Origin of the sequence: Algoriphagus ornithinivorans, assembly GCF_900115305.1 — a bacterium.
In the GTDB taxonomy this organism is placed as follows: domain Bacteria; phylum Bacteroidota; class Bacteroidia; order Cytophagales; family Cyclobacteriaceae; genus Algoriphagus; species Algoriphagus ornithinivorans.
Genome location: NZ_FOVW01000004.1, coordinates 1 through 230,686, shown reverse-complemented (window position 1 = coordinate 230,686; position 230,686 = coordinate 1). Strand labels below are relative to the sequence as shown.

The following is a 230,686-nucleotide window of genomic DNA, read 5'->3' as shown; positions in this document are numbered from 1 at the left end:
AACCACAACTCGCCAATTTTCGAGAAAGCGATGAATATTCCTTTGCAGGAACTGCGAGAAAGAACAGTTGAAATACCTGATGAGAAACCCATCTTGGTACACTGTGCAGGCGGATATAGGTCTGCAGCGGGAAGCAGTATTGTGGCAGGTCAAAAACAAAATGTTGAAGTTTTTGACTTCAGTGAAGAGATCAAAAACTTTCAGTAAGAATCTCAATTAAAATTTAAAATACCCTTGGTAAGTTTGCTAAGGGTATTTTTTTAATCATTTACTTACTTCTTTCCCACCCGGTTGAACAAAAGCCCAAACAATTTTGGTTAACTTTATCAGACCGCGAGATGTGATATGAGTAAAGAAGAGTTCAGAAAACTTCCCCTTCATCTAAAAATCAAAACCCTCTATATGGAGGCTACTTTTGTCGTGGCCATTAGATACTATCGTCACAAGGTTAATTTGTACCTGCTGGAGAATGAATACGTGGAAGTTTTTTACAATCACAAGGAAGATAAAATCGATAAAATTGACTTTTTACCTCGGGATCATAGCCGGATGAAGTTTTATCTTGATCAGATTAAATTGGCTTAAACTCTCGCAAAGTCGCAAAGGATCAGAACAATCAAGTCCATAACTCCCCTAGAGTTCAAGTATGCTTTGCTCCTTTTCCTCTTTGCGGGAGACAATAAAAAAACCGCAGAACTCTCATCCTGCGGTTTTCATTTTTTATAGCTTCCTTTTCAAAAAGTCCGTCATCATAGAATACAAATGCCATGTCGTATTCCCCCCATAAATACCGTGGTTTCTATTGGGATAATAAAAAGTCTCAAACTGCTTATCCGCAGCTATCAAAGCATCTACCAAGTCCACCGAGTTTTGGAAATGTACATTGTCATCCCCCGTTCCGTGAATTAACAGGAAGTTTCCTTTCAGTTTGTTGACATGTGAGATAGGACTATTATCATCGTAACCTGAAGGATTAAGCTGTGGAGTTTGCAAATAGCGCTCAGTGTAGATTGTATCATAATATCTCCAGGTAGTTACCGGGGCAACTGCTATTGCTGTCTTAAAGACATCATTGCCAATCATCAAAGAAAGGGAAGACATATAGCCTCCATAAGACCAACCCCAAATTCCTATTCTTGATGAATCAACATAAGATTGCTTCGCAAAATACTTAGCTCCCTCGATTTGATCTATGGTCTCCAGCTTGCCCAAATTTGCATAAGTAGCATGCTTGAAATCACGTCCTCTGGCTCCAGTACCTCTATTGTCCACACAGGCTACGATATATCCTTCAGCAACAAGAGCCTGATGCCAAAAATCACGAGCTCCACCCCAAGAGTTTAAGACATTTTGGGAACCTGGACCTCCATAGACATACATGAGCACAGGATATTTTTTATTCGGATCAAAATCCGCTGGTTTGATTACATAACCATTCAATGCAGTTCCATCCACTGTAGAGAAAGTAAAGAACTCTTTTTTACCTAAGGCAAAGCTTTGCAATCGCTCCTTCAACTCTTCATTTTCTTCCAAAGACTTAAGTAATTTCCCGCTTGATTCATGCAAGGTCACTATCTGAGGCATCTCTGTGGTGGAATAATAATCAATGAAGAAACGATGGTCCGGACTCATATTGATTCTGTGAGTTCCTGCCAATGGAGTGAGTGTTTTTTTATTTTTCCCGGAAAAATCAATCACATAAAAGTTTCGCTCCAAAGGAGAAGCTTCAGCAGATACGAAGTAGATTTTTTTATTTTTTTCATCTACTCCTACCAACTCAGTCACTTCCCAAGCTCCGCTGGTAATTTGACGGATCAGGCTTCCATCCATCCCATGGTGATAAATATGCTTATATCCATCCTTTTCAGAAGTTCGGATAAAGCTCTTTCCGTCACTTAGGTATTGTAAATTGTCATTATAATCTAAATCCACATAAGTCTCAGACTCCTCAGATAGAATAAGTTTACTGGAGCCAGTTGTAGCATTTGCATGGAAAAGGTCCAACTTATTCTGAAGTCTATTTAAGCGAATGAAAGCAAGTTGATTAGCATCTTTGGTCCAATAGATTCTCGGCAGGTAAATATCTTTCTCAGACCCAGCATCTACTTTTTGAATATTTTTTGAAGCCAAATCATATACATGAATGCTTACCTCTGCATTTTTCTCACCCGCTTTAGGATATTTAAATCTGTAATCAGCAGGATAAAGCGGTCCCCAGAGCTGCATATTAAATTCAGGCACATCAGTTTCATCAAATCTGATAAATGCTATTTTCTTTCCGTCAGGTGACCAAGAAAATGCCTGAGACATGGAAAATTCCTCTTCATATACCCAATCTGCTGCACCATTGATGATTTTATTCCACTCGCCATCCTTTGTGATCTGAGTGGTTTGGTTAGTAGCCAGCTCCACTAGGTACAAGTTATTATCTTTTACAAAAGCTACTTTGTCATTGTCAGGAGATAAAGTCGCATAGGAGATCTTCTCCCCATTCATCAACTGTTGCTTTTCTCCTGTAGCCATGTCAACTACATAAAAAATCCCCTTGGTGGATCGTCGATAAATAGATTCAACATCAGTAGCCACCAAAGCTTTTGATTCGTCTGAATTGAAGGAATACGAAGAAAAATTGAGTCCTAAAGCTCTTCCGTCCAAAAGGACTGCTTCTTCAGCACCTGTGGTTACATTGATTTTTACTACTGTGGGAAATCCTCCACGGTTTACTTGGGAACTGTAATATTTCCCATCTTTCATCCAATTGATCCCATAAACGGATTTTTGGGCGAAGGTATTTTTCTTGAAAACATCTTCAAGACTTACGTTTTTGAGAGCCTGAGCCTGTAAGGAGACAGAGGCCAAAAACAAGATCAGAAAAAGCGAAGATGCTTTTTTCAAACTTTCAATCATATCAGTCGTATTTTTGGGTATTTGCAAGTTTTATAGACGGCGAATATAAAAAAACTCTCGATAGCATTTTTGTTCCATTTGGATGAAAAGTTACAGAACCCTCCAAGGGCTTTAAGTCCCTTGGAGCGGTTTAAAAGTTTATTAAATTTATAGTAGAAAAATTTTAAAAATGCCTCGATCTAGCACCCCATTTGAATTTGGAAAATTTTATCATGTTTGGTCTCATGCCGTGGGTGATGAAAATATCTTTCGATTGAAGGAAAATTATAAGTTCTTTTTGTCAAAATATGATTTGTATATATACCCTGTCGCAAAAACCTATGCCTACTGTTTGATGCCTAATCATTTTCACCTTATGATTCAGATTCGGGATTCAATAGATGTAAATCCTAGCAGAGCCTTTTCAAACTTGTTAAACTCATATTCTCAGGCATATAATAAAATGTTCGATCGAAAAGGGGGATTATTTACTCATAATATTAAAAGAAAGGAAATAGCTTCCGATGATTACTTTACCAGGTGCATTACTTACATACATCAAAACCCAACCAAACATGGCTTCATTAAGAATTTTCGAAAATGGGAATTCAGCTCTTGGACAGCTATATATTCTACTAGACCAACAAAAATTGAAAGACATTCAGTTTTGAGTTGGTTTGGAGGTGTAGAGGGATTTTTAAAAGATCATGAAATATTCTCCAGCACTGAAGATGAAGTTCTTTTCGGAAAATAGAACCTATTAAAAACCCTCCAAGGGATTTTTAACCCTTGGAGGGTAGCAATAACTTGGACTATAGAAAGAAATTAAGCTACTTCGCATATTGATTTTTCCCAGCCATGAAGAAGAAAATTGCCTTGGTAACCGGAGGATTCACCGGTGAATCCGTCATCTCCCTAAAAAGCGCTGCTGTTGTCGAAAAAACTATAGACCGCGACAGGTATGACGTTTACAAAATCTTGATTTATCCAGGGGATTGGCATTTTGTCTGCGAGTCTGGAGAAAAAATCCCTGTTGACCTCAATGACTTCAGTATTTCCATCGGAGACGAAAAAATCACCTTTGATGGAGTTTTCAATATTTTACATGGCTCCCCGGGTGAAGACGGAAAATTGGCGGGATACTTTGATATGTTGGGAATCCCTTATACCACTTGCGATCAGCTGACTTCAGCTATCACTATGAATAAAGGCTATACTAAAGCCATTGTTCAAGATATTCCCGAATTACATATTGCACAGTCCATTCAACTTTTTGAAAATACTGAAAAGAATAGAAAGCGGATTGAGGCAGAATTAAGCCTTCCACTGTTTATCAAACCGAACAATGGTGGTAGCTCAATCGGAATGAGCAAAGTCAAAACCTGGGAGGAGTTATCTGAGGCCTTGGAAAAAGCTTTCGCGGAAGACAAACAGGTATTGGTTGAGGAATTTGTATCAGGAAGGGAATTTTCTGTGGGAGTTTTCCGAGGAAAAGGCGAGATCAAAGTACTTCCTGCTACGGAGATTGTGAGCAGCAAGGAGTTCTTTGATTTCGAAGCAAAATATATCCCTGGAGTTTGCGAAGAAATAACTCCCGGCCGAATGAATGAGGAGGAAATAGCAAGAGTTTCAAGGGTGGCATCAAGGGTGTATGAAAAACTCAATTGCAGAGGAGCTGTTCGAATTGATTATTTCTTGGAAAAAGAAACCGGGAAATTCTTTTTTATTGAAATCAATACGGTGCCTGGCCAAACAGAAACCAGCTTAATCTCTCAGCAGATCCGGGCAATTGGTATGGAAGTAAAGGACTTTTATACCCAGTTGATTGAGGAGATGTTTGTTTAATTTTGAAAGTGCAAAGATTCTCTCGCGGCGGCGCGGCGATTCTTTTGACTCCCGCAAAGTATAGAAGAGGCAAAGTGATTTATTTGGTTTGATTTTTTCCCGCAGATTTTCGCGGATTATTTCGCTGATAATCGCAGATTTTGCTTTACCTAGAACCCAATATTTCGCCAAAGGCATATTTCGCTCGACGAAGGAGAGCTTATATCGCGAAGCATATCTATTATCTCTCGCAGCGGTGCAGCGACGCAACGATTCTTTTGACTCCCGCAAAGTATAGAAGAGGCAAAGTGATTTATTTGATTTTTTCCCGCAGATTTTCGCGGATTACTTCGCTGATAATCGCAGATTTTGCTTTACCTAGAACCCAATATTTCGCCGAAGGCGTATTTCGCGAAGCACATCTATTATCTCTCGCAGCGGCGCGGCGATTCTTTTACTCCCGCAAAGTATAGAAGAGGCAAAGTGATTTATTTGGTTTGATTTTTTCCGCAGATTACTTCGCTGATTGACGCTGATTTTAATTTTCCTAGAAACCAATATTTCGCCGTAGGCATATTTCGCTCGACGAAGGAGAGCTTATTTCGCGAAGCATATCTCGCCGAATGAGAGTATATTTCCCAAATATTTCCTTCTTCAATGCTTCGGAATACTTAACTTTGTCCATTGGTAACCAATCCCAAAAAACCATGAACGAGCGCTACATGCAGCGCGGTGTTTCCGCCTCCAAAGAAGATGTCCATAATGCAATCTCCAAGCTGGATAAAGGACTTTTTCCTAAAGCTTTTTGCAAAATCGTAGAAGACACTTTAGGCTCTGATCCGGATTATTGCAATATCATGCATGCGGACGGTGCGGGAACCAAATCCTCTCTCGCTTATCTCTATTGGAAAGAAACAGGAGACTTAAGCGTTTGGAAAGGAATAGCACAGGATGCCATCATCATGAATACGGATGACCTACTCTGTGTGGGAGCCATCAATAATATTCTGGTATCCTCCACTATTGGTAGAAATAAAAACCTGATCCCAGGAGAAGTAATCTCTGCCATCATAGAAGGTACTGAGGAGGTTCTTCAAATGCTACGGGACAAGGGAGTTCATGCAGTGCTAACAGGCGGAGAAACTGCCGATGTGGGAGATTTGGTTCGTACAGTGATCGTAGACAGTACAGTCACTTGTAGAATGAGAAGGGAAGATGTCATTTCCAATGATAAAATTCAGCCCGGAGACGTAATCGTTGGTTTGGCTTCTTACGGACAGGCCAATTATGAGACAGAATATAATGGTGGGATGGGTAGCAATGGATTGACTTCTGCCAGACATGATGTATTCAACAAGATTTTAAAAACCAAATACCCAGAATCTTTTGATCCTGCTGTTCCGGATGACTTAATCTATTCCGGCAAATACAATCTAACTGATGCAGCTCCAGGCGCCCCGGTAAATATTGGGAAATTGGTTCTATCTCCTACCCGAACTTATGCGCCAATTATGGTGGATGTCTTAAATTATTTGAGACCTCATATTCATGGTCTGGTTCATTGCAGCGGAGGCGCGCAAACCAAAGTCCTGCATTTTGTTGATAATGTGCATGTGATTAAGGACAATCTCTTTGAAACTCCTCCACTTTTCAGAATTATTCAGGAAGAAAGTAAAACCGACTGGAAAGAAATGTACAAGGTCTTCAATATGGGCCATCGTATGGAGGTTTATCTTGATGAGAGACATGCGGAAGAAATCATTGATATAGCTGAATCTCATGGAGTTGAAGCTCAGATTATCGGAAGAGTAGAGCCATTTGATGGAAAAAAAGTAACTATTCAAAGTCCACACGGCACTTTTGAGTATTAAGCTATGGACTTAAAATCAGCTTTTAAATTATTTGGAAAGATCCTGCTCGGGATCTTTCTGTTTTTGTTGCTGATTGCATTATTTACTCTCACAACTGTGGACCGAAGTCCAATTGATGAACAGGATTTTTACCAAGAAACCTTTACTAGACTGGACAAGCTGAGTTTTGAGCAAAGCATAGGGGATGGCTGGATGGCTGGATGGGGAAAAAGTAATATGACCCCAAAAAAGCCTGTGGATTTGGTAGGCTATGCTCCCAGAGGGAACTATGAATTTGTAGCCGATAGCAGTTATGTAAAGAGTATCGTTTTGAGCAATGGGAAACAGGAAATAGCTTGGTTGAATTACGAGCTGTTGATTGTTCACCCCTATTTGTCCGAAACAATTGAAAAGAAGATTAGAGAAAAGTATCCGCAAATATCTCAACTCTTATTTACAGCTACCCATACGCATTCAGGCATGGGAGGCTATATGCCAGGGCCGCTGGGAGAACTGGCGTTTGGAGGATTTCAGGAGGAAATTGTAGAAGGCATCGCAGAAAAAAGTTTGGAAGCATTGGAGCGAGCCAAAGCAAACCTGGACACTGTGAGCATCCATTTCAGAAAAGCGGATGCTACTGAGCTTGTTGCAAATAGGTTCGTTAAAGATGGACCTATTGACCCATTTACCAGACAATTGATTTTTACAAAGAAAGATGGGAAGTCTGCCACACTCTTCACCTTTTCAGCCCATGCCACTTGCTTGAGTACTAAGTTTATGGGGCTTTCAGGTGATTACCCATTTTACCTGATGAAAAAGATGGAAGAGTCCAATTTTGAATTTGCACTTTTTGCAGCCGGCACGGTTGGTTCCCATAGGCCTCTTCGTTCAGGGAATGATATTCCGGCAGTTCAAGAATATGCTCTAACCCTCGACTCCATCAGTCAGTTAAAAATGACCCGTTATGGAACAGTTAAACTTCCAAGAATCCGAAATGCAAGATTAGACTTATCACTTAGGGAACCGCACTTAAGGATATCGGATAATATCCGAATTAGACCATGGCTTTTCAATAAATTATTAGGAGGAACCAATCCCCATTTGGGTATCACTCAAATAGGAAATACGCTAATCATTTCTTCAAGCGGGGAGATTTCGGGTGTTTTTTATGAAAAATGGGATCAATTAGCCCAAGAAAAAGGAATCAACTTGATTATAACCACTTTTAATGGAGGCTATATTGGCTACATCACGCCAGATGAACTCTATGATGAGCATTTTCATGAGGTAAGGGAGATAAATTGGTATGGCCCAGGGAATGGACAATACTTTGATGAGCTGATCACTCAAATCATCCAAAAAGCAGGAAATTAAGCTTTTTCCCAAAGCTGAGCTCTTATCCAACCTTCTGACCAGGATTTTTCTTTCAAGAGGCTGAATCCGGATTTTTCCAAAAACTCCTTATAATCAGGTAAATTCTTTCTTGGATGCTTAGTGAAAGCTCTGAAGAACCGTATCATCAAAGATTGAAGAAGCTTATTCAAGCTATTTTTCTGCGGGAAAAAATCCGATAGATAGATCAATGCCCCTTGCTTGGAAACAGCTTTTATCTTCATCAAAAGCTCCTCTAATTGCTCATCGATAAGCGTATCCAATACAAATGGCAATAGGATCAAATCATAATCTTTATCTTGAGGAATATCTCCTAAATGAAAATTAAGCTCAGAGCCTTTTAAGTTTTTTTTAGCTTTTCGAAGCATACTGACTGACACCTCCACAAAGTCCCCTTTCATATCCCTTTGAACAGACTGATAATCAGACCCAGTACCCCCTCCTATGATTAAAAGGTGCTTGTTGAGTATATTAGAAAGAAAACAAGTTTTGGACTTCCTCAGAGTTTGACCAAAAACCAGACTTGAGAGCGATCCGTAAACAGGAGTCAACCAACGATAGTTATCTTTCATATCTCTGAATTAGAAATCTCAGTATTTCTTTTTTTGATCCTTTCCAATAAACCTAAAATAAGCATATGAAAAATCTTTTTAAGAATATCTCAGGCCTTCGCCAGCTACTAAAATCTGTAGACTTGGACCAAATCTCTAAACTTTCCCAAAAAGTTGACCTCCCAAAGATGGTAGGATTGGTGTCACAAATGAGCGAATCTGACCTTTCCAAAATGATGGGAATTCTCAAAGGGGGAGGTAAACCTAAAGAAATTCCTCCCATTAACGGGGACTTTTATGAATTAGGAAAAAGCTTACCCAAAACCGAGCGTGATATCCAACTGAGGGTTCGGGAATTTATGGAAAGGGAAATCAAACCCATTGCCAATGACTATTGGAACCGTGGGGAATTTCCTATGCACATTATCCCGAAAATGGCTGAATTGGATATAGCTGGGCTAACCTATCAAGGATATGGATGTCCAGGTCATTCTGCTTTGCTTGAAGGTTTTATTGCTATGGAAATGGCAAGAATTGATACCTCGATATCTACTTTTTTTGGTGTGCAAAGTGGACTGGCAATGGGCTCTGTGTACCTATGTGGGTCGGAAGCTCAAAAACAAGAATGGCTTCCTGCCATGCAGAAATTGGAAAAAATCGGAGCATTTGGGCTTACTGAACCAGAAGTTGGTTCGGGAGTTGCCGGAGGCTTAACTACCACCTGCAAAAGAGACGGCGATACTTGGATTTTGAATGGTCAGAAAAAATGGATCGGAAATGCCACTTTCTCAGATATGACTGTGATTTGGGCAAGAGACCTGGATGACAATCAGGTGAAAGGGTTTATTGTACGGAAGGATAATCCAGGATTTTTTGCTGAAAAACTGGAAGACAAAATGGCCCTGAGGACGGTTCAGAACGCCCTGATCACTTTGACCAAATGTGAAGTGCCAGAAAGCGATAGATTGCAAGAGGCGAATTCCTTTAGAGATACTGCCAAAGTGTTGAGAATGACAAGAGCAGGAGTTGCCTGGCAGGCGGTAGGCTGTGCAAGAGGCGCTTACGAACTTGCATTGGCTTATAGTAATGAAAGAAGTCAGTTTGGAAGACCTATCGCATCCTTCCAGTTGGTTCAGGATCTTCTGGTCACCATGTTGGGAGATTTGACAGCCATGCAAACTATGGTATTTAGGCTTTCCCAAATGCAAGACGCAGGAGATCTGCTGGATGAACATGCTTCTTTGGCCAAGGTATTCTGTACCTTAAGAATGAGATCCATCGTGGATCAAGCCAGAGAACTATTTGGTGGCAATGGAATTTTGTTGCGACATGATATCGCCCGATTTGTGGCAGATGCAGAAGCGGTATACAGCTATGAAGGCACCAAAGAAATCAATTCTTTGATTGTAGGGAGAGCTATTACCGGACACAGTGCTTTTGTGTAGTACATAAATTACGGTTCCAGATAAAAATTGAAGAGATTGATGTGCAACATTTATCATGGCTGACACTTAAAATGATAAATCCTCAAAAATTGAAGTCTAGTCAATCCCGGAGGGATTAAAGTTCGGTAGCAAATGACCTCACAAAAACCTCACCATGCTGTAGGCATGGAACTTTGCGATCCTTTAGAATCATTTTAATCACTCTTTATTTTCATTTGAGAGGAATTAATTTATTAATTAAACCCCTCCCGATATTCATCGGGACAAGCTCTTGCCCCCTTTGTAAAGGGAGAATTGTTTCTAGGCATACATTTAGAATGAGTATTTCTATCTTATTTCTATCTTATTTCTATCTTATTTCTATCTTATTTCAAAAAATCAATAATATCCAAGGCAATAGAAAAACCGCCTCCATCCTACTCCGAATTTGATTTTCATTGAGGTTTTTATTGAAAAAAATCAAGAAATGGAGGATAACCATTATCAGCAAAATACAGGAATACATGCGGAAGAAAGAGGGCAAAGCGATAAAGAGTGCAAGCGAAGCTATAATCAATAGCAGAGCAAGTCTTCGGATCCAATCCAATAATTGTGTGGGTTGAAACAATTGTGCCGCAGAGGGAAAGCCAGCTATTTCATCTTTTTTTCTGTCCATCCAGGATAGCATCAGCAAATTCAAAAAAGCCAACAGCGTAAATACTAATAAAAAAGCTCCCAGTCTCCAGTCTCTATCCAATGCATCGGCTCGAAGAAGGGGGATCCAGGCAATCCCCAAAACGTAAAAAACTGCCGTACTCAATTCCTTAAGTCCATTCCCGGCATTTCCTCCCAATCGTATTAAGGTCATACTTCCGCCTATTGCCCCCGCAAGAACCAGAGACCATAGTAATTCCCCGGTCCAGCCTAAGACCCAAATCGCTCCCAGCAAGCCCAAAAGCGTAGCTAAAGCCAGGCTAAACAAAAGGGTTTTCTGATTTCTTGCATGAAACTGATGTCTGGGACTCAGGTCAATCTGTACTTTTTTACGGGAATCCAACAGATGATCGGCTGTATAAATCACCCAAACACAGAGACCCAACAATGCATAAATTTCCCACCCTAGCTGCACGTGGAGGAGTTGAGAAAAAAACAACATCCCTGCCATGGCTCCTAAAACCACATCAATGGAAAGCCAAGAAATGTAAGGGTAAAGAGCTTTGATAGGCTTCATCTTCTAAAAATAGGGGAAGGTGTAAGGAGTGGAAAATAAATGGCCTGAATTTTCTATTTTACATTCAATTAATTCTTAAAACCCAAAAATCAAACCTTTCAGCTTTATGCGAACCTATTTCAGTTTTCTATTCCTACTTCTTTTCAGCCTATCGGCATACGCCCAATCACCTATCAAAATTGCCTGTGTGGGAAATTCAATCACACAAGGACCCGGTAGAGATAATCCGGATTCATATCCCCTACAAATGCAGGCATTATTGGGAGAAACTTATCTGGTAAAGAATTTTGGAGTAAGTGGCAGAACGCTATTGAGAAAAGGAGATTTCCCTTATTGGAATGAACCACAATTTCAAGAAGTGAAAGATTTTGCTCCAGACATTTTGGTAATCATGCTTGGCACCAATGATTCCAAACCACAGAATTGGGCTCATAAAGCAGATTTCAGAAAAGACTATTTGGATATGATTGCAGAGTTTCGTCAGCATATGCCTGTAGATGGAAAGGTATATGTGATCATGCCCGTACCGGTTACCAAGGATAATTTTGGAATTACTGCCAATGTCATGAACAACGAACAGCGTATGATGATCATGGACATTGCTCAATCCAGCGCTTCAGAGCTGATTGATTTGTATACTCCTTTGATGGACAAGGCTGAGTTGCTACCTGATGGGGTTCATCCCAATAAAGAAGGTTTGGGTATTATGGCTCAGGTAGTTGCGAGAGCAATTAGGCTTTGAGGTGTTAATAGATAAATTTAAATCACCTTCACAAAAAGTAAAATAATAGACAAGACTCCCAACAGCCACAGAAGCCAATAAGGCTTTTGTTGCTTTGGGTTTTTGCCCCAAAAAGCATAGGTGATTTTCATCATGGCTGGCCTATTTTTAGCCATGAAATTGTAGGCATGATCGCTCATCCATCTGAAAGATCTGGACTTCTGATACCAGCGGTGCGGAAATTTTAAAGGCCTTTTGAAATGGAAAAAGCTCCTGTAAGCTGAATCAGGACCACTGAATATTTGCCCGTTGGTTTCAATAAACCGGGAAGCCTTCTTGAATTCTTTGAGAGGAATTTCAGGAAATTGATCTGCTACTTCCTGATAGGTTTTAAAAGTTATACCCGATGATTTGCTTTCCCAAACCTGAATCCAATAGGCACAAAAACCACAGTTTCCATCCCATATCATCAATGGTTTAGAAGGAGGACTTTGGGTTCGGGGAATTTTTTGGAACATGGGAAAAGGAAAAAATTAGTGATTAATAGATGAAACCTGAAAGCATTTTTAATTATTTAACCGCATTAAAGCTTCAGGGTTTTATATAGCTAATAAATAGCTTCACAATTGAAGCATGAATCGATTAAACTTTTGAATAAAAGGGAATTTCTTCTCCTCTTTCCTTAGCCTCTTTTCTAATATTCATATGAAAATAAAGACTCTCCAAAGTTTCTTCCTGATTAAAGCAATACTCATCTTCCAAAAAATCCTCAGTCTCATATTCTGATAGCGCATAATACTTTTGGACTAATTGAGCACGAATAGGGATAAATCCTTTCCAAAAGATTGGGAACAGATCAAAATATCCCTCTCTGAAGGAATGGCCTCTCCAGTTGATAAAAAAGTCTTCATCGAGATTGGTGTTTTGGAAAAGAAATTCGCAGAAATACTCATCCATAATCGTTTCTGCCTGAATCACTTTTTCTATTAGCTCTTCTTCATTTATTTTCTTAGAAAAATCCCATGTCAATAGTCCCTCTTCATATAATTCCCTGACCACATTCCAATATTTATTCAGCTGTGCTCGAGTTTGAAGAAATTCTTCCCAGCTATAATCCTCGAAATAGGGCAGTTCTTCCGTAGCTTCTGCCAAATAATCAAAAGTAGCCTGAGTCAAGATCAGCCAAGCCTCCACCCAGTCATAGGTTAAAGGATTGGGCTCCTTCTTCAATAATTTCAGCTCCACATTGGCTTTATGGGCATAAATCTGCAGGTCTGATTTCCCTAGAAATCTCAAATGCTCATCTGCATGAATTCTCAGGTTTACTCGTGCACCTAAGCCAAACTCTTCATGATGGCATGAAAAACAAGAGCAAGAATAAATATCTGCTATTTCGTGGTCCTTCCTGTCATTGGTGAGTTCCAGTACAAACCTTAAATCCAAATAACTTTTAGACTGCTTTCCAAGTAGCCTGTATCCAGTTCTAATCTGATCGGGATTACAGGACATTTCATGACAATATCCCGGAAGAAGCTCCAATTCTTCATCTCCAGCATCCCTAAATTGTTTGAAAGATGTATTCAAGCTTCTTAGAAAAGACTCCAAAGGGACATCCGAATAGGTGCGACTTTCATCCATTAATTCCCCCAAAGAATCTATATCCATTTTTGAAAAAGCAGTAAGCACTTGGTTGAGATAAAAATCCATGGGAAAAAGAATTAAGTGAACCTTGAAGTTCTCTAGTTTCTCAGAAATGACCAAGTAATTTTCAATGCGAGCCTATCTAATTAAGACAATAGCTGTCGGAACTCTGAAGATATTTTATCTTTTGACAGGTCTTTTACTCCTGTTTTCTTAGGTTTGGAATTATTCATAAATCACATGAGAGCAAAAAACTTTTTTATCCTTTTTCTGTGGCTAGCATTGGTTCAGCAATATGCTTTTTCCCAACAAAAAACAGCACTCCTCCCCGTCACCAAAGTAGTTGACGGTGATACTTTTTGGGTTCTAAATAGTAAAGGTCAGGAGGAAAAAATCCGATTGATTGGCGTGGACTCACCAGAAGCACGTAATTCGGGCAGGAAAAGAATTGAATACTTTGGAAAAGAGAGCTCAGCTTATGCAAAGCGTATATTGGAAGGCCAAAAAGTGAGACTGGAATATGACGTCCAGCGCTATGATAGATATCAAAGAACTTTAGCCTATGTCTACCTGGAAGATGGAAGGTTTTTTAATGCGCTATTGGTTCAGGAAGGCTATGCTACAGTAGCTACGTTCCCTCCTAATGTCAAATACGAATCTTTATTTATCAAACTACAGCGCGAGGCACGAACCAAAGGAAAAGGACTTTGGGGGAAATGAGATAAGGTCAAATCTTTTTCAAAAAAAATGCCCTTGAGCAAAAACTCAAAGGCATTTAATTCAATGGTTACTCATATCAATTCAGTTTTCTCAGGTATCTGAAAAATTCAGAATCTGTGGATAAAATGATACTGGTTTTCTCATCCATGGACTTCTCAAAACTCTCCATCGTTCGAAGGAATTTGTAGAGTTCCACAGAGGTTCTGCTTCGATTATAAGCAGCCGCATAAATAGCAGTAGCTTCCGCATCTGCTTTCCCTTTGATTTCCTCTGCCTGGCGGAAGGCTTCCGACTGTATTTCAGCCAAATCCCGCTCTTTATTCCCTTCAATGACACGGGCCTTTCCCTGCCCTTCAGACCTAAATTGATCAGCGATTCGATTTCTTTCTGAAATCATTCGGTCATATACTCTATCCCGAACATCATCCACATAATTCATTCGCTTGAATCGAAAATCCAGAATTCTCACCCCCAAATCAGTGGTTCTCTCATTGGCTTTTTTCAAAACAATCTCCTCGATCTTATCCCTTCCGACGGAAATATCCTGCAATACCTCAATCTCCTCCAGAAAGTCTTCTGTGATTTCCGGTTCCCGATTACTTGATCTTACGATATCCAATAAATCATGACTGGCAATTGCATTTCGGGTTTCCCCATCCAGAATATCATCCAATCTGGATTGTGCAGAACGCTCATCTCTCAAGCGAATGAAAAACTGCAAAGGATTAGTAATCTCCCATCTTGCATAGGTATCGATGAATATAAACTTCTTATCCTTAGTAGGAACCTGATTTCTATCTCCGTCCCATTCCAAATAGCGCTTGTCAAAAAACTGCACTTTATGCAAAAATGGGATTTTGAAATTAATGCCCGGAGAGGTTCTTGGATCTCCAACAGGTTTCCCAAATTGGGTAACGATAGCCTGCTGCGTTTCATCCAAAACAAAATAGCTATTGAAGGTCATTAGGACCAACAAAGTCACTATCACGATGGAACTTATCTTTCTCTTGCTCATTGTTGAGGACTTTTAGCTTTATCAATATTTAATAGAGGAAGAACATTATTGCCTTTTTCATCAACGATAATTTTGTTTCCGATTTTAGGCAAAATCTTCTCCATAGTTTCCAAATAAATCCGTTGTTTGGTGACTTCCGGCGCCTTGATGTACGCTTCATATAAAGCATTAAAACGCTCAGCTTCACCTTTGGCACGGTTGACCCGATTAAGAGCAAAAGCCTCTGCCAATTGGATCGTCTCTTCTGCTTCTCCCCTAGCTCTGGGAATTACACGGTTATACTCCGCCTCAGCTTGATTGATCAAAGTTTCCCGCTCCTGCTGAGCCTGGTTGACGGCATTGAAGGATGGCTTCACCGGCTCCGGAGGATTGACATCCTGAAGCACTACCTGATCGATTCTAATTCCATTTTCATATTCATCACAAAGTTCCTGAAGCAGCCCCTCCACAGTCGTGGCTATTTCCTGTCTTCCTACGGTCAAAACTTCATTCACCGTGCGGTCTCCGACTACCTTCCGCATCACTGACTCAGACATATCCCTTAGGGTTTTTTCTGCATTTCTGACTTTGAATAGAAAATTATAAGAATTGGTAATTCGGTATTGCACCACCCATTCCACATCGGTGAGATTGAGGTCACCTGTCAGCATCATGCTTTCATCACCAAAGCCTGTCTTGGTATATTCAGTCTGAGTTCCTGCACGGGTAGTTCGGAATCCGAATTCCTGCTTCAATTGACGCTGAACGGGAATTTTATACATACGCTCTATCCAAAATGGAATGATAAAATTCAGACCAGGATTGACCGTACGATTGTATTGGCCCAGTTGAATAACTACTCCTTCCTCTTCCGGACCTACCGTTCGGATGCTAGTGAAAAGCGCTATAAGCAACAAAAACCCTAGGACTATTTTCCTGAGGTGTTTTCTGAACCAATACAGGTTGATTTGATAAATTTTTTCTTCCATATAATATTAAGCCAGTTTATAGCCTACTAGTTCAAAGGTTAACTTGAGCAGACTTGATTATTTAAGAATACCACTAAAAATACTAAAGAAGAAATAATTCATAGTAAAAAGAGAAGGTGGCTTAACGCAGAAATTAACTAAATGCCATAACAATCCCTTTTCTAATCTGTTAGGTATTCATAAACCAATTTTAATTACCATGACAAAAGAAAAAGAAAGTATTCAAACCTGGCCTGATTTGGCCATTGGACTGTATGAAAAGCTAACTGGAAAAGGTGCAGTGATTTCCTATGATTTCGAAGATTTTACATTGGGCGTACCGAAGGAAGTTGGCGACAGTTCCACTTTTACCAATTGGAAAGTCAACGGCAAGTTGAAAATCTCAACCAGTGAGAAGTAAGATGACATCGAGCTTAACAATTGCGGCTGATTTAACTATTTCCTCTGAAACTCATGAGATAATCGTTTTGAGTGATTCAGAGGAAATAGGAATTGCCATCAATGGAAATGGGATGCCTAACTTAGGAATCTCCACCTGGAGACTTTTTAAGCTTCTGAGAAGTTTCCCAAAAACCAATATCGATCAGCGAATACGCATTGTTTACAATCAAAAAGAGATTTATCGCAGTGATAAATCTCTTCTTCGTTTATCTAATGTTTCCGCACTTATCAGATTACTTTTTAGCAGATCATCTTGAAATATGATTTCACCAATCGATAAATAATTCAGCAGCATCTTTTTAAAAGTAAAATCCAAGATTCCCCCTTGCTGAAAAAATCAGCTTATCTTCCTTTTTGGGTTATTAAGCATTTCAAAATCAGCTCTTTTCCCTCATTCCTGGGCTTTATACAATATAAATACGCCATATAACGTATGGTAATCCATCTGTGGCTACTTTTTCTTTAGGGTGTAGAATTTGAAAACCTCACAACTCCCAAAAAGATGAAAAAATTAAGCTTTTTATTGCTGGCTGTAATCTTCCTGGCAGGGAATGCCTGGAGTCAAACAGCTCCCACATTTAAATATGAAATAGGTGGGAAAATCGAAAAAATGACCCTCACAGACGCAGGAGTCCTATTAGTCAATGGTAGCAGCGGGCTATCTGGAATAAGACCCGGAGCAAGCAGCCCGCATTTCAGTTTTGCCGAATATGGTAAAATCAAAGAAGAAGAAATGGAACTAGTGCCTTTAAGCCCCTACATCATTCTCACTCAGGGCGGAGCTTCCCAAATTCCTGGGACCATTTTCGCCAACTCTAAACGTACAGTGATCGATGTGATTACCGGAGAGAAGGTATTTGTCACTGAAGAAAATGGCTGGAAGCAAATAGCTCAATTGAAAATTTTCCTTCCGGAAAACAAGGTTGTCGTAGTCGGCAACCGTGAAAAGCGTGAAGAAGAGGTACTGGCGGTTGGCATTTATGATCTAGCTTCTGGGAAACAGGAGGGATTTGCAAAGCTCGATCCCAATATTGGAAAAGTTAGAAGTGGCGCTGCTATTCCTATGAGTTCTGGAGCGCCATTTTTACTTCAAAATCAAGTATTTGTTCCTACAACCAAAGGGGTAATCTGCGCCAATGTGAAAGATGGAGGCATTATCTGGCAGAATGAAATCAAAAATGTCACCAGTATGATCGCAGATAATACCGGAAATGAAATTTACGGATTCGAAGAGAGAAGTAATGGAGATACCCGCATTCACAAATTTGGAAAAGACGGGCGAGAACTTTGGGATAAAGAGCGAAAAATCAAAGGTTCAATTACAAGATTTCAGATTTTACCCCAAGGTCTGGCAATCGTAAGTGATGTGTTCAAAGGAGGAAGCAGCTTGGTAAGCCAGATAGGTGGAAGCGGTGAGTCCAAGATTGCCTTCCTTGATGCCAGCAATGGAGAAGATCTTTGGGAAAAAGCCCCTAAAACCAAGGGATATGTACAGCACTTTTATGTAATGGAAGACGGAATTTTATTTGGTATTGCAGAAGGTGGGATTAATAAAATCAAGTTTGACGGTACTCCACTTTTCAAAAAGCCCATTGATACAGGAGCAAATATCCATACCATGGCTACCACTCCTCAAGGCATGATCTATATCACAGACACCGATGCAAATATCATCAACCTCACTACCGGTGATTCTAAATGGAAAAAAGGAATTCAATACAAGAAAGCAACAGCTGTTACCAGCGCGTATGATGCTGCGAAGGGACGCTATTTGATCAGCACAGGAGAGGAAATTTTAGCTATTGATGAAAATACAGGAGATCTCAGCACACTTGCCAAATTCAAATTTGATGGAAAAGAAAGTCCTTACACGATGGGGATTCGCTCCTCAGGAATCTATTTAGCATCTGATCAAAATATGATGTTGTTGAATAGTGAGGGAAAAGAGAATTACCATGTATTTCATAAAGCCCCAGGGCAAAGCACCTTTGCAAAAGTTGCATTGGGAGCTTTATCGGTAGCTTCAGCAGCAGTTTCAGCGGCTGCAGCTTCCCAATCCACCTATTCCTATTATATCGGAGAATATAATAGTGCAGATGCCATGCGCGCTAAAAACAATGCGGCTGCAGCAGAATCTTTTGCAAATATAGCTTCCGTATCCTATGGAGAAATGACCAAGCGATTTAAAGCCACCATGGCAACGGCTAATGATCAGTTTATCCTAACGGATTTGAGCGATGGAGTAGGTTTGGTCAAAGTGAACAAAGATTCTGGAAAAACCGAAAAGGAGATCATCCTAAAAGATAAAAAACCGGTTTATGAAGTGGATGATATAGAAGGCTATTTGTATTACCTATCCGGAAATGGAGTCATCAGTGCCTTTGATTTAAAAAAATAAGAACCTATTTCGCTATTCAACAAAAAAACCTCTGTCGGAAATTAACTGAGAGAGGTTTTTTGATTGGTGAGTTGGTGAGGGCTATTGGTTTTAGAATTTGAAAATGTTGAGAAAATCCTCATTCCCGTTAAAAAAGATCTTTTAAGTTTAATTTTTTAGGGAGTCCTCAAGCAAAGGAATGGGGTTTATATCAAAGAGTTTAGGTTAATAACCATTATTAATTTATTGATTGTAGACTTCTGAAGTTTTAGGCTACTAGCTTCTTTTATAAGATTCTTTGCTATTTCAAGGGGAATTTGGAGTGTTATTACTTTTTTTCTAAGAAACTCTCTTTCGAAACGATCAATTTTTCCATCGACTCGGGTTGCCTCAATTATCTCAGAAAATAAAAAATCATCCCTTTAAAAAACTGATGTTAGCAATGAATTTGACTCGGTATCCGTACCAGTACTGATAAAAAATCTGTGTTTTGGGGCATTTTTACCTATGTCTGCTTTGGCCACCTTTATACTCCCTTACCAAAAACAGAACATATGAAAAGTCTAACACTTATTTTCCTCCTGCTTTTTATAGATGCCTTTCCCGGCACTACGATCAATGACAAGGACCTTAAAGTCACCAGCTACAATAAGAAAAAACAACATCAAAAAGCGCCAAAAAAGGTTTTTATTCGAAGCTTCAAGGGCCTTTTCGAGGTCTTTGAAGAGGCTTCAGCCAGAACCTCCGGATCAAAAAACGACCGAGCCAATCGAACTACATTTACCTCCGGCACCTATACTAAGATGGGAGTCCAAATCTCAGGCGTTGATGTGGATGATTTCCAAAAGATCATAGATGAGGCCTATCAATCCTTCCTTAATCAACTGACTAGTGAGGGCTTCGAAATCCTAAGCGTGGATGAAGCGGAAAAAATTGATTATTTCCAGGGCTGGACTAGGGTTTCCGGAGGAGCTTCCTCCGACGATCAAGCAACTGGTTTTGTGATGATAACACCAAAAGGATTCGACTACCTAGTGAAGGGAATTGCCAAAAGCGGCAGAGAAAAAGGCACCTTTTTAGACATGGCACCCAAAATATCCAAAGAACTTGGGGATGTCTATGTAGCCGATGTCAATTTCATTTTTCCATTCGTAGATCTGGATGCAGACGCTTCCATGTGGACCAATAGCTCTTCGGTCAAAGCTAATATAGGCTATAGAATCGAGCCGATAATAAATACTTCAGATGCGAATCAGCAAACTTCACTTACTGGATTTGTCAAAGGTTTTGGAAGTATGGGCGCCTCTGAAACTATCAATTCTCAGGTACGCTTTATTTCGGGAAATGATATTGGAAACAATCCGTTTTTTGATGCCAAAGTGGAACTGAAGAAGGCCGTCTACTTTGAAGATGTCTTTAAGGACAAAAAAATCAAGGAAGTTACCCAAGCTCAATCCGACATGTTTTCAAAAACAGGTTACTCTACCTTGGTCATGGTATCGGGGGAGCAAAAAACTGTAGCCTCACATTTTGCAGAATGTGATCAGCAGAAATATGTAAGCGCTGCTTCAGGTGCCATTCGGGACATGATGGATACCGGGATTTCAAACTTCGTTTCCATGACTCAAGATTGAGCCATCCCTCCCACCAGATTGTTCTCTAAGGCAAATTTCAAAAGACCAACCAGCGTGTTGGTCTTTGTTTTTTGATAGATATTCTTCCGGTGAGTCTCAACAGTTCGCTCAGATATATAAAGCATTTCTCCAATTTGTTTGTTGGAAAACTCTTCAAAAATCAACTTTAACACTTCCTTTTCTCTTTCGGAAAGGATACGCTCATCTGCGGGGAATCTCATTCGTTGAATCAGGATTTTTTGAATCTCCGTACTAAAGTACATACCACCCAACGCTACCTCCCTCACTGCTTTTAATAATTCTTCGTGGGCAGCTTTCTTTAGCACATAGCCTTCAGCTCCTGTGGCTAAAGCCTCTTTGACTCGATAGGGCTCCTCATGCATGCTTAGAAAAATCAGTTTAGTCTGAGGAAAATGAGACTTGACTTTTTGGGCAAAAGCAATTCCACCGACTTTGGGAATAGAAATATCCGAAATAATCAAATCGGGAACTTTCTTTGCAATTTTTTCCCAAGCCTCCTCCACGGTAGTCGCCGTTTCCACTTCAGTAGCTTCGCCATGATTTTGAATCAAAAACTCCAATCCATCCAAAAGAATGCGGTGATCGTCTGCAAGAAGAATTTTCATTTTCTAAAATATTTAATTGGCATGATGAACGTACGGAAAAGTGACCAAAAACTCAGTTCCCTGCCGCCCAGGCTCGGTAAATAGTTCCAATTTGCCATTAAGCAACTCTGCTCGGGTACTGATGTTTTTCCAGCCGTTTCGCTTACTCTGCCGAAAAATACCAGTATCAAAACCCTTTCCATCGTCTAAGATTTGAAGCCGTGCCACCCCATCATTTTGGGATAACTCCAAAGTAATATTTTCCGCTTTAGCATACTTGAGTACATTATTAATCCACTCCTGACAAATACGGAAAAGATTGATTTCTTCCAATTCATCCATGCGTTCGGATAATTTTTCAGATTCTATTCGAATCCTCACTTTTTGCCCTGCATTGATTCGATGAGCTAAATCCTCTAATGCTGAAATTAATCCATAGCGGATTAAAGTAGCCGGCATCAAGTCATAAACCACATTGCTGATTTCCCTTGACATTTCATCCAAAACCGTATCGGTTCGGCTGACAAGTTCGGTTTTGAATTCCTCTTTGGTATGATTGCTTTTAATCTGAGAGACATACATCCGAAGGGCAGAAATATATTGTCCAAATCCATCATGAAGATCTTGTGCCATCCGCCGCCGTTCCTGTTCCTGAGATTCCAAGGAAGCTTGAATATAAGCTTCTTTCACTTTCAACTCCCGATCTTTGACGAGTAGTTCCTGCTTCCTCTTAGTCCGGTTTTGGTAAAAGAAAAAGGCAACTCCTATCAAAAGTATCAGCAGCCCAAGAGCTGCAAAAGCGAAATAATTTCGCTGAAGAGTCGCATTTTTTTCTAGAATCTCAGCGTTTTGAATTGCAATTTGGCCTTCCTTTTTCTCCAAATCATACTTCACTTGAAGATTGGTTAGGAGTTGAGCATTTTCTTCCTGAAAAACTTGTCGATTAAGTTCTTGGTATTCCTCGAGATAAGCATTGCCTTTTTCAAAGTCCCCTTTTCTAAAATAGATTTTGGCTAGGGTGTTTTTCAACGTCAGTGAATAGTTAACCAACTCCGGGTTTTCAGTCAATATTCCAATACCTCGATTGGCAAACACCAAGGCTCGTTCGGTTTGGCCCAGTTCAATATGAGCCGTAGCGGCATTACTGACTATACTGAGTTCCAATTTGGGATCGGGTGTAAATCCATCTGTATCATCCAAAGCAATATCAAGCATCGACAGACCTTTTTCATATTTTTTCTGCCCTATGTAAAGACTACCGAGATTATCATGCACTCGATGAAATTGTAATTTATTACCTGCGATTTTGGCATTTTCGATTGATTTTTGAAAGTACTTTTCAGCCAGGTCTTCCTCCCCCATTTGTTTATAACAAATCCCCAAGTTCCCGCAAGAAATAGCTATACCATTCGGGTCATTAAGACGCTCACGAATCTCCAAAGCCTCTAAATGATACTTTATCGCCTGATCGTAGAGTTCCAGTTCTTGATTGGCTAATCCCAAATTGGAAATGCTATGAACATAATTAGCCTCTTGGGCATTGGGATCCATTCTGCTTAGTTCCAAAGATTTAGAAAAAAACTCAATCGCCGCTTTGTAGTCCGAGGAATTCAGGCGATTCATACCCAGATTGTTGTTGGAGCGCTGCTCGAGGGCTTTCCAACCTTGCTTTTTGCTTTCTTCTAAGATCTCAGAAAAGATCTTCAAGGAGCTATCGGTCATTTGATTAACATCATAATAGATGCCGAGATTTTGAAGGATTTCAAAGTAAATCCTAGATTTCCCAACCTCCTTTTCGGCTGATTTCAAGACTTCTTGAATCTTGACCTTTGCTTGATCTCCATCGCTGAAAATCATCGAAAAAGTATGCTGCTGAATTGCGCGGTAGCGTATCGAATCGGAGAGATTTTGATTTTGAAAGACTTGTTCCAAACTATCGAGTTGAGCTTGTTGCCTTGCCAAAGAAGGTAAGGCACCAAAGAAAAGTAGGAATAAGAAAGAATATAGACTAAAACGAGACAAGAGCGAAAGAATTAAGTATTCAAAGTAAGTCCTTCTAAACATTTTTCAAATTCTTTTTTTGGATTAGGCTATTTTTTGGCAAAGAAGATATTTAAAATACCCACTGCCACTGATCACAAATACCCATTTTTGGGGATTTCAACTCTCCTTCTTCCTGCCAATCTTGCCATAAAAAAATACCATGAAACTACGATCACTACTTTTAGGCCTTTTGGCCTTTGTCTTTTTCGCTTGCCCTGATAAGGATGATGAAATTCCTCAGGGTTCACTCAATGTAGAAGCTACTATCGACGGACAAGCATGGAGGGCTTCTGGAAACAGCCGTGTTACCAATGTGGGAGGATTTACCGTATTCGCTATTGGAGCTGGGGCGACAGACCGGTCCAATATTGCGTTGACTCTTGATGCCGAGCGTACGGGGAATTTCGATCTTGCGGGGAAAGCCATTTGGACGACCGCTAATCAAGTTGTGTATAGCGCTAGCTCAGGAACACTCACTATCAGCAAAATAGAAGGCGACAAGGTTTCTGGAACTTTTGCTTTCAAAGCCAGCCCTATGACAGGAAGCGGCTCCGAGGTAACCATCTCCAACGGTAAGTTCACCAATATCAACATCATGAGGTAAATTGGCTCTATTCAATAATGAAGCGTTATTGAACGATTTTCTATAAATAACCAAAATCCTATTTGAAGGGATAAAAAGTAATTTTTCAACAATTTGTGAGGGACTTTTTGATTAAAAGGAGGCAAGGGCTTGTCTCCTTTTTTTCATTCAATGCTTGGAAATTTGATAAGAAGATTCGGTATCAGGTTAGGTTAATATGACTCTTGGTTCCATCAAACCTAAAATAATCTCTACCAAAATCCAGCACATTTCTGATTGGCTTTTTTACGGGAACAGCCTTGATCACCATCCTGGACTGAACGTGGCATGACAGATTTGAGTCCATTGAGCTTACATTTAAAAACAAAAAAAGGACACCATTTCTAGTGTCCTTCGTAGTAGCGGGAACAAAACACAATAACGCAAAAAGAAAAAACAGCCTCCGCAGAGTTTGACTACTTTTTCACCCACGATCAATTCCTTTACTAAGCCCTCCTTGAATGAGGTTGAAAAAGTTTATCGCTCTGGATATTATCCTGACATAGCCATTACAATTCCTCCCAGCACAGCTAATGCAGTTACGATAGCAATTAAAGTCAAGGTATTCGAGGTGTTACTCCTTATCCTGGACAACAATCTAACTTGAGTCTCTAAGAGCTCACGCTCACTCATTTGATCTAAAGGTTTTTTTGGAGTTGACATTCTTTAATTTTCAATGAAGTTTTTAATTGAATAATCAACTAAAATAATATAATAATTTCCTTTTTTTCTGAAGACTAAGAATCTTTTAAAACATACTGTAAATTCTTTATATCTTCTTTCCTAAAACTTCTTGTTTCAGCAAAATAGAGGGAAATACTATTTCAGAAGTAAAACCCTATTTCCAAATATGAGCTGCATATAGAGTTCTGCCGTACATGAATTGACTGATACATTGTTTCTCAGCACTATTATAAAGCTATCGAGAATTGGACTGAAATCAAAAAAATAGGCTTGAGCTTAAAACCCTTAAACAAAAAAAGCCGATCATTTCTGATCGGCTTCGTAGTAGCGGGAACAGGACTCGAACCTGTGACCTTCGGGTTATGAGCCCGACGAGCTACCAACTGCTCCATCCCGCGATATATTTTCATAAACTATTTCAAACTTAAGGACTCGAATCTGTGTCCGCCGCGGCGGATATGAGCCCGACGAGCGAACCCTGTCCCGATCCATATCGGGAAACTGCTCCATCCTGCGATATGTTTTAAGCTTTTATAGCTATTATTTCTGTGTTGAATTGCCCTTGTGGCAAATGGTGATACAAAAGTATGCGTTTAATTTTCAAATGCAAAACCTTGAAGCGAAAAAATATTGGATCAAACAGCATCTTTTTGGATGAAGTATCCTAAATCTAATTCTTAAAACATCAATAAGGTGCTCTTAAACAACGCCTTTGCACCCTTTCCTTCCAATTTGAAAATCAAAAAGCAATTACCAAATTTTATTTTGCCGAAAGGCCGAAATCCTCAGTATTGTCTAAAAATCAAGTACCTTTGTAAAAAATTTAGTGAAATGTCGCAAAAATCTCATCAGGCTGGATTCGTCAATATCATCGGGAAACCCAATGTGGGCAAATCTACCCTCATGAATATTCTGGTGGGGGAAAGAGTCTCCATCATTACTTCCAAAGCTCAAACTACCAGACATAGAATCGTCGGACTGACCAACGCTCCTGACTATCAGATCGTTTTCTCTGATACTCCAGGTATGCTCAAACCTCAGTACGAGCTCCAGAAAAATATGATGAATTTTGTCAACATTTCTCTGGAAGATGCGGATATCATTCTTTTTGTGACAGATTTATTCGAAACAGCCGCCGACATCGAACATGTCATCGAAAAAATCAATAATTCCGGAGTTCCAGTCCTTTTGGTCATTAATAAAATTGACCTCGCAAAACCTGGACAGTTGGATGAAGTAACCAACTACTGGACTTCACTCATCAAGGCTGAATTGGTAATCCCAATATCTGCTCAGGAAAAATTCAATACTGAAAAAATTATGCAGGAAATCCTGGACAGACTTCCAGAACATCCGGCATATTATGATAAAGAGGAACTTTCAGACCGTCCTGAACGGTTCTTTGCCTCCGAGATTATTCGTGAAAAGATCTTCACCAATTATAAAAAGGAAGTTCCCTATAGCACAGAAGTTAGCATAGAGGATTTCAAAGAAGATGAAACCATCATCCGCATGCGGGCCAATATCTATGTGGAGCGGGACAGCCAAAAAGGGATCATAATTGGAGATAAGGGAAAAATGCTTAAAAAGGTTGGAATCGAAGCCCGCCAAGAATTGGAAGCATTTTTCGGAAAGAAAGTCTATTTGGAAACCTTCGTTAAGGTGGAGCAAGACTGGAGAAAAAATAAATTAAAACTGAAAAAATTTGGGTACGACCCATCTTGATATGGCAAACATAGTAGCAATAGTAGGAAGACCAAACGTAGGAAAATCCACACTTTTTAACCGCCTAGTAGAGGAAAGAAAAGCGATAGAAGACAACATGAGTGGGGTGACCCGAGATCGCCATTATGGCCATGCACAATGGTCCGGAAAATTCTTTTCTGTCATAGACACTGGCGGATATGTCACCGGGTCCGATGATATCTACGAGGCAGAAATCCGCAAGCAGGTAAAACTGGCAGTTGAAGAATCTGACGTCATTCTTTTTGTCGTGGACTGCCATGATGGTCTTACTGATTTGGATAAGGAGTTTGCCGATGAACTGAGATCCAGCAAAAAGCCAATTTTCATTGTAGCCAACAAAGCAGATAATCTTGAAAAATCCTTAATGGCCAATGAATTTTACGCTTTGGGGCTGAGTGATTTTGAGATTTTCCCAATAGCCGCTGTAAGCGGAAGTGGAACAGGAGAGTTATTAGACCTTGTGGTGGAGCAATTCGAAGATGAAGGAGAAGAGGATCCAGATGCAGGTATTCCAAAGATTTCCATTTTGGGAAGACCCAACGTGGGAAAATCCAGCTTCCTTAATGCCCTTTTAGGCAAGGAAAGATCCATAGTAACCAACGAAGCTGGAACAACCCGAGACGCTATCCACACGCGCTATAAATTATTTGGTCAGGATTTTATCATTACTGACACCGCAGGTATCCGTAAAAAAGCAAAGGTAAAAGAGGATGTGGAGTTTTACTCCGTGATGCGCTCTTTGCGAACTTTGGAAGAATCGGATGTAGTCATCGTAATGATAGATGCTACCAGAGGCCTAGAATCACAGGATATTAACTTGATCTCCTTAGCAATCAAAAACAATAAAGGCATCATGATCATGGTCAATAAGTGGGATCTTTTGGAAAAAGACCACAAGACCATGAATAAAATCAAGGATGATATGATGGAAAGATTGGGCGAACACAAGTGGATCCCGATAATTTTTACTTCAGTTACAGAAAAGCAAAGGATTTTTCAGGCGATAGAATTGGCTGTTAAAGTCTACGAAAACAAAAACCGTAGAATTCCAACTTCCAAATTGAACGATGTATTGCTTCCAGAAATTGAACATTATCCGCCACCGGCATGGAAAGGCAAGTACATAAAAATAAAATATGTGACTCAATTGCCTACAAAAAATCCGGTTTTTGCATTCTTCTGTAACCTCCCCCAATACATCAAAAACCCTTATACGAGGTATTTGGAGAACAGGTTGCGAGAGAACTTTGATTTTGAGGGAGTTCCGGTAAAAATTATTTATAAAAACAAATAAAAAATATTTGAGCGGTTCTTGCATTATTGAAAAAACTTAATCTACATTTGTATCGAATTAAGAAAACCACAAAAAATGAAAAAAGTATTTGCAATTTTCGCAATCGCTGGCTTGATGGCAACTGCATCTTGCGGCAACAAAGAAGTTTCTGAAGAAGCTACTGAAGTAGTAGAAACTGTTGAAGAAACTACTGAAGAAACTGTTGAAGCAGTTGAAGAAACTACTGACTCTGTTGAGGTAGTAGTTGAAGAGACAGTAGAAGAAGTTAAGTAATTTCTTTCTTCCGAAAAATTCGAGAGTCCCCTCACCGGGACTCTTTTTTTTTGCTACTTTTCGAAATGAATTCATCGGAAAAACTCCGACAAATCCTGAGCAAGCATATTCCTGCCAACAGCCTCCCTTACTGCCTGCGTTTATGGGAAGAGAAGCCATTTAATTTTACCATTTCGAAATCACGAAAATCCAAATTGGGAGATTTCCGATACAGAAGGGATAGAAGTATCCAAACCATTACCATAAACGGGGACTTAAACCCATACCAGTTCTTACTCACCTTTATTCACGAAGTAGCCCATCTTCACACCTTCTTAAACTTTGGAATAGAAATCGCACCGCATGGGCAGGAGTGGAAGCAAACCTTTCAAAAACTCATTAGCCCCTTACTCTCAGTTCAGGTATTTCCAAGGGACCTGCTAATCCCACTTCAAAGGCACATGCGAGCTCCCAAGGCTAGTTCTGCTCAAGACTTGTTCTTGATGAAAGAAATGAGCAAATACGACTTACAAAAGGATCTGGAAGCAAACTCTTTTCTTTCAGATCTCCAATTGGGGATTACATTTGAATTGGAAGGAAGAGTTTTCAAAAAAGGAGAAACCCGAAGAACCCGGGTATTATGTGAAGAGATTAAGACCGGGAAAAAATATTTAATCACGCACTTGGCGAAAGTAAAGGTGATTGAGTAAGGTTCGGTATAAGAATCTTAAAATTTCTAGCGGAGGCTTAGCAGTTTTTTTTCTCCCGCAAAGTTGCAAAGTGGGGAAGGCTTGTTTCAAAGCCCATACAAACTAATTCACCTAATTGAGGGAAAAATGACCCTGAGTTTGAGTAGTTATTGGTTATTTGTTATTAGGTTTTTTGTCGACCTTATATCAAATTGAATCCTAACTCTCAAAACTATTGTGGTTTTGTAAAAAAATTCTAAAAGCGAAGCAAAAGGTTTTTCTTCAATAGAAGTTTAAAGGACCGAAGTCAAAAGTGACCGCCTACTGCTAAAAGTCTATTTTCAGATTTCTGAATTCAGCTTTCCAAAAGGGTTCGCAGTTATGCTATACTTACTGAAAACTGCCCACTTTTCAGCATTCTCACTTTATAATTCAGCCTTTTAAGACTGCTTCTGCTCACTGCCTACTGAAAACCGTCTACTGCCTACTTTTCAGACTTCAAATTTCATCCTTCTCACTTCAAACTTCATCCTTCCCTACTCCCTCTCCTCTCCTATCTGATTATCTGGCTGGGAAAAATCCTTGGGTTGTGGTAGTTCCTGAATGGAATTGATGCCAAAATATTCCATAAACTTTGGGGAAGTGCCATAGATCAAGGGACGACCGATTTGATCAGATTTGCCCTTTATTTCTACAAGCTCCTTTTCTAAAAGTTTTTGAACAGAATAATCGCAATTCACACCACGAATCTGCTCAATTTCTCCCTTTGTCACTGGTTGCTTGTATGCAATAATGGAAAGGGTTTCCATTTGGGCCGTGGACAGTCTTTTTTGACTTTGCTGCTTCAATAAAATAGCAATGGAGGTCTGGTAAGCTGGTTTGGTTAAAAACTGATAACCACCCCCAAGCTTTTCCAAAGCAAAAGAAAAGTCCTCTTGCTTATACTTCTCTTGAAGTTCGGCCAATGCCTGATCAATATGCTCCAAAGGCACATCTGCCTCAAACATTTCACTCAGGCACTTATGAATTTCGTCCTTCCCCAATGGAGAAGGACTGCAAAATATCAATGCCTCAATATGCCGATGAAGGAAATCCAAAGACTTATTTTTTAGCCAGTTTAGCTTCTATAGAATGCATAGTGTGTGGCACAGCCTTTAACCTTTCTTTAGCGATTAGCTTGCCTGTATCAACGCATACACCATAAGTACCATTCTTGATTCTAATCAGGGCATTCTCCAAGTTGATAATAAATTTCTGCTGACGGGCTGCCAATTGGCTCAAGCTCTCTCTTTCCAAGGTATCCGCACCATCTTCTAACAATTTGGATGTCGAAGCTGTGTTATCGGTTCCACTGTCATTTTTCTTACTGAGGCTTTCTTTTAAAGAAGAAAGCTCTTCCTTAGCCACTGCCAACTTTTGAAGAATGATTTCTTCAAATTCCTTCAGCTCTTCCTGAGAATAAGCTGTTTTTTCTTCCTGACTCATAGTATTCAAATTAAGTAATAGTACTGGGACGATAATTAACTTTAAAAGTTCCCTAAAATACATGGAGCACTTGGATTTACAAAAAATAAAAGGAAACCGATCATCAAAAAATACAATTTGGAATCAGTCAACTTTATCGAAACAGTTTTACGATAATGGGATAGAAAAATAATGAAACGACCTAAAAATCAGGAGACCATAAAAAAAGCCGTTATGCAACGGCTTTTCCTTTATTCATTAATTTATCGATTCGTTTTTGAAGCACTAATGGATCAATATCTATCCGATACTTCAATTTGAGGTATTGAATTACCTCATTTACTTCTTTTCCTTCGGCAATACAAAGCTTTTGTATGGCCTGATTGATGATTCCAGGTTCCATGGGCTTGAGGGGATGATTAGAACTAAATTACTGATTTTTAAACATTTTTAGAAACCATTTACAAAAAATTAGAGTCTTTCAGCAATTATGATAGTCTTTTTGATTTGCCTTACATTTCCATTTAAATCAAATAAATCAGCTACAAGGATATAATATCCAGTCCGAACTCGCCCTCCATTTGAATTGGTGCCAGTCCAAGAATATAGGCCTGACGTCCCCAAAATTTCATTCTGAGCCAAAATCGCAACAATCCGACCAGCCATGTCATATATTCTAAAAGTTCCCACCCAGCCTGGCTCATTTAATTCATATCTGATGGAAGTAAAGGTATTCCCATTGCTTCCCTCCGGGTCAAATACTTCCGGATCAATTTGAATTATATTTCCCAAAAATTCCTCTTCTATCAATTGAGAATTCTTCATCCCTGGAGTTGCATAGCCCATTGAACCGGAGGCCGAATGCCAATTTGCTATGACTGAGGCAGGAGTTTGCAAAGATATTCTTTCCAATGAAACTCCCTTCGTATCCCTAAGCAAGGGGTGATGTAAACTCTCAATGTACCGAAAGCTCTCTGCAAGCTCATCTGATGGAGCAAGCAATACTACTGTTCCGCCGGCAATCGGATAACTAGGCAAAGTATTTATTTGATGAAATAAACCCATGGCGGACAAAGGATAGTCAAACTTAAGCTGAACCGTATCTGTACTTATGGCTAGCTGTGCCTTTGGCGGAATCACCAAACTCCTATCGCTGATTGCCCTTACTTGATTTACTCTTCCCTGAGCATCCAAATTGGCCAACTTCCAACCTCTCAGGTCCAAATAGCGATTTGTAGCATTCACCAACTCGACAAATTTGGGACTTCCTGTCCGGGAGTTGAATAGTACTTCATTGATCACCACATCTCCGATTTCAGCTTCTGAGGGACGGAGAATTTTGATTTCAATTTCCTCCAATTCATTCCCACTACAATCTTGAAATCCATGAATTTTTAAAGTGCCGGGATTATTTTCCGGAAATGGATTTTGAAAAAACAATGTCACTTCATCGCTATTAATTCCAACAGAGTCTATTTCAATGATTTCTTGAAAACTCAAAAAGTTAGGAAAATAGAGGTTTTGCAGGGGTTCCGAGAAAGTCAAAACCAAGGTCTGTTCATTCAAAAACTCAAAGGCAAGTAACTCTGGTTTAACTAGATCTGGGCTTAAATCAAAAACCGAATTTTCTTGTCCGGGAGTCCCCCGAAAGGATGATCTAGAGGCAAGAAGAAAAGAACTTTGATCGCATCGCAAAAATGGATTTACAACCTCAAGACTATATCCTCCACCACTGAACTCAGTGCCTTTCCAAGAAGCTGTTGTATAGCTAACTTGGTCAATTTCTTTTCCGTTTCTGTCACTTAATTGAACTCGATCACCAGAGTTGAGCAATGTTGGCCAAGAAGAAACTGGAATCACCGAACCAAAAGGCAAAAATTGATTGGCTTGGTTGGTTGGAGCAAGAATAGTGTAGGAATCTGGTTCTAACCAAAAATTACCCAGTGTAGTGGTATTCCTTGAATTAGAAAGCTGAACTCCCTCTACCCTGACTGGATAATCACCGATGTGGAGCAATTCTATATATTCTAAATTGGGAAGGTCATTACCATCTCTTGGCGCAGGCATCAGCTCATTGATGACCAAAGTCTTGTAAGGAATATTGGTAGGATCGAAGAAGGTAAAATTTACCAGCGAATCTTCTAAAAAATTACCCTCTAAATCAGCTATTTGACGAACTCTCAGATCATATAAGCCCCTGTGATCCAAAGTATCCTTGAAGCTTAAATACGCCAAAGAATCTTGCCTGAGAATAGCTGACTCTGGTTCCTTTTCACCCAGCAGATAATTCAATTGAATTTGCGAAAAAACAGGATCCAGTTTTTCAGAAAAGCTGAGTTCTATAGTTTTATTATCATACCCTCTTACCCGTATTATTTTAGGCGCCTCCAAATCCTCTTCTATATCTCCAAATTCAAAATCATCCATCAAAAAACGGGCACAGGATCCAGTCCCGGATCCAAATCGAATTTCCAGTTTTAAAAAGATTTCGGGCTCAGCACTCAACTCTTCAGGAAGTAGAATTTCAAATTTTCTGAATTCTTGATCTTCATTGGCGAATTCATTTTCTGACCCTAATCGAAACCAATTTGTAGGATCATTTTCCAGACTTTTTTCGAATGAATAGAAAACCAACGCCGGACGAGTGCCAGAACCATTTCTAACTGCTCTTGCCCAAAATTGAATCTTCGGGTTTTCATACATATTTGGATTCAGCCGGATAAAAACTTTTCCATCAAAGGTGGAGATTGGCTGAACTGCCAAAGCCTTGGTAGCATTTCTGCCTTGATTAGATTGAAAAATACGGGAAGAACTCGCCCTCAATTCGTTCCCACTCCATTTTGGAATAAATTCTTGTGGATGATTTACAATTTGAAAATCCTTCTCGAAGCCCTCCCTTTGATTAGCGGCTTTCAGAGTCTCTGCCTGAACTATCAACAGGATAAAAATAAAAAGTCCAACTAAAAATCTGACCATAAACATATTAGACTAAAACCGATAAACTAATTTAATAAATCATGATTGATTATTTAAATTTTAGTCTAGAGAAATTATCTATTTGGTTCCTTATTAGAAATGCAGACTATAATCCTTATTGGATATGAAAAGCTTTGCGTATTCAAAAATTTAAAAGCCTGCCCAATGCTCGGATTCTGCCTATTTCATAACAAAACAAGATGGGAGCAGTTTTTTAAAAAAAGCGGTTATGAGAGAATATCAGATTCATTATAAAAACGGGAAGACGAAGCAAATTCAATGTGCGGGCAGGGAAGACTTGCTGGAAAAGCTTTTTGACGGGGAAGAAGAAAAACTGAAAGCAGAAGTAAACCTTTTGAGATGGGAATCTTCTGCAATGTTTTTTACAGAAGACCCACAAACAGGAAAAGTAGAATCCCAAATTACCACTGCGGATACTAACCCTTATGGTTGGAGGAGAGAAGGCAAATTTGAAGACGAGTAAATTTTAAAACCAATCGTAAGATTTTCTGCTGTTCTGCTTTTGATTTTTATCACTTGAAGACTTTTAGTACGCGTTAAACTGAATTTGATAAAAAGTAATTCAGCAAATCAATTCAATAAATTTCAGTATAAATCTGAAAATGAATGCATAGCTGTTAATTTTACAGCTCGAAAATAATTAACCTATTCAAACCATCATGAAATCGAGCACAACGCAAGCGACACACACTAGGATGCTTGTAAATTGTGAGAGATTCCATCTGACCTCAAAAAACAAATTATATACAGATGAAATTAGCTGTGGTAGGAGCAACCGGCCTGGTTGGCTCTGAAATTCTAGAAGTGCTGGACGAGCACAATTTTCATTACGACGAATTGCTATTGGTCGCTTCCGAGCGCTCAGTAGGTAAACAGATTGAATATAAAGGAAAAAAACATACGGTCATCGGCTTGGCTGATGCTGTAGCTGCCAAACCACATATTGCTATTTTCTCAGCTGGAGGAAGCACTTCTTTGGAGTGGGCTCCCAAATTTGCTGAAGCAGGAACAACCGTCGTAGACAACTCTTCAGCCTGGAGAATGGACCCAAGCAAAAAATTGGTGGTGCCGGAAATCAATGCAAAAGAACTGAGCAAAGAAGACAAAATCATCGCCAACCCAAACTGCTCAACCATTCAGATGGTATTGGCATTGGAGCCTTTGAGACACCAATATGGGATCAAAAGAATCGTGGTCTCTACCTATCAGTCTGTAACAGGCACAGGTAAAGCAGCCGTTGATCAAATGATGGCAGAGCGCGAAGGTGAAGCTAACCCACCTATGGTTTATCCTCACAAAATTGACATGAATGTGCTTCCTCATATTGATGTATTCCAGCCAAATGGATACACCAAAGAGGAGATGAAAATGATCAATGAGACCAAAAAAATCTTCAGCGACAACAGCATACAGGTAACTGCAACTACCGTAAGAATCCCTACAATGGGAGGTCACTCTGAATCAGTTAATGTGGAGTTCAACAAAGATTTTGATTTAGGTGAGGTGAGAAAATTACTTTCAGAGACTCCAGGAGTAATCGTACAGGATGATCCTGCCAACTTTGTCTATCCTATGCCGATCAATGCGCATAAAAAAGATGAAGTGTTTGTAGGAAGATTGAGAAGAGACGAATCTCAGCCAAACACCCTCAATATGTGGATTGTGGCTGATAATTTGAGAAAAGGAGCGGCTACCAATGCGGTGCAGATCGCAGCTTATTTGGTGAAGAATCAATTGGTATAAATGGACTTCAGAGAGTTTCATACTACTGAATTCCAAAAATTTGTGCAGGATCATCTCAGTGAAGATCCTGCACTTTTACTTTTAAAATATCAGGGAAAAACGAATTTTGACCTAAAGGCAGCTGTTCAACAAATTGCTGCAAGACAAAAAGCTTCCAAAAAGCTCCCGGAATGGACTGCCAATCCACAAATCATTTTTCCTATTAGTATTTCCTTGGAACAAAGCTCATCAGAAGAAACCGCCAAAAAGAAGGCTGAAGGACTGAATGGAAAGCGGATGATAGACTTGACTGGAGGTTTTGGGGTGGATTTCTATTATTTAAGCCAAGGCTTTGAAAAAGGGATCTACTGCGAAAATCAGCCTGAGCTTTTCCAGATCTCAAAGTATAATCTAGAGCTATTGAAACCCTCCAAGGGTTCTAATCCCTTGGCGAGTTTAGATAACAAATTTGCCTTTTTTGAAGGGGATGGCTTGGAATTTTTGGAGAAAACTGAGCTTCATTTTGACCTCATTTATGCTGATCCAGCTAGAAGAGGAAAGGGAAATCAAAAACTCTATAAGCTTAAGGATTGTCAGCCGGATTTGGTGACAGTATGGGAAGATTTAAAAAAGAAGGCAGATGAAATTCTTTTAAAGTATTCCCCTATGCTCGACATCAGTCAGGCTTGGTCAGAGCTACCTGAAATTCAAAAAATCACCATTCTTTCTGTGAAAAACGAGGTAAAGGAGCTTTTGCTTCATTGGAAAAAGAATAATGATTCGGAAAGGAAAAAAGTAGTTGCCATTGATTTGGGCGGGAATTTACCGGAGTTTGAGTTTGAAAGGGAAGAAGAAGAACTTGCCCAATCCTCATTTGGAGAGGCAGAAAAATACCTGATTGAGCCTTCCAGTGGAGTATTAAAATCAGGGGCTTTCAAATTATTCGGAGCACGTTTTGGTCTAAAAAAACTGGACTCTAACAGTCATTTATATACTTCAGAAAACTCACCTCAAAATATCCCAGGAAAAGTCTTTGAAATACTTGAAGAACTCCCTGCCAAGAAAAATGAGCTAAAAAGCCGATTCCCTTCCGGCAAAGTGAATGTGATTACCAGAAATTACCTAATGGGAACAGATGCCCTGAAAAAGAAAATGGGCTTGAAAGATGGAGGAGAAGATTTTCTAATTGGCACCAAGACTTTGTCTGGTTATAAGCTTTTTTGGTGTAAAAGAAAGTGAGTCCCTCAATCTTACAAATTGCCGTAGGTAATTAAGCTAGGTAGCTCTGAATTCTCGACGAAAACCCGTCCATGCCGTAGATATGGAACATTTACATACTCTTTCACCCCTACAGGGTGAAGGGAGGCCTTCGAATACCTTATCGCTACCGAGCTGGAATCCCTAAAGGGATTGACCTCTGAGTTTTAGCTAAAATTCAAATCAATTAATGATTCCAGTTACATGTTTGCAAGTTGCTTACAATTATTGCCGTAGGCATTTAAGCTAGGTAGCCTTGAATTCTCGAAGAAAACCTCTCCATGCCGTAGATATGGAACATTTACATACTCTTTCACCCGTACAGGGTGAAGGGAGGCCTTTGAATACCTTATCGCTACCGAGCTGGAACCCCTAAAGGGATTCACCTCTGAGTTTTAGCCAAAATTCAAATCAATTAATGATTCCAGTTACATGTTTGCAAGTTGCTTACAATTATTGCCGTAGGCATTCAAGCTAGGTAGCCCTGAATTCTCGAAGAAAACCTCTCCATGCCGTAGGTATGGAACATTTACATCCTCTTTCACCCGTACAGGGTGAAGGGAGGCCTTTGAATACCTTATCGCTACCGAGCTGGAATCCCTAAAGGGATTGACCTCTGAGTTTTAGCTAAAATTCAAATCAATTAATGATTCCAGTTACATGTTTGCAAGTTGCTTACAAATATTGCCGTAGGCAATTAAGCTAGGTAGAATTGAATTCTCGAAGAAAACCTCTCCATGCCTTAGGTATGGAACAACCCAAATTTAAATCAAACGTAAAAATTAGAAATCATTTTTTTTAAGTCATGGCAAACACTTTCACACAAATCCATATTCAATTAGTTTTTGCTACAAAATTCAGACAGGCAATGATTTCAGATAGATGGGAAAATCGTTTGTTTGAATATATCACAGCTATAATTCAAAACCATAAACACAAGGTATTAGCGATTAATGGAATGCCTGATCATATTCATATTTTGGTAGGATTTAGACCAAATCAGGCTTTAAGTGATCTCGTAAGAGAAATAAAAAAATCTTCTACCAATTGGATTAATGAAGAAGGTTTGACTACTTATAAATTTGCTTGGCAAGAAGGATATAGTGGGTTTTCATACACTAAGTCACACATCCCTCAAGTAATCATCTATATCCAAAAAAAACATCATGAGAAGGTTAATTTCCTTGATGAGTACGTCAAAATTTTAGAAAGCCTAGAAATTGACTATAACCCTGCCTATATATTTTCCGAGCCAATATAGGTTTCACCCCTACAGGGTGAACGGAAGTCTTTGCATTTTTTATAGCTACCGAGCTGGAATCCCTAACGGGATTGACCTGTAGGATTCGTAAGCTCAATAAATATTTACGTTGAATTGTAAAGCCGAGATCGGTTGATTAATAACCGACTTAAATCATTGCCGTAGGCAATAAAGCTAGGTAGCTCTGAATTCTCTACAAAACCCCTCCATGCCGTAGGTATGGTACATTTATATCTTCTTTTACCCCTACAGGGTAAAGGGAGGCCTCCGAATACCTTATCGCTACCGAGCTTTAATCCCTAACGGGATTTATCTCCGAATTAGAGATGAATTTCAAATAATTTCTTGCTTCCGATTATAGGATTTCTAGATTACAATTATTGCCGTAGGCAATCAAGCTAGGTAGCCCTGAATTCTCGAAGAAAACCTCTCCATGCCGTGGGTATGGAACATTTACATCCTCTTTCACCCCTACAGGGTGAAGGGAGGCCTTCGAATATCTGAATTCTACCAAGCTTTAATCCCTAACGGGATTTATCTCCGAATTAGAGATGAATTTCAAATAATTTCTCGCTTCCGATTACAGGATTTCAAGATTACAATCCTTGCCGTAGGCTATTAAGCTAGGTAGCCCTGAATTCTCCACGAAAACTCTTCCATACCGTAGGTATGGAACATTTATATCCTCTTTCATCTCTAAAGGGTTAAGAGAGGCTTTCGAATATCTTATTTCTACCGAGCTTTAATCCCTATAGGGATTTATCCTAAATCATAGCGAACGAAGAAAAAACCAAATTCAAATCCAATATTATTCTAATGGTCTGATAAAAGATATCATGCATAAATAATTGCCTTAATAAGTCAAACCCCTTCATACAAAAAAAGTGAAGGATTACTCCTTCACTTCTTCATAATCGACGTATTCACCGCCTTCTATATCTTTTTTCCGTTTGGCCTCGTGAGATTTGGGAATGTAATCAACCGAAATATCTTCTTTAGGCCTAGATTGAGACTGTTGGGCTCTTCTTTGCTCCCGCTCCATCTCTTGAACATGAGCAGCAAACTTGGCCAATTTACTGCGCAAAAAATAGCGAATCAATTGACCCAACAACCAACCAACACCTAAAACTATAATCAGAAATTTTACCAAAACTCTCTTCTTTTTGTCCCTTTTAAATTTCAATCAAGGAGTAATATCTCACATGAAATTATCAGCTTTCTCACTTAAGCCTTCAAACTTCTTACCTACTGAGGTACAAGTTTCTCTCCGAATAGATTTTCAAGAAATAATCATCCATTAAATCGTCAATAAAGTAAATCGCTTCACCTGTAGACTTCATTTCTGGACCCAATTCCTTATTTACATTCGGGAATTTGTGGAAAGAGAAAACTGGTTCCTTGATTGCATAACCCTTTTTGGTAGGTTTGAATTCAAAATCAGTCACTTTTTTCTCTCCAAGCATCACCTTAGTCGCATAATTCACATAAGGCTCCTGATAGGCTTTACAGATAAATGGTACGGTTCTGGAAGCTCTTGGGTTGGCTTCGATCACATAAACCTTATCATTTTTGATCGCAAACTGAATATTGATCAAGCCCACCGTTTTGAGAGCCAAGGCAATCTTTTCGGTGTACGTTTCAATCTGACGGATTACCAAATCTCCCAAGTTGTATGGAGGCAATACCGCATAGGAATCTCCTGAATGGATACCTGCAGGTTCGATATGCTGCATGATCCCGATGATATACACATTCTCTCCATCACAAATCGCATCTGCCTCAGCTTCAATCGCACCTTCCAAGAAGTGATCCAACAAAATCTCATTGTTTGGAATATCTTTTAGCACATTTACCACATGCTCTTCCAACTCTTTTTCATTGATCACGATTTTCATTCCCTGACCACCTAATACATAACTAGGTCTCACTAGCAATGGGAATCCAATGGTTTTGCAAAGCTCAAGCGCTTCATCCGTGTTATGGATCGTTCCAAATTCAGGATAAGGCACATTGTTTTCTTTCAAAAGCGTAGAGAAAAGACCTCTATCTTCCGCCAAATCCAAAGCTTCAAAGCTGGTACCGATAATCTTGATTCCGTATTTATCCAGCTTTTCGGCCAATTTCAAAGCAGTCTGTCCACCTAACTGAACTATTACTCCTTCAGGCTTTTCATGAAGGATAATCTCATAGATATGCTCCCAGAAAACTGGTTCGAAGTAAAGCTTATCTGCTACATCCGGATCTGTCGATACTGTTTCCGGATTACAGTTGATCATGATTGTCTCATAGCCCAACTCTTTGGCTGCCAAAACTCCATGAACGCAAGAATAGTCGAACTCAATCCCCTGGCCTACTCGGTTTGGTCCTGAACCAAGTACCACCACCTTTTTCTTATCAGATCTAACTGATTCATTTTCCTCTCCAAAAGAAGAGTAATAATATGGCGTCTGTGCTTCAAACTCTGCCGCACAAGTATCTACTAATTTGTAGACACGCTTGATACCCATTTCTTCGTAGCGTTTGGTGAAAACTTCACTTTCCAAGCAACCCAATAAATGAGCTATTTGTCGGTCAGCATAGCCTTTCTTCTTCGCCAAATCCATTAGTTCTAATGGAATGGTATCAATCTCATATTTTTCAATCTCACCTTCCAGGTGAATCAATTCTTCTATTTGCTTCAAGAACCACTTGTCTATTTTGGTCAAATCCTGAATGGTTCTGAATGAAATGCCCAATTTGAAGGCATCATACACATGGAACAATCTATTCCAGCTTGGATTAGCCAAGGAGTATAGAATCTGTGCTTGGTCTCTCAACTCTTTTCCATCAGCTCCCAAACCGTTTCTCTTGATCTCTAGGGATTGACATGCTTTTTGTAATGCCTCTTGGAAGTTTCTTCCAATTCCCATTACCTCACCCACTGCCTTCATGGAAAGTCCCAATCGACGGTCAGATCCTTTGAATTTGTCAAAATTCCAACGAGGAATTTTCACAATGACATAGTCAATGGATGGCTCAAAATAAGCTGAAGTAGTTCCCGTGATAGAGTTTGGCAACTCATCCAAATTATAACCTATAGCCAATTTGGCTGCTACTTTAGCAATTGGATACCCGGTAGCTTTGGAAGCTAGAGCAGAAGATCTAGATACTCGTGGATTGATCTCAATCCCGATGATTTCTTGATTATCCGGGCTGACAGCAAACTGTACGTTACATCCCCCAGCAAAATTTCCGATACTGTTCATCATGGTAATCGCATAATTTCGCATGCGCTGATACACGGTATCCGGAAGGGTTTGAATTGGTGCAACTGTAATCGAGTCTCCTGTATGAACCCCCATGGGGTCAAAATTTTCGATGGAACAGATAACAATCATATTTCCGATGTTATCCCGCATGACCTCTAGCTCATACTCTTTCCATCCCAAAATACTTTGCTCTATCAAAACCTCATGCACAGGTGAGGCTTGCAGACCTGCACTGAGTAATTTTTCAAAATCTTCTTCTTTTTCAACAAAAGCACCTCCAGCACCACCTAGCGTATAGGAAGCACGGATGATCAAAGGAAATCCAATTTCCTGTGCAATTTCCTTTCCTTGAAGGAATGAGGTGGCAGTAGCTCCTTTACAAACTCCTACCCCGATTTTTTCCATCAAAGCCTTAAATTTTTCCCGGTTTTCGGCTGTATCGATAGCATCGATATCCACACCGATCATTCTTACTCCGAAATTTTTCCATATCCCTGCTTTTTCACAGTCAATGGCCAAGTTTAAAGCTGTTTGACCACCCATAGTCGGTAATACCGTGTCTATGTCCGGGTGATCTGTTAGAATTTTTTTGATGGATTTCTTTTCCAGTGGGAGCAAATACACGTTGTCTGCTGTCACCGGATCTGTCATAATCGTCGCTGGATTGGAATTGATCAAGGTGACAATGATGCCTTCTTCACGAAGGGATCTGGATGCCTGCGAGCCTGAATAGTCGAATTCGCATGCTTGACCGATGACGATGGGACCTGAACCGATGATGAGTACGTGCTTGATACTACTGTCTTTAGGCATTAGAGAAGGAGGTTGAAGAGAAATTTTTACTTAAGTCCAAATTGGGGCAAAATTAGAAAAATATTCTAAAGGGGCATGGATAAGTTACAATTAAGTCCCCAAAACTGCCAAATTATCTGAAAAAAGACCTTACTAGAATTTTAGCTCAGTCGAAAAAGCAAAAATGTGACTAATCCTAAAACAGTAAGTGTCAGTAAAATCAGAGTCACTCGAAAAAGTTTTTTCCTCAAAATCAGATCATTTTCATTTAATTCTCTGACTTTACCTTCCTTCTTAGCTTTTTCTTCCAGTGCTATTCCAATAGGTAAGCCGATGGCTATACCGGTACCCACAAAAGCAAAATTCCCCAAAGCCAAACTTAAGGCAATCCCCATAGGAAAGCCCATCAAAATACCGATCATGACATAATAACCTTGAGCCTTTTGCTTTTTGATTTCCATTTTTTAACGCTTAAGCATATACCAATAATTTGGGTCTATTTCAGGTACAGTTTGACTTTTAATTAGCATAGGCTTCAAGCCTAGATTCACCTTTTGGACTCCTTCTGATGTTCCAATTTCCACAGGCATTTCAAAGTCAATTCCTTTCAGACTCACTTGCCAGCCCTTTTTGCCCTTATTTTTCACCTCTACTTCAGGAAGGGAGGTGGTCAATAAATATAAATCGAAAAACCCAAGCAGATCTTTTCCAGAATAATCTAAAACGAAGTTTACAAAATCATCCGAATTAACTCGATTTTGATAAGTAAATCGATCATCACTGGCAAAAGCCTTTAGCATTGGGAAGAATAATTCATCCCCTAGAAAACCTCTAAGTGAGTGCATGATATAAGCTCCCTTCGTATAAATTTCAGGATGATAAGCCTCTTCTTCTGTACTGTTTGGAGGACTTTGTACCGGCTTGGCATGCGGAATATTTCGAAGTTCTGATTTCACTTTTTTCAAATACGCTTCTTCTCCTCCATGCTCCAGATAAAATAGCCAATCTCCATATGCGGTAATGCCTTCATGAATCCACATGTCTGCCCAATCGCCTACTGAGACTTTATTTCCAAACCACTCATGACCTAATTCATGATGTAAAAGCCAGTCATATTGAACCTTTCCCATAGGTACAAACTGGAAATTATTCCCATAGGCATTGATAGTCTGATGCTCCATCCCCAAATAAGGGGTTTCTACTACCGCAATTTTATCATCTGGAAATGGGAATGGTCCAAAATACTTTTCATGAGTTTTGACACTTTCCTCCAACACCTGAAGTAATGCCGATGCTTTTCTTCTATTTTCCTGCAAAACATACACTACCAGAGGAACATGTCTCCCTGATACACTGGTGAAAATAGAATTTTCTTCTTCAAAAACTCCCAGAGTAAAATTGATATTGTAATTATTGATAGGATATTCAGTAGCCCAGTGAAAGGTGGTTTTCTCCTGTCCTTTTTGGGTATCCAATAAACGACCATTAGAGGCTACGAAATAGGGATTTGGCGCAGTGAAATAAAGATCAACTCCCTGACTGGGCTCAGAACTGGGGTGGTCTAATGCCGGCATAAATATTTTTGCTCCTTCTCCTTGAGAAGATAATCCCATCCAATGGTTTCCTAGTCTGTCCTTTTCCCAGGTAAAACCTCCAGTCCAAGGCGGGTTGATAGCTATGGGAGTTTTTCCTGAATAATGTACTGTGACTTGATCACAGGTGCAGTCTATGGGTATAATATCCAATACATCATTTTGATGAGAAAACTTTACCTCCTCTCCATTCATTGTCACTTTGGATACTTCGTATTCATCAATCAACTGAAAACGGAGGGTATCTAATTTCTCAGAACTATCAAAAGTGATGGTATTAGATCCTGCAATGGATTGATTTTCCGGAAAAAGTTCAAGTCTCAACTCATAATGGACTATGCTAAACTTAATTTGGAGCGGGTCCATTGGACCTCCCCAATCCCAATTTTGTGCGAAGGAAAACTGACAACAAAACCAGGTTAAAGATAGGAGTAGCAGGGATATTCTTTTCATGAAGGAAATATAAGAAATAAGCCTAAGAAGGATAAAGCCTGTAGAGCATCTCCAATAGATGAACCCCAAAATTCCGTGATTTCATTTGAGATACCTTTTTGAACCCATAACGCTCATAAAGACTGATGGCAGGATCCAAGCCTGAGGTAGTATAAAGGTAAGCTCCTTTGTATCCTTTTTCATTATAGAATTCCATCCACTCTTCCATTAGCTTTTTTCCCAAACCCATACCTCTGTAAGGCTTTTCCAAAATGAAGTAGCGAAGTTGGGCCTGTTCATCTTGTCTATGCATTAAAAGTAAAAAACCAACCATTTTTCCCTCAGACTCCACTACCCAGACTTTATCGCGGTTGGCGTCATATTGTCGGTAAAACTCCAAAAGGCTGTCCATTACATAGGCTTCGAAACCCAACCCAAAATTATGTTCCTCTGCATAAATTCTTCCGTGCAGAGCGGCTATTTGCCCTAAATCTCCAGGGTTCAGTTGATTCCGAATGAAAATCTTAGCTTCAGTTTCCATAGAAAAATAATTGAGAGCCTATGAAACTACTCAAAATCAGGCAAAAAGAAAACCGCCAAGATATCTTGGCGGCTACTTTTAATTCTCTGCGTAGTTGAAACTATCTACTTGTTCCTTGACCCAATCCTGATACTTGGACTTTCTATACTCTGCCCAATCTTCTTGGTATTTGGACTCGTCAATCAAAAATTTAAATGCTGTCATTGATTTGGGCTTGGTCAAAGCGTTGACTAAATCTTCGGCAAGATTTCTCTCTTTTACCCTTCTATCAATGAAGTCCTGCATTATTTGATGCTCTTGAGGAACTTCCATTTTGGTAAACTCCGCAAAATTATCCGGCTCGGCATCAATCTCGTCTAAAATATCCTCTTCGTCAGGAGTCAGATCATAGTTGAAATAATCTTCATCGTCAGGCATAAAGTGGATTTTCTTTTTGTCGATCTGGTAAAAACAGACCATACCTTTAAGTAATTGGGTAGCAATGAAATCTACCTCTTTTTCTGTAAGCGAAAGCATGGATGGTTTTGAAATATTTTCAGAAAAATAACGAATGTCAGATTCTGGATCAATTATTTTTTAATGTTACAAATCATGCGCCAAACTAGGAACAATTTACTTGACTTCCATCATCATTTTCAAAATTTCTGTATCAAGTTCATGTCCTCCCTCAAATGTGATCTTTTCAATCGATTTCCCCAAACTTCTGATCAGTTCCTCCTGCTTTTCAATACTTTCCAGAGTAATCAATTCATCTTGAGTTCCTAAGACCAATTTCAAGCTTGTTTGGGCAAATTTACCTCTCGCATCCTCTAACTGCATATCATGTGCAAAGCCTCCTGCCCATAATATCAAGGAGTCCACCTGCCCAGACCATCTGCTAGCCCATCTGGTAGCAGTTGCAGCACCTTGAGAGAAACCCAGGATTTTTATCTTTGGCTTCTTTTCAAATTTCCTGAGATATGATTCCATTAACTCATCTAGATATCGATGGTTATTTTCAATCGCTTTTTCCCGCTCATGCCTAGTCATCCAGTTGGCTCCAACTCTCCCTTGAAAATCTTTCAAATAAGCATAATTAGTCCCTTCTGGAGCAATAAATAAGCGGTTTCCGTCAAAAAAGGGCTGGAATTTTCTGATAAAAAACTCAGCCAATTGCCCGTAGCCATGGAAAAGCAACCAAATTTCTCTTTCCCGAAAATCAGGCTCTTTGGAAACTACATAATGAGCCTCATATTCAAATTTTATACTTTTTTTCAAAATCTAGCCTTTCAGATCATTGAATTTAAGAGGAAGCAGATTTTCCACTCCATCTATGCGGTAGATTTTCCCATCAGCTCTCAAAAAAAGCATTTTTATGGTCTGATTAAACCGGTTTTCTACTTCGTTGATGGTTTGCCTGCAGATCCCACAAGGGGAAACTACCGCCCACTGACCCTCTCCCGCTCTTTGTGCCACTACTGCCATCATAATTGGAGCAGATTGAGGATAATTAGCTCCTGCATAGCCTAAAACCAGTTGCTCAGCACAAACTCCTGCAGGGAAGCTGACATTTTCCTGATTACTGCATTGAAGCATATTCCCATTTTCTAAAAGAACTGCCGCTCCCACTCGAAAAGAAGAATACGGCGCATAGGCAGCTTGACTGATAGCCTTTGCTTTTTCCACCAATGCCTGCTCTTGTGGATCTAAATCTGAAAAATCCAGAATTTCTAAATAACTCTTTACTTCTATTTTTTGCATGTAATGAATTGCTTGGGGGAAATCGAACGAGTAAATTAATGAATTGTTCACCAAAATCTGGATTTCTCCCTTTTTCCTGCGAGTTTTATCAGGAGAACTCAAATTTTACCCATGCATAGTATTTTGATTTTAGGAGGCGGAAAATCCTCCACTTACCTCATTGATTATCTTTCTGACACTTGTCAAAACAAAGACAGGAAATTGATTTTAGCAGACCTGGATGAAAAAGCAGCTTTGGAAAAGCTCAAAAACCGCCCCAATACTTTCGCAAAATCTTTGGATGTTTCCGATCCTGAAAAAAGAAGATCGCTTATTCAGGAATCCGACCTGGTGATCTCCATGCTTCCTGCCTTTATGCACCCAACAATTGCCAAAGACTGTTTGGATTTGGGGAAGCATTTTTTCTCTGCCTCCTATGAATCTGAGGATTTAAAAAAAATGGCTTCAGAGATCGGTGAAAAAGGATTGTTTTTTCTGAATGAATGTGGCTTGGACCCAGGAATAGATCACATGTCTGCCATGAAAATTATTGATGAAGCAAAGGAAAAAGGGCATCAAATCACCTCTTTCAAATCCTACTGCGGTGGACTTCTTGCACCTGAATCGGAAGATAATCCCTGGAAGTATAAATTCACCTGGAACCCAAGAAATGTGGTGTTGGCAGGTCAGGGGACTTCGCGTTATATAGAAAAAGGAGACCTGAAATTCATTCCTTATCATCAACTTTATAAGAGGCTGGAATCCATACATTTTGAAGGATTGGGAGATTTTGATGGCTATGCCAATAGGGATTCCTTAAGCTATAGAAAAGTATATGGTTTGGAAAACATCCCCACCTTACTTCGAGGAACTTTGAGAAGGGCCGGTTACTGCAAAGCTTGGAATGTATTCGTTCAGTTGGGGATGACGGATGATAGTTTCGAGGTGAATTTTCCTGAAAACAGTACACTACGGGATTTCATCAATGCATTTTTACCCTATGACCCTCAACTTTCCGTGGAAGAAAAACTAGGGGTCTTGATCCAAGATTTGGACTTCCCAACCTTTGAAAAATTACAATGGCTGGGATTTTTTAGTGATCGAAAGCTGCCAAAAACATCCGGAAGTCCTGCCTCCTTACTTCAAGCAATTTTGGAAATCGACTGGGCTTTGGGGAAGGAAGATCGGGATATGATCGTGATGCAGCATTTGTTCGAACTAGAAACTGATCAAGGAAAAGAGATACTCACATCAAGTTTAGCCTGCTTCGGAGAGGATTCGACCTACACCGCCATGGCTAAAACTGTAGGATTACCCCTCGCAATTGCGGTGGATTTATTTTTGGATGGAAAAATAAAACTAAGCGGATTACATCTACCCATCCTCCCGGAAATCTACCTACCCATTTTGGAAGAGTTGGAAAAAAGAGAGATCGTATTCCAAGAAAAATCTGAATTCCAGCCATAGACCGGAATTCAGACTAAGGATTCCAATCAGCAGGCGGAGCTACTTGGGCTCCCGGAACTTCCCTGCAATCGTCGGGAATAATAGCTTTATTTTGTCGGAAGGTTAAATCATTCTGATCGATATAGATTCTTCTTACCGTCTCTGCACCAACTATAAAGTAACCTAAAACCACTTCTTCAGGGTTTTCCAAATTAATCATATTGCCACGAATACTAGCAGGAGGAGGATCAAATACCGAGCCGCTGATTTCTGTTTGTTGCTTTACCAACCTAAGAAAACGATAGGCCTCTTGTGAAATGCTCATCTGCCTCACATCTACCCGGTAGGTCTTGACAAATCGCAAGCCGTCATCCTCAATAAATGCAACTGGAATTCGGGTAGTTAGGCCATTGAAATTATCATCGTTTGCGATGAATATGCTTTGGTTACTGACTTGTTCTGATCTAAAACATGCAATACAACAAGGTTTGGGCTGAGGATCACGACTTGGGTTAGCATCAGATGGTCGAGGAGTAAATAGGTCAGGCCTGGTCTCCAAAACATAAACTGACGGCCCATTTCGCCAGAAGTAGAAGTTATTTTCATCCACAGGATCATTGATCTCTGCTATTAACTGAACTCCTGATCTATCATTCAATTCTCCTTCTACAGGAATCCGAACAGTCTGAACACTGAGATTATTGATTTCAGGCACTGCATTTACTTTCTCAGGAAAAGAAGTATAGACGGTTCCATCTGGCGTTTGTATCTGCAAGGTGTAGCTTCGTCCAAGCTGGGCAGCAAAATTTTCAGGTGTAAAATAAGCTCCCCTATCATTTGCTGACTCAGCTAGAAAAACTACGTTTCCCAAATCATCTCTTACAATAACCGTAGCACCTGTGACTGGCCGTATCAGCCCTTCAAATACAGAACCATAAGTAGCACTTCTTGTCAGTCGAATTACCTGTCTACCCGGCTGTGTGGTAATCATTCCCTCTATGGTAAGCAACTGTTCCCCTTCCCCAACTTCCACTTCATAGGGATCAATGCAGGCCATAGGCAGCATCAAAAGGACGTAAAAAAGCTTTTTAAATACTCTCATCTCAAAACTTAATTGAATAGCTTAAACTTGGTAAAGGAACTCCCAACACTGCCAAACGAAGGGCTTGAGGAGGTGCTCCTGCTTCATCCACAAAAAAGAGAGAGAATGGATTTCTTCTTCCGTACACATTTAGCACGGAGAAAGTCCAATCACCATCATAGAACTTGCCTTTTCCTTTCAACTTAAAATTCACTGAAAGGTCCAGTCGGTGGAAATCCGGAAGTCTCTGTTCGTTTCTTCTGTCAAAGAAAGCTAGATTATTCCCTGAGTAATCAAACTTGGCCTCAGGAAAAGTAACTGGTCTCCCTGTACTGTATCCGAAAGTTGCAGAAATAGAGGTATTGGTGGAAACCTTGTAATTTCCGATCAATGTCAAATCATGAGGCTTATCGAAATTAGAAGCAAACCATTCGCCATCGTTGATCATTTCTTCCTCAAATGGTGTAATTACTCTTCTCAAGCTTCTGGAATAGGTATAGGACACCCAACCTGTCAATCTTCCCAAATTCTTTTTCACATATAACTCAATCCCGTAGGCTCTGCCCTGTGCAGGAACAAGCTCGGTTTCAATATGATTTTGAAGGATTAGGTTAGCACCATCTTTATACTCCACTACATTTTGAATGTCCTTGTAGTAGACCTCAATAGAAGTCTCGAAAATATTTCCCTTGAAATTGTTATAAAATCCCAAGGAGTATTGATCTACGATCTGAGGCTTTAAAAACTCATCACTCAACTTCCAAACATCTGTCGGCGCAATGGTTGCTGTGTTGGAAATTAAATGGATGAATTGATACATCTTGTTGTATCCAGCTTTGATAGAGCTGTATTTGGAAAGCGAGTAGCGAATTGAGCCCCTAGGGCCAAGTCCATCATAGGAAATAATGTTTTCACCATCCGCATAGCTTCTTTCTGAAATAGCTGAACCTTCAGATTTGGGTTGGTTTTCGGCATATTGTCTCACCGTCCTTGGTCCCAAATACTGATACATGTCATACCTTAAGCCGTAGGATATCCCAATTTTCTCTCCGAATTCCAGTTCATGCTGAAAATGTACCCCGGATTCCCTACCAAATTCATCCTGCACCTTTTTAGGCAATATTCCAGATTCCTGCTCGCTGGAGGGGATCAATTCACCAGGCTGAACAGTCAAATCTTTGAAATCACCGCCAAAAGTCACTCTGTTATTTTCTCCGATCTGATAAGTCATGAATGCCTTAATTCCGAAATCTTGAATTCCTGAATTCAAATCAAAATCATTGATCCCTGATCGATTAAAGATGCTGTAATCATATTGGGTATAATAACCCAAAGCCTCCAGGCTCAACTTCTCGCCAAACTTGCTTTTCCACTGAAGAGAGTGGGAATTATTTTTCCAGGATATTGTAGTATCTGAGGCAAAAGCAAAATCATCGTATGAGGTGTAATAGCTATAGGTGAATTCATTGTTTTCAGAAATAGGAGCTGAAATCACCAAATTGCCATCATAAAAATTCGCCTGCGAATTATTCAAGTCAGGATTGCTCAAAGCACCCAAAAACCAATTGATATAAGAGCCTCTAAAGCCTCCCCTGACAGATAATTTATTTTTGATAAGCGGTCCATTGACGCCGATTTTTCCAGAAAAATTACTCAACATCAAGTCTCCTCCCCATTTGTCAATACTTCCGGTTTTTGGTAGAATATCCAAAATGGATGAACCCCTGCCCCCGTAGCGTGTAGGGATTACTGACTTGTATAAAGTCACATCATTGACTACATCCGCATTGAAAGAAGTAAAAAGCCCAAAAAGGTGAGTTGGGTTATAAATTGGAGCCCCGGCAAACTGAATTAGGTTTTGATCTGCCCCTCCTCCCCGTACATTCAATCCCGCTGCAGCCTCACCAACTTGCGATACACCTGGAAGCGTAGCCATAGAGCGAATAATATCCACTTCCCCGAGGAATGGAGGAAGTTCCTTGATCGAGTTCATACTCAATGTAATCGCCCCCATATCGGTTGATCGAATATTTTTCTCCGGGTCTCTTCCGAATATAACCACATCGTCCAACTGAAAATCTTCTTGAAGCATCCGAATGGAAATTCTCCCATCTCCTACTGCAACGATGGGATATTTGATGGTCTCATATCCCACATATCTAAACTCCAAAATGTATTCAGCCCGGTCAAGAACTAGCTCAAATCCTCCATTGGAATCAGTGATCCGGGTGACGTTCAATTCAGGTACTGTTACAGTAGCACCTACCAGTGCTTCACCTGTAATCTCATCCATTATCCTCCCTGAGATTTTGATGTTTTTCAATTGCCCAACATCTCTACCGACTACCTCCCTTTTGGGTTGGGTTTGGGTAAAAGCTACATGCGTGAGCAAGAAAAGTATAAGAGGTAAAAGTCGCTTCATAGTCAAATTTTAAAATCCCTCAGGTGTAAATTTGTACATATTCATAGGATATGATCCTGCCAGGGTAATGTCTGGGACTCGCATGATGTATAATACTCCATCTTTGACGAAGTGCCCTACCAAAATACTTTGAGGTAAGCCCGGCATCGGATTTTTGGGTTTCCATGTAAGGGTATTCAGATTAAGCTCCCACAATTCATCTGATCTACGATAAAGCCCAACATAAGCCTTATCTCCGATTACTCTACCCATCCCATATCCATCACCTAGTCCCCCTGGATAACTGGAAACTATTTGCCAAGAATCGCTGGATGGAGTATAGGACCAAACTGATTTATCTTTCCCGATTACATAGGCTCTCCCTTGATAGATAAAGTGAGCATTTTCTGCATTGAAATTCTCAGGAGGTGTTCCCAGCGAACTCCAAACTTTGGTTACAGGATTATACTTTCTAAAAGATGCCTCGTTACTTTGCTTAGTTCCCAAAACATAGAGCGTGGAGTTAATTTCAAAAGCTAAAGACTCCCTACTGTCAAAAGGTAAATCACCCAATTGTTCAAAACCAGAGTCTGTAATCTTCCAAAAGCTGGAATTTATGACAATGGGATTTCCAAGTCTGGCAGTTCCTCCACCAATATAGTTGTCCGTGAAAAAAGCAAAAGATCTTGGAGAGCCGGGAAATCCCACTCTATCCCAAGTTTTAGTTGCTATATCATATCGCTGGAAATACTCTAACTGAAAAAGTCTTCTTTCAGACCCTAATCCTATATGAAGACCTGAGTTTCTCTGGAAAAACACATTGTCGTAAACCTTTATTTCCTGAGGAAAAGCGGTGATCAATTCATAAGTACCTACTCTATATTCAAATTTTTCAGGAAACTCTACTACATTATTTTGAACCTGAATTTTGATAGGAACAGTCACACCATCCTTAGGGGCAGGTATTCTTACCCGAATTCTGCTTTCTAGGGTAATGCTGATGATTTGAGCTTCCACAGAACCAAAAAACACTTTGGTGTCTTTGGTAAAGTTTCTTCCGATAATGGTCATCTCTTGTCCAGTAGCCCCAAAAGCGGGACTAAATGATTCCAAACCAACCGGTAAAGTCCGAACTTCAAGTACATTTCCGAATTCATCTCCTGCCCCGGTATTGAAAAATGATTTGGCATAATAGAGTTGATTAACTTCCAAATTTGATACTTGCCCGATAAACCTTCCCGGGCCATCCTTTGCCCCTAAAGAAATGATGATGGGTGATGCAAAATTAGGGTCTTTAGAAAGGTAAAAACCATGATCCTGAACCTGCACGGATTGATTACTGATTACCCTTCCCAAAAGCCGAACTTGTTCACCACTGGCATATAGTATTTCTTCAGTGACTACAAATGTGGTTTCATTTTCTTCGGTACAGGCCCATCCCAAAAAAAGCATTGCCAAACAGCAAAGAGACAGAATTTTTTTCATAAAACTGGGGTAGCTAATAAGTCCCCAAAAATAGAGAAATACCTATTTATTACAACCCTTGAACCTGAATCTTTCAGGGATTTAACATTCAACCTCAGTTTTTGAACGCGATCCTTTCAAAAACCTAATAAAAATCCAGAAATAAGGCTTTTATAAAGCTCCGAATAGTCCCCAGAATCTTCTTTTATGAAAATTCGAGTTTGCCTTTTTTCCTGAAAAGTTCTGTAAAAGGACCTCACTATTCTGTGAATAGGTTTGCCAGGTCTATCCTGTACCTGTATTTCCTGTCCAGAGTTAAAACCAAGTTTGGAAAAAATCAACTCTAACTCTGCCATTTGGCGCGGTGGCAATATCACCCAAAACGCGCCATCCTTAGTCAAAAGCTGGTCTACTGAATTCGCTAAATCCTCAAATGATAGACTGTCGGTATGTAATGCTTGGTTTCTCTTGGAATCTGGAGATTTCAAATGATCAGGGAAATATGGGGGATTTGATACGATCAAATCGAAAGAGGACTTTTTCTTCAAATCCTGAATAGCGCCTTTTGAAATTTCTATCCTATCCGAAAAGATGCTTTGCTCAAAATTCATCCTAGCCTGCTCAAAGGCATCTTGATCAATTTCTATTGCAAAAATATTTGCTTGCTCAAAGCGCTGGGCCAACATCAAAGAAATGACACCTGTTCCAGTACCTATATCCAGAATAGTTTTGGTCTCTTCCCCCTCTGCTAATGATCCTAAAAGGACTGCATCGGTAGAAATCTTCATGGCACAGCGATCCTGTTCCACCCGAAACTGCTGAAACTGAAACCAGCTATTGCCCATCAGGTCCTGGCTTTGCTGAATAATCTGGATTTGAATCGTGGCCTGTCCTCCATCACATTCAATTCATCTTCTGAAACCCGCTTTACGCTCTCTATGGTATAAAAAGCCTTTTCATCGATTTCCTTAACCTTTGCGATGAATTCCTGAAGATTCTCCCGCTTCATCACAGTAAAAAGTAGATTCACCTTTCCATACCTTCCTTCCGCTCCCACACTGGTAAACCTATAATCTCTTTCCTTCATAAACTCCAGTAATTTGGGTTCAGAAATTGGCGTAATGATTCTTACCAACACTCTCCCCAAGGCCAATTTTTCTTCGAAAAACATACCTACGTAAGTTCCGGTACCAAAGCCGGCAGCATAAGCAATGTAGGACATAGGATTATTGATATTTTGGAAGATTTGCCCGATAGCGAGCAACCAGATGAGCGCTTCAAAAAACCCTAAAAAAGGAGCGACATTCCGCTTTCCGCTCATCATAAACATGATGCGAAGGGTATTAATCGATACATCTCCGACCCTAGCTATGAATATCAAAGCAGGCATGATGACATAGTTGAAAAGCTGTTCGGAAACCCCTAATTCGTATAAGAAATCTTGCATTTGCCTTCGGTCTTGATGAAAGCACAAAGGTACCACTTTCCCGGCAAGGCGAGAAGAATATCTTCCAAACTCAGATTTTTCTATTTCTGCCGGCTGGAATGCCAAATGCCAAGAATTGAGCCGTCATGATGATCAAAAACCAAATCAACAAATCCCAATCTCCGATCAAATCCAAAGAAATCCCGAATAAAAGCGGGCCTAAAGCAGCTAAAACATACCCTGCAGATTGTACCATTCCGGAAAGCTTGGCAGTAGTCCTATCCTCAATGGTTCTAAGAGAAATTAAAGTATATGCAATACTCAAGCTGGCACCGCTCCCTATTCCTATGATGGTCAATGATACAAAGGCCACCCAGTCCAGCTCAATGAAAAGCAATCCATAGCCTAAGAAATAAGCCAGGCCAACACCAATTATTACTCCGGTCTGTTCTTTTTGCCTGATCAAAAAATTAGGAGCGAAAAAGGTCCCCAAAAGCGAAATAAGCTGGGCATAAGATAAAGCAACTCCAGCTAAAACAGGACTCATTCCTCTTGAGATCAACATGTCAGGAAGCCAAGTGACCATGGTAAAATACATGACTGATTGAGCACCCATAAACAACGTGACCTGCCAAGCAAGGGTGGATTTCCAGACATTTTTAATGGCCTCATTGCTCAAATTTGCAGCTTTGGGCTTCAATTTTACTTGGGGAAACCAAACAGCCAAAGCCAATAGCATCACCAGAGACCAAGAAGCTAAAGAACCTCTCCAACCCAAATTTAAATCTACAGCCAAAGGTACACTCAGGCCAGAAGCGATCGCGGCAAAAAGCGACATGCCCGTGGATAGAATCGCGGTCATCAAACCCATTTTTTCCGGAATTCTGGCTTTGAAAAGGGGAATCATCAGCACATTGGCAATGACAATTCCTATTCCTGTCAAGGCAGTTCCAACAAAAAGCAGGGTTGTTCCCCCCAATACTCGAATAATTACACCAACTGTTAGCAGAGAAATACCCAAAAATATCGCTCTTGCATTCCCAATGCGTTTACCTATTGATGGCGCAAAGAGGGAGAAGATCGCGAAGGTGATCAATGAAAGCGTGGTAAGAAACCCAGCCAGTCCATTGGAAATATCCAAATCCTCCCGAATGAATGGAATTAGTGGTCCCACAGAGGCAATGGAGGTTCGCAAATTGATAGAAATCAACGCAATCCCAAAAATCAATAAGAGCTGGCTTTTTTTAGATGGAGTCAAAGAAGAGACATTAATTCAGTTTCCCTAATCTATTTTATGTTGGATACTTTTAATTTGGATTAAAATTTTACAAAGTCTCCCCCTCAAGCACACCCTTTCTTCATTTCAGCTTTTAGACTTCAGCTTTCTCACTTTGAATTTCAGCCTTCTAACTTCAGTTTTCAGACTTCTTGAGACCGCTTCGTTCCTCGCATTGACGGCACTACCTACTGTCTACTGCCTACTTTTCAGCCTTCTCACTTCAGCTTTCAGACTTTTCAAGAATGTGTTTCCACCAAATCTTTCACACAGTCTACCCAAGTATCAGTAGAGTTTAGACTTGGAACCAAATCCCATTTTTCGCCTCCCAACTCTTCAAACTCTTCTTTGTACTCCTCTCCTACCTCCACGGTAGTTTCCAAGCAATCCGCCACAAATGCCGGTGAGAAGACCAATACTTTTTTGACTCCCTGCTCTGCGAGCTCTTTGATTACATCTTCAGTATAAGGTTTGATCCAAGGGTCCTTACCTAATCTAGACTGAAAACAAGTCATGACTTTGTCCTCCGGCAATCCAAGTTTTGCGGCCACTAAGCGGGTGGTATGAAAGCATTGAGCTCGGTAACAAAATTGGTTTTTAGGCCCGTATTTATTACAGCAGGCTCCCAGCTTACAATAATTATCCACCGACCCCTTCCGGATTTGTCTCTCCGGTAATCCATGATAAGAAAAGAGGTAACGATCATATTGATCTTGCTGCATCATCTCCTTGCCCAATTCTTCCCAAGCCTGAATGAATAATGGATGCTCAACAAAATTGCTGATAAAGGTAATCTCAGGAATAATCTGCCAGCCTCGGGCAATTTCCATGACCTTGTCAATCACAGAACCATTGGTTGCAGAAGCATATTGAGGAAAAAGTGGCAGAACGATGATCTTCCTTACCTTAGCATCCATCAACTCTTTCAAACCTGACTCAATACTTGGACTTTGGTAGCGCATAGCCATGGAAACCAAATATTCCTCAGCGTCCAACTTGGCAACCAATTTTTCTTTTAAGTCTTCTGTATGAAAAAGCAGAGGAGATCCTCTGTCCGTCCAGAGTTTTCTGTATTCTTTAGCGGATTTTGGAGCCCGAAAAGGCGCAATAATCAAATTCACTAACATCCATCGGGGAATAAATGGAAAGTCAATCACTCTTCCATCCATCAAAAATTCCCGAAGATATTTTCTTACGTCTCCAGTTTTGGTGCTATCTGGAGTTCCTAAATTGACGAGTAAAACGCCAATTTTTCCGCTTTTGGCCATGATTTATTGTTTGATAATGGGTGTTGAACCTTTACAACTCAAAATTACGAGAGAAAGTTAAATCAAGCCAATTGAACCGACTTATATGACATTGATAAAAGCTTTTAGATTTTGAGCCTGCCTGCCCAGCCCATCAAAGGACCTGAAGCAATGGAAGAAACTAATGCCAAAATCACCAAGCCAATAAATAGAGAGTCTGAAACTAAGCCGGATTCCAATGCAATCAATCCTAATATGATATCCATGCTACCTCTGGTGCTCAAGCCGAAACCTACAATGATAGACTCTCTTCTAGGGATTTGTGCCAATCTACTTCCAAAGTAGGCTCCATAATACTTGGTCAATAAGCCGACGATGACAATCACTCCCGTCACTCCCAAATCAAAACTTTCAATAAAATTCACCTTCAATCCAATTGAAACAAAGAATATGGGAGCGAAAATATTATTGATAAACTGATGAAGAATCTCCTTGGCTTTTTCAGTTAAATACTCCGAATCTCCCAAGGCTACGCCTATGATAAAGGCTCCGAAAATTGCGTGAATTCCTATAAATTCTGTAAAGGAAGCCGCCAAAAAACAAATAGCCAAAGAAAGTGACAATAAGCCTCCCGGCCAGGCCATTTTCTTATTGACCCAAGGAAGTGTCTTATTGATCAAGCCTTTACCAATAGTCAGCATGATTAAGGTAAAAGCCAGCGTCAGACCGATAGTTGGCCAGACTCCCAAGCCTCCACTTCCTGATTCTGATAGGGAAAGAATCACTGAAAACACAATCCAACCCAATACATCCACAATCATCGCAGCGGCTATAATCAGTAGTCCGGTTTGGGTTTTGAATAAATTCAAATCCATCAAAATCCGGGCAACCACTGCCAAAGCCGTAATTCCTATGGCCAAACCAAAGAAGGTAGAAGCTACTATCCTGTCATTAATATTGACTCCCAAAAACTCCGGGAAGGCATAGGCTACCACAAACCCAGCAATAATGGGAAGCACCATGGAGGCTACCGCAATTTTGAGTGCATTTTTCCCTTGACTCCAGACAATCTGCAGTTCCACTTCAAGTCCTGCAATGAAGAGGAGCAAGACCACAGAAATCTGCACAAATCCATCCAATGCGATATTGGACATTTCATGCGAACCAAACAGATATTCCTGAAAGCCCGGCATCAAAGAACCCAAAATAGTGGGTCCCAAAACAATTCCTGCTAATATTTCGCCTACCACAGCAGGCTGTTTCAATTTTCTGGCAATCTCAGCAAAAACTCTGGCCATGATCAACATAGCCGCAAGTTGGAGGAGGAGATTGATGACCTCCTTATGGTTTAACGTTTCCATGGAGGCTTATTTTTTTACGATTAAAAGATTGCAAGGAAGGGTGCTGAGCAACTCTTCCAAGTCATGCGGGAAAATCCTATCAAAGAAATTGAGCTTTCTCTCGTCTCCTACAACCAACAGATTGGCATCAGTTTTTTCACAGAACCTTGCCAACTCCACAGCCCATTTCCCTCCGGTAACTTTTATATTAATTTTCAATTTTCCTTTATCTAGGTCTTTAAGAATTTGCTCCACGTAGTCAATCTCATTCTGAACCAGCTGTCTTCTGGTATGAGCAATTTCTTCTTCCGAATCCTCACTAGCCGTTCCCATCTGCAAACCATACATTTTGATTTCATTCAAAATGGACACTTGGTCTGCCTTGACCACTTTTGAAAACTCCAAGCCATGCTTGATCACTTGTGGAGTGATTTCCAGCTGGGTTCCATTGATGACCACTCTGGAAAACTCGGAGGTTTTAACTCTTGGCTCGATCAGGGTCAGTACCGAGCAGGGAGATTTTCTGATGATTTTTCTCCCTACAGAACCCATATAATACTTAAACAGACCTTCTTGTTTCAAAGCTCCGGCAACCAATAGATCCACCTTTTCCTCTCTGCAAGCCTGAAGAATCATTTTTACAGGCTTTCCTTCCTTCCACAAGACTTTGGTTTTCGCAGGATCACATTGGTTTTTTTCAATTAATTCAGTCAGCTTTTTCTCTAATTCGGGCGTTTTGACACCAACATGAATCAGAATCAATTCCGAATCAAAAAGCAATACCAGCCTTTTGACTTCAGCAATAAGCGCCTCAATTCGAGGTGAAAATGCTATTGCAAGGGCAATTTTTTGATACATAAAGGTTGATGGGTTTAACTCAAATAAACGAAAAATCGTGAACCTAACAACAAAAAAATGCTTCCCACCATTTATCCAAAGCTGTTCCCACTCACGCATATTTATGGCTTCCAGAAAAACAGACCTGCATTTTGTCCTTAATTTTTAATAAAATTCAGGTGAAATAATCTTTGAAAAATCATACAAAACAGAATTTTAAACTCAATTGATTTATGAAAAAAATCGTACTCGGTTGCCTGATGGCTGTCGGTATGGCCTGGTCGGGAGCAGCTTCTGCTCAATCCGATTATCCCACACTGAGCCAGCTCAATCAGCGCCTGCAGCGAATAGGCTCCAATGCCTCTGCTGAATTAAAGTCCCTCACCAAAACCCAGGGAGGAAAAGATATTTGGGTTTTGAAAGTTGGTACTGGCGATAAAGATCAAAAGCCAGCTATTGCAGTAGTCGGAGGGGTAGAAGGATTTCACGTTCTCAGCGTAGAACTGGCTACCAGATTTGCTGAAGATCTGATTAGCAAACATGCATCTGCATTGGAGAATACCACTTTTTATATTTTTCCAAATATGTCTCCTGATGCTTATGAGCAATATCATGCTTCTCTGAAATATGAAAGAAGGGGAAATGCAGCATCTGTAGACCATGATCGTGATGGCAAGGCAGGAGAAAATGGCTACACAGACCTCAATGGAGATGGATACATTACCTGGATGAGAGTTGAAGATCCAATGGGAGATTACATGCTATCCAAAGAAGATGATCGGGTACTGGTCAAAGCAGACAAAAGCAAGGGAGAAGCTGGAAAGTATTTCGTTTACAAGGAAAGTAAAGACGATGATCAGGATGGAAAGTTTGCGGAGGACCTTCAAGAAGGTATTGCATTCAACAAGTCCTTAACTTATAAATTCCCGGTTTTCCAGCCATTGGCAGGTGATATTCCTGTCTCTCAGCCAGAATCTAGAGCCATGTTGGACTATCTTTTTGACCAATGGAACATTTTTGCCTTTGTGACCTTTTCGCCTGCAAACAATCTTTCATCTCCATTGAAATACAATGCAGGTGAGGCAAGAAAGCGGGTAGTCACTTCTATTCTGGAGAAAGATCAGGCCATCAATGCTATGGTTTCCGGGATCTACAATGAAACTGTTTCTCAGAAAGCCTATCAGCAAACTAATCAGGGCACAGACGGGGACTTTTTCCAGTGGGCTTATTTCCATTTTGCCCGCTTGAGTTATAGCACTCCTGCTTACTGGACTCCTGAATATAAAGGAAAAAGCAATCCTGAAGCTACCTATTTAGCTTGGGCTGATTCATTGGGCTGGAAGGATGTCTTTATTCCTTGGAAGGAAATTTCACACCCGGATTTCCCTGGCAAAAATGTAGAAGTGGGAGGTATTAAGCCATTTGTCATGCACAATCCTCCTTTTGAAAAAGTAGAGAAAATCGCTGAAGAACATACCGATTTCATTCTTAAGCTGGCTGAAATGCAGCCTAAATTACAAGTGCAAAATTTGAAGATTGAATCTTTGGGGAACGGTTTAACCCGTGTGAGTTTGGATTTATTCAACAACTCTCCACTTCCTACACACTCAGAAATGGGTGAAAGATCCAGATGGCTTCGCAAAATCCGTGTGGACTTGAACGCTCCGGCGGACAGAGTGATTTCCGGAGAAAAAATCCAACTGATTGATTCTATCGATGCTTTCGGAAAAAGCAGTTTGAGCTGGATCATCAGAGGAAAAGGAGATGTCAGCATCAAAGCAGGAGCACCTCATGTGGGCTTTATCAACGCAACTTTCAAACTCTAAGCCATGAAACAGATAAAAACAAAGAAATTAATTCTTGCCTTGGCCATGAGTGCATTAGGCTTTGGCCAAATAGAAAGCCAGGCTCAGGAAAAATTTTTCAGGGCAGTGGGCACACCCCATCAACCTAAAGTAGAAACCGCCTGGAACAGGTATTATACTTACGAAGGACTGGTGGATGTCATGCAAAAAATCGCAAAGGCACATCCCAAATTGGCAAAAATAGAAGCCATCGGAAAATCTTATGAGGGAAGGGATATTATGACTCTGACCATTACAGATTTTGAATCCGGAAAAGATACAGACAAGCCAGCCATGTGGATTGACGGGAATATTCACTCCAATGAAATTCAGGGTGCTGAGTTTGCCTTGTACACAGCCTGGTATTTGACGGAAATGCATGGAAGCAATGAGTTTATCCAGCAACTCCTAAAGGATAAAACTTTCTATATCACGCCTACGATTAACCCGGATGCTAGAAATGATTTCTTTTTGAAACCAAATACTCAAAACACTCCTCGCTCTGGTGTAATGAAGCTGGATAATGACGGAGATGGCTTGGCAGGTGAAGATGAAATGGACGACTTAGATGGAGATGGACATATCACCATGATGATTAGAAAATCACCAACCGGCAGATATATCAAAGACCCATTGGATCCCAGAAGATTGGTAGCTGTAGGTCCTGATCAGGTAGGAGAATATGAGATGCTGGGACAGGAAGGAACCGACCTCGATGGAGACGGAAGAATCAATGATGATGATGTAGGTTATTACGATCCCAACAGAGATTGGGGCTGGAATTGGCAACCTGACTATATTCAAAGAGGAGCTCTTCGCTATCCTTTCACTTTGCCAGAAAACCGCTCTGTGATGGAGTTTGTGATGAAGCATCCAAACATTGCCGGAGCACAGAGCTATCACAACTACGGAGGAATGATCCTAAGAGGTCCAGGTGCTGAGGAAGATGTCAACACCTACAACCGTGAGGATATCAGAATTTATGACGCCATTGCAAAAAAAGGTGAAGAAATGATGCCAGGATATAGGTATTTGACAGTTTACAAGGACCTTTATTCCGTATTTGGAGGCGAATTGGATTGGTTTTATGGAAACCGTGGGATATTCACTTATTCCAATGAGTTGATGATTTCCTATCTATACTTCCACCAGAATGCAGGTCGAGGCAATCAGGAAGAACAATTGAAAGTAGATCAGCTTTTGACTTTTGGCGATGCCTTTGTGAATTGGAAAAGTTATGAGCACCCACAGTTTGGAGAGATCGAGATTGGTGGTTTCAAAAAAACCTTTGGAAGAGCTCATCCAGGCTTCTTGATGGAGCAAGACGCACATAGAAATTCTGCCTTTACTATTTACCACGCTTATCATACTCCGAAACTTTCTGTCATGGATGTAAAGGAGGAAGATTTGGGAGGCAGACTGAAAGCCATCACTGCTACCATTTTCAATGAAAGAATGATGCCTACGCATTCCTCTCAGGATTTGAAATACAATATCGAAAGACCAGACTATGTGAGCATCTCCGGCGCAAAAGTGGTGGCTGGATTTGTAGTAGAGGACGAGGATTTCAAACGCTATAAAGAACAAAAACACTCACCGGAAAAAATTGCGGTGGAAAATATCCCTGGAATGAGTGCGGTGAAAGTTCGCTGGATTGTATCCTCAGGATCCAATTATAGCATCAGCGTCGATTCCGCCAAAGGTGGAAAAGCTAGTTGGAAGAAGTAAGGAAATCTGAATGACAAAACATAAATCCCGCTAATAATTATTGGCGGGATTTTTTTTGTAAAGTTTTAGACAATGAATCAATTAACCACTAAGTGGTTAAACCCCTCAATAACCGCCAGTGAAACTGGTGGTATAAAGATGCACAAATATGGCGACTCCCAACTCTGAAGGAGTTGAACTTCAAGCGCTATTCAGAAAGTTTGATCCCTTCAGGGTCAGGGTAGCAGATAACCTTGGGTTCCTTTGCCACGGGTTACACCTGCCTACCGGCAAAGGCAGGCCCGTGGTTATTATAAAGTTCAATCCTTTCAGGATTGGATCTATGGAATAACTTAATCAAAAAGTCGAATAACCACGAAGTGGTTAAACCTCTCAATAACCGCCAGTGAAACTGGTGGTAAGAAAGATGCTCCAACATAATGGCTCACAACTCTGAAGGAGTTGAACTTTAAGTGCTATTCAGAAAGTTTGACCCCTACAGGGTCAGGATAGTAGGGCTTCGTCGCTTTCTTATCCACGGGTTACACCCGTGGTTATTATAAAGTTCAATCCTTTCAGGATTGTTATTTAGTAAGTCATGTATGGGTCATTCCGAGTAGCATTTTTAAGCTTCAAGGAACATGATAGTCTCATGTATAAAACGAATCAATTAACCACGAAGTGGTTAAACCCCTCAATAACCGCCAGTGAAACTGGTGGTATAAAGATGCACAAATATGGCGCATCTCAACTCTGAAGGAGTTGAACTTCAAGCGCTATTCAGAAAGTTTGACCCCTTCAGGGCCAAGATATCAGATATCGATCGCTTTTTCATCCTCGGGTTGCACCTGCCTCCCGGCATAGGCAGGCCCGTGGTTATTTTAAAGTTCAATCCTTTCAGGATTATTTTTTTAGATATGTTAGGGTCAATGAATCCAATAACCACGAAGTGGTTAAACCCCTCAATAACCGCCAGTGAAACTGGTGGTATAAAGATGCACAAACATGGTACATCTCAACTTTGAAGGAGTTGAACTTCAAGCGCTATTCAGAAAGTTTGACCCCTACAGGGTCAGGACAGCAATTATTTGTTGGCTCCTTTGCCACGGGTTGCACCTGCCTACCGGCAAAGGCAGGCCCGTGGTTATTGAGAGGTTCAATCCTTTCAGGATTATTTTTTTAGATATGTTAGGGTCACAATGAATCAAATAACCACGAAGTGGTTAAACCCCTCAATAACCGCCAGTGAAACTGGTGGTAAGAAAGGCGCTCCAACATAATGGCTCACAACTCTGAAGGAGTTGAACTTCAAGCGCTAGTCAGAAAGTTTGATCCCTTTAGGGTCAGGATAACAGATATCGATCGCTTGCCTAGCCACGGGTTGCACCTGCCTGCCGGCAAAGGCAGGCCCGTGGTTATTGAGAGGTTCAATCCTTTCAGGATTTTTATTAAGTAAGTCATGTATAGGTCATTCGGAGTAACATATTTAAGCTTCAGGGAACATGACAGTCTCATGTTTAAAAAGAATCAATTAACCACGAAGTGGTTAAACTCCTCAATAACCGCCAGTGAAACTGGTGGTATGATGACGCTCAAACATGGCGCATCTCAACTCTGAAGGAGTTGAACTCTTTTTCTCCCCTCAAATCATTATATTCAAGGTAAATATTTCACTATGCTACGCTGCATTTTCACTTTTACTCTTCTTTTTTACTCGGTGGGGATATATGCTCAGGAAAGGCCGAAGATTTTAATCACTTATTTTTCACAATCAGGAAACACACAACAAATGGCAGAGGCTGTAGCAAGAGGAGCCAACTCTGTCGATTCAGTTGAAGTACTTTTATTGGCTATCGAAGAGGTAAAGGTTGAAGATTTACTTCAAGCAAAAGGTATCATCTTAGGTTCCCCAGTGTACAATGGCAATCCGGCACCCCCAGTTTTGGAATTCATCAATTCATGGCCTTTTGAAGGGAGACCCTTGAAAGATAAAATAGGGGCAGCATTTTCTACCGGAGGAGGAATCTCTATCGGCGAAGAAGGAGTCATGCTTTCTATCTTGAAGTCTATGCTAATTCACGGGTTGTTAGTCATGGGTGGGGAAGAAGTCGAAGCAGCTTTTGGAGCTTCCGCAATCACCGATGAAGGCCCCTTTCAAATGGATTCACTTGATCCGATATTTTTGAAGAAAGCTGAAAATTTGGGAAAACGTGTTGCGAACAGAGTCCTTAGCTTTCAATAGATCTACCTAAAATTAAAAGGCATTTTTTTAACAACTCATTATGCATACATCATTAAACTTCCATATAACAATGAAATACATATTTTGCTTTTTATAAAAAGCATTATTACAAAATAGTTTTTTAAAAAACCATTTTATATTTTTGCTTTCTCAAGAAATCGCCTATGAAGCATCTCATAGAAAAGTCAGACAGAAAAATTCAGCTTGTAAAAGGGAAACCTAAGCGGTACTTATTTGACAAAATTGACTGGAGCCAAAGGCTGATATTGATCTTGGGGTACCGAGGTGTTGGAAAAACAACTCTCCTACTGCAATACCTTTCAGATTCAAATACTAAGGGAATTTATTTAAGCTTAGATGATTTTTTCTTTGAGTCCAATAGACTAATTGAAACTATCTATACACTCTATCAAGAGGGCATTCGATTGTTCTTGTTGGATGAGGTACACCGTTACCTTTATTGGTCAAAAGACCTTAAGCAACTTTACGACGATTATCCTGATATACAGGTAGTTGCCACAGGGTCCTCTATTCTTGACTTGTCAAAAGGAAATGCGGATTTATCAAGAAGAGCATCAGTTTATAAATTGAATGGCCTTTCTTTCAGAGAGTTTTTACTTTTTGAGAAAAAATTAACTATCCAGCAGCTCTCCTTAGAGGATATTATTCAAAAACATTCGACAATAGGACCGGAGATATTGGATATAATAAATTATCCAGAAGATTTTGGAAACTATTTAAAATATGGATTCTTCCCGTTTTTCAGAGAAGCAAAAAGCACTTATTACCAAAAGCTGGAAGAAACCATCAATCTAGTAATTGAAACGGATATAGCACCTTTTGAAGATTTGCAGCATTCCACTGTAAGAACCATGAAAAAACTACTTTTTGTCATCAGTGAATCAGTCCCTTTCACCCCTAATATTAACAAGCTTTCAGAAAAATTAGAAGCCCCCAGAAACACCATTTTGAGGCTTTTAGATTATTTAGATCAAGCACAAATTCTAAATTTGTTGAGATCTGATACGAAGGGTACAAGCTTTTTACAAAAACCGGAAAAAATCTTTTTAAACAATCCGAATTTCATTCATCTCTTCTCTCCCGCACAACCTGACTTAGGAAATATCAGAGAGACCTTTTTCTACAATCAAACCAGCACCGTGCATGCCGTAACTTCATCCAAATACTCCGATTTTTTGATCGACGAAAGCTATGTCTTTGAAATCGGAGGACCTTCGAAAAGCACTGAACAAATTAAAGGCTTACCCAACGCATATCTGGCTTTGGATATTAAGGGAGGAAATCAGAAGCGGATTCCACTCTGGTTGTTTGGCTTTTTATACTGAGCCAAAAAGCCTAGACAAAAAAATAACCCCGCCTCAGACCAAAGCGGGGTTGTATACAATTGGTTAGTTTTCAATTAAAGGGCAGACATATATTTGTCAAAACCGTTGTCTGTGGAAACTTTGAATCGAATGTCAGTTCCTACATTCTGAATAGTATAAAGTTTGTGCAATCCCTGAGGATCCTCTACTCTTTCAGAGTGAATCAATTTGTCTCCATCGAAAATCGAAACTGTGATTTCCTTAGCGTCTAAGTTGCTTACAAGCAAACGGTATTTGTTAGCCTCAACTTTAGTCACTCTTGAATACACAGAAGGAGTTTCAGCGATGAAGTTTTCGAAAGTAGCAGTTCTTAGAACTCCAGACTGATCTAATACTTCCACTGAATAAGTACCTTTAGGCAAAGCCGTCAAATCGTATCTTTTTGCAAAAGCTTCATCTTTCACGATTCTGTCTCTAAGTACTAATCTGTTGTCACTATCCATGATTTTTACAATCACAGTTCCCAGTGGCGCTTCTGATACTGCCACAGTTACTTTCGAAGGTTCTGACTGTCTGATTTCAACAGTCTTTTCTGATCCTGCTGCAAAGGCTCCTGTTACCATCCCGGCAACAAAAAGCATAGTCATTAATGATTTCATAATAATTGGTTTAATAGGTTCTTAGATTTCTGTTTTAGTGTAACCCGGAATGGCTGATCCATTCGGAAGGTATTTTGGGTCACAGGGTCCATCGGGTCTGATGGTTTTGTTTAATTAACATTACAAAGGTAGCTAACGGGATCTTAATTACAAATGTTTCAAAAAAAATTATGTTTTATTTGATATTCCTCAATTTTAAAGTGTATTTATTGAAAATACAATAATTATTTCCCGCTATCGATTGCGAAAGACATGAAATATCGCAAAAGATATATTTTAAAGAATTTAATTTTTATTTTACTTTATTTACAAAATCATGTCATAACATGAAATTAGATTTAGGCTATTTCGCAATCGATTGTACCAAAAAAATATTTTTTCAATCTTTTTCATCAATTGTGGTGTTTTATAAGAAAAGCGGGAATTAATCAATGTTTCAGAAGAGAATAAAACCTGAAATCAGCTCTTTTAGAAGTATGGTTATTCTCATCTCAGGGGGAATTCACATTTAATAAAAATTCGTATGAAAGCTATTTGGAATAATCAGGTGATCGCAGAATCGGATCAAACAGTTGTCATAGAAGGAAATCATTATTTCCCCCGGGAAACTGTAAAAAAAGAATACCTAAAAGATTCCGACACACATAGCACCTGCCCTTGGAAAGGTCAAGCTTCTTATTACAGTGTATTGGTAGATGGAGAGCTGAACAAAGATGCTGCTTGGTACTATCCTGACCCAAAGCCCGCCGCTTCAGTAATCAAAGACCGGATTGCTTTTTGGAAAGGGGTGAAGGTGACATAGTAAGGAAAAATTAAGATCAGACTATTTTATTTCAAATATTCCAAATCGCATAAAATCTTCTTCTATATCTGGATTGATCAGTCGGATAAGAAGACGGTTGCCCGGAAGTGCCATTTGAATCTCACCATAGGGAATCCGAATATCACCTGAAATCTGTTTCCCATCTTTGAATAAAATCAATCGGTGATAATCAGGGTCTATGGTAGTATCATAGGATTTGAGCTCGGCCAACTTCTTTTCGAAAATACCCATTGAGATATCCCTAAGATATTCAAGTGCTAAGTAACCATTGTCCCAAGCATGGAGAGCGAAGTTTCTGGCTGATAAAATTCTACCTTTAAACTGAGGTAAATAGGATAAGGACAACTTAGAGCTTTTCAATGCGTCAAATGATTCATGATCAATCTCGATTTGATCCTTCTTCTCCAAAGTCCGGGAATCAAAAATGGTAATTTGATTATCAAAACTTGTGGTCACAAATAATTGCTTTCCATCCGGACTTTGGGTATATATGGCAGAAAGCATATTTTTCATACTAATATCCATTTTGGAAAAAATTGAAATATTCCGAGCCGGAATAAGACCAGTTGATTTTCCGGATTTTAAATTAACTCCTTCAATTAAATTGAGGCTCTCAAAATTTCTTGCAAAAGAAAAAGAAAAGGTATTTGTAATAGTCGTGATCACCACATTCTCCCCTACAGAATTTTTTAGTATAGCCAGTTTTTTTGGATAATAAATAGTAGATGTATTGAGCGGATTAAATCTTGTCTTTTTAATCAAATTCAATTTACGGTCATAGAGCAAAATTTCAATTGGAGTTTTCCCCCAAATATTCCCATCCTCAGTAAAGGCAAGACCACTCAAAGGAGAAACATGCTCGTTTGGACCTTCTCCATAAAGATTTCGAGAAATGATCTTATTTCCTTTGGCATCAAAAAGGCTGATTTCAACACCATCATCCTTACTTTTTGTATATCCTAAATAGATTTGATCCTTTTCAAAATAGTCTAATATCCCAATCTCATAAAAACTGTCAATTTTAAATTCAGAGACTTTTCTAAGGCTTACTTGGGCGAAGGTTGTAGAAAACCATAAAAGCATTAATAAAGATGTATAAATAGGTTTGCTCATATTTTACTAGGATTAGAGGCTGTCTCAAGACTCAAATGAGAAGCCTTAGAATTGAATATTTGAAATTGAACTGAGATCCCTGCCAGTAAAAATCAGAGGCTTTCCCTATTTATGAGACAGCCTCTTGATTTTTTTCAAGATTATCCCATACCGCCTGATGAACAAGTGCAGGACGCATTTGGGTATTCATCTTGAGGGCAGTTAAAATTCATAGTGTTAAATGAGCAGTCATTGACACTTGTTCCTCTTGGAAGACCTGGAGTACAACGGATTTCACAATTTGAACCGGACCCAATTCCCCCAGTAACCATCTTCATCTGACTTCTTCCCAAAATTTCATTGGTGCTAAGTCTCAGCATTTCTAAGCTTAATTTTTTCATCATTGTAATTTTTTGATGTGAACTTACTCCAGAACGGACCATCCAATCTGTAATTCTTTAAAATTACTTGGCTACAAACTGAATACCTATACCAATTTTACTAAATTCTAGTAAATATTTACTCAATTAGTTGAAGGGAATCTCCATTGGGTTGATTTTTTTGTAAAAGCCAAAATATCTCTAAGAATACCGCCCAAGAATTAAAAAGGACTCCTAAAAATCAATAACCCAGGCTCATCCTCAAAAGAAACAGCAAGATAAAAAGTCGAATTCCTGAGGAACATTTTCTTAGGTTTGAGTATGATTCCTTCCAATTGGGTCTCCCGCGTCAAGGTTAAATTCAGATCATATTCAAATAAGTAGGTGTCAAAAGAAACACCATCCGAAGCCAATCGATAGCCAAGTCTAAAGAGCTTTTGATTATTTTCATCCACCACAGGTCGGAGGAAATTCATTTGCTTTTCTAATTTCTTTTTAAACTCCTTTTCTTCCGTTTCATTTTTAGCTCTGAATATTTCATCAACCGGTACCAAGTCTTCAAAATATTTTGAGCTGTTAGGTTTGGTGTTTACCGTGTCCCCATTGTTCAGGTATGCGGTCATATTGGGTAAACCACGGTTTACGACTAGAATCCCACCGGGGAAATCGTTGATTACAAAAGAAGGAGAGTAATAGAAAGTAAAGGATTTGACCATGGAAATCATAGACAAATTTTTAACCAAGTCGATAGAAGGAATCCCTCTCAGAAGAAAGGAGTCCCTTTTTGAATTATAGCTGATGATCTCCGATTCTATGGTACCGATTTCTCCTGTCGTGAAGTGGAATAGTTCATCTTTAAAGAGAAAACCTATATTCGAAAATTTCTTGGCTAATTCAGGATTAAAATAAAACAGATGATCCACCCGTATCTTATCCATTAGTTTCCCTTCTTGGTTAAAAGAATAAAACACATTGTCACCTTGAGCGATGAAGTTTTGGTCATCCAATCTTTGGAAGTCTATCAGCCAGTCTCCAATACCATCCTGTCCTTCAGAAGGCATTTTTAAGGTCGAGAGAAGTTTTCTTGTTTTTAAATCGAGGGTGTATAAGAATCTTTTCTCAAGGTTGAAAATAGAATAAGTTGACGCATCATCAGACATCGCTGAATAAGCCAAGAACTCCCCTTCTTCTCCGAGGTCGATGACTTCATCTTTGGATTCAAAAATAAGTGTATCAATTTTAACTGAATCTTTTGATGAAATAATTGTAGAACTATCATTACAAGAGAATAACAAGCTGATACAAAGCACCTTGATAACTAAAACTCTTTTCCTAAGGGCAGAAAAAAAGGACCCTATCTTAAATTGAAAATTACGATAGGGTCTTTTAAAACAAGTTATTGATTGATTTCTGTGCATTGAGCTATACCTGATTCACAATGTCCCCCACCAGCGGCCTCTGCTGTAGCTTTATCCGAATAAGTACCTGTCCAGCTTCCTGTACTGTTGTAGCAAACACATCGAAAACGTCCACCTCCTACAATTGATTTCATGTGTTTATAATTTGATTTTTATTTGCCACATGGAATGCCCTATATAATCATCCCCCTGTGTGAGAAACCTTTCTCATGGGCATTTCATCTGACTTCGCCCGAGCACCTCTTCTGAAGAAAGTCTGAGCATTTCTAAACTTAACTTTTTCATTAAATATAGTAATTATGGTTAAACTAATCGATCTGTACCCCCGATCATTAGATACTATATTATTAGCATATTTAGCCAATACCTAGTAAGACATTTCTAATTTTCAGTAAATATTTACTAGGTAAAATAAGATACTTGCAGCCTCTGAGATCAAAGGTATGATAGCCTTTTGGAAAGGGGTTAAGGTGGTAGAGTGAAGAGAGTGATCAGCCAAACTATTTCAATCTAAAAATCCCATATCTAGTGAAATCCTCTTCTTCTTCTGGGTTTAGTAATTTGATTAAAAGCGTATCGTCAGGTAAAAGCATAGCTATCTCCCCATAAGGTAATTGGATATCTTCTCCAACCTGTTTACCATTTCTGATCAAAATCAATCGACGGTAGGATGGATCGCCAAAGTGATGATAGTTTCGGTTTTCAGCTATTTTCTGTTCATAAATTTCAGGTGAAATAGCTCTGATGTATTCCAACAGGACAGTTCCATCTGATAAAACGTAAATATTATCATTTTTAGCTCCAAGATTAATTGGGCCCTTAGAAGCTATATTATTCAAAGAAATTCTGGAGGATTTCAGTACGGGGAAGTTTTCGTGACGGATTTTGAGAGCTTCGGTTTTCTTTTTAGATCTCAGGTCTATTATTGAAATTTCATCGTCTAAAGTAGTGGTCAGATATAGTTTCCCCCGGCTTTTGTCTAGAGAATAAACAGGTGCATAAATTGACTGAATTGAAGGATCCAGTTTAGAAAAATTTGACCGACCTGAAACTGGCACAAAGTTGTATGTCTTTTCATTTTTTGGATTGAAAACTTCTATTAGGTTTTCTTTTAGAAAATCTGTGAATCCAAAAAAAGTGGAATATCCGGAAGGTTGACTGATAAAGGAGTTATCTCCCTTCACCCCATTTTCATAGAAGTACGTCAGTTTTTTAGGACTATATAGAGAGACAGTGTACTTGGTTCTAAAAGGAATCTTTTTCGTTTTCTTCAAATTTTGATCATACCTGTAAAGATTATGGCTGGAATGAACCCATATAGCTCCATCTTCTGCAAAGGCAATTTGATTGATAGATTCTACGATCTGATTTGGCCCCTCGCCTTGCAATTTTTCCGAGACTAAGACTTTACCATTTTCTGAGAACAAGGCAATTTTGTTTCCTTTACTCCCTTCATTGATATATCCCAAATATTGTTTTTTGGCAGGATAGTAGTCTAAAATCTTAACTGGGTTTAAAAGATCAATTTTGAATTCAGCTATTTTTGAAAAGGTGGTTTGGGCGAAGGACGACGAAAAGCACAAAAATAAAGCGAGTGCTATAGGAATAAAATTTTTCATTTTCTTAGACTAACTTCTTTCACGAACTTGAAGATAGCTAAATAATCTAAAAGTTTAGCCATGCGATTATCGGACAACCTTCCTCTCTTTTTCTATGAAAACTATCATTACATTCACCATTAAGCATACTTTTCGGTGAATTTATTCACTAAAAAGTATTACTTTTGGTGAATGAATGAAATTAGGATTCCGAGAATATTCGAAAACAAGATTTCTGCAAAGCTATTTAAGGGGAAGACTATTGTTCTGATCGGGGCAAGGCAGGTCGGAAAAACAACTTTGATTCGTGAAATACTAGAAGATCGGGAGTTTTTGTTTCTGGATGGTGATGATCCTTTGGTTAGACGGCAATTGACCAATCCCAATACGAAGCAAATCGAAACTCTGCTTGGCAATTCCAAAATTGTCTTTATTGATGAAGCCCAACGAATCGAAAATATTGGTATTACGGCCAAGATTATTCACGATCAATTCAAAAATGTACAATTGATTCTGAGTGGTTCTTCTGCCTTTGAACTTCGAAACAATACCCATGAGCCCCTCACAGGCAGAAAGTTCGAATACTTTCTTTTCCCCATTTCTTATGAAGAATATGAGCAATCGGTAGGGTATTTGGATGCGTTGCGGGATTTGGAAAATCGCTTGATTTATGGCTACTATCCGGATGTCATTAATCACCCTGGGGAAGAGCGGGATATTCTAAATGAAATCACGCAAAGCTATCTCTTTAAGGATATTCTTTCTTTTGCTTCCATCAAAAAGCCTGAGGTTTTGGAAAAAATCCTTCAAGCACTTGCCTTCCAAATAGGTTCTGAAGTCAGCTACAATGAATTGGCACAGTTGACCGGAGTAGATAAAAACACGGTTTCGAGCTATATCCGACTATTGGAGCTCAGCTGCATCATTTTCCCACTTCATTCCTTCAGCAGAAATCTTCGAAATGAAATAAAGACGACCCGGAAAATCTATTTTTACGATAATGGAATCCGAAATGCGTTGATTCAAAACTTTAACCCTTTTGAATTTCGAAATGATGTTGGTGCTTTGTGGGAAAATTTTTTGGTCACCGAGCGAATGAAGCGAAATCATTACCATTCGGCCTATGCAAATTCATTTTTTTGGCGGACAAAGCAACAGCAAGAAATTGATTACTTGGAGGAAGCAGGTGGGCGGATTTCGGCCTTTGAATTTAAATGGAACCCTAATGCCAAAATCAAGAAACCATCTGTATTTTTAGAAGCCTACCCAGCTGACTTTCAAGTAATTTCCCAAGATAACTTTAGGGACTTCGTGGGAATGGTGTTAGAGTCAAGATAAATGATTGAATATTCATCCCTCAAGTCAATTTGTTCCTAACCGCTTAAATAAGCTGCTTCCTTCCCGAGTTATCTCCGAAATTTCCTGGATTTCCTGGATTTCTTTTAAGGAAATGAGCTTATCCTAGTGCTTAGAGATTAACCATAAGCTAATGCGATGAAGTCTTTTGAATCGGGTTAGTTGAAGTGAGTGGGTTCTTGAAGTGAAGAAAGGGGTTATTTGAATAGGCTCAATGAAAGTCATTGGTGAATCAATTCGTTCCCTATTTTTCAATTTGAATTACTTGGTCTATCAGCTCCCCGTCCAGACTCCTACCCTCCACCTTGATCCGAAGGCGGTCGATTCCATAGGGCACCTTAACTTTTACCTCAAATACACCATCAGTTGTTTCTGCAAGTGGATCCCAATAGATCGTTGGCTTTTTGGTCAGATAGCGATCTGATGGCGGACTTTTGGGAAACTCTGGAAAAGCAGTAAACCCGGGAATTGAAAAAAATTGGAAGCCTTCGGAATTGAACTTGGTCTCGATCTTAGGCCCTGTTTTAAATCCATCTCTAGTTTGAATCATAATCACCCCTGCATAGCCTGCCATGCCGAATATTGGGGCACTGAAGGTATACACCTTAATAGACTTTAATTCAGGGTAAGTGTATGATTCCAAAATATTCCAAAAATCATCGCTACTTAAAAAAGGATATTGAGTTCCATCAATGATTAGTAGAGGGACGCCTGTTTTTTGTCCGAAATTATAATTTCCAATGGTAGATCCATTTAATCCCAGACGAGCATTAATAGCGTAAGGAGATAGTGTCAATAGCTGCTCCTCATTTACCTCCCGGTCTGGCGCTCCATATCCATAATTTCGCTCAGCCATAGTCTCTCTCTCACGAGTTTCCTCTTTGACAAACTCTTCCAAAAGGATGTAATCTCCAGAGGTATCCAAAAAATAATCCTTGGATGAAATAGCTACTTTTCTGTAGGTAAGTTTAGGCAAAGCAACTCCAAGTTCTGGTTTACCTAGTGATTCTAGTTCGACTGATCCAAATGGTCTGAGCTTCTCATTCATGGCAGCCACTGCTATCTGGGCGGTGTCTTGATAGCTTAATCCAGTTGCCCAAAAATACCCCAAAGAATCTGTCATGACCTGACCATAATCTTCCAGATCTCCCCGGACTATCGTGATGGGCTGGATTAGTCCCTGCCGTTTATTCTCCGGCGTAAATTTTCCTTTTAAGGATATTCCGTACTCCACAGGATGGCTTAGACTACTCTGAAAAGTTTCAGGCAAGCCTTCATCCAGCCATTCTATAGCATGCTCGAGTCGAATTCCCTGATTCATTTCTACTACTTGATCAGCATCAGTAATAGATAGCACAAACTCCCCGTCGATAGGATTTTCAAATCCGTCTAGAAAATCCAACTTTAGGTCCATTACCCGATAGTTCAGTGAATCACTAAGGGTATAATCTGCCTTTACCATTATCGCATCTGAAAAAACTTCTAATGCTTCTTTCTCCATCTCAGGTATATAACCCTCCTCCATCACCACAAATGGAGCTAAAAACTGATCATCCATCGGGAAATTTCGATTCCAATGGGTATAAGCCCGAATCACATAATCACCCGGTTTCATTTCCTTGGGCAAAACTAGGGCTCCTGAGATTTTTCCCTGCTGGATTGGAAAGGTGGCCGATTGGATGATTCCGGAGTCTTCGGTTATAAGATCCACATGGACTACACGACTCAGCGAATCGGCCAGGAATGCATCTTGGTAAAGCATTTGTCCACCGATCCATGCTGTCTCTCCAGGGTAGAAATAGGGTTTGCTCAATGTAAGCCAGACTTTTTCCCGAAGCCGATTGAGTTGGCTAGATCGGCTCATGATTACCTCATCAGCTATTAGCTCTTCTATTTTAAAATCGGTAGTTGGGACAAAATCAAGTGGTAAAGCTCTGGCAACTCGCCTTCTCCCAAGGTAGCCAGAAAGAACTAGCTGGGTGGGGTTTAGTAGTACTCCATTTCGATCGACATCATAAAATCCCTCCGGAGCTTGGAGCCAACTAATCGGATGATAAATTGTCGTGTAATAATCGTTGGTCCATTCCTTCTTTAAATGATGCACTTCCAATGTTCCTTGAAGGAAAATTCGAAAAGTTCCGTCACCAAGTGGTCTTCGTAAAATAGAGTCTTTTCGGATTGGAATGATGGTTTTATTCAACTCTTGAAGAAAGTCATTGCTCCGAAATCCATCAATCGGAGCAGGTTTTGTTTTAAACAAGGCAAAATCACTTGAGTCAGGAGTATTAAGCAAAATAGATTGATTCAGATGTTTTAAAGAACCATAGTAATTGGCTTGTCGAGCCTCTTTCCAGCGGGAACTTGTCGCCAGACTATTGGATTCCATAGCTTCATAAAACACCTGACCATAAAATCTGGAACCATCTCGCAAAACTCGAAAATCCTCTAGATAATAGGTTATATCGTAACCAAGCGCATCATTTAAAATATGTATAGGTTCTTGGGCTGAGGCCTTCAGGTAATTTTTCCCATTTTTAACCTTGACTTTTTCAAAGTCAATTACCCATGGATTCAAAATCTCAATTTGTGATTTGTATGGATCGTCGGGAAGGGCCAGAAACACTTCTTCAAAGGTTTTTAAGTTCCTCTCCCAAGACTTATCCCGTTTGGATTTAAGTTCAATCTCAGTGAGATTGGATTCGTTGAATGATAGCTCAAAAGTCACTTTCACCTCGCTTTTTCCTTCAAAAGAGATCATTTTGACTTCGGTCACATAGCCTACAAATGAGGCGACCAATTCAATCTGCGAAGGAAAATCCCCGGATATATTAAACTTGCCTTCCGCGTCGGTAGCAATTCCCTGAGTGGTGTTGTTTACAAAAACATTGGCAAAGGGAAGCGGGAGTCCAGTATCCTTTTCAATAACTAATCCACTGACTGTTTGAGCAGTAATATCTCCAAAGGCAAAAAATAAAAAGATAAAATAGAGAGCTCTCATGGGTGGTCCAGTTTAGATAAATAGCCTGAATGTTTCAATTTTTTTTTAATGAAAGAGTTGAAGAAAATTTCCTCGATATCTTTTCTGATTTTATACACCACCACAAAGTGCTGCTTGTCCCAATGAACTATCAAGGGCAGAGGGGCTTGTTTCAACTTTTTATAGCTTAATTTTGCCCCAATCGTTTTAAATCCCATTGCCTTAGCCGCATCACCGAGTTTCAATAGGCTGCTTCCTTCCCGAGTCGTCTCCGATATTTCCCGGGTTTCCTTGAGGGAGATCAGCTTTCCATAGTGCTTTGCGATTATTCTCAAGCAAGTAGGCCCACAGTCTTTGGAGTTTGGTTGGTTGTAATGGGGGAAGGAATTTTTCAAAACAATAATTTAGTTTCTTTACTACATTATGCGGTAAAATACAATTTGTGGATTTTTCTCTAAGCCATTCTCCTTATCCCTAAGAATGGAAAAATACCTATCTTCTTTAATAGGCCTTGGAATCATTTCATCTGTGATCTCCTGATTGAATAATTTCTTTAAATGACCTAAGGGACTATTACTTTCTAAATCAATCACAAAAGGATAAGGATAGTTGTCATAAATCACGCGTAAAAAAGCATATTTATCAGACATTACAATTTGGCTTATACTCAATTGTAGTAAACTATCAAAACCAATTAAATGAATTAAATACTCTGGGGTCAATTTACCGTCTTGATGTCTAAAAATCGTATCTCTATCGGTATGAGAAGAAATCTCTCCCCGAATAATTGGCATGTAAAATAAGCTTGAATTACCTACTCGGCTTAATATCCTGGGAATGGGATGAATAATGTTGAAATTAGAATGAAAACTGTAGACGGGACTTTCCTTATTCAGAATTTCAAGACTATTGGGTTTAAGTGAGTTTATCATCACCTCTCTAGGATGCTCTTTTGTTCCATTTATTGTTTCCTGAACTACCAGAAGCGTATCATTTTCTTTATAAAAAGATATAGGATGCCCCAGAAGTTTACTGCTTGTTGATTCAAATTTTCCTTCGAGGCTGTAAGTAAGAATAACCATTTTCTGCCAATCTGCCACATAGACAATGTTTTTCTTTTCATCTAAGTGAAGTGCATAGGGCATAGCATATTCATCTGGCCCTTCACCAAACTCTCCAATTTTCAAGAGAAACATACCATTATTATCAAATTTTAATAACCCTTGTTTTCTATCTAAAAGAAGGAAGAAGTTTTGCGAAAAAACCAAGTCTTGGATTGATGTAAGGGGAGGGTTTCCAGGAACCTCAAGATTAATAGAGTCTAATATTTCAATTATGAACTCTGGTGAATCGCCTTTCAAAAATTCAACATGAATTTCTACAGTATTAGCGGATTCCAATGTTCCGGAATAGTCCTTTTTCTTACAGTATTGAAATAGGCTAGCTAAAATTAAAAAGAAGATTAATGTGGTATTTTTAATAATTGAATATCGGGAGTTCATAATATAAATCTATTAGATTATCCGCAATCATGCAGTATACCATATTTCTATTTGACCAGATATATGACCAGTGATTGAAGCATCGGAATTTTATTGATTTAGGCTAATACTAAGCCATACTCATCATCTTTCTTGTAAAAAGTAGAATAATCATACAAATCTAATGAAAATCTAAATTCCTATATTATAAATGAGATTTCATTTATCTTTCATATTTAAGGTAAGTCTAAAAATTTTAAGTAAATTATCATTTGAATCTATGTTAGAAGATCCTAGCATATATAAATCTCCATTTCGAATAATCATACTAGTAGGATTCAATTTCTCAGGAATAAAATCAGCCAATGTATTCCCTTGTGGATCTATAACAGCAACTCGATTAGGATATTTTTTTTTCAATTTTCTTATATTTTTTATAATATCTTCAGTGGATTTTCCTTGAAGTTGCTCACCTAATTTCTGATCATTGATTCCTGGGAAATATACTATCACGAAATAATCCAGAAGTTTTTTAATGGACAAAATTTTACCTGATGTAAAAGAATGATCAAAAAATCTAAATTTTGAAGAAAGTTTATCAAGCCCGTTAAAGGATCGGTAGCTATTTAATTTAAGAGGTAGACTAGACAATAGTTGGTAAGGTGGAATTGGACTATAATTATATATAGTAGGCTCTATTCCAAAAACCACATGTAATAAATTTTTATCAAAAGTATAAACAGGTGACCAAGCACCCTTAAAAAAATACTTGTTTTTTTGGAAAATACTACTCTTTGGAAATTTTAAAAACGTGGTTGATTCTTTTGATTTTAAGTCAAAGACATAAAATATTTCTACATTACTAAACTCTGATAAATCACTATGTTTCAGATTTACTATTTCATTATTTAACAAAAATATTTTATCTCCAAAATTCTCCAAACTAAAACTTAAATCCGATCTTGAAAAGTATTGTCTTTGAACATCAGAAAAAGAAATTATAGAGTCAATTTCTCCTGTCATTGAATAAGTGATAATCTCTTCAGATCCGAAAACAACTATTCCTTCATGGTCTTTAAAAAATAGGGCAGACAAAAGGTGAATATTATTTTTTTTATAATTTTGATCCAAGGAAAAAGAGTTTTGTAAATTTCCATTAAAATCCAAAATTTGTACTTCTTGAATAGAGTCTGATTTTTTTATAAACAGCAACTTCTCCAACACAGGGTCTAAGTCTTGAAAAAATAAATCGGGATCATTAAAAACCTGAATACTATCTACTATTTCTAAACCTGGGAAATCTTTAGATTTTTGATTCTTTTCACTACAACCAAAAATAATTAAAAGAAAATAAAGATAAATGAAAATTCTCACGACATTGATAATAAATTAAGTCAAAAATAAACCAATTCTATCAAAAAAACAATACTAATATTAGTAAGTTTTTACTTGGTAAAAATTTTTTAGTTAGTTATATTTATTTTAATATTTATCTAATTAACATGAATTATGAATCAGAGTTTAATTTTTAGAGGAAATATCCTTATTTCAATACTTCTTTTCACTGTATCAGCATCATTTATTTCTTGTAATAAAATTTTAGAGAATTCTAAAAATGAGATAATTCATTCCTATCGTCTTGAAAAAGAACATGAATTTCTAATTCACTCCTTAACTTCTGTTGAAATATTAGATTACTATCCAGAAGAAAAAATATATTTAGGATATACCTACACAGCTAATGGGAAAGAAATTTTACTTCTAGATGAAAGTGGAAAAATACTACTACAAAAAAATAAACAAGGAGAAGGACCAGATCAACATTCTGCAAATTTATCATGCTTAGCTTTTTCCGAAACAGGTGATATATGGGCTATGACCAGTGTAGAAATTTTACTCTATGATAAAAATTTAAAAGTAAAAAAACGATTTAAATATCAACCAAGCAATATTCTTCATCTTTACACTATTTCTAAGAAATTTTCATATTTTAAAAAAGATACAAGTAAATCGGATATAACTTTTGCTACCATCCCTACTGGAACCAGCAGATTCAATCCTCAAAGTATTAGAAATTTTAATAAAGCAAAACTATTTGAGCTATATGATCAAAAAAGTTCATCAATAAGTGAATTTTCTTTTTTATCTGAACGGCAAATAACAGATGAGTTTCTAGGATTAGTAGGAGGTTTTTACGCCCCAATTTATTCAATAGATGCAAAATCCTCAAAACTATTTCTTACAAGCACATTCGATGGTGAAATAACTATTTATGATTTATTGAAAGAAACTCTCATAGGAAAGATATCTATCAAATACGAAGATCCAAGCGCTGTAGACTCATCTTCGAAATTAAAGCTTGAATCGATGTCCAAAACACCTGACGGATGGTTAAAGAGCCCAAAGAACCAGAGTATTCATGTACTCGAAAATGGGTTGTTTGCTATTGAATATATCAGGGAGGTTTTAATAAACCCTGGTCATAAAAATACAGCCGAGATATCTGAAACCATTTATAATAATAGATTGATTTTATTTAATCAGAAAAACCAACTTAGTAATGACATAATTATTCCTGAGCGTGGCATAATAATGACAAGTTTACCGGGAAATCGCCTTCTTGTCAAATTAGTGAATCCCGACAAAGAAGAAGATTTTACCCGGTTTACTATATATAGGATTGAGATAATATAATTTTTTTACCATATCTCATTCCATAATTATACTAAAGGAATATTGCTTGAATTGTTTCAATTACATGAACAATATAAAGAAGATAATCCTACACCTTGAAGACAACCTGCACTACAACTAGGAACAGAGTGTTGTTTTGGAGCCCCTCCATCAGGGCTTGAACAAGTAATGTAGCATGGACCTGACCCATAACCTCCGGTAATCCTCTTCATCTGACTTCTTTCCAAAATCTCATTGGTGCTGAGTCTGAGCATTTCTAAACTTAATTTTTTCATTATTTTAATTTTTTTAATGTGAACTTACTCCAGAACGGACCATCCGATCTATAATTCTTTTAAATTACTTGCCTATCAACTGAATACCTATACCAATTTTACTAAATTCTAGTAAAATTTTACTGAATTATCTATCCACGATTTCCCTTAAAATTATCACTCCGCTGTAGGCTAAAAACCGTATCTCTTCATCCAACAATTTCAGTACTTGTTTTTCATCTATTAAATCAAAAAAAGTACTCACTTTAGTTACCAACTCACTCATTCCGGTATAGTCATCTTCCTTGAGGATAGACAAAAGGTAGGATCCAATAGGCCCTAAGAGATATTCGATGACTTCCTGATGATGCCTGTCCCAAAGCAGTATCGTTTGATAATAATGAGGAGGAAGTAAGAGATTGTTTGCAATGGGATTAATTTTGACCCGAGTGAACAACACGGAATTTTGAGACCAATCCCATTCAGAGAGGATTGATTTGCAATTTGGAGCCAATTTAAGCTCGGCCATTTCTTGCCAGCCTTTATTCGTCAGCACCTGATTGGCAGATTGAATGGCTGGAAACTCATCACCCATTTCTGAGTTTTCCTTATGAAATAATTCGATTAATCTAAGCTTCTCTTGTTCAAACTCATACACATCATCCAAAACCCTGAGGGTATGCGGATCGGTCAATTTTCTGCCCAAATTATCCTTCAATTCAGAAATGGTGAATTCTTCCCTTTCCAAGGAAATGCCTTCTTTTTCACAGATGGCAGAAAGGATTTGATCTGTTCTGTAAAATTGCTGGGTTTCGGGTTTTGATAGATAGTTAGTAGCAAATTTTTTAGGGTTAATTGGAAGATCTCTTGATGCGTAGGGAACTGTTTTTTCAGAAGACGCTAATTCATCTTTTTCAAAGAGATTCATTACCCTGGCAAAGTATTCGGGATAATCCAGTCGTAATCGATGCGCTAATTGGTCACAAACCCAACCGTTTTTCTTATAATCTCCCAAGGCATGCATAAAAGCGATATCATTAGGCAAGTGATGAAAATTGGCAAAAGATTCAAAAAAAGAAGGATCGTAAACGGTGTCCAATAGATACTTCACCTCCATGCTTTGGTCAGTACTCAGGCAATGGAAAATATACTGCTCAACTACCGCATTGAAATTTACAATTTGTGAAGGACTTAAAGATTTAATCTGTTCATGATTAGCTGCAATAAACTGCTCAACCACCTGAAAATAATCTTTGAAAAATGCATAATTATTTCCCCCAAATATCCCGGCATTACTAGCCTTGATTTCCTTTCCCTTGTCGATTTGGTCTTTAATCGGCTTTGGAACAAGTGGAAAAGAATCGCCGACGAGCCCGACCAACTCTTTGTAATAATCAAAATCTTGCTCGATGTTCTGGGCTATCAGTTGGCCGGAAATAAGTTCTTTGGGAAATGGGGCATAAACAAAAACATCCCCGTCCACATTGAGGAAAGGTTCTTCATGTAGTGTATAGGAATATATTTTTTTCATTACCCATAAGCCGGGAATTTGAACTAAATCTAAATCATCCAGTTCAATTCTCACCTTTTTATAAGGTAATTGCAATTGATCAATTAGCAACTCTTTTCCCTTCCTATCGGTAATCAATTCCAGGTCTTCGTAAAATTTATGAAGTTGTAGGCTACTAAGCGCCCAACTCATCACATGATACGGAGCACTGCACCATCCAAAACTATCTTTCAAGGGGTCTTTTCCCTCATCAATCCAAAATGTGTGAACAATCTTCATCTAATTAACCGTTATTGACCTAAACTTGAAAAATAAGCGCTCGGCCACACTCAGTTCTTCGGTGATGATTTCAGCATTTCCCAACAGTTCCTGATTAAATGGGATTTCTCTATTGAAGGAGGTCATTGTCCCTTGGGGTAGTGTGGCATATATCAAGTAGTTGAATTCTTCGTCAGGAGACACCGAAATGCTGGAAATCTTCCCGATTAATGCCCCATATTCCTGAAAAGGATGATTGTCCAATTTGATCAGGACTTTTTGGTCAATGCTCACTTTTCCGGCATTTTGAGCCGCTATTTTCATGGCGCCCATTAGCTCGGATTTATTATCAGGCAATACGGTAAACACTAGTTCCCCTGAATTGACTTGCTGATTGGCTCCCCATACTTTTTGGAAGCTGACTATACCATTAATGGAAGATTTCATCAGATACAAATATTCCCAATCCCGTAAACTCCGCTTAAGTCCTTGATAGGATTGGATTAGGGCTTTCAATGACCTCGCTTCCTCTTCTTCCCGATTGATGTTGGTGTTCTTGATTGTTTGATAAGCCGAATTCAGTGTTTCCTGCAATTGAGAGATGGATATGGCCATCTGATTGACCTGTTCTTCCATCTGCAAATACTCCATTTCACGGGATTCAAAATCCTTATCTGCAATGACCCCTTGCTGATGGAGGTTTCTGTTACGTTCGTAGTCGATTTTGGCTAATGAAAGTCTTCTGTTAAGTATTTCCTTTTGGGATTGTTGGCTGCTTATCCTTTTTTTAATTTCTTCAATGGACGCCTTGGCACCTTCCGTCTGCTGGACAAAAGGTTGGAGCTCTCTAATCAAACGATACTCCATATAGCTTCTTTCGAATTCCAAAAATGGTAATGCTATTTCCCCCAAAACCAACTCAGAAATGGTGTCGACAGGAAAAAAATAGTCATTTTCCTTCTCAAAGGGTTCTTTCTCTAGGGTAGTCTTCAAAAAGAGCACATCTTCCAACCTAGCTGTGCTCTTGAAACCTGCCAAAATCTGCCCACTTTTTACCTGATCTCTATTGTTGACAAATATGCTATCAATTTGACCTGTAAACCGGGCTGCTATTCGTTCTGTTGGCTCAGCAGTAGTAACCAATACTTTCGCTTCCACAAAATCAGGATATCGGATCAAAAAGGATAATCCTATCAAAAGAGAAAGCAGAATAAATATCAAAGTAATTCCCCATCGTACCAACCAGGCCGGGGGCCGGGAAATAATCTCCTGTACTTCTTCAGAGCGAAGGTGAAGCTTATCGTTTTGGCTAATTACAGGCATGATCAGTTTGAGTTAATCTTTTCCAGTTCCAACTGATTTTTCACCAGATCATAATAGATGCCTTTGGCATGAACCAAATCTACATGGGGCCCTTGTTCAACGATTTTACCCCGATCGATTACAATGATCTGATCCGCATTACGGACCGTACTCAATCGGTGGGCAATGATAAACACCGTTTTGCCCTGCATAAACTTCTGGAGGTTTTCCATGACCTCACGTTCATTTTTGGCATCCAAGGCCGAAGTAGCTTCATCAAAAAAGAGCATTGCTGGATTTTTGTAAATAGCTCGGGCAATGAAGAGGCGTTGCTTCTGACCTGTACTCATTCCTACTCCTTCATTTCCAATCTTAGTATTGAATCCAAGGGGTAGAGACTGAATAAAGTCCAGAATATTGGCGATTCGGGCAGCTTCAAGCAATCTTTCCTGATCTATGCTGTCCTGCCCCACTGCTATATTGGCCGCTATGGTGTCGTTGAACACATAGCCTTCCTGCATGACCACCCCGCACTGTTCCCGCCAACTTTTAGCACTGACTGTTTTGAGATCATAATTACCATAGCGGATTTCCCCGGAACTGGGTTCATAGAATTTTAGTAGCAGCTTCATCAGGGTGGTCTTTCCACTACCACTTGCACCCACGATGGCTGTGACTTTTTTGGGCTGGATGCGTAGGTTAATTCCAGTCAATACAACTTCCTTTGCACCGACATAGCGAAAGGAGAGGTTCTTGGCTTCCATGGCCTTGCCAGGTTCAACTGTTCTGGCCAGCTGTTTTTCAGAATTTTCTTCATCTTCTTTGTTATGGATTTCATTGAGTCTTTCCAGGCTGATGCTGGCATCCTGGAAAGACCGAACAAAGCCTACCAACTCATTGATGGGGCTATTCAACTGTCCAATGATGTATTGCAGGGCCAGCATCATGCCCAAGGTCAGGTTTCCTTCGATCACGAGTACGGCAGAAGTAAAGGTGATCAGGATATTTTTGAGTTCGTTGATCACGGATGAGCCTACCTGCTGGGTCTGCTCTAGGGTTAAAGATTTAATGGATATTTGAAATAATCTGGCCTGTACAAATTCCCAAGTCCAGCGTTTCTGCTTCTCGGCATTGTGCATTTTGATTTCCTGCATGCCATTGATGAGCTCGATCACAGTGCTTTGTTCCTGGCTCAACTGGGCAAATCGCTTGTAATCGAGTTCTCCGCGCCGCTTCATAAAAAACAGCACCCAAACAAGGTATAGCACACTACCACCAAGAAAGATTGAAAAAATAGTAATGCTGTAATAGACCAAAACAACGCCAAAAACGATCAGATTGAAGAAAGAAAACAAGGTGCTGAGTGTGGTGCCTGTCAAAAGGCTCTCTATCCTACGATGATCGCCTATTCGCTGCATGATATCCCCGGTCATCCTAGTATCAAAGTATGAAATGGGAAGATTCATCAGCTTGATGAAAAAATCCGAGACCAGTGAAATATTAATCCGAGTAGTCAGGTGCAGCAAAATCCAGCTACGAAGCACTTCCACACTCATCCTGCCCAAAAACAGCATAATCTGTGCAAAGAGAACCAAGTAAATAAAATTGATGTCCTGATTTTGGATCCCAACATCCACAATGCTCTGCGTCAGGAAAGGAAAAATTAGCTGCAATAAACTACCTACCAGTAGCCCGATGGCTAATTGCGCAATCAGATTTTTATACTGGAACAGGTAGTTGAAGAGGAAACCAAGCGAACGTTTTTCTTTTTCCTCCCATTTCATTTTTCGGAAGGCTGGAGTAGGCTCCAGTAAAAGCGTGACCCCTTCCTGTGTATGCTCAGTGGCATTATTACCGATCCACCGGGAGATAAACTCTTCTTTGGAATACGAGATCAAGCCGTACGCAGGATCAGAGATATAGACGGTATCTTTTCTGATTCGATACACAACCACAAAGTGCTGCTTTTCCCAATGTAAAATTAAGGGCAAAGGGGCTTGAATCAACTTTTCAAAGCTTAACTTTGCCCCAATAGTTTTAAACCCCATCCCTTCAGCTGCATCACTAAGCTTCAATAGGCTGCTTCCTTCCCGAGTCGTCTCCGATATTTCACGGATTTCTTTAAGGGAAATTAGTTTGCCGTAGTGCTTTGCGATTATCCGCAAGCAAGTAGGACCACAGTCTTTGGAGTCTGGTTGTTTGTAATGGGGGAAGGTAATTTTCAAATCAAAAATAAGTATATCCTTAATTGCCTGATTTTATAAATTCGTATACACCAAAACGGATAAAATCCTCTTCAATAGTTGGGTCAACTAACTGAAATAGAAGTCTATTCTCTGGCAAGGCAGTCATTAATTTACCGTTGACCGGAAGTTTGATGTCACCTGACACCTGGGTAGTCCCTTCAAATATTATCAACCGGTGATAGTTTGGGTCTTGGAAATGATGGTAGGTTGGGTCCTCAGCAATCTTCTGTTCATAGATGCCGTAGGGGATTTCTTGGATATAATCCAAAACTATTTTATCTCCTTCTAGAGAAAATAGTTTGTGATTTTTAGCCCCCAGAGCGATTCTTCCCTTTGATGTAAAATCATCTCTTGAAATTTTACTCTTTTGAAGTATTGGGAACTCTCCATGGTTTATTTCAATTCTAGAATCCAGCTTTTTACTGATCAAATCATAAATAAGGATCTCAATATCTGTCTTGGTAGTTAAATAAAGCTTTCGACTTTTTGGATCAAGTTTATAAATGATGAAAAAGAGATCTGCTAACAAGGATTTATCAAACCTTGAATACATAATCCGATCCGTTACTGGAGCTAATTTAAAAGATTCTTCTGTTCCTTTGTGGAAAACCTCAATTAACTCGCTCTGAGAATCATTTCCAGGACGAAATGAATTCGTATCAGAGGGATTGGTAATAAATGAAATATTGGAATTTGAACCAGGTAATTTGAAATAAGAAAAAAACTCCATCCGCCCAAAAATTCGAATAGATGTGCTAGAGGGATAGCTGAATTTGTCAAGGAGGTTCAAATTTTGATCATAGCGATAGATAAACGAAAAGGATTGAAGATAGATAGTACCATCCTCTGCAAAGGACATAGCATTGAATGGGGCCGAGGATTTATTTGGTCCATCGCCTTCCAAAATCTTGTTGCTGATAAAGTTCCCCTCTTCATTAATGAGTACAATCCTTTTTCCTTCCGTAGAATTAATGTAAGCAAGATAAAGCCCATCCTTTGGGAAATAATCAACTATTTCCACCGGATAGAAAGATTCAACAGTGAAACTCCTGACTTCTTCCAGCTTATATTGAGCATTGGAAAATGAAGGCCAACTAAATAAAGAAAAAGACAAGAAGTAAATTACAGGCCAATAACAATTTTTTTTAAACATAAGGGGTTTTTCGAAGATTAGCTTTAAACTAAAATATAAAAACAGGTTTAAATTTTTTTCTAAACCTGTTTATTTTATTAAATCATCAACATGTACACACTCCTCCGCCGCTACAATAAATATATACGGCAGAAGAGTGACAATTATCTACCTGCATAGGTCTATGGTTTTGCCAATTATCACATTGTAGATAGCAAGAACCCCCGTACCCCCCTGTAATCTTCTTCATCTGACTTCTTTCCAAAATCTCATTGGTGCTGAGTCTGAGCATTTCTAAGCTTAACTTTTTCATGAAATATTGTAATTATGATTAAAAGACTCGATCGGTACCTCCGATCGATTAGTTCCTAAATTATTAGCTTATTTAGCCAATACCTAGTAAGATATTTCTAATCTTTAGTAACTTTTTACTTGTTTGAATATGGAATTTGGATCACGATTGAAAAAAGCAAGGGAAGCAAAAAAGCTTTCCAAGCAGGAAGTTGCTCATCTCTTGGAAGTGTCTCAGAAAACCCCAATGGGGCCTAATATCTTTCTGTCTAATAATAACTGGATTCTGGGATTACAAATTCCTTAACATAATTGGATCGAATTACAATTTAGATCCAGAGGGGGATCGTTTTTAATTACCAAATCGCTTCTTCGAAGCTCAGTTTGCCGAAAGGAGCCTTATCTCTTCAATCAAAACGCCTCTCTGAGGCTGATTTTTTAGAGCCAACTCAGGAGGGCCAGCGGCCCGATATGACTGTAGTTCAGAGGATCAATGGAGTTAATCAGAGCCCCAGCTGGGCGATTTGATTTAAATATTTTTAGCACAAATAGACTTAAAATCAGTCTCTTATCCCCACTACTACGCCTCAATAAGCTGCTTCCTTCCCGAATCGTCTCCGATATTTCACGGATTTCTTTTAAGGAAATAAGCTTCCCATAATGCTTTGCGATTATCCGCAAGCAAGTAGGACCACAGTCTTTGGAGTCTGGTTGTTTGTAATGGGGGAAGGTTTTCAATGGTTTTGGAGTAAAATTTATAATGAGTCAGCAATTTCAATTACCTGGAATGCAAGCTCATCATTAATATTCTCGAAAATCCAGATTTTACCATCTTTTGCAAAATGCTTAGCGGGAACTTTTGTCAATTGAGGAACACTTATCTCACCAATTAAGTTGAGATCCTTATCCAATGCTGTCAGAAACACCTTCCATTTTAATTCCGTATTAATATTATCTTCTATTGGTATTAGTTTATAAGAAAAGCGGTAGAAAATTTGATTTTTTTCATCCCAAAAAGGAGCTAAGAAATTGATCTCTTGAAGAAATCTATTGTATTCCGCATCAAAACTCTCATCTGACTCATGTTGTAATTGATAATCTTTCAACTTACAGTTTGCCGTAAGTTGGCTACTATACGATCTCAAAAACAGACTATCCATTTCCGTATCATACCACATTAAAGCATTTGTGATTTGATTAGAAAGAATTATTTTTGAACCAAACTTTTCAATTTCAATTTCTGGTGATTTATTCAGCATGCTACCTCCTGGTAATATATTGGTAAAAGTATAGTGAGGTAATTTTTGAAATGTACTTAACTCCATTTTGGTAATTTCATATTCATTCAAATGGAGAATACCTAGAGCAAAACTTTTATCTTTATGCCGTAAAATTATTCCATATAACCGGTTTGTTTTTGTATCTAATTCTCTACTGAACCTCAATTCTTCGCCTCCTTCCATTGGATGTCCACCTAAAGAAAAATTTTCAAAATAAATCTTTAGTAGTCTTTCGCCCTTTAAAGAAAATAATGAACTATAGTTCATCCCGTTTATCATTATTCGATTTTCGGAGTGAATTTTTATTTTTCCCACAGTATGACCTGTTCCATTAGGCCCCTCCTTTTCAAAGCGTAGTTTTTCTTCAAGTTTCAATTGATCCAAATTGATTTTCTCCAGGGTATGATCATCCAAGTTAAAATTGAAGAGGTACTTATCATCCTTACTTTTGTCTGATCCAAATAATTGGTATTTCAAAAAAATTATTTCCCCTGTTGCATCAACGACAAATGTATCTATTAAAAAATTTTTCTTTTTGAAATAACCCAATCCATCATTTTGATTTTTATCAGAGCAGGAGATTATCCATATTATTCCCAAACAAAATAAGTACCTCATAATCATTTTTTAAAAATTGATTGACCTTGCCTTGTGAAGGCATGGTCAATCAATTAACGAACCATCTTTTAATTACATACTCCACTGCTTGCACAATACCTTCTAGTAGCGTTTGTTACTTCAGTTCCTGAGCAGTAATAACCGGTCCATGAACCCGCGCCTCCATCAGTGCAGTGACAAGCCATATAAGTACAGTTCCCATACCCACCAGTAATTTTCTTCATCTGACTTCTTTCCAAAACCTCATTGGTGCTAAGCCGGAGCATTTCTAAACTTAACTTTTTCATGATTTTACAATTTAAATGGTTATTGAATAATTTTGACTAAATGAGCTAATCCTCCGACATTTAGAGTCACCGAAGACTGTGACTATTCATCGCGATTGAATATTTTTTTTCTGCATCAGCAGCTTATTTTAGTTTAAGACATATTTCAAATCCTCCACCGCATAGGTGGAAGGCAATTCATAGCCATTGATGAAAATCGTAGGCGTATGGGTAATCTGCTCTTGCTCTGCCCAGTCCTGCATGGCTTTGAGGTTAGATTCCTGCCTTGCCAGTTCTCCGTTTAGTGGATAGTTTGTTGCAAAGGCTTCATACTCTTTCTTTTCTTGACTATACCACTCATCCAAGGCTTTGCGGGTTTTTTCTAAATCTCCTTGAGAAGCAATACCCAAAAGATGCCGGATAGTCTTTAGTCTTATCTCATCTGCTCCTCCGGGTACAAAAACGATCTGCAAATCAATATTCCCGGCTTCATAAAGCTGCTCCAAAAGCGGATGCGTACGGGCACAGGGACCACAGTAGGGATTGCAGATTTTTAAGATATGGTATTTCGGATTTGCCCCATTTAGTAATATCCCTAATCCCTCGGGGTTGGAAGTGATCTGTCTGGACTTGCTCAAGAAATGATCGAAAAGTTCTTTGTTGGATAGAACCTTGGCCAACTTGCTTTTGGTAGTATATAGTTCTTTTTGAGCCATCAAATATGGCTTTAAGCTGATCCAAGCTAGGACAGAAGCCAAGAAAACGAATGAAAACAGTCCCAATTCTCTGAGTGCAGGCCAGGCAAAGTCAGGTAATAGAAATTGACTGACTGCCAATTCCACTACTAAAATCCCTGAAATCCAGAGGCATAGGCGGCACCATTTTTTTAGCTTGACGCCCTGATAGTACAGCGAAAATGGGATAATCGCCAAACTGGAATAACTGAGCAAACCCAACAACGCTTGAGCGGAATCAGAAAATGAACTGAAAAGGAGCAGCATCGTCCCGGCTAAAAAATAGCCAAAGGCCAAATTCCCCAAACTGATTAATCCTGCAATAGAAAAGGAGTCAATAACTGAATTGCAATCTGTTTTTTCTCCTCCACCGCAAAATTGAGTAATCGCCGCATTTTTCTTATCCACCTCCGACCAGAGCAAAATGGCCGATATACCCAGTCCTGTTAGCTTTATTATGAAAAGTGCTATCGCTTCAAGTGAATATGAAGTGCTATTATCCCATCCAAGGATACAAGCTAGTCCGACTGCACCAAGGAAATAAAGAAGGAATTGATAGATCATCTGCTCCTTCCTTCGCTGGGAATATCCAGGCTCTCCGGAATGCTCTCCTTTTTCTACCACCAGAGTTATCCCAGTCCATAGGGTCACAAATTCTTTTCGGGCTTGCTTGATCAGTTTTCCTTTTTCGTCCAAATATTCCACCCAATCTTCAGTGACTTGAGTCAAGCAAGTGAAATAAGGATACGGATTTTTGTTGACCTGAACCACACAGGGCAGGGGAAGTTGATCCAAATTATCTTCTCCCATTTGGAGAGCAAGGCTTTCTACTTTGTATTCGGCCAAAGTATCGGATATAGCCAGTAAGGAATCCGGCTCAGGATGAGTGAGCAATTTTTCCTTTAAATATCCTCTAGTAAAAGGTAGATTAACTAATTCAAATAAATTTTTGAGGCAAATCAGACTATATTCCATAAGCAAAAACTAAAAAATCTAAATTTCTTTTTGATTTTAATTGTTGAGTACTAATTTGAGACATTCTTAGGTATACTCCTAGTAAGATATTTCTAATTTTCAGTAACTTTTTACTTATTAATCTTTTATGTGTTTAGGAAGTCATTTGAAGAAAATTCGTGAAGAAAAAAAAATGTCACAACAGGAAGTTGCAGACCTAATTGGAATCTCTCAAAAAACTTTATCCAATATGGAAAGTGGTAAAACGATTCCAAATATCTTCCAATTGGTTAAAATTAAAGAAATTTATAATGTTGATTTACTTGAAATTCTCGAAAAAGAAAGAATCTATTTAACTAACCCCCCCCCCCGCCAAATCAGCCTTAATCAAAACATAGAAGAAATAAAGTTTGAGACAACAATCTTAAATGTTACCTTGGATAAGATGAAAGAAGGGAGAAATCAAATTAAACTAGTTTAATACTTATATTTTTTTTGAAAACTACTACTTATGGAGAAGCAATTCGGGTAGAAGTTTAGAAGTCTATGACCAAACAATTAAGTCAAAGAAAGGAGAAAAAAATTAACCCAAAACATCTACTTCCAGTCAATAGCCCCTTTCCTTTAAAAATATTTTAATTACTTCCTCCCCTGCTTCATCGCCTCGGCCACCAGTTCTTGGGCAAAGGAACCTTTAAGTTCGACGACCATCAAGTCGCCTTCATCTCCCCCTACCATCACTACCAAATCGGAAATGGTTTTTCCTCCTTTGGAATACACCACGATTTCACCTTTATCGGCCATCTCCATCAATAATTCATAACGTTCTTTCTCTAATCCTTTTTTGAGCGCTTTGAATTCAACTCCACTCCGATCCGATTGCTCAGGTAGCTTGAAAAAATTTAGCTTCTCAATGGATTTGGCGACAGTAGCCATATCATCTTCGTCAATATCAATTTTGAAACCCTCCGCAAAATTCAGGAAGTTTCCACCCAACTCCATATTAAAGAAGTCTTCATGTCCCTTGTATTTTTCTTTCAAGGCAGCGACACTTTTACTTTGAGCATTTGCAGCCAAGGCGAATCCCGCCAAGGCAATTACTAAAAACAGCTTTTTCATTTTATGTAGGTTTAGTTTAATTATTTATTCTGATTATCCGCAATCATGCCAGTTGCCTTATTTTCTTTAATTGACAGGTTGGATACTTCGACTTCGCTCAGTACAGGCGACCGATGACCTCTGCCTACCGGCAGACAGGGAAGACCCAGCCACGGCTGGCCGGCGAAGGTTCCGGATTTTGATCCTTTCAGCAGACAATAAGCCATATTTTTGTCAAAACTGGTAAGAAAGCGGATATCCATATTATTTATTAAAGTCATTAAGAAAATTGCGGTTAATCCTCATTACTTTTTTCCTTTCGGTCCTTTTCCGTACTGGTCCATGCCGGGGAGATTGGTTTTATCAGCCAACATATTCAGATCTTCATAAGTGAAGCTTCCCAGCAAGGAAATCATAGAAAATTCCTTCCCCTCTCCTGAAATCATCAAGAGCTCCCGGATCAAACCTCCTTCTTCCCGTATCATAAATTTCAGACTGGAACCCTTTTCCTGTACATCCATCAGCTCTTCATACTTATTCCTGGTCAATGTGCCCATCGCTTCCTTGTAGTAAGATTTTCCATCTACTTCATCCGAAGAAAGAATTCTGATACCCTTGATTTTTTGAAGCAGTATACCTAGCTCCTTGGAGTCTTTTTCAGCTGCATTGCTTTTCAAAAAACCTCCGGCCATCTGCATCATTTTAGGAGATATATAAACTCGGCTGAACCGATCATCATCCATATATTTTGCGAAAAACCGCTGAATCGCATCTTCCTGAGCCTGCACCTTAAATACAAAGCACATGAGAAGAAAAGGAATGAGTAGTAGCTTTTTCATAATTTATTATTCTTCTGTTTTAAATAAATCTTCCGGTGCGGACAAATACTTTAAATCATTCATTTTTGACATTTTCTCCTGACCCTTGGATAAATTCTGCTGAATTAAAGTGAGTGCTGCCACCACTTCCCGATAAGCCTGCTCCTCCTGCTGTCTTTCGTAAGCTCTCCAGCCTACATAAGATCCCAGCAGAATTGTGACAGATGCCGCCCAATTCAACCAGGCCAGGTTTATCACCTTAACCCTTTTTGGAATTTTCACTCGGACAGGTTCCTCTTGCTTCATTTCATCCAGAAGCCCAAACAACTGCTTTTCAGACTCAAAACCTTCCACTCTACTCAATAGGAGTTTGAGTTCTGCTTCTTCTTCCACACTGCTCGAAGCTTCCCAGTATTTATCCAGAAGCTCTTTTATTCGCTCGTTCATTTGATTGATGCCTGTTTGGTTAATTGTTCCCGAATACTCTTCCTGGCTCGATGTAAGTTCACTTTGACTTGTTCTATGGAAATTTCTAGATATTCGGCGATTTCATCATAGCTCAAACCTTCCACTTCTCTCAGCTGGAAAACTTCCTGCTGCTTGGTCGTCAGATTTTTCATCAGGGAGAAAATCTTTGGGACTCGTTGGTCTATTTCCTCCTCTTCACTTTCTTGGAAAATCAATTCCGCCTCATCCTCTAAAGCATCCAGCTTAGCTGATTTTCTGAAATGCATCAAAGCCTCATTTTTCAAGCTCTTCACCAGCCAGCCTTTGAGATTAGGATGATTTGCCAATTCGTTTTGCCTTAGAAAAGAACGCTCGAAAACATTTTGAAGAAGGTCCTCTGCCAAGGATTTATCCTTTACCCAAAGGAAAACCAAGCGGTATAATGCGCTTTTCATAGGCCAGATATGTCCTTCAAAAAATGAATTCATTCAGGTAGATGATGCAGATGGATTCCGAATGTTACACTTTTTTGAAAAAAATTTGGAAACAATCCGAAAAAACAGGAAACCCGAATCATTATTAACAGTTTCCTTTTCAGTTCGTTATGCTATGGTAAAGCGCCGAAAAGATTTTAGATTTATTTTAAATTATTTCAAAAAATAGTATGCATGCAGACTATTTCTTACTTTGCATAAATGAAATTGTCAAAAAAAGAGAGCGGAATAAGATCCAAAAGGGCAAAAAAAATCCCGACCACATGGGCCGGGATGGTGGTGATGAGTGGACTCGAACCACCGACTCACGGATTTTCAGTCCGATGCTCTACCAACTGAGCTACATCACCGTTTTGTAAAGTGATGCAAAGGTAGGTATTTGACTTTTCGATACAAATCATTTGAAAAAAAAATTATTCAAGTAAACCCAAACAAAACGCTAATCTCATCAATATGAGCTTTTTACCTCAAATCGCTTTTTTGGTCATTTTAGGAGTAGCAGGCTTCATTTTAGCCAAAAGGATCAAATTTCTGAAAAGAAACATCCTTTTGGGGAAGGCCGAAACCCGAAATGATCAAACCGACACTCGCTGGAAGACCATGCTTTTGGTAGCTTTTGGACAACAGAAAATGTTCAAACGTCTGATTCCCGCTTTCCTCCACCTATTAATTTATGTGGGATTCATTGTCATCAATTTGGAAGTGCTGGAATTTGTTCTGGACGGAATCCTTGGAACTCACCGACTCTTTGCACCGGCATTAGGCTCTGTCTATACAGTTGCCATGAATATCTTTGAATTCCTCGCCGTTGCAGTCTTGATCTCTTGCGTCGCTTTTCTCTGGAGAAGAAATGTCAGCAAAGTACCCCGCTTCAACAAGCCCGAAATGAAAGGTTGGCCGAGCTTGGACGCCAATTTGATTTTGGTTATTGAGATTGTCCTGATGTGTGCCATTCTCACCATGAATGCTACCGATCAAATTCTAGCCAATCGTGGAGATGAGCATTATACCATTTTGGGCACCCTGTTTTTCAGCAGTTTGATCCAGCCAATTTTTGAAGGCATGTCCACTGGAAGCTTGGTTGTGATTGAGCGCTTCGCATGGTGGTTCCACATTGCTGGAATTCTTGCATTCGCCATTTATGTCACCTATTCCAAGCACCTCCACATTTTCCTTGCATTCCCAAATACTTGGTATTCCAATTTGAAGCCAAAAGGAGAGATGCCCAATATGCCAGAGGTGACCAATGAAGTCAATATGATGTTGGGAATCCCTTCGGAAACACCAGCTGATCCTCCTGCCGAAATTGGGAGATTTGGAGCCAAAGATGTCAATGACTTGACTTGGGTGAATGTATTGAATGCCTATTCCTGTACGGAGTGCGGTAGGTGTACAGCAGAGTGTCCTGCCAACCTAACTGGCAAAAAACTATCCCCGAGAAAAATCATGATGGATGTGCGTGATCGTGCAGAAGAAGTAGGTAAAAGCATAGACGCGGGCGGACCAGGTCTCGAGGATGGAAAATCCTTGTTGGGGGATTATATCACCAAAGAAGAGCTCAATGCCTGTACCTCCTGCAACGCCTGTGTGGAAGCCTGTCCTGTCAATATAGACCCGCTATCCATTATTCTCCAGATGAGAAGGTATGTGGCCATGGAAGAATCAGGCACACCTGCCCAATGGAACGCGATGTTTCAAAATATGGAAACCAGCTTTTCACCTTGGAAATTCAGCCCACAGGATAGATTCAACTGGGCTGATTCAGTCAAAGAAGAACAAGTCAAGTAATTCAGGTCTTGCTTCTATACTCTAAAATCTAAAAGTCTTAAAAATGTCTACATATCAAGTACCAACCATGGCCGAAATGGTCGGCAAAGGAGAAAGTCCAGAAATACTTTTTTGGGTAGGCTGCGCTGGATCATTTGATGATCGCTACAAGGCAGTGACTCAGGCTTTCGTCAAAATATTAAATAAAGTAGGTGTTTCTTTCGCGGTATTAGGCCCGGAAGAAGCCTGTACCGGAGATCCTGCGCGTAGAGCTGGAAATGAGTTTTTATTTCAAATGCAGGCCGTAGCCAATATTCAGGTAATGAATGGCTATGAGGTGAAAAAGGTGGTTACAGCATGCCCGCATTGCTTTAATACCATCAAAAACGAATATCCGGCTTTGGGCGGAAACTATGAGGTAATCCACCATTCTCAATTCCTGCAGCAACTGATCAATGAGGGAAAAGTAGTCCTTCAGGGAGGGGGAGAATTCAAAGGCAAAAAAATCACCTTTCACGACTCCTGCTATTTGGGAAGAGCCAATAACGTATATGAAGCTCCAAGAGAAGTCATCAAGGCGCTGGACGTGGAATTGGTGGAGATGAAGCGATGCCGTACCAAAGGTCTATGCTGTGGTGCGGGTGGAGCTCAGATGTTCAAGGAACCAGAACCGGGCAAAAAAGATATCAATATCGAACGCACTGAAGAAGCGTTGGCCACCGGTGCCAATGCCATCGCAGTAGGATGTCCGTTTTGCCTAACTATGATGACCGATGGGGTCAAAAACAAAGAGAAGGAAAATGAAGTCAAAGTTTATGATTTGGCTGAGATGATCGCCAAGGATATGGGAATTTGATTGATTGATTGAATCAATTTGACCCTTTTTGCCGTTAGGTAGAAAGGGTTTTTCTTTACCTAAAATTTCGAAACATGTACGTGCCATTTGATACCCTACCGGAGAATAGCAGAGTATGGCTTTATCAGTCAGAAAGAAAATTTTCTTCGGAAGAAATAAAGTTGATTCAATCCCGTCTAAGCCATTTTTGCGAAACTTGGAATGCGCACGGGAATCCTCTCCCCACTTCTTATGAAATTCTGGATGATCAAATTCTGGTCTTGGCAGTGGATGAATCCGCTGCTGGTGCTTCAGGATGTTCCATCGACAGTTCGGTGAGAACTTTAAGAGAGCTGGAACAGCAATTACGGGTGGATTTGACAAATAGCGGAAAAGTCAGCTTCAAGTCAGAAGATGGAGCCATAGAGGTTGCTCATGCGTTAAGTATAAAAAATAAAGTATTGGAGGGGGCAATTACCAAGGATACACCGGTGATCAACCCAGTTCTCCAATCAAAGAAAGACCTGGAAAATATCTGGATTTCTGCAGGGAAAAGTTGGTTAAACAAATATTTTCCAAATTAATTAGTAATATTCAGCATAGAGCAGCAAAGCAAGACCCATGAAACAACGATTTTTTGGCACCTTCCTTCTAGTTTTGACCCTTTTGGGGGCCTGTAAAAGCCTTCAAGAGAAAGGAACAGAGCAATATCTTTCTGGCCAATATCAATATGCAATCGGAACTTTTTCTCAGATTTTGGAAGAGGATCCGGATAATTTAGAGGCCAATGAGATAGTTGCCGAAAGCTATCGTCTTTCTAACCGAATTGAAAATTCTGCTCCTTATTACCAAAAACTAGTAGAAGAAGATCCTTCATTTAATCGCTATTTTTTCTTGGGGCAAAGTCTCAAAGCACAACAGAAAACAGAGGAAGCCAAAGAGGCTTTTGAAAATGCCAAAGCCTACACACAAGATGAGGCTCTTTTGGCTAGGGTTCAGCGAGAATTGGAAGCCATCAAATTAGCAGAAGGGATTGCAAATTATTGGCCTTATCATGAATTGGTCAATTACAGAGAACTGAATACTCCGGGACCGGATTATGCACCTATAGTCAGTGAAAACTTTTTATACTTTACCAGTGCGCGCCAAGCTTCGGGTATTTATCCGGCCACAGGTATGCCTTACACCAAGTTATTCCGAACCAGAGCCGAAGATTTGAGAGTGGATGTTAGCGGTATACGAACACTCCCCGAATTTCAAAATGAAGAGGGATTGAATCAAGCTGCCATCGCGATTAGCCCGGATGGAAATACCATTATTTATGCTAGGGGAAACTCCACTTCTCCGAAAGACTTGCCTGAAACTGCCTTATTTGCTTCTTATTTTAGAGGAGGAGGTTTTACACAGCCTATTTGGATGCCTGTCAATGAAGATGAGTTTTGGTGGAACTCAACTCCAGCTTTCAGTCCGGATGGCAATACGCTTTATTTTGCATCTACTCGTCCCGGAGGTTTTGGTGGCATTGATTTATACAAGGCAACCAAATTAGCCAATGGAGACTTTGGCAATGCCGTCAATCTAGGACCGAATATCAATACCCCTGGAAATGAGCTTTTCCCAAGAATGGCTCCTGATGGCAAGTTTTTCTTTGCTTCAGATGGCCATCCCGGCTATGGAAAATTGGATCTTTTTGTAGCTGAAAATGACGAAAACGGAAAGCAAGTCATCAAGAATTTGGGAGAAAACATCAACAGTCCAGCGGATGATTTCGGAATCTTTTTTACGAATTACCCAAAAGAGGGCTTTCTTTCCTCTAACCGTGAAGGTGGAATCGGAGATGATGATATATATTATTTTGTCGACAAAACGCCTAAGCCAAAAATTGTCAACGTCCTATTGAATGTAACTACTCAGGAAAGAGTAGCCGGACAGGCTAATCAGGTCTTGCCTCAAGCAAGGGTGGTTTTATATGATGGCAACAACAAACAACTAGGTGGTGATTTCTCCAATACCAATGGAAGAGTTCGATTCACTTTAACCCCAGAAGCAGATTATACCATCATCGCTTCGAAAAATGGGTACTTCTCAAAATCCATCCCATACACGACCAAAGGAAAAACGCCGGATCCTTCCACCTTGGTGCAGGATGTCACCAACGTAACCCTGGATACCACTTTGGTCTTGGATCAACTGATTTTGGATAAATCCATCATCTTGGAAAATATCTACTATGATCTGGATAAAGCAGATATCCGAGCAGATGCCGCAAAAGAACTCGATAAGTTAGTGCAGATTCTGAAGGATAATCCTAGCATCAGGATAGAATTAAGTTCCCATACCGATGATAGAGCTTCGGACTCTTACAACTTGAATCTTTCACAAAGAAGAGCCCAGTCAGCGGTGGATTACATCGTTTCTCAGGGTATTTCAAGAGATAGGTTGGTTGCAAAAGGATACGGAGAAACTCAGCTCATCATCCCGAATGCTCAAACCGAAGAAGAACATCAGGTCAATAGACGTACCGAGTTCAAGGTAATCGAGATCAAGGAATAGCGGTTTTTTCGAGAAAGGAAAAGGCGTTTGTTATATTAAAAAACACTTTTACTTCGAACGAAAAGTAAATACCCATTTCAAAAAGGGTAAATGAGATTCTATTATTTCCCTGACCAATTAATAATCTTTAGATCTAAGACTGTAAATTTCACCTAATGCCAATTCCCCCTTTACAAAGGGGGCAAGGGGGATTTCATAACACATTCAGTCTATCTGAGGATTTACATTAAAATCTGTAAGCTTTTTAATGGCAAGTCAATTAAAAATGAATAAAACTCAAAGAAGAATCCTCCTAGCCCCCTTTTTTATAAATCTACTTCCCAAAACTGTACACAGTTCCAAAGGGGGAATTGTATAGTGCATCACCAAAGACCAATTTTCAAAATTTTACCTCAGCCTTCTTTCCTACCTATAACCAAATCCCCCTTTACAAAGGGGGAAAGGGGGATTTGTAAACACATTCAGTCTATCTGAGGATTTACATTTAAATCTGTAAGCTTTTTGAGGGCAAGTCAATTAAAAAATGAATTAAACTCACAGAAAAATCCCCCTAGCCCCCTTTTTTATAAATCTACTTCCCAAAGCTGTACACAGTTCCAAAGGGGGAATTGTATGGTGCATCACCAAAGACCAATTTTCAAAATTTTACCTCAGCCTTCTTTCCTACCTATAAGCAAATCCCCCTTTACAAAGGGGGAAAGGGGGATTTAATAGCTTAAAAACGTCTCAAAAACTCGTTCGTTCCCATCCATTTTTATCCTCCCAATCGTCTATATAGGCGTTTATTTCCTCCAATACTGATGGCATAGATCTCTTAATTTCTATGTCCAAAAATCTTAAAAAATTAAGTCCGAAACTTTCAAGCACCTCTTGCCGCTGTTTATCAGAAATCACAGAGCCCTCATCAAAATGAGATTCTCCATCAATTTCAATTACGAGATTCAACTTTTTACAGTAAAAATCGACAATGAATTTTGATAAAGGTTTTTGCCTATTGAAACTATAACCTCGAAACCGAGAAGCTCGAAGTTGCTTCCACAAAAGAACCTCAGATAAAGTTGAGTGTGACCTCAATTCTCGTGAGAATTCCTTAAGTGATTTAGAATAGGGAATAAATCGCATAAAAAGATCTAAAATCTATTTAAACTAAATTAATAATATAATTTAATAATAAATCCCCCTAGCCCCCTTTATTTCTACTCTAGCCTCAAAAATAGTGCATGGTTCCAAAGGGGGAATTGCAACGTCTTCAGAAAATACTACCTCAGCCTTCTTTACTACCTAAAAACAAATCCCCCTTTCCAAAGGGGGCAAGGGGGTTTTCTAAAACAGTCGATCTATGTAAGGACTTAAACTCTAAGATGTAATTTTTTTATGGGTAAGTCAATTTCAAAATAACCAAAGCTCTGGGAAAAATCCCCCTAACCCCCTTTTTTATCACTTTTCTTTCCAAAATAGTTCAAAGTTCCAAAGGGGGAATTGCAACGTATATCACCAAAGGCAGGAATATTCAAGAATACCTCCTCCTGATCTCTACTTTCTGCTTTTGTCGGGTCCAAAGGGCATGAGCTAAATCTGAAGCCAGGTAATCAGGATCGGATTCGTTAAGGATTTTTTTAAGATTTTCCTCTCCTAAATCTATTCTGTAACAAACCTGTAAAAGTCGCTCAAAGTCCCTGTTCAGCATTTCCTGAACTGCCTTGCTGATGATTTTTAAATATTCCTCCTCGCTCATGGAGGCTGCCTGATCAGAAAGATTCAACTCCTTCTGAATCAATTCAAAGCTTTCAGAATTGATAGTTTGATCCATATACACATCAAAAAAGCCCCGCAATTGCGAGGCTGACTATTAGGATTCTTCTTCTTTTTTATCCTCTGTGTTTTCCAATACCTCCGGAGCATTTGTTCGGATAATTTTATACCATGAAATCAATTTCTTGATATCGGAAGTATAAACTCTAGACTCATCTACATCAGGTAGAATATGCTTCATAAATGCTCTCAATTCAGCATCATCAGGATTGGCATCCAAACCCAAATCTCCCTGAAATTCAGCTTCGATTTTTTTCATCACGGACTCCAAAGGCTCTGCTCCCTCTTCCGTAAGGGTATAAATTGAAATATCGCTAAGAATTGAGACTCTTTGAGCCATTCCCGCTACCATTTTTCCTTTTTTCTCATCCATGCTTTCCAAGATCACTCCTGATCTTGAAGGCTTCAACACTTTGTAAAGTCCCGGTTTACCGGATACGGTGGCTATATCTTTAAAATTCATAGGTTATATTTTTCAGCTTGCAAATATAGAACTTGGGTCTAAATGACCTCACGGCTTTCGTATTCTTTCACGAGATCTAAGATAAATTCCTCCAAATCATCCTTTCCCTGTCCAGTTTCCGAACTGGTAATCAGGTAATCCGGAATTTCTTCGAAAATCTCATTCATTTTTTTGAGGAATTTCTGAATATTTTGATGGGTCTTACTTTTTGACTGCTTGTCAGCTTTCGTAAAAACGATTGCTGCAGGAACCCCATTGGTTCCACACCATAGTAAAAAGTCCAAATCGATTTTTTGAGGTTCTAACCTACTATCGATCAAAACAAAAACTCCACAGAGATTTTCTCTTTTAGTGAGGTAGGTTGTGATCATATTTTCCCAACCTTCTTTCACCTTCACATTCACTTTGGCAAATCCATAACCCGGCAAATCCACTAAATACCAGCGATCATCGATTTTAAAATGATTGATCAATTGGGTTTTTCCAGGCTTCTGAGAAGTCTTGGCCAACTCCTTCTTTCCTGTTAGCATATTGATCAGGGAGCTTTTCCCCACATTGGATCTTCCGATAAAAGCTACTTCAGCCCGATCAGGCTTTGGGCAGTTGGAAGGATTATTATTGGAAACTACAAATTCTGCTTTTTGGATCATGACTCTTGTGTTCGCTGCAAAAATAAGGCTTTATTATTTAGCAAATGAATTCCATTCAAACTCAACAATTTTCAATTCCTCGGGTTTCTTGAGTAATATTGTGTCCCATTAGAATGATTTTGTGATGTCTGTCGTCCCTTACAAAGATAAAGAAGACCCGAAAAAAGCCCAGGTGGCTGAAATGTTCAATAATATCAGTCCAAAATATGACCTGCTCAATCATGTGCTTAGTCTTGGAATTGATATTATCTGGAGAAAGAAAGCAATCAAGATGCTCAAAAAAGATCAGCCAAAACTGATCTTGGACATTGCTACCGGTACCGGAGATTTTGCGATTGAAGCTTTGGCCTTGAATCCGGATAAAATCATCGGGGTAGATATTTCTGAGGGCATGCTTTCCGAAGGCCGAAAGAAAATGAAGAAACGTGGCTTCGAAGATAAGATCGAAATGCAGCTCGGCGATTCTGAAGGATTGCTCTTTGAGGATAATAAGTTTGATGCTGTCATCGTTTCATTTGGAGTTAGAAACTTCGAAAACCTGGAAAAGGGTTTGGCAGATATGTATAGGGTATTGAAGCCTGGAGGGAAAACAGTGATTTTGGAATTTAGCAAGCCGAGAGCATTTCCAATGAAGCAGGCATATTCCTTTTATTCTAATACTGTGCTTCCTCAAATAGGAAAGATTGTATCCAAGGACAATTCTGCTTATACTTATCTTCCTGAATCAGTACAGGCATTTCCGGATGGACAGGATTTTCTAGCGGTATTGAAAAAAGTTGGATTTCACAGCACTGTATGCAAACCACTTACTTTTGGAATAAGCTCGATTTACGTAGGGGAAAAGTAATTTTCCTGCTTTTTCTTGCTTTTCTATTTTCTTCTGAAAAACTGTCTGCCCAAGGACTGTTTGGAATGACCAGTACTTCCGGTTCGGATGATAAGCTGGTTTCCTATGGATTCTTTCTGGCAGGTCACAACAGCACCTACCGTTTAGAGTATAGTAATGCGTTTTTAAATGCTGCAAACCCAGCCGCAGGAGATGTGAGGGCCATCTTCCCAAGATATAATCCCGGCTTTTCGTTGGGTTTCATCGGAATGCTACGATTTCATGATCAGGTTCAATTGCTATTTACCCCCAAAGTAGGTTTTTACGAGTTTAAGACAGAAGTTCATTTCTTTCCAGACAACTTCCCAGGGAATAACACACCTTCTCCTGATGAACCTGTCAATTCCACTTTTGACATTCAGACTTATACTTCTGAGGCTACGATGGTGGAATTGCCTCTTTTGATGAAATACAAATCGGTTAGATTCAATAATACCAGAATGTATTTTCTGGGAGGTGGCAGCTATCAATTCAGAACCAAGTCTCAGGAAGAAGCAAACTTGGAGGATCTGGTTACGACTGGACAGGACTTCACTATTGAAATGGGAATGGGATTCGAGATTTATTTCAAATTTTTCAAATTTGCTCCTGAAATCCGATTTTCTCATGGCTTGAATAATTTGTATCAGGCCGAAAATACCAATCCGGACATACGAGACGCACTCACCTCCGTCCGAAGAAAAACAATCACTTTGTATCTGAATTTCCAGTAAATTCTTCCCATTATCAGGTTTGAATTTTTGTTTTTTTCCAATTCCCCTAACTTGGGAATATGGAAAGAAAAATCGCATTGATCACAGGGGCTACTTCTGGAATTGGAAAGGCCTGTGCTCTTATTTTGGCAAAAAACGGCTATCATATCATCGCTACAGGCAGAAGAGCAGAAAGATTGGATGAACTCAAAAAGGAAGTCCCTTCAGGAATAGAAGTTTTGCCTTTGGTTTTTGATGTAAGAGATAAAGAAGCTGTATTTGGATTGATTGAGAATCTACCGGAAAACTGGAAAAATATAGAAATCCTGGTTAACAACGCTGGAAATGCGCATGGCTTAGATCCTATCCAATCAGGAAGTCTGGATGACTGGGATGCGATGATGGATATCAATGTGAAAGGACTCCTTTATGTTTCCAAAGCGGTAATTCCGGGCATGTGTGAAAGAAATTCCGGAACTATCATCAATATCGGATCCATCGCCGGAAAAGAAGTCTATCCCAATGGAAATGTGTACTGCGGCTCAAAACATGCTGTAGATGCTATCACCAAAGGCATGAGAATGGATTTAAATCCCTTTGGCATCAAAGTAATAGGAATTCACCCAGGCTTGGTGGAAACGGAGTTTTCTGTGGTGAGATTCAAAGGCGATGAAAATCGAGCAGAGAAAGTTTATCAGGGATTTGAACCCTTAGTCGCTCAGGATATTGCCGAAATCGTAGAGTTCTGTATAAACAGACCTTCTCATGTAGTTTTAGCGGATATTGTAGTATTGCCCACAGCTCAGGCATCCTCCACCCTAGTCAACAAAAAACTTTGAAAAAACTCATCTACATAGGACTGACAAGCATGGTGTCATGCTCGGCGCCCAAAAGCGATCAGGAAGTCTTTTCTGAAAGTCAAAGGCAAGAAGCTGAGGCAATCACGGCCCCTACCATGTATGCCGTTTCGGAACTGGAACAAAGGCTCATTGATCAAGGATTAGTGGACTTGCAGGAATCTATCCCCGGGATCAGAGTAGAATTGAAGTATTCCACTACTGATAATTTTTTTGGGCAGGATGTCTATGGAGAATTGGATAGAGCTTACTTACAACCTGAGGTAGCGGATCAATTAAAAAAGGCCCAAGAGCTTCTCCAAGCAGAAAATCCAGATTATACACTCTTAGTATATGATGGAGTTAGACCACTCTCGGTTCAACAAATTTTATGGGACAATTTAGATAAGCCGGATAGTATAAAACCGCTTTATGTGGCAGATCCCAAAGTTGGCAGTCTGCATAATTTTGGTGTAGCTGTGGATTTGACCATTTATGATACCAAAGCTGATTCGGCACTGGATATGGGCACCGGTTATGATTTCTTCGGCTATCCTGCTTATCCTGATCGGGAAAAACAAATGCTGGCAGAAAGAAAAATCACTCCGCAGCAAGTAGCCAATCGGGAGGTATTGCGAAAGGTGATGTTTGCTGCAGGATTTAAGGGAATTGGTTCTGAATGGTGGCACTTCAATGCCTATACCCGAAAAGAAGCAGGGGAAAAATTTGAAATCGTTCAGTAAATCCAGCACTTCACTCCTGCTGAATTCCTGATTAGCTTCCCCATTTTCTGAATGGGAATATTACCTTTGCAAAAGTTCAAAATCCTGCTCCGTGTACAAATCTCTACTAAAGCCGCTACTCTTCCTAAAGAAACCGGAAGCTGCACACCATCTCACATTTGACCTCACCAAGCTGACTTTTAATCTTCCAGTAGTTCAATCCGCTTTGAAAGCTAATTTCAGATTGGATAATCCTTTATTGGAAAGGGAGGTTTTTGGTTTGAAATTCAAAAATCCCGTGGGATTGGCAGCCGGATTTGATAAAGATGCCAAGCTGATTGATGAGATGGCCATGTTGGGTTTTGGTTTTATTGAGATTGGAACATTGACCCCAAAGCCTCAGGAAGGAAACCCTCAACCCCGATTGTTTCGGCTTCCTCAGGATGAAGCACTTATCAACAGAATGGGCTTTAATAACGGCGGGGTGCTGGAAGCTGTGGAGCGATTGAAAAAAAGAAAATCCGATGTCATAGTCGGTGGGAATATTGGCAAAAACAAGATAACTCCTAATGAAAACGCAGTGGATGATTACTTGTATTGCCTCGAAGCATTGCATCCCTATGTGGATTATTTTGTGGTCAATGTCAGTTCACCCAACACTCCAAACCTTCGGGATTTACAGGAAAAAGAGCCTTTAAAAGCTTTGCTTTCGGCAGTCAAATCTGCGAATGATAAAAAAGAAAAGCCAAAGCCCATCCTTCTCAAAATTGCCCCGGATTTGACAGATGGACAATTGGACGACATCATAGAAATTGTGCTGGAAACAGAAATAGACGGAGTCATCGCCACCAATACCACTATTGATCGCAGTGCTTTGAAGACGGACAAGAATCAGGTAGAAGCAATTGGCGCAGGAGGGGTAAGCGGAAAAGTTCTGAAAAACAGAAGTACCGAAGTAATCCGATACCTCAATCAGAAATCCATCGGCGCTTTTCCTATCATTGGAGTTGGAGGAATTTATTCCGCAGAAGATGCTATTGAAAAATTACAGGCCGGAGCTAGCTTAGTCCAAGTCTACTCAGGCATGATTTATGAGGGACCTAGCCTGATCAAACGTATCAAAAAAGGATTATTGGCTTATTTTTCGAGGTAATTTGCCAAACTTCCTTAGGAAGCCTTATCTTAAAATCGGATTTGAATCTAATACATGGCCACCAATTCACCCAGGACCAATACTTTTCGAAAAAAAGGAGAAAACGCAAAAAAAGCAGCCTCTACTAAAAGTAAAGGACCCAAAATCTCTTTGGGAGGCTTCAAAAACTCCAAGTTTGTTTTAACCTTAGGCATCATCTTGATGTCTGCAGGTATATTTTTGTTTATAGCTTTCATCAGTTACCTGCTGAATGGGCCTGCAGACCAAAGTGTGGTCATGAACAATGATTCTGAGGCCATCAGGGAATCTGCCAGAGAATCTCAAAACTGGTTGGGATTTTTAGGTGCTCAGGCAGGCCATTGGATGATTTATAGATGGTTTGGCGTCGCAGCCTTTCTTTTTCCGCCCTTTCTATTCATTTTGGGTTTTAGATGGACTTTTAAGCTTTCCATTATCTCATTGACCCGCTATACCAGCTTTGCTTTATTCTTTACTTTCTGGTTGGGCTTATTGACCGGATATATCGTAATTTTAGTGCAGGGATACTCTTATTGGAGTTTCTTGTCTGGAGGTTTTGGTTACGAATTGGCCAAGCTTTCCTCTGATTTCTTGGGATGGGGCACTTTTATTCTAATTGGCGGGGCACTGCTGATTTTCGTGATTTTCTTTTTTGACATTGATAAACTGGATTGGTTTAGCCTCAAAAATACCGGAGATGATATTCCCTATGAGGAAGATGAATCTGAAGGCTCTGATGATTTGGCTATCAAGCCGAGTTCGAAAAATGAAGATCCATTTGCTCTGGATGATGAGGAAGAAATCGAAGATGATGGGTCAAGCTGGACTGTCAAAGGAAATGAAGGACCTATTGAGCTTTCCACCGAAAAAACTGAAGAAGAGGATGACCTTTTCAATGTACCTCAGGTAAACCTGCTGGACGAAATCAAGGAAAAGAAATCAGAAGTAGTGGCGGAGGAGAAGCAGTTCTCTGTTACTAAGCCTGTTCATGAAGAAAAGACTGCGGAAGAAGTAGAAAACCTAGACCCCTACGATCCGACCCTGGATCTGCCGAGATACAAATACCCAACCTTGGATTTGTTGAATGAATATGATCTTCAAAAAGTAACCGTTACCCGGCAGGAACTGGAAGAGAATAAAAACAAAATCGTAGAGACCTTAGAGAACTTCAAAATAGGGATTCAGGAAATCAAGGCTACGATAGGTCCTACTGTAACGCTGTATGAAATTGTACCGGAACCGGGGGTTAAAATTTCAAAGATCAAAAACCTAGAAGATGATATTGCCCTTAGTTTAGCTGCCCTAGGTATTCGTATTATCGCCCCAATCCCAGGAAAAGGAACGATTGGTATAGAAGTTCCAAACAAAAACCGGGAATTAGTGCCAGCAAGAGCTGTATTGGGCACCGAAAAATTCATGCGATCAGACAAAGATCTTCCTATTGCTTTGGGAAAAACCATCTCCAATGAGGTATTCGTCGTGGATTTGGCCAAAATGCCTCACTTATTGATGGCAGGTGCTACGGGACAAGGTAAGTCTGTGGGTCTGAATATGATTTTGGCTTCCTTGATTTACAAGAAGCACCCATCTCAGCTGAAGTTTGTATTGGTAGATCCCAAAAAAGTGGAATTAACCCTTTTTAATAAAATAGAAAGGCACTTTTTAGCCAAGCTTCCAGGATCGGAAGAGGCGATCATCACGGACACCAAAAAAGTAATTTATACACTGAATTCACTCTGTATTGAAATGGATAATCGCTACAATCTTTTGAAAGATGCCGGAGCGAGAAATCTCAAAGAATACAATGCGAAATTCATAGCAAGGAAGCTGAATCCTGAGAAAGGACATAGATTCATGCCTTATATCGTATTGGTTATTGATGAATTGGCCGACTTGATGATGACTGCCGGTAAAGAAATCGAAGGACCAATTGCTCGGTTGGCACAATTAGCCAGAGCGATCGGAATACATTTGGTGGTGGCCACTCAGAGACCTTCTGTTAATGTGATCACAGGTATAATCAAAGCCAACTTCCCAGCTAGACTTTCTTTCCGGGTGACTTCCAAAATTGACTCCCGTACCATTTTGGATGCTGGTGGAGCTGACCAGCTAATCGGCATGGGGGATATGCTGCTTTCGCAAGGGTCTGAAATGATTCGATTGCAATGCGCTTTCTTGGATACTCCTGAAGTAGATGCGATTTGCGACTGGATTGGAGAGCAAAAAGGCTATTCAGATGCCTATCTCTTGCCTGAATTTGAGGGAGAGGAAAGTGAAAGTGGAGTAGGCGAGGTAGATTTATCAGACAGAGACCCACTTTTTGACGATGCTGCTCGATTGATCGTCATGCATCAACAGGGAAGTACCTCCCTGATTCAGAGAAAACTAAAATTGGGATACAACCGTGCAGGTAGAATTGTAGATCAGTTGGAGGCAGCTGGAGTGGTTGGGCCTTTTGAAGGATCCAAAGCCCGAGAAGTACTCATCCAAGATGAAGCTAGTTTGGAACAGTTATTGAATAGCTTGTAAGTACCGGTTTAGTTTCCATCGGTATTATACACATGAACAAATTAGCCCTAGTTTTAACCCTGGTTCTGAGCCTGGCCTTAGAACTCCCTACCTTTGCCCAAAAAGACCCCAAAGCCAAAACCGTATTGGATGCCATGAGCCAAAAGTTCAAAAGCATGAACGGTTTTACGGCTCAATTCGATTTTACTTATCAGGATAATACAGGCTCAAGTGATAGGCAAAGCGGTGAAGTAGCCGTGAAAGGCGAACAATATCGTCTAAAGCTTCCAGAGCAGGAAATCTACAATGATGGCAAGACTGTCTGGACTTTTATTCAAGCTGACGGATACAGAGAAGTGACTATCAATGATGTCTCCCAGACTGAAGGAGAATTGACCCCTTCCAATATCTATAGAATGTATCAGTCAGGCTTTGACTATAAGCTCTTGGCTGACAAGCAATATCAAGGCAAAACAGTATCTGTTGTTGAGCTTAAAGCCACCACCAACAATACACCTTTTGAGCGGGTCAAACTGATGATTGACAAAAACACCAAAGATTTGCTTGGATGGGAAATGTTTGATGGGCAAGGAGGAATGTTTTCCTATACTTTCAAAAACCTCAAGCAAAACACCAATCTACCTTCCAGCTATTTTGCTTTTGATCCAAAAAAATATCCGGGAATAGAAATTATTGATTTAAGGTAATCCTCTCCGGAATCAACTTTAGCCAGGAGTAGATCAATTCCAGCCCATATTCAGTGAGCAAAGCTTCCGGATGATACTGAACTCCTACTATTGGCAAAAAGGAATGCTGAATCCCCATGATTTCTCCTGAGTTCGTTTCAAGGATAGGGATTATTTCTTGAGGCAATTGTTGAAGCTGTAGCGAATGATATCTGGTGACCTGAAAAGATTCCGGAAGGTTTTCCAACAATTCAGGCTGCCCAACTTTATTCACTGTGTAAACTTTTCCATGAGTGGGTTTCCTGTTTTTTACCAAAGAAGCTCCAAAAAACTCTCCTACAGCCTGGTGGCCAAGGCATACACCCAAAATAGGTGTTCGCTGATGATACTCTTCCAGAATAGCCATTAAGTTTCCCGCCTGTTTAGGAATTCCAGGCCCTGGAGATAATATGAGTCCTTCAAATTGAATGCTTTTTAATTCAGCAAGGGATACATCATTTCTGACTACCTTAAGCTCCTCCCCTGTTTGCCGAATCAAGTCAGCCAGCATATGACTGAATGAATCGAAATTATCTATCAGCAGTAACATCCTTCACCTTCTCAACCAACTTATCAAAACTGCTTTTAGTGGACTCTACCTCTGGAAAAAATGGAGAAACAGAATCTATTACTCCAGGAGCCCAGGGTTCAATGTATCCGATCATTTCGGAGTTTCTCTCCCATTTTTTGGGGAAATCAAAGTCAAATTCTTTGGTAAACCACAAAAAGAGACTTAGAAAAAATCCCGCTTTCACTACCCCAAAGAGCACTCCGGCAAAGGAATCAAAAGTCCCTAAAATGGTCAAATCCATGACTTTTTTCAAAACCCATCCGACAATCCGGATAAGTAGCAAACTAATCACAAAGATGATCAGAAAGCCTATGACAGGATAGGAGATATTCACTGATTCCACATTTTCTCCCAGCCAAGCGGCTAATGGATCCATGAAATAGAACCCTAAAATCACTGCAATCACAAAACCAAAAAGGCCAAGGATCCCAAGCAGGAATCCTTGTTTGTATCCTTCGTAGGCGCCTAGCAACAGCACGCCTACAATGACTATATCTATGATTGAGTTGCTCTCCAATTTAGCTATTTAACAATGCTTTTACTTTATCAGCAATAGCCTTGCCATCTGCCTTTCCTGCTAGCTGTTTGCTAGCCACTCCCATCACTTTTCCCATATCTTTCGGGCTGGATGCACCAGTTTGTGAGATAATTTCTTTCACTGCCTGAGTCAGTTCCTCATCAGTCAATTCCTTAGGCAAAAACTCTTGAATCACCTTCAACTCGGCCATTTCCACCTCATGCAGATCAAATCTACCTTGTTGTTCGTAGATATCTGCAGAGTCTTTTCTCTGTTTGGCAGCTTTGGTCAAAAGCTTCAATTCATCATCCGAAGAAATTTCTCCTTTAGCTCCGCCTTTGGTTTCTTCCAATAAAATCATCGACTTGATTGCTCGCAAGGCTGTCAATCTTCCCTTATCTTTAGCAATCATCGCTGATTTTATTTCACTTTCTATCTTCTGCTTTAAACTCATTCGTCCTAAGTTTGTGTTATACTACTATTATCCGGACAAAAATACCTTTTTGACTCGTTTATGACTAAACTAAGTGTAAATATTAATAAAATAGCCACTTTGAGAAATGCGCGGGGAGCTAATAACCCCAATGTAGTACAAGTGGCCTTGGACTGCGAACGATTCGGTGCTGAAGGAATCACGGTGCACCCAAGACCTGATGAAAGGCATATCCGATTTCAGGATGTTTTAGACCTTTCCGAGGTTGTAACTACTGAATTTAATATAGAGGGGTATCCCGATAAGCGCTATATGGAGCTGGTGAAAAGGGTAAAACCTGCACAAGCTACCCTGGTGCCTGATCCGCCAGAGGCTATCACCTCCAATACCGGTTGGGACACTATTACCCATCAGAGTTTTTTGAAAGATATCGTAGCTGAATTGAAAGAATCAGGTTGCAGAGTATCCATCTTCATCAATCCTGAGAGCAAGTATTTTAAACCTGCCAAAGAAACAGGAACCGACCGGGTGGAATTGTATACAGAACCCTATGCAGCCCACTACCATGAGGACCGTGAAAAAGCGGTTGCTGCGTATGTTGAGGTATCCAAAATTGCCAGGGAATTAGGTTTGGGACTGAATGCCGGACATGATTTAGACCTACACAACTTGGCATTTTTGAAACACAAAATCCCTTTTTTGGATGAGGTTTCCATAGGCCATGCCTTGGTTTGCGATGCTTTGTATTATGGTCTGGAAAATACGATTCAGATGTATAGAAGAAGACTAGAAGTCTGAAAGCTCAAGGTAGAAAGCTGAAATTTCAGAATCCAAAATTTTGAAAAGACCCATGCTTTAGTTGTATACTTTCAGAGTAAAAAGTATCTCCATTACTTGATGAGTTTTAGATAAAGGTGAATATACTCATTGAAAATTTAAATAGATGAAATCGAGCATGGCCCAAAGTGACACCCAGAGAGACGCCCAGATGTATCGGAGAACCAATGCGAAGATTCCATCTGAACTCTGAAAAACAAATTATAAACAGATGAAATTAAACTTTAAGAAAACAGGCACAGGTAAACCTTTGGTAATTCTTCATGGGCTATTTGGTTCTGCGGACAACTGGTTTTCCATTGCCAAAGAACTGGAGAAAGACTTTACACTGTATCTCGTGGATCAAAGAAATCATGGAGATTCCCCGCATTCGGAGGAATGGAATTACGGGGTCATGGTGGAAGATTTGAAGGAGCTAATAGACGAGGAAGGCTTGGATAAAATCTACCTCATGGGTCATTCCATGGGAGGAAAAACTGCCATGAACTTTGCAGTGGAGTATCCTGAGCGGGTGGATCGATTAATAGTAGCCGATATTGCACCCAGATATTATGAAGTCCATCATCAAACTATTTTAGAAGGGCTTAATTCTATCAAATTAGATCAAATCAAATCCAGAAAAGAGGCTGATGATCAGTTGGCGAAGTATATTGATGAAGTAGGCATCCGTCAATTTTTATTGAAAAGTCTGGGTAGAAACAGTGAAGGTTTTGTCTGGAAAATCAATCTTCCTGTGATCACTGAAAATATAGAAGAAGTAGGAGAAGAGTTGGACTCCGATGGAAAATACGAAGGCCCTACCCTATTTCTGGGAGGATCCAATTCAAACTACATTCGGCAGGAAGACCTACCGGATATCCTGGAGCATTTCCCCAACTATCAAATCGAATTTGTACAGGATGCAGGGCATTGGCTCCATGCCGAGAAACCAGAAGCAGTAATTCAGGAAGTCAGAAGATTCTTGAATTAACTTTCAAGGTCTTGATTGAGTTTTGTTTCAGCTTTCTCATTTGAGCTTTCTGACTTTCACTTCACCTTTCGTCCATGCTTCATCACCATATCCACATCCTGTAGCAGGTTGATATACCGAAGCACATCCCCTCGGACAGCGATGATGTCGGCATATTTTCCTTCGGAGATTGTGCCATAGTCCTTGTCCACTTTCATCGCCACAGCAGGCCAATAAGTAGCAGCTTTGATTGTTAGGAGTGGATCCATGCCGAAGTGATTTACCCAGACATCCAACTCATTCCAGGTGCTTTGGCTGTGAAACTTCATGGGGATGCCACTATCTGTCCCGATCAAAAGAACCGCACCGCTTTCTCGGAGTTGATTAAATTTCCGTTCCAAGGTTGGTTTCCTCACAGGCGTCAGCTGGAAATAGGACATTCTCCCCGGATAGCGTAAGGATGCCTGGATATCTCTGATAATCGAATCAGGCAAACCCAAGTGCCAAGAGGGATCATCCAGTTTTTCGGGATTATCCCGTACATACTCGTAATTGTACAAGCCTTCTACTGTAGGGGTCCAGAAAATGGGTCCCAAATTCATCTTGGCAGCACGTTCCTTCAATAGCTGCATAATATCTTCCGGATATTCAGGAGCCGAACTGAGCCCCGTATGCTCGAAGCAGTCCACCCCTATCTTTAACCCGACTCGAATTTCATCCGGTCTATGGGAATGCCCCACCACCGGAAGCCCATATTTGTGGGCTTCATCAACTACGGCTTGTGCTTCCTCCAAGGTCATCTGATCCTGATCAATGAGCTTAATTACATCCACACCGGCGTCGGCCAATTTTTTCACTTTTGCCCGTGCATCCGCAGGCCCGTTTACTCCCCATCTAAATGCTTCAGTTCCTGGATAAGGCTTCTTTTGGATAAATGGCCCCGAAACGTAGATAGTGGGACCTGGAATTTCACCCCGATTGATTCGGTCTCGTACATTAATACTTGCTTCCAAAGGGGCACCTAAATCCCTGGCGCTGGTCACTCCAGCCATCAGCAACTGATGGGCGGAGGATGGCATAATAACGGGCTCAAAAAGATCAATGTAGGTGCTGTCCCAATGTGCGTAATCGCTGTGCCCATTAATCATCAAGTGAACGTGCATATCCCAAAGCCCGGGAAGAACACTCATTCCTTCAGTTGAGATAATTTCGGCCCCTGCCGGAATCTCCAAACTTCCCACTTGCCCCACAGCCTTGATCCGCTCGCCTTCGACAATGATGACCGAATTACGGATGGGCGTACCCCCAAAACCGTCGATTAGGGTGCCTCCGACCAGGGCTTTTAGGTTTTGGGCAGATGAATGAAAAGAAATGATGAGAAATAAGAGAGAAAGAAATTTGGTGGACTTCATAAGATCGGTGGAAATAAGAACCAAAAAGGTACAAAACTTATATGAATTGAGGTAAACATCATTAGCCAAGAAATTGTAAAAACACCTGTCAAGTTTTAAAACCTGTCAGTTCTAATACAATCATCTTGCCTCTCCCGAGACTTTCAAAAACCAGTCCGATTTTCTAATAGCTTTTGGGTAATTGTATACATTCGATTTTTACTTCAAGAGAATCTGATAGCCCAGCTTAATGCCCCAAAATCCCCCTTGAGTTGATTTTTGGAATTGATTAGGTTCTCCTCCAATGGGATGTTGCTGAATTCTTGAACGGTAAACAATTGGACGATTCCGACTCCATACTAAAGCCTTTCGGTAAACTTGGAATATTCAGAAGCCCTAAAAGTCAAACCAGCTTCTGGCCGAATTACTACTGACTAGGAATTGGTCTTTTCCTGAGCTGGGAACTGTTTCAGAGGAACGATGCTTCAAACACAGCTTGGGCAGGGTTCTTTTTTTTTTCAATTTTTTTTCTTTTTCATATCTGGCTTGTAACGAACTCATTAAAAAGAACGTCTTAGAAATAAATTTGGAAGATATGAAAACCCTGATTAAGAGTATTCTAGTGTTTTTAACGTCCTTTATTTTTTTTGCTTGTGAAAACGACTCCTTGCCAGACATTGTGAAGGGAAGGGTTATAGAATTTCCATCTTGTAATTTTGTCAATGTAATTCAGATAGAGTCTGGAAACCTTAAAGGAGGATCGATTTCATCAACAAGTTTACAAATAGAAAATGTTGTTTTATTTCCCGGAAATCCTATACAAGACAGCATAATTTATTTCAATTATCGATTATTTGATCAAAAAAAAGACCGGGATTCGGCTTACTGCACAGCAGATGTGTTGATTAACGCTCCTAAAATAATTATTACGAATTATTCAACTTCTGATTAGCATTTTGCCTATGAAAAGTAATTTAACCCTTCTATTTCTTTCCTTTTTCTTTTTCACCTACTACAATAATGACCTAATAACGAATCGGCGTACCTCCGAATCCGTCGATCAGCGCGCCTCCGACCAGGGCTTTTATGTTTTGGGGAAACAAATTGCCTGAAATCAGGAAAAAAACAAGGAAGAGCTGGGTTTTAAAATTCATAAGCATCTGATTTGGTCTGATCCAATCAAAAGGTAATGATTTTGCTTTTTAAATTTTAACTTCGTTGTCTAAAATCAAATTCAAGATGCCCCAAGGAAAACTTTTTTTGATCCCCAATGTACTCGCAGAAAATACGGCAGATGCGGTCATTACTCCCCAAGTGAAAGAGGTGATCGCTCATACCAAAGTTTTTCTGGTCGAAAATCTCAGAACCGCCCGTCGCTATATCTCCAGTTTGAAATTGGGCGTAAACTTGGAGGAAGTCCATATGGAAATCTTGGATAAAAATTCCGCGCCGGAGAGCATCAACCGATTGCTGCAACCCCTTTTCAAAGGTGCCGATGTTGGAATTATTTCTGAAGCTGGATGTCCGGGAATCGCAGACCCAGGAGCTTTGGCAGTGGCTCATGCCCATACCAGGGGAATTCAGGTGGTTCCACTATCAGGGCCAAGTTCCATGTTTTTGGCCTTGATGGGCTCTGGTTTTTCCGGTCAGTCATTCGCTTTTCACGGATACTTACCCATAGACAAAAAAGAAAGAAATCAGGCCCTGAGAAAACTGGAAGCAGAGTCAGCAAAAGAGCAAAGAGCCCAGATTTTTATGGAAACACCCTTCCGCAACAATCAATTGCTGGAAGATGCATTGGCGGCCCTTTCTCCTCAAACCAAATTGTGCATTGCCAAAAATCTGACTGCTGCTGATGAACTGATCCAAACCAAGACCATTGCAGACTGGAAAAAGAACCCTATTGAACTGCATAAGATCCCGACTGTATTCATCCTTCAAAGCTTTTAACCATGTTTATTCTTGACGCACATTTGGACCTGAGCATGAATGCTTTGGAGTGGAACAGAGATTTGACTCGACCAATCTCAGAAATCAACGCCAGAGAAAAAGGACTGAATGACAAACCCGACAGAGGCCGTGCGACTGTCTCCCTTCCGGAGTTGAGGAAAGGAAATATAGGTTTGGTCGTAGCAACCCAAATTGCCCGCTATGTCGCTCCAGAAAATCCCTTGCCTGGTTGGCATTCCCCAGAGCAGGCTTGGGCTCATACACAGGGACAATTTGCATGGTACCAAGCGATGGTTGACCAAGGTGAAATGTCCCAAATCAAAAATTGGAAAGAATTAGAGGCTCACTTGGCGAGCTGGAATGCTGCAACAGATAAAAGCAAGCACCCAATAGGCTTTATACTTTCTCTGGAAGGTGCAGACTCCTTAGTGAACTTGGATTATTTGGAAAAAGCCTACGATTATGGATTGCGTGCAATCGGGCCAGCTCATTACGGCCCCGGACGCTATGCATATGGAACTGATGCTTCTGCCCCACTCAATTCTCAAGGGAAAGAATTACTTCGAAAAATGGATGAGCTGGGGATGATCTTAGATGCCACGCATTTATGTGACGAAGCATTTTGGGATGCCTTGAAAATATTTAAGGGACCTGTCTGGGCCAGCCACAACAATTGCCGGGCCTTGGTGGATCATAACCGCCAGTTTTCAGATGATATGATCCAGGCCTTGATAGAGCGGGGAGCTGTGATAGGAGGAGCATTTGATGCCTGGATGCTTAGTCCCAACTGGGAAAGGGGAAAATCTACGCCAGTTGAGCGGGACGTGAGAATTACTACAGTTTTGGATCATTTGGACCATATCTGTCAACTTGCCGGAAATGCTGACCACATAGGAATAGGTTCTGATCTGGATGGAGGATTTGGCAAAGAGCAATGCCCTTGGGATTTGGAAAGCATTGCTGATCTCAGCAAGATCCCAGACCTACTGAAGAACAAGGGTTTCGAGAAAAATGACATAGAAAAAGTCATTCACGGCAATTGGTTGAACTTTTTGAAGAAAAATTGGGGATAATTGATCTGAAATTGTATAAATCTACCCTTTGATTGGTTGCATAAATAATTCAAATTGAATTATTTGCAGTAGTTAAACGCCAACCTTTCAATTTCTATGAATTTTAAATTTCTACTAAGTTTTCTGATTTGTGGTTTTATTGTTTTTTCTTCTCAAGGCCAAAAGCTTCAAATAAGAGCAAATCATTCTGATGCTAAGTTTATCTTATTAAATGATTACGATGACTCCGAAAAGCAGGAGTTGGGAACGGGATCAATAGAGTATAAGCTTGAAAAAAACTCCAAGAATCGGATAAAAATTACCAAACCAGGCTATCAGCCAGTCATCAAAGAGTACAATAAAGACCTGAAATGGGATAAATCGCAAGATGTTGTTTTAGATACCCGAAGAATAGATATCTCAGTGGAGCCTTTTGATGCGGAGATATTTGTAGATGGTAGAAAAATCGGGTCAAAAGCTATTTACATGACCATCCCCAAAGATCGCTCTGCTACTTTGGAAATTAAAAAGCCGGGTTTTGCCTCGGTTACCAAAACCTATTACAATTCACCAGAGCGAGAGACTCCTCCGGTTCGAGAATTTTTCGAATTAAAAAACAGACAGGTTCGCCTGGAAGTACAGCCAGCAGACGGGCAAGTAAGCCTCAACGGAATGCCTATGGGCAAAGGAAATCAAGACATCATCGTTCCGGCTGGTGATTGTGTTACTGTAAAAGTCAATAAAGAAGGCTTTGTAGAATACACCAAAGTTTATTGCAACAAACCTGGAATCGACCCTGAACCTCCTTTGAGAGAATCTGCTGTTTTGGATGAAAGATTGGTGAAAATCACCACCATTCCTACAGATGCAGCGATTGAGGTATTGGGACAGCGTGTAGGTGTAGGTTCCTACGAATTGAAAGTACCTAAAGGTCGTTGTATTTCTGTTATTGTATCCAAAGATGGTTTTGTGAAATATTACAAAGATTATTGCAATCAAACAGATAGAAATACACCACCTGTAGCAGATGCTATTGAAATGGCTCGAGATCAAGCCTACGACAATTCGGTTTCTTCAGATTTGGCAAATGTCAGAATCACTGTACCTGTGAATAAAGCCTACAGCGCCGAAGAAGCTTGGAGAATATTATCCTCCATTGTCACCCGATATTTTGATATTTTAGAAACTGTGGATTTTAACACAGGATATCTGACCACTTCTTGGCAGGTAGAGAATTTCAATTCATCTGTCATCAGAACCAGAGTTATTGTGAGTTCTGGAGGCAACTCCGACCAATTAGCCTATGCTGTCAAATTAGTCAGTCAAGCGGCAGATCTTAATGATCCAAGCAGAGTAAAAGAGGTGGTTACCGTTAAGGATGATGAGCTATTTAGAGATTGGTCAAGAATTATGATTAAATACCAAGGATTGATTGAAGAGATTCAAGCGCGATTGCAATAAATCAATATTCAAAAACCATAAAAAAACCTCAGAAGATATTTTCTGAGGTTTTTTTGTAGCCCTGCTAGGAATCGAACCTAGATCTAGCGTTTAGGAAACGCTTGTTCTATCCGTTGAACTACAGGGCCATGCCTTGAATCTAAATTCAAGTCACGCAAGTTAAAATAAAACCCTACTTTTTGACAAATTATTTCGACCCAACTTATGGCATTACAGGGAATTACCCTATCTTTGCACTCCAAATTTAGGATGGACGGGTTCCATCCACTAAACAAACACAATTTAAATTATGGCAGTTAAAATCAGATTAGCACGTAGAGGTAGAAAGAAAATGGCTATCTATGACGTGGTTATCGCAGATGCAAGAGCTCCACGTGATGGACGCTTCATCGAGAAAATCGGTACTTACAATCCGAACACTAACCCTGCTTCCATCAACATCAACAATGAGCGTGCTCTACAGTGGTTGTTGAACGGAGCTCAGCCAACTGACACTGTAAAAGCTATGCTTTCTTACAGAGGTGTCATGCTGAAAAAACACCTTCAAATCGGTGTAATCAAAGGAGCAATCACTCAAGAACAAGCAGATGCGAAGTTCGAAGCTTGGTTGAACGAAAAAGACGCGAAAATCGCAGGCAAGGTTGATTCTATCGGCAAGGCTAAAGAAGAAGCTCGTAAGAAAGCTTTGGAAGCTGAAGCTGCTAAGAACCAAGCTCGTTTGGATGCTATCAAAGCTAGAGAAGACGAAGCAAAAGCTGCTGCAGCCGCTGCTGAGGCTCCTGCTGAAGAAGCTAGCGAAGAAGCAGCTCCTGAAGCTTCCGCAGAAGGCGACGAAGCAACAGAAGCTTAATAAAGAATCTCCCCATGAACAAGGAGCAATGCTTTCAATTAGGCTATGTAGCCAAGGTTCATGGACTTCGTGGTGAAATAGTTGTGGTGCTGGATGTGGATTATCCGGAGGATTATGAAGATCTGGAGCACCTTTTCCTCGAACAAAAAGGCAGATTGGTTCCATTCTTTTTGGAACACTTTGTCTTACAGCCAGGAAATAAAGCCTTGGCAAAATTTGAGGAGCTGGATCGGGTAGAGCAGGTGGAGCATTTGGTAGGGTCGGAAGTTTACCTTCCGCTTAGCGAACTTCCCGAACTCACAGACGACCAATATTACTACCATGAATTAATAGGGTTTGAGGTAGAGGATGAAACCAAGGGACTTCTCGGTCCGGTGGAAATCATCTACGATCTGGAAACCCAAGATCTCCTCGGAGTAAAACACCAAAACAAAGAAGTGCTCATCCCAATTCAGGATGGCATCATTCAAAAGGTGGACAAGGCAGCTAAAAAAGTTTACTGCCGATTACCCGAAGGTTTACTTGACATTTATTTGGAAGACTGAGGCATGCACATTGACATCATCAGCGTTGTTCCCGGATTATTGGAAGGGCCTTTCTCTCACTCTATTTTAAAAAGAGCTGAGGAAAAAGGACTAGCCACAATTCGAGTGCACAATTTGCGGGATTATGCCACTGGCAAGCAAAAGCAGGTAGACGATTATGCTTTTGGAGGCGGCGCGGGAATGGTCATGATGATTGAACCCATCGCCAACTGCATTGAAGCTTTGCAAAAAGAGAGAACATATGATGAAATCATCTATATGACTCCTGACGGCAAGACTTTTGATCAGCCCATGGCAAATACGCTATCAATGAAGCAAAATCTACTGATCCTTTGTGGTCACTACAAAGGTGTGGATGAGCGAATTCGAGAGCGGTTTATCACTCAGGAAATCAGTATCGGAGATTTCGTCCTTTCAGGAGGTGAATTGGCAGCAGCTGTAGTGGCGGATGCAGTGATCAGACTCCTACCGGGCGTTTTAAACGATGAGACTTCTGCTTTGACAGATTCCTTTCAGGACAATCTGTTAGCCCCACCAGTCTATACCAGACCTGCTGAATGGCAAGGGATGGAAGTGCCGGAAGTTTTACTTTCTGGGCATGAAGCCAAAATAAATGAATGGAGATTTGAAGCGTCGGTTCGCCGAACCCGTGAGCGAAGACCTGACCTTTGGGCCAAGTCCGGATTAGGGGAAAGCGATTTGAAATCGAACAAAAAGTAATTGAATAAGCCACGCGTTGGCCAAACAGCGAAAGCATAAAATATAGAAGCTATGAGCGAACTAATGAAAATTGTAGAAGCGGAATACAGCGAGGCGAGAGCCAAATTCCCTTCTTTCAAAGCTGGTGATACCATCAACGTACACGTACGTATCAAAGAAGGTAACAAGGAAAGAATCCAGCAGTTCCAAGGAACTGTAATCCAGCGTAAAAACCCGAATACCAATGGTGAGACTTTCACAGTAAGAAAAATCTCTAACGGTATCGGTGTAGAGCGTATCTTCCCTATCCTTTCTCCATCTATCGAGCAAATCGATCTATTGAGACAAGGTAGAGTAAGAAGAGCTAGATTGTTCTACTTGAGAGGACGTCAGGGTAAAGCTGCTCGTATCAAGGAAAAAATCCAGGTGAAGCACTAAGCTTCTCCGGAAATCATAAAAAAGGAACTCAGCAATGGGTTCCTTTTTTTTTCACAACCTTTGTGGTAATCAAAACCTCGAAGGTTTAGATAGACCTTCCCCTGCTAAATAAGATTTGCAATCTTTATTTTTCCCCAACTCCCCTATTATCAATCTTATTTTCCCCATTACAATATTTGCTTCCATCCTTTCGCTATTTACAGAACCAAAACATTAGCCAATTTTAACACACACTTCATTGATTACCTGAGAGTTAAATTTTAAATTTAGTCAATCTTTTTTCATGATGAATTCTCCCAGATTAATTGATCCAGTCAAAAATTTGGCGACAGTTGTAATTAGTATTTTTCAGCGATAGGCAGTACTTCTAATCTGTCTTTCTATTTATTTCATCTACTCTACCTCTCCTACTTGGACCTGATGACTGACTGGAGGATTTCCGCTGAATTTTCCTTTTTCCATTTCACACGTGAGGAAGATAAAAAATTTCTGAGAATGCTCATCTTATAACTCCAAGGAGTAGGCGCTATGATCGCATTTTTTGTTTTGGGATATTTGAAAAAGGTGATTGAGAAAGAGTAAACTTGTATTTTTGAAGCAAGAATACAGATCAAGATTTACCGTTCAAAAAAAGCGACACCGATTAAGATACCGCTTTTCTGGTTATTATTCTTTAAAAGCTATAGCCTAATCCCAGACTTAGCCAATCGCTTTTATATTTTCCCAAACCAAATCCATAAGAGTAGGAGGGAATTATTTGAAAATGCTCTCCCACAAAAATCCTTGGTTTGAACTGGATTCTCAATGTTGCATCCTTAGCTCTTCCTGTTTCTCTTACATAAGTTCCTGAATCAGGCGAGCCGTATTCAAGAAGTAATTGCTCATTAGATTGCCTCAAATAAGAAAGTACAGTAGAAAAGACAAAGTGTTTTGATTGAAATAAATCGTATCCAGCCCCTATAGTGAAGGTTCTCATGTTGATGAAATCCATCTCATCATCGTCCAAATAAAAGTAACTATTCCGACCTTTGAAATTCATCAGTCCATAGCTGAATTCACCAAATAGCCTAGGGGTAAAATACCTAGAATATCCCAACACGACGCCCTGCGCCAAAATTTCTCCTCCCGCAGCCCATTGACCTTGATAAAAGGTGTAATCATAGGTAAGGTTGTTTTTCCCCATACTGTTTTCAGTTTGTCCAAATGTCATGGTAACCAAACCACAAAAAAACGATAGGAATACTCGAAATTTTAAACTTATCATAATGTTTCAAGTGTAAAATAAAACCTCACATTACCCATTCCATATTTAGGAAGGGTAGTATTACCATAGTAGCCAAAACCTTCATCTATTCCATTAACATTATTTCGAATAGTATAACATTTATCAAAAGATAGTGCAGATGCTAATTTAAGCCCAGATTGAGAAACCATTTTGAAACCATATTCTAAACTGCTTTCCTCAGAATCAATAATTAGCTCCTGATTTTGATTCATTGGTAGGTTTTCATTTTCAACGCATGAAAATGTCAATACCATCATCAACAAAAAAAATATTTTTGTGATTTTTTGTGTTTTTTTGTTATTTTTTAAGTTCATTACTTATTTTTTTGCATTAATTAATAATTGATTTGGTTTCGTGCCTCAAAGGTAAACTAATTAATTATTTTCACCTAATCTTTTCTAAAAAGGAAAAATCACAACCCTTTTATTTACTGATCTTTAGTCTTTGAATAGTACAAAATATATGAATTTCAACCCGATTTGGCCCCATTAGAACCTTTGATTATTTTGTTTTTTGAATTAATAAAAAATAAAATTTTGTACCTCGGTAGTTTAATTATAGGATCTTTGACAGCGAATAATTCTGATCTTAAACCCCTTCGTCTTAAATTTGCTTTTTTTAAAGAAGACGTTTTAACAGGAAGGTAAATTTTCAGACCCTAAGAGATTATAGACTTCCGACTTATGGAAAGGCACACAAATCCTTATCTTTGCACCCTGATTTGAAAAACTTTATATCAAATAGCCTGTTTTCAGACTAGAAACACAATTCCATGAGTAGAGAAGTTCGCGTACGATTTGCCCCTTCACCCACAGGGCCCTTGCATATTGGAGGTGTAAGAACCGCCCTATACAATTACCTTTTTGCCAAAAAAACGGGAGGTAAATTCCTCTTGAGAATAGAAGATACAGATCAGAATAGATTTGTTCCTGGTGCAGAGGAGTACATCAAAGACTCTTTGGAATGGTTGGGGATAGCTCCAGATGAAAGCCCATGGAATCCAGGTTCGGTAGCCCCTTATCGCCAATCTGAGCGAAAGGCTGACTATATGCAGTACGCTTTGGACTTAGTGGAAAAGGGACATGCCTACTATGCTTTTGATACAGCAGAGGAACTGGAAGCTATGCGGGAAAGACTAACAGCTGCCAGAGTGGTGACACCTCAGTATAACAGCATTACCCGAACCCAAATGAAAAACTCTCTGACGCTCTCTGAAGAAGAGGTGAAAGAGCGCTTAGCATCAGGTGAACCTTATGTCATTCGGGTGAAAATCCCTCGAAAAGAAGAGGTCAGAATGAATGACCTGATTCGAGGATGGGTGATGGTTCATTCCAGTACTTTGGATGATAAAGTATTGATGAAGTCTGACGGGATGCCAACCTATCACCTTGCAAACATCGTGGATGATCATTTGATGGATATTACGCATGTCATCAGAGGAGAAGAATGGCTACCATCAGCTCCACTGCACGTGCTACTTTATAAATTCTTCGGTTGGGAAGACACCATGCCGGAATTTGCACATCTGCCACTCCTTCTTAAACCAGATGGTAATGGAAAACTATCCAAAAGAGATGGCGATAAGTTAGGGTTCCCTGTTTTCCCACTCAATTGGGAAAATAAGGAAAGCGGAGAAACGGCTGCAGGTTTTAGAGAGCAAGGCTATCTTCCTGAAGCCCTATTAAACTTCCTGGCATTCTTGGGATGGAATCCCGGAGATGAGCGCGAGATTTTTTCCAAAGAAGAATTGATAGAAGCATTTAGCATAGAAAGAATCGGTAAGGCCGGAACAAAATTCGACATCGCTAAAGCAAAATGGTATAATGAGCAATACATCCGTACCAAATCCAACCAGGAATTGGCTTCACAGGTAATTGCCGATGCAGCCAATGATGGCATGGAGCTTTCTCAGGAAAAGGCAGAGGCTATCGTCGCTTTGACAAAAGAGCGAGTAACGTTCGCATCTGAAATGTGGAGTGAAAATAAATTCTTGCTAATCGCTCCAACCTCATTTGACGAGCAGGTAGCCAGTAAAAAATGGAATGAAGATGCAGTCAAAGTGTTGGAGCACTATGCAGGAAGTATAGAGGCTCATTCTGGCGATTTTGACGGGGCAACCGCCAAGTCCCTATTGGAAAATTCGGCCGCTGCTGTGGAAGTTAAGTTGGGAAAAGTAATGCAAGCAGTAAGACTGGCAGTCACAGGTGCAGGTGCAGGACCGGATTTGATGGAGATATTTGCTATCTTAGGAGCTAAGGAAGTAGCAACTAGAATCAAGTTTGCGATTGAAAGCCTTCCTGTTGCAGGATAAAATTCAAGTCATGGCTAAAAAGAAAAAAACCAAAAAAGAAGACCCAAAGGTTCACGATGAACTGAAAGGTTTCAAAATGGAAATCAACTCATTCGGGGAGATTAATTCTTCCTTTCCTATCGATAAAATCAACGAGTTTTTGAATAAAAATGTGGAAGACAAAAAGTTGAAAGATCGAGATGATTTAGACGATGTTAAAAAAACCAAGAAATGAAAAAAAGCTCCATTTAGGAGCTTTTTTTCATTTCTTTTAAAGATAATTATCTGCAAACTAATTACTTTTAAACTTTACCTAATAATTTCGACAAATCAGATGAAGGCAGGAAAACCACTCATTCTATTTTTGTTATTGATTCTAAATGCTTCCTTAACCTATTCCCAAACAGGCAGTATCAAAGGCATTGTCAAAGATGCTGACACAGGTGAGACTTTGCCTTTTTGTAATGTTTTTATCAATAATACCACTATCTCCACCGTCACAGATATGGATGGAGCTTATTTATTGGAGAACCTGGAGCCAGGGGCTTTAGAACTGAGCTTTTCCTTTTTAGGCTACCAAGCCGAAACCAAAAAAGTCGGCTTGAATCCCGGAGGAATATTGACGGTAAACCTAAGTATGAGGGCCTTGGAAACGGAGCTTTCAGATGTAGAAATCAAAGCAAAACGAGATAAGAATTGGGAAAGGGATTTGAGAAAATTTCAAAACCTGTTTCTAGGAAATGATGCAATAGCATCGCAGGCAATTATTGAAAATCCTTGGGTGGTAGACTTTCCTGAGGTAGCTGATAAAAACAGCTTTCAGGCCTCCACACAGCTCCCTCTCGAAATCAACAATAATTATCTAGGGTATAAAATCACCTTTGACTTAAAGGAGTTTTTCAATACTCCCACCAATTATAAAATAGCAGGGGCGGCAAGATTTGAGGAGATGAAACCTGAGTCGGAAACCCAGCGCAAAACTTGGGAACAAAACCGTGCCGACGTCTACAGAAAGTCCCCTCAGAACATGTTCCGGGCTATCATCAATGGAGAGCAGGAAAGGGAAGGCTTTTTCCTTTATGGAGATAAACCAGGAGGCTCTCCTTCTCTCAACATGCGCTCAGATATTTTTGCGAATGAATTGGGTCGCTCGGTAATCCCTTACAAAACTGATCAAATGGTGGTGCCCGCTGACAAGCCAGGGGAATATTGGATTAATCTGAAAGGCAGAATTGAGATTCATTATCAAAAAGGATATACACAAATCAACACCTACAAAGATGCCCCATATCCGGTTTCCTGGCTGGAGGTAAATGGAGGAAAAGTTCGGGTTCGGGAAAATGGATCAATTCTCAATCCACAGGACCTGGTTTTCTCCGGAGATATGGATAGGAAAAGGATCGCTACTATCCTACCCTTAGATTACGATGCTGAGAAAGCCATACAACTTCAAAATTTAGAAAGAACTGCATCTAATTTTCAGGAGAAAGTCTACCTGCATACGGATAAACCTTATTACTATGCTGGAGATGAGGTGTTTTTCAAGGCTTACTTTAAGTATGGAAATCCTTACCTAAAAGAGGAATTGAGCAAAGTCCTGCATGTGGAATTATTGAATTCTACTAGGGACTTTGTCATTGAGAAAAAATTCAAAATTTTTGATGGAGTAGTAGTGGGAAATTTTTACCTACCGGATAGTTTATCGGAGGAAAAATATTTCCTGCGAGCCTACACCAACTGGAATAAAAATTACGGCCCGGATCATTACTTTATTAAGACCCTTCCTGTTTTAGGTCCTTTTGAGAGGCTTAATGCTAAAGGGGAACTGACCCTGGGCTCGGAATATGTTCAAGTCAATACCCCTAAAAATAGCTATGGCCCTAGGGAAAAAGTAAGCTTGACTTTGACTCTTACCGATAAAAATCAAAAGCCAATTCAAGCCAACTTATCGGTATCAGTTTTAGATCAAAGTTTGGTGTCCCCTATGGAGGATCCTGCTAAAATCAAACAGACTTTAGTCTTGGATGAGATTCCAGAAAGCATCAAAATTGATCGCTTTTCCTATCCAGTAGAAAAATCCCTATCCCAAAAAGGAAAAGTACTGGACGAAAAAGGAAAAGGAGTACAAAGTCAGGTAACTGTTTTCATCAATGATTTTGAAGGAATTGTAGATCTAGAGTCAGATCGAAATGGGGATTTTTCTTTGGAGGAAATGGAATTCTACGGTCCTATGAAGATTGCAATTCAGGCTCAGGACAAAAAAGGAAAGAACATTTCTAATATTCAGTTGGAGCCGGAACTGAATGCACCTGTCTCTTTACCAAAAAACAGCATATTTCCTCCGATTGAAAAAAGTGATACACCTATCCGGGAAATCACTCTCCGCGAAAGAGAGCAGGAATTGGAACCTGTATTGGTAGAAGATAAAAAAGCGACCAAGACTGAGGCTATTTATGGAAATGCTGACTATGTGGTTAGCGGTGATAAAATCATGGCAACCGGAAATTCAGTTGATTTAGTCAATAGCTTGGCAGGGAATGTTCCGGGCATGCGGGTAACCCTAGAGGGTGCCTCTGGAAGACAGCAAATACGTTTGAGAGGTGGAGCTACTTCAGTAAGCAGCTCCATGGAACCCTTGGTCATGATCAATGGTGCAATTATGGCCAGTACAGGAAGTTCAACTGCCGCAGACAACCTTAGAAGTATCAATCCCAATGATATTGATAGAATTGAGGTCGTTTCCAGAACTGTATCTATGCTTGGTGATCAAGGAAGAAATGGAGTAATAGCTGTTTATCTCAAAGAAGGAAATCAAAACATCTCATCCCCTTTGATGCCTTCAGTAGGCTTGTCCCAATTTGTGATCGAAGGCTATGAACCAGTCAAGTCCTTCTTTTACATGGATTATGAACAAGAAAAAGATTTCAGCGGGAAGGATCAAAGACAAACACTTTACTGGAATCCTTACCTAGTAACTGATGAATCCGGAAAAGTTAGCATCAGTTTTTACACCAATGATCTAGCTGGCCCGATGACTGTGGAGGTGAGGGGTCTTGGAATCAATGGAGAGCCGGTTTCCGGAACTTTCATCATCAATCCCAAATAGTTATTTGGTTGGTTAATCCTTAATTTTGCACATGCGTCAATTCATCCTGCTTTCTTTTTTAATTTTTCTCAGTCATTTTGGATACTCCCAAACAAGTGTTGGGTTTAGAGCTGGCTATGCGACTTCCTCTTATTCATACAGGCCTGCAGCAAATTTTCGGGCTATCAGCACCGAGAGTGTAGGTAAGCCCACTTTTGCCTTGGTCGTAGAGCATTTTAATTCAAAAAACGCTGGGATTGAACTGAATATCCAATGGATCACTTTAGGCTTTCAGCAGGTCAATGGAGAAGATGAGCCCATTCTAGTCAATAGGACAGAGTTTGAATACTTGAAATTCCCATTACTAGCCAGTTTTTTTGCCGGAAGAAGTGGGAGATTTCAAATCAAAATGGGCCCTCATTTTGGTTATCTGATGAAAGCTAATGAGGTTCAAAGGCAAATCAGCAACCCTAATACACCTGTGATTCCCACTTATGGGGGAGCCGACGACAAGCCGAATCGATTTATGTATGGACTTACCGGTGGAACAGGGGTTTCCAAACTATTTGGCAAGAGCACTATTTCGGGAGAGGTTCGTTTTTCTTATGACTTCACCAATCCTGAGAGTCAGGACAGGATTTTCGACATGAATTCTACAAATTTAGAGTTTTCACTCGCGTATTTGTTTAGAGTAAGAGATCCTAAGACTAAGAAATAGACGATTCAAGTAATTGGTTTTCAACCTTTTTAAAAATCTTAATTTTTTTCCTTTCGTTCTGTCATATATTCCTCTCTTTACCCGACTAAAGGATGTAAATGAATCGGTCACAGCTCGAACATATCTTAAAGCTTCATCATCGGGAAGCCTATATCTGGGCAAGGCAATGCTGTCAATTTGATGATGAACTCGCTAAAGACATGCTTCAGCAATCTTATCTCAAAATCCTTGAAGGAAAAGCTAAGCTAAAAGATGCTACTAAGGTTAAAACCTGGCTTTTTTCAATCATCCGATATACTTGCATAGATTCATTGAGAAAAGGAAATAGACTGCAGGCCTTAGGAGAAAAGGATGATTTTATAGAACCTGAAAAGGATACAGAAGAATTGAATTTTGAGGCAATTCTCAGCCAACTTCCGACAATGCAAAGAGAAGTCATTACTTCGGTTTTTTACCACCAAATGACCATTGCTGAAAGTGCTGAGATCCTTCAAATCAGCCTTGGAACGGCCCGAACTCATTACGAGCGCGGAAAAAAGAAACTCAAAGAATTAATCTTAAAATCCCAAATACTGGAATATCATGGAAAATGATCAACTGATAGAAGGCTTTTTCTCTGAAATGAAAAAGCAAGATCAAAACCTTCCTATCCCTGAATTCCCTGAAACAAAGGTGAGTACCTTTAATTGGTGGTTCCCAATGGGAATAGCTGCATCCTTACTCGTTGGAGGATTATTATGGTATCAACAAGAACCAGCCAAAGAAGCGCCCAATGAGGTAATCATCATTTCTCTTCAAGAGAATGAATATCAGCAGCAAACATTGATTATAGAAGAAAAGGCATACATCGATGTTTGGGAGTCAAGCACCTCCTCATTACTAACAGAATTCTAAGCTAAACCAACTTACCTATGAAAAACCTATTAATCATCCCCCTTTTCCTGCTTTCTTCTATCATGATGGCCCAGGATATTTTCAAAAAGAATTTATACTCGGCCGACCAAATCATGGAGGCACGGGAGAAAATCAACCTGACTGATGCCCAAGCCACTAAGATCAAAAAAATCCATGCAGAAAATGCTGGAGAATTCTCTACCCTAAAATGGGACTTAGATGAAGCCAACGCCAAATTGGAAAAGATGCTTCAATTGCCTAAAGTAGATGCCTTAGCTGTTAATAAACAATTAGACAAGGTATTACAGCTCGAAAATCAATTGAAGAAAAAGCAGCTGAGCTCTTTGGTTGCCATCAAAAACGAATTGACAGAGGAGCAAATCAAACAGATGGGACAAACTCGGGTGTTAGGCTATTCCAGTATTAGCCCTTCAACTTCTGTACGCGGATCAATAGCTAGTGGACTTCGTGGTACTGGACAAACGAGATCGGGCCAATCTGCATATAGTACCTATTCTGGATTTTCTCCAAATTCGAAAGTGAATGTGGTAGTGGCTGGGGAAGCTAGCAGTGATCAACCCCTTTTTGTCATCAATTCAGATGCAGGAACTATGGAAAAGTCTTCTATGGAGCAGCTTGATATCAATCCTAATGATATTGAAAGTATCACTGTGCTGAAAGGTAATAGTGCCACAGAAGTGTACGGAGATAAAGGCAAAAATGGAGTAATCATTATCACCCTCAAAAAGGGAGCAAAGGTTAAGATTAAATAATCAGGCAAGACATAAAGTAAAAAAGGAGGCCATTCAGCCTCCTTTTTTTATGCTCACAACCCTCAAAGGATTTAATTAACAATCAATTCAAAAACTTCCAACTGGCTTTGTGATTTTTGTATAGAGGTCTTCCAGTCACTTTCGCTCTTAAAATTTCCACGGGCATGGTATTTTGCTGCATGATCATGTCGTGAAAGGCTTTCTCATCCATTTTTCCGGAATCCACCATTTCTTTTCTCAAGGAATAAAACTCCAAAGCACCAATCATATAAGCAATCTGATAAAGCGGTCCGTAGCTTCCTTCAAAAGACCTCCTTACCTCTGCCTCGGCGTTGGCATATTCATGACCAACTCGATTTACCAATAAATCAATACATTCCTGAGGTGTCATTTTTCCTAAATGATAGTTGAGAGAAAAGATAATCCGTGCGCAACGGTGCATTCTCCAAAACAGCATACCTACCTTGTCTTTTGCATCTCTCGGAAAATCTCTATCCCATAGGACAAATTCCCAATACAAGGCCCATCCTTCCGTCCAAAATGGAGTTCGGAATAAACGCCTGTGAGTCATGTAGCGCTGATTCATAAATTGCTGCAGGTGGTGTCCGGGAATTAATTCATGCTGAACTGTAGCTCTGGAAAAGTGAGGATTATTTCCTCGCATAGACATCATTTTTTCCTCATGACTCATTTCGGAGGTAGGATAGGAAATCTGAATCACCTCTCCCCCCAAAAAGAAGGGACTTACTCGCTGCCTTTCTGCAGAAATCATGGATGTTCTCCAGGTTTCTTTGGCCAATTCTGGCACGGTAATCCAATCATTTTTTTCCATGATGTCAATTGCCTCATTGCCCAATCTTACTACTTCTTCCGGCCAAGCTCCTTCGGGTAAATAGGTTTCTTTGACCATCTCCAATGCTGCTTTCCAATCATTCCCAAAACCCAATTCATTGGAGGCTTTGAGCATTTCTTTTTCACACCAGGCAAATTGCTTTTCCGCTTCAGCAATCAACTCCTCAGGAGTATAAGCGATCATTTCAAAAGCCAATTGATTTAGCAGAGCTTCTCGCCCTATAGGTTTTCCGATGATCCCACTTCCATCATCCTTCACTGAATTGGTATAATGCTCTCTCAAGGCTTTGGCATAGGCCTTCATGGAAGCATCCAATCTCTTCCAAGGCTCAGGCATCCACCAAGTAAATTGCGGATCATAATCATAGTAAAAATTATAAGCCTCTCCTACCACACGGTTTAAGCTTTCCACAGCGGAAGCAGCCAAATCGGCTTTTTGCCAAGAATTGTACTTGGAGGTAGTCGGTAAAGTCTTTAATTGCGTATCAATTTGGTTGGCTACCTGATTCCAGCTTGCTGCCAAAGCTTGAGAATTGGGTTGCTTGGCTCTTCTTCTATCCACTACGAATGCATGCAAAGGACTGCCGAATTCAACCACGTTTTTGATCGCATCAAAATCCCTTTTTTCAAGTTGTATTTCTGCCAACTGAGTCTCGAGATAATTTCTGAAAAGCACATAGTCTATTTTACCATCCTCAGAGAATGCCTCGTAATTGTAGCTTTGTAAAGCATCCAAGTATTCCTGATTGAATGCTTGCATGCGTTCAAAATATTCATCCGAAAGTCTATTGGTATATAATCGCCCCAGTGCTCCCCTATCCGCTTGATAGGTGGTGATCATATTGGCCAATTCTGTGGCCTGCACCCAAAAACTAAAGCAAACAAATAGAAAAACTAAGAGTGTTTTTTTCATAATAGAATTGAGCTTGGTGGTTCAAAGTCTAAAATACCAAAAAACTCCAAGGTTACTATTTAAGTTTAACCACATAGGCATTTTTAAAACCGCATAGGAACGATAGAAAACATAGAATTAGAAACGATCCAATTTTTCAAAGTATTTATTGATAAAAGTCTTTTGGCCTTGCTGGAAAAGGTTAATCACATTAAAATTGATCAAGGATACCCTTAGGGGCTCTCAGAAGATTCATGTAATTCATTAGCTGGGCTTGGTGAATAGGCAAAATCTCATTAACTGACTTGAGTTCTAGAACCAAAACTCCTTCCACTAAAAAATCACATCTTAACAAGGTTTCTAATTGCTGACCCCGATAAACTATTGGAACTGATAGTTCCGATTTATAATTAATAGATCGATAGTCAAACTCTGCGATAAGGCATTGATGCTAAACACTTTCTAAAAGACCAGGGCCTAAAAACTTATGTACATGAATTGCCGCGCCTAAAACTTGGTAAGTCAGTTCGTCTAAAGATTTCTGGGTGTAGTTCATACCCCCATTAAATTAAAATAAAAAAAATTAGAAACGTAGTTTAAACTATAGTTTTTAGTCTATGATTTCTATGATCCCTATGCGGTAAAAATTTTTTCTTCATTGAGATCAGAACCGAAATAAATACCCGCCAAGGTCTTTGAAAGTATTCTTTATGCGAGTAGAATCCACAGAAGTTTTCTCCAAGTATTCCTCCCAACCATTCGCATCCTTCAAGTCAAATTTCACCTCCACCAATTTCTCCTCGGCAAAACTATTCATCCCCCGCTTTTCGTCTACTAATCCCAAATAACTGTTCTCCGAAACCCGGTAAATCTTAGCCCAACCTTGATCTGCAGACAATCTCAAACCCAGTTTTTCGGTCATAAAAATCTCCATAGGAAGCATATCCTTGTAATAAAGCCAAGTGACTGAGCCATAAAAATTCAAATTCGACCCCAATTTGGTTGACTGAGGCTCTAGGCTCTGCAATTCGGGCATTAAAATTTCATTTTCAGGATGCTGAAGAAACATTTCAAATTCCAATAAATAGCCTTCCGGATCAATCGCTACAAATCCATCATGAGCCCCTTCTGGGTTTTGTTTGAGTGTATATTTTACAGGAATATTTTCCTTCTGAACATGCTCATACCATGCCTCTAAATTATCGGTCAATAATGCCAAAGCCACCGATTTAGCTTCCTGACCAGAATATTCCGAATCGGCCACACTTTTCAGAACCAAGCGGGAATCTCCTGCTATCTGAAAAGTAGCAGAGCTTGCATTCTCCTCCAGTAGCTTCAAACCCAATTTTTCGGCATAAAAACCTTTTGCTTTATTCAAATCTTGATAGAACCAGATCAACTCCTGTCCCTGAATCTGAAAATCTTCCAAGTCCCTGAATTCAGAATTTTCAGCCAACAAATCATTTATTTTTGATGAGGGATAGCCCAAAAGTCTACCGAAACGCCGACTCAAGTCCCTGATTTCTTTTTCATCTGAAGTAGATGCTAGCCGCTTTTTCAAATCCTCATAGTTTGATAAGGTCGTTCCCTTGTACAAAATCAGAACTTCTTTTCCTTCTGCTATATCCTGAGGAAACAATTTCGTTTTAACTAACTCTGATTCTCTGAAAAAACTAATTTGATATTTCTCTGCTAATCTCTCTGCTTCGGGCATAAAAAGATCCATTTCTGCCTTAGACATCAAAGGGCCTAAAGCCAAAGGCTTGACATCCGCTGCCACCATTTCGGCAAACGCCTCCACTTGACCGGATTCTTTGAGAAACTCGCGTTTGGTACAGGAAACTGATACAAAGAGTAAAACGAAAAAGGCTAAACCACGGAGTCTAAAATTCATTTGGGTGCTTTGTTTTATTGTGCAAGATAAAGCTAGTAAGAAAAACTTTTAACCTTCACTGCATCCATCCTTCACTTTTATGCATCTAAGGATTATAATCTGCAATACTAAATTCTTACAACATAGTAAAAATCAAATTATTAAATTGTTTTCCCGTACTAAACCAAAATTTACATTCCTTTATACTAAACCCTAACTCTTTTTATGGAACTCATTATTCAAAACCTCTCCAAAACTTACTCCAATGGAGTGAAAGCTCTCAATGATATCTCTCTCACCATCCCACAGGGAATGTTTGGATTATTAGGTCCAAATGGCGCTGGAAAGTCAACTTTAATGCGTACGATAGCTACTCTTCAGGATGCTGATGAAGGAAGCATTTCTCTGGATGGGATTGATGTACTTCAGGATAAACAGTCGGTAAGGGAACGCTTGGGATATCTCCCTCAGGATTTCGGCTTATACCCTAGAATCAATGCTGAGACTATGCTGGATCATATTGCGCAGATGAAGGGAATTGGAAATAAATCTGAGCGAAAGGAGCTGGTAGCTTCACTATTGAATAGGGTGAACTTGTATAAGGATAGAAAGAAAGGCTTAGGGACTTACTCTGGAGGTATGAGACAGCGATTTGGAATCGCTCAAGCACTTGTTGGAAACCCAAGTCTGATCATAGTTGATGAACCTACAGCAGGATTAGATCCATCTGAAAGAAACCGCTTTTACAATTTACTTTCCGAAATCGGAGAAAATACTATCGTGATTCTTTCTACACACATCGTCGAAGATGTAAATACCCTTTGTTCCAATATGGCCATCATTTGCATGGGAGAATTACTGATGCAGGGAAAACCCAAAGATGGCTTAGCTATGGTACAAGGAAAAATTTATAAAAAATCCATTGATAAAAGTGAATTAGATCAATATCGCCAGGATTACCATGTGATCTCTACCAAGCTTATTGAAGGCAAATTAAGCTTGCGTGTGGAAAGTGAAGCAGCTCCCGGAAATGGTTTTGAACCAAGTCAGGCAGATTTAGAAGATGTATACTTCAGCTTTATTTCGAAAAAAGTAGATCCTATCACTATTTAATCTTGCGCTATGTTTAAGGACATCTTTCTTTTCGAATTAAAGTACAGATTTACGAGACCGGCAACATGGATTTATTTTCTTTTATTATTTGTAGTTGCCTTGATTCTAATTGGAACGGGGAACACTCCGGCTTCAGAAAAGGTATTTCATAATGCCCCAATTGTAATCGCCAACCTCCTATTATTGATCTCAATTTTTGGGATTTTAATTGCGTCAGCGGTAATGGGAGTACCCCTTTACAGGGATTTGGAGCATAAGACAGCTACCTTTATGTTCAGTTATCCTATATCCAAATTTGGCTATTTCATGGGAAGATTTTGGGGTTCATTTTTGACCTTATTATTCATTTCTTCTGGAGCCTTGTTGGGGGTTTATCTGGGCAGCCTTTTGGGTCCAGCATTCGGAACTGACGTAGAGCGATATGGTCCTAATTCCTTGGTGAATTATTTACAGCCTTGGTTTACCTTATTGGTTCCAAACCTTTGGTTGGCCGGATCCTTATTTTTCTCATTGATTATTTTCACTAGGAATATCCGCTCCATTTATACAGGAGGAATAGTGATTTTTATCGCTTACCTATTAGCAAATTTTCTGGCTCAGGATATTGAGAACAAAAACATTGTCCAACTGATCGACCCTTTTGGCCTCAACTCCTTTGCCTATGAAACTCGTTACTTAACTCCTTTTGAGCAAAACAGCTATTTTCTTCCTCTTGAAGGAAACCTATTGTTGAACAGGTTGCTTTGGATGGCGGTAGGCTTAGTGTTTTTCGTAGCCTCCTATTTTAGGTTTAGCTTCAATTATTTTTTCCAAACTTCTCAGAAGAAAAGCAAGGAGAAAGAAGTAAAGGAAAAAGGATTTATTCAGGGAAAAATCGAGTCAGTCTCAGACTTTTCCAAGGCCTATCAGTGGAGCAGTTTAAAAACCTTGACCAAAATCGAAATCCAAAATATTTCCAAAGATGTTTATTTCAAATCCATCTTATTGGGTGGATTGATATTTCTGATATTGGATTTTTGGATTGGAATTACTCTTTACTCTGTGCCAAACCTTCCATCCACCAGTTTTTTGATGGAGTACAAAACTTTCGATTACAACCTCTTTGTGTTCATCATAATCGTGTTTTTCACCGGAGAAAGTTTACACAGAGATAAAGCCACAGGCTACTCTGTAATCAATGATACTTTCCCTGTTAAGGACACGGTAGTCATTGCCTCCAAGTTTTTGGGAATGGCATTCATCTGTCTGATTTTAACTACCATCCCAATTTTTGTGGGCATCATTGTCCAGACTCTTAAAGGGTATTTCAATTACGATTTAGGAGTCTATCTCACCGACTCTTACTTGATTGGGTTACCGGATTATTTGCAAATGGTCATGTTGGTGTTTGCCGTTCATTTGGTTGTCAACAATAAGTTTGCCGGGCATGCAGCCGCTATTGGAATTTGGTTGGTGATGTTAATTCTTAGAGGATTTGCAGATTATAATTTCAATCTGTTTTTCTATAGCTATAAACCAGGTTATACCTGGAGCGACATGAATGGCTTGGGGCATTTTGGAGAACCTCTTTTCTGGTTCAATATATACTGGACTGCCTGGGGAATATTCTTGGTTTTATTCTTCAGCATTTTCTTCTCAAGAGGTACTGAAAATTCTTTCAAAAGCAGATGGAAAACAGCCAAATCCAGACTTTCTAGCCTAGCACCAAGAGCCTCATTCGCATTTCTCCTTTTGGCAATTTTATCAGGAGCCTATATCTACCAAACTGTCGTTTATGAAAATGGCTATCTGACTCCAGAAGAAGGAACAAGAAGGCAAGTAGCTTATGAAAAGCAGCTAAAGAAATATGAAGGCATCCCTCAACCCAAATACACCAAAGTAACTATTCAAGCAGATCTTTATCCTTTGGAGCGTGATGCATACTTCTCAGCAGAGGTGGAACTGGTCAATAAAACTGAAGCTCCAATAGACTCAATTCATTTTAACTCTACCTCTTTGGATGATTTCAAGGTTGTTTTGAATGGAGATACCTTAACTCATCGCTTTCCATTAGAATTCAAGCCGAGATTATTTCAGATTTTTGGTAGAAAACCGGAAAGAGAATGGTATAAAATTACTGCTTTGCCAGAGACTATGATGCCTGGTGATACTTTGAGTTTTACCATTATCAGTAAGGCAACCAATCAGGGATTCCCTAATTCTGGTTATGGACGTGAACTGGTTTATAACGGAACTTTCTTCTCAGGGGGTATTCCAGAAATTGGCTATAATTCACAAGCGGAAATTTCCTCTGATGAAGACAGAAGAAAATACGAGCTTCCCGAAAAACCGGAGGATCTGCCACCTCACGATGATCCTCAGGGTAAAAGAACCCTTTTGTTTGCGGACGATGCAGATTTCATTCAATTCGAAGCTGTAGTAAGTACCATTCCATCACAGATTGCTGTAGCTCCGGGTTATTTGCAAAAGGAGTGGGAAGAAAACGGACGAAGATATTTCCATTATATTCAGGATACTCCCATTCAGGCCTTCTTCACCTTTGTTTCGGCAGAATATGAGGTATTGAAAGACGTTGCTGAATTACCGGATGGTCAGAAAGTAGATATTGAAATCTTTTATGATAAAAAGCATGCTTACAATCTCGACCGCTTCCTTCAGGCTTACAAAGATGGGCTAACCTATTTTTCGGAGACTTATGGGAATTTCCAGTTTAGGCAAATGAGATTATTGGAATTCCCTCGCTACGCAGGATTTGCTCAGTCCTTCCCGAATACCGTTCCCTTTTCCGAAAGTTTTGGATGGGTTGCCGACTTCAAAAATCCTGATGACTTCGATTACGTCTATTACGTGACTGCGCATGAGTTGGCTCATCAGTGGTGGGGACATCAAATTACCCCCAATTATACCCGAGGTTCCAATTTGACTTCGGAGGCCTTGGCGGAATTTTCTGCACTCATTCTCACAGAAAGAAGATATGGGAAAGACAATATGAAGCGATTCCTCAAAGACGAACTAGACGACTATTTGAGAGGTCGATCAAATGAAAGTAAAAAAGAGAACGTTTTCATCAACTGTAACAGACCTTACCAATGGTACAACAAAGGTAGCTTGATTCTTTATGGCTTACGGGATCTGATAGGTGCGGAAGCAATGGATTCGGCTTTGTACAACTTCAATAAGGAATTTGGTTTGAGGCAAAGCCCTCCTTTCCCGGGAAGTTCGGATTTATACAGACATCTTAAAGCAGTTACACCTGATAGCATTCAATACTATCTAGACGATACCTGGAATAAGATCACCTTGTATGATAATAGAGCAGAATCTGTGAGCACCAAAAAGTTGGGAGATAACGAATATGAGATTACTCTAAACATTCGCTCTCAAAAGCTCTATGCAGACGAAACAGGAAGAGAGTCCAATGCTGAATATCAAGCTGATTACATTGATATAGGTGTGTTTGCAGCGGAGGATAAGGATGAAAATGGAAGAACGCGAGTTAATCCACTCTATATCCAAAAGCATAAAATCAAACCTGGAGCATCCACAATCACTATAAAGGTAAAAGGAGGAGTACCTGTGAAAGCAGGAATTGACCCTTACAATAAGCTGATTGATCGAGTTCCTGATGATAATACAACTTCTATTTCAATCTGATTTAAAAGAGGCTGTCTCAAAAGTGCAATTTGTCACATTGAGCGAAGTCGAAATGTAGGACACAACGATAGACATGGCCTTCGACTCCCTGCCTGCGTCAGGCAGGCGCTCAGGCTGACACTAGAGCTATTTATGAACCAGCCTCTTTTAGTTTCTTTTTCGTCTAAAATAAGAAGGTGTCTCCCCTTGGATTTTTCTAAAAGCCCTATTGAAATAGGATAGATTTTCAAACCCTACCTGAAAGGCAATTTCTGCAATTCCCAGCTCCGTTTCTTCCAAAAGCTTCAATGCTTCATTTACCCTCAATTGATTGAGGTATTGGGTAAATGTTTTTCTCGTTCTCAATTTGAAAAATCTACAAAAAGCTTCCTTACTCATCGATGCCACACTTGCTGCTTCCTCTAGCCTTATAGTCCGGTTTTTGTTTTCCAGTAAAAAGCGCAAAATAATGTCCATCCTACTGCCATCTTTCTCCGACAAACCCCAGTTCAATTCAGCATGATTCAAGGGGCTTAGATCATCTTTTGCTTGCTCTAAAACAGCTAACATTTCCCATCCTTTCTGAAATCGGAACAGTCCATTGCAGCTTTCAAATTCCTCTATCAATCCAGTTAACTTATCTCTACAAGCCCCTAACACCTGAAAACAAGCTCCCTTGGTTTGGCTTAAGCTTCGCAATCCCTGCAAGTCTTCTACCTCCAAAATAGAATCCCCTAAAGCCTGAAAATCAAAAAACAGGGTATTCCCGGCAGACTTTAAATTCGAATCCGCTTCAAAATATTCTGGATCACTCCTAAATACATGTGGCACATTTTCTCCCAAAAAAAAGATATCTCCCGGCTCAAACCTTCCCACGTAATCCCCGCTTAAAAACTGCCCTTTCCCTTCTAGAATTAAGGTGAGTTGTAGCTGGGGGTGTTGATGCAACTTGTCATAAAAATGATTTCCACGGTCTTGTTGAAACCGGATAAACTCCTTTTGGGATTTAGGTATCTGAAAGGAAATTACTTTTGACATTGAAATATTAATATCTGATTATCCGCAATCATGCCAGTTGCCTTATTTTCCTTGCTTGACAGGTTGGAAGACCGAAGCTTCCGGATTCTGATCTTTTCAGCAGACAAGAAGCCGAATTTTTGTCAATAATGGTAAGAAAGCGGATATCCATAAATTAATATCAAATTATTCAATTGTGAATTAATAATCTTAAATATAATCAATATAGTATCAGTATAGATTAATCCTGTAAAAGTCTTTCCACTTGCTCTTAGCTACCTTTGATCCAATAAAGATCAAATATTTACAGCATATGAATTGGAAAGGCGTTTTTCCCGCAGTCACTACCAAGTTTCACAAAGATGGATCCTTGGATATGGATTTATTCTTTAAAAATCTGGATTTCCAATTGGAATCCGGGGTTCATGGAATTATTCTGGGAGGAACTTTGGGAGAAAGTTCTGTTTTGTCTCAGGAAGAAAAAATACAACTGACAAAAGAAACTGTTCAATACATTGGAGGAAAAGTTCCTGTAATCCTGAATATCGCAGAAGGGGCTACAAGAGATGCCATAGCTTGGGCAAAAGAAGCAGAAAATCTAGGAGCATCAGGTCTGATGATCCTGCCTCCTATGCGTTATGCAGCAGATGCCAGAGAGGTAGTTGCCTATTTCAAGGCAGTTGCTAATTCTACCCAGTTGCCTATGATGATTTATAACAACCCGGTAGATTACAAGACTTTGGTAACGCTGGACATGTTTGAAGAATTGGCGGAATGCGAAAATATCCAGGCAATCAAAGAATCTACAAGAGATATCTCAAATGTCACCCGTATGCATAATCGCTTTGGGGACCGATTCAAAATTCTATGTGGGGTAGATACATTGGCAATGGAAGAATTGCTAATGGGAGCAGTTGGCTGGGTTGCCGGTTTGGTTTGCGCTTTTCCAAAGGAAACGGTGGCTGTTTATAACTTGATTCAAGAGGGTAAAATCGATGAAGCCAGAAAAATTTATCAATGGTTTTTACCTTTATTGGAACTGGACATTCATCCGAAACTAGTTCAGTATATTAAGCTAGCTGAACACCATTGTGGAATAGGTTCTGAGCATGTTCGTGCTCCTAGACTAACTCTAATTGGGGAGGAAAGAGAAAGGATAGAAAAAATCATTTTGGATGGAATACAAAACCGTCCGAAAATATAGAAAGGAAATAAATTAGGAATTCCTCTAAATACTCCTTGTTAGCAAGGGTAAATTATTTTGCGATTGAAGCATATTTCAGGGTATTCCCATGGTATTTCTAGCATAATTCATACTTTAAGCTCATGAACTTAGACCAGATTTTCAACACCGCCCAAGAGGCCTTTTTGTTTTATAAGAATATATCAGGAAAAGAAAAGGCAGCTTTTTTAGATACTATAGCAGAAACACTAGAGGCTAACAGGGAAGAAATTGTACCCTTGGCCGTAGAGGAATCCAACTTACCTGAGGGTAGAATTAATGGTGAATTAGGAAGAACGGTTGGCCAAATTCGTCTATTCGCGGGTTTGGTAAGGGAAGGGTCCTGGCTGGAAGCGACTGTGGATCCTGCAGATCCAAACAGGCAACCACTTCCCAAAGCTGATATCAGGAGAATGCTCAGCCCTTTAGGGCCGGTGGTAGTATTCGGGGCAAGTAACTTCCCTTTAGCCTTCTCCACAGCGGGAGGGGATACTATATCTGCTCTGGCAGCAGGCTGTCCAGTTATTTACAAAGCGCATCCTGCACATCCAGAAACTTCCAAAAAAATAGCGGATTGTATTCACCAAGCAATCCTGAAATCAAGCCTTCCTTCCGGGATTTTCAGCCATGTGGAAGGAGGAATAGACATTGGTCAGGAATTAGTCAAACATCCTTTGGCCAAGGCTGTAGGTTTTACGGGTTCACATAAGGGAGGAAAGGCCTTGTTTGATCTAGCTAATCAAAGAGAGGAACCTATCCCTGTTTATGCAGAAATGGGCTCCGTTAATCCTATTTTTTGTTTTAAGGATAAGTTGGCAAATCAGCTGGAACCTTTGGCAAAAGCTTTTGTAGGCTCCCTAACTTTGGGAGTTGGGCAGTTTTGCACTAATCCCGGGTTAATATTCGTTCCAAAATCTCAAGCAAAAGCTTTTGAGAAGGCAATATCTGATGAATTAAATGATATCGCTTCAGCTCCTATGCTTCATCCTGGAATCGCTCAAGCCTACTACGACTCTATACAATACTTACAATCCAGAGAGGAATTGAGATGGGTTAAAGTAGCCGATCCTCAACATTTAATCAACGGGAGTACTGCCTTAGCTGAGATCAAAGCTTCGGATTGGCTCAAAGATTTGGTTTTCCAAAAGGAGGTTTTTGGGGCATTCGCCATGATGGTGGTATATGAAAATCAGGATGAATTACTCGAAATTGCAAAACAGCTCCATGGTCAATTAACCATTACTATTTGGGCTGAAAATCATGAATTACAAGATCAGCTATTCTTGTTGAATTTACTGGAGGAAAAGTGCGGAAGATTGTTGTTTAAAGGAGTTCCAACTGGAGTTGAGGTGGGCTTTGCTATGCAGCATGGAGGACCATACCCATCCACTACAGACGCTAGAGGTACCTCAGTTGGAGCTTATGCCATCAAACGATTTGCAAGACCAATTGCTTTCCAGGACATGCCGCAGGAATTGCTTCCAGATGCATTGAAAGATGGAAATCCTCTGGGAATCTGGAGAATGGTGAATGGGGAGTATAAAAAATAAGATACAATAGAAATACAGTGGGAATATGCCAAGCAAGCTGGGTGAAATACTTTTCAATTAGTATTTCTGAAATCTTGGTATGATATATTTCACCCGACGAAGGAGGGAATATTTCAATTTTATTTCCACCGTATTTCAAAATAATTTTAAACCTTTCATTTCATTTAATGTCTCGTAACACATTCAGCTGTATCGATGCCCATACCTGCGGCAATCCTGTCCGGGTAGTTTCAGGTGGAGTCCCTTTCCTTCACGGAAACTCCATGTTGGAAAAAAGACAATATTTTCTGGAAAATTACGACTGGATTCGCAAGGGATTGATGTTCGAACCAAGGGGTCATGATATGATGTCAGGCTCTATGCTTTTCCCTCCGCATAATCCCGAAAATGATTTGGCGGTACTCTTTATCGAAACTTCCGGATGCCTCCCTATGTGCGGGCACGGCACAATAGGAACGATCACCATTGCTATAGAAGAGGGGTTGATATATCCCAAAACTCCAGGATTCTTGAGAATGGAAGCTCCTGCCGGTTTGGTTTTGGTCGAATATCAGCAGGAAGGCAAGAAAGTGAAGTCAGTCAAACTCACCAATGTCAAAAGTTATCTGGCAGCGGAAGATTTGGAAGTTGAAATTGAAGAACTGGGGAAATTGAAAGTGGATGTGGCCTATGGCGGGAATTTTTACTGTATCGTTGATCCTCAGGAAAATTTCCAGGGCTTGGAGTATTACAAGGCTGAACAGTTGATCTCAATGGCCAGGAATCTCCGAAAAAAAATGAATGAGCGCTATGAGTTTATACATCCCGAACACGAACGAATCCGGGGGCTTTCTCATGTTCTTTGGACAGGAAAAACCCTAGAAGAAAGCAGCACCGCAAGAAATGCGGTATTCTATGGAGATAAAGCTATTGACCGCTCTCCATGCGGCACTGGAACTTCAGCCAGAATGGCCCAGTGGTATGCGAAGGGTTGGTTGAAACCTGGAGATGAATTTATTCATGAAAGCTTTATTGGGTCCAAGTTTATTGGCAGAATTGAAGAGGTGACCAGTATTGCTGGAAAACCAGCCATAGTACCCAGTATTGAAGGCTGGGCAAAAGTTTATGGATACAACACCATCATTTTGGATGATGATGATCCTTATGTACATGGATTCCAAGTCATTTAAGAGTCAAGATGCGAGAGCCAAGAAATTAGACTTTATACGATCTTGCTTCTTGTATCTAGCTTCTAGCTTCTAATTATGAAACCAACCATCATCATCGGCGGAGGAATTGTGGGACTCTTTTCCGCTTATTTTCTACAAAAAGAGGGAATTGAGGTAACTATTATTGATCGCACCGACCTTCAAGATAATTGCTCTACGGGCAATGCAGGAATGATTGTTCCGAGCCATATCATCCCATTGGCAGCTCCGGGAATGATTACAAAGGGAATTTCCTGGATGTTTTCCTCCAAGAGTCCATTTTATATCCACCCCAGATTAGACTACAAACTCCTACAATGGTGTATGTTATTTTTCAAATCTGCCAATCAAAAACAGGTAGAAAAAGCTATCCCTTTTCTGAAAAATCTAAGCTTATTAAGTAAGGCGCTTTATCTGAATTTTAAAGATGAGCATCCTGAGGCACATTTGGCATTACAGGAAAAAGGCTTGATGATGATTTATCAAACCGAAGCCGTTGAAAAGGAAGAGGTGGAATTTGCACATCTGGCAAGAAAATATGGCTTAGAAGCTGAGGTATTGACACCATCAGACATTAGGAATGTAGAGCCAAACTTGGAAGTAAAGGCCAAGGGAGCTGTTCTTTTTCCCGGAGATGCACATTTAGACCCTGGTGCTTTGTATAGCTTTTTGAAAACCTACTTAGAAGAAAAAGGAGTAAAGATATTGGCCTCCACCCAGGTTTTAGGTTTTGATAAATCAGGAGGAAAAGTGTCAAATATTCTAACTGATAAGGGATCTATCCCCGCCGAGAAAATCCTCTTATGCGGAGGATCTTGGTCTGGTGAGTTAGCAAAAATGCTGAACTTTTCGCTCCCTATGATGGGGGGAAAAGGGTATTCTTTTCTTCAAGATAACAAACCCGAAATCAAACAGGCAAGTATCCTCACTGAGATGAAGGTAGCGGTCAGCCCATATGGTGAGCAGATCAGATTTGGGGGTACCATGGAGATAGCAGGTACAAACCAGTCTATCAATATGAATAGAGTCAAAGGTATTTTTGAATCTATTAATCGTTATTATCCAGATTTTCAAGCTAAGTTTCCAAAAGCAGAAAATATTTGGAAAGGATTGAGACCTTGCTCGCCAGATGGATTGCCTTACATTGGTTTTGCCCCTGGTTATTCGAATGTATTGGTGGGAAGTGGACATTCTATGATGGGAATATCATTGGCACCTGCTACAGGAAAACTCTTAGCCGAATTACATCAACAAAAAGACAATTCAATAGAGATCGGTGGTTTTGAAGTGGGAAGGTTTAATTAAATGAACAGGTGACCAAAATTCTTGTTCAAACAAACAATTACTCTATTTCTATTAAAAATTTACAAACGGTTTATTCTTTTTAATCTGATTTAATTTATTTCATAACTGAATTTAATCAACCCAAAGAATGAAAGGAATTGAAAATCATTTAGTCTTATTAATCATCCGTCTTGGTGCCGGAGGTATGATGCTAACACATGGCATTCCCAAAATTGGAAGAATCATGGCTGATGAGGTGAAATTTGCAGATCCTTTCGGATTGGGTCCAACCGTCTCTTTGGCTCTAGCGATCTTCGCAGAAGTGATTTGTTCTGCATTGATTATCCTGGGTATCAAAGTTCGCCTGGCAAGTATCCCATTAATGATTACCATGCTTACAGCAGCTTTCTACGCCCATTGGGATGATCCATTTGGAAGGAAAGAGCTTCCACTTTTATACTGCCTGGTATTTCTAGGTTTATTGGCATTCGGGGGAGGAAAGTACTCCTTGGATACAATTTTCAAGAAAAAATAAAAAACCACAACCCTTACGAGTTGTGGTCTGGAAATTAGGTCTATTGTAATTACTTCCCACCTAAGGCATTGGCACCTGCAACGATCTCCAAGATCTCGTTGGTAATAGCCGCCTGACGGGTTCTGTTATACATCAATCTCAATTCTTTGAGCAATTCACCGGCATTTTCAGTTGCCTTATCCATAGCAGTCATTCTAGCTCCATGCTCGGAAGCATTGCTTTCCAAGACTGCCTTGTAAAATTGAATCTTCAAAGATGTAGGAACCAATTCCTCAATAATATAAGATCTGGATGGTTCTAAGATATAATCTGTTTCTGCTACTTTTTCCTCTCCGTTATTCTCTTTTGCCATTGGCAAAAACTGTTCAGTACGGATAATTTGAGTAGCTACGTTTTTGAATTCATTGTAAACCAAAACCACCTGATCAAAGTCTCCAGCTACATAGGCGTTCATAGCGAACTCAGCAGCAGCTCTAACATTGTCAAAAGAAACATCAGTAAAAACCTGATAGAATTGGCTGATTACAGAAAACTCACGCTTTTTAAAATTCTCGTAAGCCTTTTTCCCCAAAGGTAAGATGGTGATTTCTTTCCCGGCAAATTGTCCTTTAATCGCAGCATTGGTTGCTTTGATTACGTTGGAATTGAAAGCGCCACACAAGCCTTTGTCCGAAGTTACAGGTACAATTAACACCTTATTTACTTCCCGCTTTTGAGCAAAAACAATATCTGCTGCTCCATCTTGTGAAGCGGAAACATTGTTGAGAATATTGGTCAACTTCTGAGAATAAGGACGCATCTGAACGATTTTGTCCTGAGCTCTTCTGAGTTTCGCAGCAGAAACCATTTTCATAGCTTTGGTAATCTGCTGAGTAGAAACTACCGAGGTGATTCGCTGCTTTACTTCCTTAAGGTTAGCCATCAGTGCTTAATTGTAATCGGATATAAAGTGCCGGAGGAATTCACCTCCGGCTAATTGATTTATTTTGCGTATTTCGGTGCTAATTCTGCAGCTGCTTTCTTTAGAATTTCACCAGCTCCGTCAATATCTCCTTTAAGGATCAACTGCAAAGCTTCAGGATAAGAAGTATCCAACAAAGTATAGAATTCCTTCTCGAATGCTCTTGCTTTCTCTACAGGAACAGAATCCATCAAGCCTCTAGTAGAAGCATAGATGATAGCTACCTGATGAGCTACAGACACTGGAGAGTACTGAGGCTGCTTCAAGATCTCTTGGTTTCTTCTACCTCTTTCGATTGTTCTCTTGGTAGTTGCATCCAAATCAGAACCGAACTTGGAGAATGCTTCCAATTCACGGAACTGCGCTTGATCCAATTTCAAAGTACCAGCTACTTTTTTCATGGACTTGATCTGTGCATTACCACCTACTCGGGATACAGAGATACCTACGTTAATTGCAGGTCTGATACCGGAGTTGAACAAGTTAGTCTCCAAGAAAATCTGACCGTCAGTAATGGAAATTACGTTAGTCGGGATGTAAGCAGAAACGTCACCGGCTTGTGTTTCGATAATTGGCAAGGCTGTCAAAGAACCTCCACCTTTTACCAAAGGTTTGATAGACTCAGGAAGATCGTTCATTTGCTGAGCAATTGTATCAGACTTATTGATCTTAGCTGCTCTTTCCAATAATCTGGAGTGCAAATAGAATACGTCACCTGGATATGCTTCACGTCCCGGAGGTCTTCTTAACAATAGGGAAACTTCACGGTATGCAACAGCCTGCTTAGACAAGTCATCATAAACAACCAATGCAGGCCTTCCGGTATCACGGAAGAATTCACCGATCGCTGCACCAGTAAATGGAGCAAAGAATTGCATCGGAGCTGGGTCAGCAGCAGATGCAGAAACAATTACTGTATATGGAAGAGCTCCACCTTTTTCCAAAGCTGCTACTACGTTTGCAACGGTAGAAGCTTTCTGACCGATAGCAACATAGATACAGAAAACAGGCTCTCCTTTATCGTAAAATTCTTTTTGGTTGATGATAGCATCAATAACTACGGCAGTCTTTCCAGTCTGACGGTCACCGATAACTAATTCACGCTGCCCTCTTCCGATAGGAATCATGGCATCGATAGATTTAATACCAGTTTGAAGAGGCTCAGTTACCGGCTGTCTGTAGATTACACCTGGTGCTTTACGCTCCAAAGGCATTTCATACAAATCACCTGCGATTGGTCCTTTACCATCAATTGGGTTACCCAAAGTATCCACTACTCGGCCCAACATACCTTCACCAACTTGGATAGAGGCAATTTTCTTGGTACGTTTTACAGTATCACCTTCCTTGATCTCTTTAGAGTCACCGAACAATACCGCACCTACGTTGTCCTCTTCTAGGTTCAGTACCATTGCTTTCAGACCATTGTCGAATTCCAGCAATTCACCGGCCTGAGCCTTAGAAAGTCCATAGATACGAGCTACACCGTCCCCTACTTGAAGGACTGTACCCACTTCTTCGAGTTCGGCCTCTGTTCTGGCTCCGGAGAGTTGTTCTCTCAAGATTGCCGAAACTTCATCTGGTCTTACTTCTGCCATGATATAGATTGATTAATGCTTTTGGATTAGATTTTACTTTCGTAATGATTTTCACTAAACTGATTTTTCAATACTCTCAGTTTACTGCTTAATGACTCATCCAATTGACGGTCATTCACTTTTAATACATATCCTCCGATCATCGCAGGATTGATTTTTTCAACCAGCTGTACTGAGTCCTTTCCGGAAATTTCTTTAACAATGGCAATAAATTCTTTGCGCATTTTCTCATCTATCGGGAAAGTAGTAGTCAATTCAGCTACCTGAATAGATTTATGAACGTTGTATTGAATCTCAAATTCTTTAGCAACGTCTATCAGAATTTCTTCTCTGTTTTTTCTGGAAACAATTTCAAAGAAAGTCAGGGTCATTTCCTGAGCTCCTTTAGCAAAAAGTGCTTTCAAAACCTTCAATTTCTTTTCAGAATTGATGATTGGGTTTTTCAGCAATAAGCTCAGATCTCTATTACCATTGGCAATAGTAGTAAGCTTCTGGAAATCCTCATGAACTTCTTCCAACTGACCTTTTTCAAGGGCTAGTTCCAAAATGGACTTGGCATAGCGGGATGCTACTCTTTGGTTTGACATGGGAGGATCTTAGTTTAGCTTCAAATCTTTGATGAATTCGTCAACCAACTCTTTCTGAGCTTTCTCATCTGACAAATTCTTTCTCAATAATTTCTCTGTTACTTCAAGGGTCAAGACAGCTACTTGAGTTTTCACCTCAGCTAAAGCAGCTTTCTTCTCAGTCTCGATAACTGCTTTCGCATTTTCGATCATTTGAGCTCCCTGCTTGCTGGCCTCGACCTTAGCGTCTTCAATCATTTTATTGGAAGCATCCTGAGCTTTTTTCAAGATGACATCTCTTTCCAATCTTGCTTCTGCCAATAGCTTCTCATTTTCAGCTTTGAGATTAGCCATTTCATTTCTAGCAGTTTCAGCTGCTTTCAATGCATTTTCAATGCTGCTTTCTCTTTCTTCCAAAGCTGCAAGCATAGGCTTCCAAGCAAATTTGATCAAGATAAAAAGCAAACCTAGGAAGCCTAATAGCTGCCAGAAAATAAGACCGGAACCTGGGGTTATCAAATCCATGATGTATGATTTATTTCAGATTGTTCAATGAAACAGAAAGAAAAGGGAATGGCACGAAGCCAGACCCTTTTCAATTTTTGATTAGCTGATGCCCGCGATATTCAACGCGATCAACAAACAGATTACCGCTGCGAACAGGGAAACCACCTCGATCAAGGCTGCAATGATCAACATAGCACCTTGGATCTTACCAGCAGCTTCTGGCTGACGAGCAATAGATTCCATTGCCTGACCACCGATACGACCGATACCAAGTCCTGCGCCAATCGCAACAATACCAGCACCGATTCCAGCTCCCATTAGAGCATAACCAGCAGTCAATAAGATAGACATTAACATAATTGTAGATTTATAAATTGAACAAAGAAATTCCTATTTAATGATGATCGTCATGCGCGTGCTCAGCTACCGCACCACCTATGTACATCGCTGTAAATAGTGTAAATACATACGCCTGAATTGTAGCAACCAGCAATTCGATAATATTGATAAATGTGACCATCAAGGTACTTACTACCCCAATAGTGTAAGATTCAAAGATGAATGCCAAGGCAATAAAACCTAGGATTACAATGTGTCCAGCAGTGATTGCAACAAACAATCGGACCATCAATGCAAATGGCTTGGTAAACAAACCGATGATTTCTACCGGAACAATGATCAACAACATTGGAATTGGAACTCCAGGTGTTGCAAATACGTGTTTCCAATAATCCTTATTTCCATTCACGTTAGTGATGATGAAGGTCAAAACCGCCAAGGTGCAAGTCACAGCAATATTACCAGTTAGGTTAGCAGCACCAGGAAGAAGACCCAATAGGTTACCAAACCAAATGAATAAGAAAAGTGTGATTAGGTAAGGAACAAACTTTTTGTATTTGGGACCAATCGAATTTTTTGCAATCTCATCTCTCACAAAAATCACGATAGGCTCAATCAATGCAGCCGCACCTTTAGGGGCTACAGCTCCGTTTTTCTTGTAGTGTCCAGCTGCGGAAAGCGCAATCCATGCCAAAATGAACATGACGATAAACATCATGACCACATTTTTCGTAATGGATAACTCAACGAAGCTACCTTCATCTACTCTACCCAAATGATCATGCTCGTCAATGTAATATCCTTCGTGGGCATATTCTTTTCCAAATTCATGGGTTTCGTGATTTTGGAAATTGGAGGACATAAAAACCTCCAAACCTCTGTCTCCGGAATAGACAATTACAGGCAAAGGCAGGGTCACATGCGTGTGACCAAAGGTCGCAAAATGCCACTCATGCGAGTCTTTCACGTGATGCATGATGAAGCTCGTCTTGTCTTCCTCTGATCCGGCTGCGAAAGTGGGGTTAGAAAATCCCAGCAAAAATGCTGATAATAAAATACTTAGGGCCAGTAGTTTGCGCGTCATCAACTCTTTAATTTGAGGGCTACTTTGAAATCGGGCGCAAGTTAGATAGAAAGGCGTAGATATCAAAAACTAAGTAGAACAAAAAAATCACAAAGAAATCTCCTATAAACAAAATTATATTCTCCATTCCGGGCCAAACTTCGATCCCAACGAACACCAAAGAGCCAATTAATCTCAGAATCATTGCTAAAACGGATATTTGAAAGAAATTTTCAGAAAATGATTTGAGTAAAAAAGCGTTTAAAACATTGATAAAAAAGGAGATAATTAGAAGGAAAAAATAAATATGCCAGATATGAGAGTGGATAATCTGTGGTACCAAAACCTGTAAAATCAAGATCAATCCTGCCAAAATCCCCGAAAGGATAAAGAAGCGGAGATGCATATTTTTTGGTAAAGTCATGGTGAATTAATTTTTTACAAAAGTACCAAATTTTATTTGGATGATGGTTTATTGAAGAGCCTCCTTTCAAATTTCTGTCCTTAGAATTTCAGCTTTCTGACTTTATACTTCAAACTTTCTAACCCTTGAATTGCTTTGGGCATTTTACTTCCAGGAAAATCAAACCTTATAGCAAAGCCCTCGCTATTACTTGTTTTTAAGACTTCTGATTTTAGATTTCAGACTTTTGATTTTAGTTTTCTGAATTCACTTGTCTTGTTTCATCGACACCCAAAGCTGATAAAAAGCCACAAAAACCGATAAAAAAGAAAACAACAGTATCCACACAGGAAACTTCATGTCACTTTTTTGCTGCAGCCACCAACCAAACCAGGTTCCCGCTCCTATCACACCAAATAATTGAAAGGATAAACCAATATATTTGACAAAGGAATTGCTGTCATTCCATGCTTTTCTCTCCTTTTTTGGATTCTCAGGTTGCTCCATATTCTTAAATAAAGTAAAATAATCCGATACCTTTTCTCTGGTATTCAGTGAATTGAAATATTTGAATGCCTATTTCGTTCGCTATGTAGCACAAAAGAGCTATTTTGGTATCACAAATCTTTGTATTTATTCATGCGGCTTACATCCCGGCTCATATTTATTTGTTCAATTTTTTTAGGTTCCTGCTCTTCAGAGAGGAATACCTTCACCAACCGGGCTTTTCACAATCTCACATCTCATTACAATGCTTATTATCTAGCAGATGTCAAGATCAATGAAGTGCTGAAAGAAGTAAAAAGCAACTATAAAGAAGACTACACTCAGGTTTTACCGGTATTTATTCCTATCGATTCTGCGACTATCCAATCTTCCAATGAAAAATTGGAGTCAGCAAGGGAATTGGCATCCAAGGCAATTGAATGGCATAGAATATCCAAATGGGTAGATGATAGCTACTATTTAATCGGAAAAGTAGATTATCTGGAGGCTCAATCTGATGATGCAAAAAATGCTTTCAAATACGTCAATGTCAAAAGCAAGGACAGGGACCTCAGACATAAGGCATTGATTAACCTCCTTAGACTATATGTGGATTTGAATCAATTTGAGGACGCCAATTTTACTATAGATTATTTGTCCAAAGAGTCTAAAATCAATGAGGAAAATCGGTATGAGCTTTACAGGACTCTGGCCTATTATTACGAAAAAAGAAGGGATAGAAGTGGAGTGATCGGAGCATTAGATAAAGCCACCGAATATGCGCAAGACAAAAAAGAAACCTCCCGAATTAATTTTATTCTAGCTCAATTATATCAAAGAGAAGGTTTGGATGCCTTGGCTTTTGATTATTACAAGAAAGCTCAGGAGGGAAATCCCCCCTATGAAAGAAGTTTCTTTGCCCAACTATATGCTCAGCAAGTGGCTGAGTTGAATGCTTCCAAGGATTTGAGAAAAGTTCGGAATTACTACGAGTCCTTATATGCAGATCAAAAAAATAAAGATCTCAAAGATGTAGTGGTTTACGAAAGGGCTCTATTTGAAGAAAAACAGGGTGATATTCCTTTAACTGTAAGTCTACTACACCAAGCCGCAAAAGAGCCAGGTAGCAACCCAAGGTTGAAAGGGTACATTTACCAAAAGCTGGCAGACATAAATTTCAATGAATTCAAAGATTACAGAGCCACAAAGTATTACTTGGATAGTGCCTTAACTTTTATCAAAGCCTCAGATCCAAGCGCTGCTCAAATTGCACAACAAAAAGAAACTTTGGATCAATATGTCTTTCATGTGGAGAGAATTCAACAAAATGATAGCCTTTTGTTTTTGAGTTCTCTCAGCAAAGAGGAACAGACTGCTGTTGCAAACCAATTTATCAAATCTGAAGAGGAAAGGCTTCTAGCCGAAGCAAAGGCCAAAGAAAAACCCAAAAATTCAGGGATTTTTGATAATCTCTTAGCTTTTGCAGACAGGGGCTCTGGTTCTTCTTTCTATTTCGATAATGCAGTTGCGATGCAGCAAGGAGCAATTACCTTTTACAGAACCTGGGGTAATCGTCCTCTTCAGGATAATTGGAGAAGAAGTGCAGTTAATTTTCAGGGAAATACCGGCAATAATCCACAGGCAACAGTAGATTCCACCGCCACTACTGATGAAAACAATCCCCTAAATCAATTACCTGATATAGAAACTCTGTTAGCTCAGATACCTCAGACTGCTGAAGACAGAAAATCATTAAATCAGGAATTGGAGGAATCTTATTTTGAATTGGGCAAGGTTCTTTATTTTGATTTGAAAGAAATAGAGAGATCCATTGACAACTTGGAAGTACTGGTACGAGAGTATCCTAACAGCTCCAAAAAGCCGGAAGCATATTACCTTTTGTATTTGGCACAAAAAGAAAGAGGAGGAAACTTTCAGCAGTATGTAGGCCGATTAAATCGGGAGTATCCTGATTCACAGTACACCTATTCAGTAAATAATCCAGAAGCAGCTTCAGGAAATATAGCCTATCTCCAATCTTCAAAAAATTACGAGCAGGCCTATGATTTATACTACAACGGTAACTTCGGAGAAAGTAGAAGAATTATCCGATCAACTTTGGAAGAATATCCATTAACAAGAAATACAGAACGATTATTGCTCTTGGATATCATGATTTCCGGAAAAGTTGAAAGCCGTGAAAGATTCAAGGAAAGGCTGGAGGCTTATATAGAAAACACAAAAGATGCGGGCTTGGTAGAATTGGCAAGAAATATGCTCAAGCCACTCTTGCCGAAAGAAGATTTGGCTTCATTAAATCAGGCAGACAGTACCGCTCTGGACTCTGCTAATTTGAATTTATCCTTGAAGGATTCTGTTTCGACAGAGAAAAAGCTATTGGATTCTCCATTCAAACTAGATGAAAATCAGACTCATATCATGGTTTTGGTCATGAGCCCGGAGGAAGCAGAAAAGGCTGTAGGTTTGGTTGGAGAATTGGAAAATTTCCATGCTAAAAACTTCTCCAATTCAAGGTTGAGGACTGGTAATATGAATATGAATAGAGAAAATGCCATTTATATCATCAGTCCATTCACTAATGCGGAGAAGGCAAAAGAGTATTATTTGAAATTTATGGAGAACTTTGAGTCTGCCAAACTTAGCAAAGAGCTTAAAGACCAGGCATTCTTTATCTCCATTGAAAACTTTCAAATTCTGAATAGAAGTAAAAACTTAGAAGAATATAGAGCCTTTTTTGAGGCATATTATCAATAAATATGAGTAAAAACACCAAGCCCGAGACAACTTCTTGGGCAAGTAAAACAATCAAATACCTCTGGATTGCCTTTGGAGCAATGGTTTTCGGATTCATCCTATTCGTGTGGATGGTTTCTGTAAATTTCTTAGGGCTATTTGGTCCACTTCCGGATTTTAAAGCACTGGAAAACCCAGAAAGTGAAGTAGCATCAGAATTATATTCTTCTGACGGTCTACTATTGGGAACCTATGCCCGGGAAAACAGAAGTCCGGTAAGCTTCAATGAGCTTTCTCCCAATCTAGTCAATGCCCTCATCTCAACAGAAGACGTTCGATTCGAAGATCACTCTGGAATTGATATGACAGCAATGGTTAGGGTTTTTGTCAAATCAATTCTCTTGGGGCAAGATGCTGGAGGTGGTTCTACCTTAAGTCAGCAGACTGCTAAAAACCTATTTAAAACCAGAACTGATGCCAATCAGGGCTTTTTGAGTTCTATTCCGGGTTTGAGAATGTTGATCATCAAAACCAAAGAATGGATTGTAGCTACTCAACTGGAAAAGGCATACACCAAGAATGAGATTTTGACCATGTATCTGAATACTTCAGAGTTTGGTTCAAATGCATACGGAATCAAAACTGCCGCAAGAACATTCTTCAACAAAACTCCGGCAGAATTGGATGTGCAGGAGTCTGCCGTCTTGGTAGGTCTTTTCAAAGCTCCAACCTATTACAGCCCAGTTTTCAATCCTGAAAACTCTTTGAGAAGAAGAAATACTGTTTTGTATCAAATGGTGAAAAATGATCATTTGACACAAGATGAATTTGATTCCATTTCAAATATGCCAATTGAACTGGATTACAGAGTTCAAAACCAAAACCAAGGATTAGCTACTTATTTCAGAGAAGTAGTGAAAGCAGATTTGCTTCGATGGACCAAAGAGAATATCAAGTCTGACGGAACCTCCTATGATTTGTTTGGCGATGGCTTGAAAATATATGTAACCATCGACAGCCGGATGCAGAAATACGCTGAAGAGGCTGTAGCTGAACAAATGGCTGCATTACAGCAGAAGTTTTATAAGGAAATGGGAAGTCGTGACCCTTGGATAGACAGCGAAAATAGAGTGATTCCTAACTTCATAGAAAATGCTGTTAAACGAACCGAAGCTTACAGACTATTGAAACTCCGCTACAAGGACAATGAGGACTCCATCAATATCAAGCTCAATGAGAAGAAGAAGATGAGAGTATTTTCTTGGGATGGAGAGATAGACACTTTGATGAGTACCATGGACTCATTGAAATACTATAAGAAATTCCTTCAGACAGGTTTTGTAAGTATGGATCCACATACGGGCCATATTAAAGCTTGGGTTGGTGGAATTGATCATAAATATTTCAAATTTGACCACGTAAAGCAAGGAAAGAGACAGCCAGGTTCTACTTTCAAACCATTTGTCTACGCTGCTGCAATAGAGAATGGATACAGCCCATGTTATTCAGTGATTGATCAACCTGTGGAAGTTTACATTCCAGGCCAGCCAGCTTGGTCACCGTCCAACGCTGATGGTAAATTCACCTACGAAAGAATGACCATTCGTAAAGCGATGGCCAAATCAGTCAACTCGGTGACTGCATATATGATGAAAAAACTCAGTCCGAAAATAGTCATTGAAACGGCTAGAAGATTAGGCGTTACCAGTGATTTGGAAGAAGTTCCAGCCTTAGCTTTAGGTGTAAATGACGTATCTGTTTTTGAGATGGTGGGTGCATTTGGAACCTTCGTCAATCAGGGTGAGCATACCACTCCTTTCTATATCGATAGAATTGAGGATAAAAATGGAAATGTTATTCACCAATTCACTCCGAAGAAGAGACCTGCTATGAGTGAGGAACATGCATATTTGATGACATATATGCTAAGAGGAGGCTTCGAAGAAGAGTCCGGAACTAGCCAAGGAGTTCCTTGGTCTTTGAGAGAGGGCAATGAATTAGGCGGTAAAACAGGAACTACTCAAAATGCTTCCGACGGCTGGTACATTGGAATCAGCAAGGACCTAGTAACAGGGGTGTGGACAGGCGGAGATGATCGTGCTATCCACTTCAGAAGCTGGTACGATGGTCAAGGTGGACGAACAGCCAGACCTATCTGGGTGAAATATATGGAGAAAGTATATGCAGACAAAGATCTTGGATATACCAAAGGCCCATTTCCGAGGCCTGAAAGACCACTCAGCATAGAAATCAATTGTGACGTCTACGAAAAGGAAAGCCAGCGATTCGTAGAATTTGATTATGATTCGAAAAAGAACGATTTCTAAGTAAAAAATCTTCTATTATTGAAAACAGCTTCATTTCGGAGCTGTTTTTTTAATTTAGCCGTATGCAGTCATCTTCATATTCACCGGAAGCTTATAATCAATTACCCGATCATCCGGGCGTATACAAATACTTCAATGAAAGTGGAGATCTGATTTATGTTGGAAAAGCAAAAAGCCTTAAAAAAAGAGTAAGCAGCTATTTCAATAAAAATACAGGAGTGAACCTCAAGACCAGAAGAATGGTCAAAGAGATTCGGAAAATCGAAATCACCCTGGTGAATTCTGAATTTGACGCGCTCTTGTTGGAAAATAACCTAATCAAGAAATCTCAGCCTAAGTATAACATCTTACTCAGAGATGATAAAACTTATCCTTATTTACTGATCACCAAAGAGCATTTTCCCAGAATATTCCCCACCAGAAAATTAATCCCAAAAAGAGGAACATACTTTGGACCTTTTGCCAGTGTCAAGGCAATGAATAATGTGCTGGATCTGATCAGGGAGCTTTTTACTATCAGAACCTGCAAACTTGACTTATCTCCTTACAAAATTGATGAAGGAAAGTATAAGGTTTGTCTGGAATACCATATTGGCAACTGCCAAGGTCCTTGTGTAGGAAAGCAGGCAGAGGCAAATTACTTGAAGGACTTGGAGCAGGCAAAACATATATTGAAAGGTAACTTGGGAATAGCTAAAAGCTATTTCAAACAGGAGATGCAAGCCTTCGCAGAAAGCTTAGAGTTCGAAAAGGCCCACAGAATGAAGGAAAAGCTGGATCTTTTAGAAAAATATCAGGCCAAATCTCTTGTGGCTAATCCAAGTATTTCCAATCATGATGTCTGTACTTTGGTTTCAGATGAAAAATACGCCTATGTCAATTACATGCGCGTCAAAAATGGTTCTTTGATTGTTTCCAAAAATGTGGAATTAAAAAAGAAGCTGGATGAAAGCAACGAGGAATTACTGATAGCAGCTTTAATCAGGTTACAAGACCAGTTTAATAGCGACGCTGAGGAGGTATTGGTAAACATAGATATCACAGAGCCAATAGAAGGTCTTAATCTAACCATGCCCAAAATTGGTGATAAGAAGAAACTGATAGAACTGTCAACCAAGAATGCACTATTTTATAAAAAAGAGAAGGCTTTACTTCAAGGATTAAATCAAGATAAAAAGGACAGGGTTATCCGCCAATTGCAGCAAGATTTGAGTTTACCCGAGATTCCTGACCATATAGAATGCTTTGACAACTCCAATATTCAAGGCACCAGTCCTGTGGCAAGTATGGTTTGTTTTTTAAACGGAAAGCCTGCTGTAAAGGAATACAGACATTATCACATCAAGACAGTGGAAGGGCCTAACGATTTTGCCAGCATGAAGGAGATCGTGACAAGAAGGTATAAAAGACTGATGGAAGAAGAAAAGACTCTTCCTAAGTTAATTGTGATCGATGGAGGAAAAGGACAGCTTTCTTCAGCGGTTGAAGCACTTCAGGATTTAGGAATATATGGTAAAATGCCCATCATCGGGATCGCCAAACGCCTCGAAGAAATCTATTTCCCGGGAGATTCCTACCCTATCCATATTGATAAAAAATCAGAAAGTTTAAGATTGCTACAAAGAATAAGAGATGAAGCTCACAGGTTTGCAATTACCTTCCATAGAAAGGTTCGCAGCAAAAATGCTTTTGGAACTCAATTAACGGCAATACCTGGAATTGGAGAATCTACTGCGAATAGGCTTTTGAGTCATTTCAAATCCGTAAAAAAGATTAGTCAGGCCAGCGAGGAAGAGCTAACCGAAATTATTGGATCAAGCAGGGCAAAAGCTTTGATTGAATGGAAAGAAAAAAATAAAGGGGCCTAAAGCCCCTTTTTATTTTACCACTCCCAAAGGGAGTTTTCAAATTCTAGTAGTTTGTATTCGAATGCTAATGCATCCATGTATGCTTTCATGTCAGGGTTCGGATGATCTGCCCTAACCATATCAGCAATTAAAGCTTCATCAGGATTTGTGAACCTTCTCACTACCGACCTAAAGAGTCTACTTTCAAAAGCTTCATCATAAGTCAAACTTTTAGATATGTTCTGGTAATTAAGCCATCGGGCTTCCGGATGATCTTTAAAGTAGTTATAGAAATCTTTGTAGCGGATATAGCCTATGGTTTCTTGACCTGCATTGGAATTGGTAGCTGAAGGCATAACCAAATGAATGAATTTAATGTCAAAAACCATATCCGAATGATGCTTATCGAATACGAAATCTTCCTTAAAATCCAGATAATACAATTGTTTAACGAAAATACTATCTCCAGTTGCATTCAACCAGAAATTCTCTTGGAATTCAGCAATTGATAATGGACGGGTAAAGTCCTCGTCAGCAAAAACTTCCAAAGCATTTTCATCCACAACAGCTTTATAGATATAGCTCATGATACCATTAGTCTTGGCATCACCAGAACCATAAAGAGAAAGGTTGTATTTTTCCCGCAAATCGATTCTTCTCCAGACACCAATTTGGTACATTTTATCGTCCTCTCTAATCCTTTTGGCAGAGAAAACGGTATCAATAGCAAATTGTCTATCACCGTATCCAGATGGACTCACGCTAGTAGCCGCAACTTGGGCTTCACTCGTCAAAGGGGCTAAGCCACCAGCCACGAGTACGGATAAGAATAAATTTTGAAGAAACTTTTTCATAATCGTATTTTCTGAATTCTTACCGGAAAATTATTTTACTCCGATACGAATGATTTGATTCAATGAGGTAGGAATTTTATTTCCTCTAAAGTTGGTACGGGTTACTTGATTCACCACCACCACTATATCATCACCAGGTCTTGCACTTTCCAAAAGTGATCTCATAGCCAAACTGTTTCCATTTGAAATCTGGATAGTCTGTCTTGGAACATCACTTCTCAATAATCTTACTTCTCCACCTGTTACCTCGAAATTGGCATCTTTCGCCATTGTTCTTCCAAAGGTAGGCTCAGGAGTAGCTAAAATTTTCAAACCTGTAAGCGATCCAATTGCTTGAGCTTGCGCCAAGTCAACCGGAGATCCATTGGACATAGCAGCTACGATTGATGGAGCAGGAACTGGTTTTATATCAAACGTTACGTCGTCAATTTTATTTCCTCCAGAACTAACACCGATAGTTACTTTACCGGATGCTCCAGGAATAATCGTAACCTGACCAGGCTTATTTCCTTTAATAGATTGACCATTACTTACAGAGAATTCAGGCGCATATGTATTTCCAAGCGCTGGAACCTCAATTAGCAGTTCATTAGCACAATCTGCATACAACTGCTGAACAACCTCAGAAGATATTTTTACTACTGGTTGAGCAACAAAATATTCATACTCTACAGGAAGAACTTGATCTTCACCACCAATATTGGTAACAATTTCACCTTTTAATACTCTTCTAGCCAATCCTCTGTCATCATATTGAGAAGCTGGAGTAGCCGTAAATTCAATCTGACCAAATCCTCTTTCATCCACAGTTACTGATCTTCCATCCAACGTCATGGTTGGAGTAGCAGATGAAGATGAAGAAGCAATAAACATAGTACCTTCGAATTTGGTACCTGCAGCTACAATATTAGAAACAGCAGAGATTTTAGCTTCTGTGATATCGGCTTTGAAGTAGAATGAACCGATCGTGTTGGCGATAGTAGTTAAAGCTTCACTTTCGATATTCAATACCTCATTTTGATATTGAGAAATCAATGCCATTACTGCACCCACCGGGGACTTTACAAAATTCAAAGCAACAAAGCTTTTATTCTTTGCTTCTGAGTCATTTTTGAAGAGGTCGATTTCTGCTGCATCCAAAGCAATTGGAGCAAACTTTCTATCGGTAATACCTACGCTAGCCAAAATCTCCTCGATTTTAGTAGGATAAGCATTTAGAGTTTGTTTCATCTCCTCGCCTTTCCCGTTGTTCACGAAAAGGTTACCTGCAACCTCTGTATTTTTCAAGGAAGAACTCACAAAGGTACCTTCTTCATTCTTAGCGTTAGACTGAGTAATCAGCTGCTGCTTTAAATCTTCAAGGTAGCTGTAGATCTCTTTAGTAGTTTCTCGCACTTGCTGTGCTGCTGCTACCTTAGGAACATCTTTTTCATTATTTCCTTGTTGTTCAACTGTGTATTCAATTGAACCTACCGTTGATTCATTTTTAAGGATAAAGTTTTTTGAAGTTCTCTCCATCCCGTCATTGATCAAGACGAATTTCTGGAGGATCTGATTACTTACCTGTAGAGCCAGCAATGCTGTCAATACCAAGTACATCATCCCGATCATCCGCTGTCTAGGTGTCTCTTTAACTCCTGCCATTTGTTTTTATCTAATGGTTTTTTTGTTTGGGAAAGAATTAACCTTTCATAGCGGATAGCATTCCACCATAGATTTTATTCAATGAGCTTACGTTTTGATTCAATTTCGCAAGTTCGTTTTTGAAAGCTTCTGTTTCTTTGCCTGCTTCGCTAAGACCTTCCATAGCAGCAGTCATATTAGAATAGAACTTATTCAATGTTTTCACGTGGCTGTTAGCATCCTGTAGCTCCATTTCATACACTGCATTTAGAGCAGAAAGGTTTTTGGTTACAGTTACAACCTGATTGTGATATTCTTTAGCATCCTGAGAAGCAGCTGACATTTCAGTCAATGCAGCAGCAGTTTTACCATAAGATGCGTTCATGTCTACTAGAGTTTTTGCAGCTGTTTTCACGTTGGTAGCATACTCATTTGTAGCTACTGCTGCATCTGCCAAGTTGCCCATTTTTTCAGCTGAGCTGGCAAGATTTTGCATACCTTTACCTAAGCTTTCAATCAATTCAGGACCAACTTTAGCATTGGCTAGCATATCGTCAAGCTTTTGAGAAACTTGATCACCAGCTCCAGCTGTTGCTCTTGCTTTCTTAGGAGCAGGACCATCTCCAGCTAATTCCGGATAAACTTTGGTCCAGTCTACTTCCTCTGGTCTTGGTTCGAAGGCTGAAAGGAAGAAAATCGCCGCCTCTGTAGTAAGACCTACACCGATCATGATGTTAGCGCCTTGCCAGTCAAGGATTTTAAACATTGCACCGAGGATAACGACTGCAGCACCAATACCATAGATTTTAGGCATTACGCTGGAATAAAAGAAGTTGCTTTTGCTAGCCATTTTGTAATTAAGAATTAAGGTTTTTGGTTTTTAAAGTGTTGGGTTGATTTATCGTCTTCGTCTTTTGCTGGATTTCACATCCATGGAGCCAGACCTTCCGATAAAGGTCATTGCGGTTCTAAATCCGATGTGAGCCTGAGCCACATCCTGATATTCATAAGTTCTGGTAGATGTTTCTAGGTAGTGTGCGATATCTTTCCAGCTACCGCCTCTTACTACTTTTCTTGGTTCAGTTTCCACATCATACACTGGGTTCAAATCCCAAGTAGCAGTTCTGGAAGTAGCAGCATAAGCATCCAATACCCATTCTGCAACGTTTCCAGACATGTTATGTAGGCCAAATCCATTTGGAGCAAAAACATCCACTGGTGCTGTGTAAGCAAATCCATCGTCAATGTAATTACCTCTTCCCGGTTTGAAGTTAGCCATTAGGCATCCACGCTTATTTTTCAAGTAAGGACCACCCCAAGGATATTTTGCTACGTCTTTTCCACCTTTTGCTGCATATTCCCATTCTGCCTCAGATGGCAATCGGAAACTTGGCATATCAAAATTATACTCATCATTTGCGTTCATATGGTATGTTCTCCACTCGCAATATTTTTTAGCCTGATCCCAAGTCACACCCACAACTGGGTAGTTGTCAAATGCAGGGTGATCAAAATAGAATTCCATCAATGGATCACCGTAGTGAAATGAGAAGCTAGTGGACCAAACTGTAGTATCTGGCTTTAACTCATCTAAATTGAATTGTGGTTCTTCTTTTAAAGTGGTAGGAGTACCAGTAGTAAGTGTACCTTCTCTTACAGCTTCTAAAAATTGTCTGTATTTGTTATTGGATACTTCATACTTATCCATGAAAAATTCAGATATGGTTATCTGTTTGTTCATTGATGATTGTGTGAAAGCAATATCCTCATCGGATTGTCCCATCCAAAAAGTTCCAGCCTTAATAGGAACCATATCGTATGGGAGGTTTTGTTGCCATTGTGCTCTCTTCGGAACACCAGTCACTTCACCTCTCCGATTGAGCTTTTCACTTGCCGATCCTTTTTTACTAAAAAGTCCGCATCCAGGTAAGATTGTCGCAATTGCCAAGCCCAAAACGATCGGCATTAAGCGGATATTATTTTTTTTATACATAAATGACATTTTTTATATCATCAAATGAAAGTCTTATTTAAAACCTTGACTAAGATCGAAATTTAGCTGAATTTTCAACAGATATGCAAATAACTTGCCAATTTTAAACAGAATAAATTTTCATAAATTCTCCTGAAGTTCAGCTTTATACAAGGGCTATCCTGTATCTCTTAAAATCTAAATCTTGGAGTCCGCTGAATGACTCGCTCTACATTTCTACTTATATCGGTTAGTCTATAACGCAACATAAGTTCATGACTTGTCGGAGATTTTGCCTCCAAACCGCTAACTACTAAATCAAAGGAATATCCTAAAACAAGAGAATTATCTCTCAACAAAGAATATCCCAAGATAAGGGAAACACTTTCTTCCCCTCTAAATGCCAATCCCCCGCTAATCTTATTCTGGTGAGTAGCAATAACGCTCACATCATAAGAAAAATTATTGAAGGACACAGATTTTAATAGAAAACTTGGTTCTATTCTCAACTGCCCTACTGGTCTGAATCTATACCCAAACAATAAATAGGAATGATTCCTTAATGGATTTGCAAAACCTCCATCTCCGAAATCAAACTCGGGTTGGTTTAAATGTCTAGAACTCAAACCTACATAATAATCTCCTCGGTCCAAAAGAAGTCCCGCTCCAAAATTGATATTTATGGCATTTTCCTTTCCTGAAGAAGGTAAATTAGGTTCAGGGTTTACCACAACCAGCTCTCCATAATCAATCGAACTGGAGAACATACCTGCATAGGCACCAAAACTGATCGTAGTTCTATTGATTTTTTTATGATAGGCTCCTTGAAGATTGATCTCCAGATTTCCTGTGGCGCCTATTTGATCATTGACTATTGTAATACCGTAACCAATATTTTTCCCTTCTAAACTACCCTGAGCTGTCAAAAGCTGCGTTACAGGCGCTCCCCCTGCCCCTGTCGAAGTGGAATAATTTGCCCATTGTGTTCGGTGAAGTGCTGAAAATCGAAAACCCCCTTCCCTGCCTGCAAATGCAGGGTTGTAATACATGCCATTATACATATATTGAGTGAATTGCGCGTCTTGCTGCGCAAAACTGGATTCAATGCTGAAAAAACTGAATATAACAGCAAAGCCAAAAATGTATTTCCACCGACTGCTTTGAATCATTTGAATGTGGTTTTGTCAGATGATAGAACTATTGTAAGCAATTAAACTGAAAAACCACAGAATTTGATTTCAAGATTTACAAATTGTTTGCCTTTTTTATATAAAGCTCCAACGCTCCTGTCATACTTGGGGCATTTGGAAGCGGTGCTTCAATGTCCAAAATCAATCCCATATCTCTTACGGCTTGTGCTGTGGTCGGACCAAAAGCCGCTATCCTGGTTCTTCCTTGTTCGAAATCCGGGAAGTTTTGTTTCAAAGATTTTATTCCAGAAGGACTGTAGAAGGCTAAAATATCATACTTAACATCCGCCAGGTCTGACAAATCAGCGGCTACCGTATGATAAATGATTGCTTCTGTAAATGCGATACCCGCTTTTTCCATGTAATCTGGTATATCGTCTTTACGAATGTCAGAGCAAGGAAATAGGTATTTTTCGTTTTTATGTTTCTTGAAATAATCAAAAAGATCTGATGCAGTTTTCTGACCTACAAAAAGCTTTCTTTTTCTGATTACAATATATTTCTGAAGATAATGGGCTGTTTGATCCGAAATACAGAAGTATTTCATGTCAGCGGGCATTTCTATTTTGAATTCTTTACAAATATTAAAAAAATGATCGATCGCGTTTCTGCTTGTAAAGATGATTGCAGTGTGCTTAAGAATGTCAATTTTTTGCTTTCGAAATTCCTTGGGAGGAACCGGCTCTACCTTAATAAACTGTCTGAAATCGATCTTGAGATTGTATTTTTCAGCCAGTTGAAAATAAGGTGAATTTACATCGCTAGGTTTAGGTTGAGAGACAAGAATACTTTTGACTGGTTTAAACCGATCCTTAATAGCTGCACTCATGCTTATTAATTTCTTTAAATTATATCTACTATTGACCTAATACCATGATCCATTTTGCCAGGATCAGAAAAGGCACCAATTCTGCGATGCAAAGGTAAGTAAATAAATGGTATTTCTTAAAAGATAGGCGATTCATCATAATTAAGAAAAGTCCGGTGATGCCAATTAGATAAAGCCAAAAGAAAACTTGGAGAGATAATTCAAGAACATTTTCCAGCATAAAAAAGGAATTCATCAGATAAACGAAAATAACTCCGATCATAATAAAACATGCCCAAACAATTAAGCGAAGCAAATAGAAAAAGTGTGGAAACTCCAGCTTCCTTAAATCAAATAGATAGGCAACAATTCTAATCCCAATAAACTTGAATACTGTAAGAATTAGCAAACCAACTGTAGTGACTAACCAGAAAATCATCAAGGACATCACATCCTGCTCGATCAATTGAAAGACCAAGTCTCCCTTATAGATCACAAAGCCCAATGTACCCACCAAAGCCAGCAGTAAATTGACCATAAATACAAATAGCAAAACGTCCAACGAGAAAAACTTTTGCAAACTTCCAACATCGGAAAAATCCTCATCACTAAGTAGCCCACTCGGTCTCAGCATGCCGGAAAAAAGAAAAGGATATGCTTGCTTGTAAAAGGCAATGAAAAACAAGACAATAAGGAGTCCTAGTCCGAAAAAATCCCTGAGTACACTTCTCTTTTTTTCTCGGATACTTATGAGATTCTTGCTTTCCTCCGGAGTGGTCTGATCCAACTCAGTTCCAATCATTTTTTTCAAAATGATATCTTGGCTTCCAATACCTTCTTTGTATAGGGTCAAAGTCACTTTTTCCTGAGCTAATTCTTGTGCGACATCTGTTACCCTTCGAATTAACACAGTGTCAGAATTGGAGTAAAACCAAAGTTTTTCCCCAGCAAAAACAACCGTCTGCTCTGGCACCTCCAGATAAAGATTAGCCATTGGAAAAGTTGCCAGATTCAACTCCTGACTTATTCTATCACTACTTGCAAACCAACTCTCTCTTTCAGCTACCTCCCAAGTTTTGGAATAATCTTCCAAAACCTGTGCGGACAGGGAAAAACCAAGAGAAAAGAAAACTGTGAAGAGAAAGAAAACCCGGATTCTGGCCATTTTTTTAAAATCTCGCTAAATATCCAAAATGAATTTTTGATTGGGAAAAGGAAGCTTGTTGTTCATTGGACTTTCCAACCGCATAAATAAATCTGAAAATCCCTGAACCTGTCTCAAAATTCAGGCCCGCACCAAAAGAAACTGGCCTGTCAAAGGAATTTGCAAAGTAAAGGTTTTCTAGAATCCCAAGATCTATAAATGCCAGTAGAAATGAATTTTCTCCAAAAAATAATCGCTGCTCTGCATTCAAATAGGCAAAAGAGGAAGCAAAGAAAAAATTTTCATTAAAGCCTCGAATACTTTTCAGACCTCCCAATCTGAATAAATCATTAACCAAAAGTGTTTCATTTCGCACAAAACCTCCTGCACCTCCAAAGTACATTCCCCAGGAAGGTTTAAGAAACAGATGCTTTTCCCAAATAAGACTGACAGAATATTGTGGATTGCTCAATTCCAAATCCTGATAAACTGCTTCAGGAATCCCTGTATTTTGAAGTATTCTCTTATTTCCTGCCGAAATCTTCCCAGAAACCTTCCATCCTTTCCTTGGAGCAATCACATCATCCAACACATTGAAATCCACTCCCAAACCATATTCATTCCATCTAAAATCGGCTACATCAGGTAATTGCTCCACCTGCCTGAATGCAAAAGTTGAGAGTAAATCACTGGCCTTTCTGTTGGTAAAAAAGGTCAGATACAAAGAGCTACTCGCATTATAACCCACCCGAAGTCCTAAATTTCTATTGATAAAGGTACTATCCTGTTTGAGAAGACTAAACTCTCCCCCCACATCCAAAGGACTATTGAAAAGAAACGATTCCTTGGCTTTGATATTTAGGTTTTGGGTTAATTCATTAAACCTTTGCCAGCTGACCTCCACATCTCTTCCTTTCCCTCCTAAATGAAATAACTGCAAGTCCAACTGACCGGTAATCAATACCTTACCTGGTTCATTTTGATTAGGCAAAAATCCAATGATTCCATCCAATACATTAGAATTTCTCTCAACTAGGCTAAAAACTGGCTGAGCTTTTTGTATCCTAAATTCTACCTCGGGTTGACTTCTAAGTCTGAAATAAGGAGATCGATTCGCAAATCTGCTTGCCCTTTCCAGTTCTTTCTGAGAGAAAGGGTCACCAGGAATCAGCCCGGAAAATCTTTGAAAGTATTTCGCTTTTGTTTTTGGAGTTCCATCCAAACTAATACTATCCCAAACTATTAAGGGACCTGAATCATATAAAATGGAAGCTTTTATCCCGTTTTCTGTTCTTTCCAGACTGTCCATCTGAACCGACGCAAAAGGATATCCCTGATTCTCGGAGACTCCTACAATTCTGTCAAATATGGAATTGACTTGAGCGAAAGACAATTTCCCAAGGTTCAATTCTTTTGCCATGGTGGAAGGCAGATTCCCTTGGGACAAAATTACTTCCTCTATTTTTTTACCTGTTTCAAATTTAATCCAGAGCGAATCCCCTTGAACTCGCTGATTTTGAATAAATGCGCCCAAATAACCCTGTGCCTGATAGGATAGTAAAAGGGAATCGATTCCATGTCCTCGACCTTTATCAGATTCAAACTGCCTCCACTCATACTCCACTCCATCCAAGCTCCATCCCAACCAAAGCTTTTCCTGTGCTTGAAGCGAAAAAGTCAGAGGGAGATAAACCAAAAAAAGGAACAAGATGAGTCTCATCTGAGGAAATTAGGATTCATTATATTCGCAAATTAAAAGAAATCGATGGCAGGTATCTATATCCATATTCCTTTTTGCAAACAGGCTTGCCATTATTGTGACTTCCACTTCAGCACAAATACAAGCTACCTGGAGCAGATGATTCAGATGATGGGGAAGGAAGCTGAACTCAGAAAGGAGTATCTCAAAGGACATACGATAGAAACCATTTACTTTGGCGGAGGCACTCCCTCCATCTTAGAACCCAAGTGGATTGATTTTTTATTGGAAAATCTCAACACGATTTTTCAACTCAATTTGAAAGAAATTACACTTGAGGCTAATCCGGATGATCTGACAACTGAAAAATTGCAAGCCTGGAAATCAATGGGTATTGATCGGTTGAGTTTAGGAATTCAAAGTTTTGACGATGAAATTTTAAGATTTTATAATCGAGCCCACAATTCAAAAGAATCCATAGACGCTATAGCCAAAGCCCGCAAAATAGGCTTTGAAAAATTTAGTATGGATCTGATTTATGGCTTCCCTAGTCAAGACCATCAGCTTTGGGAAAAAGATCTAACAACTGCATTGGAGCAGGACCCGGGGCATTTATCCTGCTACGCATTGAGTGTGGAGCCAAAAACTGCTCTGGGGAAATGGGAAAAAACCGGGAAATTCGAACCCGCTTCTGAGGATTTTGTAGCAGAACAATTTGAAATTCTCCAAGCATTCACCGAAGCAAAAGGCTATAGGCAATACGAAATCTCCAATTTTGCCTCTTCTGGTAAAGAAGCGATTCATAACAGCAACTATTGGAAAGGACTGCCATACTTGGGTTTAGGCCCAGGAGCACACTCATTTGACGGAGAGAAAAGGGGAGCAAACGTCAGGAACAATATCCAATTCATCAGGGCAATTGAAGCCAACCAAATCCCTTTTGAAATTGAGGAAATGGATGAACTTGACCGCTTAAATGAATACATTTTAACCAGTCTGCGAACAAGTTGGGGATTGGATATTTCATTTGTAAGTCAAACATTTGAAAAAGATCTGATTCAGGAGAAAAGGAGTGAAATCTCCAAATTTCAAGAGCAGGGCTGGCTGGTTTGGAAAGATAATACCCTATCTTTGAGCAAAAGCGGAATGCTTTTGGCTGATAGTATAGCAGCAGCCTTGTTTTTCTAAATTAACCTATGAATTATAATCCCAATAGCCGAAAAAAAGAAGCCGCTCCTCTAGAGGATGCTTTCAAAGATTTGCTGAAGGTCTATCGTTTGGAGGGAAAATTTCAGGAAAAATCTTTGATCCACGACTGGGGAGAGTTAGTTGGTAAAACTATTGCCTCTCGAACCGAATCAGTCTTTATCCGGGATAAAAAGCTGTTTGTAAAACTTTCATCCGGCCCAATCAAGCGGGAAGTGCAGATGAATAAAAGTAAAATTCTAAACCTGATTGATGAGAGGTTTGGTGCTGGGATGATTGAAGAGCTTATTTGCCTTTGATATAATCCTTAGATGGTTATTAGAATTTTTTAACATCTTACATAAGAAAGCAATCGAGAGATTACTGTCTTTTTTCCATTCCCATTAACTAATATTGGGGATGCATACATGATCAAACTACCTAGCATACATATCGGAAAGCTTAGCTTTTTGCTCGCCATACTAGTATGGCTGGCTTTGCTTTTTGTAGACCTTACCAGATTATTTGGGGCGATCAACGATTTAAATTCCGGAATTGCGCCTGAATTCACATGGATACTGGAAATCTTATTTTTTATCACAGTGTATGGATTCTACAATTACGCAATCAATAAGGATGCAAGAAACGATTTCCTAAATTTGATATGGAGGGCGGCTTCCACAGGCATGTTTGCCTCGGCAATTTTCCTCTTAGTCCAGCTTTTTTATATCCTGTTGGGAGAAAGCAGATTGGCCGATGAGCCATTTCTTCGAAATTTCTTTTACCATGTGCACTTTGCCTTAGTCACTATATTTTTGATATCCAGTGCGATTCTTTGGAAGAATCTGATCCTATATCAAAAATCCAAACAGGTAGTCAAGCAATGGCAGACTTATGAGTTCGCCTTATTGCTGGCCATGTTTTTCATTTTTTTTAATAAAAACACCTTTGATTACAGCTTTATATTTGGCTTAGTCATTTTGACTGGCTTGGGGATAGTTCTTTCAGGAAATTTGAAATGGATCCCATACCTTACCTTTAAGGAGAAATGGAAGTCCCTACTTTTCCTGTTTTTCATACTTTTGAGTGGGGGTTATTTATTTTATCAAACCAGCCAGTTTAGCAATGCCCAGCAAACCTACCCTATCAATCTCCTGGATAACTTATTCCTGATTTCACTTTTTTTATTCATCCTCATTTATGCCTTATTCAGCTTCCTAGTTACCCTTTTCAATTTACCCACATCTTCAGTTTTTGAGCAGAAGTTGACAGAGGCGATCAATTTTCAGCGACTAAGTCAATCCATTCAGCCAGAAGAAAATGAAGAGCAGGTATTGGATATCTTGATTGACTCCTGCATGAGCGCTGCTTATGCAGATGCTGCCTGGATGGAAATGCATAGATTGGAAACAGGCACAGAGCTTATTCAGGAAAGGTGGATCAATGAAGAAACCAGAAATGAGCTTTCTGAGAAAATTTCGGGTATGAAGACGGCCACTCAATGGGAGACAGAAACAAAGCCTGATAATCTAAGTCCTCTTGCCTTGAGATTGGATCACCCTAAGTTCGAATCCATACTAATCATCCCTTTGGTGGTCAATAAGTCAGTAATCGGCAGATTGGTGCTTTGCAAAGAAGTAAAGGATGGTTTCAACAAAGAGATGATCAATATCATCAGCACCTTTACCCGTCAGGCCAGCATCGCAGTAGAAAATCACCGATTGCTGAATCAGGCTATTCAGAATGAACGGTATCAGGAAGAGTTGAAAATTGCCCAGCGGGTACAAAAGTCCCTACTTCCTGTCAAATTGGATCACAATGAATCCTTTGAAATCTGCGCCTATTCCAATGCTGCCGATGAGGTTGGGGGTGACTACTATGATACATTTCAGTTGGACGAAAATCGATTTGTATTAATCATCGGGGACGTTTCCGGAAAGGGAACTTCGGCAGCCTTTCACATGTCCCAAATGAAAGGGATATTCCAAAGTCTGATTCAACTGGATCTTGGAGCTTCTGAATTTATGAATCGTGCCAATAGTGCCTTGAGTAGATGCCTGGAAAGAAATCATTTTATTACTGCTTCGATATTTATAATTGATACTTCCAATCATACTTTTTTACATGCCCGAGCAGGACATGTCCCTACTTTAATGTGGGAAAAATCCAAAAATAAAGCTGATTTCTTGGGGGTTGACGGATTGGGTTTAGGAATCTTAAGAAACATGCAGTATGAAAAACACGTTGAGGAAAAGGTATTCAGCTTTGAGTCAGGAGACATACTGTTGCTGTTTACAGATGGTATAGTAGAGGCAAAAAATCAAAAATCTCAGCAATTTGGATTTGAAAGAGTCCGATCCTTAGTAGAAGTTTATCATCATTTATCACCGAGAGAGATTCAGACAAAAATGATCGACTCACTGCACGATTTCGTGGAAGGAGACGGAATGATTGACGACGATTATTCTCTCATGGTAGTTAAGTTCAATTAATCAAAAAACATGCTTTCGATTCACACTCATGAGGAACATACCCACCATATCCTTCGGATACAAGGGGAAATTGATGCCAGCAACTCAGTGCAACTGGATGAGTCCATCCGAAGTCTTGCAGATAATGGTGCCAAGTCGATTTTAGTTGATGGTTCTGATCTTGAATATATTTCATCAGCAGGATTGGGAGTATTTATGTCTTATTTAGAAGACTTTCAGGAACAGGGAGTTAGTTTGAAAATTTTCGCACTGGACCCTAAAGTATTTGAGGTATTTAAAATTTTGGGACTGGATCAATTGATTTCAATTTTCCCCACTAAAGAAGAAGCGATCCAGGAAGTATAACATGGTACATAAGATTCAGATAGCATGCCGCACCACGGCACTTTCGGAATTAAGGGACTTTCTTAATCAGACCCTCATGGATTCCAGGATGTCAGACAGTGATATTTTACAAGTCACGCTGGCAGTGGAAGAAGTATGCGCTAATCTCATCATACATTCTCACAGCTGTAATGAGGAAGACCATATTCTCCTTTCGGTAGAAAAAGATGCTGAAAAGCTTATTTTTGAAATTAAAGATGAGGGTGAAGCTTTTAATTTATTGGATTACGAAATGCCAGATTTGAAAAAAGTGATTTCCGAAAAGCGAAAAGGAGGTCTAGGCATCATTTTGGTACGTAAAATCATGGACGAAATAGAGTTTGAAAGTGACAGAGGAATTAATACCTGTAGGCTAATCAAACTTTTTCGATCCTAATTCTTGTTAAATCCTTAATTCAAAAGGCATTTCCCTTGAAATCCTGATAATTTTGTAACATTGCATCTTGAAAATTCAGCTTTCTGATTCATGACTAACCGAACCATTTCGGCAATTCTCTCGGCCTTTCTTTTCCTGTATATCAATCCGGGCTCAATTGCCCAGACAGCTTCACAGGAAGATCCTCTTTTGACAGTGGGTGGTAAGCCTGTGTCAAGAGATGAATTCGTCTATTTAATAGGAAAAGGCTCCAATTCCGATGCAAATACCCCCGGTTTAAGCAGGGAAGAATTTGAGGAAAATTTGGATCTCTTCATAAACTATAAATTGAAAGTAAGAGAAGCCGAAGCCCTAGGCTTGGATGAGACCACTGAGTTTAAAAGAGAATTCGCTTCCTTCAAAGAAAGCCTCAAGTCCCCTTTTCTCATTAAAAATTCTCTGGAGGATGGAGAATTAAGAAAGGCCTATTCCAGGATGCAAGAAGTCATCAGAGCCAGCCACATTCTATTCCAGTTTCCACCCAATGCCAGTTCAGAAGATAGTTTGATCGTGTTGAAAATGGCTCTGAAGATCAAGCAGGAAATTCAAAATGGCGGAGATATAAATGCTTTGGCAGTAGAATACTCGGACGATCCTTCAGCAAAAATCAATAAGGGAGACCTTGGGTATTTTACCGCGTTACAGATGGTGCAGCCATTTGAAGATGCGGCTTTTACACTTCAGCCTGGGCAAGTTTCAGATCCTGTTCTTACGAGTTTCGGATACCACATTATTAAGGTCCAGGAAAGACAACCCAACCCTGGACAAGTTCAGGTATCTCACATTTTGGTTAGAGTAGACGAAACCAATCCTAACTCAGAAAATCAAGCTCGGAGAAAGATTTCCGATATCTATACTGAGATTCAAAAGCCTACGACGCTTTGGGAGGATATTGTGAAAAACTACTCAGAGGATCCAGCTACCAGTAAGAAAGGAGGGCTTTTGCCTTGGTTCTCTGTCGGAAATATGATTCCGGAATTTGAAATGGCAGCGTTTTCACTTACTGAAATTGGAGAAGTATCTCCTCCGGTGAAAACCAGATACGGATATCACATTCTAAGATTAGAAAATAAAAAGCCAATAGATTCCTTCGAAGAAATGGAGGATATGATTCGATCCCGAATCTTGAGAGATTCCAGGTCAACCATGATCCAATCTCAGGTACTGGCTATCCAGAAAGCTAGATATGGATTCAAAGAAAATGAAGCCAATGTCGAAAAATTAAGAGCTTCTTTGAATACCAAGAAAAAGAATGAATTCCGTCCTGAAATTACAGCTTTAGGAATGGGAGCCTCTAACCTATTTACTCTGAAAGGAAAGGCATATTCTACGGAAGATATGCTTATCTACATGGAAACCGATGAAGTCTCTCCAAAAACTAAAGGAGGAACATTCGATATATGGTATGATAGGTTTGCAGGTGAACTGTTGGCGCAAATAGAGGAAGAAGACTTAGAGGCGAATAATAAAGAATATTCCATGCTTCTCAAGGAGTATAGGGATGGAATCCTACTATTCACCTTAATGAATGAAGAGGTGTGGCAAAAAGGAATACAAGATTCTATTGGACAAAGAGCCTATTATGAACAAAATATCAGGGATTATCAATGGGGAGAAAGAGTAAATGCTTTCATCGTCAAGGTATTAGATATAAATAAACTAGAGCAGGCCAAATCCAGACTTCAGGGAAATGCTTATTCTGAAAGCTTGGTGAATGAATTTGAAGAGTTTTATAAAAGCAATGATCCACTGGCTTACCAAACTCAGTCAGGATTGATTGAAATTGCTGATGACCCCATACTTTCCAAAGCTGACTTATCCAAGTCTTTCCAAGAAATAGAAGCCGATGGACACCTTCACCTAGTGGTGGTGGGAGCTAAAGTTCCTCCCGGCCCCATGGCATTTGAAGAAACCCGAGGTCCGGTTATTCGAGATTATCAAGAATACTTAGACGAGCAACTTATTCAGTCGCTTCGCAAAAAATATCCCATCAAAGTGAACAAGAGCGTAAAAGAAGAGGCTTTCATTGCGCTGAATCAATAAATTCAATTACACCGACTCAGGTCGGAATTATCATCCATGAATAAACTAAACCTACTTACTTTAATCCTTTTCAGCTTATTCTTTACCCAGCAGGCTATTGCTCAGGAGAGTTCAGTTTCCGGGCAGGTACTGGACAAAATTGTCGCCAAAGTAGATAATAACATCTTGCTGGAATCAGATGTACAAAAGACCTTTTTGGAAGCTGTGGCACAATCGCAGCAAGGCATGACACCTCCATCAAGATGTGATGTTTTCGAGACGCTTTTGATCAATAAGCTGATGGTTGCAAAAGCTGAAATAGACTCCGTAATCGTGACAGAAGCTGAGGTAATGCTTCAGGCAGACAACCGATTCAATATGGTATTGCAGCAAATCGGCGGAGATGAAAACACCCTACTTCAAGTCTATGGAAAAACTGCTGAGCAGCTAAAGAATGAAATCTATGATGTCATGAAGGAGCAGTTGACCGTTCAAAGAATGCGTGATAAAATCACACAGGGACTGACTGTATCGCCCGCGGAAGTTCGGTCATTCTTCCAAAGCATACCGCAGGACTCCCTCCCATTCTTTTCAGCAGAAGTGACCGTAGGACAAATTGTAAAGAAGCCTGAGGTAAATCCTCAAGTAAAAGAAAATATTTACAACCAGCTTAAGCAATTCAAAGAGGATATAATGGCAGGAAGAGCAGACTTTGCTGACTTGGCCAGAAGGTATTCTGAGGATCCGGGCTCAGGCGCTCAAGGAGGAGACCTTGGTTTTTTCCGCAGAGGTGAATTGGCTCCAGAATATGAGGCTACTGCATTGAGCTTGAGACAAGGTGAAATCTCTGATCCCGTAGAAACCCAATTTGGATTTCATATGATCCAACTTCTTGAAAATAAAGGTGGGAGTTATAATACCAGACATATTCTACGAATTCCACAAGCTACGGAAGATGATATCAAAAAGACCGAGCGCTATTTGGATAGCTTGAAGACAGAAATTGAAGCAGGTCGATTGGAATTTGCGAAAGCAGCCAAGGACTATTCTGATGATAGAAATACCAGTGATAATGGCGGTTTCTTTACTGATCCGGGAACAAGCTCTAACCGATTAACGCTTCGAACATTAGAGGATCCTGTATTGTATTTCACAATCGACAGTATGAAGGTGGGATCCATTTCCAAACCAATTCGATTTGAAGATCCTAGAGAAGGAACCAAGGTTAGAATTCTTTATTATAAAGCCAAATATCCAGCTCATAGAGCTAACCTCAATGATGATTACGAGAAGATGAAAGCAGCGGCCTTGAGAAAGAAAGAAGATGAAATTCTAAGTACTTGGTTTGTAACTGCCAAAGAAGACGTCTTTATAGATATAGACCCTGCCTATGATCGATGCAACGCATTGGTAGAAAAGAAATAAAAAAAGGGGGCTGATTTATCATCGGCCCCCTTTTTTGTAAAATAACAGTACCTACTTTTTACCAAAAAGCGTCTTAAACGCCATTCCGATTTGCTTGAATCCTTCTTTAAAAAAGCCTTTAGATTCTTTGAGTTTGGGTTCTAGGTTCTTTTTCCTTTCCTCATACTCCTTCTCCAGCATTTCTTTTCCCTTTTTCAACTCAGCCTCCAAAGAAGTTTTGTTCGATTTCAACTCGCTGATTTTCTTGTCGATTTCTTCTTTTACCTCTGAACCAGCGTCTTTCCCTTTTTGGACCAATTCCTCTATTTTGTGACCGATCTCCTGAAGGGTAGCTTCAATTTCCGAAATACCTTTATTGTTTGTTTTCATGTGTTTTTAATTTATGTTTCAAAGGTCACATGGAATCTCGCACATATTACAATGATCCCACTGTGTGACCCTTGCGTCGTGCTCGATTTCATCTGTTATTTGTTTTAAATGTTCAGATGGAATACTCATGGAGTTTTCAAGCCTTGTGCCTGAAATTTCAAGAGCATTTCATAGCTAAAAATCTGATTTTTATTGAGTTAATAAGTTAACCAATTTATTTCAAAGAATGGAATAAAGGGATATTAAAGATCAGAATCCACCGATTCTCCGGCTTGGGTTTGCTTTTCATAAAGCTCAGCATAAACGCCTTTTTGCTCCATCAAAGACTGATGATTTCCACGTTCTATGATTTTACCATCATCCAAAACTATGATTTGGTCAGCCAGTTTGGCCGAAGAAACCCGATGAGAAATAATCACAGAAGTTCTATTCTTCATAATTTTCTTTAGGGCATTGAGGATAACATTTTCTGTTTTGGTATCCACCGCTGAAAGGCAGTCATCCAAAATCAAAATCTTAGGCTCTTTAGCAATAGCTCTGGCGATGGAAACTCTTTGTTTTTGACCACCTGAAAGTGTGATTCCTCTTTCTCCCAGCATGGTTTCAAAACCTTTTGGAAAGTCCACGATATTCTTGTAGACATCGGCATCTTTTGCTGCCTGTTCTATTATATCCTTTTCTGTATGGTCCAATCCAAAAGCGATATTATTCCCTATAGTATCAGAGAACAAGAATACATCCTGAGGTACATAGCCAATGTTTTTTCTCAGGTGGGAAATATCAAAGGATTCAATGGGTTTGCCATCAATTAAAATCTGACCTTTAGCAGGATCATACATTCGCATCAATAAATTAGCAATAGTAGATTTGCCGGAACCGGTAGTACCAATAATTCCCAAGGTTTGTCCCGATTGAATTGAAAAAGAAACCTGATCCAAAGCTTTCACACCCGAGTCAGGATAGACAAATGAAAGGTCCTTCATTTCTATCGTTCCATGTATTTCATCTTTGGCATCTTCAGTACTGATGATATTATTTTCCTCATCTAAAAATTCATTGATTCGAGTTTGAGAAGCAGCAGCCCGCTGAACGATACTGGTTACCCAGCCCAAGGATGTTACTGGCCAAGTCAGCATGTTCACATAAAGAATAAACTCTGCAATCACGCCATATCCTATATCCCCATTGATCACCTGCAGGCCTCCAATGTAGACGGTGATGATAGTGGAGATTCCCACCAAGGCCATGATCAAAGGAAAGAACAAAGCATTCACACGTGTCAGCCTGATGGATTTTACCTTGTACTCTTCACTGGCATCCGAAAAGTCTCTGACACTGTCATTTTCACGTACAAATGCCTTCAGCACTCTGATTCCCGAAAAAGCTTCTTGAGTAAATGTGCTCAGATTAGAAAGGCTTCTTTGGATCTTTTCCGAGCGCTCATTAATCAGGTTATTGACAAAATAAATACTTATGGAGAGTACCGGAAGTGGTAATAATGAATACAGTGTCAATTCAGGATTGACCATGATCATGTATGAAATTACCAATGGAAAAAGAATCAGAAGGTTTAATCCATACATGATGGCAGGTCCCAAATACATACGGACTCTACTGACATCCTCTGTGATTCTAGCCATCAGGTCTCCCGTGCTATTTTTTCTATAGAAGGATAAAGACAAGTTTTGATACTTTTTAAAAATCTCATTTTTCATATCATACTCAATCCTTCTGGACATGATGATGATAGTTTGTCGGATGAGAAAAAGGAAAAAACCCCGTAAAAGGGCCATAACTAAAATCAATACACCAAAGACCAGAACAAATTTTAAAAAATTTTCAGAGGCAATATCTCCTAATCCCCCCAAGTCTAAAGGCTTAAATATCACCGCGCTTTCCACCACATAATCTATGGCAAGTCTTACAAGTTGGGCGGGAATAATTACGAATATATTTGAGATTACAGTAAATAGTATTCCCAAAAGCAATAAGCCCTTGTATTTGTATAAATACTTATTGAGTCTCCAGAGTGGCTTCACCAAATAAAAACTTTAAAATCGAGGAATTGGATTAATTATTCTAGTTAGATTAATTCTTTGAAGGCTAATAAAAGTATTTAATTTTGTATCAGCCTTGGTATAGAAGGAACAACCCAAATATAACACATTCTAAAAAGCTAAGTTCACATGTTAGAGATTAAAGCTTCGCAAACCGTGAAAGAAGGATCCATCTTTGGACAAATCAGCAGCATGGATCACGAGCAGCTCGTGGTTTGTCATGACGAGGCCACTGGCCTTAAAGCCTTGATAGGCATTCATAATACTACTTTGGGTCCTGCGCTCGGAGGTACCCGCATGTGGCCTTATGCTACAGAAGAAGAGGCGATTACTGATGTGTTGCGTCTTTCCCGAGGGATGACTTTCAAAAATGCACTTGCCGGATTAAATCTTGGAGGAGGAAAAGCAGTAATTATTGGCGATCCAAAACTGAAAAATGAAGCCTTCCTCAGAAGGTTTGGTCGATTTGTTCAGAGTTTAGGCGGCAGATATGTAACTGCAGAAGATGTCAACATGAAGACATCTGACATGGAGTACATCGCCATGGAAACTAAACATGTAACCGGACTTCCTGAGATCAAAGGCGGTGGTGGTGATCCATCTCCTGTAACAGCTTACGGAACCTACATGGGTATGAAAGCTGCTGCGAAAAAAGCATTCGGCTCAGATTCATTGTCAGGTAAAAAAATCTGTGTTCAGGGAGTAGGTCAAGTAGGTAAATATTTGATTGAATACTTGATCAAAGAAGGCGCTGAGGTATTGATCACCGATATTTTCGAAGATAAATTGAAGAAAGTAGCCCTTGATACAGGAGCTGTAGCAATTGATCCTAATCTGATTTATGACATGGATATGGACATCTACGCACCTTGCGCTTTGGGAGCTACTATCAATGATGATACAATTGATAGATTGAAATGTGCTGTCATTGCCGGTGGAGCCAACAATCAATTGAAAGACGAAGCCAAGCATGGTCAGATCCTTTTAGAAAAAGGAATTATCTACGCTCCAGATTTCCTAATCAATGCTGGAGGTGTGATCAATGTTGGCGCAGAGTATTTTGGCGGTTACAATAGAGAAATTGTATACAAGCAGGCAGAAAAGATCTACGACACTTGTTTATACATCTTGAATAAGTCTGAAAAAGAAAATATTCCTGCTCAGCAGGCTGCTATCGAAGCTGCTAAAGAGCGTATCAATGCAATTGGAAGAGTTAAGCTCTCTTTCTAAATAAAAATTACTTGATAAAAACCACCGGAAGGACCTTTCGGTGGTTTTTTGTCTTCATATGGCAGGGTGAAGCCCGGTCAAAATGTCTATATTTACAGCTCGTTTCTCAAACTATGCTAAACAGAAGAATCCTCAGGGTCAAAGCTTTTCAAAATCTTTATGCCTATGAGCAGTGCAAAGGTTCCAATTTTAACCTTGCAAAAGATTACATCAAGGAGTCCTTTCTACCAGATTTGAATAGTATGGAAGTCCAGGACAAGGCTGCCCTCTCCAGAGATGCACAGTCAGCTATCCAATTATTCGAACAAAGTGTAGATAGCAAAAGTCAGCTTCAAGCTTCTGACGGAAGTCCAAAAATCAAAAAGGTCGTATTGGAGGCAATCAATACTTTCCATTCTTCCAATAAAAAAGATCAGGATTTTCTGTTGAAAAACATGATCGCTTCCGCAGAAAGAATACCCCAACTTTATCTTTTAGCAATCGAATTATTGCAGGCATTTTCCAAGCAAGCCGGTACAGAGATTGAAAAGAAAAAAAAGCTTCAGGCGGGGAATCCTGTAGCATTTGCCAATGAGCTAAATCTGACAAACAATAGGGTTCTGGCTAACCTTCGAGAATCTGATATCTATCGCGCAGCGGTAGCTAAAAACAATGCAAATCTGGATGATTTGGAATTGGAAATCAGAGAATGGTTTAGAGATTATATCAAACCTTCTGAGGAATACCAGGCATATATTAAGTTGAGTAATCCTTCCGTGGAAGAAGATTTGCATGCTGCAGATGAACTTTTGAAGAAGATTCTATTCAAAAACGACGTAATATTGAACTACTTTTCTGAAAAAGACCTTAATTGGACAGAGAACAAGTCAGTCGTTCGCAGCTTGGCATCAAAGGTTCTGAAAAATGCAGCAGGTCTCGGAGAAGATTCTGATGGGCAAATGCCTGAAATTGCAATGAACTGGGATGAGGATAAGGAGTTTTTTCAAAATATCTTTAACTTCACCATTGAAAATGACAGGGAAAATAAGGCGTTAATCAGTCAAAAAACCAAAAACTGGGATATTGATCGATTAGCATTTACAGATAAAGTCATCATTTCAATGGCGATTACTGAAATGCAAAACTTCCCAAGCATCCCTGTCAAAGTCAGCATCAATGAGTACATTGATATCTCCAAGACATACAGTACTCCAAAGAGTAAGCAATTCGTCAACGGATTGTTGGATGTCATGGCGAAAGAATTAACCGAAAGCGGTAAAATTCGTAAAAGTGGACGAGGACTTTTGGACAATAAATAATACAACTATGAGCAAAAACAGTAATTCACTCATCGCATTTGTCATTGGAGCCGGTGTAGGTGCGGCATTGGGTGTACTTTTCGCACCGGATAGCGGTTCAAATACAAGAGACAAACTTTCTTTCAGACTTTCAAAATATAAAAAGGAACTGGAAGAATTGATCGACGAATTAGTAGAGGGAAAAGAACTTCACCTCAACGAAGCTAAAACAGAAGGAAAAAGAGTAATCACAGAAGCCAAAAACAAGGCAGAAAACCTTCTGAGTGACGTGAATAAATTAATTGACCAAATAAACAAAGACAAAAACTAATATGAAAGCTAAACTCTTGAGTGTAGCTGCATTAGCCCTAATGATTGCATTGGGTACTTCTTGCAGCCAGAAAAACGATCAGGACGCTAAAATTCAAGCATTGGAAGATAAAATCGCACAGCTTGAAGCTGGTAGTTCTTCCATCACCCCTGTAAACGCTCAAACCACCCAAACTGCTGACCCAAGCACTCTAGGAGCATTTGAGTTTGCAGAAATGGAGTACAACTTTGGTACTATCAAAGAGGGAGAAGTGATTGAGCATATCTTTAACTTCACCAACAATGGACAGGCTCCATTGGTGATTTCCAACATCACTGCTTCTTGCGGATGTACCAGCCCTGATTGGACTAAGACTCCAGTAAATCCAGGAGAAAAAGGTTTCGTGAAAGTAGTATTCAACTCTACTGCGAAGTCAGGTGCTCAGGCTCCAACTGTAACTATTCAAGCTAATACCAATCCAACTGTAACCCGTCTTCAAATGAAGGGTACTGTTACACCTGGTGCAGGTGCTGCAGGAGCTCCAGTAGGACCGGTAAAAAGATAATTGATGATAGCAACAGTTTTAGCGCAAGCTTCGGGCGGTGGCGCAGGCATTATGGGACAGGTTTTTCTGTTCGGATCGATCATTTTGATCATGTATTTCTTTATGATTCGACCTCAACAGAAGAAACAAAAAGAGACCAAGAAATTTATAGAAGAAATCAAAAAAGGAGAGGACGTAGTCACAATCGGAGGACTTCACGGTAAAGTGAGTTCGGTTGAAGGTGATGTAGTAATTCTTGAATTAGATAGAGGATTCAAAGTCAAAGTTGAAAAATCAGCTATCTCCATGGATTTCTCTAAGAAACCAACAAAATAAAACATTGAATTTTGCCGGATACTAAAAAATCCTCTAGCGGGATTTCACCGAAAAAACTCTCTAATCTAAAAGTGGTAGTTCTCTGCGTTGCAGCGGCTACCACTTTTTGGATTTTAAACGCCCTGAATAAGGACGACTATACGACTATTGTCGATTACCCCATAGAATTCTCTTTTAATCAAGAGAAGTTTATGGCAGTTAGACCTTTGCCCAAAAGCGTGGAAATCGAAATATCCGGTAACGGGTGGGATTTGTTAAGGAAGTACTTCAACTTCAACAACAATCCCTATGTTATAGAATTAAGTAATCCTACTTCCAGAAACTTCATCCTGACTGCCGATATCAAGCGGGGAATCTCCGAATTTATTTCCCCGACCCAGCTAGTCTCTTTAGTCAGAGATTCGCTTGAATATGAAATTGATAGAATTCAAACAGTCAAACTACAGCCTGAATTGGATTCTTTAAGCTACTCCCTGGCAAAAAATTATAGGCTGCTGGAAAAACCGATTTTCGAACCTTCTCAAGTGACAGTAGTTGGCCCTAGCTCTATTATCGACCTTTTTGAGGGCAAATTCCCTGTTCAGCTTAAGGAAAACAGGCTAAACAAAGACCTAGAAAAAACTGTCAAATTAGAAGTAGGTGAAAATATTCAGCAATTTATCACCATCAAAGATGAAGTCATTCAGGTGAAATTGGATCTGGTTGCTTTTTTAGAAGGGAATAAAAGACTGAAGGTTAAAAAAATCAACTTTCCCAGAACTGTCAGCCTGGAAGAAGAAGATCCATTGATCATGATGTACTATTTGGTGGATGAGAGAAAAACCCAAGAGCTGAAGGAAATGGAGTTTGAAGCAATTTTGGACTACTCCAAAAGAAACCGACAGGACTCCACTATATCCGTACAAATCAATCCGCTTCCTTCCTATCTAGATCAGGTTAGAGTGGAGCCTCCACAATTAAGATTGAAGTATGAGCCCTAAGCCAAAGCTTGTCGGAATAACGGGAGGAATAGGTTCTGGAAAATCCACCGTGGCTAAAATTTTTGAGATATTGGGAATCCCTGTTTACTATGCAGACGATAGAGCCAAATCTCTAATGAATCATGATTCGGGGTTAAAAAAGCAAATCATCCAAGAGTTCGGAGAAGAAAGCTATACTTCAGAAGGGGACTTAAATAGAAAGTATTTAGCATCCACCGTTTTCTCAGATCCTGAAAAAGTAAAAAAGATCAATAGCTTGGTTCATCCAGCTGTAGGAAGGGATTTTGAAATCTGGGCAAGTAGTCAAAGTACTCCTTATGTGCTTAAAGAGGCAGCATTAATTTTTGAAACTGGCGGTGAAAAGAAAGTCGATGCCGTCATCAATGTAAGTTCACCCCTCAAAATACGAGTAAATCGAGTACTCATGAGAGACCCTCATCGATCCTTAGAGCAAATCAATCAGATTATTGATCAGCAAATCCCCGATGAAGACAAAAATGAAAGAGCTGATTTTGTTATCAAAAACACAGAGAATAAGATGCTGATTCCCCAAGTCTTAGAAATTCATCAAAAGCTCCAATCATAAAGGTTTTTCCCACCAGCTTTTGTGAACGATTTTCCAATTGTCTTCCACCAAGATAAGAGTTAGAAAATCATAATAATAAATTCCCGGCCAGAACAACTCGGTTTCAACTGAGGCAGTATTTCCCTGAACTCTGATGGAAATAATCTCATTTTTATAGTCAGAAGGATTTCTTTTGTCTCCTTTGGAAGTACCTTCTGCCCATGTAGCGAAGTCCGTTATGGTCAGATTTTCCCCTCTGTACCCAATCAACCTAGCTTCAGGAAGAAATGCTTTTTCAAGCTTTTCTTTATCCCGCTCAATCATCCCGTCAAAATACAATTGTACAGTTTTAGTGATTAGATCTCTGTCTGATTGTTCTTGGGCAAATGAAAGCTCACATAAGCTCAAAAGAAAAAAGAGTAGTATAAGTTTCTTCATGTCTTTGGAGTAAGATTCAACTTTTCAATAAACGATTAATCGGGAGGAAAATGTTTTAGTGCTTAAACTTTCGAACAAGATTTGATAATTCATATCAACAAAAAAGGAACCCTATTAGAGTTCCTTTTTTAATTAACAATAGACCCTTAATTATCGATCAATTGAGCTCAATACCTTTTTCATAAAGGCGTTTCCAGCGTCTTTTTCAGACATACCAGAAGCTACCATTTCATGAACCTCCAGCGCACCACAGAGATTGGAAATAAGCTCTCCAATCACATCTACCTCATTTTCTTTCAAAGAAGGAGCTTCAGAGACATTTTCTAAAACTTCCAGAGCCATTTCAATCTGCTCTGGAGTACAAGTTCTCTGAATGGTTTTAATTACTGGCAATTTCATTGATTAAGGCTTTTAATTGATCTTCCTTATTTGTTTGAATCTGCTTGACCAACTGACCTCCTTTGAATGAGGCGAAAGTCGGCAAGTTATTGACTTGTGCCAGCTTTCTAGATTGAGGAAACTTCTCAGCGTCAACTACCACAAATACCTTATCTGCATTTTCTCCTGCCAGTCTTCTGAATTTAGGCTTCATAATTCGGCAATTTCCACACCAGCCAGCAGAATACTGCACGATTACCTCCTCGTTTGATGCTACAAGTTCTTGTAGAGTATCTTCAGTTAGTTCTATCATGGTTTTGATTAATTATTGGATAAATAATTAGCTACACCTTCATTAGTAGCCTGCATGGCTTCTTTTCCTTCCTCCCAGTTGGCAGGACATACTTCACCAAATTTTTCTACGTGAAGCAAAGCATCCAAAAGTCTCAAGTACTCATCGATGTTTCTTCCAAGAGGAAGGTCATTGATTGACTCGTGACGCACTACTCCTTCTTTATCAATCAAGAAAGTTCCTCTGTATGCTACAGGGGTTCCTTCAAAAGACCAGAAGTTGGTTTCAGCATCGAAAGAATATTTTCCCGCCAAAACCCCATAATTTAAAGCAATGGTTTTAGCAGCGTCTGCCAAGATAGGATAAGTCACTCCTTCAATTCCTCCTTCAGCCTTTGGTGTCATCATCCAAGCCAAGTGAGTCTCCTCTGTATCGGTAGAACATCCAATTACTACAGTATCTCTCTTTTCGAACTCAGCTAATTTTTCTTGAAAAGCATGTAGCTCAGTTGGACATACAAAAGTGAAGTCTTTTGGATAGAAGAAAAGAACAACATTCTTCTTACCCAGATACTGCTCTAAGCTGAAGTTTTCAATGATTTCTTCTCCGTTAATTACCGCTCCTACAGAAAATAATGGAGCTTTTTTTCCTACTAGTGCCATGTATTTTTATTTTAATGATGACACGAAATTAAAAAGCATCAAACAGAATAAAAAGAATAAACTATCGAATTAAGTTTTTTAAAATTATATAGACAGAACTATATTCTATAATTGTATTTTATATAAAATATTATTCCATAAAACGAAATACAATAGAACTCTCTAAAGCTCGCAATCCTTTGCGGACAAAACTTATTCAGATCAATAGAATTATTCTATTGCCAATCGTCAAAAACAATAAAAAAGGCTACTCAATTATGGAGCAGCCTTAAATTCAAGTATTTGTAAATTTTTACACTAAATCATTTCAAAACCCAAGTACGAATGAAGAACTTTTGGCATTTTAATTCCTTCTTCAGTCTGGTTGTTTTCCAAGATAGCGGCAACAATTCTCGGTAAGGCAAGCGCCGAGCCGTTGAGAGAATGAGCCAATTGAGTTTTCTTATCCTCACCTTTGAAGCGAAGTTTTAATCGATTGGTTTGGTAAGTTTCAAAATTTGAAACAGAACTCACCTCCAGCCATCTTTCCTGAGCAGCAGAATAAACTTCCATATCATAAGTCAAAGCAGAAGTAAAGCCCATATCTCCCCCACACAATCTTAAGACCCTGTAAGGAAGTTCAAGTTTTTGAAGCAATCCTTGTACGTAGCTTCTCATATCTTCTAAGGCTTCATAGGACTTATCCGGATGAGTTATTTGAACTATCTCTACCTTATCAAATTGATGCAGACGGTTCAATCCTCTCACATGCGCTCCCCAGCTACCTGCTTCCCTTCGGAAACAAGGGGTATATCCAACATTCTTAATCGGTAATTGATCCTCAGATACGATGACATCTCTGTATAAATTCGTTATTGGAACTTCGGCAGTAGGAATCAAATACAAATTATCTGCAGTTGCATGATACATTTGCCCTTCCTTATCCGGAAGCTGGCCCGTACCATATCCTGAATCCTCATTTACTAAAATTGGCGGCTGAACTTCCATAAAGTCAGCTTTCAAGGCCTCATCCAAAAAGAAGTTGATCAGAGCTCTCTGTAGGCGAGCACCTTTACCCTTGTAAACAGGAAAACCCGCGCCGGTAATTTTTACTCCTAGATCGAAGTCAATGATATCGTACTTCTTGATCAGCTCCCAATGTGGTTGCTTTCCATCATATAGATTGGGGATTTTGCCATGCTCTAAGACCACTTCATTATCTTCAGCTGATTTCCCTGAAGGAACGGAAGTATGAGGGATATTCGGAATAGTATATAAAAGTGCTTTTAAATCCTCCTCAGCTCTTGAGTTTTCATCATCCAACTCTTTGATTTGAACTTTTATCTCAGCCGTACGGGCTTTTGCCTTTTCTGCCTCATCCCTTTTTCCTTCCTTCATTAGCATGCCTATTTGTTTGGAAATAGCATTCGATTCAGCCTGAATCTGGTCTCTCTGAGTTTGGGAGGACTTTCGCTGATCATCCAGCTGAATCACCTGATTCAACAATGATTCAGCATTTGGGAAATTTCTTTTATTAAGACCTGCTAAAACGGCCTCGAAATTATCTCGAATATGATTTACTAATAGCATGGAAAAGGTATTCTTTAGAAAGCTGCAAAGATAAGGACTTATCTCACAATGATGGTCTTTGTAACAGAGGAGAAAGGGCCTTCCAGCTCTTTTCCATCATTTCTCAAAAGGGAAATTTGAACTAGATAGGTTCCTGGAAGCAAATTCGCTACCCGAACTGGGGCCATGTGATCTATTTCGTAGGAAAACTCCCCTATCTCAATTCTTACCTTCAGCCCATCCAGTTTCATATCTCCTCCTACTACCAAAAAGTCAATAATCAACTCATGCTCAGGATCCACAATTTGATTATTTCTAGGCAGGTTGACTGCCAGATAGGGTTCTGCTGAGTACGGAAATGGTCTGGAGTCTCCTACTTGAAAATCTCTGTCAACATAATTTCCGAAATTTTTTAAGGCCAATCCCTCTTCATCTACCAAATAAGCTACTACTCTATAGCTTCCTTCTTCCAATTGCCTTTGAAATATTGGTGTCCTGAAACCTGCAGGATCTCCACCATTCAGAATATTGAATAGCAAAAAGCGCTCTACGGTCTGCTCTTCAAAAGGAAAGTTTTTGATATTAAATTCAAAAGGTACTTTTCCAGGCCGGAAGACCTGATTTCCCAATGGGGTGTATAACTCAAGAATAGCATCCGGATAATCTGAGGAATCCTCATATTGGTAAAAGGTAACCTTCTGCTGGCTTAGGTCTAGAGAAAGAGAATCCTGGGAAACCTCCATGACTTCCTCGTTGATTTTTTTCTTTTCCTCACTACAAGCCCAAATAAAAAGGATCAAAACGGGCATCCATAACAGGTTTTTTTTCATACCGCGGGGTTTTGATACTAAAGGTATTATTTTTAGGGCAAAATTTCAGGAAATCATACCTAACAGAAAATTACGATGGACATCCTATTCGACGAGATTCCAAGTCTTGATTTAGCAGACTTTACCTCAGGAACACCAGAACAAAAAGCAGCTTTTGTCAAAAAATTAGGCGAAGCATATCAAAACATAGGTTTTGTGGCGATCAAAAATCATGGATTGTCACAGGATTTACAAGACAGATTATACGGCAGTATCAAATCATTTTTTGCATTACCGGATGAAGTGAAGTCCAAATATGAAAAACCTGAAATCGGTTTTCAAAGAGGTTATACCGGAAAAGGGAAAGAGCATGCAAAAGGTAGAAACACCGGAGACTTAAAAGAATTTTATCATGTAGGGCAAGAGCTGGCACATATTCCAGACTCAGATCCTATCAAAGCAGAGTATCCTGAAAACATTTGGCCGGATGAACTTCCAGAGTTTAAGAATGATGCCTTGGAGGCTTATAGAACCTTGGAAAATGCAGGGAAAGCCATGTTGAGAGCGATTGCGCTTAACTTGGATCTACCAGAGGATTACTTTGAAGAAAAGGTGGCTCACGGAAATTCGATTTTGAGACAAATTCATTATTTCCCTATCACTAATCCCGATGAAGTTCCTGCCGATGCTGTACGTGCAGCGGAACATGGAGATATCAATTTGATCACGCTATTGATGGGTGCAAGTGCGGATGGTTTGCAGGTCTTGAGAAAGGATGGCAAATGGATTCCAATTACTGCACTTCCTGATCAGTTGGTGGTCAATGTCGGCGATATGCTGGAAAGATTGACCAATAAAAAATTGAAGTCAACTATTCACCGGGTAGTAAATCCACCGCGCGAATTGATGAACACAAGTAGGTATTCTATCCCCTTCTTCATGCATCCAAGATCCGATATGGATTTGACCTGCCTGGAAAGCTGCATAGATGAGCAAAATCCGAAGCAATTCAAAGACGCCACAGCTGGTGAGTTTTTGGAAGAGAGACTTCGGGAACTAGGCCTTCGTAAATAATCATGTCAGTCAAAAGGGTCAGATACTACCTATTTCTAAGGGACATTCTGACCCTTTCTTTGACAGCCTTTGGTGGGCCTCAGGCATTTTTAGCCATGCTGATTGATCGCATGGTACATACCAGAAACTATATCACTGAAGAAGAACTCTGGGAGCTCAATGCCTTATGCAATATGCTTCCTGGCCCCTCCTCTACGCAATTGGTTTCAGCAATAGGCTTCAGAGTTGGAGGCCCTAACCTCGCTTATTTAGCGCTTTTAGTTTGGATAATCCCTGCTACTCTGCTGATGACCTCTGCAGCTGCATTGATTTACTTTTTAGAAGAAAATACCCCGGGGGCTTTAAACTTCGCCAAATTCATTCAGCCCATGGCGATAGGTTTTATCATTTTTGCTGCGCAAAAGACCATTTCAAAAATGGTACAGACCACTGAAGCCATGGTTTTGGTTTTGATTTCTACCTTCATATCATTTTTCTACAGCTCTCCTTATGTCTTTCCTGTTCTTCTTTTGGCTGGAGGACTAAGCACCTCTATTAAATATAAAAATCAACCCAAGTATGAAAAAGATGAGCCTTTGGTCATCCAATGGGCCAATTTCTACTTATGGGGAGGGGTTTTGGTCTTGGCGGCAACTCTAGGTGCTTTGACCAAATACCAACCTGTTATCTTATTTGAGAATTTCTATCGAAACGGGAGCTTGATTTTTGGAGGAGGTCAAGTATTGGTGCCTTACCTGTACACTGAATTTGTGGATTTCAAAAACTTTCTCAGTTCTGAAGAATTCCTGACTGGATACGCTATTTCACAAGGAGTACCGGGACCTACTTTTTCTTTTTCGTCTTTTGTAGGGGCATTTTCCATGAAAGAGTTTGGGTTGGTTGGTTTTCTAACTGGCGGATTAATCGCTGCTGCAGGGATATTCCTGCCTGGAATATTTATGATCTTCTTTGTGATTCGATTTTGGGATCAACTTAAAAAATACCGACCCGTGAGAGCCGCTCTGGAAGGAATCAATGCTGTATCCTGCGGGATGTTGATTGCTGCAGCTTATTTACTTTTTGAGCCATTAGAAGCTAACCTAGTTAATATTTTAATGATATTGGGAACCTATTGCCTGCTTCAATTCACTAAAATATCCTCCCCTATGATCATTTTGGGGGGTATTTTATTAGGAATTGGAGTGAATTTTCTCTCCTAATTTTAGAACGAAAAAGGTCTATCTATTCAAAAAGGAACAAGAATAAGGCTTTAGACGTTTTAAAACCGTAAATCATTTCCTATATTTCCTTTATGCAGGCCTACGAATTTATCAATAACCTTATTCCTCCATTGAAGCTAAGCGACAAGACTAGAAAGGCTTTGGCTTGGATGGAAGAGATCCGAACGGATGTTTTACCCGTTGTGGATCAAGGTCATTTTTTAGGGCTTCTCCGAGATGAAATGATTTTTGAGTTGAATGATTTGGATAAAGACATCTTGGGTATTGTTCCTGAAAATCCAAATTGTTGGGTATACAGCGACAAGCACATTTACGATGTACTCAAGGCCAGCTCAGAGCATCAATCCAATATTGTTGCGGTGGTAGATAGAGATATGACCTACTTGGGAGTCGTAACCATGGAAGATGCAATCTCTGCTTTTGCTGATAGCCTTTCTATCCAATCCCAGGGCTCGGTATTGATTCTTTCTTTGAACATGACGGATTATTCTTTGGCAGAAATCAGTAGGATTATTGAAACAGAAAATACCAAAGTATTGAGTTCATTTATCAGTAGTGATCCATTGGATGATTCTAAAATTAAGCTTACTCTGAAACTGGACAAGCCTGAACTCCGACATATCAAGGCTACCTTGGAGCGCTTTGGTTATAAGATCCTAGACCATTACCAGGAGGAAACCGGAGTAAGTAGTGAGGAAGACAGAATCGGTAACTTGCTAAGATTTTTAGATATTTAGGCTATGAATTCAAGAAATGAGTATTTCCCATCTGAAAGGAATACTTATCTTTTTTGATTCAATACCTATTAAAAACCCTGCTTTTTTGCAGATTAAAGAGGGATTTTATGCCAAATAAACTCAAATTTTAAACAGGTGAAACCGAGCATGACAAAGCCGTCATTCTGGGGGATGCCCCGATGTATCGGGGAATTATGCGACCTGCCTGCGACAGGCAGGGATTCCATCCCGATTTTCGGGGAAGGTAGTGACCTATGAAAAATAAAAAATAAACAGATGAAAGTCGCTTTGCACGGCTTGGCGCTCAAAATAGAATTTCTAAATGACGTCAAAGCTTTATTCACAGCTTTACAAAATCATCAGTTCGAAATATTTGTCACGGAACAGTTTGACAGGCAACTTCGAATGCACGGCAATACCGGGCTGAATTATTGGCTGCTGGACGGTACGGATGATATGAGCCAGATGGATTTTTTAATTTCCATTGGCGGGGATGGTACTTTGCTGGACTCCGTATGTCAGGTTGGAGAAGTAGAAACTCCGATTTTGGGTTTGAATACAGGTAGGTTAGGATTTTTGGCGACTGTATCCACCGATAAAATTGACGAGGCAGTTAGAAACCTAAGCGAGAATAATTACCAAATTGAAAACAGAAGCCTCGTATCTCTGGATGCAAAAAGAAAACTTTTCAATGGGTTGAATTTCGGATTGAACGAATTCACCATTCACAAAAGGGATACTTCTTCCATGATTACTGTGCATACTTACATTGACGGAAAGTATCTGAACAGTTATTGGGCAGACGGACTTATTGTGGCAACTCCAACCGGCTCTACGGGGTACTCTTTGAGTTGCGGGGGACCTTTAATTTCTCCAGAGGCAAAAAATCTAGTCATCACTCCGGTAAGTCCTCATAATTTAAATGTGAGACCCATCATCGTTTCAGATGAAAGTGAGATTACCTTCGAAATAGAAGGAAGGGCAGAGAAGTTTTTGATTTCATTGGACTCCAGATCTACCTCCATTTCTTCAGACTTGAAGTTGAAAGTAAAGAAAGAACAATTCTGTGCCCGGCTTGTCAAATTACCCAGCTACAATTTTTTTGATACCTTGCGGTATAAATTAAATTGGGGTTTTGATATGAGAAATTGAGGCTAAAAGGTAAAAAAATGCCAATTTTAGCTTAACAAATATTAACCGCAATCATACTAGACAGCGTTTTTTAAACGTTGGGTACTTCATAACTTGCATCGTCTTGAAAAAGGTCAATTTTCAGATTTTCAAAACACTAGTCTGTATTTCTATATTAGGTCTTTGTTTTCTTTCGGAAGCAAAGGCTCAGAAATATGAAATAGGTGGCGGACTGGGTACCACGGCATATACCGGGGATATCCTGAGGAAAATTGATCTGGACCACTTAGGTCTTCACGGCACGTTGTTTGGCAAGAGAAATTTTGACAATGTATGGACGCTTCGGCTTGGTTTGACAGCCGGTACTCTAAGAGCTACCGATAGTGTAAGACCTTATGACTTGGTAGCAGAGAGAAGAGATGCAAGATTCAGAGGAGGGATTATTGAAGGAACAGCCATTATGGAATTTAATTTCCTGGATTTTCTTCGAAATGATTCTGAATTTTTCTGGTCTCCTTATGCATTCTTTGGAATAGGTTATTCTCACTTCTTTGCAAAAGGAAACACCTATGCTTTCCAATTTTCGGAAAGGTATAACGTAGGTACCGTGGTAATTCCATTTGGAGGAGGGGTAAAATACAGGCTTGATGACAGGTGGACACTGGCAGTCGAAGCTGGCATTAGAGCCACATTTACGGATTATCTGGATAAGGTAGATAGTAGAACACCGCCAATACCCAGATTTCAAGATCCGGCCAATCCTAATCAACCCTATGGGATCAACTATGGAAACCCGTATGACAAGGATTGGTATTACTTTTTGGGTGTGACACTTAGCTATACCATCGCTTCTACCAAATGCTACGCCTATTAATTAATTGAGTCTTAGGCTTAATTATTGGAAAAGAAATAGCATTTTTGTACCTCCAAAAATGTAAGGTATTCTGAACCCAAGTAATGAAGGAAGTACTAGACAGAGAGCGGATCCCCAGACATATTGCAATTATCATGGACGGCAATGGCCGTTGGGCCAAGAAAAAAGGCGCCATGAGGATATTCGGCCACAGACATGCGATTCAGGCTGTAAAAGATGCAATAGAGGGAGCAGAAAACCTGGGAGTGAAATATCTAACCCTATTTTCTTTCTCCACCGAGAACTGGTCCCGACCTCAAGATGAAGTGAATGGTCTCATGGAATTATTGGTAAAAACTATTACCGATGAAGTGCCCATGATGATGAATAACAATATCCGATTAGAAAGCATAGGCGATATTGACAGCCTCCCTCCTTCGGCATACGAAAAACTAATGGAGGCTAAAAAAATAACCTCTACGAATTCCGGTCTCACCGTCATCTTGGCATTAAGCTACAGCGGACAGTGGGAATTAACCCAAGCGACCAAACGCATTGCTCAAAAAATCTCTGAGGGGAAATTGAAGGTTGAGGATATCAATCAAAATTTGGTAGCGGAGCATTTAGAAACCGCAGGAATACCAGATCCTGAATTGATGATCCGAACCAGTGGGGAGTACAGGATTAGTAATTTTCTCCTGTGGCAACTGGCCTATACAGAGCTACATTTTACTCCTGTATTATGGCCGGATTTTAGAAGAGAGCATCTGGAAGCAGCCATCTTGGATTTCCAAAAAAGGGAAAGAAGATTTGGTAAAACCGGAGAGCAAGTTAAACCTTAGGTAATGATTGTAGTCAAGCTTAATTCAATTCTCATTTCAGCAAATGAAAATTGTAAAGCGAGATTCCATATGACCATCTTGGTCAAATTATAGTCTTATGAAAAGAAGTTTACTGATTCTGTTTTGTCTGATCTGGGCAAGTTCTGCAATGGCTCAAATTCGTTTGGGGCAAAGCCGTTATACATCGTCTAGACCGGTGAATATTTTGGAATTAAATTATTCCAAACCAGAAACCTATAGAATCGCAGAAATAAAAGCTGTTGGTCTTACCACTTTGGACGAAACCGCCATTCTATCCCTTTCCGGTTTGAAAGTCGATGATAGAATTGAAGTTCCCGGTGAGGCTATTTCGAATGCTTTGAAAAAGCTTTGGAATCAAGGAATCATTGGAGATGTAAAAATCTTAGTGACCAAAGTGGAAGGTGAGGATATCTCCTTGCTATTGGATTTAACTGAAAGACCTAGATTTTCCAGAGTAGAATTCAAGGGAATCAATAAAACTCAGGAAAGTGAACTGAGAGACAAAGTCAATATTCGAGGAAGAGTAGTTCGGGAGGACGTTCTCAACACCGCGCAGCGTAATATCCAAAAGTACTTTGTGGACAAAGGCTTTTTGAATACGGATGTAAAAGTGACTCAAGAACGAGATACAACACTTCCCAATTCTGTCAAGCTCCGATTCGATGTTAATCAAAACTCCAAAGTTAAGATCAATGAAATCAGAATCTTTGGAAATGAGGAGATCGCTGATTCCAAAGTGAAGGGGAAGTTGAAGAAAACCAAAGAGCATGCGAGGGTAAGTGTGTTCCGGGATATATATTCCAGAGTTACGGCTGCTACTCCTGAGGACATTGGGAATGCAGTTTTACATACTGATTCGGCTTCCAAAGAGGACGCTAAAACTTACATCAACAAAAACTTTAAGCTAAATTTCTTTGCCGGGTCCAAATACATTCCTAAGGAATATAGAAATGATAAAGAAAACGTAATCAACTTCTACCAAAGCAAGGGGTTCAGAGATGCCAAAATTGTCGAAGACTCTGTTTATAAGTTTGGGAAAGATGAGATCAACATTGATATAGAGCTAGAAGAAGGAAGAAAGTATTACTATAGAAATATTGAATTCACCGGTAATTTCATTCACCCTGATGAGGTGTTGGCTGCCAAACTTGGTATTCAAAAAGGTGACGTTTACGATAAAGAAAAGCTAGATAAGCGCCTGAATTATGATCCTCAAAAGGGAGATGATGTCAGTTCCCTTTATCAGGATAATGGTTATTTGTTCTTCAATATACAGCCGATAGAAGTTAATGTTGTCGGCGATTCCATTGATTTGGAAATGAGGATTTTTGAAGGCCCGCAGGTAACTGTAAATTCTGTCAGCATCAAAGGAAATGAAAGAACTTCTGATCACGTGGTGATGCGTGAAATCCGGATTCTCCCTGGTCAGAAATTCAACAGAGCCTTATTGGTACGTACGATCCGGGAATTATCCCAATTAGGATACTTTGACCCTGAGAAAATCAATCCGGACCTTCGTCCTAATTTCGAAGCAGCGACGGTGGATATCACTTTCGAACTGGAAGAAAGACCTAATGATCAGATCGAACTATCCGGTGGATGGGGAGGCTTCTTTGGATTCGTTGGAACTGTTGGACTTACTTTCAACAACTTCTCCATCAAAAACATCGGCAATTTTGATAAATGGGATCCACTTCCTGTAGGTGATGGACAAAAATTATCCTTGAGAGTTCAGGCCAATGGACGTTCTTTCCAAAACTATTCTCTTTCCTTGACCGAGCCTTGGTTTGGAGGTAAGAAACCAAATGCCTTGAGCTTTAGCTTTAACCACTCTGTACAAAGACAGGTTGACTTCTTCAATAGAGCAAACTTTGGAAATGAATTAGGCTTTTTCAAAATAACAGGAGCAACTCTTGGATTAGCAAAAAGAGTAACCTGGCCGGATGATTACTTTAGCGTTTCCAACTCACTTCAGTTCCAGATTTATGAGTTCGATCAATTTGGAACATCCTTCGGGTTAAGTTATCCAACCGGAAGATCTAATAGCTTAACAATCAACAATACGATTGCAAGAAATAACGTGGATAATCCAATCTATCCAAGATTTGGATCGAATATCATGTTATCCACTTCATTTACTCCACCTTATACTTCTTTGAATCAGAACTTGAATTCTGAATCAAGTGATGAGGAAAAATATAAGTGGTTGGAATATCATAAATGGATGTTTGATGCTTCTGTCTATACTCCACTTTTTGGATCCACCAAATTTGTGGCAAGTGCCAGAGCACACATGGGCTTCTTAGGTTCTTATGGAAATAGAATTGGATTGATTCCTTTGGAAAGATTTGTCATGGGTGGTGACGGTATGACCTTCAACAACTTTGCTTTGGGTCAGGAAATCATCGGTCTAAGAGGTTACGAAAATCAATCGATTACTCCAGGAAGAGAAACGAGAGGTACGGCTAACCCTGATCCTTTTGGTGGTGTGGTTTACAACAAATATGTCATGGAGCTTAGATTCTTGGTTTCTCCTAACCCATCAGCAACGATATTCTTATTAACCTTTGCTGAAGCCGGAAACAACTGGGGATCTTATAAGGACTTCAATCCATACGATCTGAAAAAATCAGCAGGTGTGGGTGCAAGAATCTTCATGCCAGCCTTCGGATTATTAGGTGTAGACTGGGGTTATGGATTTGATCAAATACCTGGAGAAACCAGAAGAAGTGGTCCACAATTCCACTTTACCATTGGTCAGCAGTTTAGATAAGCTTGAAATGAGTGCGAGATTAGTTAATTTATGTCAAAATTTAAGGGAACAACGCTCGTTTAAGAGCTGAATCTTCAAATTGATGTCACATGAATAACTCATCGAAAATTGTACTTTTGCTTTTCTTAATCCTGCTTTCTGGCTCTCTAAAGGCACAAAAGTTCGGTTATATAGATTCAGAGTATATCTTAAATAAGCATCCAGATTATAAAATTGTGCAGCAGGAGCTACAAAAGCTCAGCGACAACTGGAAGAAAGAGGCACAAAGTTTGGATAAAGAGATCAAAGAAATGTACGTTCAGCTAAAGGCTGAAGAAGTTCTATTGACAGAGGAAATGTATCAGAATAGGATGCAGGAGATCAAGAAAAAAGAGAAGGCATCTCAGGAATTCAATAGCCGTATATTCGGTATTGATGGACAATATTTCCAAAAGCAGGCGGAGCTTTTACAACCTTTGCAGTCAAAGATCTATGATGCCATAGAGCGGGTGTCCAGAAAAAACAATTTGGCCATGTTATTTGACAAAGCCTCCGTACCTTCGGGAATTATTTACACAGACCCAAGACATGACTATTCAGAGTTTGTTTTGGAAGAGTTAGGAATAGAAGACAACAATTAAAATTAAAATCTAAACGTATGAAAGTTAAAGTTATCCTTTCCGCAATCGCATTGCTTTGCGTAGGATTTGTCGCCCAAGCGCAGGAAGTAAAAATTGGTTATACCAATGTAGAATTTATCATGGACTTGATGCCTGAAATGGAGCAAATCGGTGCTGACATTCAGGATTATCAAACCCAACTTCAAACAAATATTCAAACAAAAGCTCAGGATTTCCAAAGACAAGTACAGTCTTATCAGCAAGCAGCTGGTACTATGACTGAGCAGGCTAGAGCTGCAAAAGAGCAGGAGCTTACTAAACTTCAGCAAGATTTGCAGAAATATGAGCAAGATGCTCAAGTTAGCTATCAAAGAAAATTACAGGAACTATTAGACCCTGTACAGACTAAAGTAATCAATGCAATTAACGCTGTAGCTGCTGAAAATAACTATACTCATGTATTTGCTGAGACTGCAGGACAAGCTCCTATCCTTCTTTATACCAAAGAAGAAGATAAGTTTACTGAGTTGGTATTGGCAAAATTAGGGGTAGAAATGCCTAAGGCACCAGGTACTTTGGATTCCACCAGACCAAGAATGCAGGAGTAATTACTCCAAGAATATAAAAAAACCGATCCACATAGTGGGTCGGTTTTTTTGTTTAGGCCAAATTGATCTGAGCTAACTTTTATTTGAATTTTTGTAGCTCTATAGAATCCTTTACTTTTACCGCATGCCTAAGGAATCGATCAAGGACAAACTCAGCAAAAGCCAAGATGCCATTTTAGTGGATTTTTACGCGGATTGGTGCGGACCATGCCAAACCATGGATCCAATTATTTCCGAGGTTCTCAAAGAGCTTGACGGGAAAATAAAGCTTTTAAAACTGAACGTTGATAAATATCCTCAGCTTGCGCAGCAATTTGCAGTAAGATCAATCCCTCATTATGCACTCTTCAAGAGAGGCAAAATTCTTTGGAGAAAGGGCGGGATCATTACCAAAAGAGATTTGGAAAAGGCCTTAAAAGGCTTTACCTAAAAAAAGATTCTCTTTATAGGTTAGCGTCCAGTAAAAGAATGCTTAGAAAAAATGACCTATTAATCTTTACTTTTCATCCAGAGTATTACACCGGCAATCATAATCACCCCTCCTACTGCCAAGGCCAAATTGATATCTCTTTGCGTTTTTTTTGCTTTTTGTAGGTAGTTTGATCCCAATCCTTTTTTGCCGATAAACTCTTCAATTCTATCGATTCTATTTTCCAATTCTTCTTTAGCTTTTCTAGTAATTTCCATAATGGTTGTGTGTTTAAAAGTTTACTCTTACTACTATTCAACACTTGTGATAAAAAATAGTTCTGATTTTCTATCTGGTTCAAGAAGGAATGGAGTCGAATATTGAGCCATTTTTGATTGAATTTCCTCCCAGAAAAGAAAGTTTTAATCCCAATATTTCTTGAATAGAGAAGCATCAGATCTTCATTGAACAAATCCCGAAACCCGATTTTTTCAGAATGGTGCAGTCCTCGTCAAACCAAGAGTTTTCTCGAAAAATGGAGGGATGATCACCAAGCGATATTTAGAAAAGGTGCTGAATAGCTGCATATGAAAAAAATCTTTGACATAATTTTTTATGTTTGAGGTAGTTTCAACACACCAATATTTATATGCAAGTTCCTACAGATCATTTTAACTGGGAATATATATAAGTGAACTTCAATATTTGATCAGGGAAAAAATAAAGGATTAACAAGTATTTTTTTTATAAAATAAAAATTATCATTGAACTTTTACAAGAATGGTTAAATTTGTAAAAGCTCAATCATCAAACTATAAAGGTATTTTTTCTTTTTATTTTAACGTACTTAGGCCTAGGATTCGCCTTTGGACAAACTTGGACTGGATTAACCAACTCTAATTGGAATGTCGCGTCCAATTGGGCACCTACAACTGTCCCCGGTCCCGGATCCGACGTGGTCATTTCAAATCCTGCAGCCCCAAACCCCCTAATAATGACTGGTAATATTACAGTCAGAGATTTTACCATTATTGCAGGAAGTTTAGATTTAGGGGGCTATCAATTGAGTGTAACTAGAAATTACCGTTCTAGAGGAGGGACTATCAGTAATGGTGCAATCACAGCTAATAGTTATGTGGATTTAGAAAATACTACATTCAATGGAACAGTAAGCTTGATCAAAACAGGCTCGTCGAATGACAATAACAGTGGTGGAAACATATTCAATGGACCGACTACAATTAGAAATGATAGCAATAGATTTTGGCGATTATCCAACGGATCTGGTGATACTTTCAATTCTACTGTTCGATTTACTAAAGGTTCAACTGGGAATTTGCAAATTGCTTATACAAGCGTAAGCCAGTTTAACGGAACAATTACATTAGACAATTTTGCTAACAATGGTTCAATAAGTTTTGGATTAGGAGGTGGTTCTTCAACATTAAATTCTGGTGGGCTGATCAATGGATCATTTTCAGTCGGAAGCTTGGATATAAGAAATTTCACTCAGATTCAGACTGCCTCAAATGGATCATTTCAAGTTGCCAGTTTTACAGTTACGAATTCTATTTTTTTAGGCGACTTTTCGGTAAACTCTAGTGGAAATGTAATTTTTATTGGGGACAATATATTCGATGGTAATAATTCATTTATATCCGGAGGGAATTTAGATGCAGATGGAATAAATCAATTTAGTGTCAGACCTGGAACTAGTACAAGCTTTGTAAAAAATGGAGGTGGAAATGACGACTGGCAAGGAGGGAATACTTTTGGCACTGTAAGTTTTACAAATAATACCAATAGCCGATTTAGAATTGCCAATGCAACAGGTGACACCTTTTTGCGTGGCTCCAGTTTTTCAAATAATGGTACAAACTTTTTGGGAATCGCATATTCAGGCACAAATAGTTTTGCGGAAACCATTGAGATTAACAACTCAAATGGAGGAGGTAGTATTAGATTTGGAGAAGGAGGAGGAACTTCTACCCTGACTTCTGGAGCTGTAGTCACAACTGCATATTCATCAGGTAACATTTTGGAATTCAATAATTTCACCCAAGTTCAAAACATAGCAAATGGTGATTTTTCAGTTAATACATTTACCTCCATTAATTCATCATTTCAAGGAGACTTCACAGTTACTGCAAATACTATCAATTTCACAGGTACCAATACCTTTGCCAGAAACGGAAACTTTACAGGAGGAAGCATTCAAATGACCTCCGCGGGGAACAGTTTTGCAGTCAATGGCGGAGTGGCTCGATTTATAAAAAATTCAACGGGGACTAATAACAATTGGTTTGGGGGAAACACTTTTGGTACTCTAGAAGTAATAAATAACTCCAATAGTAGGTTACGATTAGCAAATAATCAGGGAGATAGTTTCAATTCCACAACTGTTTTTTCAAACAACGGTACAAACTTTCTAGGAATAGCCCACTCAGGAACAAATGATTTTGCTCAACAGATAACTATCAATAACAGCAATCCAAACGGAACTGTGAGATTTGGAGAGGCGGGAGGAACCTCAGTACTACAAGTAGGGGGAGTTATCACCAATGATTTTTCGACAGGAAGCTTATTAGAATTTAATAATTTCACTCAATTGCAAAATTTCCCAAATGGTAATTTTACAGTCAGCACCTTTACCTCAAACAACTCTATATTTCTTGGAGATATTGGAGTGACATCTCCAGGGACAATTAATTTTCAGAATTCAAATACGTTCGCAAGAAATGGAAATTTTATTGCAGCTAATTTTACATCCAATGGAGCAAATAATTTTTCAACCTTAGGAGGAGTTGCAAATTTTACCAAAACAGGAGGTGGTCACAATAATTGGACAGGGGGTAATACTTTTGGTGCCGTTAACTTTACAAACAGTTCAAACTTCAGACTGAGACTAGCTTCTACAAACGGAGATACTTTCACTCAGCAAGTCAGCTTTATCTCAACCTCTAGCGGTTCAATTGAACCGGCTTATAATAATATCAGTACGTTTGCAGGCAATATTTCTACTATTGGTTCAACTATCCCAATTTCATTTGGACTAGGCAACGGAACAGTAGAGATAAATGGAAACTCTTCTCAAGAATGGTTCGGAGATGTTTCAAATTCTCCGATTGTCCTACGAATTTTAATGAATACCTCGGGATCCTTGAGAATGCGAGTACCTATGCTGGTGGATATAAATGCCAATTTTTCAAATGGAATAATTTATACCGATCCAACAAACATTATTTCATTTGATGACGGGGTAAGTTCTGCAGCCATTGTTAATACTTCAGATAATAGCCACATTGATGGGCCTGCAATCAAGATCGGAAATGATAATTTCGAATTCCCCATTGGAAACGGAGGCTACTTTGCACCATTGACCTTAGGTGGGGCTGGTGGTGCGGCAAATAATGACGTTTATTTAGCCCAATATTTTAGAATCCCTCCTGTAGACATACCAACTGATACTAGTTCGAGAGATGCATCGATTGGCCTAATGAATAGAGTCGAACATTGGAATTTGGAAAGGAGAAACGGAAGCCTCAATAGAAGTATCACCTTGAGCTATAGTGCCCCACGTACATCACCTATAATCGATTTTACTGAGCTAGTAAGTATTTGGTGGGATGGAACTTCTTGGGTCAACCTCGGTGGAACAGTAACAGGAAGTTCGAGTGGCGGAACAATTTCAGCAGGTAATACCACAAACCTTGGTTTACTATCGATTGGAAATTCATTTAGAGTTCTTCCAATTGAGCTTATGGAATTTAAAGCAACCCAAATTAGAAATGAGAAAATAAAAATTTCTTGGAAAACATTAACTGAAAGGAATAACTCTTTCTTTACTTTAGAAAAATCAGAGGATGGTTCAACTTGGAAAGTTATTTCGATTATTCCAGGTGCTGGAGATTCTTCCGAACTCTTGCACTATGAATTTGATGATTTGGATCCAAGGTATGGGCGCCAATACTATAGATTAACCCAAACTGATTTTGATGGAAATACGGAAATTTTTCAAGTGATAGGAATTAGCCTTATTCAAGAAAATAATAAATATCCTTCTTTTGACATTTTCCCGAATCCAAGCACCGGTAATATTTGTTTAAAAGCTATGAATATCAATTTAGAGGATGTGACAGGTATATTGGTGGATATCTCAGGTAAGGTAATCCTTGATAATTTAAAAATGGATAATAAGCGTCATGAATTTGACCTTACCCACCTTCCTAGAGGTGTTTATTTCCTTCGTTTGTATTCACTTCGGGGCCTTGAGGTTAAAAAAATTGTACTCAATTAATTTTTGAAACTATAGTACGGAATTATAAAATCGAAATAAAAAAAGCTCCAAATGGAGCTTTTATATTTTAAACAAAGAATTTCAGTTTAATAACTTCCTTTTCGGATAAGAAACGATAATGTCCCCGTTTTAGGTCTTTTTTATCCAATCCAGCAAACATTACTCTGTCCAAGGCAGTCACTTCATAGCCAAGGTGAGCGAATATTCTTCTTACAATCCTGTTTCGTCCAATGTGAATTTCAAGACCTAGAATTTTACGATCCTTAGAAAGCACTTGCATGTCATCTACATTAGCAGGACCATCTTCCAATGTCAAACCTTCCAAAACAGCTTCTTCATCCTTTTTGGTCAAAGGTTTATCTAAGGTTACCTGATAGATTTTTTTGATCTCATTGGAAGGGTGAGAAAGCTTGGCAGCCAATTCTCCATCATTGGTAAATAATAGTAGTCCCGTAGTATTTCTATCCAATCTACCTACTGGAAATATTCTTTCTTCACAGGCATTTTCCACCAACTTCATCACTGTTTTACGCTCCATCGGATCCTCGGTCGTAGTGATAAAGTCCTTTGGCTTATTCAATAGAACATACACCGGCTTTTCAGGATTAATTCTTCTTCCTTGATAAACTACCCGATCCGCTTTCTTTACTTTATATCCTAGCTCAGTAATGACCTCATTATTCACTGTGACCAATCCCTGAGCGATCAATTCGTCGGCCTCTCTCCTACTGCAAATTCCGGAATTGGCAATGTATTTATTCAATCGAATTAAATCAGATCCTTCTGACCCCTTAGATTTTTTCGCTGGCAAAGCATCGAAATTATAATCAGGACGGTTTTGATCCATTTCAAAGCGACTGGGACGGTTTTTCCCAAAACCCTTTTTCCCTGCAGGCTTAGGGCTTCTGCCTACTTCCTTTTCTCCATAAATAGGCTTTTGATCCTTCCCTCTTCCTAAATAAGCTCTTGGCTTATCTCCTTCAGGCTTTGCTTGGAAATCTTTCTTGAATGATTTTTTGAAAGGCTCTCTTTTGAAGTCGCCTGATTCGGAACCTGATTCAGGCTTAGCTCCAAAAAAGCGTTTTTTCTCCGTTCCTTGACTGGAATTGGAGAATTTTCCCTCATCTTTTCTAAAATTTGGTCTCTTCCCAGGCTTGTCTTCTTTATCCCATTTAGCTGAAGTGTCAGATTTTTTCCAATCTTTTTTTGGTCCAAAACTCTTTTTATCGGAGTCTTTTGAACCAAACTTGGACTTAGGAGCCGGCTTGCCTTTTTGGAATTTTTTGGAATCTGAGGATTCAGATTTTTTAGAGTCAAAAAATGGTTTTCTTGAATTATCTTTTTTCATAAGTATGCAACATCACTGCTGTATTAATTTTTAACTGATCATCCGCAAATCCTTCCAATTGACATATTTTCTTTGTTCATCGAGCTAGAAGACAGAAGACTGAAGACCGAAGTTTTCGGATTCTGATCCATAAGGCTAAAACTGAACAATTTTTCCCATTCAGCGGAAAAAAAGCGGATATACATAAACTTTAAATAAACAATTGGATTTCAATCGTTTAATTGGGCTGCAAAGATACAGCCATTCCAAGGATATTTACTAGTTAAGTAAGAGATTTACTTGTTTTTATAATGGTATTCTGTTGCTTTTCTTACTGAACCTTGAGAAAGGAGCAATTCTCTTGCTTTTTCCTCGTCCAAGCCCGTAGCCTCCATGATCATCAAGGTTCCTCTGTTAATTAGCTTGGCATTGGAAAGCTGCATATCTACCATTTTATTCCCTTTTACTCTTCCCAATTTGATCATCACCGTAGTAGAAATCATATTCAATACTAATTTTTGGGCAGTTCCAGCCTTCATTCTAGTGCTTCCTGTGACAAACTCGGGACCTACGACTACTTCTATTGCAAAGTCCACTTCCTGACTTAAGGGAGAATTTGGATTACAGGTAATGCAGGCAGTTAGAAGTTCATTTTCTTTGGCTGTTTTCACACCTCCAATTACATAAGGAGTCGTGCCAGAAGCGGCTATACCAATGATTGTATCATCTGGGTTGAATCCATATTCCTGAATATCTTTCCAGGCTTGATTTGCATCATCCTCGGCATTTTCTACGGCTTTGCGTATAGCGGCATCCCCTCCAGCTATCAATCCAATGACCCAATCATGAGGCACTCCATAGGTGGGAGGGCACTCTGAGGCATCCAAAATGCCTAACCGGCCAGAAGTACCGGCACCAATGTAGATTAGTCTCCCTCCCCTTTCCATCCTCGGAACAATCTCTTCTACCAGGGATGTAATGACTGAAATAACCTCTTTGACAGCCTCAGGTACTCTATGATCTTCCCGGTTAATATTTTCCAATAATTCCGGAATAGACATTTGCTCCAGATTATCATAGTAAGAGGTACTTTCTGTCACTTTCATTTTTGATAGATTTTTTTGGGTCGCTATATCTTTTTTGAATGCTCCAAACCAAAGGAATGAGGACTCTTTTCCCTAGAATAGATTTATAATTTATTCTGATGATACAGAGTCAATCCTGCTATAGGGCTTTCTATTATCAAATTTACTTGTAAGCCTTGATCCCTTGCTGCTTTTCTCAAAATATCTGAGTTATAGAAGGCAATGGAGCCGACAAAATTAACTTGTTTAGACTTGCAGTCTTTATACTTAAAGATATGCTTTTCGAAGAATTCAATAAAAGAATCATAGAATAAGCGATAGCAGTAAGGGTTGGATGCATGTTCCGTAATAAATCTACAAAAACTAGCCATGTACCTATTAGGAAAGGGCTGCCTGTAAACATGATCCTGTATGATTGCCTGCGTTAAATGAAATCTAACCTTCAATTCCTGAAAGATTTCAGAGGGCATTTCTTGGTTGATAAAATCCCGGAGTAGCTTTCTGCCAATATATCCTCCACCTCCTTCGTCCCCCAGAATATATCCCGGAGCGGGTCTGGAATCCACAATTTTTTCTCCATCATAATCGCAGCTATTTGAACCTGTGCCCAAAATACAAGCTATCCCGGCCTGATGTCCACAGGTAGCATGAGCAGCAGCAGCTAAATCATGATCAATTTCTATAGCAGAATCAGGAAAAATGGATTTTAAAGCTTGTACAACTTCAGCTTTTCTTTCAGGTGCGGAACAGCCTGCACCGTAGTAATAAATCTGCTCAATTTCATCAGATAGATTCTGAAGAAACTCATCCCGCATTTGAATAGCCATTTCTTCGGCAGTCTGATAATATGGGTTGAAGCCAACACCTCTATGCTGGGAAATCTTTCCATCCTGATGAATTACTCTCCAGTCTGTCTTACTGGAACCACTATCTGCTATTAATATCATTTCAAATCAATCGCCCTATGGGCTGAAATTTTTCAAAAACTTTTTCTGTATGGGGAGCATCTTTCAATTCCTCCGTCAGATCCTGTCCAGCCCAATGCTCATAGTGAGTGCCCGTCTTCCAAAGTCTGGATGCACTTACATCGTATATCAAACCCTTGTAAGAGACCCATACTTCCGGCTTGTCTTGCCCATTCCTCAAGGCCAATTGTTGCCTCGTGTACTCCTTCATTACAATAACTTGATCTGAGCATTAATCCAACGCTCCGGAATTTCTCCTTTTTGTGCAACTTGATAATCAGAATAACTACAAGGAACTGTACTTACCCTATCAAACTTCTCCGTTTCATTATGGGGAATCTCCATCCACCATTTTCCGCTTCTTTTACTTTTATAGAAGACCAGAGTATTAGGCTTCGTATCTAGAGAAACCGTGTATTTGGTATAATCGCTACTCTTGAAAGAAAGACTGTCTTTTCTGGAATAAAAACCTTCGATGAAATACCAGATCATGACAGCGCTAACTTTAGCCGTCTTGTTGGAGGCATCATCAAAATAAGGTTCGTAACCATAAATTCCAATGGAACTCAATTTCTCATTCATGCCGGCAAACCAGCAGATTTGACAGGCTTCTTCGGCTGTCAATCCAAATGGCTGCGGATCCACAGCTCCTGGAGCATCAGAGGATTGAATCGCACATAGATCAAAACTCAAAAAGTCAGCATTTCTGATCAATGGCTCAATTTCTTTAAATTCTTTCCTAACCATTCCCAACCTCATGTGATCAAAATAGAGTTTCTCTACCACATTGATCAAAGAAGGATCTACCAAAAAGCTTTGATAAGCTAAATGAGAATAGGAAAAGAGGAAATTCGGCTGATGTAAGATAATCTCCTGCGTGTGTTGGTCTGAAAGTGGCCCCTCTTCTTCCATGTCCAGTTTGGCGTCGACAGTCAAAAGGCTAACCAGCTTTTTCATTTTTTGATAGGATAGATACTGGCCATAATCCAAATCATGAGTGCCCCCAAAATAAATCGGAAGGATTTGTTGCTTCATCAAGAACTCCCCTACCTTTTGCATTTTTTGGTAAGTTTCCTCTAAGGTTTCTCCTGGGATTAGATCGCCTAAATCGGCTACTCTGTAAGGACCAACTCCGCGCTTTAATTCATACAGTTTTTCACGGATTTCAAGGGAACCTCGCTCTACACTTTCGGACTTTTGAATTCCTCTGGCTTCTTTAAGTCCTACCAGGGCAATTTGAATACCCTTGAGATCAGGGAATTCTTCTCCATACCAGTGAATTTGACGGAAAAAGGAATTTTCCGGATATTTTTTTTGCCAAAGAAAGTCCGCAACGGGATCGAAAAAAGATTGAATATTCATAAGGGTGTGATGTTGGGTAAAAATAATCAAAAATGTGACCACAAATAAAAAATCCCGCCGAAGCGGGATTTTAAGTTTTGATTATCCTCCGAAATCATCGAATCGGATATTTTCTTGAGGAATTCCTAAATCGTCTAGCATTTTAAGAACCGCTGCGTTCATCAAAGGAGGTCCGCAAAGATAGAATTCTACCTCATCTGGCTCAGGGTGATCCTTCAAGTAGTTGTCGTACAACACTTGGTGGATGAAACCTACATAGCCATCACCTTCTTTATCGTCCAAAGACTTCTTGATTTTCCAATTGTCTTCAGGAAGCGGTTCAGAAAGACCGATGTGGAAATTGAAATTAGGGAATTCTTTCTCGATATCTCTGAAATGAGGAACATAGAACAATTCCTTCTTAGATCTACCACCGTACCAGTAAGACACTTTTCTATCAGTTTTCTCTGTATGGAAAAGGTGGAAGATATGAGATCTCAATGGAGCCATACCAGCACCACCACCAATGTAGATCATTTCTCTTTGGGTCGGGTTGATATGGAATTCACCATAAGGTCCGGAGATCATTACTTTATCTCCTGGCTTTCTTGAGAATACGTATGAGGAACAAACTCCTGGGTTGACATCCATCCATTTGTTGTTTGCTCTATCCCACGGTGGAGTAGCAATACGGATTGTCAACATGATGATATTACCTTCAGCAGGGTGGTTGGCCATGGAGTAAGCTCTGAAGAGCTCCTCGTCATTTTTCATGACTAAGTCCCAAAGACCGAACTTATCCCAATCACTCTGATAAACATCATCTGGGTGACCCAATTCTGGATGCGGAGTGATATCCATATCCTTGAAGTTTACCGTGATAGCTGGAACGTCAATCTGGATATAACCTCCGGATTCAAAGTCTAGGTTCTCACCTTCTGGCAACTTAACTTTAAATTCTTTGATGAAAGTAGATACGTTGTAGTTAGACACAACTTCACACTCCCACTTCTTAATTCCGAAGATTTCTTCAGGTACGCGGATTTTCATATCCTGCTTTACCTTGACTTGGCAAGCCAATCTCACATTAGATTGCTGCTCTGCTCTGCTTAGGTGACCAACTTCAGTAGGAAGAACTTCTCCTCCACCTTCTTCCACGACACACTTACACATAGCGCAAGTACCCCCTCCACCACAGGCAGAAGGAAGGAAGATTTTTTGGTTACCAAGCGTAGACAGCAAACTTACCCCAGCTGAGGTAGTGATAGCATTGCTTTCATCTCCGTTGATGACAATTTTCACATCTCCTGAATTAACCAGTTTGGACTGGGCGAACAAGAGAATAAATACCAGTAGCAATATGATTAAGGTAAATGCTACAATGGATGTAATAATTACAGAACCCATGAAATTTTGGTTTTACTTTTCGTATGGATTGATACCCGTTTTCGGTGCACAAATATATCTATTAATCAATAAAACAGGCCAATTTGCTTTTCAAATTTGAGCCTAATCGAGCATAGATTTTTTTTAGATAACTGATTAATTGTTCAAGAGGTTTAACAAAGTGGTCAACCTGCTTTTCAACTGTCGTCTATCGATGATGAAATCAAGAAATCCGTGTTCCAAAACAAATTCTGAACTTTGAAAACCTTTCGGCAAATCTTTACCGATTGTCTCCCGAATTACTCTTGGACCGGCAAATCCGATCAATGCTTCAGGCTCAGCGATGTTAAAATCACCTAGCATAGCATACGAGGCAGTTACGCCTCCGGTTGTCGGATCTGTTAAAAGTGAAATGTATGGAATAGCTGCCTGATCCAACAGGGCCAATTTGGCAGAAGTTTTTGCCATCTGCATAAGAGAGAAACCAGCTTCCATCATTCTAGCACCACCTGATTTGGAAATCATTAAAAATGGCACTTTGTTTTTCAGGGAATGATCAATTGCTCTGGCGATTTTTTCTCCAACTACAGAGCCCATAGAACCCCCGATAAAATTGAAATCCATACAGGCCACTACCAAATCAAGCCCGTTCATTTTACCATAAGCAGTCCTTACGGCATCATTGAGTTCGGTTTTATCTATAGTAGCAGCAATTCTGGAAGTATAAGGTTTCGTATCTGAAAACTTCAAAGGGTCTCCAGACTTCATGTCCTTGTCTAATTCCGTGAATTTGTTGTTATCAAAAAGGATTTCAAAATATTCCTTGGATCCGATTTTTACGTGGAAATCATCATCAGGGCATACATAAGCGTTGTTTTTTAGCTCTCTAGTATGAATGATATTTCCATTGGGAGTTTTGAACCACAATCCATCCGGCGCATCTTTCTTCTCTGCTGTGGAGGTTTTGATCCCTTTATCAGTTCTTTTAAACCAAGCCATATTGAGTTTTTAAAATGATTTTTGACGAGTCAAAGGATACAAATTTAGTCCTTATATCTGTGAAATAAAACTGATCCTCATTTCTCTCCTTCACATGGGTATGAAAAACCTCTAATTTCATTCCTGAAGTATTCCTTTTAGAGGCCACAAATTTTGCTTTATTTTGAATAGGTCTTCAAGAAATATTTTCTTTTAGATTTAAGTAAACCCAAAATATTCCTCATGAATCTTGCTCTCCTGCTTGTCCTTTCAGCCATCATTCTGATTCTTGCATATAAATTTTACGGAAGCTATGTGTACAAGAAATTTGGACTTTCCGATGAGAATAAAGCGCCTTCTCATACGCTCAGAGATGGGGTAGATTATGAGCCAAGCAAGCCAATAGTGGTTTTGGGACATCATTTTGCTTCAATTGCAGGGGCTGGGCCTATCGTAGGACCAATCATCGCAGTTACTTTTGGATGGATTCCGGCAGTTCTATGGATTTTGATTGGGGGAATATTTTTTGGTGCAGTTCATGATTTGGGGAGTATGGCAGCTTCCTTGCGAACTGAAGGTAAGTCCATAGGTGTGATCATCAGAAAACAAATAGGTCTCCAGGGAAAGCAACTTTTTGTCATTTTCAGTTTCTCTACCCTAATTCTAGTCATTGGTGTTTTTGCAGATATTATTGCCAAAACTTTCGTCAGTAATCCCGGTGTAGCATCCGCCTCTATCTTTTTCATTTTTTTAGCTATTGCATTCGGAATGGTCAACAGAGCGGTAGGAGATAAAAAAATCACCTTTATAATTATAAGTGTGGTAGGGGTAATCTTGATGTACTTTTTTGTGTACCTCGGCATGCAAGTTCCATTTGTATTGGATTATAAAATCTGGATTTTAGCCTTGCTGGCTTATGCATTTATTGCTTCTGTCACGCCCGTTAGTCTATTACTTCAGCCAAGGGATTACCTCAACAGCTTTTTACTCTATGGGATGATGATCGCAGCCATCTTGGGTGTTTTCATTGCCAATCCTGAAATTAAAATGAGTTCGGAGGTGACAGTTTCCACGGAAAATCTTGGCTATATATTTCCTGTTTTATTCGTGACTATCGCCTGTGGAGCAATTTCCGGCTTTCACTCTTTAGTAGCCTCAGGTACTACTTCCAAACAATTGGACAAAGAATCTGATGCTAAGGTCGTAGGATTTGGAGGGATGCTAATAGAGTCCTTTTTGGCCATTATATCAGTTGGTGCAGTAGTGGTATTGACCAAAACAGAGTACTTAGAAAGATTGGCAGGAGAAGGACCTGTTTCACTCTTCTCAACTGGTTTAGGTGGAATGATTGCCAGTTTAGGAATTTCTGAATCTTTTGCTGTAGGTTTTGTGGCCCTAACCGTATCCGCATTTGCCCTGACTACGCTCGACACTTGTACCCGTTTGGCTAGGTTTACCTTGCAAGAATATTTTGAAGACCTTCCCCAGCCCAGTGCCAAATACATCTCCAATAATCGATTTATTAGCACAGGTTTAGTCGTAGTTTTTTCTGTTCTTCTGTTGCTTTCGGGAGAGTTTACCACTCTTTGGCCAATATTTGGGTCAGCAAACCAATTGTTAGCAGCCTTAGCACTCTTAACGATTGCAGTGTGGATGATTCGAAAAAAGAAAAATGCACTCTTCGTTACGCTTCCCATGTTTTTCATGTTTACAGTAACATTGGCCTCTTTGGGTTTATTTGCATGGAAAAACTTTCAGGAAGAAGTCTATGTCTTATCCATCATCGCTGCTTTACTTTTTGTATTAGCGATTTCGCTGATGGTATTGGCAACCAAGAGTATCAAAAAAGAAATCAAAGAGCCTTCTAAAGCCCTTTGATTTCTACTTCATTTATAAAGTATTAAAAACCTGAGGCACCTTTTTAGGTATTCTCCAGGCTAGGGAAAAATTGATCACATAATCTGCAAAGGCAGCATCTCCATGTCTTTTGTTTTCAGGAGTAGAATCAGCTATATCAGTAAGACTTCTAGTTCTATTTCTAACCAAAGCTAAAGGCACAGTCAATGTCCCAGTTAGATTTTTGAGCATATAGCTTGCTCCAGGTTCTACCGAAATGACATAGCCTGGTCTACGAAAGCCATCACTTTCGCCCAGTAAATCGCTTACAGGAATACCCTCTATTCTACCTCCAAGCAAGAAACCTAAACCATGAACTTGCTTTACAGAATAAAAAGCCCCTCCGCGAAGCGAATATTGATCAGGAACACTCATAATGGATTCACTTTCTCTGCTTCTGAAGGTCCTTGTGCCATTCGTGTTTTTTGGGTTAAAGAGATAGAAACCACTGTAGTACGCGAAAAGGGAGGAATTTATACCCCAGATACCCTGAAAATCCACATTGAATCCGAATCCACCATCTCCTAACTGTATAGATTGATCAACGGGCCGAATTTCAGGTTGACCTCCTACACCTACATTGTAGAATGTATCCTCTGCCCGGAAATTTCCACTGGGAAATTTGATCCCTAAACCGACAGCCATATTTCCTTTTCTTTTTTCTGACTCGGGAAACAACCAGTAGCCAGCACCAATTCTAATATCACCCAAACCCGAACTGTATGTAGTGTGACGTTCAGTTCTTCCATGTTCATATAGAGAGGAGCGTTCATTATATGCAAAAGGGATAGAAGCCAGCGCATAAATTCTTGAAGTAAAGGAATAACTGACAGTAAGGTCCATCCCATGAGACCAATTGATCACCTGCGTTCCATTCTCTATCCTTTCAGGCTCCTCATGAGTTCCCCGGAAATGACGAAACGATTTAAAATATCGGTAATTAGCACTGATGTTCCAATCTCCTTGATTTTGAAAATTACCTTGTCCCACAGCATTGCCAACTCCAGAAAATTGGCGAATGGCTACGCATCCTTGAGCATAGCCAAATTCCGGGAATAGAAACAAATAAGCTCCAATTATCCCGGATAGAAATAATTTTTTCATGATAAATAACGTAATAGGTTGAAAAGGCAACAGGATACTGAAGCCTTAAAAAGAAGTAGATAGAGCTAAATGCCCCCTAAGATGAAGTTCAACCTAAAAACTGGGGAGGCGGGGAATCAAGTGTATAAAATGGATTTTGATAAGGTGAAAAAATAAACCCTAGTGTTGTAACAGAAGCCTTTGAATTGACCCCTTGAAATTCATGCGAAACTGTTTGAATATAGTCTTTTACAAAACTTTTGAATGATTTTGAATTAGACTGTTCTGAATCAAAATCGCCGTCTGTAACTGCAGAAATCCATTTTTGAACAGTGGATTCTAGTGATTTTCTAGCAGTATCTGGCACATAAATAATTTCCAAGGAATCATTTTGGTACCGCTGCTTAATAGCTCTATAAAATTTCCCGTCTTTTTCGAAGCGCGTATTTGTATTTTGAAAGTGCTCTTGATTAGACATATAAGGCGCAGAAAGTGGAATGACCATCATTCGCTCTTCCAATCCTTTTATCTGATCTGTATAAATTTTCTCAGTCCACTTGGATTCTAAATGGTATTGATGAGAATAATAAAATAGATAGTAGCCAAAATGATAACTGGCAAAGCAAACCAAAAGCAATATGGATACTACTGATCTCAAATGGATAAATTTTCAGAAATTACTTATAAAATTCTGACATTATCAAAGGATGTATATATAATATTCTGAAAATCCTTAATTACACCATTTACTATATTTTTTTGAATGACTGGACACTTCTACTTCGCTCAGAGCAATCTACTGAAGACAGAAGACCCAGCCACAGTTGGCAGGCGAAGCTCCAGGATTCTAATCCTCTGAGCTGACAATAAGCCGTATTTCCCTTTAACGTTAGAAAAGCCTTTTATGCACGAAAAAGAAATAGCAGAAGAGATAAGATCAAAAAAGGTATTCCGTAGATCTTTAAAACCTTCAGCCTATTGAACCTATCTAAAAACCACAAAACGATAACTGGCCTAATCAAACCCAAAATCAATCCCAGTAGGGCTAATGCCCAAAGCATAAAAATCAAAAAGAGTATAGCTTCTAACATCCTTCGAAAATAAAAGGGGCTGTCCCAAAAATCGCTCAAATGTCAGCATGAGTGGAGTCGAAGGCCATTTTTTTGATATGGCTTATATTTCGACCTTTCTCAATGTGACAAAATCACTTTTGAGACAGCCCCTTACCTTATAAGTAATTACTTATTTTTTTCTTTTGATTTCTCTCATCTCATAACCTTCGATGGTATCATCCACTTCGATATTATTGAAGTTTTTGATGGAAATACCGCATTCATAACCGGCTTTCACCTCAGCTACATCGTCCTTGAATCGCTTCAACTGATCGATTTCACCTTCGTGAATTACAATACCGTCGCGGATCACGCGGATCTTATTTTTTCTAGTGATGTATCCATCCGTTACATAAGAACCTGCAACTGTTCCAACTTTAGAGATTTTGAAGACTTCTCTCACTTGGATATTACCGGTGATCACTTCTTCAAACTCAGGCTCAAGCATACCTTCGATCGCATCCTTGATCTGGTTGATCGCATCGTAGATGATGGAGTAATGACGGATTTCGATTTCCTCCTGTTCTGCTAATTTTTTAGCATTGGAAGAAGGTCTTACTTGGAAACCGATAATAATCGCATCTGAAGCAGAAGCCAATAAGACATCGGATTCGGAAATTTGTCCTACACCTTTATGTATGATGGAAACTTTAACCTCCTCTTTGGATAGTTTCAGCAAGGAATCCGAAAGTGCTTCTACGGAACCATCCACGTCACCTTTGATGATGATATTCAATTCTTTGAAAGAACCGATTGCCAAACGACGTCCAATTTCATCCAAAGTAATGTGCTTTTTGGTTCGTAAGCTTTGCTCTCTTTGTATCTGTTCTCTTGAGTTGGCAATTTCACGGGCTTCTCTCTCAGAATCGTATACTTTCACCGTATCCCCAGCTTGAGGAGCGCCACTTAGACCCAACACCTGTACAGGAGTTGATGGTCCAGCTTCTTTCATCTTCTTACCCTTGTGGTCAAACATGGCCTTCACACGACCATAATGTTGACCAGCAAGCATTACGTCTCCAACTTTAAGAGTACCAGCCTGAATCATCATGGTAGCTACATAACCTCGACCTTTATCCAAGGATGCTTCGATTACTGTACCAACAGCATTTTTATCAGGGTTGGCTTTCAGTTCAAGAATTTCAGCCTCTAATAGAACTTTCTCAAGGAGTTCGTCTACACCTTGACCGGTTTTGGCAGAGATGTCTTGGGATTGGTATTTACCACCCCATTCTTCTACCAATAGATTCATATTGGCAAGTTCTTCCTTGATTTTATTTGGATTTGCATTAGGCTTATCCACTTTGTTGATTGCAAAAATCATCGGAACACCAGCCACCTGTGCGTGGTTGATAGCTTCTTTGGTCTGAGGCATGATGCTGTCATCAGCTGCAATTACAATAATGGCAACGTCTGTGATTTTAGCACCTCTAGCTCTCATCGCAGTAAATGCTTCGTGACCTGGAGTATCCAAGAAGGCAATTTTATGCCCTGTTTTGGTCATTACATCGTATGCACCAATGTGCTGTGTAATTCCTCCCGCCTCATCGGCAGTTACTTTTGACATTCGGATATAATCCAACAAGGATGTTTTACCGTGGTCAACGTGACCCATGATAGTGACGATCGGAGCTCTTTCCTCCAAATCCTCTTCAGAATCTTCCTCCTCTACTTCGATTTCATCTTCAATAGACTTGGTAAACTCTACATCGTACCCGAACTCATCGGCAATAATAGTAATCGCCTCAGCATCCAATCGCTGGTTAATAGAAACGAACATCCCCAAAGACATACAGGCGGAAATAATCTGGTTCACAGATAAATCCATCAATGCAGCCAGGTCATTAGCTGAAATAAATTCAGTAACCTTTAGGATTTTGGTTTCTTCGTTATCTACATCAACCTCACGTTCACGCTCGGCTTTTTTATCTCTTCGGCTCTTCTTACCTCCGGATTTATTTCCCTGAAGTCTAGCAAGAGTCTGTTTGATTTGATCTTGGATTTCCTTTTGGGTAGGTTCAGCTTTTTGGGTTCTACCTTGCTGTCCTCCTTTTTGTCCTCCCTTTTGACCTTGGTTTCTATTTCCTTGGTTATTCCCCTGATTTCTATTTCCGCCACTCTTATCTATGCGTTTTCTTGGACGCTTCTTATCTCTGGCTCTTTCATCAGAAGAGGCTACAGGACCTCCTTTTTTCTTAGATTTCTCGACCGGCAATTCAATTTTGCCTAAAACAGTCAATCCTTTCAAGGAGTCTGCCTTTGCAGAAATTACCTCGCTAGGAGCTGGTTTTTGCACCTCTTTTTGCTCTTTTCTCTCAACTTTAGGCTGAGGAGGAGTTTCTTTCGGCTTTTGTTGATGTTGCGGTTTTTGAGCTGGTTTTGCTTCTGTCTTCGGCGCTTGAGGCTCTTTTCTGACCTCAGGTTTTGGTGATGCTTTTACTTCAGGAGCCTTCGCAGGTGCCGCAGGTTTAGGAGCCGGATTCGGCTTCTTATTCAAATCAATTTTTCCTAGAACTTTGATACCCTCGAGCTTTGGAGCTTCAGGAGCAACTTTTTCAGGTTCTGGACTTGGAGCCGGAGCAGGTTTTGGCTCTTCTTTCTTCGCCTCAGGTGCAGGCGCAGGTTTTGGCGCAGGTTCCGGAGTTGGTTCCGGAGCTGGCTCTGGCTTGGTTTCAGTCTCAAGGGAGACTGTTTCATGCCTCTTCCCTATCGAGAGGTGGGAAGCCTCTTCCTTTTCAAGTGCTGAGGACTTGAATTCCTTGGTCAACATATCTACCTGCTCCATGTTGATTTTAGAATTCGGATTGTCCTGCACATCAAAGCCTTTTTTGGCCAGTGTCTCGACGATGGTTGCCGTACCCACGTTGAGTTTTCTGGCTATTTGGCCTAATCGCATCATTTTTTCTTCTGACATAAGCAAAAACCTCTTTCGAAATCTTATTTAAAATTGGGTAATTATTTGGGCATTTAACCCATTACTGTTCAAATTCTTGTCGGAGAATTCTGAATATTTCGTCGATTGTTCCTTCCTCCAGTTCAGTTCTTCTCAACAAATCTTCTTTGTTCAGTGCCAAAACACTCTTGGCTGTATCCAAACCGGTTTTCTTCAACTCATCGATGATCCAAGCTTCGATTTCATCATCGAATTCTGCTAGGTCTACATCTTCCTCCTCATTTTCGTTCAATTCACGGAACACATCAATTTCGTAACCAACCAAACGGCTGGCCAACTTGATGTTATATCCTCCTTTACCAATTGCCAAAGACACTTGGTCTGGCTTCAAGAAAACAGAAATTCTCTTAGTCTCTTCATTGACAGTCAATGATGAAACTTTGGCTGGACTCAATGCTCTAGATACATACAAGTCCAAGTTGTCTGTGAAATTGATTACATCGATATTTTCGTTCTGAAGCTCACGCACTACTGCATGGATTCTGGAACCTTTCATACCAACACATGCTCCAACTGGGTCAATTCTATCATCGTAGGATTCAACCGCAACTTTCGCTCTTTCTCCTGGTTCTCTCACGATTTTTACTATGGTGATCAAGCCATCATAGACTTCAGGAACTTCGTTCTCGAAAAGTCTTTCCAAGAAAACCGGAGATGTTCTTGAAAGGATAATTTTTGGATTTCCGTTCATCATATCCACTTTGTGGACAATTGCCTTCACGGTATCTCCTTTTCTAAATCTATCCTTAGGGATTTGTTCTCCTTTAGGTAATATCAATTCATTTCCTTCACCGTCCATCAAGAGGACTTCTCGACCTAGGATTTGGTATACTTCAGCAGAAACGATTTCTCCAACCTGCTCTTCGTATTTATTGAAAAGGATATCTTTCTCCAAATCTTTGATTCTTTGGATCAGAGTCTGACGAGCCATCTGGACTGCTCTTCTTCCAAACTCTTCCAATTCAATTTTTTCATATACCTCTTCACCGATCTCAAAATCAGGTTCGATCTTACGGGCATCTGTTAAGCTGATTTTATCAAAATCCCAGATATCCTCAGAGTTATCGTCAACTATTTCCCGAATACGGAAAATCTCCAAGTCTCCCTTGTCCGCATTGATTGTCACATCGAAGTTCTCATCAGTTTCGAACTTCTTGCGAATCATGGCTCTGAAAACATCTTCCAGAATACGGATCATGGTTGGTCGATCCACATTTTTAGATCTCGCAAATTCAGCGAAGGATTCTATTAAGACTTTGGCATCCATTTTATTTATTTAAAAGATACTTGTACAACTGATTTTTTTATGTCTTCATAGGAGAGGATAACTTCCTCTTCCTGGGCTTTTTTTCCTTTTTCTTTTTTGCTCACCAACATGGTGATGGTGGCATCGTCAGCTTCTTTGAGTTTCCCTTTTACTTCCTGTCCTGACACCAATAAAACTTTCAGTGTTCTACCGACATTTTTTATATATTGCCTCTTTCCGGTCAAGGGGAAATCCACTCCAGGTGAAGAAACTTCTATTCTATATGCATCCTCTATCAAATTCTGCGATTCAATTTCATCAGAAACCGCCCGGCTCACCTTGGCACAAGTCTCAATAGTTACCCCCTGATCTGCATCAATGAGTATATTGAGGGTACTTTGATTCCCCTTCTGCCCCAAATTTAAGTCCACAAGAAAGTGGCTTTCATCTGGAAGATGCTTCTCAACGATTTGTGCTAATGTTCCTTTTAAATCCGACATAGTATGCATAATGAAAGAGGGGACATGGTGTCCCCTCCAGAAACTTTCGAATACGGCACAAAGGTAAAATAATTTTATTCGAAAAACAATTAGCACTAAAAATCAAGCGAATGAATTAAATGTAATGGAGTCTTTTCCAAAAAGGATTGATTGCTAAAAGATTAATTAACTTGCCTTAAAGAGATTTCTTTAAATTTAAATTCAAAAAATATCGGGAATCACTGCATTTTATGGGATGAACATAATAATTTTGCCGACCCTCGTTTAATATGCATCGATTCATGTTATATTAAACCATAAACCTCAATTTCAAAAAGCCAATCATACAAAATGGGATTATTTGATTTTTTCTCAAGCGATATAGCCATTGATCTTGGTACTGCAAATACCCTGATCATACACAAGGACAAAATCGTGGTCGACGAACCGTCTATCATCGCAATCGACAAGACCAACAACCGGGTACTCGCTGTTGGTCGCGAAGCCATGAACATGCATGAGAAAACCCATGAAAATATTAAGACAATCCGTCCTTTAAAAGACGGAGTAATTGCTGATTTCTACGCTGCAGAGCAGATGATCCGAGGATTGATCAAAATGATTCCCGGCCAGAAAAAGGGAATGTTTCCGCAGTCTCACCGCATGGTGATCTGTATTCCTTCCGGAATTACTGAAGTTGAAAAAAGGGCCGTTCGTGACTCAGCCGAGCATGCTGGTGCGAAGGAAGTCTATATGATTTTTGAGCCGATTGCAGCTGCAATTGGTATTGGTATTGATATCGAAAAGCCTATGGGCTCCATGATTGTAGATATCGGAGGTGGAACTACAGAAATCGCTTTGATTGCTTTATCGGGAATTGTAGCTGATCAATCTATTCGGGTGGCGGGTGATACTTTCACCAAGGACATCCTGGATTATATGAGACGCCAGCACAATTTATTGATCGGTGAGAGATCTGCTGAGAAGGTTAAAATTGCCATCGGATCTGCATTGACCGAGTTGGACGATGCCCCAGAAGATTACGAAATCAGAGGTAGAGACTTGATGACCGGAATTCCGAAAGTAATAAAGGTATCCTACTCAGAGATTGCTTTTGCTTTGGACAAATCTGTTTCAAAAATCGAAGAGGCCGTTCTCAAAGCTTTGGAAATTGCACCACCGGAACTATCCGCTGATATTTATGATAACGGTATTCACCTGACAGGTGGTGGAGCACTTTTAAAAGGTTTGGATAAGCGATTACATCAGAAAACCAAACTTCCAATTCACATTGCAGAAGATCCACTCAGAGCTGTCGTAAGAGGAACGGGCACTGCATTGAAAAATGTACAGAATTTCAGAACCGTATTGATGACCTAAACCCTGAATGCTACGCATCCTTCAATTCCTTTATAGTCTCAGGTCTTTTCTTCTTTTTGTTTTGCTGGAAGTAGTGGCAGTCTGGATGATTGTCTCTAATAATTCCCCCCAGGGTGCAGCTTTCTTTAATTCTTCAACAGCTCTGACAGGTTCAGTCTTAAAAACCCAGTCCGATGTTGTAGATTTTTTCACTTTGGCTGAAGCAAATAAGGAACTGACAGAACAGAATGCTGCCTTGCTGGAAAAGCTGACTCGGATTAATCCTCCTGTGGACAGCGTTACCTTTGAACTTGACTCTGCCTTTGAAGCAAGCTTTAAGTTTAAAAGTGCCAGAGTAATCAGTCAAACCCTCCGTTTTGCCCAAAATCACATCACCATTAATAAAGGTGAAAAGGATGGCATCAAGCCCGGAATGGGAATCTTCAATCAGGATGGTGTCGTAGGAAGAGTCAAAACTGTTTCTAAAAACTATTCCGTGGGGATTTCCTTATTGAATACCGGCTTATTGATATCCTCCAAAATCAAATCTAATGACGTTTTTGGTTCGGTGAATTGGGACGGCAAAAATCCGGACGAGGCAAAATTGCTCTATGTACCTAGACATGTTAAGGCAAGTGTAGGAGATACAATTATTACTTCTGGTTTCAATTCTATCTTTCCTAGCGGAATACAAATTGGAACCATCAAAGAGATTAACCCTGGAAAAGAGCAAAACTATCTGGATATCTTGATTGCACTGAGTGCTGACTTTAGCAGAATCAATTATGTGTATCTGGTAGAAAATACTCAGATTGGGGAATTAGACTCCTTATATCAACAAGCAGAGATCCGCAATGAATATTAGAACCTTCATTTCCTTTTTCCTGATGGGACTGATATTAGTCGCCGTGCAGATTTTCCTGCTTAAAAACCTGGCACTGTTTGGAGTAGCTCTATGCTTTCTGTACCTGTTGATTATCCTTTCCCTTCCGGTTTCCATCGGCCATATTCCTTTAATTCTGTTAAGTTTTGGAATTGGTTTGTTTATTGACATGTTCTATGATACAATGGGTATACATGCAGCTTCAGCTACATTCATAGGATTTATCAGGCCGTATTGGCTGAAAGTAATTAGTCCCACGGGTGGCTATGATGACAGTAATGAACCAACCTTGAAGGAAATGGGTATGGGTTGGTATTTTACCTATGCTATACCTATGATTTTTTTCTTTTCCTTGATCTTTTTCTCAATCGATCAATGGGGAACAGGAGGGTTTTTTGGAGTATTGAACAAAAGCTTCTTTTCCTCGACTTTAACTTTCCTTTTAGCTATACTTGTACAGTTGCTTTTCTTTAAAAAAAGGAGGGGTATTTAATGAATGATCAGAGACCTGTAGTTATTCTTATCTTCATTTTCCTGATTGGTGCAGTTTTATTGACAAAACTGTTCATGATACAGGTGGTGGATGACAGCTTTATGAAAAAGGCTGAACGGAATGCTATTCAGCGTGTCGTAGATCATCCCTATAGAGGTTTGATTTACGATAGAAATGGGAAATTATTGGTTTACAATAACCCCATTTTCGACTTGATGGTCGTTCCCAAAGAATTTCACGTTAAAGATACAACCCGATTTTTAGAGCTCTTTGGAATTACAAAGGAGCATTTAATCGAATCGTACAATGCAGCTAGGAAATATTCATGGGTGAAACCCTCTCCCATGATTAAGCAAATTTCCACTACAGATTTTGCCAAGATTCAGGACTTTTTGATCGATTATCCAGGATTGTTCATCATGACTCGATCGGTCAGGTCTTATCCAGAACCTATCGCTGCACATGCTTTGGGATATATTGGAGAAATCAGTGCCGGGCAACTCGAGCGTGATACCTTAAAATATTACTCTCAAGGAGATTATGTAGGCTTAAGTGGAATTGAACGCTATTATGAAAAAGAGCTCCGTGGCGTCAAAGGGGTGAAATACAAAATGGTCAATGTACGGGGGATCGATAAAGGACCATTCAAAGACGGTGAATACGATACCGCTTCAGTAGCAGGAATCAATCTGACTTCCACCATTGATCGGGAGCTTCAAATGTATGGAGAAATGCTCATGCAGGGCAAAACAGGCTCTGTGGTTGCGATTGAACCAAAGACTGGAGAAATTCTGGCAATGATCTCTGCTCCATTTTATGATCCTAATCAATTGACCGGATCAGATTTTGGAAAAACTTATACAAGACTCAATCGATTAGAGACAAAACCATTATTCAATCGCCCTATTATGGCGATGTATCCTCCGGGCTCAATTTTCAAAATCGTACAAAGTTTAATTGGATTGCAGGATGGAATCCTAGTTCCTGAAACAACCTTTGCTTGCAATAGATCTCTCGTTGCTTGTCACAATCACCCATCGCCTGTGAATTTATTCGGAGCGATTCGAAACTCCTGTAATCCTTATTATCATCAGGCATTCCGAAAAATCATCAATAGAGAGGTTTCCAGTAATACTTTCAAAGACACAGAAATTGGCCTAAATGACTGGAGGGACAAGGTGCTGAAATTCGGCCTTGGGTCTGCTTTGGGGGTTGATATTGTAGGTGAAAAAGGTGGAGATATTCCGTCCAGTAAATTATACAATCGCATTTATGGAGAAGGTCGTTGGAAATATTCCACCATTTATTCTTTATCCATCGGACAAGGAGAAATGCTGGTCACTCCTCTTCAAATGGCCAATTTAGCAGCAATTTTTGCCAATAAGGGTTATTATTACACACCTCACTTGATCAAAGCAGTAGACGGAGATCCGTCTAAGATTCCTGCCCAATATAGATACAAAAATGAAGTGGGAGTCGATGCCAGACATTTTGATCTGATTCAAAACGCAATGGCAGAGGCGCTTTATGGAACAGCCAATAGAGCTGTGATCAAAGACTTGGTGATTGCCGGAAAAACTGGTACTGCTCAAAATCCACATGGTGAAGATCACTCAGTATTTGTAGCTTTCGCCCCCAAAGACGATCCTAAAATTGCCATTGCAGTATATGTGGAAAATGCTGGCTGGGGAGGTAGAGCGGCCGCGAGTACTGCTTCCTTGATGATAGAAAAATATATTAAAGGAGAAATTACCAGACCTGCTCTTCAGGAATATGTGCTGGCAGGAAATTTTATATATTAAATGAGAGAGTCTGATATCCATATCAACCGGGTCGATTGGGTGACCGTATTACTATACTTTGCTTTAGTAATGATCGGTTGGTTCAATATCTATGCTGCTGTATATGATGGCCAGGCTGAGAAAAGCATTTTCGATTTTTCGATTAATTCCGGAATGCAGTTGGTATGGATTTTCACTGCAATCGCCCTGATTACAGTAATTATGGTCGCAGACCATAGGTTATTTGAAAATCTATCCATCATCATTTACCTCATATTCATAGGGATTCTGATAGTCACTCCATTTTTTGGGAAAGAAGTGAATGGCCAAACTCTGTCCATAGGGTTTGGATCATTTAGAATTCAACCCGGGGAATTTGCAAAATTTGCTACTGCACTTGCTCTGGCAAAAATCATGGAGCGACCCACTTTTGATCTCTCTAAGACTAAAAATCAGCTAGTAGCATTCGGAGTGCTTATGCTACCTGTACTTTTAATCCTTTTACAACCGGATACAGGTACTGCGATGGTTTACTTTTCCTTTCTAATCATGTTTTACAGAGAGGGACTTCCACAGCGATACTATATTTTAGGTCTAGGATTTATTGCTTTGAGTCTACTTTCTCTGGGAATAAAAGAGAACATTTATATCGTATTCGGAATTACCGCCCTCGTAATCTTTTTGATTTTATTGGGCAAAAAATCCTGGCAGAGAATTGTCGCTTTTTCCTTAATTGGCCTTGGAGCAATTGCATATAGCTACAGTATAGACTTCGTTGTGTCTAAGCTTCCGGAGCACCAGCAAAACCGAATAATGGTTTTATTCAACCCAGATTTGGATCCTTTGGGTGTAGGTTGGAATGTAACTCAGTCCAAAATTGCTATTGGATCCGGTGGACTATGGGGTAAAGGGTATTTGCAGGGTACGCAGACCAAATTTGACTTCGTTCCTGAACAACATACTGACTTTATCTTCTGTACTCTGGGAGAAGAGTTTGGATGGATTGGAAGCTTAGTGGTGATTTTACTCTTTCTTGCCATACTTTACCGCTTGGTAGTCATGGCAGAGCGCCAAAAAACAAGATTCTCAAGAATCTACGGATACTCTGTGATTTCTATCCTGCTATTCCATTTTATGATCAATATAGCTATGACCATCGGGCTTTTCCCGGTAGTAGGAATCCCATTGCCTTTCTTTAGCTATGGTGGTTCTTCCCTTTGGTCTTTTACTGTATTGCTGTTTATTTTTATCAAGCTTGATTCTTCCAGAGCTCAGCAGCTTGGAAGAATCAATTGATCAATTTTTAATCCAGAAACCTTCTGTAAACTAGCTGGAGAAACTCCTGAACTTCTTCGCTGGAGCCTTCCCAACCCAATTCACTGACATAACGCTGATTGATCAATTCAATCGCCTGATCGAAGGAATTGCAGTTGTCGATAGATTTCAAAGCATGGCTCAAGAGGTCAGCATTTCCATCAAACAATTCCTTGGTAAACATAAAGCGCTGATTGATTGCCAATCCTTCAGACAATTCACCAATCACTCCTTTCATCCCTCTGTAAGTTTCGGCTGAGAATCTATGCTTCAATTCTGATGCACTGATGGAAGAGGAAGCACTTGACGGTTTTGGTCTTTCCATGGTGACAACCGCTTTAGGTTCTTCTTTGATCTCAGTTTTGACTGGAGTCTCTGGAGACGGAGTGGTATCTTTCTCTACTTCATCAAAAAATGAACTCTCTTCTTTATTTGACACCTCTTGCTCGGGTTCTTTTTCCAAACTAGCTGGTGTGTCATTTTGTATCAGATAGGCGTCGAGGTCAAAAGCCTTAACATCACCCAGAGTCGCAATCAATAAATTAACTGATTCCAAATTTTCAGAAATCACCTGATAATTTGCAGCAATTGCTCTTTTGTAAGCAGACTCGTCATGTCCGAATCCAGCCTTATCAATCAAAAAAGATATTACCTGAGCATTCCACTTGTAATACTTCTTGTTCTCTTTTAAGTATTCATTGATTTTGCCAGAAGGGGCTTTGTCTATTTCTTTTTGATAAAATGAAACAGGATCTGTTGCAACCTGAACTGACTGCATTAAAGCATGCTTCACCAGTGGCTGAAGATGACCTTTTTCCACTTTGATTCTTCTGGAAAGCACATTCATGAATTGAGTCAAAGCTTCATGAACGCTGATATCTCTGTAATCAAAATAGGGATTACTCTTGAGCTTATTTAATTCTTCCTGCCAAAGCTCAAATAGCCTTTTGATCACGAAAAAGTTAACCTGAATGGAGCTGGTTAACTGGATGATATCCTGACCTGTGATAAACTGTTTTCCCGAATAATAGCGCTCACAAACTATTGTGGCGTACTCTTCGGCATATTTTTCTAAATAATTGCTGTTAATTTGAACTGTCATTGAGGATAGCGTTTACAAAAGTCAACGAAGAAATGCCCAGAATAGTCATAGAAAACCTATTTAATCGTAAAATTAATTCCGAGGCAAGTGATCGTAAAGTTATTGAATTAATTCATGAAAATAATATTGACTGGATGCATGCCTGTGGGAAAAAAGGAAGATGTACCAGTTGTAAAATGATAGTCTTGTCCGGAATGGAAAATCTTAATGATCCCAACGAGCGAGAACTTTTTTATCGGAAACAAAACCGATTAAGAGCCAACGAACGATTATCTTGCCAGTCCATTTTAGAAAAAGGTGAGCTGCGAATAAAAGTAGCTGAAATCAATAAGTTTCCTCACGTAGAATATAGCGAGTAGGCATGTTCATAGAACCTTCCATAGGCAGAAAAAACAACCCTGAGAAAAAAGGTCAGATTGAAGTAATTTGTGGGTCCATGTTTTCAGGAAAAACTGAAGAGTTGATCCGACGATTAAACAGAGCAAAAATAGCAAGACAAAAAGTTGAGATTTTTAAGCCTAGTATTGATAAACGATATCATGAGGAGGATGTGGTTTCTCATAATGAGAATAGCATACGTTCCACTCCGGTAAATTTCGCCGAAGACATATTATTACTCAGTGGCAATTGTGATGTGGTAGGGATAGATGAGGTTCAATTTTTTGATGATCAGATTGTCAGTGTTGCACAAAAATTAGCCAATCAGGGAAAAAGAGTGATTCTAGCAGGATTGGATATGGATTTTGAAGGCTTGCCCTTTGAGCCTATGCCCAAATTGATGGCAGTTGCAGAATTTGTCACAAAGGTTCATGCCATCTGCATGAAATGTGGCGACTTGGCAGCTTTTTCCTTGCGTCTTTCAGATGCCAGGCAAAAGGTAATGTTAGGCGAAAAAGACAGTTACGAGGCGAGATGCAGAAAGTGCTTTTTTGAGGACAAAAAATAAAAAGCAAAATGCTGAAGAAGACAGAGGGAGTTGTATTGAGTGCCATTCGCTACAAGGAAAGCAGCATCATTGTCAAAATCTTCAGCCGTGAATTAGGTCTTAAATCCTATATTATTAATGGAGTAAGAACCCAGGGAGCCAAATCAAAAGCAGCCTTATATCAACCCATGACCCTTTTGGATTTGGTTGTATATGAAAAAGAAGGAGCTGGGTTGCAGAGAATTTCGGAAGCAAAAATAGATTATGCCTATCAGCTAATCCCTTTTGACTTCGTACGGTCCGGCATTTTGATGTTTATGGCGGAGGTTTGTTCCAAGACTCTCTATGAAAACTATCAAAACGAGTGGCTCTTCGACTTTTTAAAAAGTAGCCTGAAGCAGTTGGACCAAAAAAATATTGATATCAAGCACTTCCCTTTGGTTTTTTTAATTCAAGAAGCCAACTATCTGGGTTTCGGTCCGGAAATAGCCTCAGATTATTTGGAAGAAAGCAGAACCCTTCCCTTCAGTCCAGAAGAGTTACCCTTAGTCCATGAATATTTGGAAAAGTTGATTGAGGAAGGTTTTCTATGCGATTTTAAGGCAGGAATTCAAATCAGGAGAAAATTATTGGACTATTTACTCAATTTTTTCAGTGAGCAACTCGATAATTCAAGTCCCTGGAAATCAATGGCTATTCTCCGGCAACTGATGGCTTGATCAAAAAGTCCTTATTTATTTCTGCTTGTATTGCCAAAAATTTGCGTATTAAAATTGGAAGGCTTAATATTGTGCTATCACCGTGAATGAGCAAGTCAGCCCACTTTGACTTGAGTTTTTCCTGCAGACCTTTTTTGCTCAGAAAATCATCCACGATTCCATATTCGCATTTTACCACAAATTATTTATTTCATACTCTCTTTATGTACAACATAGAAGAACTCAGAATCAGGCTTTTATCTGAACTGAAGGAGATCGCTGAAGAGTTAGGTGTTAAAAACCACAAATCACTCAAAAAAGACGAATTAGTCTACGCCATTTTGGATCAACAAGCAATCACCCCAGAGCAAGCCCTCCCTAAGAAAAAGCCCTCCCTCGCAGAAGCTCAAGAGCCTGCAGCTTCCCAACCAGAAGAAAAGAAGTCTGGAAAACCTGAAAGTAAAGAAGAACCTGAATTCAAGCCTAAGTTTAGAAGACAGAACGTAACTGAAATTCAGGCGGAAGAAGAATCAAAAAAGGTTGAAAAAGCTGAAAAGCCAAAACACAACCCAGAGCCTAGACCTAAAAAGGAAGCAGAGCCTGTAAAAGCTGAAAAGAAAGAATCTCAGGACAAGCCTGCTGAGGAAAAAGAAAACAAGACTTTCCGTCCAAGAAGAAAGGTTTTTGAAGAAGTAAATGTCTCCGAAGACACAGATACTGAAGAAAAGCCAAAAGCACAAGAATCCAAGCAAAGGGATCCCAAACCGGAGGCTGAAGTTGAACTTCCTAAAAGAAAAAACTTCAAATCTCAGGATGAGGTAATGGCTCCGGCAGCTGAAACTGTTTCTAGCAATAGAAAAAAACCTTTTGTAAGCCCTAGAGAATTTGATGGAGTAATCGAAAACGAGGGGGTTCTGGAAATGATGCAAGAAGGATATGGTTTCCTTCGCTCTTTAGATTATAATTACTTGGCGTCTCCAGATGATATCTATGTATCTCCAAGTCAAATCAAACTTTTTGGCCTTAAGACAGGAGATCATATCAAAGGATCCATCAGACCTCCCAAAGAAGGTGAGAAATATTTTGCTTTACTTAAAATAGGAACTGTTAACGGGAAAACCACGGATGAAATCCGAGACAGAGTTCCATTCGAATATCTTACCCCATTATTCCCAGAAGAAAGATTAAATCTATCCACCAAATCTGACGGGTATTCCACCAGAATTTTGGATTTGTTTGCTCCTATTGGAAAAGGACAAAGAGGGATGATTGTAGCTCAACCTAAAACTGGTAAGACGGTTTTATTACAGCAAATAGCCAACGCTATCACACAAAACCATCCTGAAGTTCACCTGATGATCTTATTGATTGACGAGCGTCCTGAAGAGGTGACTGATATGGCTAGGTCTGTGCGTGCTGAAGTGATTTCCTCCACATTTGATGAGACTGCAGACAGGCACGTGAAAGTATCCAATATCGTTTTGGAAAAAGCCAAGAGAATGGTGGAAGTTGGACACGATGTAGTAATTCTATTGGATTCAATCACCAGATTAGCCAGAGCGCACAATACAGTAGTTCCAAGTTCAGGAAAGATCCTTTCCGGTGGTGTGGATGCCAATGCATTGCACAAACCAAAAAGATTCTTTGGTGCTGCGAGAAATGTTGAGAACGGAGGTTCTTTGACTATCATCGCGACCGCCCTTGTGGAGACAGGTTCTAAGATGGATGAGGTAATATTTGAGGAATTCAAAGGTACCGGTAATATGGAGTTGGCCTTGGATCGTAAGCTTGCTAATCGAAGAATTTATCCGGCTATTGATGTACTTAGCTCAGGCACGAGACGAGAGGACTTATTGATGGATAGAGAAGAAATGCAAAGAGTTTGGATTTTGAGAAAACTGATGAGCGATATGACCTCTCAGGAGTCTATGGAATTCCTGCTTCAGCGTATGAAAGGTACCCGTGACAATGCTGAGTTTTTGATCAGTATGAATGGCTAATCATTCCAAATAAAAGATCAAAATTCCAAAATCTGGAAAAATTTTAAACCATCCCTTATTGATTGAGGGATGGTTTTTTATTTTTCAACATACAGGATTATTGTGTCTGTACTTATTTTTTTGATGTTGAGTGTCAATTTTTTGCTTTTTATCAAATTGAGAAAACAATTTTGGCAGTTATTTTGTCCTTATCTCTCCACACACCCTAACTCTTGAGACTTTGAAAGGTAATTATTGCGTTATTATTTGGTTAATAATGGCTTTAGCGGGAATTATGCCCTCTAATTCTTTTGGACAATGTACCGTTTGTGGAACCCCCAGGGTTTATAGTGGGGCAGGTACTACTTTAAACACATCAACTAACTCAGGCAGTGGAAGCTTGCATTCATCCAGATGGACTGGTGGTACAGGTAATTTTTTGGCAAATCAAATAGCTGAATTTAATAGAAACCTTGCATTTACTTGGCAAGCCTCTAGTTTTACCTTGAGAGGCCTCGTTGTATCAAATGGTGCTAGGCTGACTTTGGACAGGCCTAACAATGGTGAAAATTCAGCTTTTAATATAGAAAATGGTTGTATCGTAGTTCGTGCAGGATCGCAATTAAATCTTGTATATTTCAATATAATGGAAAACGTTACTATTTGCATTGAGGATGGAGGTAGTATTAATTTCGATTCTAGGTCAACATCAGGCGATAGGGATAAATTCGTATTTGATAATGTAGTGATTACTCTCCAAGGACCAAATGCCACTTTAAATTTCGGTGATGCAGATATTGATATAGTGGGGCCAAATGGGTTAGAAATAATAGGATGGACTGGAAATGATGTTTGTAATGGCACGACTCCACCAGCTTCTAATACATCGGGAAACATCACTTGGTCAAACGGTACTTTAGATATCTGTGATCTTTTAAACTTAAGAGTATTACCAATTGACTTGGCTTATTTCACTGTAGCAAAAAATACAGACTCAAGAATTTCTATGCTCCGCTGGGCAACTTTGAAAGAATGGGAAAACTCTCATTTTGAAATTGAAAGATCATTTAATTCCATACAAGAATGGGCATCTATAGGAAGTGTTTCAGGTCAAGGATACTCGGATGGAGAAGTAGAGTATGAGTTTGTAGACTGGAGTCTCCCAGTTTCTGCAGGAAATATTTACTATAGAATTAAGCAGGTAGATTTTGATGGAACCTTCAGTTATAGCCCCGTAAAGGCTGTACAAATAGATGCAATTCCTGGAAAAGACCCTTGGATTTTGTATCCTAATCCTTCTCTCCTACAGGAAGAGGTTAAAATCGAATGGAGAGAGCCTCAAGATTGGAAGGAGGAACAAGTCATCTTAAGGATCAGTAACTCCAAAGGATTTGGGACCTCATTATTTTTAAGAAATATCTCAGAGGTGCAGGAGGTAGTTAAAAGCTATTTTAACGATCAGCCAGCAGGGCTTTATTTAATTGATTTAAGCTGGGCTGATAAAAATCAGCAGTTTAAGGTATTAAGGAAATAATTTCTTAAGAAAACCGTTCAGAAATCAATAGCCAAAATACTGAATGGGTAAATATGGCTAAATACTAGATTGAAAAATCAAACTAATTAATTATTCATAACAGAGTTTTGTTTGGAGAATTTTCTGATACAATAATTCAAGATTGAATGATTTTTTTAATAAAGATTTTATTCAATCTCTTTTTAGACCCGGAGAAAAAAATTTTTTTTGATTATCCGAAATCATTGCAGTTTCCATACTTTCTTTCCTTGACCGATTGGATAAATCGACTTCGCTAATCAATGGCAACCGGTACCACTTAATTCAATTCCTTTGAGCTAATAATAAGTCGTATTTTCTTTTTTACTGGCAGGAAAGCTTACTTACTTTAAAGTTAACCATAAATCACTAAGTTTTTTACATATTTTATTTTGTTTAAATAAATAAATAATATACTTTTCGACTGTTTTGCCCTATAAAAAAGAATATAATTTGCTCGCCTACCCAAAAATGTATTTTGTAAAATCAAATATGCAGTAGAAATTTTCTGGCGTCTAGAGCCTCTTCATTCTTCTCAAAGATGAAACGTATTAATAACTGATTTTCAACAATTTATTTAAATCAAATTTCCTTTACATTCTTGACATCAACAAAAAAAGTAGTATATTTGAAATGCATTTTTATTGATTTAAAAAACATTTTAATCTAGATATGAGTATGAGGAGAAATCTACTTACATCTTTATTTTTAGCTATACTGATTTTTGTCGGGTTAGAGGCGTATGGGCAAAGTATTTTTTCAAACTCTATAACGGGAGCGAATCCCAATTCTAGTAACCCATATACAACAGGGCAAATTGTTACTTCAGGAATTACAGTTTCAGGGATAGGCAGAGGTTCAGGGATAATTGGTCAAAATGCAAATGATGAATACATGGCCTCTGGTTGGGATTCCAATAATCTGAACCCAAACAAATATTTTGAATGGACAATAACACCAAATTCCTGTAGACTTATCAACCTAACTAGTTTTGTTTATACTTCCAGTAGAAATCATAATTCTATCGATAATTTTCAACTAAGATCTAGTTTAGATGGTTTTGTTGCACCTATTGGATCTCCTACATGGAACGGTACAACAATTAATTTAAGTGATGCCGCTTTTCAAAATATTTCAACACCAATCACTTTTAGACTCTATGCATGGGGGGCGAACAATAGCTCTCGGACCTTTTCTATTCAGGATTTTACTTTTAATGGATCAGTAACACCAAATATTGCTGTCACAAACATGACAGCAACAACTTGTAGTGGAAGCGCATTTTCTTTGACTCCTGCCAATGGAACCAATGGAGTGGTACCGGCTGGAACTACCTACTCCTGGTCGGCACCCGCAGTA

The 230,686-nt window shown here is 39.6% G+C and carries 215 protein-coding genes and 3 tRNA genes (1 of these 218 cut by a window edge); 108 read left to right on the top strand and 110 right to left on the bottom strand.

Annotated features, from left to right (window positions below):
- Together BM073_RS07365 and BM073_RS07360 are read left to right on the top strand one after the other, a co-directional pair.
- A protein-coding gene (locus BM073_RS07365; protein ID WP_091652624.1) for an MBL fold metallo-hydrolase crosses the window boundary here: on the top strand, positions 1–207 show its 3' portion. Its footprint begins 1,128 nt before the window's first position; only the last 207 of its 1,335 coding nucleotides appear in the window; its start codon lies beyond the left edge, outside the window; its stop codon occupies positions 205–207.
- 138 nt (positions 208–345) lie between these two features.
- Positions 346–585, top strand: coding sequence for a hypothetical protein (locus BM073_RS07360; RefSeq protein WP_091652621.1), 240 nt, complete (start codon positions 346–348; stop codon positions 583–585).
- A 135-nt stretch (positions 586–720) separates the two neighbouring features.
- Here the strand turns inward: BM073_RS07360 and BM073_RS07355 are convergent, their stop codons facing one another.
- Entirely contained in the window at positions 721–2,907 is a 2,187-nt protein-coding gene (locus BM073_RS07355) for a S9 family peptidase (RefSeq protein WP_091653048.1), read from the bottom strand.
- Positions 2,908–3,076: 169 nt separating this feature from the next.
- On the opposite strand from BM073_RS07355, the gene BM073_RS07350 reads away from it, so the two are divergent.
- From BM073_RS07350 to BM073_RS07335, 4 genes are all read left to right on the top strand, one after another.
- Positions 3,077–3,640 carry a transposase gene (locus BM073_RS07350; protein ID WP_091652618.1) on the top strand — a complete coding sequence of 188 codons (564 nt, stop codon included), beginning with the start codon at positions 3,077–3,079 and terminating at the stop codon, positions 3,638–3,640.
- Between the two features lie 104 nt (positions 3,641–3,744).
- Positions 3,745–4,731, top strand: a complete 987-nt coding sequence (locus tag BM073_RS07345) for a D-alanine--D-alanine ligase (RefSeq protein WP_091652614.1) — start codon at positions 3,745–3,747, stop codon at positions 4,729–4,731.
- A gap of 686 nt (positions 4,732–5,417) precedes the next feature.
- A complete protein-coding gene (locus tag BM073_RS07340) occupies positions 5,418–6,581 on the top strand; it encodes an AIR synthase related protein (RefSeq protein WP_091653045.1) in 1,164 nt (387 codons plus the stop codon).
- A 3-nt stretch (positions 6,582–6,584) separates the two neighbouring features.
- Entirely contained in the window at positions 6,585–7,934 is a 1,350-nt protein-coding gene (locus BM073_RS07335; RefSeq protein ID WP_091652611.1) for a neutral/alkaline non-lysosomal ceramidase N-terminal domain-containing protein, read from the top strand.
- On the opposite strand, the gene BM073_RS07330 is transcribed toward BM073_RS07335, so the two are convergent.
- Positions 7,931–8,524, bottom strand: coding sequence for a class I SAM-dependent methyltransferase (locus tag BM073_RS07330; RefSeq protein ID WP_091652608.1), 594 nt, complete (start codon positions 8,522–8,524; stop codon positions 7,931–7,933). The two genes, BM073_RS07335 and BM073_RS07330, sit on opposite strands and share 4 nt — an antisense overlap.
- A 65-nt stretch (positions 8,525–8,589) precedes the next feature.
- Between BM073_RS07330 and BM073_RS07325 the strand changes: the two genes are divergently transcribed.
- Positions 8,590–9,948 (top strand): acyl-CoA dehydrogenase family protein, encoded by a 1,359-nt coding sequence (locus BM073_RS07325; RefSeq protein ID WP_091652606.1) that lies wholly within the window; start codon positions 8,590–8,592, stop codon positions 9,946–9,948.
- 370 nt (positions 9,949–10,318) lie between these two features.
- Here BM073_RS07325 and BM073_RS07320 read toward each other — a convergent pair whose 3' ends face one another.
- Positions 10,319–11,158 carry a hypothetical protein gene (locus BM073_RS07320; protein WP_091652603.1) on the bottom strand — a complete coding sequence of 280 codons (840 nt, stop codon included), beginning with the start codon at positions 11,156–11,158 and terminating at the stop codon, positions 10,319–10,321.
- A 106-nt stretch (positions 11,159–11,264) separates the two neighbouring features.
- Here BM073_RS07320 and BM073_RS07315 point away from each other — a divergent pair, with 106 nt between their 5' ends.
- On the top strand, positions 11,265–11,900 hold the full coding sequence (locus tag BM073_RS07315) for a GDSL-type esterase/lipase family protein (protein ID WP_091652600.1): 636 nt from the start codon (positions 11,265–11,267) through the stop codon (positions 11,898–11,900).
- Positions 11,901–11,917: 17 nt separating this feature from the next.
- Here the strand turns inward: BM073_RS07315 and BM073_RS07310 are convergent, their stop codons facing one another.
- Both BM073_RS07310 and BM073_RS07305 read right to left on the bottom strand, forming a co-directional pair.
- Positions 11,918–12,397, bottom strand: a complete 480-nt coding sequence (locus BM073_RS07310) for a thiol-disulfide oxidoreductase DCC family protein (RefSeq protein WP_091652597.1) — start codon at positions 12,395–12,397, stop codon at positions 11,918–11,920.
- 124 nt (positions 12,398–12,521) lie between these two features.
- Positions 12,522–13,586, bottom strand: coding sequence for a hypothetical protein (locus tag BM073_RS07305; protein WP_091652595.1), 1,065 nt, complete (start codon positions 13,584–13,586; stop codon positions 12,522–12,524).
- Between the two features lie 174 nt (positions 13,587–13,760).
- On the opposite strand from BM073_RS07305, the gene BM073_RS07300 reads away from it, so the two are divergent.
- The gene (locus BM073_RS07300; protein ID WP_091652592.1) at positions 13,761–14,240 is read left to right on the top strand and encodes a thermonuclease family protein; all 480 of its coding nucleotides are present in this window, start codon (positions 13,761–13,763) and stop codon (positions 14,238–14,240) included.
- Between the two features lie 76 nt (positions 14,241–14,316).
- Here BM073_RS07300 and hflC read toward each other — a convergent pair whose 3' ends face one another.
- Together hflC and hflK are read right to left on the bottom strand one after the other, a co-directional pair.
- Positions 14,317–15,255, bottom strand: coding sequence for a protease modulator HflC (gene hflC, locus BM073_RS07295; RefSeq protein WP_091652589.1), 939 nt, complete (start codon positions 15,253–15,255; stop codon positions 14,317–14,319).
- Entirely contained in the window at positions 15,252–16,223 is a 972-nt protein-coding gene (hflK, locus tag BM073_RS07290) for an FtsH protease activity modulator HflK (RefSeq protein ID WP_091652587.1), read from the bottom strand. The genes hflC and hflK overlap by 4 nt, the downstream gene beginning before the upstream one ends.
- A gap of 199 nt (positions 16,224–16,422) precedes the next feature.
- Here hflK and BM073_RS07285 point away from each other — a divergent pair, with 199 nt between their 5' ends.
- From BM073_RS07285 to BM073_RS07270, 4 genes are all read left to right on the top strand, one after another.
- Positions 16,423–16,623 (top strand): hypothetical protein, encoded by a 201-nt coding sequence (locus BM073_RS07285; RefSeq protein ID WP_091652584.1) that lies wholly within the window; start codon positions 16,423–16,425, stop codon positions 16,621–16,623.
- A gap of 1 nt (position 16,624) precedes the next feature.
- Positions 16,625–16,921, top strand: coding sequence for a hypothetical protein (locus BM073_RS07280; protein ID WP_091652581.1), 297 nt, complete (start codon positions 16,625–16,627; stop codon positions 16,919–16,921).
- Between the two features lie 245 nt (positions 16,922–17,166).
- Positions 17,167–19,062: a BamB-related PQQ repeat family beta-propellar protein gene (locus tag BM073_RS07275; RefSeq protein WP_091652578.1), complete on the top strand. Its 1,896-nt coding sequence runs from the start codon at positions 17,167–17,169 to the stop codon at positions 19,060–19,062.
- 533 nt (positions 19,063–19,595) lie between these two features.
- On the top strand, positions 19,596–20,675 hold the full coding sequence (locus BM073_RS07270; RefSeq protein ID WP_091652576.1) for a hypothetical protein: 1,080 nt from the start codon (positions 19,596–19,598) through the stop codon (positions 20,673–20,675).
- On the opposite strand, the gene BM073_RS07265 is transcribed toward BM073_RS07270, so the two are convergent.
- Positions 20,666–21,301, bottom strand: coding sequence for a response regulator (locus BM073_RS07265; protein WP_091652573.1), 636 nt, complete (start codon positions 21,299–21,301; stop codon positions 20,666–20,668). The two genes, BM073_RS07270 and BM073_RS07265, sit on opposite strands and share 10 nt — an antisense overlap.
- Before the next feature lie 12 nt (positions 21,302–21,313).
- Entirely contained in the window at positions 21,314–23,302 is a 1,989-nt protein-coding gene (locus BM073_RS07260) for a tetratricopeptide repeat-containing sensor histidine kinase (RefSeq protein ID WP_175557869.1), read from the bottom strand.
- 181 nt (positions 23,303–23,483) lie between these two features.
- On the opposite strand from BM073_RS07260, the gene BM073_RS07255 reads away from it, so the two are divergent.
- Positions 23,484–23,927, top strand: coding sequence for a DUF6252 domain-containing protein (locus tag BM073_RS07255; protein WP_139217463.1), 444 nt, complete (start codon positions 23,484–23,486; stop codon positions 23,925–23,927).
- Between the two features lie 181 nt (positions 23,928–24,108).
- On the opposite strand, the gene BM073_RS18050 is transcribed toward BM073_RS07255, so the two are convergent.
- The 3 genes from BM073_RS18050 to BM073_RS07250 all read right to left on the bottom strand — a co-directional run bounded on the left by BM073_RS18050 (position 24,109) and on the right by BM073_RS07250 (position 25,027).
- Positions 24,109–24,252: a hypothetical protein gene (locus BM073_RS18050; RefSeq protein WP_175557868.1), complete on the bottom strand. Its 144-nt coding sequence runs from the start codon at positions 24,250–24,252 to the stop codon at positions 24,109–24,111.
- Between the two features lie 185 nt (positions 24,253–24,437).
- Positions 24,438–24,608 (bottom strand): hypothetical protein, encoded by a 171-nt coding sequence (locus BM073_RS18045; RefSeq protein ID WP_175557867.1) that lies wholly within the window; start codon positions 24,606–24,608, stop codon positions 24,438–24,440.
- A 346-nt stretch (positions 24,609–24,954) separates the two neighbouring features.
- A tRNA-Met gene (locus tag BM073_RS07250) sits at positions 24,955–25,027 on the bottom strand.
- A 433-nt stretch (positions 25,028–25,460) separates the two neighbouring features.
- On the opposite strand from BM073_RS07250, the gene era reads away from it, so the two are divergent.
- The 4 genes from era (at position 25,461) to BM073_RS07230 (ending at position 28,631) form a co-directional block, all read left to right on the top strand.
- The gene (gene era, locus BM073_RS07245; RefSeq protein WP_091653042.1) at positions 25,461–26,354 is read left to right on the top strand and encodes a GTPase Era; all 894 of its coding nucleotides are present in this window, start codon (positions 25,461–25,463) and stop codon (positions 26,352–26,354) included.
- Between the two features lies 1 nt (position 26,355).
- Positions 26,356–27,669 (top strand): ribosome biogenesis GTPase Der, encoded by a 1,314-nt coding sequence (der, locus tag BM073_RS07240; RefSeq protein WP_091652565.1) that lies wholly within the window; start codon positions 26,356–26,358, stop codon positions 27,667–27,669.
- A 75-nt stretch (positions 27,670–27,744) separates the two neighbouring features.
- The gene (locus BM073_RS07235; RefSeq protein ID WP_091652562.1) at positions 27,745–27,942 is read left to right on the top strand and encodes a hypothetical protein; all 198 of its coding nucleotides are present in this window, start codon (positions 27,745–27,747) and stop codon (positions 27,940–27,942) included.
- A gap of 65 nt (positions 27,943–28,007) precedes the next feature.
- A complete protein-coding gene (locus BM073_RS07230; RefSeq protein ID WP_091652559.1) occupies positions 28,008–28,631 on the top strand; it encodes a SprT-like domain-containing protein in 624 nt (207 codons plus the stop codon).
- Positions 28,632–29,146: 515 nt separating this feature from the next.
- On the opposite strand, the gene scpB is transcribed toward BM073_RS07230, so the two are convergent.
- From scpB to BM073_RS07215, 4 genes are all read right to left on the bottom strand, one after another.
- The gene (gene scpB / locus BM073_RS07225; RefSeq protein ID WP_091652556.1) at positions 29,147–29,707 is read right to left on the bottom strand and encodes an SMC-Scp complex subunit ScpB; all 561 of its coding nucleotides are present in this window, start codon (positions 29,705–29,707) and stop codon (positions 29,147–29,149) included.
- A 4-nt stretch (positions 29,708–29,711) separates the two neighbouring features.
- Complete coding sequence (locus BM073_RS07220) at positions 29,712–30,095, bottom strand: TraR/DksA family transcriptional regulator (protein ID WP_091652554.1); 384 nt, start codon at positions 30,093–30,095, stop codon at positions 29,712–29,714.
- Between the two features lie 211 nt (positions 30,096–30,306).
- Complete coding sequence (locus BM073_RS18040) at positions 30,307–30,477, bottom strand: hypothetical protein (protein ID WP_175557866.1); 171 nt, start codon at positions 30,475–30,477, stop codon at positions 30,307–30,309.
- A gap of 68 nt (positions 30,478–30,545) precedes the next feature.
- The gene (locus BM073_RS07215) at positions 30,546–33,050 is read right to left on the bottom strand and encodes a lamin tail domain-containing protein (RefSeq protein WP_175557865.1); all 2,505 of its coding nucleotides are present in this window, start codon (positions 33,048–33,050) and stop codon (positions 30,546–30,548) included.
- Positions 33,051–33,279: 229 nt separating this feature from the next.
- Here BM073_RS07215 and BM073_RS07210 point away from each other — a divergent pair, with 229 nt between their 5' ends.
- The 4 genes from BM073_RS07210 (at position 33,280) to tnpA (ending at position 37,311) form a co-directional block, all read left to right on the top strand.
- Positions 33,280–33,534 (top strand): hypothetical protein, encoded by a 255-nt coding sequence (locus BM073_RS07210; RefSeq protein ID WP_091652549.1) that lies wholly within the window; start codon positions 33,280–33,282, stop codon positions 33,532–33,534.
- A gap of 287 nt (positions 33,535–33,821) precedes the next feature.
- Entirely contained in the window at positions 33,822–34,814 is a 993-nt protein-coding gene (locus BM073_RS07205) for an aspartate-semialdehyde dehydrogenase (RefSeq protein WP_091652546.1), read from the top strand.
- Complete coding sequence (locus BM073_RS07200) at positions 34,815–36,032, top strand: THUMP-like domain-containing protein (protein ID WP_091652543.1); 1,218 nt, start codon at positions 34,815–34,817, stop codon at positions 36,030–36,032. It begins immediately after the preceding gene.
- An 823-nt stretch (positions 36,033–36,855) separates the two neighbouring features.
- Positions 36,856–37,311, top strand: coding sequence for an IS200/IS605 family transposase (gene tnpA, locus BM073_RS07195; protein WP_091652541.1), 456 nt, complete (start codon positions 36,856–36,858; stop codon positions 37,309–37,311).
- A gap of 892 nt (positions 37,312–38,203) precedes the next feature.
- On the opposite strand, the gene BM073_RS07190 is transcribed toward tnpA, so the two are convergent.
- From BM073_RS07190 to BM073_RS07155, 8 genes are all read right to left on the bottom strand, one after another.
- Positions 38,204–38,461, bottom strand: coding sequence for a DUF4834 family protein (locus BM073_RS07190; protein WP_091653039.1), 258 nt, complete (start codon positions 38,459–38,461; stop codon positions 38,204–38,206).
- 91 nt (positions 38,462–38,552) lie between these two features.
- Complete coding sequence (gene carB / locus BM073_RS07185) at positions 38,553–41,372, bottom strand: carbamoyl-phosphate synthase large subunit (protein ID WP_091652538.1); 2,820 nt, start codon at positions 41,370–41,372, stop codon at positions 38,553–38,555.
- A gap of 140 nt (positions 41,373–41,512) precedes the next feature.
- Positions 41,513–41,812, bottom strand: coding sequence for a hypothetical protein (locus tag BM073_RS07180; RefSeq protein ID WP_091652536.1), 300 nt, complete (start codon positions 41,810–41,812; stop codon positions 41,513–41,515).
- A gap of 3 nt (positions 41,813–41,815) precedes the next feature.
- A complete protein-coding gene (locus BM073_RS07175; protein WP_091652533.1) occupies positions 41,816–43,396 on the bottom strand; it encodes a M1 family metallopeptidase in 1,581 nt (526 codons plus the stop codon).
- A gap of 22 nt (positions 43,397–43,418) precedes the next feature.
- Positions 43,419–43,916: a GNAT family N-acetyltransferase gene (locus tag BM073_RS07170; protein ID WP_091652531.1), complete on the bottom strand. Its 498-nt coding sequence runs from the start codon at positions 43,914–43,916 to the stop codon at positions 43,419–43,421.
- A gap of 78 nt (positions 43,917–43,994) precedes the next feature.
- The gene (locus BM073_RS07165) at positions 43,995–44,432 is read right to left on the bottom strand and encodes a UPF0158 family protein (protein WP_091652528.1); all 438 of its coding nucleotides are present in this window, start codon (positions 44,430–44,432) and stop codon (positions 43,995–43,997) included.
- Positions 44,433–44,528: 96 nt separating this feature from the next.
- Positions 44,529–45,173, bottom strand: a complete 645-nt coding sequence (locus BM073_RS07160; protein WP_091652526.1) for an alpha/beta hydrolase — start codon at positions 45,171–45,173, stop codon at positions 44,529–44,531.
- Positions 45,174–45,176: 3 nt separating this feature from the next.
- Positions 45,177–45,656, bottom strand: coding sequence for a cytidine deaminase (locus BM073_RS07155; protein WP_091652523.1), 480 nt, complete (start codon positions 45,654–45,656; stop codon positions 45,177–45,179).
- A 111-nt stretch (positions 45,657–45,767) separates the two neighbouring features.
- Between BM073_RS07155 and BM073_RS07150 the strand changes: the two genes are divergently transcribed.
- Complete coding sequence (locus tag BM073_RS07150) at positions 45,768–47,102, top strand: saccharopine dehydrogenase C-terminal domain-containing protein (protein WP_091652520.1); 1,335 nt, start codon at positions 45,768–45,770, stop codon at positions 47,100–47,102.
- Positions 47,103–47,115: 13 nt separating this feature from the next.
- Here the strand turns inward: BM073_RS07150 and BM073_RS07145 are convergent, their stop codons facing one another.
- The 9 genes from BM073_RS07145 to BM073_RS07105 all read right to left on the bottom strand — a co-directional run bounded on the left by BM073_RS07145 (position 47,116) and on the right by BM073_RS07105 (position 58,174).
- Complete coding sequence (locus BM073_RS07145) at positions 47,116–48,183, bottom strand: DUF4249 domain-containing protein (protein WP_091652518.1); 1,068 nt, start codon at positions 48,181–48,183, stop codon at positions 47,116–47,118.
- A 1-nt stretch (position 48,184) separates the two neighbouring features.
- Positions 48,185–50,584 carry a TonB-dependent receptor gene (locus BM073_RS07140; protein WP_091652515.1) on the bottom strand — a complete coding sequence of 800 codons (2,400 nt, stop codon included), beginning with the start codon at positions 50,582–50,584 and terminating at the stop codon, positions 48,185–48,187.
- Between the two features lie 9 nt (positions 50,585–50,593).
- The gene (locus BM073_RS07135) at positions 50,594–52,048 is read right to left on the bottom strand and encodes an IPT/TIG domain-containing protein (RefSeq protein ID WP_091652512.1); all 1,455 of its coding nucleotides are present in this window, start codon (positions 52,046–52,048) and stop codon (positions 50,594–50,596) included.
- Positions 52,049–52,164: 116 nt separating this feature from the next.
- Positions 52,165–52,872 (bottom strand): tRNA1(Val) (adenine(37)-N6)-methyltransferase, encoded by a 708-nt coding sequence (locus BM073_RS07130; RefSeq protein ID WP_091652510.1) that lies wholly within the window; start codon positions 52,870–52,872, stop codon positions 52,165–52,167.
- Positions 52,872–53,474 (bottom strand): DUF2179 domain-containing protein, encoded by a 603-nt coding sequence (locus tag BM073_RS07125; protein ID WP_091653036.1) that lies wholly within the window; start codon positions 53,472–53,474, stop codon positions 52,872–52,874. The genes BM073_RS07130 and BM073_RS07125 overlap by 1 nt, the downstream gene beginning before the upstream one ends.
- 70 nt (positions 53,475–53,544) lie before the next feature.
- Positions 53,545–54,711, bottom strand: coding sequence for a CynX/NimT family MFS transporter (locus BM073_RS07120; protein ID WP_091652508.1), 1,167 nt, complete (start codon positions 54,709–54,711; stop codon positions 53,545–53,547).
- A gap of 257 nt (positions 54,712–54,968) precedes the next feature.
- The gene (gene hemH, locus BM073_RS07115) at positions 54,969–55,997 is read right to left on the bottom strand and encodes a ferrochelatase (RefSeq protein WP_091652505.1); all 1,029 of its coding nucleotides are present in this window, start codon (positions 55,995–55,997) and stop codon (positions 54,969–54,971) included.
- 104 nt (positions 55,998–56,101) lie between these two features.
- On the bottom strand, positions 56,102–57,337 hold the full coding sequence (locus BM073_RS07110; protein ID WP_091652502.1) for a cation:proton antiporter: 1,236 nt from the start codon (positions 57,335–57,337) through the stop codon (positions 56,102–56,104).
- A 6-nt stretch (positions 57,338–57,343) separates the two neighbouring features.
- A complete protein-coding gene (locus tag BM073_RS07105) occupies positions 57,344–58,174 on the bottom strand; it encodes a universal stress protein (protein WP_091652500.1) in 831 nt (276 codons plus the stop codon).
- 212 nt (positions 58,175–58,386) lie between these two features.
- Here BM073_RS07105 and BM073_RS07100 point away from each other — a divergent pair, with 212 nt between their 5' ends.
- The 5 genes from BM073_RS07100 (at position 58,387) to BM073_RS07085 (ending at position 65,292) form a co-directional block, all read left to right on the top strand.
- On the top strand, positions 58,387–59,979 hold the full coding sequence (locus BM073_RS07100; protein ID WP_091652497.1) for a M14 family metallopeptidase: 1,593 nt from the start codon (positions 58,387–58,389) through the stop codon (positions 59,977–59,979).
- A 3-nt stretch (positions 59,980–59,982) separates the two neighbouring features.
- Positions 59,983–61,725 carry a M14 family metallopeptidase gene (locus BM073_RS07095; protein WP_091652495.1) on the top strand — a complete coding sequence of 581 codons (1,743 nt, stop codon included), beginning with the start codon at positions 59,983–59,985 and terminating at the stop codon, positions 61,723–61,725.
- A 716-nt stretch (positions 61,726–62,441) separates the two neighbouring features.
- A complete protein-coding gene (locus BM073_RS17945) occupies positions 62,442–62,729 on the top strand; it encodes a hypothetical protein (protein ID WP_139217462.1) in 288 nt (95 codons plus the stop codon).
- 650 nt (positions 62,730–63,379) lie between these two features.
- On the top strand, positions 63,380–63,946 hold the full coding sequence (locus BM073_RS07090; RefSeq protein WP_091652492.1) for a flavodoxin family protein: 567 nt from the start codon (positions 63,380–63,382) through the stop codon (positions 63,944–63,946).
- 164 nt (positions 63,947–64,110) lie between these two features.
- Positions 64,111–65,292 carry an ATP-binding protein gene (locus BM073_RS07085; protein WP_091652489.1) on the top strand — a complete coding sequence of 394 codons (1,182 nt, stop codon included), beginning with the start codon at positions 64,111–64,113 and terminating at the stop codon, positions 65,290–65,292.
- A 74-nt stretch (positions 65,293–65,366) separates the two neighbouring features.
- Here the strand turns inward: BM073_RS07085 and BM073_RS07080 are convergent, their stop codons facing one another.
- Entirely contained in the window at positions 65,367–65,930 is a 564-nt protein-coding gene (locus BM073_RS07080; protein ID WP_139217461.1) for a hypothetical protein, read from the bottom strand.
- A 523-nt stretch (positions 65,931–66,453) separates the two neighbouring features.
- On the opposite strand from BM073_RS07080, the gene BM073_RS07075 reads away from it, so the two are divergent.
- Complete coding sequence (locus BM073_RS07075; RefSeq protein WP_091652484.1) at positions 66,454–66,732, top strand: DUF427 domain-containing protein; 279 nt, start codon at positions 66,454–66,456, stop codon at positions 66,730–66,732.
- Between the two features lie 21 nt (positions 66,733–66,753).
- Here BM073_RS07075 and BM073_RS07070 read toward each other — a convergent pair whose 3' ends face one another.
- From BM073_RS07070 to BM073_RS07055, 5 genes are all read right to left on the bottom strand, one after another.
- Complete coding sequence (locus BM073_RS07070) at positions 66,754–67,866, bottom strand: hypothetical protein (RefSeq protein ID WP_091652481.1); 1,113 nt, start codon at positions 67,864–67,866, stop codon at positions 66,754–66,756.
- 140 nt (positions 67,867–68,006) lie between these two features.
- Positions 68,007–68,249: a hypothetical protein gene (locus BM073_RS07065; RefSeq protein ID WP_139217460.1), complete on the bottom strand. Its 243-nt coding sequence runs from the start codon at positions 68,247–68,249 to the stop codon at positions 68,007–68,009.
- A gap of 197 nt (positions 68,250–68,446) precedes the next feature.
- Positions 68,447–69,535 (bottom strand): DUF4221 family protein, encoded by a 1,089-nt coding sequence (locus BM073_RS07060; RefSeq protein ID WP_175557864.1) that lies wholly within the window; start codon positions 69,533–69,535, stop codon positions 68,447–68,449.
- Between the two features lie 86 nt (positions 69,536–69,621).
- Positions 69,622–69,777, bottom strand: coding sequence for a hypothetical protein (locus BM073_RS18035; RefSeq protein ID WP_175557863.1), 156 nt, complete (start codon positions 69,775–69,777; stop codon positions 69,622–69,624).
- 366 nt (positions 69,778–70,143) lie between these two features.
- Complete coding sequence (locus BM073_RS07055) at positions 70,144–71,262, bottom strand: hypothetical protein (protein WP_091652473.1); 1,119 nt, start codon at positions 71,260–71,262, stop codon at positions 70,144–70,146.
- Between the two features lie 171 nt (positions 71,263–71,433).
- Here BM073_RS07055 and BM073_RS07050 point away from each other — a divergent pair, with 171 nt between their 5' ends.
- Entirely contained in the window at positions 71,434–72,579 is a 1,146-nt protein-coding gene (locus tag BM073_RS07050) for an ATP-binding protein (RefSeq protein WP_091652471.1), read from the top strand.
- A gap of 262 nt (positions 72,580–72,841) precedes the next feature.
- On the opposite strand, the gene BM073_RS07045 is transcribed toward BM073_RS07050, so the two are convergent.
- The 4 genes from BM073_RS07045 to BM073_RS07030 all read right to left on the bottom strand — a co-directional run bounded on the left by BM073_RS07045 (position 72,842) and on the right by BM073_RS07030 (position 78,429).
- Positions 72,842–75,595, bottom strand: coding sequence for a carboxypeptidase-like regulatory domain-containing protein (locus BM073_RS07045; RefSeq protein ID WP_091652468.1), 2,754 nt, complete (start codon positions 75,593–75,595; stop codon positions 72,842–72,844).
- A complete protein-coding gene (locus tag BM073_RS07040) occupies positions 75,592–75,969 on the bottom strand; it encodes a cysteine peptidase family C39 domain-containing protein (RefSeq protein ID WP_091652466.1) in 378 nt (125 codons plus the stop codon). Before BM073_RS07040 ends, BM073_RS07045 begins: the two co-directional genes overlap by 4 nt.
- Before the next feature lie 21 nt (positions 75,970–75,990).
- Entirely contained in the window at positions 75,991–77,076 is a 1,086-nt protein-coding gene (locus tag BM073_RS07035) for a DUF4934 domain-containing protein (protein WP_091652463.1), read from the bottom strand.
- A 198-nt stretch (positions 77,077–77,274) separates the two neighbouring features.
- Positions 77,275–78,429, bottom strand: a complete 1,155-nt coding sequence (locus BM073_RS07030) for a hypothetical protein (RefSeq protein ID WP_091652460.1) — start codon at positions 78,427–78,429, stop codon at positions 77,275–77,277.
- Positions 78,430–78,564: 135 nt separating this feature from the next.
- On the opposite strand from BM073_RS07030, the gene BM073_RS07025 reads away from it, so the two are divergent.
- Entirely contained in the window at positions 78,565–79,749 is a 1,185-nt protein-coding gene (locus tag BM073_RS07025) for a hypothetical protein (protein WP_091652458.1), read from the top strand.
- Positions 79,750–80,151: 402 nt separating this feature from the next.
- Here BM073_RS07025 and BM073_RS07015 read toward each other — a convergent pair whose 3' ends face one another.
- From BM073_RS07015 to BM073_RS06995, 5 genes are all read right to left on the bottom strand, one after another.
- Complete coding sequence (locus BM073_RS07015; RefSeq protein ID WP_091652452.1) at positions 80,152–81,792, bottom strand: DUF6734 family protein; 1,641 nt, start codon at positions 81,790–81,792, stop codon at positions 80,152–80,154.
- Entirely contained in the window at positions 81,793–83,094 is a 1,302-nt protein-coding gene (locus BM073_RS07010; protein WP_091652449.1) for an HlyD family secretion protein, read from the bottom strand. It abuts the gene before it with no gap.
- 2 nt (positions 83,095–83,096) lie between these two features.
- Entirely contained in the window at positions 83,097–85,292 is a 2,196-nt protein-coding gene (locus tag BM073_RS07005) for a peptidase domain-containing ABC transporter (protein WP_407639970.1), read from the bottom strand.
- Positions 85,293–85,317: 25 nt separating this feature from the next.
- Positions 85,318–86,472 carry a hypothetical protein gene (locus BM073_RS07000; protein ID WP_091652444.1) on the bottom strand — a complete coding sequence of 385 codons (1,155 nt, stop codon included), beginning with the start codon at positions 86,470–86,472 and terminating at the stop codon, positions 85,318–85,320.
- Between the two features lie 85 nt (positions 86,473–86,557).
- Positions 86,558–86,764, bottom strand: a complete 207-nt coding sequence (locus BM073_RS06995; RefSeq protein ID WP_091652441.1) for a hypothetical protein — start codon at positions 86,762–86,764, stop codon at positions 86,558–86,560.
- Between the two features lie 129 nt (positions 86,765–86,893).
- Here BM073_RS06995 and BM073_RS17940 point away from each other — a divergent pair, with 129 nt between their 5' ends.
- Positions 86,894–87,049: a helix-turn-helix domain-containing protein gene (locus BM073_RS17940; protein WP_139217459.1), complete on the top strand. Its 156-nt coding sequence runs from the start codon at positions 86,894–86,896 to the stop codon at positions 87,047–87,049.
- A gap of 131 nt (positions 87,050–87,180) precedes the next feature.
- Here the strand turns inward: BM073_RS17940 and BM073_RS18225 are convergent, their stop codons facing one another.
- From BM073_RS18225 to BM073_RS06975, 4 genes are all read right to left on the bottom strand, one after another.
- Positions 87,181–87,423, bottom strand: coding sequence for a cysteine peptidase family C39 domain-containing protein (locus BM073_RS18225; protein ID WP_245756388.1), 243 nt, complete (start codon positions 87,421–87,423; stop codon positions 87,181–87,183).
- A 74-nt stretch (positions 87,424–87,497) separates the two neighbouring features.
- Positions 87,498–88,571, bottom strand: a complete 1,074-nt coding sequence (locus BM073_RS06985) for a DUF4221 family protein (RefSeq protein ID WP_245756382.1) — start codon at positions 88,569–88,571, stop codon at positions 87,498–87,500.
- 137 nt (positions 88,572–88,708) lie between these two features.
- Positions 88,709–88,927 carry a hypothetical protein gene (locus BM073_RS06980; RefSeq protein ID WP_091652436.1) on the bottom strand — a complete coding sequence of 73 codons (219 nt, stop codon included), beginning with the start codon at positions 88,925–88,927 and terminating at the stop codon, positions 88,709–88,711.
- Positions 88,928–89,055: 128 nt separating this feature from the next.
- The gene (locus tag BM073_RS06975) at positions 89,056–90,615 is read right to left on the bottom strand and encodes a cysteine peptidase family C39 domain-containing protein (protein WP_091652433.1); all 1,560 of its coding nucleotides are present in this window, start codon (positions 90,613–90,615) and stop codon (positions 89,056–89,058) included.
- Between the two features lie 127 nt (positions 90,616–90,742).
- Between BM073_RS06975 and BM073_RS06970 the strand changes: the two genes are divergently transcribed.
- Positions 90,743–91,075: a type II toxin-antitoxin system RelB family anti-toxin gene (locus tag BM073_RS06970; protein WP_091652430.1), complete on the top strand. Its 333-nt coding sequence runs from the start codon at positions 90,743–90,745 to the stop codon at positions 91,073–91,075.
- A 158-nt stretch (positions 91,076–91,233) separates the two neighbouring features.
- On the opposite strand, the gene BM073_RS06965 is transcribed toward BM073_RS06970, so the two are convergent.
- The 6 genes from BM073_RS06965 to BM073_RS06940 all read right to left on the bottom strand — a co-directional run bounded on the left by BM073_RS06965 (position 91,234) and on the right by BM073_RS06940 (position 93,801).
- On the bottom strand, positions 91,234–91,713 hold the full coding sequence (locus BM073_RS06965) for a DUF4252 domain-containing protein (protein WP_091652428.1): 480 nt from the start codon (positions 91,711–91,713) through the stop codon (positions 91,234–91,236).
- A 20-nt stretch (positions 91,714–91,733) separates the two neighbouring features.
- On the bottom strand, positions 91,734–91,955 hold the full coding sequence (locus BM073_RS06960) for a hypothetical protein (protein ID WP_139217458.1): 222 nt from the start codon (positions 91,953–91,955) through the stop codon (positions 91,734–91,736).
- Between the two features lie 42 nt (positions 91,956–91,997).
- Positions 91,998–92,531, bottom strand: coding sequence for a DUF4252 domain-containing protein (locus BM073_RS06955; RefSeq protein WP_091652422.1), 534 nt, complete (start codon positions 92,529–92,531; stop codon positions 91,998–92,000).
- 6 nt (positions 92,532–92,537) lie between these two features.
- Entirely contained in the window at positions 92,538–92,957 is a 420-nt protein-coding gene (locus BM073_RS06950; RefSeq protein ID WP_091652420.1) for a PG0215 family putative anti-sigma factor, read from the bottom strand.
- Positions 92,954–93,412, bottom strand: coding sequence for a GFO_1088 family ECF-type sigma factor (locus BM073_RS06945; RefSeq protein WP_245756381.1), 459 nt, complete (start codon positions 93,410–93,412; stop codon positions 92,954–92,956). Before BM073_RS06945 ends, BM073_RS06950 begins: the two co-directional genes overlap by 4 nt.
- A gap of 313 nt (positions 93,413–93,725) precedes the next feature.
- Positions 93,726–93,801: transfer RNA gene (locus BM073_RS06940), tRNA-Phe, on the bottom strand.
- Positions 93,802–93,904: 103 nt separating this feature from the next.
- Here BM073_RS06940 and BM073_RS06935 point away from each other — a divergent pair.
- From BM073_RS06935 to BM073_RS06920, 4 genes are all read left to right on the top strand, one after another.
- A complete protein-coding gene (locus BM073_RS06935; protein WP_091652414.1) occupies positions 93,905–95,239 on the top strand; it encodes a 4Fe-4S dicluster domain-containing protein in 1,335 nt (444 codons plus the stop codon).
- 43 nt (positions 95,240–95,282) lie between these two features.
- Positions 95,283–96,074 (top strand): (Fe-S)-binding protein, encoded by a 792-nt coding sequence (locus tag BM073_RS06930; protein WP_091652411.1) that lies wholly within the window; start codon positions 95,283–95,285, stop codon positions 96,072–96,074.
- Positions 96,075–96,148: 74 nt separating this feature from the next.
- Positions 96,149–96,637: a hypothetical protein gene (locus BM073_RS06925; protein ID WP_091652407.1), complete on the top strand. Its 489-nt coding sequence runs from the start codon at positions 96,149–96,151 to the stop codon at positions 96,635–96,637.
- Between the two features lie 37 nt (positions 96,638–96,674).
- The gene (locus BM073_RS06920; RefSeq protein WP_091652405.1) at positions 96,675–98,606 is read left to right on the top strand and encodes a CHU_0125 family OmpA-like outer membrane integrity protein; all 1,932 of its coding nucleotides are present in this window, start codon (positions 96,675–96,677) and stop codon (positions 98,604–98,606) included.
- 726 nt (positions 98,607–99,332) lie between these two features.
- On the opposite strand, the gene BM073_RS06915 is transcribed toward BM073_RS06920, so the two are convergent.
- The 4 genes from BM073_RS06915 to yihA all read right to left on the bottom strand — a co-directional run bounded on the left by BM073_RS06915 (position 99,333) and on the right by yihA (position 101,531).
- Positions 99,333–99,728: an endonuclease domain-containing protein gene (locus BM073_RS06915; protein WP_091652402.1), complete on the bottom strand. Its 396-nt coding sequence runs from the start codon at positions 99,726–99,728 to the stop codon at positions 99,333–99,335.
- A gap of 388 nt (positions 99,729–100,116) precedes the next feature.
- Positions 100,117–100,416, bottom strand: a complete 300-nt coding sequence (locus BM073_RS06910; RefSeq protein WP_091652399.1) for a hypothetical protein — start codon at positions 100,414–100,416, stop codon at positions 100,117–100,119.
- Between the two features lie 39 nt (positions 100,417–100,455).
- Positions 100,456–100,881, bottom strand: coding sequence for a DUF5606 family protein (locus BM073_RS06905; RefSeq protein WP_091652397.1), 426 nt, complete (start codon positions 100,879–100,881; stop codon positions 100,456–100,458).
- 38 nt (positions 100,882–100,919) lie between these two features.
- Entirely contained in the window at positions 100,920–101,531 is a 612-nt protein-coding gene (yihA, locus tag BM073_RS06900) for a ribosome biogenesis GTP-binding protein YihA/YsxC (RefSeq protein WP_091652395.1), read from the bottom strand.
- Positions 101,532–101,655: 124 nt separating this feature from the next.
- On the opposite strand from yihA, the gene ubiE reads away from it, so the two are divergent.
- The 7 genes from ubiE to BM073_RS06865 all read left to right on the top strand — a co-directional run bounded on the left by ubiE (position 101,656) and on the right by BM073_RS06865 (position 109,053).
- Entirely contained in the window at positions 101,656–102,378 is a 723-nt protein-coding gene (gene ubiE / locus BM073_RS06895; protein ID WP_091652392.1) for a bifunctional demethylmenaquinone methyltransferase/2-methoxy-6-polyprenyl-1,4-benzoquinol methylase UbiE, read from the top strand.
- Positions 102,327–103,130, top strand: coding sequence for a type IX secretion/gliding motility protein PorT/SprT (porT, locus tag BM073_RS06890; protein ID WP_091652389.1), 804 nt, complete (start codon positions 102,327–102,329; stop codon positions 103,128–103,130). The genes ubiE and porT overlap by 52 nt, the downstream gene beginning before the upstream one ends.
- Before the next feature lie 59 nt (positions 103,131–103,189).
- A complete protein-coding gene (locus BM073_RS06885) occupies positions 103,190–103,948 on the top strand; it encodes an SDR family NAD(P)-dependent oxidoreductase (RefSeq protein WP_091652387.1) in 759 nt (252 codons plus the stop codon).
- 116 nt (positions 103,949–104,064) lie between these two features.
- Positions 104,065–104,688, top strand: coding sequence for a M15 family metallopeptidase (locus tag BM073_RS06880; protein WP_245756387.1), 624 nt, complete (start codon positions 104,065–104,067; stop codon positions 104,686–104,688).
- Positions 104,689–104,779: 91 nt separating this feature from the next.
- Entirely contained in the window at positions 104,780–105,820 is a 1,041-nt protein-coding gene (locus tag BM073_RS06875; protein ID WP_091652381.1) for a quinone-dependent dihydroorotate dehydrogenase, read from the top strand.
- A gap of 54 nt (positions 105,821–105,874) precedes the next feature.
- Positions 105,875–108,367, top strand: coding sequence for an FtsK/SpoIIIE family DNA translocase (locus BM073_RS06870; protein WP_091652380.1), 2,493 nt, complete (start codon positions 105,875–105,877; stop codon positions 108,365–108,367).
- 32 nt (positions 108,368–108,399) lie between these two features.
- Positions 108,400–109,053 carry an outer membrane lipoprotein periplasmic chaperone LolA1 gene (locus tag BM073_RS06865; RefSeq protein WP_091652377.1) on the top strand — a complete coding sequence of 218 codons (654 nt, stop codon included), beginning with the start codon at positions 108,400–108,402 and terminating at the stop codon, positions 109,051–109,053.
- On the opposite strand, the gene BM073_RS06860 is transcribed toward BM073_RS06865, so the two are convergent.
- Genes BM073_RS06860 through BM073_RS06850 form a run of 3 tightly spaced genes read right to left on the bottom strand, consistent with a single transcriptional unit; the run spans position 109,037 to position 110,613 of the window.
- Complete coding sequence (locus BM073_RS06860) at positions 109,037–109,621, bottom strand: anthranilate synthase component II (RefSeq protein WP_091652375.1); 585 nt, start codon at positions 109,619–109,621, stop codon at positions 109,037–109,039. The two genes, BM073_RS06865 and BM073_RS06860, sit on opposite strands and share 17 nt — an antisense overlap.
- Complete coding sequence (locus BM073_RS06855) at positions 109,602–110,159, bottom strand: CvpA family protein (protein WP_175557861.1); 558 nt, start codon at positions 110,157–110,159, stop codon at positions 109,602–109,604. Before BM073_RS06855 ends, BM073_RS06860 begins: the two co-directional genes overlap by 20 nt.
- Position 110,160: 1 nt before the next feature.
- Positions 110,161–110,613 carry a GatB/YqeY domain-containing protein gene (locus BM073_RS06850; RefSeq protein ID WP_091652369.1) on the bottom strand — a complete coding sequence of 151 codons (453 nt, stop codon included), beginning with the start codon at positions 110,611–110,613 and terminating at the stop codon, positions 110,161–110,163.
- Between the two features lie 60 nt (positions 110,614–110,673).
- Between BM073_RS06850 and BM073_RS06845 the strand changes: the two genes are divergently transcribed.
- Complete coding sequence (locus BM073_RS06845; protein WP_091652366.1) at positions 110,674–111,390, top strand: pyridoxine 5'-phosphate synthase; 717 nt, start codon at positions 110,674–110,676, stop codon at positions 111,388–111,390.
- A 250-nt stretch (positions 111,391–111,640) separates the two neighbouring features.
- Complete coding sequence (locus BM073_RS06840) at positions 111,641–112,399, top strand: alpha/beta fold hydrolase (protein ID WP_091652363.1); 759 nt, start codon at positions 111,641–111,643, stop codon at positions 112,397–112,399.
- Between the two features lie 56 nt (positions 112,400–112,455).
- Here the strand turns inward: BM073_RS06840 and BM073_RS06835 are convergent, their stop codons facing one another.
- Positions 112,456–113,790 (bottom strand): amidohydrolase family protein, encoded by a 1,335-nt coding sequence (locus tag BM073_RS06835; protein WP_091652360.1) that lies wholly within the window; start codon positions 113,788–113,790, stop codon positions 112,456–112,458.
- A 574-nt stretch (positions 113,791–114,364) separates the two neighbouring features.
- Between BM073_RS06835 and BM073_RS06830 the strand changes: the two genes are divergently transcribed.
- The 4 genes from BM073_RS06830 (at position 114,365) to BM073_RS06815 (ending at position 118,232) form a co-directional block, all read left to right on the top strand.
- Complete coding sequence (locus BM073_RS06830) at positions 114,365–114,721, top strand: hypothetical protein (protein ID WP_091652358.1); 357 nt, start codon at positions 114,365–114,367, stop codon at positions 114,719–114,721.
- A gap of 287 nt (positions 114,722–115,008) precedes the next feature.
- The gene (locus tag BM073_RS06825) at positions 115,009–115,719 is read left to right on the top strand and encodes an SAM-dependent methyltransferase (RefSeq protein ID WP_091652355.1); all 711 of its coding nucleotides are present in this window, start codon (positions 115,009–115,011) and stop codon (positions 115,717–115,719) included.
- A gap of 2 nt (positions 115,720–115,721) precedes the next feature.
- Positions 115,722–116,792 carry a dipeptidase gene (locus BM073_RS06820; protein ID WP_091652352.1) on the top strand — a complete coding sequence of 357 codons (1,071 nt, stop codon included), beginning with the start codon at positions 115,722–115,724 and terminating at the stop codon, positions 116,790–116,792.
- 96 nt (positions 116,793–116,888) lie between these two features.
- On the top strand, positions 116,889–118,232 hold the full coding sequence (locus BM073_RS06815) for a hypothetical protein (RefSeq protein WP_091652350.1): 1,344 nt from the start codon (positions 116,889–116,891) through the stop codon (positions 118,230–118,232).
- A 56-nt stretch (positions 118,233–118,288) separates the two neighbouring features.
- Here the strand turns inward: BM073_RS06815 and BM073_RS06810 are convergent.
- Positions 118,289–118,360, bottom strand: a tRNA-Arg gene (locus BM073_RS06810).
- Positions 118,361–118,521: 161 nt separating this feature from the next.
- On the opposite strand from BM073_RS06810, the gene BM073_RS06805 reads away from it, so the two are divergent.
- Genes BM073_RS06805 through rplS form a run of 4 tightly spaced genes read left to right on the top strand, consistent with a single transcriptional unit; the run spans position 118,522 to position 120,764 of the window.
- The gene (locus tag BM073_RS06805; RefSeq protein WP_091652347.1) at positions 118,522–119,082 is read left to right on the top strand and encodes a 30S ribosomal protein S16; all 561 of its coding nucleotides are present in this window, start codon (positions 118,522–118,524) and stop codon (positions 119,080–119,082) included.
- Between the two features lie 14 nt (positions 119,083–119,096).
- The gene (gene rimM / locus BM073_RS06800; protein ID WP_091652343.1) at positions 119,097–119,627 is read left to right on the top strand and encodes a ribosome maturation factor RimM; all 531 of its coding nucleotides are present in this window, start codon (positions 119,097–119,099) and stop codon (positions 119,625–119,627) included.
- Positions 119,628–119,630: 3 nt separating this feature from the next.
- Positions 119,631–120,347 (top strand): tRNA (guanosine(37)-N1)-methyltransferase TrmD, encoded by a 717-nt coding sequence (gene trmD, locus BM073_RS06795; protein WP_091652340.1) that lies wholly within the window; start codon positions 119,631–119,633, stop codon positions 120,345–120,347.
- 51 nt (positions 120,348–120,398) lie between these two features.
- Positions 120,399–120,764 carry a 50S ribosomal protein L19 gene (gene rplS / locus BM073_RS06790; protein WP_091652338.1) on the top strand — a complete coding sequence of 122 codons (366 nt, stop codon included), beginning with the start codon at positions 120,399–120,401 and terminating at the stop codon, positions 120,762–120,764.
- Positions 120,765–121,437: 673 nt separating this feature from the next.
- Here rplS and BM073_RS06780 read toward each other — a convergent pair.
- Together BM073_RS06780 and BM073_RS06775 are read right to left on the bottom strand one after the other, a co-directional pair.
- Complete coding sequence (locus BM073_RS06780; RefSeq protein ID WP_139217457.1) at positions 121,438–121,947, bottom strand: hypothetical protein; 510 nt, start codon at positions 121,945–121,947, stop codon at positions 121,438–121,440.
- A 77-nt stretch (positions 121,948–122,024) separates the two neighbouring features.
- A complete protein-coding gene (locus tag BM073_RS06775) occupies positions 122,025–122,363 on the bottom strand; it encodes a hypothetical protein (RefSeq protein WP_091652330.1) in 339 nt (112 codons plus the stop codon).
- A 458-nt stretch (positions 122,364–122,821) separates the two neighbouring features.
- Here BM073_RS06775 and gltX point away from each other — a divergent pair, with 458 nt between their 5' ends.
- From gltX to BM073_RS06740, 7 genes are all read left to right on the top strand, one after another.
- Entirely contained in the window at positions 122,822–124,360 is a 1,539-nt protein-coding gene (gene gltX, locus BM073_RS06770; protein ID WP_091652327.1) for a glutamate--tRNA ligase, read from the top strand.
- 10 nt (positions 124,361–124,370) lie between these two features.
- Complete coding sequence (locus BM073_RS06765; protein WP_091653034.1) at positions 124,371–124,574, top strand: hypothetical protein; 204 nt, start codon at positions 124,371–124,373, stop codon at positions 124,572–124,574.
- 99 nt (positions 124,575–124,673) lie between these two features.
- On the top strand, positions 124,674–127,445 hold the full coding sequence (locus BM073_RS06760; protein ID WP_091652324.1) for a carboxypeptidase-like regulatory domain-containing protein: 2,772 nt from the start codon (positions 124,674–124,676) through the stop codon (positions 127,443–127,445).
- Between the two features lie 31 nt (positions 127,446–127,476).
- Positions 127,477–128,142 (top strand): outer membrane beta-barrel protein, encoded by a 666-nt coding sequence (locus tag BM073_RS06755; RefSeq protein ID WP_091652322.1) that lies wholly within the window; start codon positions 127,477–127,479, stop codon positions 128,140–128,142.
- A gap of 98 nt (positions 128,143–128,240) precedes the next feature.
- The gene (locus tag BM073_RS06750; protein WP_091652319.1) at positions 128,241–128,735 is read left to right on the top strand and encodes an RNA polymerase sigma factor; all 495 of its coding nucleotides are present in this window, start codon (positions 128,241–128,243) and stop codon (positions 128,733–128,735) included.
- A complete protein-coding gene (locus BM073_RS06745; RefSeq protein ID WP_091652316.1) occupies positions 128,725–129,036 on the top strand; it encodes a hypothetical protein in 312 nt (103 codons plus the stop codon). Before BM073_RS06750 ends, BM073_RS06745 begins: the two co-directional genes overlap by 11 nt.
- A gap of 17 nt (positions 129,037–129,053) precedes the next feature.
- On the top strand, positions 129,054–129,809 hold the full coding sequence (locus BM073_RS06740) for a Spy/CpxP family protein refolding chaperone (RefSeq protein WP_217643097.1): 756 nt from the start codon (positions 129,054–129,056) through the stop codon (positions 129,807–129,809).
- Positions 129,810–129,891: 82 nt separating this feature from the next.
- On the opposite strand, the gene BM073_RS06735 is transcribed toward BM073_RS06740, so the two are convergent.
- From BM073_RS06735 to BM073_RS06725, 3 genes are all read right to left on the bottom strand, one after another.
- Positions 129,892–131,574, bottom strand: coding sequence for a DUF885 family protein (locus tag BM073_RS06735; protein WP_091652314.1), 1,683 nt, complete (start codon positions 131,572–131,574; stop codon positions 129,892–129,894).
- A gap of 190 nt (positions 131,575–131,764) precedes the next feature.
- Positions 131,765–131,968 carry a GxxExxY protein gene (locus tag BM073_RS18220; protein WP_245756386.1) on the bottom strand — a complete coding sequence of 68 codons (204 nt, stop codon included), beginning with the start codon at positions 131,966–131,968 and terminating at the stop codon, positions 131,765–131,767.
- 249 nt (positions 131,969–132,217) lie between these two features.
- Positions 132,218–133,447 carry a VOC family protein gene (locus BM073_RS06725; RefSeq protein ID WP_091652311.1) on the bottom strand — a complete coding sequence of 410 codons (1,230 nt, stop codon included), beginning with the start codon at positions 133,445–133,447 and terminating at the stop codon, positions 132,218–132,220.
- A 204-nt stretch (positions 133,448–133,651) separates the two neighbouring features.
- Here BM073_RS06725 and BM073_RS06720 point away from each other — a divergent pair, with 204 nt between their 5' ends.
- A complete protein-coding gene (locus BM073_RS06720) occupies positions 133,652–134,539 on the top strand; it encodes an ABC transporter ATP-binding protein (protein WP_091652309.1) in 888 nt (295 codons plus the stop codon).
- A gap of 9 nt (positions 134,540–134,548) precedes the next feature.
- A complete protein-coding gene (locus BM073_RS06715; RefSeq protein WP_091652303.1) occupies positions 134,549–138,193 on the top strand; it encodes an ABC transporter permease/M1 family aminopeptidase in 3,645 nt (1,214 codons plus the stop codon).
- 147 nt (positions 138,194–138,340) lie between these two features.
- Here the strand turns inward: BM073_RS06715 and BM073_RS06710 are convergent, their stop codons facing one another.
- Entirely contained in the window at positions 138,341–139,210 is an 870-nt protein-coding gene (locus BM073_RS06710) for an AraC family transcriptional regulator (RefSeq protein ID WP_091652300.1), read from the bottom strand.
- A gap of 292 nt (positions 139,211–139,502) precedes the next feature.
- On the opposite strand from BM073_RS06710, the gene BM073_RS06705 reads away from it, so the two are divergent.
- From BM073_RS06705 to BM073_RS06685, 5 genes are all read left to right on the top strand, one after another.
- Positions 139,503–140,393: a dihydrodipicolinate synthase family protein gene (locus BM073_RS06705; protein ID WP_091652298.1), complete on the top strand. Its 891-nt coding sequence runs from the start codon at positions 139,503–139,505 to the stop codon at positions 140,391–140,393.
- A 122-nt stretch (positions 140,394–140,515) separates the two neighbouring features.
- Positions 140,516–141,961: an aldehyde dehydrogenase (NADP(+)) gene (locus BM073_RS06700; RefSeq protein ID WP_091652295.1), complete on the top strand. Its 1,446-nt coding sequence runs from the start codon at positions 140,516–140,518 to the stop codon at positions 141,959–141,961.
- A gap of 167 nt (positions 141,962–142,128) precedes the next feature.
- Complete coding sequence (locus BM073_RS06695; protein ID WP_091652292.1) at positions 142,129–143,130, top strand: 4-hydroxyproline epimerase; 1,002 nt, start codon at positions 142,129–142,131, stop codon at positions 143,128–143,130.
- Between the two features lie 75 nt (positions 143,131–143,205).
- Complete coding sequence (locus BM073_RS06690) at positions 143,206–144,453, top strand: NAD(P)/FAD-dependent oxidoreductase (RefSeq protein ID WP_091652291.1); 1,248 nt, start codon at positions 143,206–143,208, stop codon at positions 144,451–144,453.
- 127 nt (positions 144,454–144,580) lie between these two features.
- Complete coding sequence (locus BM073_RS06685; protein ID WP_091652288.1) at positions 144,581–144,967, top strand: DoxX family protein; 387 nt, start codon at positions 144,581–144,583, stop codon at positions 144,965–144,967.
- A 49-nt stretch (positions 144,968–145,016) separates the two neighbouring features.
- Here the strand turns inward: BM073_RS06685 and atpG are convergent, their stop codons facing one another.
- The 7 genes from atpG to BM073_RS06645 form a co-directional block, all read right to left on the bottom strand.
- Positions 145,017–145,889 carry an ATP synthase F1 subunit gamma gene (gene atpG, locus BM073_RS06680; protein ID WP_091652287.1) on the bottom strand — a complete coding sequence of 291 codons (873 nt, stop codon included), beginning with the start codon at positions 145,887–145,889 and terminating at the stop codon, positions 145,017–145,019.
- 59 nt (positions 145,890–145,948) lie between these two features.
- Positions 145,949–147,526 carry a F0F1 ATP synthase subunit alpha gene (gene atpA, locus BM073_RS06675; protein WP_091652284.1) on the bottom strand — a complete coding sequence of 526 codons (1,578 nt, stop codon included), beginning with the start codon at positions 147,524–147,526 and terminating at the stop codon, positions 145,949–145,951.
- A 26-nt stretch (positions 147,527–147,552) separates the two neighbouring features.
- Positions 147,553–148,113: an ATP synthase F1 subunit delta gene (gene atpH, locus BM073_RS06670; RefSeq protein ID WP_091652283.1), complete on the bottom strand. Its 561-nt coding sequence runs from the start codon at positions 148,111–148,113 to the stop codon at positions 147,553–147,555.
- Positions 148,114–148,122: 9 nt separating this feature from the next.
- Positions 148,123–148,617 (bottom strand): F0F1 ATP synthase subunit B, encoded by a 495-nt coding sequence (locus BM073_RS06665; protein ID WP_091652280.1) that lies wholly within the window; start codon positions 148,615–148,617, stop codon positions 148,123–148,125.
- Between the two features lie 81 nt (positions 148,618–148,698).
- Complete coding sequence (atpE, locus tag BM073_RS06660; RefSeq protein WP_026947636.1) at positions 148,699–148,956, bottom strand: ATP synthase F0 subunit C; 258 nt, start codon at positions 148,954–148,956, stop codon at positions 148,699–148,701.
- A 37-nt stretch (positions 148,957–148,993) separates the two neighbouring features.
- Entirely contained in the window at positions 148,994–150,022 is a 1,029-nt protein-coding gene (gene atpB, locus BM073_RS06655) for a F0F1 ATP synthase subunit A (RefSeq protein ID WP_091652277.1), read from the bottom strand.
- A 649-nt stretch (positions 150,023–150,671) separates the two neighbouring features.
- Positions 150,672–150,911, bottom strand: a complete 240-nt coding sequence (locus BM073_RS06645) for an AtpZ/AtpI family protein (protein ID WP_091652271.1) — start codon at positions 150,909–150,911, stop codon at positions 150,672–150,674.
- Between the two features lie 132 nt (positions 150,912–151,043).
- On the opposite strand from BM073_RS06645, the gene porW reads away from it, so the two are divergent.
- From porW to uvrC, 3 genes are all read left to right on the top strand, one after another.
- Positions 151,044–153,665, top strand: a complete 2,622-nt coding sequence (gene porW / locus BM073_RS06640; protein WP_091652267.1) for a type IX secretion system periplasmic lipoprotein PorW/SprE — start codon at positions 151,044–151,046, stop codon at positions 153,663–153,665.
- Positions 153,666–153,667: 2 nt separating this feature from the next.
- The gene (locus BM073_RS06635; protein WP_091652265.1) at positions 153,668–155,971 is read left to right on the top strand and encodes a penicillin-binding protein 1A; all 2,304 of its coding nucleotides are present in this window, start codon (positions 153,668–153,670) and stop codon (positions 155,969–155,971) included.
- 62 nt (positions 155,972–156,033) lie between these two features.
- On the top strand, positions 156,034–157,839 hold the full coding sequence (uvrC, locus tag BM073_RS06630) for an excinuclease ABC subunit UvrC (protein WP_091652261.1): 1,806 nt from the start codon (positions 156,034–156,036) through the stop codon (positions 157,837–157,839).
- Positions 157,840–157,853: 14 nt separating this feature from the next.
- Here uvrC and porN read toward each other — a convergent pair whose 3' ends face one another.
- The 8 genes from porN to BM073_RS06590 all read right to left on the bottom strand — a co-directional run bounded on the left by porN (position 157,854) and on the right by BM073_RS06590 (position 167,129).
- Complete coding sequence (gene porN / locus BM073_RS06625; protein WP_091652258.1) at positions 157,854–158,672, bottom strand: type IX secretion system ring subunit PorN/GldN; 819 nt, start codon at positions 158,670–158,672, stop codon at positions 157,854–157,856.
- Positions 158,673–158,702: 30 nt separating this feature from the next.
- Entirely contained in the window at positions 158,703–160,316 is a 1,614-nt protein-coding gene (gene porM / locus BM073_RS06620) for a type IX secretion system motor protein PorM/GldM (RefSeq protein WP_091652256.1), read from the bottom strand.
- Positions 160,317–160,353: 37 nt separating this feature from the next.
- Positions 160,354–161,145, bottom strand: a complete 792-nt coding sequence (gene porL, locus BM073_RS06615; protein ID WP_091652253.1) for a type IX secretion system motor protein PorL/GldL — start codon at positions 161,143–161,145, stop codon at positions 160,354–160,356.
- A gap of 48 nt (positions 161,146–161,193) precedes the next feature.
- Positions 161,194–162,288 (bottom strand): T9SS ring complex lipoprotein PorK/GldK, encoded by a 1,095-nt coding sequence (gene porK / locus BM073_RS06610; protein ID WP_091652250.1) that lies wholly within the window; start codon positions 162,286–162,288, stop codon positions 161,194–161,196.
- 170 nt (positions 162,289–162,458) lie between these two features.
- A complete protein-coding gene (locus BM073_RS06605) occupies positions 162,459–163,436 on the bottom strand; it encodes a PorP/SprF family type IX secretion system membrane protein (protein WP_091652246.1) in 978 nt (325 codons plus the stop codon).
- A gap of 76 nt (positions 163,437–163,512) precedes the next feature.
- Positions 163,513–164,286 carry a uroporphyrinogen-III synthase gene (locus tag BM073_RS06600; protein ID WP_091652243.1) on the bottom strand — a complete coding sequence of 258 codons (774 nt, stop codon included), beginning with the start codon at positions 164,284–164,286 and terminating at the stop codon, positions 163,513–163,515.
- Between the two features lie 28 nt (positions 164,287–164,314).
- Positions 164,315–165,430, bottom strand: coding sequence for a DUF4271 domain-containing protein (locus BM073_RS06595; protein ID WP_091652241.1), 1,116 nt, complete (start codon positions 165,428–165,430; stop codon positions 164,315–164,317).
- 4 nt (positions 165,431–165,434) lie between these two features.
- Complete coding sequence (locus tag BM073_RS06590; protein ID WP_091652239.1) at positions 165,435–167,129, bottom strand: BamA/TamA family outer membrane protein; 1,695 nt, start codon at positions 167,127–167,129, stop codon at positions 165,435–165,437.
- A gap of 45 nt (positions 167,130–167,174) precedes the next feature.
- Here BM073_RS06590 and hemW point away from each other — a divergent pair, with 45 nt between their 5' ends.
- From hemW to BM073_RS06555, 7 genes are all read left to right on the top strand, one after another.
- Positions 167,175–168,296: a radical SAM family heme chaperone HemW gene (gene hemW / locus BM073_RS06585; RefSeq protein ID WP_091652236.1), complete on the top strand. Its 1,122-nt coding sequence runs from the start codon at positions 167,175–167,177 to the stop codon at positions 168,294–168,296.
- An 8-nt stretch (positions 168,297–168,304) separates the two neighbouring features.
- Positions 168,305–168,613: a DciA family protein gene (locus BM073_RS06580; RefSeq protein WP_091652233.1), complete on the top strand. Its 309-nt coding sequence runs from the start codon at positions 168,305–168,307 to the stop codon at positions 168,611–168,613.
- Positions 168,614–168,721: 108 nt separating this feature from the next.
- Positions 168,722–170,785: a GAF domain-containing SpoIIE family protein phosphatase gene (locus BM073_RS06575; RefSeq protein WP_091652231.1), complete on the top strand. Its 2,064-nt coding sequence runs from the start codon at positions 168,722–168,724 to the stop codon at positions 170,783–170,785.
- Between the two features lie 9 nt (positions 170,786–170,794).
- On the top strand, positions 170,795–171,130 hold the full coding sequence (locus tag BM073_RS06570) for an STAS domain-containing protein (RefSeq protein WP_091652227.1): 336 nt from the start codon (positions 170,795–170,797) through the stop codon (positions 171,128–171,130).
- Between the two features lies 1 nt (position 171,131).
- Positions 171,132–171,545 carry an ATP-binding protein gene (locus BM073_RS06565; RefSeq protein WP_091652223.1) on the top strand — a complete coding sequence of 138 codons (414 nt, stop codon included), beginning with the start codon at positions 171,132–171,134 and terminating at the stop codon, positions 171,543–171,545.
- A gap of 90 nt (positions 171,546–171,635) precedes the next feature.
- Positions 171,636–173,627 (top strand): peptidylprolyl isomerase, encoded by a 1,992-nt coding sequence (locus BM073_RS06560; protein WP_091652221.1) that lies wholly within the window; start codon positions 171,636–171,638, stop codon positions 173,625–173,627.
- Positions 173,628–173,663: 36 nt separating this feature from the next.
- Complete coding sequence (locus tag BM073_RS06555; RefSeq protein ID WP_091652218.1) at positions 173,664–175,031, top strand: peptidylprolyl isomerase; 1,368 nt, start codon at positions 173,664–173,666, stop codon at positions 175,029–175,031.
- Between the two features lie 51 nt (positions 175,032–175,082).
- On the opposite strand, the gene BM073_RS06550 is transcribed toward BM073_RS06555, so the two are convergent.
- Positions 175,083–175,400, bottom strand: coding sequence for a sll1863 family stress response protein (locus BM073_RS06550; protein ID WP_091652214.1), 318 nt, complete (start codon positions 175,398–175,400; stop codon positions 175,083–175,085).
- 242 nt (positions 175,401–175,642) lie between these two features.
- The gene (locus BM073_RS06545; RefSeq protein ID WP_091652211.1) at positions 175,643–177,439 is read right to left on the bottom strand and encodes an ABC transporter ATP-binding protein; all 1,797 of its coding nucleotides are present in this window, start codon (positions 177,437–177,439) and stop codon (positions 175,643–175,645) included.
- A 147-nt stretch (positions 177,440–177,586) separates the two neighbouring features.
- On the opposite strand from BM073_RS06545, the gene BM073_RS06540 reads away from it, so the two are divergent.
- From BM073_RS06540 to coaE, 7 genes are all read left to right on the top strand, one after another.
- A complete protein-coding gene (locus BM073_RS06540) occupies positions 177,587–178,687 on the top strand; it encodes a Glu/Leu/Phe/Val dehydrogenase dimerization domain-containing protein (RefSeq protein ID WP_091652209.1) in 1,101 nt (366 codons plus the stop codon).
- A gap of 113 nt (positions 178,688–178,800) precedes the next feature.
- Positions 178,801–179,985, top strand: coding sequence for a transcription antitermination factor NusB (nusB, locus tag BM073_RS06535; protein WP_091652206.1), 1,185 nt, complete (start codon positions 178,801–178,803; stop codon positions 179,983–179,985).
- A gap of 7 nt (positions 179,986–179,992) precedes the next feature.
- Positions 179,993–180,295 (top strand): YtxH domain-containing protein, encoded by a 303-nt coding sequence (locus BM073_RS06530; RefSeq protein WP_091652203.1) that lies wholly within the window; start codon positions 179,993–179,995, stop codon positions 180,293–180,295.
- A 1-nt stretch (position 180,296) separates the two neighbouring features.
- The gene (locus BM073_RS06525) at positions 180,297–180,839 is read left to right on the top strand and encodes a DUF1573 domain-containing protein (RefSeq protein WP_091652200.1); all 543 of its coding nucleotides are present in this window, start codon (positions 180,297–180,299) and stop codon (positions 180,837–180,839) included.
- A gap of 3 nt (positions 180,840–180,842) precedes the next feature.
- Positions 180,843–181,154, top strand: a complete 312-nt coding sequence (gene yajC, locus BM073_RS06520) for a preprotein translocase subunit YajC (RefSeq protein WP_091652198.1) — start codon at positions 180,843–180,845, stop codon at positions 181,152–181,154.
- Between the two features lie 11 nt (positions 181,155–181,165).
- Positions 181,166–182,134 carry a YbbR-like domain-containing protein gene (locus BM073_RS06515; RefSeq protein ID WP_091652195.1) on the top strand — a complete coding sequence of 323 codons (969 nt, stop codon included), beginning with the start codon at positions 181,166–181,168 and terminating at the stop codon, positions 182,132–182,134.
- Positions 182,124–182,720: a dephospho-CoA kinase gene (gene coaE, locus BM073_RS06510; RefSeq protein WP_091652192.1), complete on the top strand. Its 597-nt coding sequence runs from the start codon at positions 182,124–182,126 to the stop codon at positions 182,718–182,720. The genes BM073_RS06515 and coaE overlap by 11 nt, the downstream gene beginning before the upstream one ends.
- Here the strand turns inward: coaE and BM073_RS06505 are convergent.
- The 6 genes from BM073_RS06505 to BM073_RS06480 form a co-directional block, all read right to left on the bottom strand.
- Positions 182,715–183,137: a nuclear transport factor 2 family protein gene (locus tag BM073_RS06505; RefSeq protein WP_091652189.1), complete on the bottom strand. Its 423-nt coding sequence runs from the start codon at positions 183,135–183,137 to the stop codon at positions 182,715–182,717. The genes coaE and BM073_RS06505 overlap by 6 nt on opposite strands.
- A gap of 150 nt (positions 183,138–183,287) precedes the next feature.
- Positions 183,288–183,536, bottom strand: coding sequence for a DUF6952 family protein (locus BM073_RS06500; RefSeq protein WP_091652186.1), 249 nt, complete (start codon positions 183,534–183,536; stop codon positions 183,288–183,290).
- Positions 183,517–183,828 (bottom strand): thioredoxin family protein, encoded by a 312-nt coding sequence (locus BM073_RS06495; RefSeq protein ID WP_091652184.1) that lies wholly within the window; start codon positions 183,826–183,828, stop codon positions 183,517–183,519. The genes BM073_RS06500 and BM073_RS06495 overlap by 20 nt, the downstream gene beginning before the upstream one ends.
- Positions 183,829–183,836: 8 nt before the next feature.
- Positions 183,837–184,469 (bottom strand): peroxiredoxin, encoded by a 633-nt coding sequence (locus BM073_RS06490; protein WP_091652181.1) that lies wholly within the window; start codon positions 184,467–184,469, stop codon positions 183,837–183,839.
- 297 nt (positions 184,470–184,766) lie between these two features.
- The gene (gene serS / locus BM073_RS06485; protein WP_091652179.1) at positions 184,767–186,038 is read right to left on the bottom strand and encodes a serine--tRNA ligase; all 1,272 of its coding nucleotides are present in this window, start codon (positions 186,036–186,038) and stop codon (positions 184,767–184,769) included.
- 38 nt (positions 186,039–186,076) lie between these two features.
- On the bottom strand, positions 186,077–186,847 hold the full coding sequence (locus BM073_RS06480; protein WP_091652176.1) for a hypothetical protein: 771 nt from the start codon (positions 186,845–186,847) through the stop codon (positions 186,077–186,079).
- 75 nt (positions 186,848–186,922) lie between these two features.
- Between BM073_RS06480 and BM073_RS06475 the strand changes: the two genes are divergently transcribed.
- From BM073_RS06475 to trxA, 10 genes are all read left to right on the top strand, one after another.
- Positions 186,923–187,900: an isopenicillin N synthase family dioxygenase gene (locus tag BM073_RS06475; RefSeq protein ID WP_091652173.1), complete on the top strand. Its 978-nt coding sequence runs from the start codon at positions 186,923–186,925 to the stop codon at positions 187,898–187,900.
- Between the two features lie 2 nt (positions 187,901–187,902).
- Complete coding sequence (gene chrA, locus BM073_RS06470) at positions 187,903–189,099, top strand: chromate efflux transporter (RefSeq protein ID WP_091652170.1); 1,197 nt, start codon at positions 187,903–187,905, stop codon at positions 189,097–189,099.
- A gap of 92 nt (positions 189,100–189,191) precedes the next feature.
- Positions 189,192–189,857 carry a CBS domain-containing protein gene (locus tag BM073_RS06465; protein WP_091652168.1) on the top strand — a complete coding sequence of 222 codons (666 nt, stop codon included), beginning with the start codon at positions 189,192–189,194 and terminating at the stop codon, positions 189,855–189,857.
- Positions 189,858–190,133: 276 nt separating this feature from the next.
- Positions 190,134–191,009, top strand: a complete 876-nt coding sequence (locus tag BM073_RS06460; protein ID WP_091652165.1) for an NAD kinase — start codon at positions 190,134–190,136, stop codon at positions 191,007–191,009.
- A gap of 103 nt (positions 191,010–191,112) precedes the next feature.
- Entirely contained in the window at positions 191,113–191,862 is a 750-nt protein-coding gene (gene porG, locus BM073_RS06455; protein WP_091652162.1) for a type IX secretion system protein PorG, read from the top strand.
- An 83-nt stretch (positions 191,863–191,945) separates the two neighbouring features.
- Complete coding sequence (locus BM073_RS06450) at positions 191,946–192,683, top strand: undecaprenyl pyrophosphate synthase (RefSeq protein WP_091652158.1); 738 nt, start codon at positions 191,946–191,948, stop codon at positions 192,681–192,683.
- A 97-nt stretch (positions 192,684–192,780) separates the two neighbouring features.
- Positions 192,781–195,477 (top strand): BamA/OMP85 family outer membrane protein, encoded by a 2,697-nt coding sequence (locus tag BM073_RS06445; protein ID WP_091652155.1) that lies wholly within the window; start codon positions 192,781–192,783, stop codon positions 195,475–195,477.
- An 89-nt stretch (positions 195,478–195,566) separates the two neighbouring features.
- Positions 195,567–196,097, top strand: coding sequence for an OmpH/Skp family outer membrane protein (locus tag BM073_RS06440; RefSeq protein WP_091652151.1), 531 nt, complete (start codon positions 195,567–195,569; stop codon positions 196,095–196,097).
- A gap of 17 nt (positions 196,098–196,114) precedes the next feature.
- Positions 196,115–196,684 (top strand): OmpH/Skp family outer membrane protein, encoded by a 570-nt coding sequence (locus tag BM073_RS06435; protein ID WP_091652146.1) that lies wholly within the window; start codon positions 196,115–196,117, stop codon positions 196,682–196,684.
- Between the two features lie 124 nt (positions 196,685–196,808).
- Positions 196,809–197,114 carry a thioredoxin gene (trxA, locus tag BM073_RS06430; RefSeq protein ID WP_091652141.1) on the top strand — a complete coding sequence of 102 codons (306 nt, stop codon included), beginning with the start codon at positions 196,809–196,811 and terminating at the stop codon, positions 197,112–197,114.
- 59 nt (positions 197,115–197,173) lie between these two features.
- Here trxA and BM073_RS06425 read toward each other — a convergent pair whose 3' ends face one another.
- Complete coding sequence (locus BM073_RS06425) at positions 197,174–197,371, bottom strand: hypothetical protein (protein WP_091652137.1); 198 nt, start codon at positions 197,369–197,371, stop codon at positions 197,174–197,176.
- Between the two features lie 716 nt (positions 197,372–198,087).
- Between BM073_RS06425 and BM073_RS06415 the strand changes: the two genes are divergently transcribed.
- On the top strand, positions 198,088–201,390 hold the full coding sequence (locus BM073_RS06415; protein ID WP_091652128.1) for a T9SS type A sorting domain-containing protein: 3,303 nt from the start codon (positions 198,088–198,090) through the stop codon (positions 201,388–201,390).
- Positions 201,391–201,457: 67 nt separating this feature from the next.
- Here the strand turns inward: BM073_RS06415 and BM073_RS06410 are convergent, their stop codons facing one another.
- The 7 genes from BM073_RS06410 to accD all read right to left on the bottom strand — a co-directional run bounded on the left by BM073_RS06410 (position 201,458) and on the right by accD (position 208,493).
- Complete coding sequence (locus BM073_RS06410) at positions 201,458–202,738, bottom strand: pseudouridine synthase (protein ID WP_091652124.1); 1,281 nt, start codon at positions 202,736–202,738, stop codon at positions 201,458–201,460.
- Positions 202,739–203,013: 275 nt separating this feature from the next.
- Positions 203,014–203,850, bottom strand: a complete 837-nt coding sequence (murQ, locus tag BM073_RS06405) for an N-acetylmuramic acid 6-phosphate etherase (RefSeq protein WP_262481187.1) — start codon at positions 203,848–203,850, stop codon at positions 203,014–203,016.
- Between the two features lie 56 nt (positions 203,851–203,906).
- Positions 203,907–204,749, bottom strand: a complete 843-nt coding sequence (locus BM073_RS06400; protein ID WP_091652113.1) for an N-acetylglucosamine kinase — start codon at positions 204,747–204,749, stop codon at positions 203,907–203,909.
- Between the two features lies 1 nt (position 204,750).
- Positions 204,751–204,978: a cytochrome b5 domain-containing protein gene (locus BM073_RS06395; protein WP_091652109.1), complete on the bottom strand. Its 228-nt coding sequence runs from the start codon at positions 204,976–204,978 to the stop codon at positions 204,751–204,753.
- Positions 204,978–206,129: a formimidoylglutamase gene (locus BM073_RS06390; protein ID WP_091652106.1), complete on the bottom strand. Its 1,152-nt coding sequence runs from the start codon at positions 206,127–206,129 to the stop codon at positions 204,978–204,980. The genes BM073_RS06395 and BM073_RS06390 overlap by 1 nt, the downstream gene beginning before the upstream one ends.
- An 81-nt stretch (positions 206,130–206,210) precedes the next feature.
- A complete protein-coding gene (nqrF, locus tag BM073_RS06385) occupies positions 206,211–207,515 on the bottom strand; it encodes an NADH:ubiquinone reductase (Na(+)-transporting) subunit F (RefSeq protein WP_091652104.1) in 1,305 nt (434 codons plus the stop codon).
- Positions 207,516–207,650: 135 nt separating this feature from the next.
- The gene (accD, locus tag BM073_RS06380) at positions 207,651–208,493 is read right to left on the bottom strand and encodes an acetyl-CoA carboxylase, carboxyltransferase subunit beta (protein WP_091652101.1); all 843 of its coding nucleotides are present in this window, start codon (positions 208,491–208,493) and stop codon (positions 207,651–207,653) included.
- 222 nt (positions 208,494–208,715) lie between these two features.
- Here accD and BM073_RS06375 point away from each other — a divergent pair, with 222 nt between their 5' ends.
- Positions 208,716–210,350 (top strand): carbon starvation CstA family protein, encoded by a 1,635-nt coding sequence (locus BM073_RS06375; protein ID WP_091652098.1) that lies wholly within the window; start codon positions 208,716–208,718, stop codon positions 210,348–210,350.
- 12 nt (positions 210,351–210,362) lie between these two features.
- Here BM073_RS06375 and BM073_RS06370 read toward each other — a convergent pair whose 3' ends face one another.
- The 5 genes from BM073_RS06370 to BM073_RS06345 all read right to left on the bottom strand — a co-directional run bounded on the left by BM073_RS06370 (position 210,363) and on the right by BM073_RS06345 (position 217,262).
- Positions 210,363–211,472, bottom strand: a complete 1,110-nt coding sequence (locus tag BM073_RS06370) for a hypothetical protein (RefSeq protein WP_091652092.1) — start codon at positions 211,470–211,472, stop codon at positions 210,363–210,365.
- Positions 211,473–211,560: 88 nt separating this feature from the next.
- The gene (locus tag BM073_RS06365; RefSeq protein WP_139217456.1) at positions 211,561–212,109 is read right to left on the bottom strand and encodes a hypothetical protein; all 549 of its coding nucleotides are present in this window, start codon (positions 212,107–212,109) and stop codon (positions 211,561–211,563) included.
- Positions 212,110–212,693: 584 nt separating this feature from the next.
- Positions 212,694–215,477 (bottom strand): translation initiation factor IF-2, encoded by a 2,784-nt coding sequence (infB, locus tag BM073_RS06355; RefSeq protein ID WP_091652084.1) that lies wholly within the window; start codon positions 215,475–215,477, stop codon positions 212,694–212,696.
- A 61-nt stretch (positions 215,478–215,538) separates the two neighbouring features.
- On the bottom strand, positions 215,539–216,783 hold the full coding sequence (nusA, locus tag BM073_RS06350) for a transcription termination factor NusA (protein WP_091652081.1): 1,245 nt from the start codon (positions 216,781–216,783) through the stop codon (positions 215,539–215,541).
- A 5-nt stretch (positions 216,784–216,788) separates the two neighbouring features.
- The gene (locus BM073_RS06345; RefSeq protein ID WP_091652079.1) at positions 216,789–217,262 is read right to left on the bottom strand and encodes a ribosome maturation factor RimP; all 474 of its coding nucleotides are present in this window, start codon (positions 217,260–217,262) and stop codon (positions 216,789–216,791) included.
- A 330-nt stretch (positions 217,263–217,592) separates the two neighbouring features.
- Here BM073_RS06345 and BM073_RS06340 point away from each other — a divergent pair, with 330 nt between their 5' ends.
- The 5 genes from BM073_RS06340 to rodA are packed head-to-tail and all read left to right on the top strand — an operon-like array spanning position 217,593 to position 223,053.
- The gene (locus BM073_RS06340; RefSeq protein ID WP_091652077.1) at positions 217,593–218,621 is read left to right on the top strand and encodes a rod shape-determining protein; all 1,029 of its coding nucleotides are present in this window, start codon (positions 217,593–217,595) and stop codon (positions 218,619–218,621) included.
- Positions 218,622–218,628: 7 nt separating this feature from the next.
- Entirely contained in the window at positions 218,629–219,465 is an 837-nt protein-coding gene (gene mreC, locus BM073_RS06335) for a rod shape-determining protein MreC (protein ID WP_091652074.1), read from the top strand.
- On the top strand, positions 219,455–219,976 hold the full coding sequence (locus BM073_RS06330) for a rod shape-determining protein MreD (protein WP_091652072.1): 522 nt from the start codon (positions 219,455–219,457) through the stop codon (positions 219,974–219,976). Before mreC ends, BM073_RS06330 begins: the two co-directional genes overlap by 11 nt.
- Positions 219,976–221,778, top strand: a complete 1,803-nt coding sequence (locus BM073_RS06325; protein ID WP_091652068.1) for a peptidoglycan D,D-transpeptidase FtsI family protein — start codon at positions 219,976–219,978, stop codon at positions 221,776–221,778. The genes BM073_RS06330 and BM073_RS06325 overlap by 1 nt, the downstream gene beginning before the upstream one ends.
- Complete coding sequence (gene rodA / locus BM073_RS06320; protein WP_091652065.1) at positions 221,779–223,053, top strand: rod shape-determining protein RodA; 1,275 nt, start codon at positions 221,779–221,781, stop codon at positions 223,051–223,053.
- Positions 223,054–223,060: 7 nt separating this feature from the next.
- On the opposite strand, the gene BM073_RS06315 is transcribed toward rodA, so the two are convergent.
- Positions 223,061–224,173 (bottom strand): DUF8457 domain-containing protein, encoded by a 1,113-nt coding sequence (locus tag BM073_RS06315; RefSeq protein ID WP_091652062.1) that lies wholly within the window; start codon positions 224,171–224,173, stop codon positions 223,061–223,063.
- Positions 224,174–224,205: 32 nt separating this feature from the next.
- Here BM073_RS06315 and BM073_RS06310 point away from each other — a divergent pair, with 32 nt between their 5' ends.
- From BM073_RS06310 to BM073_RS06280, 6 genes are all read left to right on the top strand, one after another.
- Positions 224,206–224,532, top strand: a complete 327-nt coding sequence (locus BM073_RS06310) for a 2Fe-2S iron-sulfur cluster-binding protein (protein WP_091653029.1) — start codon at positions 224,206–224,208, stop codon at positions 224,530–224,532.
- A 2-nt stretch (positions 224,533–224,534) separates the two neighbouring features.
- Entirely contained in the window at positions 224,535–225,119 is a 585-nt protein-coding gene (locus BM073_RS06305; RefSeq protein WP_091652060.1) for a thymidine kinase, read from the top strand.
- Positions 225,120–225,127: 8 nt separating this feature from the next.
- Complete coding sequence (recO, locus tag BM073_RS06300; RefSeq protein WP_091652058.1) at positions 225,128–225,817, top strand: DNA repair protein RecO; 690 nt, start codon at positions 225,128–225,130, stop codon at positions 225,815–225,817.
- A 203-nt stretch (positions 225,818–226,020) separates the two neighbouring features.
- Entirely contained in the window at positions 226,021–227,796 is a 1,776-nt protein-coding gene (rho, locus tag BM073_RS06290; RefSeq protein WP_091652054.1) for a transcription termination factor Rho, read from the top strand.
- Positions 227,797–228,052: 256 nt separating this feature from the next.
- Positions 228,053–229,309, top strand: coding sequence for a fibronectin type III domain-containing protein (locus BM073_RS06285; RefSeq protein ID WP_091652051.1), 1,257 nt, complete (start codon positions 228,053–228,055; stop codon positions 229,307–229,309).
- A gap of 696 nt (positions 229,310–230,005) precedes the next feature.
- A partial coding sequence (locus tag BM073_RS06280; protein WP_139217455.1) for a hypothetical protein occupies positions 230,006–230,686 on the top strand: 681 nt, incomplete at its 3' end.

Bases quoted from the DNA above. Each gene is read 5' to 3' on its own strand.
- BM073_RS06700 (WP_091652295.1), top strand. From the start codon at position 140,516: ATGAACTTAGACCAGATTTTCAACACCGCCCAAGAGGCCTTTTTGTTT.
- uvrC (WP_091652261.1), top strand. From the start codon at position 156,034: ATGCAGTCATCTTCATATTCACCGGAAGCTTATAATCAATTACCCGAT.
- BM073_RS06925 (WP_091652407.1), top strand. From the start codon at position 96,149: ATGTACGTGCCATTTGATACCCTACCGGAGAATAGCAGAGTATGGCTT.
- BM073_RS06375 (WP_091652098.1), top strand. From the start codon at position 208,716: ATGAATCTTGCTCTCCTGCTTGTCCTTTCAGCCATCATTCTGATTCTT.
- BM073_RS06505 (WP_091652189.1), bottom strand. From the start codon at position 183,137: ATGAAGAAACTTATACTACTCTTTTTTCTTTTGAGCTTATGTGAGCTT.
- BM073_RS07175 (WP_091652533.1), bottom strand. From the start codon at position 43,396: ATGAAAAGAATATCCCTGCTACTCCTATCTTTAACCTGGTTTTGTTGT.
- BM073_RS06460 (WP_091652165.1), top strand. From the start codon at position 190,134: ATGAAAGTCGCTTTGCACGGCTTGGCGCTCAAAATAGAATTTCTAAAT.
- BM073_RS07035 (WP_091652463.1), bottom strand. From the start codon at position 77,076: ATGAACTCCCGATATTCAATTATTAAAAATACCACATTAATCTTCTTT.
- BM073_RS06475 (WP_091652173.1), top strand. From the start codon at position 186,923: ATGGACATCCTATTCGACGAGATTCCAAGTCTTGATTTAGCAGACTTT.
- nusB (WP_091652206.1), top strand. From the start codon at position 178,801: ATGCTAAACAGAAGAATCCTCAGGGTCAAAGCTTTTCAAAATCTTTAT.
- BM073_RS06285 (WP_091652051.1), top strand. From the start codon at position 228,053: ATGGCTTTAGCGGGAATTATGCCCTCTAATTCTTTTGGACAATGTACC.
- BM073_RS07155 (WP_091652523.1), bottom strand. From the start codon at position 45,656: ATGCAAAAAATAGAAGTAAAGAGTTATTTAGAAATTCTGGATTTTTCA.
- BM073_RS06910 (WP_091652399.1), bottom strand. From the start codon at position 100,416: ATGGATCAAACTATCAATTCTGAAAGCTTTGAATTGATTCAGAAGGAG.
- BM073_RS06575 (WP_091652231.1), top strand. From the start codon at position 168,722: ATGATCAAACTACCTAGCATACATATCGGAAAGCTTAGCTTTTTGCTC.
- BM073_RS07050 (WP_091652471.1), top strand. From the start codon at position 71,434: ATGAATGAAATTAGGATTCCGAGAATATTCGAAAACAAGATTTCTGCA.
- BM073_RS07150 (WP_091652520.1), top strand. From the start codon at position 45,768: ATGCATAGTATTTTGATTTTAGGAGGCGGAAAATCCTCCACTTACCTC.
- BM073_RS06530 (WP_091652203.1), top strand. From the start codon at position 179,993: ATGAGCAAAAACAGTAATTCACTCATCGCATTTGTCATTGGAGCCGGT.
- BM073_RS06715 (WP_091652303.1), top strand. From the start codon at position 134,549: ATGTTTAAGGACATCTTTCTTTTCGAATTAAAGTACAGATTTACGAGA.
- carB (WP_091652538.1), bottom strand. From the start codon at position 41,372: ATGCCTAAAGACAGTAGTATCAAGCACGTACTCATCATCGGTTCAGGT.
- BM073_RS06605 (WP_091652246.1), bottom strand. From the start codon at position 163,436: ATGATTCAAAGCAGTCGGTGGAAATACATTTTTGGCTTTGCTGTTATA.
- hflC (WP_091652589.1), bottom strand. From the start codon at position 15,255: ATGAGCAAGAGAAAGATAAGTTCCATCGTGATAGTGACTTTGTTGGTC.
- BM073_RS06450 (WP_091652158.1), top strand. From the start codon at position 191,946: ATGAAGGAAGTACTAGACAGAGAGCGGATCCCCAGACATATTGCAATT.
- BM073_RS06410 (WP_091652124.1), bottom strand. From the start codon at position 202,738: ATGAAAAAAGATAATTCAAGAAAACCATTTTTTGACTCTAAAAAATCT.
- BM073_RS06370 (WP_091652092.1), bottom strand. From the start codon at position 211,472: ATGAAAAAATTATTTCTATCCGGGATAATTGGAGCTTATTTGTTTCTA.
- BM073_RS07255 (WP_139217463.1), top strand. From the start codon at position 23,484: ATGAAACTACGATCACTACTTTTAGGCCTTTTGGCCTTTGTCTTTTTC.
- BM073_RS07015 (WP_091652452.1), bottom strand. From the start codon at position 81,792: ATGAAGATTGTTCACACATTTTGGATTGATGAGGGAAAAGACCCCTTG.
- BM073_RS07230 (WP_091652559.1), top strand. From the start codon at position 28,008: ATGAATTCATCGGAAAAACTCCGACAAATCCTGAGCAAGCATATTCCT.
- tnpA (WP_091652541.1), top strand. From the start codon at position 36,856: ATGGCAAACACTTTCACACAAATCCATATTCAATTAGTTTTTGCTACA.
- BM073_RS07055 (WP_091652473.1), bottom strand. From the start codon at position 71,262: ATGAAAAATTTTATTCCTATAGCACTCGCTTTATTTTTGTGCTTTTCG.
- BM073_RS06570 (WP_091652227.1), top strand. From the start codon at position 170,795: ATGCTTTCGATTCACACTCATGAGGAACATACCCACCATATCCTTCGG.
- accD (WP_091652101.1), bottom strand. From the start codon at position 208,493: ATGGCTTGGTTTAAAAGAACTGATAAAGGGATCAAAACCTCCACAGCA.
- BM073_RS07140 (WP_091652515.1), bottom strand. From the start codon at position 50,584: ATGAAGCGACTTTTACCTCTTATACTTTTCTTGCTCACGCATGTAGCT.
- BM073_RS06695 (WP_091652292.1), top strand. From the start codon at position 142,129: ATGTCTCGTAACACATTCAGCTGTATCGATGCCCATACCTGCGGCAAT.
- BM073_RS17940 (WP_139217459.1), top strand. From the start codon at position 86,894: ATGGAATTTGGATCACGATTGAAAAAAGCAAGGGAAGCAAAAAAGCTT.
- infB (WP_091652084.1), bottom strand. From the start codon at position 215,477: ATGTCAGAAGAAAAAATGATGCGATTAGGCCAAATAGCCAGAAAACTC.
- BM073_RS06870 (WP_091652380.1), top strand. From the start codon at position 105,875: ATGGCCACCAATTCACCCAGGACCAATACTTTTCGAAAAAAAGGAGAA.
- rodA (WP_091652065.1), top strand. From the start codon at position 221,779: ATGAGAGAGTCTGATATCCATATCAACCGGGTCGATTGGGTGACCGTA.
- atpE (WP_026947636.1), bottom strand. From the start codon at position 148,956: ATGTTAATGTCTATCTTATTGACTGCTGGTTATGCTCTAATGGGAGCT.
- BM073_RS07315 (WP_091652600.1), top strand. From the start codon at position 11,265: ATGCGAACCTATTTCAGTTTTCTATTCCTACTTCTTTTCAGCCTATCG.
- BM073_RS07335 (WP_091652611.1), top strand. From the start codon at position 6,585: ATGGACTTAAAATCAGCTTTTAAATTATTTGGAAAGATCCTGCTCGGG.
- porW (WP_091652267.1), top strand. From the start codon at position 151,044: ATGCGGCTTACATCCCGGCTCATATTTATTTGTTCAATTTTTTTAGGT.
- BM073_RS06980 (WP_091652436.1), bottom strand. From the start codon at position 88,927: ATGAAAAAGTTAAGTTTAGAAATGCTCCGGCTTAGCACCAATGAGGTT.
- BM073_RS07325 (WP_091652606.1), top strand. From the start codon at position 8,590: ATGAAAAATCTTTTTAAGAATATCTCAGGCCTTCGCCAGCTACTAAAA.
- BM073_RS06705 (WP_091652298.1), top strand. From the start codon at position 139,503: ATGAATTGGAAAGGCGTTTTTCCCGCAGTCACTACCAAGTTTCACAAA.
- BM073_RS06850 (WP_091652369.1), bottom strand. From the start codon at position 110,613: ATGAGTTTAAAGCAGAAGATAGAAAGTGAAATAAAATCAGCGATGATT.
- BM073_RS06330 (WP_091652072.1), top strand. From the start codon at position 219,455: ATGAATATTAGAACCTTCATTTCCTTTTTCCTGATGGGACTGATATTA.
- BM073_RS07105 (WP_091652500.1), bottom strand. From the start codon at position 58,174: ATGTATCAAAAAATTGCCCTTGCAATAGCATTTTCACCTCGAATTGAG.
- BM073_RS07135 (WP_091652512.1), bottom strand. From the start codon at position 52,048: ATGAAAAAAATTCTGTCTCTTTGCTGTTTGGCAATGCTTTTTTTGGGA.
- BM073_RS06490 (WP_091652181.1), bottom strand. From the start codon at position 184,469: ATGGCACTAGTAGGAAAAAAAGCTCCATTATTTTCTGTAGGAGCGGTA.
- BM073_RS07220 (WP_091652554.1), bottom strand. From the start codon at position 30,095: ATGAGTCAGGAAGAAAAAACAGCTTATTCTCAGGAAGAGCTGAAGGAA.
- BM073_RS06885 (WP_091652387.1), top strand. From the start codon at position 103,190: ATGGAAAGAAAAATCGCATTGATCACAGGGGCTACTTCTGGAATTGGA.
- ubiE (WP_091652392.1), top strand. From the start codon at position 101,656: ATGTCTGTCGTCCCTTACAAAGATAAAGAAGACCCGAAAAAAGCCCAG.
- yajC (WP_091652198.1), top strand. From the start codon at position 180,843: ATGATAGCAACAGTTTTAGCGCAAGCTTCGGGCGGTGGCGCAGGCATT.
- BM073_RS07110 (WP_091652502.1), bottom strand. From the start codon at position 57,337: ATGGAAACGTTAAACCATAAGGAGGTCATCAATCTCCTCCTCCAACTT.
- BM073_RS07280 (WP_091652581.1), top strand. From the start codon at position 16,625: ATGACATCGAGCTTAACAATTGCGGCTGATTTAACTATTTCCTCTGAA.
- BM073_RS06970 (WP_091652430.1), top strand. From the start codon at position 90,743: ATGTGTTTAGGAAGTCATTTGAAGAAAATTCGTGAAGAAAAAAAAATG.
- BM073_RS06590 (WP_091652239.1), bottom strand. From the start codon at position 167,129: ATGAGACTCATCTTGTTCCTTTTTTTGGTTTATCTCCCTCTGACTTTT.
- BM073_RS06600 (WP_091652243.1), bottom strand. From the start codon at position 164,286: ATGAGTGCAGCTATTAAGGATCGGTTTAAACCAGTCAAAAGTATTCTT.
- BM073_RS07345 (WP_091652614.1), top strand. From the start codon at position 3,745: ATGAAGAAGAAAATTGCCTTGGTAACCGGAGGATTCACCGGTGAATCC.
- BM073_RS06440 (WP_091652151.1), top strand. From the start codon at position 195,567: ATGAATAACTCATCGAAAATTGTACTTTTGCTTTTCTTAATCCTGCTT.
- BM073_RS06685 (WP_091652288.1), top strand. From the start codon at position 144,581: ATGAAAGGAATTGAAAATCATTTAGTCTTATTAATCATCCGTCTTGGT.
- BM073_RS06480 (WP_091652176.1), bottom strand. From the start codon at position 186,847: ATGAAAAAAAACCTGTTATGGATGCCCGTTTTGATCCTTTTTATTTGG.
- BM073_RS06415 (WP_091652128.1), top strand. From the start codon at position 198,088: ATGACTGGTAATATTACAGTCAGAGATTTTACCATTATTGCAGGAAGT.
- BM073_RS07075 (WP_091652484.1), top strand. From the start codon at position 66,454: ATGAAAGCTATTTGGAATAATCAGGTGATCGCAGAATCGGATCAAACA.
- hflK (WP_091652587.1), bottom strand. From the start codon at position 16,223: ATGGAAGAAAAAATTTATCAAATCAACCTGTATTGGTTCAGAAAACAC.
- der (WP_091652565.1), top strand. From the start codon at position 26,356: ATGGCAAACATAGTAGCAATAGTAGGAAGACCAAACGTAGGAAAATCC.
- BM073_RS06995 (WP_091652441.1), bottom strand. From the start codon at position 86,764: ATGAAAAAGTTAAGCTTAGAAATGCTCAGACTCAGCACCAATGAGATT.
- BM073_RS18045 (WP_175557867.1), bottom strand. From the start codon at position 24,608: ATGTCAACTCCAAAAAAACCTTTAGATCAAATGAGTGAGCGTGAGCTC.
- BM073_RS06400 (WP_091652113.1), bottom strand. From the start codon at position 204,749: ATGATATTAATAGCAGATAGTGGTTCCAGTAAGACAGACTGGAGAGTA.
- BM073_RS06760 (WP_091652324.1), top strand. From the start codon at position 124,674: ATGAAGGCAGGAAAACCACTCATTCTATTTTTGTTATTGATTCTAAAT.
- hemH (WP_091652505.1), bottom strand. From the start codon at position 55,997: ATGGCCAAAAGCGGAAAAATTGGCGTTTTACTCGTCAATTTAGGAACT.
- BM073_RS06435 (WP_091652146.1), top strand. From the start codon at position 196,115: ATGAAAGTTAAAGTTATCCTTTCCGCAATCGCATTGCTTTGCGTAGGA.
- BM073_RS06690 (WP_091652291.1), top strand. From the start codon at position 143,206: ATGAAACCAACCATCATCATCGGCGGAGGAATTGTGGGACTCTTTTCC.
- mreC (WP_091652074.1), top strand. From the start codon at position 218,629: ATGCTACGCATCCTTCAATTCCTTTATAGTCTCAGGTCTTTTCTTCTT.
- nqrF (WP_091652104.1), bottom strand. From the start codon at position 207,515: ATGGGTTCTGTAATTATTACATCCATTGTAGCATTTACCTTAATCATA.
- trxA (WP_091652141.1), top strand. From the start codon at position 196,809: ATGCCTAAGGAATCGATCAAGGACAAACTCAGCAAAAGCCAAGATGCC.
- BM073_RS06325 (WP_091652068.1), top strand. From the start codon at position 219,976: ATGAATGATCAGAGACCTGTAGTTATTCTTATCTTCATTTTCCTGATT.
- recO (WP_091652058.1), top strand. From the start codon at position 225,128: ATGCTGAAGAAGACAGAGGGAGTTGTATTGAGTGCCATTCGCTACAAG.
- BM073_RS06780 (WP_139217457.1), bottom strand. From the start codon at position 121,947: ATGGGGAAAAACAACCTTACCTATGATTACACCTTTTATCAAGGTCAA.
- BM073_RS06755 (WP_091652322.1), top strand. From the start codon at position 127,477: ATGCGTCAATTCATCCTGCTTTCTTTTTTAATTTTTCTCAGTCATTTT.
- BM073_RS06595 (WP_091652241.1), bottom strand. From the start codon at position 165,430: ATGGCCAGAATCCGGGTTTTCTTTCTCTTCACAGTTTTCTTTTCTCTT.
- porL (WP_091652253.1), bottom strand. From the start codon at position 161,145: ATGGCTAGCAAAAGCAACTTCTTTTATTCCAGCGTAATGCCTAAAATC.
- BM073_RS07215 (WP_175557865.1), bottom strand. From the start codon at position 33,050: ATGGTCAGATTTTTAGTTGGACTTTTTATTTTTATCCTGTTGATAGTT.
- atpA (WP_091652284.1), bottom strand. From the start codon at position 147,526: ATGGCAGAAGTAAGACCAGATGAAGTTTCGGCAATCTTGAGAGAACAA.
- BM073_RS06445 (WP_091652155.1), top strand. From the start codon at position 192,781: ATGAAAAGAAGTTTACTGATTCTGTTTTGTCTGATCTGGGCAAGTTCT.
- BM073_RS06840 (WP_091652363.1), top strand. From the start codon at position 111,641: ATGAAATTAAACTTTAAGAAAACAGGCACAGGTAAACCTTTGGTAATT.
- BM073_RS07310 (WP_091652597.1), bottom strand. From the start codon at position 12,397: ATGTTCCAAAAAATTCCCCGAACCCAAAGTCCTCCTTCTAAACCATTG.
- BM073_RS18040 (WP_175557866.1), bottom strand. From the start codon at position 30,477: ATGGAACCTGGAATCATCAATCAGGCCATACAAAAGCTTTGTATTGCC.
- BM073_RS06860 (WP_091652375.1), bottom strand. From the start codon at position 109,621: ATGTTACTGCTGATAGATAATTTCGATTCATTCAGTCATATGCTGGCT.
- BM073_RS06305 (WP_091652060.1), top strand. From the start codon at position 224,535: ATGTTCATAGAACCTTCCATAGGCAGAAAAAACAACCCTGAGAAAAAA.
- rplS (WP_091652338.1), top strand. From the start codon at position 120,399: ATGAGCGAACTAATGAAAATTGTAGAAGCGGAATACAGCGAGGCGAGA.
- BM073_RS07095 (WP_091652495.1), top strand. From the start codon at position 59,983: ATGAAACAGATAAAAACAAAGAAATTAATTCTTGCCTTGGCCATGAGT.
- atpB (WP_091652277.1), bottom strand. From the start codon at position 150,022: ATGACGCGCAAACTACTGGCCCTAAGTATTTTATTATCAGCATTTTTG.
- BM073_RS06495 (WP_091652184.1), bottom strand. From the start codon at position 183,828: ATGATAGAACTAACTGAAGATACTCTACAAGAACTTGTAGCATCAAAC.
- BM073_RS06390 (WP_091652106.1), bottom strand. From the start codon at position 206,129: ATGAATATTCAATCTTTTTTCGATCCCGTTGCGGACTTTCTTTGGCAA.
- rimM (WP_091652343.1), top strand. From the start codon at position 119,097: ATGAACAAGGAGCAATGCTTTCAATTAGGCTATGTAGCCAAGGTTCAT.
- rho (WP_091652054.1), top strand. From the start codon at position 226,021: ATGTACAACATAGAAGAACTCAGAATCAGGCTTTTATCTGAACTGAAG.
- BM073_RS06645 (WP_091652271.1), bottom strand. From the start codon at position 150,911: ATGGAGCAACCTGAGAATCCAAAAAAGGAGAGAAAAGCATGGAATGAC.
- BM073_RS06750 (WP_091652319.1), top strand. From the start codon at position 128,241: ATGAATCGGTCACAGCTCGAACATATCTTAAAGCTTCATCATCGGGAA.
- serS (WP_091652179.1), bottom strand. From the start codon at position 186,038: ATGCTATTAGTAAATCATATTCGAGATAATTTCGAGGCCGTTTTAGCA.
- BM073_RS06960 (WP_139217458.1), bottom strand. From the start codon at position 91,955: ATGGATATCCGCTTTCTTACCAGTTTTGACAAAAATATGGCTTATTGT.
- BM073_RS06815 (WP_091652350.1), top strand. From the start codon at position 116,889: ATGAATTTTAAATTTCTACTAAGTTTTCTGATTTGTGGTTTTATTGTT.
- BM073_RS07285 (WP_091652584.1), top strand. From the start codon at position 16,423: ATGACAAAAGAAAAAGAAAGTATTCAAACCTGGCCTGATTTGGCCATT.
- BM073_RS06425 (WP_091652137.1), bottom strand. From the start codon at position 197,371: ATGGAAATTACTAGAAAAGCTAAAGAAGAATTGGAAAATAGAATCGAT.
- BM073_RS06315 (WP_091652062.1), bottom strand. From the start codon at position 224,173: ATGACAGTTCAAATTAACAGCAATTATTTAGAAAAATATGCCGAAGAG.
- BM073_RS07000 (WP_091652444.1), bottom strand. From the start codon at position 86,472: ATGTTTAAAAAAAATTGTTATTGGCCTGTAATTTACTTCTTGTCTTTT.
- BM073_RS07080 (WP_139217461.1), bottom strand. From the start codon at position 65,930: ATGAAATCATTAATGACTATGCTTTTTGTTGCCGGGATGGTAACAGGA.
- BM073_RS06635 (WP_091652265.1), top strand. From the start codon at position 153,668: ATGAGTAAAAACACCAAGCCCGAGACAACTTCTTGGGCAAGTAAAACA.
- BM073_RS07200 (WP_091652543.1), top strand. From the start codon at position 34,815: ATGGACTTCAGAGAGTTTCATACTACTGAATTCCAAAAATTTGTGCAG.
- BM073_RS06540 (WP_091652209.1), top strand. From the start codon at position 177,587: ATGTTAGAGATTAAAGCTTCGCAAACCGTGAAAGAAGGATCCATCTTT.
- BM073_RS07100 (WP_091652497.1), top strand. From the start codon at position 58,387: ATGAAAAAAATCGTACTCGGTTGCCTGATGGCTGTCGGTATGGCCTGG.
- BM073_RS06395 (WP_091652109.1), bottom strand. From the start codon at position 204,978: ATGAAGGAGTACACGAGGCAACAATTGGCCTTGAGGAATGGGCAAGAC.
- yihA (WP_091652395.1), bottom strand. From the start codon at position 101,531: ATGATCCAAAAAGCAGAATTTGTAGTTTCCAATAATAATCCTTCCAAC.
- atpG (WP_091652287.1), bottom strand. From the start codon at position 145,889: ATGGCTAACCTTAAGGAAGTAAAGCAGCGAATCACCTCGGTAGTTTCT.
- BM073_RS06560 (WP_091652221.1), top strand. From the start codon at position 171,636: ATGACTAACCGAACCATTTCGGCAATTCTCTCGGCCTTTCTTTTCCTG.
- BM073_RS06945 (WP_245756381.1), bottom strand. From the start codon at position 93,412: ATGAAAAGCGCATTATACCGCTTGGTTTTCCTTTGGGTAAAGGATAAA.
- BM073_RS06340 (WP_091652077.1), top strand. From the start codon at position 217,593: ATGGGATTATTTGATTTTTTCTCAAGCGATATAGCCATTGATCTTGGT.
- BM073_RS06310 (WP_091653029.1), top strand. From the start codon at position 224,206: ATGCCCAGAATAGTCATAGAAAACCTATTTAATCGTAAAATTAATTCC.
- era (WP_091653042.1), top strand. From the start codon at position 25,461: ATGTCGCAAAAATCTCATCAGGCTGGATTCGTCAATATCATCGGGAAA.
- BM073_RS07070 (WP_091652481.1), bottom strand. From the start codon at position 67,866: ATGAGCAAACCTATTTATACATCTTTATTAATGCTTTTATGGTTTTCT.
- BM073_RS07205 (WP_091652546.1), top strand. From the start codon at position 33,822: ATGAAATTAGCTGTGGTAGGAGCAACCGGCCTGGTTGGCTCTGAAATT.
- chrA (WP_091652170.1), top strand. From the start codon at position 187,903: ATGTCAGTCAAAAGGGTCAGATACTACCTATTTCTAAGGGACATTCTG.
- BM073_RS06565 (WP_091652223.1), top strand. From the start codon at position 171,132: ATGGTACATAAGATTCAGATAGCATGCCGCACCACGGCACTTTCGGAA.
- BM073_RS07165 (WP_091652528.1), bottom strand. From the start codon at position 44,432: ATGCTTTCGCTTACAGAAAAAGAGGTAGATTTCATTGCTACCCAATTA.
- porT (WP_091652389.1), top strand. From the start codon at position 102,327: ATGCAAACCACTTACTTTTGGAATAAGCTCGATTTACGTAGGGGAAAA.
- BM073_RS07300 (WP_091652592.1), top strand. From the start codon at position 13,761: ATGAGAGCAAAAAACTTTTTTATCCTTTTTCTGTGGCTAGCATTGGTT.
- BM073_RS06765 (WP_091653034.1), top strand. From the start codon at position 124,371: ATGGCTAAAAAGAAAAAAACCAAAAAAGAAGACCCAAAGGTTCACGAT.
- BM073_RS06865 (WP_091652377.1), top strand. From the start codon at position 108,400: ATGAACAAATTAGCCCTAGTTTTAACCCTGGTTCTGAGCCTGGCCTTA.
- BM073_RS07170 (WP_091652531.1), bottom strand. From the start codon at position 43,916: ATGGAAACTGAAGCTAAGATTTTCATTCGGAATCAACTGAACCCTGGA.
- BM073_RS06735 (WP_091652314.1), bottom strand. From the start codon at position 131,574: ATGAAAAAAACACTCTTAGTTTTTCTATTTGTTTGCTTTAGTTTTTGG.
- BM073_RS07355 (WP_091653048.1), bottom strand. From the start codon at position 2,907: ATGATTGAAAGTTTGAAAAAAGCATCTTCGCTTTTTCTGATCTTGTTT.
- BM073_RS07145 (WP_091652518.1), bottom strand. From the start codon at position 48,183: ATGAGAGTATTTAAAAAGCTTTTTTACGTCCTTTTGATGCTGCCTATG.
- BM073_RS17945 (WP_139217462.1), top strand. From the start codon at position 62,442: ATGGCGCATCTCAACTCTGAAGGAGTTGAACTTCAAGCGCTATTCAGA.
- BM073_RS06465 (WP_091652168.1), top strand. From the start codon at position 189,192: ATGCAGGCCTACGAATTTATCAATAACCTTATTCCTCCATTGAAGCTA.
- BM073_RS07025 (WP_091652458.1), top strand. From the start codon at position 78,565: ATGAATCAGAGTTTAATTTTTAGAGGAAATATCCTTATTTCAATACTT.
- BM073_RS07045 (WP_091652468.1), bottom strand. From the start codon at position 75,595: ATGAGAGCTCTCTATTTTATCTTTTTATTTTTTGCCTTTGGAGATATT.
- BM073_RS06345 (WP_091652079.1), bottom strand. From the start codon at position 217,262: ATGTCGGATTTAAAAGGAACATTAGCACAAATCGTTGAGAAGCATCTT.
- gltX (WP_091652327.1), top strand. From the start codon at position 122,822: ATGAGTAGAGAAGTTCGCGTACGATTTGCCCCTTCACCCACAGGGCCC.
- BM073_RS07235 (WP_091652562.1), top strand. From the start codon at position 27,745: ATGAAAAAAGTATTTGCAATTTTCGCAATCGCTGGCTTGATGGCAACT.
- BM073_RS06920 (WP_091652405.1), top strand. From the start codon at position 96,675: ATGAAACAACGATTTTTTGGCACCTTCCTTCTAGTTTTGACCCTTTTG.
- nusA (WP_091652081.1), bottom strand. From the start codon at position 216,783: ATGGATGCCAAAGTCTTAATAGAATCCTTCGCTGAATTTGCGAGATCT.
- BM073_RS06775 (WP_091652330.1), bottom strand. From the start codon at position 122,363: ATGAACTTAAAAAATAACAAAAAAACACAAAAAATCACAAAAATATTT.
- BM073_RS06555 (WP_091652218.1), top strand. From the start codon at position 173,664: ATGAATAAACTAAACCTACTTACTTTAATCCTTTTCAGCTTATTCTTT.
- hemW (WP_091652236.1), top strand. From the start codon at position 167,175: ATGGCAGGTATCTATATCCATATTCCTTTTTGCAAACAGGCTTGCCAT.
- BM073_RS07090 (WP_091652492.1), top strand. From the start codon at position 63,380: ATGCTACGCTGCATTTTCACTTTTACTCTTCTTTTTTACTCGGTGGGG.
- BM073_RS06805 (WP_091652347.1), top strand. From the start codon at position 118,522: ATGGCAGTTAAAATCAGATTAGCACGTAGAGGTAGAAAGAAAATGGCT.
- BM073_RS06820 (WP_091652352.1), top strand. From the start codon at position 115,722: ATGTTTATTCTTGACGCACATTTGGACCTGAGCATGAATGCTTTGGAG.
- BM073_RS18050 (WP_175557868.1), bottom strand. From the start codon at position 24,252: ATGGACTCAAATCTGTCATGCCACGTTCAGTCCAGGATGGTGATCAAG.
- BM073_RS07265 (WP_091652573.1), bottom strand. From the start codon at position 21,301: ATGAAAATTCTTCTTGCAGACGATCACCGCATTCTTTTGGATGGATTG.
- BM073_RS07210 (WP_091652549.1), top strand. From the start codon at position 33,280: ATGAGAGAATATCAGATTCATTATAAAAACGGGAAGACGAAGCAAATT.
- BM073_RS06740 (WP_217643097.1), top strand. From the start codon at position 129,054: ATGAAAAACCTATTAATCATCCCCCTTTTCCTGCTTTCTTCTATCATG.
- BM073_RS06830 (WP_091652358.1), top strand. From the start codon at position 114,365: ATGAAAACCCTGATTAAGAGTATTCTAGTGTTTTTAACGTCCTTTATT.
- BM073_RS07125 (WP_091653036.1), bottom strand. From the start codon at position 53,474: ATGCAAGATTTCTTATACGAATTAGGGGTTTCCGAACAGCTTTTCAAC.
- BM073_RS07360 (WP_091652621.1), top strand. From the start codon at position 346: ATGAGTAAAGAAGAGTTCAGAAAACTTCCCCTTCATCTAAAAATCAAA.
- BM073_RS06720 (WP_091652309.1), top strand. From the start codon at position 133,652: ATGGAACTCATTATTCAAAACCTCTCCAAAACTTACTCCAATGGAGTG.
- BM073_RS07275 (WP_091652578.1), top strand. From the start codon at position 17,167: ATGAAAAAATTAAGCTTTTTATTGCTGGCTGTAATCTTCCTGGCAGGG.
- trmD (WP_091652340.1), top strand. From the start codon at position 119,631: ATGCACATTGACATCATCAGCGTTGTTCCCGGATTATTGGAAGGGCCT.
- BM073_RS06710 (WP_091652300.1), bottom strand. From the start codon at position 139,210: ATGTCAAAAGTAATTTCCTTTCAGATACCTAAATCCCAAAAGGAGTTT.
- BM073_RS07320 (WP_091652603.1), bottom strand. From the start codon at position 11,158: ATGAAGCCTATCAAAGCTCTTTACCCTTACATTTCTTGGCTTTCCATT.
- atpH (WP_091652283.1), bottom strand. From the start codon at position 148,113: ATGTCAAACCAAAGAGTAGCATCCCGCTATGCCAAGTCCATTTTGGAA.
- porN (WP_091652258.1), bottom strand. From the start codon at position 158,672: ATGAAAAAGTTTCTTCAAAATTTATTCTTATCCGTACTCGTGGCTGGT.
- BM073_RS07010 (WP_091652449.1), bottom strand. From the start codon at position 83,094: ATGCCTGTAATTAGCCAAAACGATAAGCTTCACCTTCGCTCTGAAGAA.
- BM073_RS06975 (WP_091652433.1), bottom strand. From the start codon at position 90,615: ATGGAATATAGTCTGATTTGCCTCAAAAATTTATTTGAATTAGTTAAT.
- coaE (WP_091652192.1), top strand. From the start codon at position 182,124: ATGAGCCCTAAGCCAAAGCTTGTCGGAATAACGGGAGGAATAGGTTCT.
- BM073_RS06845 (WP_091652366.1), top strand. From the start codon at position 110,674: ATGACTAAACTAAGTGTAAATATTAATAAAATAGCCACTTTGAGAAAT.
- BM073_RS06905 (WP_091652397.1), bottom strand. From the start codon at position 100,881: ATGAATTTTAAAGATATAGCCACCGTATCCGGTAAACCGGGACTTTAC.
- porM (WP_091652256.1), bottom strand. From the start codon at position 160,316: ATGGCAGGAGTTAAAGAGACACCTAGACAGCGGATGATCGGGATGATG.
- BM073_RS06825 (WP_091652355.1), top strand. From the start codon at position 115,009: ATGCCCCAAGGAAAACTTTTTTTGATCCCCAATGTACTCGCAGAAAAT.
- BM073_RS06950 (WP_091652420.1), bottom strand. From the start codon at position 92,957: ATGAACGAGCGAATAAAAGAGCTTCTGGATAAATACTGGGAAGCTTCG.
- BM073_RS07270 (WP_091652576.1), top strand. From the start codon at position 19,596: ATGAAAAGTCTAACACTTATTTTCCTCCTGCTTTTTATAGATGCCTTT.
- BM073_RS06665 (WP_091652280.1), bottom strand. From the start codon at position 148,617: ATGGATTTGATAACCCCAGGTTCCGGTCTTATTTTCTGGCAGCTATTA.
- BM073_RS06915 (WP_091652402.1), bottom strand. From the start codon at position 99,728: ATGCGATTTATTCCCTATTCTAAATCACTTAAGGAATTCTCACGAGAA.
- BM073_RS07330 (WP_091652608.1), bottom strand. From the start codon at position 8,524: ATGAAAGATAACTATCGTTGGTTGACTCCTGTTTACGGATCGCTCTCA.
- BM073_RS07180 (WP_091652536.1), bottom strand. From the start codon at position 41,812: ATGGAAATCAAAAAGCAAAAGGCTCAAGGTTATTATGTCATGATCGGT.
- BM073_RS07350 (WP_091652618.1), top strand. From the start codon at position 3,077: ATGCCTCGATCTAGCACCCCATTTGAATTTGGAAAATTTTATCATGTT.
- BM073_RS07130 (WP_091652510.1), bottom strand. From the start codon at position 52,872: ATGGGCAATAGCTGGTTTCAGTTTCAGCAGTTTCGGGTGGAACAGGAT.
- BM073_RS06935 (WP_091652414.1), top strand. From the start codon at position 93,905: ATGAGCTTTTTACCTCAAATCGCTTTTTTGGTCATTTTAGGAGTAGCA.
- BM073_RS06930 (WP_091652411.1), top strand. From the start codon at position 95,283: ATGTCTACATATCAAGTACCAACCATGGCCGAAATGGTCGGCAAAGGA.
- BM073_RS06525 (WP_091652200.1), top strand. From the start codon at position 180,297: ATGAAAGCTAAACTCTTGAGTGTAGCTGCATTAGCCCTAATGATTGCA.
- BM073_RS06745 (WP_091652316.1), top strand. From the start codon at position 128,725: ATGGAAAATGATCAACTGATAGAAGGCTTTTTCTCTGAAATGAAAAAG.
- BM073_RS18035 (WP_175557863.1), bottom strand. From the start codon at position 69,777: ATGAAATCAATTGTAGGAGGTGGACGTTTTCGATGTGTTTGCTACAAC.
- BM073_RS06550 (WP_091652214.1), bottom strand. From the start codon at position 175,400: ATGAAAACAAACAATAAAGGTATTTCGGAAATTGAAGCTACCCTTCAG.
- BM073_RS06835 (WP_091652360.1), bottom strand. From the start codon at position 113,790: ATGAAGTCCACCAAATTTCTTTCTCTCTTATTTCTCATCATTTCTTTT.
- BM073_RS06955 (WP_091652422.1), bottom strand. From the start codon at position 92,531: ATGAAAAAGCTACTACTCATTCCTTTTCTTCTCATGTGCTTTGTATTT.
- BM073_RS07305 (WP_091652595.1), bottom strand. From the start codon at position 13,586: ATGGATTTTTATCTCAACCAAGTGCTTACTGCTTTTTCAAAAATGGAT.
- BM073_RS06880 (WP_245756387.1), top strand. From the start codon at position 104,065: ATGTATGCCGTTTCGGAACTGGAACAAAGGCTCATTGATCAAGGATTA.
- BM073_RS07065 (WP_139217460.1), bottom strand. From the start codon at position 68,249: ATGATGAAAAAATTAAGCTTAGAAATGCTGAGACTTAGCACCAATGAA.
- porK (WP_091652250.1), bottom strand. From the start codon at position 162,288: ATGTATAAAAAAAATAATATCCGCTTAATGCCGATCGTTTTGGGCTTG.
- BM073_RS06500 (WP_091652186.1), bottom strand. From the start codon at position 183,536: ATGAAATTGCCAGTAATTAAAACCATTCAGAGAACTTGTACTCCAGAG.
- BM073_RS06725 (WP_091652311.1), bottom strand. From the start codon at position 133,447: ATGAATTTTAGACTCCGTGGTTTAGCCTTTTTCGTTTTACTCTTTGTA.
- BM073_RS06965 (WP_091652428.1), bottom strand. From the start codon at position 91,713: ATGAAAAAGCTGTTTTTAGTAATTGCCTTGGCGGGATTCGCCTTGGCT.
- BM073_RS06580 (WP_091652233.1), top strand. From the start codon at position 168,305: ATGAATTATAATCCCAATAGCCGAAAAAAAGAAGCCGCTCCTCTAGAG.
- BM073_RS07340 (WP_091653045.1), top strand. From the start codon at position 5,418: ATGAACGAGCGCTACATGCAGCGCGGTGTTTCCGCCTCCAAAGAAGAT.
- BM073_RS07085 (WP_091652489.1), top strand. From the start codon at position 64,111: ATGAAGCATCTCATAGAAAAGTCAGACAGAAAAATTCAGCTTGTAAAA.